Origin of the sequence: Klebsiella sp. S69 (assembly GCF_016516145.1) — a bacterium.
GTDB classification, from domain to species: Bacteria; Pseudomonadota; Gammaproteobacteria; order Enterobacterales; family Enterobacteriaceae; genus Klebsiella; species Klebsiella oxytoca.
In genome coordinates this window covers 1-217,902 of record NZ_JACVUU010000006.1, presented here as the reverse complement: position 1 = coordinate 217,902, position 217,902 = coordinate 1, and the positions used below count along the sequence as shown (strand labels likewise).

Below are 217,902 nucleotides of genomic sequence, written 5' to 3'. Positions count from 1 at the left end.
GCAAGTGAGTGAGTCCCGATGAGCTTACTCCAGTAAGTGATTCGGGCGAACAAACGTAGCCAACGCGGCTGCGGCTCGAAGTATGACGGGCATAAGCTTTTCATATGACCGGGATGGTTGGCCCCCGATCAATACTCTTCGCTGCTGTTTTATCTTGATTTTGCAGGGGCGCGACATTGCACGGCACGGTGTTACCACAGAATAAAAAAGGCTGGCAGGCCACGCTGGACCTCCGCTTTCAGCTTCTCGGCGGGAAAACAACGCTCGCCTCCCGTCGTCATGTCGGTCCACTCACCGTTCAGCGTCCGTTTTATCCCGAAGAAGAGACCTGCCACCTCTATCTGCTTCATCCGCCCGGCGGTATCGTCGGCGGCGATGAACTCACCATCAGCGCCACGATTGAGTCCGATTGCCATACGCTGATCACCATGCCCGGCGCCAGCAAGTTTTATCGCAGCAGCGGCGCGCAGGCGCGGCTTCTGCAAACCCTGACGCTGGGCGATAACGCAACGCTCGAGTGGTTGCCGCAGGATGCCATTTTCTTTCCCGGCGCTCACGCCGCTTTGCATACTGCGTTTCACCTCTCCTCCTCCAGCACGCTGCTGGCCTGGGACCTGCTATGTCTTGGCCGTCCGGTCATCGGCGAAACCTTTAGCCACGGCGCGCTCGCCAACCGACTGGAGGTGTGGGTCGACGGCTCTCCGCTGCTGATTGAGCGCCTGAACCTGGCCGATGGAGAGCTGGCCTGCATCGCGCAGCAGCCATGGGTGGGAACAATGCTGTTCTACCCGGCGAACGAGACGCTGCTGGAAGGCGTACGCGAAAAACTTACGCCGCTGGCAAACTATGCCGGCGCCACGCTCACCGACGGCCTGCTGACGGTACGCTTTTTAAGTGACGATAATCTGCGTTGCCAGCGGGCGATGCGCGATATCTGGCAGTTTATGCGCCCGCACCTGACCGGCAAATCTCCGGTACTCCCCCGAATCTGGCTGACTTAAGAGAACGCTATGGAACTGACACCCAGAGAAAAAGACAAACTGTTGCTGTTTACCGCTGCGCTGGTGGCGGAGCGTCGCCTGGCCCGCGGCCTGAAGCTCAACTATCCCGAATCCGTGGCCCTGATTAGCGCTTTTATTATGGAGGGCGCGCGCGACGGCAGAAGCGTCGCAGAGCTAATGGAAGAAGGGCGCCACGTCCTGAGCCGCGAGCAGGTCATGGAAGGCGTACCGGAAATGATCCCCGATATCCAGGTCGAAGCCACCTTTCCGGACGGCTCGAAGCTGGTTACCGTCCATAACCCGATAATCTGAGGTAGCGCGATGATCCCAGGAGAATATCAGGTTAAACCGGGCCAGATAGCGCTTAACGTCGGCCGGGCTACCTGCTGCATTATCGTTGAAAATCACGGCGACCGGCCGATTCAGGTCGGCTCCCATTATCACTTCGCCGAGGTCAACCCGGCGCTGAAGTTCGATCGCCAGCAGGCAACGGGCTACCGTCTCAATATCGCGGCCGGAACCGCAGTGCGCTTCGAGCCGGGCCAAAAGCGCGAGGTGGAGCTGATAGCGCTGGCCGGAGCCCGCGTCGTGCACGGTTTTCGCGGCGAAATAATGGGTGAGCTGGAGGCAAATGATGAGTGAGATTTCACGTCAGGCCTATGCCGACATGTTCGGCCCCACCACCGGCGATAAAGTTCGCCTGGCGGACACCGAGCTGTGGATCGAGGTTGAAGATGATTTGACCACCTACGGCGAAGAGGTCAAATTCGGCGGCGGTAAAGTGATCCGCGACGGTATGGGACAGGGGCAGATGCTTTCCGCCGGGTGCGCGGATCTGGTGCTGACCAATGCCCTGATCGTCGATTACTGGGGGATCGTTAAAGCCGATATCGGCGTCAAAGATGGAAGGATCTTCGCCATCGGCAAAGCCGGCAACCCGGATATTCAACCCAACGTCACGATCCCGATCGGCGCGGCCACGGAAATTATTGCCGCAGAAGGCAAGATCGTCACCGCCGGCGGCGTCGATACGCATATTCACTGGATCTGCCCGCAGCAGGCGGAAGAAGCGCTGGTCTCCGGCGTCACCACCATGATCGGCGGCGGGACCGGCCCGGCGGCGGGTACCCACGCCACGACCTGCACCCCGGGTCCGTGGTACATCTCGCGGATGCTGCAGGCTGCGGACAGCCTGCCGGTCAATGTCGGCCTGCTGGGTAAAGGTAATGGCTCGAATCCGGATGCGCTGCGTGAGCAGGTCGCGGCCGGGGTTATCGGCCTGAAAATTCACGAAGACTGGGGCGCGACGCCAGCGGCAATCAACTGCGCGCTGACCGTAGCCGACGAAATGGACGTTCAGGTTGCGCTGCACAGCGATACCCTTAACGAGTCGGGATTCGTTGAGGATACCCTGGCGGCCATCGGCGGGCGCACTATCCATACTTTCCATACCGAAGGCGCGGGCGGCGGCCATGCGCCAGATATTATTACCGCCTGCGCACACCCCAATATTCTGCCCTCGTCGACTAATCCGACGCTGCCCTACACCGTCAACACCATTGACGAGCATCTGGACATGCTGATGGTTTGCCATCATCTCGACCCGGATATCGCCGAGGACGTGGCGTTTGCCGAATCGCGCATTCGGCGGGAAACCATCGCCGCGGAAGACGTCCTGCACGACCTGGGCGCCTTCTCCCTTACCTCGTCCGATTCGCAGGCCATGGGTCGCGTCGGCGAAGTGGTGTTACGTACCTGGCAGGTGGCGCACCGGATGAAAGTTCAGCGCGGCCCGCTGGCGGAAGAGAGCGGCGATAACGATAACTTCCGCGTGAAGCGCTATATCGCCAAATACACCATTAATCCGGCGTTAACCCACGGTATCGCCCATGAAGTCGGTTCGATTGAAGTGGGGAAACTCGCGGATCTGGTGCTGTGGTCCCCGGCATTCTTCGGCGTAAAACCGGCGACGATCGTCAAAGGCGGCATGATCGCCATGGCGCCGATGGGCGACATCAACGCATCTATCCCGACGCCGCAGCCGGTGCACTATCGCCCGATGTTCGGCGCGCTGGGCAGCGCTCGTCACCGCTGCCGTTTGACCTTCCTGTCGCAGGCGGCGGCGGAAAACGGCGTCGCTGAACGGCTGAACCTGGAGAGCGCGACGGCGGTGGTTAAAGGCTGCCGCACGGTACAAAAAGCCGATATGCACCACAACGGCCTGTTGCCCAATATTACCGTGGATTCACAAACCTACGAGGTGCGCATCGACGGCGAACTGATAACCAGCGAACCGGCGGACGTGTTACCCATGGCGCAACGTTATTTCCTGTTTTAAGGAGCGCAAATGCTTTATTTGACCCAGCGGGTAGAGACCCCGACGCAGGCCACGGCCAGCGTTACCCTGCCGATTGACGTGCGGGTAAAAAGCCGTATTAAAGTCACCCTCAACGATGGCCGTCAGGCGGGCCTGCTGCTGCCGCGCGGTCTGCTGCTGCGCGGCGGCGATATTCTCAGTAACGAAAACGGCAGCGAATTCATTGAAGTGATTGCCGCCGATGAAGCCGTTTCGGTCGTGCGCTGCGAGGATCCTTTTATGCTGGCGAAAGCCTGCTATCACCTCGGCAATCGCCATGTCCCGCTGCAGATTATGCCCGGCGAGCTGCGCTACCATCACGACCACGTCCTGGACGATATGCTGCGCCAGTTTGGCCTGGCCGTGGATTTCGCGCATCTGCCGTTTGAACCGGAAGCCGGCGCCTACGCCAGCGAGTCGCACGGCCATCATCATCATCACAATCACGAGCACAGCCACTAAATGCCGACGCCGGAAAAACGTCTGCGGCTGATGCAGCTTGCCAGCAGCAGCCTCCCGGTTGGCGGCTACAGCTGGTCCCAGGGGCTGGAGTGGGCGGTGGAAGCGGGCTGGGTAGCGGATACCGCCGCCTTTGAGCGCTGGCAGCTGCGGCAGATGGAGCAGAGCTTTTTTACCGTCGACCTGCCGCTGTTTGCCCGGCTCTACCGGGCCTGCGAAGCGGGCGATCTGGACTGTGCCCGGCGCTGGACCGCTTATCTGCTCGCCTGCCGGGAAACCCGCGAGCTGCGCGATGAAGAGCGCAACCGCGGCGCAGCCTTCACCCGGCTGCTGGCCGACTGGCAGCCGGACTGCCCGCCCGAGTGGCGCAAGCTGTGTCAGCAAAGCCAGTTAACCGGTATGGCGTGGCTTGGCGTACGCTGGCAAATAGCCATTCCTGATCTGGCCCTGAGCCTTGGCTATAGCTGGATTGAAAGCGCGGTGATGGCGGGCGTCAAGCTGGTGCCCTTCGGCCAGCAGGCGGCCCAGCAGTTGATTCTGCGCCTGTGCGACCGCTATGCGGCGGACATGGACAGCGCCCTTGCGGCCCCGGATTGCGCAATCGGTTCGGCGACGCCGCTTGCGGCTATCGCTTCCGCGCGACACGAAACCCAGTATTCCCGACTATTCCGTTCTTAGGAGAAGATATGAACATGATTAAGCAACCGCTGCGCGTCGGCGTCGGCGGCCCGGTCGGCTCCGGAAAAACCGCGCTGCTGGAAGCCCTCTGCAAAGCCATGCGCGACACCTGGCAGCTGGCGGTGGTGACCAACGATATCTACACCAAAGAAGATCAGCGCATTCTCACCGAAGCCGGCGCCCTGGAGCCAGAGCGAATTGTCGGCGTCGAAACCGGCGGCTGCCCGCATACCGCCATTCGCGAAGACGCATCGATGAACCTGGCCGCAGTGGAAGCGCTAAGCGAGAAATTCGGCAATCTCGATCTGATCTTTGTAGAAAGCGGCGGCGATAACCTGAGCGCGACCTTCAGCCCGGAGCTGGCGGATCTCACCATCTACGTCATCGACGTGGCGGAAGGGGAAAAGATCCCGCGCAAAGGCGGGCCGGGGATCACCAAATCCGACTTCCTGGTGATCAACAAAACCGATCTTGCACCGTACGTGGGCGCGTCTCTGGAAGTGATGGAGCGCGATACCCTGCGCATGCGCGGCGAACGTCCGTGGAGCTTCACCAACCTGAAAAGCGGCGACGGCCTGCAAAATATCATCGCCTTTATCGAAGACAAAGGCATGCTTGGCAAATAACCTCTGCACCATCCCGACGCAAAGATGTCGGGATGGTGCATACCCTGCCCTCTCTTTAGCCATCCCCTTCATGAAGCCCTGACAGCGCCTGCCCTGCGATGTGGCATAAGGTTTGCTAATTCCAGTCATGCCCAACCATTAAGGAATGACTATGTCATCACTGGATATAAAAACTGATTTACCTGCGCAAACCAGTGCCTCCGGCTCCAAAGAAACGCTGGAAGACTATACGCTTCGCTATGCCCCGCTGAGCTTTCGCCGCTGGGGACCAGGGGTTGTCGCGGTGACGGCATTAGGCGGTATCGCCTACCTGGCCGACTTTTCTATCGGCGCCAGCATCGGCATGGCCTGGGGCACCACCAATGCGATTTACGCGATCCTGCTGGCGGCACTGGTTATTTTTCTTACCGGTATTCCGCTGGCGATTACCGCCGCGCGCTATAACATCGACCTCGACTTAATCACCCGCAGCGCCGGTTTCGGCTACTTTGGCTCGGTGATCACCAGCATTATCTTTGCCGGATTTACCTTTATCTTTTTCGCCCTCGAAGGCTCGATTATGGCGCAGGGGCTGCTGGTGGGCTTAGGGATCCCGCTGTGGATGGGCTACCTCATCGCCACCCTGATGGTATTGCCGCTGGTGGTCTACGGCATGAAGGCGCTGACTCGCCTTCAGGTCTGGACGACGCCGCTGTGGCTGGTCCTGATGGTGGTTCCGGTGGCCTGGCTTATCGCCAAAGACCCGGATCTGGTGGATGGGTTTATGAACTTCGCCGGTAAAAACCACGCAACAACGGTAGATTTAACCGCCATTATGCTCGGCGCGGGGGTATGCCTGTCGCTGATCATGCAGATTGGCGAGCAGATCGACTACCTGCGCTTTATGCCGCCGAAGACCGCAGAAAACAGCAAAAGCTGGTGGCTGGCGGTGTTCTCCGCCGGTCCGGGCTGGGTCGTGTTAGGTGCGATTAAACAGATTATCGGCGCTTTTCTCGGATTCTATCTGCTGACCCGCTTCCCGGCGGTGCACAACACCGAACCGGTACAGCAGTTCGTCAGCGTCTTCGATAACCTGGTCCCCGGCTGGCTGGCGCTCACCCTCGCGGTGGTGCTGGTGGTTATCTCGCAGATAAAAATAAACGTCACTAACGCCTATTCCGGCTCGCTGGCGTGGACCAGCGCCTGGACGCGCACCACCAAACGTTATCCGGGGAGAATTATTTTCGTCATCGTCAACCTGACGATTGCTCTCGCCCTGATGGAGGGCGACATGTTTAGCGCTCTGGCATGGATCCTCGGCTTCTACTCTAACTTTGCCATCGCCTGGGTGGTGGTGGTCGCCACCGATATCACCGTCAATAAAGGGGTGCTGAAGCTGGCGCCGGCGCAGCCGGAGTACCGCCGCGGGATGATCTACAACGTCAACCCGGTAGGCGTAGTCTCTTTTGCCCTCGCGGCAGGCCTTTCGATTAGCGCCTTCTTCGGCCTGTTAGGCGACACCCTGGCGCCGTTCTCGCCGCTGATCGCGCTGGCGGTAGCGTTCGTGATGACGCCGGTCATGGGAATCGCCACCCGCGGGCGCTATTACATTAAACAGCACGATGACGGTATCGCCGAGCCGCGCTACGATGCGCAGGGTAATGCGTCGATCACCGTTTACCGCTGCCTGAGCTGCCGGGAAGAGTACGAACGTCCTGACGTGATGCATTCGCATAAACATCAGGGGGCGATTTGCTCGCTGTGTAAGAGTATGGAATAAGTCGCGAAGGCAGGCCGACAGGACGTCGGCCTGTGAAATATCAGACGTTATGCCGCCGGAAGCTCAGCCAGCGGCCAGCGTGGACGAACGGTGACGCCGAGCTCCGCTTTAGCGCCGGAGCGCAGACGGACCATCCCCGCATAGGCAATCATCGCGCCGTTATCGGTACAGAATTCAGGACGAGCGTAGAAGACTTCCCCGCTGCGCTTTTTCATCATTTCCGCCAGCTTCGCGCGCAGCGTACGGTTAGCGCTGACGCCCCCCGCCATCACCAGCCGTTTAAAGCCGGTTTGATCCAGCGCGCGGCGGCACTTAATCATCAGCGTATCCACGACCGCATCTTCGAAAGCGCGGGCGATATCGGCGCGGGTTTGATCGTCATCGCCGTTGCTACGGATGGTGTTGGCAGCAAAGGTTTTCAGGCCTGAGAAGCTAAAATCCAGCCCGGGACGGTCGGTCATCGGGCGCGGAAAGACAAAACGCCCTTCGGTGCCCTGGGAGGCCATCTTCGACAGCATCGGGCCGCCAGGGTAATCCAGGCCGAGCAGTTTAGCCGTCTTATCGAAGGCTTCCCCTGCCGCGTCGTCAATCGACTCGCCTAACAGCTCATACTGGCCAATACCGGTGACGCTAATCAGTTGGGTATGGCCGCCGGAAACCAGTAGCGCGACAAACGGATACTTCGGCGGATTATCTTCCAGCATCGGCGCCAGCAGATGCCCTTCCATATGGTGTACCGGGATCGCCGGCACGTTCCAGGCGAAGGCCAGCGAGCGGCCTACCGTCGCGCCGACCAGCAGCGCGCCAACCAGGCCTGGGCCCGCCGTATACGCAACGGCATCAATATCTTTTGCCGTCATCCCGGCCTCTTTGAGCGCCGCCTGAATCAGAGGGACGGTTTTACGCACGTGGTCGCGCGAGGCGAGTTCAGGCACCACGCCGCCGTAGTCAGCATGCAATTTCACCTGACTATACAGCTGGTTGGCTAACAGACCTTTTTCGTCGTCATAAATGGCGATGCCGGTTTCATCGCAGGATGTTTCAATTCCCAGTACACGCATGGCTAGTTTTACCTCGTTTCAATACCGCGCAGTGTAGGACCAATGCGGGTTGATGTAAAACTTTCCTCACCCCTGGCGCTCACTTCGTGTATACTCCCTGTCCTTATAAAAGTCCCTTTCAAAAATCGCGTCGGTGCTTTACAAAGCAGCAGCAATTGCAGTAAAATTCCGCACCATTTTGAAATAAGCTGGCGTTGATGCCAGCGGCAAACCGAATTTATCAAAGGTGAGAGTTACATGCCGGTAATTAAAGTACGTGAAAACGAGCCGTTCGACGTAGCGCTGCGTCGCTTCAAACGTTCATGCGAAAAAGCAGGTGTTCTGGCGGAAGTTCGTCGTCGTGAGTTCTATGAAAAACCGACTACCGAACGTAAACGCGCTAAAGCTTCCGCAGTGAAACGTCACGCGAAGAAACTGGCTCGCGAAAACGCACGCCGCACTCGTCTGTACTAATCTGTTGGGAGCCAGGCTCTCAATTCAGACCGAGTTGTAGTTGTAAGGCCGTGCTTCCGAAAGGAATGCGCGGCTTATTTTCGTTTATGCATTAGCATATACACCCAATCATTCAAGATGCATCAAGGCGGCAAGGGAGTAAGTCCCCGGAGCTTACTGAAGTAAGCGACAGGGGTGAACGAGCGAAGCCAACGCAGAGGCAGTTTGAAGGGGAAGTGTATAAAACGGGGCATATGGCTGGACGAATTCCACGAGTATTTATCAATGACCTGCTGGCGCGCACCGATATCGTCGATCTGATCGACGCGCGGGTGAAGCTGAAAAAGCAGGGCAAGAATTATCACGCGTGCTGTCCGTTCCATAACGAAAAAACCCCCTCTTTCACCGTCAACGGTGAAAAACAGTTTTACCACTGCTTTGGCTGCGGTGCGCACGGCAACGCTATCGACTTCCTGATGAACTACGACAAGCTCGAGTTCGTGGAAACCGTCGAAGAGCTGGCTGCTATGCATAATCTTGAAGTGCCGTATGAAGCCGGAACGGGCCTGAGTCAGATAGAGCGCCATCAGCGGCAAAATCTCTATCAGCTAATGGAAGGGTTAAATGACTTTTATCAGCAATCCTTCAACCAACCTAATGCCGAACCTGCGCGCCAGTACCTGGAGCAACGCGGCCTGAGTGCCGAAGTTGTCCAGCAGTTTGCTATTGGTTTTGCGCCGCCAGGCTGGGATAACGCATTAAAACGTTTCGGCGGTAATGTCGACAACAGGAAACTGCTGCTCGATGCCGGAATGCTGGTCAACAATGACCAGGGAAGAACTTACGACCGTTTCCGCAATCGCGTGATGTTTCCGATTCGCGACAAACGAGGCCGGGTGATTGGATTTGGTGGTCGCGTACTGGGTAACGATACGCCGAAATACCTCAACTCCCCGGAGACCGATATTTTCCATAAGGGCCGCCAGCTTTACGGCCTTTATGAAGCGCAGCAGCACCAGGCAGAACCACCGCGGCTGCTGGTTGTCGAAGGGTATATGGATGTCGTCGCTCTGGCGCAGTACGGTATTAACTATGCCGTTGCATCGCTGGGTACATCGACCACGGCCGACCACATGCATATATTATTCCGTGCGACGAACAACGTAATTTGCTGTTACGACGGCGACCGCGCCGGTCGAGATGCCGCATGGCGTGCGCTGGAAACGGCAATGCCGTACATGACCGATGGTCGTCAGCTACGCTTTATGTTCCTGCCCGATGGTGAAGATCCGGATACGCTGGTACGTAAAGAGGGTAAAGAGGCTTTTGAAGCACGGATGGAGCAGGCTCAGCCGCTCTCCATGTTTTTATTTAACAGTCTCTTACCGCAGGTCGATCTGAGTTCGCCGGATGGCAGTACGCAGCTGGCCGCACTAGCGCTGCCGCTCATTAGCCAGGTGCCTGGCGATGCGCATCGTATTCAGCTGCGCCAGATGCTGGGCCTGAAGCTGGGCATTTTTGATGATACCCAGCTTGATCGTTTAATGCCGAAACAGGCAGAAAGTGGCGTCGTACGCCCGGCTCAGCAGATAAAACAGACGCCTATGCGTATACTTATAGGACTGCTGGTGCAGAATCCCAATCTGGCGCCGCTGGTGCCGCCTTTGCAGGGGCTGGCGCAGAGCAAATTACCGGGACTCAGCCTCTTCTCCGAGCTGGTGAACCTCTGTGTTGCGCAGCCGGGCCTGACCACGGGGCAGCTATTAGAGAACTATCGCGGGACTAGTGAATACTCAACACTTGAAAAACTCTCAGCCTGGAACGATATAAGGGATGAGAATGTTGAAAAAATGTTCACCGACACGCTAAACCGAATTTTTGATGCAATGCTTGAACAGCGGCAAGAAGAGTTGATAGCTCGCGACCGCACTCACGGTTTAAGCAGTGAAGAACGCCGGGAGTTCTGGGAAATCAGACAAGCCCTGGAAAAAAAATGAATTTAACGGCTTAAGTGCCGAATATCGTTCGGGAAGACCCCGACAGCCGCGCGAGGCGCAGCGGCAAAAATATAAGTACGCCCTCGCTTTAAATGTTGGCAGTTCATCTGCTTACACCAATCAAACGAATTAAGTGTGGATACCGTCTTATGGAGCAAAACCCGCAGTCACAGCTGAAGCTTCTTGTCCAACGTGGTAAGGAGCAAGGCTATCTGACCTATGCCGAGGTCAATGACCATCTGCCGGAAGATATCGTCGACTCCGATCAGATCGAAGACATCATCCAAATGATCAACGACATGGGCATTCAGGTGATGGAAGAAGCACCGGATGCCGATGATCTTTTGCTTGCTGAAACTAACAACAATACTGACGAAGATGCGGAAGAAGCTGCGGCGCAGGTTCTCTCCAGCGTTGAGTCTGAAATCGGACGCACTACCGACCCGGTGCGCATGTACATGCGTGAAATGGGTACCGTCGAACTGCTGACGCGCGAAGGCGAAATCGACATCGCTAAACGTATCGAAGACGGTATTAACCAGGTGCAGTGCTCGGTTGCTGAATACCCGGAAGCCATCACCTATCTGCTGGAGCAGTACGATCGCGTTGAGGCGGAAGAGGCGCGTCTGTCCGATCTGATCACCGGTTTTGTTGACCCGAACGCCGAAGAAGACATGGCGCCAACGGCGACGCACGTCGGTTCTGAACTCTCTCAGGAAGAGATGGATGACGACGAAGACGAAGATGAAGAAGAAGACGACGACAGCAGCGATGATGACAACAGCATCGATCCTGAGCTGGCGCGCGAGAAATTCGCCGAGCTGCGCACGCAGTACGAACTGACCCGCGATACCATCAAAGCGAAAGGTCGTAGCCACGCCGCAGCGCAGGAAGAGATTCTCAAGCTGTCTGAAGTGTTCAAACAGTTCCGCCTGGTGCCGAAGCAGTTCGATTACCTGGTTAACAGCATGCGCATCATGATGGATCGCGTTCGTACTCAAGAACGTATCATCATGAAGCTGTGCGTTGAGCAGTGCAAAATGCCGAAGAAAAACTTCATCACTCTGTTTACCGGCAACGAAACCAGCGAAACCTGGTTCAATGCGGCCATCGCGATGAATAAGCCGTGGTCAGAAAAGCTGCTTGACGTGAAAGAAGACGTTCAGCGCGGCCTGATGAAACTGCAGCAGATTGAACAAGAGACCGGCCTGACCATTGAGCAGGTAAAAGATATCAACCGTCGCATGTCCATAGGTGAAGCGAAAGCGCGCCGCGCGAAGAAAGAGATGGTTGAAGCGAACCTGCGTCTGGTTATCTCGATCGCCAAGAAATACACCAACCGCGGTCTGCAGTTCCTCGATCTGATCCAGGAAGGTAACATCGGTCTGATGAAAGCGGTAGATAAGTTTGAATACCGTCGCGGCTACAAGTTCTCCACCTACGCAACCTGGTGGATCCGTCAGGCGATCACCCGCTCTATCGCAGACCAGGCGCGCACCATCCGTATTCCGGTGCATATGATTGAGACTATCAACAAGCTCAACCGTATTTCCCGCCAGATGCTGCAGGAGATGGGCCGCGAACCGACGCCGGAAGAGCTGGCCGAGCGTATGCTGATGCCGGAAGATAAAATCCGTAAGGTGCTGAAAATCGCCAAAGAGCCGATCTCCATGGAAACGCCGATTGGCGACGATGAAGATTCGCATCTGGGAGATTTCATCGAGGATAACACCCTCGAGCTGCCGCTGGACTCTGCCACCACTGAGAGCCTGCGCGCCGCCACCCATGACGTTCTGGCTGGCCTGACCGCCCGTGAAGCAAAAGTCCTGCGTATGCGCTTTGGTATTGACATGAATACCGATCACACGCTGGAAGAAGTGGGTAAACAGTTCGACGTAACCCGCGAACGTATCCGTCAGATCGAAGCGAAGGCGCTGCGTAAACTGCGCCATCCGAGCCGTTCTGAAGTGCTGCGTAGCTTCCTCGACGATTAATCATCGCCGCTTAGCGCAAAAAAGCCAGTCAACTGACTGGCTTTTTTTATGGCTAATCGTAAATCATTCCTTTAATAAATATTAATACCTGCATCCAGAAATTATCAATATATATCCGGGTCATATTCTTATTATTTAATACCATAAAGCCAAACAACTGGACTCATAGTTTTATATTTGTACTATTAGTTCATAAATCGCACTTAATGGACAACGCGAATCTAAATAATAGGGATATTCAATGAATAGCAAACGAAAGATTCAGCTGGCTGATTTTAATAGAATGGTTATTCTGGCCACCGCTAATACGTTATTTCTTAACCATGGTATAGAAGGAACGACCATGGATGAGATTGCGCACGAAGCCGGATTCAGTAAAACCACGCTTTATACCTACTTTGACAGTAAACAGGATATTGTCGATCACCTTATTCTCGATGGAATGGAGCGCTTTCACCAGGAGGTGGTTAAAATAGTCAGCCGGCAGGCCCCCTTCCGCGAGTTTTATCATGAGCTTTGCCAGTCGTTGGTTGCTATCCACGACTCCGGCATCGTCTATTTCCCCGGCATTACCGGGAAAATAGGTTGCTCAGAAAAAGAGATGAAAAATAATAAAGTACTGACTAATATCTATATGCTCGGCGAGGAGATTAATCATATTATCGCCGGAGAAATTTCCCGCGCGGCAGCAAACAAAGAGCTTCAGTTAAATGTTCCAATGGCAGACGTCATGATGCTGTTCTGGCTCTGCCTGACCGGGCTGATAGAGAAATCAGCAAGTAAAGAAGCCTATATTTTGCGGCATCTTGAGAAGGACCGAAAATCCTTTCTTAACTTCGCTTTTGACGCTTTATTATTAATGATAGAAAAAGGCGAGAGTCGATGATAAAGAAAATATTTCTGTCCTTACTAATAGGTATGATAGTGGTTTGCGCCTGTGCCTATCATAAAGCGAAGCCCCTGCGCCTGACCAAAGATCTTTCACTACCATTTGCGCTGCCAACCGAACAGCGCCATATAGTGTATTACGCCTCGCTGGCGCCAAATGCGCATAATGTCCAGCCCTGGCATATTCGCTATAACCCGGACGCACGGCGATTCACCCTGGCGTTCGACCGCAGTAAAGCCCTCCCGCATATCGACCCGACGGGGCGAGAAGCCTGTATTTCTCTGGGCGCGTTCCTGGAGAACTTCCGCCAGGCAGCCGCCGCATTTGGCATGCTGGCGGAAATAGACATTTTACCGGCGATGGCCCGCAATGGTGATGTTGCCCGCATGGCGTTAAGCCCCCTCCACCGCGCCTCTTCTCTCAAACAGCCCGCCGTGCTGAAGTTAATTGAGCGCCGGCACACCGACAAACGTCCGTTTCAGGATATTGCCCTTGCGCCCCGCGATCTCGCTGCCCTGCTCAAACAGCACCAGCCGTATTTAAATTATTATCCACGCGGCAGCGCCGGGTTTAATAAGCTTGAGAGTTTTGCCATCCAGGCAGCAAAGGCTCAGGCGCTCGATGCGGCCAAAAGAGCGGAGTTCGCTCACTGGCTGCGCTTTTCCAACGAAGAGGCCCGCCGGTTGAAAGACGGCCTGCCCGCAGAACAGTTAGGCATCACCGGGATAAAAAAACTGCTCTATTACTCATTTTTCGATCGGCAAAAAGCCCAGGGAGAAGCCTTCGCCGCGGAAAGCATCAGTAAAACGGCCAGCAGCGTAGCGCAAAGCGCCGGATTTTTTATCATCGGCGGAGAAGAAACCTTTCCGCTGATGATGCGCAGCGGCATGAATCTGCAGGCCTTCTGGCTGGATGCCGTCCGCTACGGCATCTCTGTTCAGCCGGTGAGCCAGATGCTGGAGGATAAAGCGTTCCGTAAACAGCTGGCGGAAACCTTAGGCTTAAGCCAGCCGCCGCAAATGATCCTTCGCGCAGGCTACGTTGACGACTATGGCGAAAATAATAGAATTCGCCGTCCTATCGGCGAATTTACCCGCCTGGAACCGCCCGGGGCGAATTAAAGCCCTCGCGTTGCCAGCGCCTCGTCAAGCTCCCGGTAGGCCTCCACCAGCTTATCCAGCGTCGCCCGGTTGAGCCCGCTGGGATTTGGCAACACCCATACTTCCGTCGCGCCTATGGTCACCTGCTGTTTGCCCCATTTTACGCCGCGTACCTGAAACGCTTTCTCGAAAGCCTGTTTACCGAGAATCGCCAGCGCGCGCGGCTGATACTCTTCCATTTTCCTCACCAGCTCTCTTCCGCCATCGCGGAGCTCCAGCAGCGCGACCTCGCTGGCCTGTACCGTCGGGCGCTCGACTAGCATGGTAATCCCGCAGCGGGTATCCAGCAGCTGCAGTTCCTCTTCGGGTTTCAGAAGACGGTCGGTAAACCCGGCCTGATGAATCACCTTCCAGAAGCGATTTCCCGGATGGGCGAAATGAAAACCGGTATGGGCGGAAGACTTCCCCGGATTGATACCGCAAAAGACCACCCGCAGGTCCGGCGCCAGAATATCGTTGATCATGTTTTCCCCAGCTCAATACCTAAAAGGTAATTATAAAGGATTGAAAATGCGTTGTTTATAAAAACAGCAGGCGTGCGTTTTAGGCTGGATTGCGGGCAACAGTTACTTTATAATCCTTCGCCACGGCCCCTTAGCTCAGTGGTTAGAGCAGGCGACTCATAATCGCTTGGTCGTTGGTTCAAACCCAACAGGGGCCACCAAATTTTAGCTTTAAAATCATATAATTAAGCCACTCTTAAGAGTGGCTTTTTTGTTATCAGCAACCATTGTGTCGCAAAAGTGTCGCTCTAATTTTTTTAGGCTAACTTTTTTATGTGTTTGGAACATCTTGCTTCCCCATAAAAAAACCCGCACTAAGCGGGTTTATTCTACAGCCACAATGTTCTTTGCCCGCCAGTTGTTGGGTGCGGCGGGGCGGGGATAATCACCCCTGGTGTTACAATAAACCGCTCCACCGATTCCATTGTAACAAATGTGCAACTGCAATTTATGTTAGTGCATTGGTGGTAACGTTCTTTAGTATTTTCGCTTAGGTAACGACTGGTGCGCGCATGTGCGGCATGTTGACACTTTGGACAATGAAACATATCTCCCCCAAAACACAACCTAAAGTGAATAAATCATACACAAAGATTCACTAAAAGCGAAATTTATTCATAATTAATTGATAAGGATGCCCATGAAACTCTTCAAAATAGTTCTTTTATGCTCTGCTACAACCCTTTCATGCAGTGCCTTTTCTCAAAGCGTTGACCTTCAAGTACTAAAGAAGAGCCTTAACCCGTGGCAACCTATTGAAATTATGGATAACAAGAATATATCGAAGATCGTATTACCAACTACTACAGTGACCTCTGATGCATATGAAGCACTGATATCGTCCGGTATCTGCACTCCTGTTTGGGTTAAAAGTGCCCCTGAGGGATATCTCAAAAACACCAAAGAGATACATGTCGTTAATAAATTTTCAGCGCAGGGCTATACGTTTGAAAACCCTCTGATTACATGTAAAAAGATGGGTGCGCTGATGGACGATGAAGCAAAGACTTTGATGTATGAAAACACCCACGGCTACGTTTCAAAATGAAGATGACAACAACCCGTTTGGTTACGGGTTGTTTTTCTTTTTAAGCATCCACAGCATCATATTCCACATCAGACAACCTCACCTCAAGCTCTAGGCTCGTCGTAAAGCCGCTTTTACTCAGGTAGTGCATAACTTTAGTGATTGTCCACGATTGCTCGTCTATGACGCGCTTAAAGCCTTTAACCTGTACCGGCGTCTCCGGATAAAGATCAGCCCGCCCCGTCGCCAGCCTGATTGAAAACTCAGCGACTCCACGTTGCAGTTTGTCCCATTTTGCCTGGGCAGCTCGCATCGCCTGCGCTTTGGTTGAAAAAATTGTCGTCATGGCGAACACGTTGTCATCCTCGCCGACCATGTATTCACCTTCTCTGGCTTCCGGTGTCTTCACCGCTTTTTTCTTCGTTACCGGTTTGGCTTTTGGGTGCTGTAGCGCACGTAAATGTTGCTCTTTCGGTTTCCGCTTTAACGTCACCTTTTGCTTTTGTGGTTTCGGGTCTTTGGTGTGTAACCATTTTGCCGTGACACCGGTATATGCCCCACGGTCAGCAATCGAAAACTGATGCCTGTCGCCATCGCCGCGGGTGATAGTGACTTGTGGAATAGCCTTTCCACTGGCTGTTAACCCACGCCCGGCTTTCAGAAAAAGCAACTTTCCCGCTTTTACCGAAACCTCACCACCGTTTCGTTCGGCGAGACGAGTCAAAAATTTAGCATCCGATTCCTGTGACTGGTCGATATGCGGGATTTTAATTCCCGCCAGTTCAGGTATGACTCTCGATGTCAGTTTGTTACGCGTCGCTATCGCCGCCACAATTTCGCCTAACGTCTTGTCATGCCATGACTCTTCTCGCCTGGAATTTAACGTTCCCCGAAAATCGGCACTACGGGCACGGATTGTCACGCTATCTGGCGCGCCATGATGCTCAATCTCATCGACAGTGAAAGAGCCCTTGTTAATTAACGCAAACCCTTTCCATCCCAGATAAAGCGTCAGCACGGCACCACGTAACGGCAACTCGACAAGCCCGTCAGCGTCATCGAGCTCAATATCAAGCTGGTCTGCCTCAAATCCGCGGTTATCGGTCATCGTCAGACTCATTAAGCGGTTACTGATATTGCCGGTAATATCTTTGCTGTCGAGCATCAGCATAAAATCGGGTGTCAGGACGCCACCCGCATTCAAATTCAGCATATCCAGCATCAACTAATCCCCACCAAGCCAGACACTGACGAAGCCATATTTTCCGCCTTGCCAATAAGTGCATTGGCCTGTTCGCCAATATCGCCATACAGCGCCGCGAGTGATTCATCCACGCGGGTGAGCGTCAGCGTGAAATCAATTTTTCTCGCCGTGCCGTCAGCAAAAAACAGGCTCCCTGTCTCGCTGATATTATTGATGACGTACATACCGTAAATAGTGCCGGTGCCATCCAGCAACGGCCAGGCGCGCCCTTCGTCAGCCATTAAACGAATAGCTGTCATCGTCAACTTTCCGCCGGTGAGCTCCGGGTATAACACACCGGCCAGGGTAATTCTTTCTTCCCCCGGCCCCAGATACTGGAAAGAATCCCGTTTACCTACGCGTGAGTTTGATGGCCACAGATATTCGGCATCACGTTGCATCGTCTGGTGTGGCAACGTCTGGCGCATAAAAACAAACATACCGAGTGCAAGCATCATTTCTCGTTACCTCCTGTCAGTCGTGGTTCATGCTGGCCCGCTGACGAGCACGCTTATCACGCTCAAACTTTTCTAGCGCATCCTGTAGTTGACGATCGAGCTGCGTGCCGTTCCCGCTACCATCAACGGAAATGTGATACTCGCTTTTGCTCTGGTCGATGTAAGAACGCCCGGCGGGTGCGGTGACTGGTTGGTATGCCTGATAGCCGCTATAAGTACTGGTAGCCGGGATATAAGAGTTACCCTGCGTGGCTGCGTTTGCTTTTGCTGCAGTCTGGTCAAGCGTACTGGACTCTTTGTTGATTATGCCGAGCTTCTCAAGTACCCAATCAATACCGCTGCGCAGCTTATTGAATGCTGTAAGCGGTAAAGTAAGAGCGTCAGCCAGGCGCTGACCAAACAACACACCGGCATCTCGGAAACTGTTTAACGTTTCCTGTGATGATTTAACCGGCGCAATCAGATTGTTAAACCAGTCCCATGCGGCTTTAAGTTTTCCGCCTAGCCAGTCAAACATCGGTTTAAGCGGTGCAAATAGTTCTGCTATTGGCGCGAAGGCCGTGCGCAATCCTTCCATCACACCGCCAAAAAACGCGCTGATGGGTTCCCAATATTTACGGATGAGCAATGCCCCGGCCACTATTGCGGCCACGACAGCAACAACCGGCCAGGAGATCGCGCCAATTGCAGTAACGACGCCACCGGCCACCGTAGTAAATACGGTACCGAGTGCCGTCGCAGCGGCAATGATGGCATTTACACCGGTTATCACCGGCCAGGCAATCAGTCCAATAGCCCCAATCATCCCCACGACCCCGATCGCCACAGCGGTAATCACCCCCAGCGTCTGCGCGAGCTCTTTATTTCGCTGGATCCACTTATCAAGTTTGAGCACGTAGCCGGTAGCGGTTTGCACCAGTTTACGTAAAGAGGACTCCTGCTGGTCAAAAAGGTCAGTACCTACAGCCTCATATGCCGACTGAAACTCTTTAAAGTCGCCGCCGAGGTTTTCCTGCATAACCTTAACTAGTTCCTCCGTCTTACCGTCAGAGGCTTTAAATGCAGCCGTGAGCTTGTCCAGCTTTCCTGATTGAGCCGCGTTCATCAAAACAGCGGCGGCAGAGCTGGCCTCTTCACCAAATATCGTTTTCATGTATTCAGCGCGCTGACCGGTACCCAGTTTATTTTTATCAAAACTGGCCTGCATTTCCTTCAGGATGGTAAAGATCGGGCGGGTATTCCCTTTACTGTCTGCCGTTTTAATTCCAAGCTCTTTAATCGCCGCGTAGGCTTGCCCGGTCGGTGCCTGGAGTCGACTTAAAATAGCGCGACTACCCGTACCAGCCATTGATCCCGTAATTTTCGCATCATGTAGGGCGCCAACCATTGCAGCGGCTTCCTCAATGCTGACACCGGCATTTTTCGCCACCGGCGCAGCATATGTCAGCGCATCACTAAGCCCGTCAAAATCTGCGGCGGTTTTATTCATTGTCATCGACAGGACATCACCAATGTGAGAGACCTGATCGTTAGTAAGCTGGAAAGCTGATTTCATCCCCATCAGCAAACCGGCGTTCTCTTCCATTGTTCGACGGTTAGCGAGCGCCATATTAAGTGTGACGGGCGTCGCCGCCTGAATCGCCGCCGCGTCTCCGCCTGCTTTTGCAATGATAATCTGAGCACCGGCAGCATCATCGGCAGAGGCGGCTGTATTGTCACCCAGCAGCCGGGCCTGCTTTCGCAAAGCCGTCATTTCTGCGGAGTCTTTCGCCACGCCGAGTACAGCCTGTAACTCGGAATTTTTCTGCGCAAAATCATAACCCGGTTTCATTAGTGCAACACCGGCCAGCGTGCCGGTCGTCGCCATACCGACACCGGCGGCACCCATTGCGGCCGCATTTCCGGCCAGCTCTTTACCGGCCTGATATCGCAGCTTAACCGCGTTGAGCTTTGCCTGTTGCGCGCTGACGCGCGCCAGTGCTTCACGCTGGCGATTGAGCTGCGCCGTCGTTTCGCTGATGCTGGTTTTTAACCGGCGCTCGTCTGCCGCCAGGGTGCGGGTATTGATTCCCGCCTGGCTGAGCTCCTGCCTCTGGCGTTGTACAGCCTGCCGCAAGCTGTTGTGTTTGAGCTGGAGCGCTGCGGCGCTTTTACGTGCGGCATCCATTGCCTGCGCCTGCGCGCGCGTCGGCTGTTCCGTATTTTTAAACTGGATCGCCAGCGCGGCGGCTTCCTGCTTCGCTTTCTTCAGCTCCTGACCGGTAACGGCGAGTTGCGCGCTTGCCTTGCGAAACCCGTCAATACGGGATGCCTGGCCATTCAGTTCACGCAGTGATTTTTGAGTGTCCCGGATATCACCAGACAGCGTTTTGCTCGCTGTCTGGATGGTTTTAAACGGGCGGGTCGCCTGGTCAACAGCCTTGAGTAATACCTGCAATTTAACGTCGTTACTCATTCGTGTTTCCGCTTCGCTGTAGCGCCTTTTCGCGCCAGGTGGTGAGCTCGGTCAGGCTCATGTGATATAACTCTGATGGCGGCCAGTGAAAAATCACCGCGATATCCGCCATCAGGTCATCGACCGACATGTCTTTCGGGAAATTTAATCCGCCAAATTCGGCGACAAAAAACCGATCACCTTTGTTGCCAGCGCCATCAAATCGGGTAAATCCATCATGACGACATCCGACTCGGTAAGAGACGGGCTGGTCATACGCGGCAGCACTTTAATCAGGGCATCCACTTCAGAGCGCGCAACGTCGGCCAGGCTAACACCGCGCAGGGTTCCGGCGTTAGGCTTCATCAGGGTGATTTTTTCGATGACCTGCTCGCCGCGTTTGATGGGGTTTTCCAGGGTGACGATGTTTTCTTTGCTCATGAGTTTCTCACTATTTACGGATTCGGGGTTAACCGGCCAGACATGCTGGCCGGGGAAAAATTACAGGCCGATATTGCGGCGGTGCTGGTCGAGTCGGTCGACGCCGTTCACCTTCTCAATCATGTTGAGGACGTCGATTTCTACCAGCTCTTTACCATTCATGGTCAGCTTGTAGTACGTGCAGACCAGCGATAATTTGCTGCTGGTATCCTCGCCCTGTTTGCTCTCGCCGTTATCGACTTCCTTCACCTTGAAGCGGGTCTCAACTTCCACAGCCACGGTTTCGCCGGTATCGTCCCGCTGGTAAGAACCTGCATAGCGCAGAAGCGTCCCGGTACCGACGGCACCATAAAGCGACCAGATCGCATCATCAGGGAAGCCGCCGAGGGAAATCTCCATCGCCAGCGCGTCATCGTCGAGGCCGAAATCGACAGGGGCCGAGCCTGACATCCCGCCGCCCCGGTAATTTTCCAGCTTACGGGTCAGCTTTGGCAGGGTGACGGACTCGATAACGCCGAGATAGCTGACGCCATCCAGAAACGTGTTCAAGTATTTGAGCTTGCGCGGCATTGCCATTGGTCAGGGCTCCTTAATTGCTGTTAACCGATGACACCAGATTCGCCAGGTATTTATCGGTAATGCGCTGGCGTAGCGTCAGGTTTTCGAGAGGGGGAACCGGCGTATAGTCGTAATCGATATACAGTTTCCCGGCTTTGAGGGTCGCCGCGTCGTTGGCCGATTCATCAAACCAGCAGGTCGCATCGACGATATAGCCCGCCGTTTTCATCTCGCGGAATTTCGCATTGATACCCGCAACGATGTCTTTAATCAGCGTGGCAGTGATCGGCTTGTCGACCGCCCACATGTGACCAGCGGCCATTGTGTCGGCGATAACCTGCGCGGTGCGGGTGTAGTTCTCAAACAGGAACAGCGGGTCATCGGAGCAGCAGCGGTTACCCCAGAATCGAAAACCGTCTTTGCGAATGAGCGTGGTGACGCCAGCCTCGTTAAGCAGGTCGGCATCGGTGCCGGATTCCTGCAAATCCCAGAAGACCGACGCGCTGATGCCGGTGACGCCATTCACGCCAACGTTTGACAGAGTTTTATGCCAGCCGGTGTCCTGGTCGATTTTGGCACGCAGGCCCAGCGCGCGGGCGGTCGCCCAGGCGGTTTCGGTCGCGTTCGCCGTGGTATCCCATGCCAGAAAATCCGGCCAGATAACCATCAGCTCGCGCTGGCTGAAATTCTCGCGATAGAGCATCGCCTCGGAAATGTTCTGGCAATCCCAGGCGCTGATATAACCAAAGGCGCGCAGCTTCTGGCAAATCGGCGCGAGCGCTGTCGCAACCTCAAGGGAATCGAGGCCCGGCACGCCAAGGATGCGCGGTTTAACGCCGGTGACAGCCTCCGCTGTGAGCAGCGCTTTCAGCCCGGTGTAATTGCCGCTTTCGTCAGTGCCGCCGATGATATTAGAGATAGTCTGCGCCTCGGCATCGTCGCCGGTACCTTCGGCAACGCGCACAACGACAATGACCGGTTTCGACTGGTCGGCGATTGCCTGGAGGGATGCGGCCAGGGTGCCTTTTGTACCCGCTTTCGCAATGGCGCTTTGCACGCTGGTAATCAGTACGGGCTTATTGAGTGGGAAGGTGGCGGCATCGGCATCGCTGGCCGTGCAGACCATGCCGATAATCGCCGTTGATACGGTGGAAATGACGCGGGTGCCGTCGTTAATCTCGACAACCTGGACGCCGTGATGAAAATCGCTCATCCGTTTAACTCCGTGGTTAAGGGTGAGCATTATTTTCAATCGTGGGGGAAGGGGTGACGAGTCATCCCCGCTGTAACAGGGACAGTACAACAGGAATGACCGTCACAGGTCAGGCGACACGGCTCCAGCACATTAAAAGCGTGTGCGCTTCAACCACGCTTAAAGATTTACCCTCACCGAGGTTTTCCGTTTTGCCGGTTGTCGAGTGTTTATGCGGCGGAATAACAACGTCATGTGAGTGCGCAGGCGCATCACTGGTCAGGTTAAAATTAGCGTCCTTCTGGTTATCCGTGCCGTGTGTCCCTTCCCGCCACTGTTCGCCCGGGGCGCCGTCACCGCCCTGGTGGTTGTGCGCGCCGTTTTCCTTTGTCGTCAGCGTCTTTTCTTCCTGTTCGCTGGTTTCGCCAGTCACATCAATCTGCACGGCTGGCAGGTTGGCGCGTTCAATGGTCACGGTATCTTTACCGCCTGTAGCGCCCACATTAGAGCCATCGGCTCTGGCTACACGAATGGTTCTGTTCTCTCCCGTATAAAGCCATTGCGACCACGGATAGAGTTCATTAGGGTCAATGTTCTGCGCATAAAACTTTACGGTACCGACGGGATTATCCATCTCCCACGACGCACGAATAGCGGCTGCAATAGCGGCTTTTACTGCTTTAGGCGTGGCGGCTCTGTCATCATCATCGCTGTTTATAGCATTACTCAGCCGGGTAAACCCTTTCTCTTCTGTTGTTGCATCGGGATGGTTACGAGAGTAAGCATGCTCGCTTAACTGCGAATCCGCATAATCTTTTGCCCCATTACTGAGGTTTGTGACATCCTCAATGGTCGCCAGAATTACACCTGGATCAACAATCAGCTCAACAGCTTCGGTACTACTGACTGCCAGCCAGATTCGCAGCACAGTGAAGCGGCCAGACCCTTCCTCAAGTCGTGGCTTATAAGTTTCAGGTACACTGGCAACCGCCATGCAAATACCTTCATCATTGAATAATGCGGCTTCTCGTATTGTGAATCCGCCAATTTCGGGTGGCATAATCATTTCCGCAACAATGATGTTTTTACTTTCATCCTGAACTTTCAGGCTGTTCAGTTCAGACCGGTATAGCTCATTTGAAAGCGAAATCAGCGTATCTGTGGGTGGTATGGTATTTCCTCCTCCGTCTCCAACGGACATATGCGAAAAAACAACTTTTTCACCGGTAACTATCGCATCGGTTATACGCTCCCTTCCGGCTCTGGTTATAACAGATGTAAATTTCTTGCTCATGAGATATGGGCCCTTACCTGGCAGGGAATACTAAAGACTGCTACGATATATTCCCTTCAGAATGAAGACGGGAATTTTTCGCTTCGATAAATTCATTAACATCATCCTGAGATAACAGGATTTCGCCCCCGGTCATATCCGGGTTATTCGAACACTTAATCATCCATACTTCGTCCATATCAGGTAAGCTCAGATTTTCGACCGCAAACATCGCGACTTCCTGAGAGTCGTAACGCCCGCCGACAAATTCATGTTGATACTGAATAAACCACATCTGTCCTGATTGTATATATTCAACATTCACTTTATCTAACATAAATCCTCTTATGGTAAAGTTTTAGATGCCACAAACGATGCGCCGTTATCAGCAGTGTTTATATATTCAATGGTTGAACCACTGGTGATGGCTCCTATACGCTGGGTTGTCTCCCCCGATTTGTATTTACCAAAAACAGGTGGCCCCCATCCTGTGACTGTGCTGAATGCACATCCTTTTGTAATGTAAGCCCTGTCACCAGATTCTGCCGGATTGAAAATATTTCCTCTGACATTTCTCATTTCCGCATACGAACGACTCACCAAATCAACAGATTCAACATATCCGCCATTTAAAATAAATCTATGCTGAAAATATCCCCTCACGCTACCTTTAACATAACAGTTACGAAATTCTGTCGGCTCGCTGGCTTCGGTTGGGCCTGTTTCTTTAATGTCACCATTTAGCGTACAGGCATCCAGCAGAACACCTGATACATTTGTTATATTACTGGCATAGTCATTATTCAGGGTGCAGGCTGAAAGAAGTAATTTTGATGTACCATAGTCAGGCTGAAACGAATCCATGACACAGTTAATGGCTACAGCACCATTACCGCCCAGCTTCAACAAACCATCGCTGTTTGTTGAGGTAAAACGGCATGATGTTAACGTGACCGGATACGCATTATTGTAATATTTATAAAATGTCGAGTTATCAATAGTTGATGCCTGACCATAGGTTGAGGTCACGACGGCGGTTCTCATATCCAGCGTTGCAGCATGCGCTGCATACATGCTTAACCTTACCGAGGGTGTAACGCTGACTGTTCCAACATCATCGGAGCTCATGGCATCCAGTATCATGTGAGAAATTTCTGAATTACTTAATAGAAAATAGCTATTTTCATAGTTAAGCCCTGATGGTAATTGTGTCGACCCATCATCAGTTGTCAGTATATACAAGCGCTCTGCATGGATATTATGAATTTCTGAGCGAATAACATTAATTCGCAATTGCTTATGATACGCCCTCTCACACTGAATCCTTCCAATATTAAGACAGTTAGACGTATCATTAAACGGATCAATAGCCAGCGCGTACGCTGTCATATTCCCGCATAGCTCAGATGAAAGACTGTTTACTGTTGTATCCCATACAGCGCCTAACCGAATGCCGTAACCGTTAAAATTAGTTGTCCTGATAGCACCAATATTAAGCAATGAGCCTTTTATAAAAACACCATTTAGCAGAGCGTTTCTGTTATCGCTGACAACAAAAAGAGTTCCTGCAATACAAGTATGAGTACACCTGTCCTCCCTGAAAATGGTATCAGGGTTCCCAAAAGTGACCACGTAGTTATTATTGTGTGCCGAAACAAAATTTGTCGGGTCAACAAGGATGCGTCCTGAGTAATCAGTAATAATATGTTTGACGTACGTCATATCCAGCGTTTGAGTAACACGCCACGGCCCGCCTCTCAGATCCAATCCCAGCCCTCTACTCGCAGCCTCATTGATAGCGTTCATCACCGGCCCGGTATTATCTGTCGCCACATTGTTGCTGACGCCCCCATACATCTGTGGTGAGACATAACCCATGCCGCCAATCATCTTAAGGCCTGAGCCAGCACTTAGTTCCCCGCGAATAATAGCATCTGAGGTGTATGCCCATTTACCCGGCCCAATACCGCCGGTACCCTCCGGGGATGAGCCTGGCAGGACGACTTTCGGGTAATCTCCCGTCCATATAAGACGGTATTTACCGTTTACAATCTCATCTCTTACCGATTCAAGCGTGGCCCCATCGGCAAACGTTTTTACAGCTTCAACCTTCCCGGTCAGGTTAATCTCGGCACCGTCCATTTTTTCTTTCAGAAAGCGGGTACGGTTTGCGAGCTTTTTTAACGGGCGGTTAGCCACGCCATCCATTCCGCCTGAAACACGCTCACCTCTGGCGATAATTTCTATTTCATCTTCCCACGACGGAGATTCATTCATTCTAGTCATAGATGGTTACCCATAATTAAAATTATCATCGTGAAAAATCACGCCGTTATAGATAATATTTTCTTCCGGTTCATAATCTTCCGGGTAAATACTGATAATCTCGCCGCAACATAATGCGGTACCGGTATGAATATCGCCGTTTACCTTTGCCGCAATATTCATCTGTGCCAGATGTCTACTGACGGGCTTTGTCTCATCTATCAGGCGATTCAGGTCACTGAGCATGGATGGTGTCAGTCCGATATCATTTATATCCACCTCAAGCCTGAACGTTCCCGCCGGATCCGCCACCTGCCACCACTCATCGATTGATATGGAGTAACCCATTTTTTCAATCACAAACCGGATGGCGGATATTGTTCCCTTACGTTGATGTATCCAGAACGCATCACTGATTTCTTGTCGTTTCTCAACCTCTGACCAGGTTTCTTCCCAGCGGTCGACAGAGAAAGCCCAGGCCAGATAGGGCAGAAATTTGACCGGACATTTCCAGGGATTCCACAAATCACGCAGTGGGACAGATAAATCGCTGATGACGGCACACGCTGCGGCGGCTCGCTGTTCAAGCACCGACGACCCGGTCGCCATCAGCGAGTTACTCATCTGAGCCCCCGATCACGACACTGGTTTCGGTGCAGTACGCGGCCTGTGTTTTATCGAGCACGACGTCGGCCAGCGGCTCACGCAATTCGACGCGCTGGACCCCCTGCACATGTAGCGCGGCATAGATGGCCGACATACGAATATCCCGACCGAGACGGCGCTGCTCTGTGATATACGCGGTTAACTGCGCTTTGGCGGCGGCAAGAATGGGCTCGGTCGCCGGGCCGGGATAGACATACAGCACGGCATCAACCGCATAATTGACAATCTCGGCCGACACGACGGTCAGGCGGTCACCGACCGGGCGCACGCTCTCATCATTCAGCGCGGTACTGACAGCCAGTAATAAATCATCCGATGCTGTGCCGTCGCCTTCCCGCGACAGCACGGCGATGGTGACCTCTGCCGGTGCCGGGCTGTTCGCCGAAGCATCGGCGACACGACCATCGGCGCTAAGGGCATGAAATTCATAGGCACCGGTTGGCCCGGCGACACTCATCCCCTCAAAAGCGGCCGGTACGCGCTGGCGCAAATCGCTGTCGGATTCCATGACCGCCACCACAGGCGGGATTTGGGTATCGTCACCCGGGGTGATGACCAGGCGCTCAACGTTATTATTTGCCGCGAGCTGGTCAAGGTCGTTTTTGATGGCATAGGCCACCATTCCGGCTTTTGCCGCCTCGTTGATGCGCTGGCGTAAAATCACCTCCCGATAAGCATTCTCTTCCAGATATTTCACCAGTGGATCTGACTCCAGCGTCAGCGTCCTGGCGACCGCTTCCTGCTCGTCTTCCGGGTACAGTGAAATCAGCGTCGCTTTGCGCTCGGCGAGGATGGCTTCAAAATCCAGCGTTTCCACCACATCAGGCGCGGGGAGCTGGCTCAGGTCGATAACTGCCATAGGTTCAACTCACAGGGATGGTTAAGGAAAGGCTCTCGCCGGTATCGGTGATTTGGCCGGTCACATCGACGACCATCTGCCCGTTAAACTGCCGCTCGGTGGTGATGCTGGTCAGCCTGACGCGCGGTTCCCACTTCAGGATCGCCATGTAGCACGCGGCCATAATTTGCAGCTCAAGCGCCGGGGTCTGAGGCTGGTCAATCATCTGCGACAACAGCGAGCCGTATTCACGACGCATGACGCGGGAGCCGACAGGCGTGCGCAGAATATCCCCGATGCTCTGGCTGATATGGTCAACGTCTGAAATGCTTTCACCGGTCAAGCGGTTCATGCCGAGATAACGCGCCGTCATTTGGTGCCCTCCGTCCATTCATCGCCGCGCCTGATGCCACCGTGGCCGTGTTTATCCACCTGAACACCGTTGGAAGTGAAAGCGCCGCCGCTGTGCTCGATATCACCTGACATCTTGCCGCCTTGCTTCACCTCCAGCGTGCCGGTCGTCAGTTTGTTGGTGCAGACCACCTCCGGCGTATCGAGGGTGATGCGCGTCTCGGCTTTTACCAGCACCACCGGCACGCTGACGGCAACCGAGTCGGATGCGGTCACATCGGCGGTTTTAATGCCGGTGACGGTCAGCGCGCCGGCTTCCGGCTCATAACTCATAACGGCACCGTCGGGAAACTCAACGTGCCAGGCATCCGCCGAAGCCGACGGTGCGGAGTTGTCGTCGGAATAAATACCCGGCAACACAAAAGCGGTATCGAGCTCACCGCCCACGGCCAGAATCATCACCTGCTCACCAACAGAGGGAGCCCACCAGGTGCGCGAGCGTCCGGCCCGGTGCGTCAGCCACTGGAGCCAGTCGGTATAAATGCCGCCGGTCTGTACGCGACATCGCCCGGCGTCGAGGTCAGTTTCGACGACGATGCCGGTGCGTATCATGTTGCGTATCGCGCGGGCGAGTTCCTGGATAGATGCGAGAGTATTCATAGGGGAAAGGATGCCGCCGGGGTGTTCCGGCGGCAATCTGCGGGCGTTTTGCCCTGGCTGGCACAACGTTAACCGGCGAGGTAGTCGATAATGACGCTTTCCACAAGCTGCCGGTCATCTTCGGTAAAGCCCATGAGCTGGCGCTGTGGGTACTCGACGGTGGCGCTTTTGGGGGATGGTTTATCCTTGAGCCCGAGCTGATGCACGCGGGCGATGCGCTGCACTTTCCCGGTAAATTCCACTACCGCCGCGCTGTCGCCGCCGCTCGCTTTCATATAGCGGTTGGTTCGCAGCTTCGCGAACATCTCGCGTTTAATCCGGCCTTGCTTTGCCCTGACGGGCGGGCGCTTACGCGGGGCAAAGGGCGAACCGTCCGGCGCTTTCTGCGATTTAATGCGCTGTTGTTGCCGCTGGCGCAGTTTCTTCGCAATATCGGCGGTCATCCGGCGACGCCCGGCGGGGGAAAGGGCCGCTATCAACCCGGCGAGCTTGTCCTCAAAGGGTTTGAAGTCATTCATCCCATTTACTCACCCGTTCGCCATTACTCCACATCTCAACAGGGCGCGTCACCGGCTCCGGCGGTGGCGGCTCCGGGATGTTCTCAACGTACATTGTGCCGTCGGCCTCTTTGACCAGCGTGCGCTCGGTCAGCAACAGGCTGATGCTGACATCGAGGCTGCTGTCGTTATTGATGTCAGCGTACCAGGCGAAGCCTTTTTTTCTCCCCTCGTCGGTTGTCATGATGTCCGGCTGATTGACCCGTAACCAGGCCATAATCGGCACAAACAACAGGTCAATATCGTCGGTAAAATCGGTTACCACGATGTTAAGCGTGTACCGCTTTTCAAACGACAGGGAGCGCGCCAGCGTCGCTATATTGTTGCCATCGTCCAGGCGAAGGCAAAGCATATCGGGGTTGGTACGCAGTACCGGCACCGCATCAGTTAAGGCTTTTCGCAGACTGTTGGGCTTTTGCATCGATTTCATCCTGACATTGTTTCACCGTATCAACCTGAATTGCGCAACTCTGTAGAGCGCTTTCGAGCTGGCGTATATCCGCACTCAGGTCGCCATTAGTCAGCGGGTCGCTGCCCGGCATCGGGCAGGGGCTGACCTTCGGGCAGGCGTTGTAAACAATCACCGGCGGCGGCGTTGGTGCAGGCGGCGCGCTGGTGCAACCGGCGCACAGCATCAGGTAAATCAGCGCGATACCAGCGGCGAAACGCGTCATTTTCATTGAGTAATCTCGTGATGGTTTGTTCACGCCTGAAAGCCAGCAGGTTAGCCGCCGTGAGCTTGTCCCTCATAGCGACCTGCGCCAGCTCTTTACGCTGGGACTGCTCTGCGGCAACGTTGAGCTGATTTTTCAGCATGGTGATCGTGGTTTTCTGCGTACTGGCGACCCGGTTCGCACGTTCAAATGAGGCCCGCAAATTGCTGTTATCGTGTCGCATCCACAGCAGACCCGCGCAGGCCAGCGCCAGCAGGATAATGACTATTTTCATGCGGATACGCCTCCGGCCTTACGCCACACTGCGACCAGCTTGTCGAGGCTGTGCTCGCGCTGACCGTACCCGGCCCCCGGCAATGAGGCCCATATATTGCGACAGCGGGAGATCGCGCGTTCGATGCGCCCCTGCTGCAAATCTTCAAGCGCGCCGCGCTCGCGGATAAGCTGAATGGCGAGCCTGTCCTGCGATACCGGGCTGAAATCCGGCAAAGCGAGCTGCTTTTTGTAATGCGGCCAGAACAGGTAAAGCTGCTGGTAACGCCCGGATGCCGTGGATTTTTCCCCGCGACGATTAAAGACCTTCGCCGGGCGCCCACCGGCAAACGGATGATCGCGATAGTCGGTAAAAATCTCCGGTTTGCCATCGAAGCCGGTGACGATGACGTCGTACCCGTTGTTTTTCGTCAGTGGGTGCGTCGCCGTACCCTCTGAAAACGCCAGCGTGTCGAGGAATGCCGCGACGTTGGGGTGTGTCTTAATGACCGCCATCGCTTTCCCCTTTTTTAATCCTGCGCTGAATCGCAATTTCCACCGCCTGATAACCGGCGATGCCCAGCATGGAGCCAAATCCGCACACAGCAGCAGGATGCATGTTGGGAAACTGCACCAGTGCCACCCCGGCCACCATTGAGACAAAGCCACCCAGCAACATACGACCAATAAAAAGCCGGGCGGTGATGGGCTCACCACCGGCCAGCACTTTCCCGACGACAATCAGCACGCCGATCACAAAGAGTGACAGGACACTTTTTTCACCTTCCGTCATGTGTTTACTCCCACAGATTAATTGTTTCAGTTACGGGGGATGACTGGACGTCGGGCAGTTCGACCACCGTGCCATGTGGCAGCACTGCGCCGAGCTCGGCCAACCCCGGATTTGCGGCGAGCACCGACTCGAATACCCCCTCAGTGCGCCCGTAATACCGGGCGCAAATCATGTCGAGCGTGTCGCCCTGTTGCGCGATGGCCTGCATCAGATTTGGCTCACGATGCAGCGGGGTTTGTCCTGGACGCGTGATACGGCCCAGCGCATGTCCCGCCACAGCTCGTCGACAGTGGTATCGATGCTGTCGGCTTTCTTGTCACCTTTGGCGCTGGCATCCACACCGCGATAACGCTCATAGAGCGTGGCAGTCGCCATTGAGGTGACGGCGCGCAGGTAATAGAAAACGCGCACGCTCTCGCCGTCGAGATCGTCAGCCGGCACGTCGGCCAGCTTGCTAAAACCCCCGGCAATCTGCTGTTCCCGCCACAAAAAAAGCTCGGCATTGGTTTCGGCGATGCCGGTTTTGATGGCCTCACGCAGCCGGGCCGGGGCGACGGTTTGCTCAAGGCGCATCCCTTCACGCACGCGTTTCGGATCGATGTCAGGAAAGAAAAACGTATTTTTTATCACCGGCTCATCGCTGGCAGGCGGCGGGATGACCACCACGCCACCCGGCTCATCGTTCTTTTTAATAATCAGCGTCGTCATGACTACCTCTGAATAGGTGGGCGGTGGACGCCGGTCTCAGGTCGGGTAAATCACCCTCATCGACCGGCGTGCCGCCCTGGCGCGGGGCGCATTCTGTTAACCGGCGGTCTTTTTCGGTCGGCCACGTTTAGCCGGTGCCGTGGTTTTCACGGCGCGCGGCGCTCTTACCGGGGCTTTAACGACCGTTGCCGGTTTGGGCTTCAGCTCACGCTCAAGCCGTTCAATGTCTTTTTTAACGCCTGCCTGACAATCGAGCTGCATCGCACGTTTGAGGTGGGCCAGCGCGTCGGCGGGCTGTTTGTTGTCCCGTAACACCTGGCCGGTGATTTTGTGCAGCTTTGCGCGCACTTCATCAGGCATATCTGCGGCGGCGGTCAGTGCCAGCGTGTCGAGTAGCTGGCTGATGACGACCGGTTCACCGGCGGCATGGGCGCGCATGGCGGCGAGCGCCACCTCTTCGGTAAACATGTACTGCGGCGGGCGGCGGTGTTTGCCAGGCATGGTCAGACCGTACTTAAAGGCGTAGCGGGCAATATCCATCGCGCCGCCGATATCGCCGACATCAAGACGCCACAGCATGACGGTCATCACGATGTCATCCTGTGCGCCTTTGCCCTGTTCCAGCACGCCACTGACCCACGGCAGATAGAACGGCAGCAGCTCGCGCTTTTTCGTGGCTTTCAGCTCTTTACCAAAGATGGCTTTTAACGTGCGTTGGTCTGCGGCCAGCTTAACCAGCATCTGCTCGTAGGCAGTGGCATGCCGCAGCGGGTTGTTTTCCCGCTGCGCGGTTTCAATGGCCGAGACCCGCATCATGTGACGCCGTGCGGGGCTTGTCATCGGTTAGCCCTCCGGTTGCGCGGCAGAGAAATCGCCCAGCTTGATATTTTCAATGAAGCACCCGGCGGCGTAGGTTTCGACCACGTAATCGATGTTCATCGATTCATAGTTTTCCACCTGGTCGAGTTTCGGGTTTTCGATGATGGAGCGGCGGTGACTTTCATCCATGAAATAGATGGACAGGTTATCGAGGCGCGTCACCATAATCGCGTTCGCCGGGAAGTACGGCACACGCACAGCGGGCAGGTTGCCGATGCGTTTCTGGCTGATAATGATGTCAGCCGCGAGCGCTTCGCTGTTGGGCTGGTCTTTGTTGACGATCGGGAAATATTTGTCGGCCAGCAGCTTACGCCCCACAATTGCGACAAGCTCCGAATCTTCCTGATAAATCTCGTCAATCAGGTTGTCGGTGGCATCCATGACCAGCGCATCGAGGTTAACGTAATCGCCGTTTTTACCCACGCGGATAACAGCGGAAACGACGTTTCCTTCCTCGTCGACGATTTTGCTCATCACGCGGGTCGGCGCTTCATTGCGGTATTTCTGCGGCCAGCCTACGGCGACATCCTGCAACATCGGATGAGTGGCACGGTCAGAGGTTTCGGCGCGCTCAACGCCGTTGAACCCGGCCATGATGAAATCGAGCGCCTGCCGCTGGATGATGGCATCGCGAATACGGCGCTGGAAGTCCTGGAAGCGCGCCCACAAATCCAGCTTTTTATATTTGAAGTGGAAGTCAAAGTTGACCTGATCGCACTCGTATTTTTTAGACTCCAGCGCGGTAAAGTCGGCTGTTTTACGCTCCTGGCCGCTGTTGGTGTCCGTGGTGCTGGCGATGGTGCCATTGACGCCGACGCCAATTTTTTCACCCTTCAGCTCATCCACCGGCACGATATTAATTTTCTGCAAAAAGGCCGAGGACATCTGCACGGTGTTCATCATGGTTTGCGTGACGGACGGCTCGACGGAGAATTTTTTACTCACGTCGTCCGGGTCGATGCCGTTCAGCTCAGCAACGCGGGACATGTAGGCATTGAATTTAAAACGGGTTTCCTGACGCATAGTCTTTCCTGTTTGGTTAAATCGGGTTGTCTGACCGGGCAAGCCTGTCGCCCGGCGATAAATTCATGACCGTTTAGCAGTCGGTCAGCAGCTCATCGCCACCGCCACCGGTGGAGAGCTTGCGGCGTGGCTGCGCGGTGCTTTCGGTTTTATCCAGCGACGTTTTTAACTTGCTGAATGCCTGGCTGGTCTGGTCGGCCTTCGTGGTGACGTCCTGTTTCAGCGTCGCAAAGGCATTTTCCAGCGTGGCAAGACGCTGCTCAGTGGCGGTGAGGTTTTCCTGCACATGCTCACTGACGGTCGTCACGGCCTCATGCACATCCTGAAAACGAGCGTCATCGCTGGCCTGTTTGCGGCTGAAGATCGCTTTCACTTTGTCGCTCAGGGCGGTAAAGACATTTTCCGCCTGGTCTTCAAACTCCAGCTCGGCGAGGGTGGCGACGGAAATCAGGTTGCCCGGCTCGGCTTTGAAGCGGTTAAGGGGGTTAAATTTGGCCCCCCGGCAAAATTCGAGGTATTCGGTGCCGAGGCTGGCCGGGTCATCGGTCACCGCCAGGCCGACCAGGTAGCATTTACCGCTATTGGCGAAATTCGGCTGAATTTCCATTGAGGTGTAGACCTTCTGCAATTTTTTATTCATTGCGATCAGGTCATCGGTCGGGGTGATTTTGGCGAACAGCCCCAGCTTGCCTTTTAGTACCGAATCGTCATCAATCTTTTCAGACTTCAGCTCGACCACATCGCCGTAACGACTGAACGGGCCATCCGGCAGGATGCCTTTCATGTGTTCGAGGTTAATGCGGCAACCGTAGACGCGGGGGTCAAAGGTCTCGGCCATTTCCTGAATATCCGTCGCGCTGATAACGCGGCCGTCACAGGTATCGCCTTCGACGCCGATGCGAAACCATTTTGAAACTTTTTTTGCCATTGTCAGGAGTCCTGATATCGGGTTAACGGGTCGGGGTTAGTTTCCCGACGTCGCCGCCCACCCGCCATCTGTCCCGGATGGCTTATCCCTCACACAACAGCACCTTAGCGATTCGCATCACCCGTTTCTTTAGCCTTGCCCTGTATCAATCACGGCGAGGCATCCATGACCATCACCACCGACACCACACTCTTAAACGACCCGCGACGCCAGGCGGCTTTGCTGTACTGGCAGGGGTTTTCCGTGCCGCAGATTGCCGAAATGTTGCAGACCAAACGCCCGACGGTGCAGAGCTGGAAACAGCGCGACCAGTGGGACGAAACGGCACCGCTGAACCGGGTCGAAAGCACCTTAGAGGCCCGGCTGATTCAGCTCTACGCAAAGCCCAACCTCACACCCCACGATTTCAAGGTGGCGGATTTTCTGGCCCGGCAGATGGAGCGCTTTGCACGCATTAATCGCTATGGCCAGACCGGAAACGAGGTTGACCTGAATCCCAACGTGGCCAACCGCAACAAAGGCGACCGAAAAAAGCCGACAAAGAACTTTTTCAGCGACGAGGCTATCGAGAAACTGGAAGAGATTTTCTTTGCAGAGTCTTTCGAGTATCAGCTCCGCTGGCACCGCGCCGGGCTTGAGCACCGTATTCGCGACATTCTGAAATCGCGCCAGATTGGGGCGACGTTCTACTTTTCCCGGGAGGCGCTGCTGCATGCGCTGAAAACCGGCCACAACCAGATTTTTCTGTCAGCGAGTAAGACGCAGGCGTATGTATTCCGCGAGTACATCATCCAGTTTGCGCGCCGGGTCGATGTCGACCTGACCGGCGACCCGATTGTCATCGGCAACAACGGCGCAAAGCTGATATTTCTCGGCACCAACTCAAACACCGCGCAGAGCCATAACGGCGACCTGTATGTCGATGAGATATTCTGGATCCCCAACTTCCAGAAACTGCGCAAAGTGTCGTCGGGCATGGCCTCACAAAGCCACCTGCGCAGCACCTACTTTTCGACGCCTTCCACCCTGGCGCACGGCGCTTACCCGTTCTGGTCGGGGGAATTGTTCAACCATGGACGCGCCCGCGCCAGCGAGCGGGTCGACATCGATATCAGTCATGACGCGCTCGCCGCTGGCGTGGCGTGTCCTGACGGTCAGTGGCGGCAGATTGTCACCATTGAGGATGCGCTCGCCGGGGGCTGTACGCTGTTCAATCTGGAGCAACTCCAGCGCGAAAACAGCGTCGACGACTTCCGCAATCTGTTTATGTGCGAGTTCGTTGACGACAAGGCGTCGGTGTTCCCGTTCGAGGATTTGCAACGCTGCATGGTCGACAGTCTGGAAGAGTGGGAAGACTTTGCACCGTTCGCCGACAACCCGTTCGGCTCCCGCCCGGTCTGGGTGGGGTACGACCCGTCGCACAGCGGCGACAGCGCCGGGTGTGTGGTGCTCGCGCCGCCGGTTGTCGCCGGTGGCAAGTTCCGCATTCTGGAGCGTCACCAGTGGAAAGGCATGGACTTTGCGACGCAGGCCGAATCCATTCGCCAACTCACCGAAAAATACAACGTCGAGTACATCGGTATCGATGCGACCGGCCTCGGTATTGGCGTCTTCCAGCTGGTTCGCTCGTTTTATCCCGCCGCCCGCGATATCCGCTACACGCCGGAAATGAAAACCGCGATGGTGCTGAAGGCAAAAGACGTGATTCGCCGCGGCTGTCTCGAATACGACGTCAGCGCCACCGACATCACCACCTCGTTTATGGCTATCCGCAAGACCATGACCAGCAGCGGGCGCAGCGCGACCTATGAGGCCAGCCGCACCGAGGAGGCCAGTCACGCGGACGTCGCCTGGGCGACCATGCACGCGCTGTTAAACGAACCGCTGACCGCTGGCAGCGGCCAGGCCACATCGTCCATTCTGGAGTTCAACTGATGAGTAAATACAAAGGCCGCAAGCCACAGCCACAAAAGCGCCCGCGCAACATGAAAGACAGCGCGCCCCAAAAAATGGAGGCGTTTACTTTTGGTGAACCGAGCGCCGTGCTCGACCGCCGCGATATTCTGGATTACGTGGAATGCGTCAATAACGGCCGCTGGTTCGAGCCGCCGGTCAGCTTTAACGGACTGGCAAAAAGCCTGCGCGCCGCCGTTCATCACAGCTCGCCGATTTACGTTAAGCGCAACATTCTGGCCTCAACGTTTATTCCGCATCCGCTACTGTCACAACAGGACTTCAGCCGCTTCGCGCTTGATTTTCTGGTGTTTGGCAACGCGTTTTTAGAGCTCCGAAAGAGTGTCACCGGTCGCCCGCTGAAGCTGGAAGCGTCACCGGCTAAATATACGCGACGTGGTATTGATGATGATGTCTACTGGTGGGTGCCGTCATTCGACCAGCCGCACCCGTTCGCGCCGGGCTCCGTGTTCCACCTGCTGGAACCTGACATTAATCAGGAGCTGTACGGCATGCCGGAATATCTCAGCGCGCTAAACTCCGCCTGGCTGAATGAAGCGGCGACGCTGTTCCGTCGCAAGTATTACCAGAACGGGGCGCATGCGGGTTACATCATGTATGTGACGGACGCCGCGCAAAGCGGTACCGATGTTGAGGCGCTGCGCGATGCGATGCGCAGCTCGAAGGGGCTCGGCAACTTCAAAAATCTGTTTTTCTACGCACCGCATGGAAAACCGGACGGCATTAAAATTGTGCCGCTCAGCGAGGTGGCCACGAAAGACGACTTTTTCAACATAAAAAAAGTCAGCGCCGCCGACCTGCTCGACGCTCACCGCATCCCGTTCCAGCTGATGGGCGGCAAGCCGGAAAACGTCGGTTCGCTCGGTGACATCGAGAAGGTGGCAAAGGTGTTTGTCCGTAACGAGCTCATACCGCTACAAGACCGGATGCGCGAGGTCAACGCGTGGGCCGGTCAGGAGGTGATCCGTTTCAAAAGTTACACCCTCGATACCGAAAGTGACTGATTTCCGCCGCCTCCTGGCGGCTTTTTCTTACCCCCACGCCTGACCGCCTCAGAAGCCCGCCAAGCCCTCGGACGCCCCCGCATCACCCACCGACACCCTCGCGAACCCGCGCGGCACAGCGACGCGCTCAGGCTGCGAAAATAAATGCGCAAAAGTACGCTGGCGCGCAGTGCTTTCCCCGCCACGCCTGCCCGCTTCGTAGGTCGGTTTTAATGCAGTTGCATGACCACTCTGTATCCGCGCCAGCTCTGGCGGCGCACGGCCAGAGCTGGCAACTCCGGCACATGCAAAACCATGCACCTGTTGCATGCACAGCTAAAAAATAGAGGGATTTCGAAAAAATGGCATAAAAAAAACCGGCATTCAGGGTGCCTGTTTGGGCCGGGTTATTGCCGCGATTCCTGGCCGCGCAATGCGCCAATAATACTGTTGAGGCAGCAACTGGCAACAATCAGCAAAAAAATCGTCGTCCACGGATTTTCATAAATCAGAGATAACATATTGATATAGATCCTTTTATTTTTTCATTCTAATGTGATTTAGTAGACCTTTAATGACCGGACCGAGCTCTGCGCAGCTTGCCTGTTCGACCAGCTTATCGGTATCAGAGCAGTGAAAGAAGGAAGGCCGGGAGTTATTGCTGGCGCAGTGACAAATTTGCTGCGCTATCGGCATTAATCTAGCAACAACAGCATACATACAAGTAATTGTTTTTATTAAAAAACATAAAATGATGGAGGTATGAACCGCAAACTGATAGCTCATCGCATCAGTTTGATTATCAATAAAATTAGTCAGAATTCTCTTGATTAAAGCTACACACATCAGAACCTTGTATGGCAGTAAAAAAAGCATAAGGACACAAAATGGGATACGAAGTTGATTTTTTAGCCGTTGGAGAAAAAAAAAGTGGAGATGCGATATGCATTAGATGGGGCAATCTTCACGGAGCAAGGCACGAGCAAAAAGTTGTTGTGATTGACGCTGGGTATGCGAGTACAGGTGCTCAAATTATTGAACATCTAGAAAATTATTACCATACCAATATTATTGATCTGCTTATATCCACACATCCAGATGGTGATCATGTGGGCGGTTTATCACATGTCATTGAAAATGCAGAAGTAAAAGAGTTCTGGATTCACAAACCATGGGAGCACAATGAAAACCTCGCAGCTGAATTTTCTGACGGAAGGATAACAGATGCCAGTATCGCAAGACGCATGCAAGAAAACCTACAGAAAGCTTATGATGCTGTTAAATTAGCTGAAAAAAAAGAGATAGAAATTCATGAGCCTTTCCAAGGAAAGACTTGGGATAATGCCACACTTGTTGTTGTTGGACCTACACAAGCATATTATGAAACATTAATACCTGACTTCGCTCGAATGCCTAAAAAAGCAGAAGAAGTATCTGGAACTGAAGCTTTAAAAGCAACATTTGACTATCTTGCTGAGAAAGCTAAAAAATTAGTTGAATATGTTGCAGACTGGTTCTCCGATGAAGGCATTGACGATAAGGACACCACATCAGCACAAAACAACTCAAGTGTAATTTTGAAACTTGAAATTGATGGTAAAACCTTGGTATTTACTGGCGATGCAGGTGTCACTGCCTTAGAAATGGCGGCAGATCACATTGATAACACTTCATTATCATTCATTCAGATTCCTCATCATGGAAGCCGAAGAAATGTTAGTCCACAAGTACTAAACAAGCTGGTTGGTAATATTGTAAGCGAGGGTGAACAGAGAGGGATTAGCGCATTTATCTCATGTGCACCTGACTCTGACAAGCATCCCCATCAAGCAGTTATTAATGCTTTCACCAGACGTGGGGCTAAAGTAATTACTACTGAAGGCTCTGCGAAATTTCATTATAAAGACGCCCCAATTAGAGAGGGATGGTCCTCAGTCACACCTCGTGCATACGTAACTAATTATAAAACTGAGGAATAAACAACAAGCTGCCTTATGGCAGCTTGTTAGCTTTAATAATCCTTGCCACAATATAATTAATTTGTTTAATATATGATACAATAAAAACAACTGTAAAAAAAGATGACACCCACTTTGATAAATTATAGTTATTATTTGTTAGAGCCTCAATACACAACAAAGCGGCCAGTAGTAAAATGGACATAGTAAGCAATGTTCTATACATATTGGCTACTTCTTGCAACGTTTCTATTTTACTATCCTTTTTACATGCTGATATGTAATCAGAATAAGGAGTGAATCTTATGACCCGAACTGCCTTAAGTATGGGTTCAATAACAATCGATCCAACCCGACCAATAACTAACCCAACAAAATAGTAAAGGACAATATTCTTTACTATATCTTCCGTAGATAAAACCACACTCGTCGAACGCTCTAATAGATATATAAAAAGAGCACCTGGAAAAAGGTTATTAAATAAGTTATACGAAGATATTTTCTCCCACAAACCATCCATATTCCCTCCTAACCTATAGCATAAACATACATATATTTTTATTAAGAATACACTAAATAGCAAGATACATTAAAGAAAAAAGGCCAAGATGATCCCCGACAAGTGTAACAATCTGATTACTAAACTTCCAACCAAGACACTGTTTGTATCTTTAGCCATTTAGCCTAAACTGACTTCATCGCATAAAAGTCCATTATGTACCAATTGACTTATGATGTTTATCTCCAGCTTTCATCTTCCCAAACTTCCTGGAGAATACCATCCAATGCCTCTCGATCTGACTCTTTGTCAACCCCAACTAACTCAACACCAATCATTGATCCTATTTTAACTGTAATGCGTGCTGTTGGAAAAATCGATGCCACCCGTCGAGTCAACTCGCACTGAAAAGCATCGACAACTTGCTGCCCGATTTTTTGGTCTTTATCCAACGTGATGTTAACCCTCACTTCGCCCCCTTTTTTTAATCTTTGTTCAACAGGAGCGGGTGCGAAAACAACTGAAAAAGATTTGTTTTTCATCAAGTTCCCTCTCGCAATTTCCGCAATTAAATTCAAAGCAATTTCACGATCTCTTTCCTGACAAACACCCTCTGTCGTCAGACGCGCAATCATCTCGACCCTTTCAATCATGACTTGCTCGTTTAACTCTCTAACCACACAACCTCCAACACGAGATACTGTATAAATAAACAGTATCACATATCGATAAAAAGATGAAAGAAAAAGTTACACCACAAAATGACGTATGTGCATGATATGGATATGAATTAGTTACAGTCTCAACTTTGTAACTGACGCTAACCCCGCGACTCGATTTAGGATTTGTCTTGCCTGCGCCCGGTGTGACGGTGCTGCCGGGAAAATTTCACCGGTTGATGAACCACGGCACCATTTGCCGTTTATGCAACTTTTGCCACCGGCCATCAGGTGCAGGGCCTCACCCTGGCTGATGGTTTCGCCGGTCGTGAGCAGAATCTCGTCTATTGTTCTGTCAATGGCTGCGCTTTGTTTATCCGTTCCGTGGATAAAATCACTCCTAGTGACCCGTTTTTTGACACTGAGTCTGGCCGTTAGCTTCCGCCTTTCACTTCGACTCAACGGTTTGGATAAATCCAGCTCCGGTGGATCGCTTTCGCTTCCCGTACAGTTATTGACAGAACTCCGAGAGGGCGCAGGAGCGCCCTTAACGTCAACGGCCAAATCAACGGCACGCTTCGGCACAATTTTCCACTGCGTTAGCCTAGTTAAAATCGGGGTGTCAGCACCGACGGCGGAATCGTACACGCCACGAATGCAGATAGTTTCCTCACCATACTGGTTAAACTCGGCGCGAGGCTCATACAGCGTGCGCACCTGCAAATCGTCGCGACGGACAAACGGGCCACCCTGCGCATTAACGTAACCAGCCCAGTCACCGGCGTCAGCGGCATCATGGACGGCGGCAAATTCAACGCTCAGACCGTGCGCGGTCTCGGTATCAGCGAGACGACGCAATTCACGGTAGACCGTCACCGGCGCGCCGCCAATAAACTGGAATTGACGGATGTGCCAGCGCGCCGCCCATGCTGATACGGCGGGGGCAGTCTCTTTAAGCAGTTCACCGCTTTCGTCATCGGTTTCGCCATCGAGAGCATATCCGTCGATATTTTTCGAAATGTATTTAGCAACATAGCCGGTAGCGCTGCCCTTCTCCGGGTCAATAGCTTCGGCGTGGAAACGTGCTTTTTTGGCTTTATCGCTTCTCAGTTCGTGGCGGTCTTCCTCCCACGCATAATCACGGATGATAAGACGCACGCGCTCAACGTCTCCCGGCAACATAAACATAAGCATGTGCCAATGCGGCGTACCATCATGGTGAGGCTCGGCAACACGTATGCCGAAAATGCGGATTTCTTCCCGGTGCAGTTTGGCGCGTATGCGCGCCCAAAGGCCGGTTAGATAGCTCTGCGTGTCCGACGGACTGGCGCCGTTCCATTTACTGTTACGGTAGCCCGCTTTAGTCGTGGCGTGATATTTAGACGGTGCGGTCAGGGTGTAAAACTCCCCTACATAACCTAATTCATTGCAGATATTTTCAAACCCACGGATGCGGGTCATCAGCTCGCAGCGGCGTATCGCAGGGTTAGCGACAGAACCGTCATATTTTTCTATCAGGCTGATGCGGTTGCCGTCTTCGTCTTCGAGATCCAGTCCCTTGAGAAATTCGCGCGTGCGGCGTTTCTGCTCGCGCCAGTCGGTCACACAGTTTTTACTCGCGTAGGCGTGCTTTTTCTTGCTGACGTTGCCGACTGCAATTTGTAGATGTTCGCGCCATGCCGACGCGACACGACGCAGACGATTACGCCACCATGACTCAGTAAACATACGGATTACTGCGGGGGCGATATCATCTTTGTTGAAGTATTTATTTGCCACGCGCTCCCAATGGGGAGGGGTGACATTATATTGCAGAGAAATAAAACCAGCATGCATGTACCAGGTGTACAGCGTTTTGAGTTCACCAAAACCTGAGTCATCAATATTTGCCAGCTCAGAACGAATGAAATTAGCAATATCACCGGCCAACAGGTCAACATCGGCGCGCGACATATCAGGGAGGCGGTTATATCTGGCGACAAGATTAACCATACGTGACGCCAGATATTGCATGAGTCGGGTGTCAAAATGACCACCGAAAACGGCGGTTGATACATTGCTGTTGATACCCGCGCTCTCGTATTTTTTTGCGACCAGTTCAAGACGTGGCAATGCCTTTTTACAGAAGCTGATTAAAAAGGCATTGGCTCGTTGACTGTCCTGATTTTGCTCCAGTACCGCAGCGGTGCGATAAACGTCAAAGCGCACGCACTCGGGCTGGAGAGAAAGCCCTTTTCTCGCATGCAGCAAAGCCGCGAACATACGCTCGCGGCGATACTGTTGGTCATAAGTAAGATATGGGCTGGCTATTGCCGACCGTGGAGCGTTCCACGGGTAAGCATAGTTTACGCTTACCCGCATAGCTCCCCCATCTGCCTGCGCTGTATGCTGAGCATCACATAGCCAGGAGCCCACTCGTTAAGGTCAGTTACATGAGTCACCAGTACGTAGACAAAAGCGCCGGTAAAACCGACCCTTTGGTGGTCATATTCGCAGGGACCGTACTCGTTTAAGCAAAGTAAGTCCCCTACAGCAAACGCACGGTCAGCAAGACGAAACTCGGCTTTTTTCGTTCCATTAATGACAGCCTGAAAAAAATCAGGCCGGATTTTAAGTTGATGTGTTTTTCTCATGCCGCCGCCTTGATTGAGGAGGCGCACATTTCTCCGATGCGCTTAATCTCTGCGGCCATTTCCTCAATTGAGGTGATGGTCGACTGCTGGATGTGGTGATGAATCAGACCGGAAATAAGTTGTTCGATTTTTGGATAGTAGCCGATAGTATCGAGCCACTCCTCGCCAGCTTTACGGCCGCTTTTTACGACCTTTTTCTCGCTCAAAATGAATTGATACTGGTCGCTGTTTATAATCCATTTGTCGCCGATTTCGATGCGAAGGCTCATACAGCACCTCCGTTATAGTGTTTACCTTTAAGCTCTGCGATTTCCTTACAGGTGACGCATAGTGCAACGCCCTTGATGGCAATACGGCGTTCCTCCGGGATTGGTGCGTCACATTCCTCGCATGTAAAACGAGATGGCGTAGCGATACGGCTGCGCGCGTTGTTGATAAGGCGCTCGCGTTCTGCCTGCTCGCGCTGTTGTGCGATATCCATTGCATCGGCCATTAGTGCAGCTCCTGAGATTCGTTTTCGTAGCGGGTGGCTTCGCGGCGCAGCAGTTCAGCCGCTTCTATGGCGCTCATACCCTTGTTAGCAATATGGGTTGCCAGCGCCTCAAGGCGAATGGAAACAGCGAGCGCGCGACCTTTACGCTCTTCACGTTTTGCAATACCGATAACCTCAAGAAGCAGGTCGGTATTTTCTTTGGGTTCTGAAGCTTGTTTGTGCATCCTTAATCTCCTGATTTAGGGCAATAAGAAGCCCGGCGGGTTTACGCCATTAATTACGGATTTATTTAATTAGCTAAAAAGCATTCATGAATGGAAATATGCCGGGGCAAAATTCCACCCCAACGGGAAATTTTATTCATTGACGCAATAATCAGCTTGCGGCGATCCATATCAAAATACTCATATGGTTTACCTACTTCATCAGAGCGAAACGCGCCCGGATTATTTCGGTTAGCAAGCGTTAAAACCACAAACTTAAAATCTTCATCAAGCTTATTGAAATTACGCAGCGCCTTATTTTCTGTTGCCTTCAGTTTTTGATGAAACCGTGCGAAACACTCTTCGCCGGTCATGGTCTTCGGTTGCTCAGTAGAACAATCTGCATTGCTAAAAAGCTTGCTCGCATGGGTGTCATGAGCTGAAATTCTTTCGTTCATTTTACCCCCATTAATGCATTTAAAAGCCGCTTAACCGTAGAGACTTTTTTTGCGGTTAAGCCCTTCAACAATTCGGACTGAGAGCGGCAAGGGTGCCAGCGCTGGCCGTCGCTACCCATTATCCAGCCGTGCCCGTAATGCATGGATGGGCTACGTTTTTTGAGCAGAGAGGCGAATGACGGTTCGTGAGTCAACATAAGCACCTCAAATCAGCCCGAATGACGCGCCGATGCCGCTGACGGTATCAACAACACTCGTCATTGCCGGGTTAGCCTGGAGCCGGGCCTGCAATGCCATTGCCGACAGGGACAGCATTCGAATACCCGCGTTTACGCTCGCAATCATGTTTTGCTTACGGGCCGGGGTAAGACGGTCGCTTGAAACGGCACCGCTCGCTAGTTCGCCGAGTTCACTCATTGCGCGCATGACGTAGGATTGCAGCTTCTCTTTTGCCAGTTCGTTGACCGGCACGCATGGCAGACAATGGATCTGCGCCAGAAAACCATCGACAAGGGTCGAGTCTTCAGTCAGGTCTGTCAGCGTCCAGATTTCGCGCGGCGTTAACTGGTGCGGCTGTTCCGGGTTGAGTTTGTTGTAAAGCGTATGCGGCTTGATACCTGCTTTATCCGCCAGCTCTTTCACGTTATGCGTGGCCGCGAATTTTCTGCATGCATCATCAAAGTGTGCATGTGACGAAACGCGAAAATCTAACATGTTTAGGCTCCCTCTAATCACTATGATTATTTACACGTTAAGTGAAATGTCACATTCACTCAGAGCTTGAATAGTCAGAGCGGCCATGTTCACTTCAACCAGGCCCTTAGTCTGTTTACCCTTTGGCTTGATTGGTAACTTTCCATATTCAATCAAGTTCTTAGCTGTTTCTTTATTAGTACCAGTACGGCGGCAATACTCATCGAGTGGCAAGTAAGGCTCCGGGATGACGATTGTAATGTTTGGTCGCATGAGGCAAACTCCGCTGGTTAACCTGTACGGCAATACAGGGCAATAATGGGCAATGTTTCCTTAAACCTACAAAGCGGAGTTTAATATCACTCCACGAAAACTTGCAAGGATAAGTTTTCATGAAGCTACAAATAGATTTTTCTCAAGGCGGAAACGACACGTTAGATCGTGTCATTGAAGCGTATGGATTTAGAACAAAAGTCGCGCTAGCCGAGCATCTTGGGATCGCTAGTAGCAGCCTGGCTAATCGATATAAGAGGGACTTTTTCCCGGCCGATATCGTTGTACGCTGTATGGCTGAGACAGGTGCCACGCTTGAATGGCTGGTAACTGGCAACGGGCCAAAGTTTGATGGCGAAGAACTCGACATTTTAAGGGTTTCGAGACAAAAGATCGTCGACGGCCAGCTTTATGAGTCAGGGGTTTTAATGTTGGATAAAGCTACATTCCTGCCAGGGAAAGCCGTTCCTCTAAAACCGCTTTGCGTTATCGATAACTCAACGACTTATGTAATCGAAACGGAGTTTTCGGAGGTATTTGATGGTGAATGGCTTGTTGATATTGAAGGTAAGACAAGCGTAAGGACACTTACCCGAATACCTGTAAAAAAGGTTCGCGTCAGTGGTTCCGGAGCGGCTTTTGACTGTTCTATAGATGACATCAATGTCATAGGTCGTGTGGTACTAACAATTATCAGCAGCTGATTAATTATGACCGTTCGAAAATTAAGCGACGGGCAGTGGGTCGCTGACTTTTATACCGTCAACCGAAGTGATGGTAGACAAGGTAAAAGAGTCCGTAAAAAATTCTCGACCAAAGGTGAAGCGCTTGCCTTTGAAAACTACACCTTGCAAAAAATCGAAGATACGCCCTGGCTGGGAGACGGTAAAGACAAACGACGCCTCTCAGAATTAGTACATCTTTGGTTTGAACGTCATGGAATTACACTTCGCGATGGGGAGAAGAGAAAGAGCGCAATGTTATGGGCGGCTGAGTGCATGGGATCGCCACTGGCGATTGAATTCAGTGCTCAGCTTTTCACTGCATATAGGGCGAAAAGGCTAGATGGTCAGTTTGCAAGAACTAAGCGCGTCAGTCAGGTCTCACCTCGGACTATGAATCTTGAGCACGCTTATTTTTTGGCCGTATTCAACGAACTTAAAAGAATAGGAGAATGGACAGCCCCTAACCCTTTAGAAAATGTACGGCAATTTAGGGTTGATGAAAGTGAAATGGCATACCTCACTATTGAACAAATCGACCAACTGTTGCAGGAATGCCGGGACAGTTCTGCAAAAGACCTCGAAACGATAGTCAAGATATGCCTGGCAACGGGGGCAAGATGGAGTGAAGCCGAAACCCTGAGACGCTCCCAAATCTCAGCGGGAAAGGTAACGTTTATAAAAACCAAAGGTAAACGTAATCGAACAATCCCTCTAGATCTGGATTTGATAGGTGAGCTTCACAAAAAAAATGGCGCATTATTCACGCCATGCTATTACGCTTTCAGGAATGCACTTGAACGGGCTGGAATAGATCTGCCCGCTGGTCAGCTAACCCATGTTCTACGACATACGTTTGCGAGCCACTTCATGATGAACGGTGGCAATATACTTGTACTGCAAAAGATACTAGGACATACCGATATAAAAATGACAATGCGTTATGCGCACTTTGCACCTAATCACCTTGAAGAAGCGGCAAGACTCAACCCATTAAAATGTCGCAAAAGTGTCGCAGGAAGTTAGGAATATAGCCTCATATTGCCCTTTATTTTTTTATTAACCCTTTGTTTTTAGGCCAAGTTATTGTTTTTCGGTTATCTATCACGGTTCTCATAATCGCTTGGTCGCTGGTTCAAGTCCAGCAGGGGCCACCAGATACAGCAAGGGCTGGCGAGAAATCGTCAGCCCTTTTTCTTTGGCTGTCATTTCGGTAAGGCAAGGAATTGCTCCCTGTTTTCTGCATCTTGCTGCCAGCATTCTCGGATAGTGGTATAAATCAGGAATGCTGCCCGCAATATTCACAATACAGCCATAGGCAGAGAGTAAAAATTTAGCTGCATTAATATCATTCCATTGGTCGTCCGGTATGATGCTTCGCCACTTGCGCTATACGTACGTTATGCATTGATTTATATAACCTAAAATGGAAATCGGGCTATACCTTGCAAGCAATCTCGTTACACTCTAAAATTTCCACAACAACTCCAGTAGACGCGACATTATGAAAAAAACGCCTGTCACTAAAGCCCAGATCTACCGTTCCGTAGCCAGTTCAACCGCAATCGAAACCGGTGCATCTGTACAAAAAATTGAGCAGCAGCTCAAAAAAAATCAGGCGCAGGCGAAAGCCGTTGGTCTTGCCCGTTAATCTGGTAAGATATCGCTCATCAGTTGCATCATAGGGCTATAGTTTCCTGATATGCCTGCCTGTATTGCTCTGAAATAAAAGGCCTTGTGCTCATCCCATAGACTGTAATCCAGTAAGCCCTTACCCGCCACAACCGACAGTACATCACAAAGCAGTCGTGAAAGACGCCCGTTACCTTCTCTGAATGGATGGATCAAAATAAACTCCACGTGGCATTCAGCCAGATAACGAACCAGTTCCGGACGAACCAGGAATTTCAACTCAGCAGACCGGGAAAGAAATTGCTTATCAAAACTATCGAGAAGCAGTGGAATTCTGTCGGCAGCAGCAAACTGAAAACCATCTTTAGCCAGGTTAGCATGACGTAATTTCCCGGCCCAGTCATACACATTCCCCAGCCACTGGCGATGCCATCCACTGACGTGCTCAAATGCCAGCACAGAAGGAGGCTGACCTTCGATAAACAACCGTTCATAAAGCATCAATAACAGGCCAGATTCCAGCGTCTCCATTTCTTCGTCATCAGTAATACCCAGCTTATTAGCCAGTACTAAATCTCCAGACCCAGGCTGATAACGCTCTTCTGCTGAATTTAGCTCATATTTTGACAAGCCCTTATCTCCTTCCGAACGAGTTCACAACGTTGTTTTCCTGCTGCCGCTGAAAGTTATTGCACCACTCCTCCCGGGACTCAACTACCCTGCGCTTTTCAGTCAGTGGGATCAGATACTCACGCTTGTCTTTCAATACATCAACTGTGACCAGTAACGTCTTATATGCCTGGCGGCCATGAGGTTACCTTTCAGAGGATAAACGTCCCCTGAGGCAATGCCCATTTTTGCTTCAGGTAAGGAAAGACAGTAGAGAAATGAGACAAGCAGACAGAAACAAAAAATCAAATTAACCATTTGATTATAAATAAAAAAAATAAAAAATAGCGTACAATGAGAACTATGTCAGGTTATGGTCCTTAATCACCTGGTCGCTGATTCAAGTCCAGCAGGGGCCACCAGATACAGCAAGGGCTGGCGAGAAAGCGTCAGCCCTTTTTGCGTTTTGCGGCTCCTGTATAGCGCCACGTCTTATGGTGAATATGGCGACAGGCGGCTTACGCCAGCGCCTGCAGCTGTTCGCGCATATAAGCAGTAAAGTATTCTGGGTTTTTGATAATAATGCGGTTGCCAGAGGCAATTTTGTCCGCCCATCCGGCTACTTTTTGCGTGAACCCGGCACTCCACCCCTCCTTCTCACCACGGGCCGTGACCTGCGCAGCGCTGGCCGGTACGCCTAGTTCATGCAAATACTTCAGGATCCCCTTAGCGGTACTTTCATCCATAGTATTCGGCACCGGTAACGATGTGTTCATACCACCAATAAAATCCAGGGCTTTATCGATTGCTGTTGGCATGCTCTTATCCTTAAAATTAACCACGTAATGAACATGCTTATAATATGGACCCAACTCCGTCGGGATATCAAAGAGATCGTTGCCTTTCTTTGATTCAGGCCCCAGCTAAACGCTTGCGTGGCGCTTTTCTGCTCGACTAATGCGACGTTTTGCTCCCCTCCACGCCGCGCGCTCGCATAACGGTGCGATGCCCGATGAGTAAAAAGGCAGAAAAACTTCACCCAACGCGACGGCTTACCGATAAACTCACCTTCTTCTCGCCGTTAATCAGCAAAAAGAGATGTAAAGCCGTAAGTTAAGCAAATTAATTTCGTTCCAGTCTGGCACAGAATAAAAAAAAGAAGTTCCATGATGAAACATGCAAAAGAAGATTAATAACAAACTGTGATACAGCTAAACGATCGTTATCAAAAAACAGCCTGCGGTAATAAAAAACTCAATTAGATAGTATTTTTCTCGCTATTGACTTAATAACCTGCGGCGAGAGAATAAGCCCGCAAACAGCAGTTGAAATATGTGCCTGCGATAATTATCGCGTTCCAGCCCTGGATATTAACAGGAGAGATTATGGATAAGATCAAACACATCGCCACTATTACGCTGGCGGCTGCGAAAGAAATGGCTACTGCCGTTGAGGCGAAAGCCCTTGAAATGAACGTGCCGGTGGTCTTTGCCGTTGTTGACCGCGGCGGAAATATGCTCCTGATGCAGCGTATGGATGAGGCATTTATAACCAGCTGCGATATTGCGCTCAATAAAGCCTATACGGCATGCGGCCTGCAAAAAGGCACTCATCAAATTACAGCGTTAGTCCAACCGGGCGCACCGCTATATGGATTACAACTCACCAACCAGCAGCGAATCATTCCTTTTGGCGGCGGCCTGCCAGTTATTTTTAACGAGGAAGTCATCGGCGCCGTTGGCGTGAGCGGCGGTACCGTCGAACAGGACATGTTATTAGCCGAAACGGCTCTGAAGGGTTTCTCTAAATAATAAATCCAACCAGGAAGATATATTATGAGCTATCGTATGTTTGATTATCTGGTGCCAAACGTGAACTTTTTTGGTCCCAATGCTGTTTCTGTCGTCGGCGAACGCTGTAAGCTGCTGGGCGGTAAAAAAGCGCTGCTGGTCACCGATAAAGGTCTGCGGGCCATCAAAGACGGCGCGGTGGATAAAACTCTCGGCTATCTGCAGGAAGCCGGTATTGAGGTGGTGGTTTTTGATGGCGTCGAGCCAAATCCAAAAGACACCAACGTGCGCGATGGCCTGGCGGTCTTTCGTCAAGAACAGTGCGATATTATCGTCACCGTCGGCGGCGGTAGCCCTCATGACTGCGGTAAAGGGATTGGTATCGCGGCTACCCACGAAGGGGAGCTTTACCGCTATGCCGGCATAGACACCCTGACTAACCCACTGCCGCCGATCGTCGCGGTGAATACCACCGCCGGTACCGCCAGCGAAGTGACCCGCCACTGCGTACTGACCAACACCCAAACAAAAGTGAAGTTCGTTATCGTCAGCTGGCGTAACCTGCCCTCGGTCTCCATCAATGACCCGCTGCTCATGCTTGGCAAACCGGCCCCGCTGACCGCCGCAACCGGCATGGATGCGTTAACCCACGCCGTGGAGGCCTATATTTCCAAAGATGCCAACCCGGTCACCGATGCCGCCGCGATCCAGGCCATCCGCCTGATCGCCCGGAACTTGCGCCAGGCCGTCGCGCTGGGCAGCAACCTGCAAGCCCGCGAAAACATGGCCTACGCTTCCCTGCTGGCGGGGATGGCTTTCAATAACGCCAACCTCGGTTACGTTCACGCCATGGCCCATCAGCTTGGTGGCCTGTACGATATGCCGCACGGCGTGGCGAACGCGGTGCTGTTGCCGCACGTTGCGCGCTATAACCTGATCGCCAATCCGGAAAAGTTTGCCAACATCGCCGAATTTATGGGAGAAAACATCCACGGACTTTCAACCATGGACGCCGCCGAGTCGGCCATTTGCGCCATCGCCCGCCTCTCTTCCGATATCGGCATTCCGCAGCATCTGAGCGAGCTGGGAGTTAAAGAGGCTGACTTCCCCTATATGGCGGAGATGGCCTTGAAAGACGGCAACGCCTTCTCAAATCCGCGCAAGGGTAACGAGAAAGAGATTGTCGCTATCTTCCGCCAGGCTTTCTGATAGAGCGATCGCTAACGCCGCGAACAAGTACCATCGCGGCGTCAGGCTGGGTGCCCGGTTACTCCTGATTTTTATGCTTAAACTGGCCGGCATCGATATCGTACTGTTTCATTTTTCGCCACAGCGTGGTGCGGCCAATATTCAGCAGCTGCGCCATCTCTTGTACCCGTCCGCTGGTCACGCGGGCGGCATGGATGATGGCCTCTTTTTCAATGGCGCTGAAGGTCAGGCTGGCGGGCAGCAGCGAGGAACCCGCGTCGGCGCCGGGCCGCTCGGCAAAGAGATATTCCGGCAGATTACTCAAACGGATATGGCCGTTCTCGCTGCTAATGGCGATATTTTCAATCACGCTGTTCAGCTCAAAATCATTACCCGGCCAGGAGTAGGCCACCAGCTGCGCCAGCGCATCGTCATCCATCTTCAACCGCGAGGAAAAACGCTTCTCCAGACTCTTAAGACGATTGTGGACCAGCGAAGGAATACTGTTACGCCGCGCCCGCAGCGGCGGAATAACGATTTCAAAAGAGTGCAGCGCGTAGTAAAGCTGGCGGCTAAAGCGGTTTTGTTCCACCAGGTTGGCAAGATCGACGGTAGTGGTGGCGATGACTTTAACGTCCACCGGAATCAAACGCCGGGCATCCAGACGGGTTAATACCCCTTGCTTGATCACCTGCAACAGCGCGGACTGCAGCTCCGGCGCCAGATATTCGATTTTTTCCAGAAACAGCGTCCCGCCGTTGGCCAGCTCGAGACGGCTAAGACGCCCGTTTTCCTCGTCCGTCGGCGCGCTGCCCATAAAATCCTGCCCAAGGACGCTGTCGGCATACAGCTGGCAGTTAACCGCGATATACGGTCCGCCACCCCGCTCGCTCTCATTGTGAATCGCCTGGCTGAGCAGCTCTTTACCCACCCCTTCCTCACCGCACAGCAGCACTGGAAAAGCGCCGCGCGCCGCCTGACGGCCAAAGTGAATTAACCGCCGGGTTTCAGGATCGTCAGCCGACATCTGCTCAAAGGTATGGCTCACTTTGCCAAGCTGGCTAGTCATCAGCTGACGCATCTGCTCGACCGGATGCAGCAGCAAGATGAAACTGTTGCCCTGCTCTTCGACGATCGGCTTGAGCGTGATGACGGCATCAACGAACTGATGCTGGCTCTCGAAGGTGACTTCCACATGGTTCAGCCCGCGCGCGTGCTTGATCGCCCGGCGCAACAGAGCCGGCAGCGTCACCAGTTCATTGATGTTTTTCCCCTGGCTGGCCTGGGCATCAAGGTGTAGCAGCGTCGCGGCCTGCACGTTCAGAAACTGCAAAATACCCTGCTCATTCCACGCCATCACCCCGTCATCCATGCTCTCCAGCAGACCGTACATCTGGTTAAGATGACGATTCGACTCGGCCAGCAAGCTATCGGTGAGCAGCGAGTTGCCCACTTCCCGGGCGATAGCCAGGGTCAGGGAGAGGTCCGGCGAAGCCTGTTCTTCCGTCAGGCAGCACAAAGAAATGGAACCGAACAGGCGCCCATGGTTATCAAACACCGGCGTAGAGCTAAACGACCATCCGTGCAGCGCATGTTTAAAATGCTGCTCGCCCGTCGTTTTGACCGGCTGCCCGAGCATGGAGGCCAGCGAGAGCGCGCAGCTGCCGATGATGCTTTCCGCGCAGTAGCTACCGTCACGAAACCCCAGCGCCGCCAGCTGGTCAAGGGTCTGCGGATCGCCGCAGCGGCTGAGAATACAGGCGGACTCATCAAGGATAAACAATGCGCAGGGGCGGTTATCCATATACTCCCAGGCATCTTCCAGCGCCGCCTGGCCAATCGTCAGCAGCGCGGTCTTACGCCGACAAATCGATTCGAAGGTCAGCCCCTGCGCCTGATGCGGCGTCTGCCAGGTTTCCCGCTGCATAAACTTACTGCAACGATGCCACGACTGGGTTATCACCAGGGGAAAGCTCTGAGTCTGCGCAGTCATATCCATTTCCGCTGTTACTTAAACGACAACCCCTCCGGCGGTAACCGCCAGAGGGGGATAAAACGCCCCTTCTCATTAACGAGGCGGGACAGGACGACGCTAAATTAACGCGCCAGCCACTGCTGTCCAAGCAGGTCGGCGGTCAGAATTGCCGCATGCACGCTCTGCGCGCTGACCGGGAACGGCATGTTATGGATGGTTTCGCCTTCCGCACAGGTCGCTTTTGCTACCGCCTGAATTTTCTCGTCGATGCCCTCTTTAACGCCCATTTGCGCCAGCGTGACCGGCAGGCCGACGGTATGGCAGAAGTTCAGCACCGTTTCGATCTCTTCCATCGGGCTATTTTGCAGCACCAGCTGCGCCAGGGTACCAAACGCGACTTTCTCGCCATGGTACAGGTGGTGGCACTCTTCGAGGATGGTGAAACCATTGTGAATGGCGTGCGCGGCGGCCAGGCCGCTGCTTTCAAAGCCAATTCCGCTAAGGTAGGTATTCGCTTCAACGATGCGTTCGAGCGCATCGGTCACCACTCCGGCCTGAGCGGCAAGGCGGGCCTTTTCGCCTTCCGCCAGCAGCGTATCATAGCACAGGCGCGCCAGGCTCAGCGCCGCCGCCGTCGACTGGCCGCCGGCCATGCTGGTGGCTCTGGCGTCATAGCAGGCCCTGGCTTCAAACCAGGTTGAAAGCGCATCGCCCATCCCGGCCACCAGCAGGCGTACCGGGGCTTTAGCGATAATCGCCGTATCCATCACCACCATGTCCGGATTTTTCGGGTAAATAAGATACTCTTCAAATTCACCGGCTTCGGTATAAATAACCGACAACGCGCTGGTTGGCGCATCGGTGGAGGCAATCGTCGGGATCACCACCACCGGCAGCTTCTGGTAATAGCCTATCGCTTTCGCCGTATCGAGCGTCTTGCCGCCGCCGATGCCCACCACGCCGCGGCAGCCGTGCTGCTTCAGAATGGCGATCAGGCGATTGATCTCAACGTGGCTGCACTCGCCGTTGAAGCGCTCCGCATGGCAGCTGATATTGTGGCTATGCAAACCGTTCAACACTTTCTCACCCGCCAGCTTCATCACGAAGTCATCGGCAATCACGAAAAAGCTGTCCGCCAGGTTTTTAGCGTATTCGCCAAACAACGTGGATGCATCCGGTCCCTGGAGATATTTGGCTGGAGATTGAATAACTTTTAGCATTCCGTTCACCCTCAAATAAGTGCATGTTTTGACACGATGTGCCCCGGTATTTCCTCGTCCGGCCTGGTATTAAAAGCGGGAACAAAAGCGCTACCTGAGCGATGTCATCACTGTAGGGCGAGCCGCAGGCAAAAAAATGTTTCCCCTTTTTGTCCCGATATGAAACAGGGTGCACATTTTATCGTTTCATATTGAAACATGAATTCATATGAAACGACGGGATTGCGATCTCGATCCGCTCGTTCAGCGCAAAACAAGCGGAAAAAGTGGATGAAGTACGGCGTTTTTCGCCGCTACTGGCGCCTGGAGAGGTAAAATTTTTTCCCCCCCGCGTCTGGCAAGTATGTGAAGTGAGATGAAATAGTCGCCCTGGCTCGCATTTTTCGATTTCTCCCGGCAAAAGCGTTTCATAACGGAACAAAATTTACCGTGCGCGTTTCGTAATGAAACTCATTTTATGGCGATTTTTTTTCCCGTTAACTCAGCCAGAATCAATACATCGCCCGATATCGCATATCGACAGGCGATACCCCTACACGATGACCGCTTCCGTCAGCAGAGAGGCCGCATCGAAACTCCGATGGAGAATAAACAATGAAAAAACTGATTAACCGTGTCGAAGATGTCCTGAGTGAACAACTGGCGGGCCTGGCAAAAGCGCACCCTGAACTAACGCTGCATCATGATCCGGTCTACGTCACCCGCGCCGATGCACCGGTGGCCGGGAAAGTAGCGCTGCTTTCCGGCGGCGGCAGCGGTCATGAGCCGATGCACTGCGGATATATTGGCCAGGGCATGCTTTCCGGGGCCTGTCCGGGGGAAATTTTCACCTCCCCGACGCCGGATAAAATGTTTGAGTGCGCCATGAACATCGACGGCGGCGAAGGCGTGCTGCTGATTATTAAAAACTACACTGGCGATATTCTTAACTTTGAAACCGCCACCGAGCTGCTACACGAAAGCGGCATCAAGGTTACCACCGTGGTAGTCGATGACGATGTGGCGGTAAAAGACAGCCTCTATACCGCCGGACGGCGCGGCGTGGCCAATACCGTGCTGATTGAAAAACTGGTGGGCGCGGCCGCCGAGCGCGGCGACTCGCTGGCAGCATGCGCTGAACTGGGGCGCAAGCTTAACAACCTCGGCCACTCTATCGGCATCGCGCTGGGCGCCTGCACCGTTCCGGCCGCCGGCCAGCCCTCATTCGAACTGCAGGACGATGAGATGGAGTTCGGCGTCGGCATTCACGGCGAACCGGGCATCGACCGCCGCCGCTTCACCTCCCTCGATCGCACCGTTGACGAAATGTTCGATACTCTGCTGGAAAACGGCGCCTATAGCCGCATGCTGCGCCACTGGGACAACGTGAAAGGCGCGTGGCAGGAGGTAACGCAGACCAAGCAGGCGCTGCAAAAAGGCGATCGGGTTATCGCGCTGGTCAACAACCTCGGCGCCACGCCGCTGTCCGAGCTCTACGGCGTCTATAACCGTCTGACGCAGCGCTGCGAGGAAACCGGCATCGCGATCGAGCGCAATCTTATCGGCAGCTACTGTACCTCTCTGGATATGGTCGGTTTTTCCATCACCCTGTTAAAAGCCGATGACGAGACGCTGGCATTATGGGACGCCCCGGTTCACACCCCGGCGCTGAACTGGGGAAAATAAGGAGCACGACATGTCATTAAGCAGAACGCAAATCGTAGACTGGCTCTATCGCTGCGGCGATATCTTCACCAAAGAGAGCGATTTTTTGACCGGTCTGGACCGGGAGATCGGCGATGCCGACCACGGCCTGAATATGCATCGTGGGTTTAGCAAGGTGGTGGAAAAGCTGCCTTCGATTGCCGATAAAGACATTGGTTTCATTCTTAAAAATACCGGCATGACGCTGCTGTCCAACGTCGGTGGGGCCAGCGGCCCGCTGTTCGGCACCTTCTTTATCCGCGCCGCTCAGGTGACCCAGGCCCATCAGAGTCTGACCCTGGACGAGCTTTATCAAGCCATCCGCGAAGGCGCGGAAGGCGTGGTGAATCGCGGCAAAGCCGAGCCGGGCGATAAAACCATGTGCGACGTCTGGCTGCCGGTAGTGGAATCGCTGCGCCAGTCCAGCGAACAGCACCTGTCAATCCAAAGCGCTCTTGATGCTGCCAGCGAACAGGCGCAAGCCGCCGTCCAGGCCACCATCGCCATGCAGGCACGCAAAGGACGGGCCAGCTACCTGGGCGAACGCAGCATCGGGCATCAGGATCCGGGCGCGACCTCGGTAATGTTGATGGTTCAGATGCTGGCCGCAGCGGCCAAAGAGTAAGGAAAACGCGATGGTAAACCTGGTGATTGTTTCGCATAGCGCTCGTCTGGGCGAAGGTGTCGGAGAACTGGCCCGGCAGATGTTAATGAACGATGGCTGTAAGCTGGCGATCGCCGCCGGAATTGACGATCCCACCAGCCCGATCGGCACCGATCCCATTAAGGTTATGGAAGCCATCGAGTCCGTAGCCGACGCCGATCATATCCTGGTGATGATGGATATTGGCAGCGCCCTGCTGAGCGCCGAAACCGCGCTGGATCTCCTCGATCCGGCCATTGCGGCGAAGGTTCGCCTGTGCGCGGCGCCGCTGGTGGAAGGAACGCTGGCGGCGACGGTGAGCGCCGCCGCCGGGGCCGGCATCGACAAGGTCATCGAAGATGCCATGAACGCGCTGGAGGCAAAACGCGTACAGCTGGGATTGCCATCGCAACCGCAACACGCGGCGTTGACCGCCGCGCCGATCGACGACCGCGATGCGCGCTCGGTTTCCGTGGTGATTCAAAACCACAACGGCCTGCATGTTCGCCCGGCGTCAAAGCTGGTCGCCGCGCTGGCGGGATTCAACGCCGACCTGGTGCTGGAGAAAGGAGGTAAGTGCGTCACGCCCGACAGCCTCAACCAAATCGCCCTGCTTCAGGTGCGCCGTAACGATACCTTAAGGCTGCTTGCTCGCGGGCCGGATGCCGATGCCGCGCTGGCAGCGTTCCAGGCGCTGGCGGCGGAGAATTTCGGCGAGCAAACCGAGGCGGCGTCTGCGACTCAGCCCGCCTGCGCCAATCGCGTACAGGGTAAGGTCGTACTCTATTCCCAGCCGCAGGAGAAGGTCTCACGGGAAAAAGGCGTCGCCATCGGTCAGCAGCAGCTGCGGCTAAAACGGGCCATCGATCGGACGCTGGAAGAGCTTAGCGCGCTGACGACCCTGGCGGAGGCGAAGTTTTCCGCCGACATCGCGGCCATCTTCTCCGGGCATCATACCCTGCTCGATGACCCTGATTTATACGCCACCGCCTGCGATAGGGTGCGCGACGAGCAATGCAGCGCGGAGTGGGCGTGGCATCAGGTGCTGAACGATTTAAGCCAACAATATCGTCATCTCGACGATCCTTACCTACAGGCGCGCTATATTGATATTGAAGATATTTTGCACCGCACGCTGCGTCACCTTAACGGGAGCAACGAAGTACTACCGCAGTTTGACGGCCCCTCGATCCTCGTGGCCGACGATATTTTTCCTTCTACCGTCCTGCAGCTCGATGTGGATCGGGTGAAGGGGATCTGTCTGCAGGCCGGCAGTGAACTCTCTCACGGCGCCATTATCGCCCGTCAGGCGGGTATCGCGATGCTTTGCCAGCAGAGCGATGTCCTGACCACGCTACAAAAGGGGGAGACCGTCATCCTTGATATTCCCGGCAAGCGCGTGATTCGCGCCTAGCCTGCTCTAACCTTCTCGCCCCGGAGGCTGTCCCCTCCGGGAACTCGCTTAACTTTCAGGATCCGTTATGTCTCAATTCTTTTTTAATCAGCGCGCCAACCTCGTCAATGAAGTGATTGAAGGAACCATTATCGCCAGCCCGTGGAATAACCTGGCGCGGCTGGAAAGCGATCCCGCCATTCGCGTGGTGGTGCGTCGCGATCTCGACAAAAACAACGTGGCGGTGATCTCCGGCGGCGGTTCCGGTCACGAACCGGCCCACGCGGGCTTTGTCGGTAAAGGCATGCTGACCGCCGCCGTCTGCGGCGATCTGTTTGCCTCGCCGAGCGTCGATGCGGTGCTGACCGCCATCCAGGCCGTGACCGGCGATGCCGGCTGCCTGCTGATCGTCAAGAACTACACTGGCGATCGTCTGAACTTCGGCCTCGCCGCGGAGAAAGCGCGCCGCATGGGCTATAACGTCGAAATGCTGATCGTTGGCGATGATATTTCGCTGCCGGATAACAAACACCCGCGCGGTATTGCCGGGACGATTCTGGTGCATAAAGTGGCCGGCTACTTCGCCGAACGCGGCCACAATCTGGCGACCGTGCTGCGTGAAGCGCAGTATGCCGCCAGACACACCTTCAGCCTCGGTCTGGCCCTTTCCAGCTGTCACCTGCCGCAGGATGCGGAAACGACTCCGCGCCATCATCCGGATCAGGCCGAACTGGGGATGGGGATCCACGGCGAACCGGGCGCTTCGGTTATCGCCACGCAGAACAGTGCGGAAATCGTTACGCTGATGGTAGAAAAGCTCAGCGCCGCCCTGCCGGAAACCGGCCGCCTGGCGGTGATGATCAATAATCTCGGCGGCGTATCGATTGCCGAAATGGCAATTTTGACCCGCGAGCTGGCCAATACCCCGCTGCATCAGCGAATCGACTGGCTGATAGGCCCGGCGTCGCTGGTCACCGCGCTGGATATGAAAGGCTTTTCCCTCACCGCCATCGTGCTGGAAGAGAGCATTGAGAAAGCGCTGCTCTCCGCGGTCGAAACCGCCGGCTGGCAGACGCCAGTGCAGCCGCGCGCAATCAGCGTGATGCCCTCGTCGCTGCGCAGTACGCGGGTGGAGTTTACGCCCTCGGAGAATAGCGAGGTTGCAGGCTACGTAGAGCGGGTGACCGGTACGCTATCCAATCTGGAAGCGGACCTCAATGCGCTGGATGCGAAGGTTGGCGACGGCGATACTGGCTCCACCTTTGCCGCCGGCGCACGCGATATCGCCGACTTACTTCAGCGCCGTCAGCTGCCGCTGGCTAACCTCGCCACGCTGTTCGCCCTGATTGGCGAGCGTCTGACGGTTGTGATGGGCGGTTCCAGCGGCGTGCTGATGTCGATTTTCTTTACCGCCGCCGGGCAGAAGCTGGAACAGGGGGCAAGCGTCGCCGAAGCGCTAAACGCCGGTCTGGCGCAGATGAAGTTTTACGGCGGTGCCGACGAAGGCGACCGAACCATGATTGACGCCCTGCAACCGGCGCTGGCGGCGCTGCTGGCCGAACCGGAAAATCTGCAGGCCGCTTTCGCGGCGGCGCAGGCGGGCGCGGATCGTACGCTTCACGCCAGCAAAGCAGGTGCAGGACGCGCATCGTACCTGAACAGCGATAGTCTGCGCGGCAATATGGACCCCGGAGCCCACGCGGTGGCCATGGTGTTTAAAGCGCTGGCGCAGAAATAGTCTCTCTGGCACCGCCCCTGCTCCCGGGGGCGGCGCTTAACGCGCCTTGCCCGGGCTACAGGTTCACCGCCGTCTGCGGGCCGGCCGCCCCATGGTTTACCGCCGTCTGCGGATCGGTAGACCGGACAGATTGCAGCATCGCCTCCGGGAATTGTGACACCCTGCGCGCTGCTCCCGGGGGCGGCGCTTGACGCGCCTTGCCCGGGCTACAGGTTCACCGCCGTCTGCGGGCCGGTCGCCCCATGGTTCACCGCTTTCTGCGGATCGGTAGCCCGGACAGATGCGCAGCATCGCCTCCGGGAATTGTGCCACCCTGCGCGCTGCTCCCGGGCGGCGCTTAACGCGCCTTGCCCGGGCTACAGGTTCACCGCCGTCTGCGGGCCGGCCGCCCCCATGGTTCACCGCCGTCTGCGCCCGGGTCAGGCGCCAGCCGCAACCCGGGTTTTCTCCCGCGCTTACTTGCTGTGCCAGTAGGCCTGCGAACGCACCAGCTGCGGGTCAATCTCCGGACCTTCAAAACGCGCCAGCAGTGATTTCACCACCGCGCCTTCCCCGGTCACCCAGATAAAATAATCTTCGGTTGGAACCACAACCTGCGCCAGACGCTCGGCCACGGCAGAGGAGTGATGTCCCACCACCCACTCGATATGAAAACCATCGAGATCGGCCAGGTAATCTTGATAAGACTCATCGCCAATGGTGACGATCGCCGTGACCTGCGGGCGCGTCGGAAGCTGCCGCAATCCCAGCAGACGGCGGCGCAGCGCGGGCATACCTGACTCATCAGTCACATACAGCTGCCAGGCGTAATCTTCCGGCACCACCAGCGAACCGCGCGGGCCGCCGATGACCAGCTTATCGCCCGGTTTCGCCGCCAGCGCCCAGCTGCTGGCTATACCGCCATCGTGAATAAAAAAGTCGTACGCCAGCTCATGACGGTCGGCGTCGTAAAGCGGCGTATAATCGCGGGTCGCCGGACGTACGCCTTCGCCCCAGTTAATGCCTTCATCCGTCACCTCCGGCGGCGTAAACGCAGCACCCGCAGTGGGGAAAAAAAGCTTGGTATGGTCGTCGAAACCCTGGGAGACAAAGCCTTCCAGCGCCTCTCCGCCCAGCACGATACGCTGGAATGCGCTGCCGATACGCTCGACGCGCAATACGGTTAACTCACGGAAACGCAGCTCATTACGCACGCGCTGCGGGTATTTAAGATTCCTGCTCGTTGTCATCTTTCATCGCCTTGGTGAACGGAATAGATATATCTAAAAATATTGCAAATGATAATGATTGCCATTAAAAAAGAATGCAAGCACTTTTTGATATAGCCATAGTAAAACGCCACAAAAGTCAAAAAATAGAATTAAATCTCTAATTATCAACTATATAAAAAATAAATCTGCCACAAGGTTGCGACTTGAGTGTTTTTAGATATAAATTAGATATATCAAAAAAAACTCAAAGGAAAAAATCATGAGAGATCATCACGAAGAAGGCCGTGGGCCACGCGGACGCCACGGCGAACATGGCGAACACGGTCGCAGAGGCGGCGGACGCCGGCAGCGCTTCTTTGGCCATGGCGAGCTGCGCCTGGTCATTCTGGACATCCTCACCCGTAATGCCAGCCACGGTTACGAACTGATTAAAGAGATCGAAACCATGACCCAGGGCAACTACAGTCCCAGCCCCGGCGTCATCTACCCGACGCTCGATTTACTCCAGGATCAGGGATTAATCAGCGTGGCTGACGAAAACGGTCGCAAAAAAATCGCCATCACCGCCGAAGGCAGCCAGCTGCACGCGGAAAACCAGCAGCCGCTGGAGCAGATTCAGGCCAGACTGCAGGCGCGAATGGTGGGTTGTGAGCTACGTAAAAACCCGCAGATGAAGCGCGCGCTGGAGAATTTTAAGGCGGTACTGGATTTAAAAGTTAACCAGCAGGAAATAACCGAAGCGCAGCTAAAGCAGATTGTCGGCGTGATTGACCGCGCGGCGATGGAGATCTCCCAGCTCGACTAATCCTTTGCCTCATTATCGGGCAGCCTGCACCGCCGCGAAGCACGCGGCGGTAACCCTTCAGCGCATCGTTTTACGCCTTCAGGAGTAAAACATGCCAATAATTTCACGATAAGATTAAATTTTGCTCAATTGCGATTTCACGTTGCGTTTATCCCGATTTTCCGGGCCCGCGCCGAAGTGGCGTAATCCCTGCAATACTTAATTCAGTATCATGTGATACGCCCCGCCCAGGAGCATATTTTGAACAGGTTACCTTCAAGCGCATCGGCTCTGGCCTGCAGCGCACACGCACTGAATCTTATTGAGAAGCGAACGCTCGATCATGAAGAGATGAAATCACTTAACCAGGAGGTCAGGGAATACTTTAAAGAGCATGTGAATCCGGGGTTTTTAGCGTATCGAAAATCGGTCACTGCTGGCGGGGATTACGGAGCCGTAGAGTGGCAAGCGGGAGGATTAAATACGCTTGTCGACACTCAGGGACAGGAGTTTATTGACTGCCTGGGTGGGTTTGGGATTTTTAATGTAGGGCACCGTAATCCAGTTGTCGTTTCCGCCGTCGAAAATCAGCTCGCTAAACAACCCCTTCATAGTCAGGAACTGCTGGACCCGCTGCGGGCCATGCTGGCTAAAACCCTGGCGGCCTTAACGCCGGGCAAACTGAAATACAGCTTCTTTAGCAACAGCGGTACCGAGTCGGTCGAAGCGGCGTTAAAGCTGGCGAAGGCCTACCAGTCTCCGCGCGGCAAGTTTACCTTCGTCGCCACCAGCGGCGCGTTTCACGGTAAGTCGCTGGGCGCGCTTTCAGCCACTGCGAAATCCACTTTCCGTAAGCCTTTTATGCCCCTGCTGCCGGGATTCCGTCATGTACCTTTTGGCGATATCAATGCGATGCGCACGCTGCTGAGCGAGTGCCAAAAGACCGGCGATGACGTCGCGGCGGTGATCCTTGAGCCTATTCAGGGCGAAGGCGGGGTGATTCTGCCGCCGCCGGGCTATCTGCCCGCGGTACGCAAGCTGTGCGACGAGTTTGGCGCGCTGCTGATCCTCGATGAAGTCCAAACCGGCATGGGGCGCACCGGCAAGATGTTCGCCTGCGAGCACGAAAACGTTCAGCCGGATATTCTGTGCCTTGCCAAAGCGCTGGGTGGCGGCGTCATGCCCATTGGCGCCACGGTCGCCACCGAAGAGGTGTTCTCGGTACTGTTCGATAACCCGTTCCTGCATACCACCACGTTTGGCGGCAACCCGCTGGCCTGCGCGGCGGCGCTGGCGACCATTAACGTACTGCTGACGCAAAACCTGCCCGCGCAGGCGGAGCAGAAAGGCGATATGCTGCTGGACGGCTTCCGTCAGCTGGCCCGCGAATATCCGGATCTGGTGAATGACGTGCGCGGCAAAGGTATGCTGATGGCGATTGAGTTTATTGATAACGAAATCGGCTATGACTTTGCCAGCGAAATGTTTCGCCAGCGCGTGCTGGTGGCCGGAACGCTCAACAACGCAAGAACGATTCGCGTTGAGCCGCCGCTGACGCTGACCCCTGAGCAGTGTGAACAGGTGCTAAAAGCGGCCCGCCTGGCGCTGGCGGCGCTGCGGGTTTCGGTGGAAGAGGCGTAATGGCTTGCCCTCTCCCGCTCCGGGAGAGGGCGTTTGCTATACGACGCGCACGCCCGCAGGCATCGCTCTTTCCGGCGTAAGCAGTACGCTTTCGCCGCCATCGTCGGTTTCGGCGCATAACAGCATGCACTCCGACGTTTCACCGCGCATTTTGGCTTTCGCCAGATTGCACAGGACCACGACCGTTTTTCCCAGCAACTCTTCTTCTCGGTAATAGGGCACCAGGCTGGTCACCGTCTGCAAGGTGCGCTCGCCAACGTCAATCCGCGCGATATAGAGCTTATCGGCATTCTCATGTCGTTTTACAGCTACAATTTTTCCCGTACGCATTTCCAGTCTGGCAAAATCATCATAAAGCACCGTTTCCATCTTGCACCCCTCAGGTAAAAATTTAGTAAAAGATAACAAAAGTCGGCGAGGTTTCCGCATAATAGTGTAAGGAATGTTAGATCCATCACTTTTTAGTTCGCTATAAACTTCCCGATGCGGATGAATAATACGGGGGAAATTTACTGAAAAGAGATGCAGCGGCCCGCGCTTGCTTTACAATGGTTTGCGTCGATGGGGCAACGTCAGATAAGGAAAACAATGGCCACACTAAAAGATATCGCGACCGAAGCAGGCGTTTCACTGGCGACGGTTTCCCGGGTATTAAACGACGACCCCACTCTGAACGTGAAAGAAGAGACAAAGCACCGCATTCTTGAGGTGGCGGAAAAGCTGGAATATAAAAGCACCAGCTCGCGTAAGACTCAGGTTCATACCGTCGGCCACCATCATATTCTGGCTATCTACAGCTACCAGCAGGATCTGGAAATCAACGATCCTTACTATCTGGCGATCCGCCACGGTATCGAAACGCAGTGCGAAAAGCTCGGTATCGAGCTGACCAACTGCTACTTTAACAACGCGCTACCCGAGCTGAAAAAAGTGACCGGCGTTCTGATTGTCGGCCAGCCTTCACGGGCGATTCGCGATGCAGCCACGGCGTTAACCGACAACGTCTGCTTTATTGATTTCCATGAGCCAGGCAGCAGCTACGACGCCGTCGATATCGATCTGGTGCGTATCGCCAAAGAAGTTATCGACTTTTTTATCGCCCAGGGCGCGCGGCGCATCGGCTTTATTGGTGGCCAGGATGAGCCGGGTAAAGCCGACATTCGCGAAGTGGCCTTCGTCGAATATGGCCGCCTGAAGGGGGTGGTTTCGGAAGAAGATATCTGGCGCGGCGGGTTTTCCAGCTCCTCCGGCTATGAGCTGGCAAAAACGATGCTGGCCAGGGCGGATTTCCCCACCGCGCTGTTCGTCGCGTCAGACTCTATCGCCATCGGCGTGCTGCGGGCTATTCATGAACGCGGCCTCGCGATCCCGGAAGATATCTCGCTCATTAGCGTTAACGATATCCCCACCGCGCGTTTTACTTTTCCGCCGCTCTCCACGGTGCGCATTCATTCAGAAATGATGGGCAGCCAGGGCGTTAATCTGCTGGTTGAAAAAGCCCGCGATGGCCGTGCGCTGCCGCTAAACGTCTTTGTCCCCAGCGTGCTGAAGCTGCGCGGCACCACCCGCTAATCCCCCGTTCTGACGCTAAATCCTCTGCGCCTGGCTCCCGGGGGCGGCGCTTGACGCGCCTTGCCCGGGCTACGGGTTCACCGCCGTCTGCCAAACGGTAGCCCGGACAGGCGCAGCGCGCCGCCTCCGGGATTTTCCTCCATCCCCCATCCTCTGCACCTTTTCCCCATCCTGACCCCTGGCGGCCAACCCGCTCATTTTGTGATCGAGTTAAAGTAAATCACTCCTGGTAGTTTAATTTAGTAAAAGTTTTACTAAAATACCTTCTATCCGTTTAGTCCGTTCAGGGAGGCGATATGAATCGCTGGGAAAATCTTCAACTCACTCATGAAAACCGGCTGCCTCCGCGCGCCTATTTCTTCTCTTACGATTCGCAGGCCCAGGCGCGAACCTTCGCTCGTGAAACCAGCAGCCGCTTTTTGTCCCTTAGCGGACAGTGGAAATTCTGCTTCTTTAACAACCCGCTGCGGGTGCCGGAAGCGTTCACCTCGCAATACATGAGCGACTGGGGGCCGATTACCGTACCGGGAATGTGGCAGATGGAAGGACACGGCCAGCTACAGTACACCGACGAAGGCTTTCCCTTCCCGATTGACGTTCCCTACGTGCCGACCGACAACCCTACCGGCGCCTATCAGCGCATCTTTACCCTCAGCGAGGGCTGGCAGGACCAGCAGACCCTGATTAAATTTGATGGCGTCGAGACCTATTTTGAAATTTACGTTAACGGTCAGTACATCGGTTTCAGCAAAGGCAGCCGCCTGACGGCGGAGTTTGATATTAGTCACGCGGTAAAAAACGGCGACAACCTGCTTTGCGTGCGCGTCATGCAGTGGGCGGACTCCACCTATATAGAAGATCAGGATATGTGGTGGTCGGCGGGTATCTTCCGTGACGTGTATCTGGTGGGCAAAAACCCGCTTCACGTCCAGGACTTCACTCTGCGCACCGATTTTAACGATGACTACGTCGACGCCACCCTCTCCTGCCAGCTGGTGCTGGAAAATCTCGCCGCCCAGCCGGGCGCAGCCACACTGGAATACGCGCTGTTCGACGGCGAAAAGGCGCTGTATGAAGGCGTAACGCCGCGCCTGAGCATCAGCCAGCAGCTGAACGTCAACTTTGCGATCGACGTGAAGGCGCCGCAGCAGTGGTCGGCGGAAAATCCTTATCTCTATCACCTGGTGATGACGCTGAAAAACGCCGCCGGAGAGATTATCGAAGTTATCCCGCAGCGCGTCGGTTTTCGCGATATCAAAGTGCGCAACGGCCTGTTCTACATCAATAACCGCTACGTGATGCTGCACGGCGTTAACCGCCACGACAACGACCATCTGAAGGGGCGTGCCGTAGGGATGGACCGCGTTGAGAAAGATCTGCTGCTGATGAAGCAGCACAATATCAACTCGGTACGCACCGCCCACTACCCCAATGACCCGCGTTTCTATGAGATGTGCGACATTTACGGTCTGTTCGTGATGGCGGAAACCGATGTGGAATCCCACGGCTTCGCCAACGTCGGCAATCTGAGCGCCATCACCGATGATCCGGCATGGGAGCATATATACGTCGAACGAATCGTGCGCCACATTCACGCGCAGAAAAACCATCCGTCGATCATTATCTGGTCGCTGGGTAACGAGTCCGGCTACGGCTGCAACATTCGGGCGATGTATCACGCCGCTAAAGCGATCGACAATACCCGTCTGGTGCATTACGAAGAGGATCGCGACGCGGAGGTGGTGGATATCATCTCCACCATGTATACCCGCGTGCCGCTGATGAATGAATTCGGGGAATATCCGCATGCCAAGCCGCGGATTATCTGCGAATACGCCCATGCGATGGGCAACGGTCCCGGCGGGCTGAGCGAATACCAGAACGTGTTCTATCAACACGACAGTATTCAGGGCCACTACGTCTGGGAGTGGTGCGATCACGGGATTCAGGCCACCGATGACAGCGGCGCGGTTTGGTACAAATTCGGCGGCGACTACGGGGACTATCCTAATAACTACAACTTCTGTCTTGACGGTCTGATTTTCTCCGACCAGACGCCTGGGCCCGGCCTCAGAGAGTACAAACAGGTTATCGCCCCGGTAAAAGTTCAGGCGACCGACATCGCCCGCGGCGAACTGCGCATCGATAATAAGCTCTGGTTCTCGACGCTGGATGACTACACCCTGCGCGTGGAAGTTCGCGCCGAAGGGGCTACGCTTGCCAGCCAGCAGCTTAAGGTGCGCGATCTTGCGCCAAACAGCGGCCGCGATATCACCATTGACCTGCCGGAGCTGGACGATCGCGAAACCTTCCTCAACATCCTGGTGACCAAAGACTCGCGCACGCCGTATAGCGAGGCCAACCATCCGATCGCCGTTTACCAGTTCCAGCTAAAAGAACAGACGGCAACGAAATCGCCGCTGATGAATGCCAGCACAACCCCGCTACAGATAGTTGATGAACGACTGAGCTACAGCATCACCGGGCATAACTTCCGCGTAGTCTTCTCTAAAGTCAGCGGCAAACTGAGCGAATGGCAGGTGAACGGCGTAGACCAGGTGACCCGTGAGCCGAAGATTAACTTCTTCAAACCGATGATTGATAACCACAAGCAGGAATATGAGGGGCTGTGGCAGCCCAGTCACCTGCAAATTATGCAGGAGCATCTGCGTGAATTCAGCGCCGAACAGCGCGGAGACACGGTGATTATCACCACCCGCAGCATTATCGCTCCGCCGGTTTTCGATTTTGGCATGCGTTGTACCTATCGCTGGCAGATTACCCCGCAGGGCCATATTAACGTTGAGCTTGCGGGGGAACGTTATGGGGACTATCCGCATATCGTGCCGTGCATCGGTTTTATGCTGGGCATTAACGGTCAGTTTGAACAGGTGAATTACTACGGTCGCGGTCCCGGTGAAAACTACGCCGACAGCCAGCAGAGCAACATCATTGATGTCTGGCGCACCACCGTGGACGACATGTTCGTGAACTACCCGTTCCCGCAGAACAACGGCAACCGCCAGCACGTCCGCTGGGCCGCGTTTACCGACCGTCACGGCAGCGGCCTGATGGTGGCCCCGCGCGATCCGCTCAACATCAGCGCCTGGCACTATACGGCGGAGAATCTGCACGCCGCGCAGCACTGTAACGAACTGCGTCGCAGCGATGACATCACCCTGAATATCGACGCCCAACTGCTCGGCCTGGGCTCTAACTCCTGGGGGAGCGAGGTGCTGGATAGCTGGCGGGTGTGGCTCAAACCGTTCAACTATGGCTTTACGCTGCTGCCGCTGGAAGGCGGGAGCGCTTCCTCGCAGACGCTGGCGAATCATAGCTTTGGCGCCGGTTTCTTTTCCTCCGATTCACACAGCGAGGCTGAAAAATGAGAATTCTCGATAATTTAGAACAATTTAAGCAAATTTATCACAGTGGACGTAAATGGCAGCGCTGCGTAGAAGCTATCAATAATGTCGATAATATCCGGCCTGGAGTTGCCCATTCGATAGGCGATTCGCTCTCCTATCGCGTGGCAAGCGACAGCACCACGGATGCGCTGTTCGTTGGCAACCGCCGCTATTTCGAGGTGCATTACTACCTCCAGGGTCAGCAAAAAATTGAGTTTGCCGCTAAAGAGCAGCTGCAGACCGTCGCCTGCTATCGCGATGAAACTGACCGTGAATATTTGAAAGGCATTGGTGAAACCGTGCAGGTCCATGAAGGACAAATGGTGATTTGCGATACCCACGAAGCTTATCGCTTTATCTGCGACTCGCCGGTCAAAAAGGTGGTGCTCAGAGTGACTATCGAAGACGGCTACTTCCTGAATAAGTAAGCCCGCGTTACGCAAGATGAGGCCAGCGGATCGACTCGTTGGCCTTCCCGGTCCCAGCCCTCAATGCGGGCCAGATCATTTTCCGGAGGACTTATGTCCGAATCAGTTCGTGCCAAAATAGGGAAGTTCGCCCTACTGTCGATGGCGTTTGCCGCCGTATTTAACGTACGAAATATCGTTAATAATAACATCGAGTTAGGGCTCAGTTCCGCCCCTATCTTTCTGTTTGCCACGGTGGTCTATTTTATTCCGTTTGTCTTTATCATCGCCGAATTCGTGTCAGCGAATAAAAATTCCGAATCAGGTATGTACGCCTGGCTGAAGCAGCCTTTAGGTACCCGCGCGGCCTATCTCGGCTCGTTCCTGTACTGGTTTGTGAACCTGTTCTTTTTCCTGTCGCTGCTGCCGAACGTGGTGGCCTACGCCTCGTACGCCATTATGGGTTACGCCATTCCCTTCTCGCCGATGGTCACTTCGCTGATCTCTATCGTTCTGTTCGCCATGGCCACCCACATTTCCACCAAAGGCGCGACCTGGCTGGGGAAAATCTCCGAATGCGTGGCTTATGGCGTCTTCGCGCTCTTTGCGATTTACGTGGTCGGTGCTATTACCGCGCTGGGCGCGGGCCATGTCCCTGCGCAGCCGATTACGCTGCACGCCATGGCGCCTACCATCAACTGGGCGACGCTGGGGATTATGTGCTGGATCTTCCAGGCGGCTGGCGGGGCTGAAACCGTTGCCGCATATCTGAACGATACTAAAGGCGGGCAGAAATCGTTTATTAAAGTCATCATCACCGCCGGGATCCTGATTGGCGGCATGTATGCGCTGGGTTCTCTGCTGGTCAACGTCTTTGTGGCACGGGAAGATCTGACCTATGCAGCCGGTATGGTGGAAATTTTCACCGGTCTCGGCGCTTATTTCCATATTTCCGAAGCGCTGATGGGCCGCTTCGTCGGCATCATTCTGTTTATCGCCATTTTCGGCAGCATGATGATGTGGACCGCCGCACCGGTAAAAATTCACTTCTCGGAAATTCCTGCCGGCATCTATGGCAAAAAAACCACCGAGCTGAACGTCCACGGCGTGCCGGTGCGCGCCGCCTGGTGGCAATTTGTCTTCGTCTTTCTGATGCTCATCGTGAATGGTTTCGGCTCCGCCAGCGTTCAGCAAATGATGAACACCGCCATCAACCTGACCGCCGGGACCGCAATGCTACCGCCGCTGTTTATCATGGCCGCCTACTTTGTTTTCCGCTGGAAACATGACGACACGCCGCGCGACTTCCGCATGGGTTCAAGAAAAGTTGGGATGGCCGTGGTGTCGATGCTTATCGTTATTTTCCTGGTCAGCATGACCGCCTCCGCTTTCCCGCCAGGAGTCGACCTGGTGAACGCCTTCTTCATTAACGTCTTTATGACCGCAGTCTTCTCCGGACTCGCATGGTGGTGGATAACCCGCTTTGAGAAAAAACAGCGCAAGAACCAACAACCAGGCCTGAAATCAGCGGCAAATACGGTGAAATAAGCCACCGTTGCTCCCGCCAGCGGTATATCCCCTGGCGGGATTTTTTTACCCGCAAGCCATGATCTGTCGCCCAACCATTTTCGTGATCGAGTTAAAGCAATTCATTTTTACCGCTTTTATTTACTAAATATTTTACTAAAATTAACCACAATACTTAACTACCTCTACCCTACAAACAACACAATCCCCTTCGGCCATTCTCTGAAGGACAATGTGTGGAGATGTGTTATGTCTGATATCAAACGTAATACCATCGGCAAGTTTGGCCTGCTGTCGCTAACCTTCGCCGCCGTCTTCAGTTTTAATAACGTGATCAATAACAATATTGAGCTGGGACTGGCGTCGGCGCCGATGTTCTTCCTTGCAACCCTGCTCTACTTTGTTCCTTTCTGTCTGATCATCGCGGAATTCGTTTCGCTGAATAAAAACTCCGAAGCGGGCGTTTATGCCTGGGTGAAAAGCTCGCTAGGGGGGCGCTGGGCCTTTATTACCGCCTATACCTACTGGTTCGTGAATCTGTTCTTTTTTACCTCGCTGCTGCCGAGGGTAATCGCTTATGCCTCCTACGCTTTCCTCGGCTACGAGTACATTCTGACTCCGGTCGCCACCACGATGTTGAGCATGGCGCTGTTCGCCCTGTCGACCTGGGTTTCCACCAACGGCGCAAAAATGCTGGGTCCAATCACCTCGGTCACTTCATCGTTAATGCTGCTGCTGACGCTCTCCTACATTCTGCTTTCCGGCGGCGCGCTGGTGGGCGGTATTCAACCAGCGGATCCGATTACCGTGGATGCAATGATCCCGAACTTTAACTGGGCGTTCCTCGGCATCACCACCTGGATCTTTATGGCGGCCGGCGGGGCCGAGTCCGTCGCGGTGTACGTCAATGACGTGAAAGGCGGATCGAAATCATTTGTTAAGGTCATTATCCTCGCCGGGATCGTGATTGGCGTGCTGTACTCCATTTCCTCGGTACTGATAAACGTGTTTATCAGCAGTAAAGAGCTGAAATTTACCGGCGGATCGGTACAGGTCTTCCACGGCATGGCGGTATGGTTTGGCCTGCCCGAAATCGTGGTCAACCGTTTTGTCGGCCTGGTCTCCTTTACCGCCATGTTTGGTTCGTTATTAATGTGGACCGCGACGCCGGTCAAAATCTTTTTCTCCGAAATCCCGCCCGGAATATTTGGTAAAAAAACCGTTGAGCTCAATCAAAACGGCGTACCGGCGCGCGCGGCGTGGATCCAGTTCCTGATTGTGATTCCGCTAATGATAATTCCGATGATGGGCTCCAGTACCGTGCAGGATTTAATGAATACCATCATCAATATGACCGCCGCCGCCTCGATGCTGCCGCCGCTGTTTATCATGCTGGCGTACCTTAATCTGCGCCGCAAGCTCGATCATCTGCCGCGCGATTTTAAAATGGGTTCCCGCACCACCGGTATTACGGTGGTCTCCATGCTGATTGTTATTTTCGCTATCGGCTTCGTCGCCTCAACCTTTCCCACCGGCGGCAATATTCTGACGATTATTTTCTATAACGTCGGCGGAATCGTTATTTTCCTCGGATTTGCATGGTGGAAATACAGCAAATACGTGAAAGGTTTAACTCGGGAAGAAAAAAGAATTGAAGCAGCGCCAGCCTCTGACGCGTCTTAATCTATTTTTCTTAAATAAAAAACCACAGTACCTCTAAATAAAATGATGAAAAAGAACAGGCCTATTTACTGGGCGCTTGCCGCCCTGGCTTTTTGCACACCGGCTATTGCCGTCGATGTGGCGCATCCGGCGGAACATGATGACATGAAAACGCCAGAACTTAATGCCACCTCATACCGTTTTTACGGTGAATTGGGGGTTGGCGGATATATGGATCTAGAAGGTGAGGACAAGCATAAATATAGTGATGGCACCTATATTGAAGGCGGACTGGAAATAAAGCACGGCAGCTGGTTTGGTTTAATTTATGGCGAAGGCTGGACGGTTCAGGCCGATCGTCAGGGAAATGCCTGGGTAGCGGACCATGGCTGGGGCGGATTTGAAGGTGGAATAAACCGCTTCTACGGCGGATATAAAACCGAGAGCAGCACCGAGATTATGCTCAGCCTGCGCCAGGATTCATCGCTCGACGATCTGCAGTGGTGGGGCGATTTCACGCCCGACCTCGGCTACGTGATCCCCAATACGCGCGATATCATGTACGCGCTCAAGGTGCAGAACCTGGCGGGAGATTTTCGCTACAGCGTGACCGCGACCCCCTCCGGGCACCACGATGAAGGCAAAGCATGGCTCCATTTCGGCAAATACGACCGCTACGACGATAAATATACCTACCCGGCGATGGTCAACGGCTACATCCAGTACGATCTCGCGAACGAGGTGACCTGGATGAACGGGCTTGAGGTGACGGATGGGACCGGCCAGCTATTTTTGACCGGTATTCTCACCCCCAACCTCGCCGCCCGCGCCTGGCATCATACCGGGCGCGCCAGGGGAAAAGACGTGCCGGGAACGGAGACCGGCTTTATGGCCAGCGCTATGTATGAAGCGCTCAAGGGCGTGTATCTCTCTACCGCCTATAGCTACGCCAAACACCGCCCGGATCGCGCCGCCGAGGAAACCACCTCGTTTATGCAGTTCGGCATCTGGTACGAATACGGCGGCGGACGTTTTGCCACCGCTGCGGACAGCCGCTTCTACATGAAAAATGCCTCCGGCGACCCGAGCGATCAGGTTTTCCTGATGCAATATTTCTATTGGTAAAAAGGGATATCAATACCGTGAAGATTACCACTACTCTTACGCCGCTGGCCTGCGCCCTACTGCTAAGCTTTTCCGCCCACGCGCTGACCGCGGATGACTTTAAAAATGTTATCAACCGCAGCGGCGCGCCGCAGGCGATGCAGGATTTTGATAACGATGACCACCAGCGCTTCAACCCGTTTTTCGATTTGGGCGCATGGCATGGGCATCTGCTGCCTGATGGTCCGGCCACCATGGGCGGATTTCCCGGACCCGCGCTGCTCACCGAGGAGTACATCAACTTTATGGCGACCAATTTCGATCGCCTGACGGTATACCAGAACGGCAAAAAAGTCGCCTTCACCCTGCAGGCCTGGAGCCTGCCCGGCGCGCTGGTGCAAAAGCTCTCCGCGGCCGGCGTACAGATCGAGATGACCCTGCGCTTTGCCAGCGCGCACACCTCTTTACTGGAGACTAAAATCACCAGTAGCAGCCCGCTTAAGCTGGTCTGGGACGGCGAGTTGCTGGAGAAACTCTCCGCCAAAGAGGGGAAACCGCAGTCAACGCAAACCATCGACCTGGCTTTCCCGGACTATCAGCGCCGCCTGAGCGCGACCCACGACGGCCTGACCGTCAGCTTCGGCAAAGTCCGCTCCGCATCGGATTTAATGACCTCCGGCGAATCGCAGTATCAGATCCATCGCTCCCTGCCGACGGTCACCCAAATCGACGGCCATCGGTTCACCAGCAGCGCGCAAATCAACGGCTCGACCACGCTCTATACCACCTACTCGCACCTGCTGAACGCCGAGCAGGTTCGGCTCGAGAAAGCGCAAATCCGCGATATTCTGGCGCGACCGGCACACTATCTGCGCGCTTCCGAGGCGCGCTGGAACGGCTATCTGCAAAAGGGGCTGACCAATCCTGATGCTACGGCGCAGCAAACCCGGGTGGCGGTAAAAGCGATCGAAACCCTTAACGGTAACTGGCGCGCGCCGGGCGGCGCCGTTAAGCACAACACCGTCACGCCGTCGGTAACCGGGCGCTGGTTCTCAGGCAACCAGACCTGGCCGTGGGATACCTGGAAGCAGGCCTACGCCATGGCACACTTCAACCCGGAGATCGCGAAAGAGAACATCCGTGCCGTCTTCTCCTGGCAGATTGCCGCCGACGATAAAGTGCGGCCGCAGGATGCCGGGTTCATTCCGGATCTGATCGCCTGGAACCTGAGCCCGGAACGCGGCGGCGACGGCAGCAACTGGAACGAGCGAAATACCAAACCGAGCCTGGCGGCCTGGTCGGTGATGGAAGTCTATAACGTTACGAAAGATAAAGCCTGGCTGGCGGAGATGTATCCGAAGCTGGTGGCCTACCATGACTGGTGGCTGCGCAACCGCGACCACAACGGCAACGGCGTGCCGGAGTACGGCGCGACCCGCGATAAAGCGCACAACACCGCCGATGGCGCGATGCTGTTTACCGTGAAAAAGGGCGATAAAGAACGGACGCTTTCCGGCCTGAAAACCTACGAGCAGGTGACGGCGAAAGGCGATTACGACAGCCTGGAGATCCCGGCGCAGGTGGCCGCCTCCTGGGAGTCGGGGCGCGACGACGCGGCGGTTTTCGGCTTTATCGATAAAGATCAGTTGGATAAGTACATCGCTGGCGGCGGCAAGCGTAGCGACTGGACGGTGAAATTTGCTGAAAACCGGGATAAAAGCGGCAATCTGCTCGGCTATTCGCTACTGCAGGAGTCGGTCGATCAGGCCAGCTACATGTACAGCGACAACCACTATCTGGCGGAGATAGCGGCCCTTCTCGGCAAGCCGGAGGAGGCAAAACGCTACCGGGCGCTGGCGAAAAAGCTCGCCGACTATATCAACACCTGCATGTTCGACCCGCAGAGCAAATTCTATTACGACATTCGCATTGAAGCGCAGCCGCTGGCAAACGGCTGCGCCGGTAGGCCGATCGTCGAGCGCGGCAAAGGCCCGGAGGGCTGGTCGCCGCTGTTCAACGGCGCAGCCACTCAGGCGCATGCCGATGACGTCATTTCGGTGATGCTGGACGCCAAAGAGTTCAACACGTTCGTACCGCTGGGTACCGCCGCATTAACGAATCCGGCGTTTGGCGCGGATATTTACTGGCGCGGCCGCGTGTGGGTGGACCAGTTCTGGTTCGGCCTGAAGGGGATGGAGCGCTACGGCCACCGCGAAGAGGCGCTGCAGCTGGCGGACGCCTTCTTCAGGCACGCCCGGGGGCTCACCTCCGATGGCCCGATTCAGGAGAACTACAATCCGCTCACCGGCGCTCAGCAAGGCGCGCCGAACTTCTCCTGGAGCGCGGCGCATCTGTACATGCTGTATAACGAGTTTTTCCGTAAACCATAGGCTACTAACCCTCTCCCACAGGGAGAGGGAACGGTCCGGCTCCCGATTTAACAGACGGCTCCTCTTTCCCCCTCTTCCCGTAGGAGAGGACTCGTCTTACACCTCCGGCAGCAGGCCGATAAAGCTGCGTTTCTGCCGCGGCTGCGACATCAGCGCCTCCAGCTTCTCTACGCAGGCCAGATAGTGCGGGGTTTTCTTGTGCGCCAACACCGCTTCATCATCTTTATAGGCTTCATAAATAAAAAAGCGCGTCTTCACCTCCGGGTCCTGCAGGACATCAAAGCGAAGATTGCCCGGCTCCTGCAGCGCCCCTTCGTGGTTGGCGCGGAATACCTCAAGAAACTCGTCGACCCGTTCCGGTTTGATATTGATTTCTACCAGCGTTACGTTCATTGCAGCTCTCCCTGTTTTTCCTCCTGCCAGAACTGATACGCCTCGCGGGCGCTCAGGTTCTCATGCACCACTTTTTTCACCGCCTTCAGCATCGCGCGCGGCGCGCTGGACTGGAAGATATTCCGCCCCATATCGACGCCGGATGCGCCCTGGTCAATCGCCCGCCAGCACATCTCGAGCGCCTCCTGCTCCGGCAGCTTTTTACCCCCGGCGATGACGATCGGCACCGGGCAGCTGGCAGTCACTTTCTCAAAGCCTTCCTCAACAAAGTAGGTTTTTACAAACTGCGCCCCCATTTCAGCGGCAATGCGGCTGGCCAGCGAGAAGTAGCGGGCGTCGCGGGCCATCTCTTTACCCACCCCGGTTACCGCCAGCACCGGCATACCGTAGCGGTTGCCGGCGTCCACCAGCTTGATGATGTTGTTGATGGACTGATGCTCATGTTCGCTGCCGATATAGACCTGCGCCGCCACCGCGCAGACGTTCAGGCGCAGCGCATCTTCCATCGCCACCGCCACGCACTCGTTGGAAAGTTCGCTGAGGATCGAGTTGCCGCCGGAAGCGCGCAGCACCACCGGTTTGTTGGTCGCGGCCGGCACCTGACTGCGCAGTACGCCGCGGGTGCACATCAGCACGTCGGTCTCCTCGAACAGCGGCGCGATAGAGAGATCGATACGCTCCAGCCCGGTAGTCGGCCCCTGAAAATAGCCGTGATCGAAAGCCAGCATCACCGTGCGATTGCTCTGCGGATTAAAGATACGTGCCAGCCGCGACTGCATCCCCCACTCCAGCGACCCACAGCCCTTCAGCGTATAGAGCGTGTTCTGCTGCGGACGGTCTAAGCCGAAGTTTTTTCCCTCTTTGATATCGTCTAAATCAGCCATCTCATCCTCCATCAGAAATCGTAGTTATTGATATTCTCTTTGGTGAACACCACCCGCTCCGGCAGCAGCACGATGCCGTTGCCTTTCGCTTCATACTGATAACCCTGCACGCTGTTGGGCTCGACTTTCAGGGTGCCGAGATCTTTCACATCAACGCTGTCGCCGACGTTAAGATCGCCCTTTTTCAGCAGACGATCGGCGACGTTAACCGCGATCTTGCCTTGCTGTACCACGTCCCACAGGCCGAAGGCTTTTACCGTGCCGCGCTCTACATAGGGGCGCATCACGTTCGGGGTACTGAAGCCGACAATCGCCACGCCCTGGCGCTTGAGATTCTCTGCCGCCTGGGCGGCGGCCGGAAGCGCGTTGGCGTCCGGGGCGATAATGGCGTCGAGATCCGGGTACGCTTTTAAGATCCCCTCGGCAGTTTGCAGCGATTTGGTGGCGTCGTTATAGCCAAACTGCGTGGTCACCACTTCCCACTGCGGATGCGCTTTTTCAATTTTGGCTTTCGCCTCTTTTACCCACTGGTTCTGATCGGTCACCGTTGGGCTGGAGTAGAAAAACGCCACCTTGGCGGTGGGTTTCGTCACCTGTTTTTCCGCCATCTCCACCAGCAGGCCGCCAAGCTGCTGCGGCGTCCCCTGGTTGATATAGATGCTGCGGCACTCTGGTTTGGTATCGGAGTCCCAGGTCAGAACCTTGACCCCGCGCTGCATCGCCCGCTTCAGCGCCGGGCACAGGCCGTCCGGCGATACGGCGGAGACGATAATCGCGTTGTAGCCCTGGTTGACGAAGTTGTTGATCAGCTGCACCTGGCCGGAGACGCTCGGTTCGGTCGGGCCGTCGTAGGTGACGTCCACGTCGAGCGCTTTGCCCGCCTCTTTCGCGCCGTTACCGCCGCTGGTAAAGAAGCCGACGCCGACCAGCTTAGGAATAAAGGCGATGCGGTCCGCCGCCTGAGCGGTTGCCACGCTTAACGCCAGCGCCAGGGCGCTCGTTTGCAGGATTCGTTTGGTTTTCATCGTATGTTTATGCTCCGATTGTCTTATACGCGAGAAAGACGCCGCCAGGTCATCCGCACCCACTCACGGTGCAGACTCAGCGAACGCCCCATCACCACCACAACCAACAGCGCCCCTGACAGCGCGCTCGACACCTGGTTGGGGATGCCGACCATTTGCAAACCTTGTTGTAAATAGCCCACCAGCAGCGCGGCAAGCGCCGTGCCGACGATCGAGCCGGAACCGCCGTAGATATTGGCCCCGCCGAGCACCGCGGCGGTCAGCGCCGGCATCAGCAGGTCGCGGCCTAAGTCCGAGCGCGCCGAGCCGAAATAGGAGACCATCACCAGCGCCGCCACCGCCGACGCCACGCCCACCAGGCCATACAGCGCGTAGGGCATCCCGTTAACGGAAAGCGCGGCGTAGCGCGCGGCGCGCGGGTTCTGCCCGAGCAGAAAAAGGTGCCGCCCAAAGCGCCCGCGGTGGGCCAGCAGCCAGAAAAAAAAGGTGATAACGGCGAACAGCACCAGCGGTATCGGCAGGCCGAACAGGGTCAGATTGGCGAAGGCGGTAAAGCTATCCGGGAATCCGCCGATGCCTTCGTAGCCGGTCGCCCCTGCCATGCCCGAAAGCAGCAGCGCGCCGCCGCCGTAGAGGTACAGGGTGCCAAGGGTAATCACCAGCGGGTTAATGCCGGTGTAGTGAATCAGCGCCGCGTTCAGCAGCCCGCACAGCAGGCCGAGCAGCAGCGTCAGGGGGATCGCGAGGCTCATCGGCCAGCCCGCCTGCATCATCACCCCCAGCGCGATGGCGCACAGGCCGATGGTGGAACCGAGCGAAATATCAATCCCGCCGCTGATGATCACCAGCGTCAGCGGCAGCGCCACGATGCCGATGCAGATAAAGTCGCTGGTGCTGAACAGCAGCATATTGAGATCCAGCATGCGCGGATTGAGGGCGCCAAACAGCAGGATCTCCACCACCAGTAATCCCAGCAGCGCGCTTTCCCAGTTGAGCTTCATTTACGCCACCTCTTTATTTTTGCGTTCAGGAAACGGGGCCACGCGCTTGCCCCCTTTATTGCCAGGCTGAAAGCGACTGTATTTCAGCGCCCGCTGATGGCGGGTCAGCGCCTGACGCAGCCGCCCGTCGAGCACCAGTACGCCGAGCAGCACCAGGCCGGCAATGAAGTCGTTCCACCACGCCGGGAGACGAAACAGCACCAGCACGGTATCGATTTGGGTGAGGAAGAAGGCGCCGAGAAAAGCGCCGAGCAGCGTGCCGGTACCGCCCAGCAGCGAGATCCCGCCGAGCACGCAGGCGGCGATGGCCTTCATCTCCAGGCCGCTGCCGGTCTGATTGGGCACAAAGCCAATCTGCGCGGCGAATACAATCCCGGCGCAGGCCGCCAGCATGCCGTTAAGGGTGAATGCCAGCATCCGCGTGCGGTTCACCGCCACCCCAAGCTGGCGGGCAGCGGCAAGGTTATCGCCGACGGCGTAAAAATCACGGCCAAAGGCAGTACGCGATAGTATCCAGCCGCCCGCCAGCAGTAGCGCCAGCACCAGCCAGCCCAGCGGAGAAATGCCGATGAATGCCGGTTCCGACAGCGCTTTCAGGCTGTTCGGCAAACCTTCAATCCACTTACCGCCGGTCCACAGCAGCATCACCCCGCGATAAAGGCCGAGGGTGCCGAGAGTGGCGACAATCGCCGGGATGCGCAGCCCCACCACCAGCAGGCCGTTAAAGGCGCCAGCCAGCGCGCCGATCGCCAGCGCAAAGGCGATGGCGGTCATCAGCCCATACCCGCTATTTAGCGCCACGCCTGTCGCGATAGCGCTCAGGCCAACGGTGGAGCCCACCGAAACGTCAATATTGCGGGTGAGCATCACCAGCGTCGCCCCCAGCGCCAGCAGGCAAAGGATTTGCGAGCTGGCGAAAATCATGCCCAGGGTTTGTAAGCTGAAATAAGCCGGGTTGAGCGCCACCAGCCCGGCAAACAGCACCACGATGGCGAGGAAGGCGCTCAGTTCGCGATTCTTTAATAACGTTTTCATGCCTGCCCTCCGAAGGCCAGGGTCATCATCCGGTCAACGCTGACCGCCTGCTGCGCCAGCTCGCCGCTCTGCCTGCCCTGATGCATTACAACCACCCGATCGGCCAGGCCAACGAACTCGTCGAGATCGCTGGAGATCATCAATACCGCCACGTTCTGCGCGGCGACGCTTTTCAGCAGCTGATAGATGTCGGCGCGGGCGGAGACGTCCACGCCGCGGGTCGGTTCATCGACGATCAGCAGCAGCGGGTTAGCCTCCAGGCAGCGCGCCAACAGTACCTTCTGCTGGTTACCGCCGGAGAGCGTGCGCACCGGGCGATCGCCATCGGCCATTTTGATCCCCAGCGCCCGGTGATAACGCTCCACCACCGCCGCTTCGCGCCGGTTCTGCTGCCACAGCGACGGCTGGTTAAACATCACCGTGTTCCAGCGCACCGGCGCATCGAGAAACAGACCGGAAACCTGTCTGTCCTCCGGCAGATAGACCAGCCCGCTGGCCAGCCTGGCGCGCGTGCTGTCGCGGCTGATATCGCGGTTTTCCAGCCACACCCGCCCTGCGCGAGCCGGTCGCAGACCATAGAGCGTTTCAGCAAATTCGGTACGCCCGGATCCGACCAGCCCGGCGAGGCCGACGATCTCCCCGGCGCGGATCTCCAGATTGAGATCGATAAAGCCCTCTCCGGTCAGATCTTCGACCCGCAGCACCGGAAAATCCTGCGCCTGAGTGCGACGATTGCCCGGCAGCGCCAGCCACAACTTTTGCGTGTCGCTCAGGGCTCGATCGCGACTGACCGGCGTCATTGCGCCAATCAGCTGGTTGTCGCCGTAGTGCGCGGTTTCCCCGCTCAGCACCACCGCGCCATCGCGCATCACCGAAACGTGGCTGGCGACCTGGCGGATCTCCGGCAGCTTGTGCGAGATAAACACGATCCCGACACCGAGCGCCTGCAAAGAGCGGATCTGGCGAAACAGGCTATCGGTTTCTCCCGGCGTCAATGAGGCGGTGGGCTCATCGAGGATCAGGATCTGCGCGTCGCGCATCAGCCCGCGCAGGATCTCCACCAATTGTTGATCGGCGACTTCCAGCGTGCTGGCCGCCGCCTCAATGTTAAGCTGGCAATTAAGCTGCTGAAGCTTTTCCTGCAGATGGTTCTCGCTATCCGCCCGCTTCGGCAGACGAAAAAGAATATTTTCCCGCACCGTCAGATTGGGGAATAACATCGGTTCCTGCGGCACCAGATACACGCCCTGCTGATGGGCCTGGGCGGGAGTAAGGCGCGCAAATGTACGTTCGCCGAGGATGAGCTCACCACTGTCGGGGGTCTCTACCCCGGCAATAATCTTCATCAGCGTCGATTTTCCGGCGCCGTTGCCGCCCATCAGCGCGTGCACCTGGCCGGAAAGCAGCGTGAAATCAATATGCTTCAGCACGGTCACGCCGGAGAACTGTTTGCAGATTTGGCGAGCTTCAAGCAGTGGCTTCATCATCGCGCCTCGTTTTGAACAAAAGATTTTTTGAATTAATAATGTTCAAAAGCGTAGACGGTGAACTATATTTACAACCGTGCAACGATCACAGTTTTATGCTTTCGATCGTTTGAATAAAACCAGCGAACAACGAAAGATCGGTTTTGCCAGTCGGCTCACATTTTCCGACCACGCAATAACGAACATATGATCTAAATTTTTATAAGAGTTCACTTTATGAGCGAAAAACGCATTACGGAAGAGAGCCGCTACGCCGGGCTGGCGTTAGCCGAGGAGGAGCTGGTGGCGCGGGTAGCGTGGTGTTACTACCACGATGGTCTGACGCAGAACGACATCGGCGAGCGTTTAGGGCTGCCGCGGTTAAAAATCTCCCGCCTGCTGGAAAAAGGCCGCCAGTCGGGAGTGATCCGCGTACAGATTAATTCGCGCTATGAGGGCTGTCTGGCGCTGGAAACCGAACTCCAGCAGCGCTTTGGCCTGAAAATCGCCCGCGTGCTGCCGGCGCTCAATACCCCGCCGATGAACACCCGCCTGGGGATTGGCGCGGCGCAATCGTTAATGGGCGTGCTGGAGCCAGGACAACTGCTGGCGGTGGGCTTTGGCGAAGCCACCATGAGCTGCCTGCAGCATCTGAGCGGGTTTATCGGTTCCCAACAGGTTCGGCTGGTGACGCTTTCCGGCGGCGTAGGTCCGTATATGACCGGCATTGGCCAGCTGGATGCCGCCTGTAGCGTCAGCATGATCCCCGCGCCGCTGAGGGTGTCATCGGCGGATGTAGCGGAGATCCTGCGCCGGGAATCGAGCGTACGCGATGTGATCCTGGCCGCCACGGCGGCGGATGCAGCAGTGGTAGGTATCGGGGCCATTGACCAGCGCCGGGACGCCACCATCCTGCGCTCCGGCTATATCAGCGAAGGCGAGCAGCTGATGTACGCCCGCAAAGGCGCGGTCGGCGACATTTTAGGTTATTTCCTGCAGGCCGACGGTAAACCGGTTGAAGGGCTGGAGATCCATCGGGAACTGCTCGGCGTCACCCTTGATGAACTGGCCCAGTTGCCGACCATCGTGGGCGTCGCCGGGGGCACAGAAAAAGCGCAGGCGATTTACGCGGCCCTTATCGGCAAGCGGATTAATGGCCTGGTAACGGAAGAGACAACAGCACGCGCGGTGCTGACGCTGGCCTCATAAATGGCCCTGCGCCGCGCAACACGAGCGAGGCGCATGTCATGAGTTACCTGTTAGCGTTAGATGCCGGGACCGGCAGCGTTCGGGCGGTCGTATTCGATCTCCAGGGCCGTCAGATTGCGGTCGGTCAGGCCGAATGGAAGCACCTGAGCGTTGAGAATGTCCCCGGCTCAATGGAGTTCGATCTCAGCGTCAACTGGCAGCTGGCCTGTCAGTGTATCCGCCAGGCGCTGGCCGCCGCCCATCTCTCTGCGGCGGATATTCAGTCCGTGGCCTGCTGCTCGATGCGTGAAGGCATCGTGCTTTACGACCGCAACGGCGAGGCCATCTGGGCCTGCGCCAACGTTGACGCTCGCGCCAGCCGCGAGGTGGCGGAGCTCAAAGAGATCCACGACGACCGTTTTGAATCCGAAGTGTACAGCGTGTCGGGGCAGACCCTGGCGCTGAGCGCCATGCCGCGCCTGCTTTGGCTGGCCCACCATCGCCCGGATATCTACCGCAAAGCGGCGACCATCACCATGATCAGCGACTGGCTGGCGGCGAAGCTCTCCGGCGAGCTGGCGGTCGACCCTTCTAACGCCGGAACCACCGGCATGATCGACCTGTTCAGCCGCGACTGGCGCCCGGCGCTGCTGGATATGGCCGGACTGCGGGCCGATATTCTCTCGCCGGTCAAGGAGACCGGCACCGTACTGGGGGCGGTGACCGACGCAGCGGCGGCGCAAAGCGGGCTGCGCGCAGGCACGCCGGTGGTGATGGGCGGCGGCGACGTCCAGCTCGGCTGCCTGGGTCTCGGCGTGGTGCGCGCCGGGCAGACGGCGGTGCTCGGCGGCACTTTCTGGCAGCAGGTGGTTAACCTGCCGGAAGTCCGTACTGACCCGGAGATGAATATTCGCGTTAACCCGCACGTCATACCCGGCATGGCGCAGGCGGAGTCCATCAGCTTTTTTACCGGCCTGACCATGCGCTGGTTCCGTGATGCTTTCTGCGCAGAAGAGAAGCTCATTGCCGAGCGGCTTGGCGTTGACGCCTACAGCCTGCTCGAAGAGATGGCCAGCCGCGTACCGGCGGGTTCCCACGGGGTGATGCCGATTTTCTCTGACGCCATGCACTTTAAGCAGTGGTACCACGCTGCGCCATCGTTTATTAACCTCTCCATCGACCCGGAAAAATGCAATAAGGCCACGCTTTTCCGTGCGCTGGAAGAGAACGCGGCGATTGTCTCCGCCTGCAACCTGGCGCAGATTTCGCAGTTTTCCGGCGTGCAGTTTGATAGCCTGGTCTTTGCCGGCGGCGGTGCAAAAGGGGCGCTGTGGAGCCAGATCCTCAGCGATGTCACCGGTCTGCCGGTGCGGGTGCCGGAAGTCCGCGAAGCGACGGCGCTGGGCTGCGCGATCGCCGCCGGCACCGGCGCCGGGCTATACGCCGATATGGCGACAACGGGTGAGAGACTGGTGAGCTGGTACCGGGAATTTACGCCTAATCCCGCGCATCGGGAGCTGTATCAGGAGATGATGACCAAATGGCAGTCGGTGTACGCCGAGCAGCTCGGTCTGGTGGACAGCGGATTGACGACCTCCATGTGGCAGGCGCCGGGTCTGGCGCGCCGCGAGCGCGTTGCCCCCTCACCCTAAGCCTCTCCCCGACAGGAGAGAGAACAGTCCGGGCTTCACTGGCCCCCTGCGCTATTCCGCCCTTCTCCCTTTCCCGGTGGGAGAAGGGAGAACCTTCCGCCGTTCTTTGAATCCCATCACAATCGCCGCACTCCCCTTTTCCCTTTTTGCCCGCGGCGGCTAAATTAGTAACTCATCCGACCACATAACAATAATTTTACACTGGAAGAGATTATGAGCCGCTACCCGTCGCTTTTCGCCCCGCTTGAGCTGGGGTTCACTACGCTCAAAAACCGCGTTTTGATGGGCTCAATGCATACTGGCCTGGAGGAGCTCCCGGATGGCGCGCAGCGGCTGGCGGCTTTTTACGCCGAGCGCGCCCGCCACGGGGTAGCGCTGATCGTCACCGGCGGAATTGCCCCCGCCCCTTCCGGCGTCACCATGGCGGGCGGGGCGGTGCTTAACGACGCCAGCCACCTCTCCCATCATCGCTATATTACCGACGCGGTACACGAGGAGGGCGGCAAAATCGCCCTGCAGATCCTGCATACCGGGCGCTACAGCTACCAACCGAAGCTGGTGGCCCCTTCCGCTCTGCAGGCGCCAATCAACCCCTTTACGCCTCACGAACTGAGCCACGAAGAGATCTTACAGCTGATCGATGATTTTGCCCGCTGCGCCCAGCTGGGGCGAGAAGCCGGGTACGACGGCGTCGAAGTGATGGGCTCGGAAGGCTATCTGATTAACGAATTTCTTGCCGCGCGCACCAACCTTCGCGACGACCAGTGGGGCGGCGACTACGCCCGACGCATGCGTTTTGCCATAGAGGTGGTCAGAGCCGTGCGGGAGCGCACAGGCAACGACTTTATTATTATCTATCGTCTGTCAATGCTTGACCTTGTCAGCGGCGGCAGCACCCTGGCGGAAGTCACCGAGCTGGCAAAAGCCATTGAGGCCGCAGGGGCAACGATTATCAATACCGGCATCGGCTGGCACGAGGCGCGTATTCCCACCATCGCCACACCGGTACCGCGCGGCGCCTTTAGCTGGGTCACCCGTAAGCTGAAAGGCGCGGTGTCAATCCCGCTGGTCACCACCAACCGGATTAACGATCCCGATGTGGCGGAAGCGATCCTGGCTCGCGGAGACGCCGATATGGTATCAATGGCCCGCCCTTTCCTCGCCGACAGCGAATTTCTCTCCAAAGCACAAAGCGGACGGGCGGAAGAGATCAATACCTGCATCGGCTGCAACCAGGCCTGCCTCGATCGGATCTTCGCCGGCAAGGTCACCTCGTGCCTGGTCAACCCGCGCGCCTGCCATGAAACCCTGATGCCGATAGCGCCCGCGACCACGCCGAAGCGGCTGGCGGTGGTCGGCGCTGGTCCTGCCGGGCTGGCCTTTGCGGTTAACGCCGCCTCGCGCGGACATCAGGTTACCCTTTTTGATGGTCATTGCGAGATTGGCGGCCAGTTTAATATCGCCAAACAGATCCCCGGCAAAGAGGAGTTCTACGAAACCCTGCGCTACTATCGCCAGATGCTCGATCTTCACGCTGTCGATCTGCGTTTGAATACCCACGTCACGGCCGGGGATCTGCGGGCATTTGATGAAATCGTCCTCGCCACCGGGATCGCCCCGCGGATGCCGGATATCGCCGGGATCGAGCATCCCAAAGTGCTGAGCTACCTCGATGTCCTGCGCGATAAAGCGCCGGTAGGCGAGAAGGTGGCGATTATCGGCTGCGGCGGGATCGGCTTTGATACCGCCATGTACCTCAGCCAGTCCGGCATCGCCACCAGCCAGAATATCGGCGAGTTCTGTGCAGAATGGGGGATCGATACCAGCCTGCAGAACGCCGGCGGACTGCGCCCGGAGGGGATGCAGCTGGCTAAAAGCCCGCGCCAGATCGTGATGCTGCAGCGCAAAACCAGCAAGCCCGGCGACGGGCTGGGGAAAACTACCGGCTGGATCCATCGCGCTACCCTGCTGGCCCGCGGCATCAAAATGATCCCCGGCGTCAGCTATCAACGGATCGATGATGCCGGCTTACATGTGACGATCGGCGGCGAATCTCAGGTGCTTAACGTTGATCATGTGATTATCTGCGCCGGTCAGGATCCCCGCCGCGAGCTGGCCGATCCGCTGCGGGCGGCGGGTAAAACGGTACATTTGATCGGCGGCTGCGACGTGGCGATGGAGCTGGACGCCCGGCGGGCTATCGCTCAGGGCACCCGGCTGGCGCTGTCGATTTAAAAGTTCATGCTCAGACAATCGCGAGCGCCATAGCTAAACTCGCGATTGTCATTTCCCTGCGTGAGGCGGTACATCACTATCGCCCCAGCCTGATACAAACGGCAATCTTGATATTGCTGGCTGCGATAGCTTCAATCAACAATTTTCCCCATCTTAAAATTGACAGTCTTTTGGCGTAAACGACAGGTCACGCGTCTCATACCCCTGCGCAAAGCGGACTATCATTTTTAAATCAAGCGAGCTCGCCACATCGTTGGCGCAATAACGCGAGTAAAGTTTTTTAGCGTGCGCGTAGTAGAGCGCCATCGGTAATTCGGCCAGCTTTGTCTGGCGAACATGGTGTTCAACAATCAAGGTGTGCTGATCAAAATAGATGTCGGTAAGGGAAGTATTATTATCGATTTTTATCGGCAGCGGGATCTTACTCTTATCTTCCATGACCGATTGATAAAACGCCTGCCAGAGGATATTGCGGGTGTGCTTCTGCGCCTGTTTCAGGCCCAGACAGGATGAATGGAAAAGCACGAGCACAATGAGATACAGCGTTCGCGTTCGCTTATTAATATATGTACTGTCATCAATCCCGATGACTTTATGTTTACGCCGCATCCAGCAGGCAATAATTCCGTGGCAAAAACAGAGTAACCAGATCGTGGTCCCTGCCAGCCAGGCCACATTAAAGCTGCGTCCGGGCGGAAATAACTCCACCGCCAGTTGATCGATAAAATAAAGAACCAGCGCCATGACAGCGCAGGCGCGGCTATATTTATAGATTCCGAAGGCCATTGCTGCCCACAGGACAGCGAATAGCAGATTATACCCTCCACCGGTATTATCACTAAACCCGAGCCAGCCAGAGCCAGTGATGTATATATAAACTATGCATTGTATAACGCAAACAAATACGGCAGGATGCCTGCCTAAGACAATTTTGCGCGGAGTGGCGGCTCCATTACTGTATTCATCTTCCTGATGATTCATATTAATAATCCCTGTCCGATTAATATAAATAAGCAGGCCATAGCGGCCTGCTTATCCAGGAACGAGATTATTATCTTTTAACGCGCCTTACGCAATTTCACCGCTTTTAAAACCACAAATTTATTATTGGTGGCGATCGTCGTGCAGTTACCGAACGCGCGCTTCAGCTTGCGGAAATAATCGAGGTGGCGGTTACCGACGACATACAGCTCGCCGCCGTACTTCAGGCTACGACGGGCATCGTTAAACATCTGCCAGGCAATATGATCGGTGATCGCATGCTGCTGATGGAACGGCGGATTACAGAGGATGGCGGCGAAGCGGTCCGGTTCAATATCGGACAGCGCGTTATTCACCATAAACTCGCAGCGCTCGAGGTCATCCGGCAGATTGGTTTCGACGTTCAGTCGGCTGGAAGCGACCGCCATATAGGACTCATCGGTAAACATCACCCGGGCGTCGGGGTTTAAAGCCAGCGCTTTCAGGCCAATCACGCCATTGCCGCAGCCGAGATCGGCGATCTCGCCTTCAATATTTACTGGCAAGTGTTCCAGGAAGAAGCGCGCGCCAATATCCAGGCCGCTGCGGGCAAACACGTTGGCGTGGTTGTGAATCGTCCACGGTGTACCGTCCAGCTGCCAGCTGTAAGTTTGCGGCGCATCGGCTACCTCAGGCGCGGTAGAGGTACAGAAAATCAGCCGCGCCTTTTTCCAGGCCAGCGATGTGGTGGTGGTGCCAAGGATTTTCTCAAACAGCGCCAGGGTGGAATTGTGGACGTCGCGAGCTTTCGCAGCGGCAATGATGCGGGTTTCTGGCGTGACAACCGCGCGCAGAGCGCGCAGCTGCTGCTCCAGCAGCGCCAGCTGTTTTGGTACTTTAATTAGCACCAGTGCCGGAGCTGCGGGCAGTTCGCTCAGGGGATCCTGAAAACGTACGCTCTCTTCATCAATGCCGTTCATCCGCAGGTTGTAGCGGGTCGCCAGCTCAGATACGTAGGAATCGTTGATGCTGACCGGATTGCGTTCCGCCAGCGCGCAGCCCAGCGCGCCGAAGCTGTCATTGAAAATGAGCGTCAGGCCGTCGACATCATTCACCTGTTGCAGCAGATATTCATCCGCCGCTTCCCACGCCTGAAGCGCTTCCTCTTCAGCATTCGGCGGGAACCGCTCTAATGTGAATAACTCACCGTTTAACTCTACCTGGCTCATCGCCTTTGTGCCTCCGGAACTCTAAAACCCGCGAGTTTATACGCAAACTCCGCCCAGTAGAATAGAGATGCGCCGATTATCTCCTTCTTCCGGGCGATAGCCCGTTACGCCGGGAGGTCGTCCTGCGCCATGCGCGACAGGCGCTTATCGTCCAGACTATATTTGCTCATGATAACAATCAGCAGCGCCACCAGCACGCCGGGGAAGACGGTAAACAACAGCTTAATCATCTGCAGCGCGGACTCGGTTTGCTGGGCTGCGCCGCCGACGTAGTCGCCCCAGGCCAGCATATAGCCCACCAGCGCGCCGCCGATGGCGATCCCCAGCTTGATGGCAAACAGGTTCGTTGAAAAAACGATCCCGCTGAGCTTTTTACCGCTGCGTTTTTCTTCCGCATCGATGATATCGGACAGCATGCTCCACTGCAGTGGCGTGGCGGCCAGCTGGATAATATTGATGATAATCACCAGCGCAAAGATAGCGGCTACGTTCCCCGCCGGGACGAAGTACATGCCCGTCAGCAGCGCCGCCTCGATGGCCATCGAGATTTTAAACCCTTTCACTTTATCAATATTTTTAAAGATAAATGGTGAGAGCATCGCCCCCAGCACGCCCGAGGCCAGGGTGGTGGTCAGCAGCAGGCTACCCAGATCCGCCCGCCCCATAATGTTGTTGACGTAATAGAGCGTGGTCCCGCCTTTAAACAGCACCGCAATCAGGTTAACGACGTTGAGCGCGAACAAAATGCGCCAGTCCTTGTTGGCGAGCAGAGTTTTTAGATCGTCAAGAATGCTGCTTTGGTTGTTGACCGCGATATCCGTGGTGTAACGCTCTTTCGTCAGGCCAAAACAGATAAAGAACAGGATGATGCTCAGGCCCCCCATTACGATCATGGTGTAAAAATAACCGTTTTGTACGTTCCCCTGGCCCAACCACGCCACCAGCGGTAGCGCGGTCAGCGAAACAATCAGGCCGCCAAGCGTACTGAGCGCAAAGCGCCAGGACTGGAGCGATACGCGCTCGCGAGAGTCGTTAGAAATATTATTGATCATCGCGCAATACGGAACGTTAATCGCCGTATAAACCAGCGATAATAAGGTATAAGAAACATAGGCATAAATGAGCTTGCCGGTATAGCCGAAATCCGGCGTATAAAAAGTTAAGCAGCAAAGAACGCCAAAAGGAATGGCGAACCATAAAATATAAGGTCGGAATTGCCCATATTTAGTTCGGGTACGATCCGCCACCGCCCCCATTAATACATCGGTCACCGCGTCTAATACCCTTACCGCGAGAAACATGGTTCCCATATGCGCCGGACTTAAACCAAATACATCGGTATAAAACCAGGCCATAAACAGCATCACTGTTTGCCAGACTAAATTACAGCCGGTATCCCCTAACCCATAGCTAAATTTTTCTTTAATACTGATACGGGCAGTGTTCATCGCGCCTCCGCCAGAAACATCGTTAATATTTGTCCTCTGTACGTTATTGCGAAGGGCCTACCGATTATGTATAAATCATCCTGTTAAATATAAGAAGAGTGTACCCGATGAGTGACGAATCTCCCGTTTTCGAAAAGATCCCCGTGGGCGCCGGCGAGCTATTTACCTTACGGGTAGATAACATAAATGATTTCAATGGCATAAACGTAGTCCCCCATTTTCATATGATGGACGAACTGATGTGGTTCAGAGAGTCGGCAGGCAGCTATTCGATTGGTGATGAAAAATTTACGATAAAAAACAATACCCTGGTTTTCGTCCCTGCCTTATTGATCCATGAAATGACGCTGCCGGCCGCTGCCAGCCACAAGCGTTATCTTATGCAATTCGAAAAAGAGTGGCTTGAGGGATATGACCTGTCGCTACCCGCCGCGCACTGCGGCGCAGTCGCTTACCTTTCCGGCGAGGAAGCCGAGCGTCTGGAGCTGCTCCTGAGCTGGTGCGGCGAGTTCAGCGACTTTGCCGATTCGCTGTTCCGTTCCCTGATGCAGAGCGTGCTGCTGCATGCCTTTAACAGCCTGAAAGATTCCGTCCCCATTACCGAACGGACCAACCACCGCTACCTCAGCGAGCTGATTGAACTTCTGCAATCCATTGATGAAAATGAAAATTTTGAGATGACGACCGAAGAAGCCGCCCGCCGCTGCCGGTGGTCGAAATCCTGGTTTTCCCGCACCTTTAAATCCGCCTTCGGTATCAGCTTCAAAAAATTTATGCTGCTGCGCAAACTCAATATCGCTATCAACCTGCTGACCAATACCGACCTGAAGATCAGCGATATCTCGCAAAGCGCCGGCTTCACCGACAGCGCCTACTTCTGCCTCAAGTTTAAGGAGATGATGAACGACACCCCGCTGGCCTTCCGTCATAAAGTCAGAAGCACCGATGCCGTAGGCAGCCGGGCGGAGAAATAACGCGGTTTTGTGAGCGCCGTCACCGGATAAGTAGACGTTTATTATATAAATAGCCAGAGTCTATATATCCCCTTTGCTATCGCCTGTTTACAATCATCGCTATATTTTGCGCATTAAGGGTAAATACGATGATTCAGAATCCTGTTTTTAAAGGTTTTAATCCGGACCCCAGTATCTGTCGGCGCGGCGATGATTATTATGTAGCTGTCTCTTCCTTTGAATGGTTTCCCGGCTTGCCGATTTACCATTCGAGAGATCTCAAACATTGGCAATTACTCACCCACGTTCTCACCGATGATACGAATCCGGATTTAAAAAAGCTGCCCTCCGCCAAAGGTATTTGGGCGCCAAGCCTGACCTGGTGTGAAGAGGAAAAGCTGTTCTACGTTATTTATGGCGTAATGAATTCTATGAATTCGCGTTATTTTGATGTAGATAACTATCTTATTACCGCCAGTGAAATCAGCGGCCCGTGGAGTGAGCCGGTTTATCTTCACTCGGCCGGCTTCGATGCTTCTATCCTGCACGACAGCGACGGTAAAAAATGGATCGTCTCACTGGAGTGGGAAACCCGCGAAGGTTACGAAAAACCGGGCGCCATTTGCCTGGTGGAGTATTCACCGCAAAGGCAAAGCGTTGTCGGCTATCCGCAGCGGATCTGGCGCGGCGGGACCGATCGCGGTTGTATAGAAGCACCGCATTTGACGCGCCGCGGCGACTATTACTATCTGATGGTCGCTGAAGGCGGCACCGGTTACGGCCATGCGGTCACTATGGCGCGCGCAACGCAGGTCGCTGGCCCCTATGAAGGCGATCCGCAAAATCCTATCGTCACCGCCTGGCCGGAGAATTTTAACGAGCGCCACGATGCAGGTCATCTCAAACCACACTACTTCAATCCGCAAACCTATCTGCAAAAGGCCGGGCACGGCAGCTACGTCGAGACCCCGACGGGGGAAGTCTGGTTAACCCACCTTTGCAGCAGACCCTTCCGCCAGGAGTTGCGCTGCCCGCTAGGCCGCGAGACGGCGATACAAAAGATGGTATGGAGCGACGATGGCTGGCTGCGCATGGCGGCCGGGGGGAACCTCGCTCAGCACCAGGTGGAAGAGTCTAATCTGCCTTCTCAGCCGTTTCCGGCTAAACCAGACAGGGATGATTTTGATGGGCAGACGCTGGATAACGCCTTCTATGCGCCGCGGATCCGCTTTCAGCGCTTTACCAGCCTTGAGCGTAAAGCGGGTTACCTTGCCTTACGCGGTCAGGAGTCGCTGAGCTCGCTGAATAAAGTCAGCCTGCTGGCGAAAAAGCTCACCTCGGTATACGCCACCATCACCACAAAAATGGATTTCAGCCCGGAGATTTATCAGCATAGCGCGGGCCTGGCGCTTTACTACGACAATATGAACTATCTGTTTTTGCATAAAACCTGGGATGAAGCCTCCGGCGCAGCGCAGCTGGCCATCATTTATATGGACAACGGTGAGCGTCACGACGACCCGCAGAAAATCTGCCTTACGGAGGGGGAAATCTATCTGGCGATGGCGATTAATGGCCGGGAGATACAGTGCTCGTGGTCCGTGGATGGCGAAAAATATCTCAACATCGGCGCGGTCTACGACACCTCGCGTTTTTCCGATGAATACAGCCGCTATGGCGAGTTTACCGGCGCGTTTGTCGGCATGGCCTGCGTGGATAGCATGCTGCATCGTAAAGAGGCGCTGTTTGACTTCTTTAGCTACCGGGCGGTCGAAGACGCGATAATCGAGTAACGCTGCCTTTCTGGCATCCTGCCCGCGCGGGGTGCTAGAATCCGCGGCTGTTGTCGCTGAATTACGCAAACAGGCCACATGAGCACTTTAACCTATCTCCAGGGCTACCCTGAATCCCTGCTGGCGCAGGTCACCGCGTTAATCGAACAGAACCGTCTCGGCGAGTTGCTGAAAAAGCGCTATCCGCAGGGCCACGATATCAACAACGATAAAGCGCTGTATCAGTACACCCAGGATCTGAAGTCCCGCTATCTGCGCGGCGCGGCGCCTATTAACAAAGTAATGTACGACAACAAGATCCACGTGCTTAACAACGCGCTCGGCCTGCATACCGCCATCTCCCGCGTTCAGGGCGGCAAGCTGAAGGCCAAAGCCGAAATTCGCGTCGCCACCGTCTTTCGCGATGCGCCGGAGGATTTTCTGCGGATGATCGTGGTGCACGAGCTGGCGCACCTGAAGGAAAAAGAGCACAACAAAGCGTTCTATCAGCTGTGCTGCCATATGGAGCCGCAGTACCATCAGCTGGAGTTTGATACCCGCCTGTGGCTGACCCAGCTTTCGTTAGAGCGCCAATTGCCGTAACGCATCAGCAAGAACTACTACCGTAGCTTCGCCTGTCGCAGCCAGCACAGTGAGTTCTTCCAACCGGGTATCTTCATCAGCGATAAGATACCCATTGCGGGCCAGGAACGTCATGGTGATAAAAAAAGCAGTCCTCTTATTACCATCATTAAAAATGTGCCCACGCGCGATAGCGACCCAATAGGTTGCAGCCAGTTCAAAAATGTCGTTCACCCCTTCATAGTGAAAGCGGTTCTGTACACGATAAATTATGGCTTCCGCCCGACCAGGATCGGACATACCTTTAACGCCGGGGAGATGTTGTAAAATGCGATCATGAAAGGCAATGACTTCGCTTGCGCTCACCCATTTCATCGATCGGTCAACGCCTTAACTGTACGGCCGTGTCGCTGCATAATAAAATCAAACTCCGCATCAAGTTTGGCATTCATAAACGTTTCATATTCAGCCTTACTGATCAAAACATTAGACGTTCCATCACGCCGCGTAATTTCAATCGGTTCTCCGCTGGCAGCGGCGTCCATGACGGCCGCAATATTCTGTCTGGCTTCAGATGTACTATAAGAGCGCATAAATTTCTCCCGGTTTGAATTGTACACATTAATTGTACGCTTTATGCGTACATCAGACAACACACCACTCTTCAAGCTTCTGCGCCATAGCGCACTGGTTTTGTCATGATGGCGTGTTACAGTGACGAAAGGTCCCTTTTACGGAGTTCGTCAACGTTTATGATACGTTTCGCAGTTGTTGGCACAAACTGGATAACCAAGCAGTTTGTCGATGCCGCCCATGAAACCGGCAAATATAAACTCACCGCCATCTACTCCCGCAGCCTTGAGCAAGCCCAGGCTTTCGCCAGCGATTATCCCGTCGAACATCTCTTCACTTCGCTGGAAGATTTAGCGCAAAGTCCTGACGTTGACGCGGTCTATATCGCCAGCCCAAACTCGCTGCACTTTCCGCAAACCCGCCTGTTTCTGCGCCATAAAAAGCACGTCATTTGCGAAAAACCGCTGGCCTCGAATCTGCAGGAAGTGGAAGCCGCCATTAAGACGGCGCGGGAAAATAACGTGGTGCTCTTCGAAGCGTTCAAAACCGCCAGCCTGCCAAACTTCCTGCTGCTTAAACAATCATTCGACAAGATCGGCAAGCTGCGCAAAGCCTTTATTAACTACTGCCAGTACTCTTCCCGCTATCAGCGCTATCTCGACGGTGAAAATCCCAACACCTTCAATCCGGCCTTCTCTAACGGCTCGATTATGGACATCGGCTTTTACTGCCTGGCCTCGGCGGTCGCGCTGTGGGGCGAGCCTCGCGCGGTGCACGCAACCGCCAGCCTGCTGGAGAGCGGCGTCGATGGCCAGGGCACGGTCGTTCTCAGCTACGGGGATTTTGATGTCACTTTGCACCACTCAAAGGTCAGCGACTCGGCGATCCCCAGCGAAATTCAGGGCGAAGCCGGCGCGTTAGTGATCGAAAAAATCTCCGAATGCCAGAAAGTGTGCTTCGTGCCGCGCGGCGGCAAATCTCAGGATCTCACCCAGCCGCAGCATATCAATACGATGCTATATGAAGCGGAGGAGTTCGCGCGTCTGGTTGAAACCAACGAGGTGGTTCATCCGGGTCTGGAAGTGAGCCGCATCACGGCGAAGCTGCTGAGCGAAATTCGTCGCCAGACCGGGGTCGTGTTCCCGGCGGATAGTCAACCGGTGGCGTAAAGCTGTGTAAATGGTCCGTCGGCCTCCATTGACGCCATTTATAACCTGTAATACTTTGTTACGCGCAAAGGGGAGTAACTTCCTTGCCGGCCGATCGTCATTACGATGCGTGAAAAACCGCATCCGGTCGCCGGGCAACAGATTCTTGTTGTAAGTGAGACCTTGCCGGAAGGCGAGGTCTATGCATAAAAGCGCAGCGGCTGCCGTCTTCCGACGTCAGCCGTTTTGTTTTTATGTAAGGAAAATAGTAATGAATACTGTCGGCACACCGTTGTTATGGGGCGGATTCGCAGTGGTCGTGGTCATTATGCTGGCTATCGATCTGCTGCTGCAGGGACGGCGTGGTGCACATAGCATGACCATGAAGCAGGCCGCTGGCTGGTCAATTCTCTGGGTTACCCTCTCGCTGCTGTTTAACGCCGCTTTCTGGTGGTATCTGGTGCAGACCGAAGGTCGCGCCGTGGCCGACCCGCAAGCGCTGGCGTTCCTCACCGGCTATCTGATTGAAAAAGCGCTGGCCGTGGATAACGTCTTCGTCTGGCTGATGCTGTTCAGCTACTTTGCCGTTCCGCCTGCGCTACAGCGCAGAGTGCTGGTTTACGGCGTACTGGGCGCGATCGTGCTGCGTACGATCATGATCTTCGCCGGTAGCTGGCTGATATCTCAGTTTGAGTGGCTGCTCTACGTCTTCGGCGCCTTCCTGCTGTTTACCGGCGTGAAGATGGCGCTGGCGAAAGAGGATGATTCCGGGATCGGCGATAAACCGCTGGTGCGCTGGATCCGCAATCATCTGCGCATGACGGATAAAATCGAGGGTGAGCGCTTCTTTACCCGCAAAAACGGCGTTATCTACGCCACGCCGCTGCTGCTGGTGCTGATCCTGGTCGAGCTGAGCGACGTTATCTTTGCCGTTGACAGTATTCCGGCCATCTTCGCCGTGACCACCGATCCGTTTATCGTGCTGACCTCCAACCTGTTCGCGATACTTGGCCTGCGCGCGATGTATTTCCTGCTGGCGGGCGTCGCGGAGCGCTTCTCAATGCTGAAATATGGCCTGTCGGTGATTCTGGTGTTTATCGGCATCAAGATGCTGATTGTCGATTTCTTCCATATTCCTATCGGCATTTCTCTGGGCGTGGTCGGCGGTATTCTGGTGCTGACCCTGCTTATCAACGCCTGGGTCAACAAGCAGAACGATAAGAAAAAACAGCTGCAATAAAAGGTAAACGACCGGGTGAAGACCCGTTTCACCCGGTCGGCAACGTTCGCCGCGCATTATTCTTACTCATGTCACAAAATAGTTAATGCATAGTTAAAAAATAAGATCTCAGCGCGATAAACAGCATTTTACCCTTCCCCAATAGCGTTCTTTCCGTATACTCAACCAGGCAAACATCTATTTACATCCGGACATAAACGTTACAAATAATACGTAGCCGGGACGGACAGCGACATCACTGGAAGGAATGAATTATGGCAACCCCATCACCCCGATCGACCCTGCTACGGCGGCTGGCTCAGGGCAGTCTGGTCAAACAAATTTTAATCGGTCTGGTACTCGGCGTACTGCTGGCGACGGTCTCAAAACCGGCCGCCGTAGCGGTTGGACTACTGGGTACGCTGTTCGTCGGCGCGCTGAAAGCGGTAGCGCCGGTGCTGGTATTGATGCTGGTTATGGCCTCCATCGCCAATCATCAGCAGGGGCAAAAAACCAGCATCCGCCCGATTCTGTTCCTCTATCTGCTGGGGACTTTTGCCGCCGCGTTAACCGCGGTGCTGTTTAGCTTCCTCTTTCCGTCAACGCTGCACCTGAACGCAGCGGCAGAGAGCATTACTCCGCCGTCGGGCATCGTTGAAGTCCTGCGCGGGCTGCTGATGAGCATGGTTTCTAACCCGATTGACGCCCTGTTGAACGCTAACTACATCGGGATTCTGGTCTGGGCCGTCGGTTTAGGGTTCGCGCTGCGCCACGGCAATGAAACCACCAAAAATCTGATCAACGATATGTCCCACGCGGTGACCTTTATCGTTAAGGTGGTGATTCGCTTTGCGCCGCTGGGTATCTTTGGGCTGGTCGCGTCAACGCTGGCGACGACAGGGTTTGAAACCCTGTGGGGCTACGCCCAGCTGCTGCTGGTGCTGGTTGGCTGTATGCTGCTGGTGGCGCTGGTGATTAACCCGCTGCTGGTGTTCTGGAAAATCCGCCGCAATCCCTATCCGCTGGTGATGACCTGCCTGCGCGAAAGCGGCGTATACGCCTTCTTTACCCGCAGCTCCGCCGCCAACATTCCGGTGAATATGGCGCTGTGCGAAAAGCTTAATCTGGATCGCGATACCTATTCGGTCTCTATTCCGCTGGGCGCGACCATCAACATGGCCGGCGCGGCGATTACCATTACGGTACTGACCCTGGCGGCAGTACACACGCTGAATGTTCCGGTCGATCTGCCGACCGCGCTGCTGCTCAGCGTCGTCGCTTCGCTGTGCGCCTGCGGCGCTTCCGGCGTGGCGGGCGGGTCGCTGCTGCTGATCCCGCTGGCCTGTAATATGTTTGGTATCCCGAACGATATCGCCATGCAGGTGGTCGCCGTCGGCTTTATTATCGGCGTCCTGCAGGACTCCTGCGAAACCGCACTGAACTCCTCAACCGATGCGCTGTTCACCGCTGCCGCCTGTATCGCTGAAGACGAACAGCTGGCGAAGAACGCCCTGCGCAGTTAATCTCCCCCCCCCTCCGCTAACGCGCGGAGGGGGTTTCCTTCTGTACCGCCTTTTCCACTTTAAACGGATCGATACCGCGCTTCTGCATCCGCCGGAAACGAATGATATTCAGGCCGTTCATCAGCAGGAAGCTGCCTTCAATCAGAGTGCCGCCGATCGAACCCAGCCAGAAGTTGTGGATCACCCAGCAGGCGGTTGCACACCACATCACGCAGCGGACGGTGAGCCCGGAGCAGCGAAAGAGCGCCCAGGTACTGGCCAGGGTGCCAATAATCGGCAGCAGCTCCATAGCGTGCTGCAGCTTCGCCAGCCCCAGTACCAGCGTGAGCACAATAAACAGGGTCATCACCCACAGCCTGCGGGTGCGCATGGAGACGAGGGTACGAACGGTATTCAGCTCGGCGCTCATACCCGCCGGCCAGGCGCCCATCAAAAAGAAATGCACGCCAATGGTGGCGCTATAAACGGCTAGCTGGAGCTTAAAGCGGCGCTCATCGCGATTGAAAAATGTCGTAATACCGATCAGAAAGGCGATAACGCCAACGCTCTGGGCAAGCCAGTATGCGGTCATGGGAAATCCTTATATACCCGTCATACTTCAAGTTGCATGTGCGTTAGCCGCGTTACTCGGTCTGCGGTCTCGCCCCTTCGGGGCCAGCGCTGTTCAAAGCACAAGTGCTTTGTCCTGCGACTCGAATTATTTAGGGTATAAGACAAAACGGCGCATCATACTCAGAAACGCCGCTTTTGAAACGCCTCCCTTTATTACTCAATAAGGTTTCACGCCGCAGCTGTGGCGTGAAAGATACGAGTACTTAAAGGGTGACGCCGCTTTTGAATATCGCCAGTTCGCGGAAATCATTACGCTCGTTGCAGGTTTGCTTACCGTTGGCAAAGGCCACAATGGTATCGACAAACTCTTCCAGCAGCTGCGGCATCGCTTTACCGTGAATCAGCTGACCGGCATCGAAGTCGATCCAGTGTTTTTTCTTCGCCGCCAGTTCGCTGTTGGTGGCAATTTTCACCGTCGGAACGAAACCGCCGTATGGCGTGCCGCGTCCGGTGCTGAAGAGCACCATATGGCAGCCCGCGCCGGCCAGGGCGCTGGTCGCTACCGCATCGTTGCCCGGCGCGCTCAGCAGGTTAAGGCCGTGCACTTTCAGCCGCTCGCCGTAGCGCAGGACGTCAACCACCTGGCTGGAGCCCGCTTTCTGCGTACAGCCCAGCGACTTATCCTCAAGCGTAGTGATGCCGCCCGCTTTGTTGCCCGGCGATGGGTTCTCATAAATCGGCTGGTCATGAGCGATAAAGTACTGTTTGAAATCATTAACCATCGTCACCAGCTTGCCAAACGTCTCTTCATCGCGACAGTGGCTCATCAGCAGCTGTTCGGCGCCGAACATTTCCGGTACTTCGGTCAGCACGGTAGTTCCGCCGTTAGCAATCAGGTAGTCCGAGAAACGGCCCAGCATCGGGTTAGCGGTGATGCCGGACAGACCGTCTGAACCGCCGCACTCGAGACCAAACTTCAGTTCACTCAGCTTACCCGGCTCGCGCTTATCGTGGCGCATCACGTCATATAGCTGACGCAGATGCTCCAGCCCGGCTTCCACTTCATCATCCTGATGCTGGCAGATCATAAAGTGGACGCGGTCAGGGTCGAACTCGCCCAGCGTTTCGCGAAATGCATCAACCTGATTGTTTTCGCAGCCCAGGCCGACCACCAGCACCGCCCCCGCGTTCGGATGGCGCACCATGTTTTGCAGCATGGTACGGGTGTTGATGTGATCGTCACCGAGCTGTGAGCAGCCGTAGGTGTGACTGAAGAGATGTACGCCGTCAATATCTTCCGCGTCATTCGTCTCTTTCAGGAATCGATTCTGCATTTGACGCGCCATGGCGTTGACGCAGCCGACGGTCGGCAGGATCCACAACTCGTTGCGCACGCCGACTTCGCCGTTGGCGCGACGATAAATCTGGATATCGCGATCCGCCGGCTGCGCGGCGGGTTCGATAAGATCCGGTTGATAGCTGTACGCGTCGAGATCGCTTAAGTTAGTACGCGTATTATGGGAGTGGATATGTTCCCCCGGCGCGATATCCGCCAGCGCATGCCCTATCGGCAGACCGTACTTAATGACGTTGTCTCCCTTCGCAATGCCGCGCAGCGTAAACTTATGCCCGCGCGCAATATCCTGAGCCAACGTGACCGTATCGCCGTCAATGGTGACTACCGTGCCTGCCGCCATATCCGCCAACGCTACCGCGACGTTATCTTGCGAATGGATTTTAATGTATTGCATATCAACCGACCTCTGGTCTTAGTTCAGTTCAATGGCGAAGTAGTCACGCGCATTGTTAAAGCAAATATTTTTCACCATCAAGCCCAGCAGCTGAATGTCCGCCGGGGCTTCTCCCGCTTCAACCCAGCGACCAATCATCTGGCACAGGATGCGACGGAAATATTCATGACGGGTGTAGGAGAGGAAGCTGCGGCTATCGGTCAGCATCCCGACAAAGCGGCTCAGCAGGCCAAGCTGTGCCAGCTGGGTCATCTGACGTTCCATACCGTCTTTCTGATCGTTAAACCACCAGCCGGAACCGAACTGCATTTTGCCCGGCATACCTTCCCCCTGGAAGTTGCCGATCATGGTGCCCAACACTTCGTTGTCGCGCGGGTTCAGGCAGTAGAGGATAGTTTTTGGCAGCAGATTTTCTTCGTTCTGTTTGCTGAGCAGTTTGGACAGCTCTTCCGCCATCGGACGGTCGTTGATGGAGTCAAAACCCACATCCGGCCCTAACAGTTTGAACTGGCGCAGGTTGTTGTTGCGCAGCGCACCGATGTGATACTGCTGTACCCAGCCGCGACGGGCGTATTCCGCGCCGAGGAAAACCAGAACCGCCGTCTTGAACTGCGCAACCTCATGCTCGCTAAGGGCCTCGCCAGCCAGACGACGCGCCAGGATGCTATCCAGTTCGCTTTCGTTGGCTTCGGCAAACAGCACCACGTCCAGCGCATGGTCAGAAACTTTACAACCGTGAGCGGCGAAGTGATCCAGACGTTTAGTCAGCGCGGACTGGAGATCGGCAAAGCGGCGGATATCGGTGTCAGACACTTCGCCCAGCTTCGCCATGTAGTCGTTGAAGGTCGCCTGTTCGATATTGAAGGCTTTGTCCGGACGCCAGCTTGGCAGCACTTTCACGGTGAAGGAGCTGTCTTTAGCGACGGAAGCGTGATGCTCGAGAGAATCGACCGGATCGTCGGTGGTGCCGACCATTTTCACATTCATCTGCTGCATGATGCCGCGAGCGGAGAAGCTCTCCTGCGCCAGCAGATCGTTGCACTGATTCCAGATTTCGTCCGCCGTAGCCGGAGAGAGGACTTTACCTGTAATACCAAAAGGACGACGCAGCTCAAGATGCGTCCAGTGGTATAACGGGTTACCGATGGTATGCGGTACGGTGGCCGCCCAGGCGTCAAATTTCTCGCGATCGGAAGCATCACCGGTGCACAGACGCTCGGCTACGCCGTTGGTACGCATCGCACGCCATTTATAGTGATCGCCTTTTAGCCAGATGTCATACAGATTTTTAAAGCGGTAATTTTCCGCAATCTGCTGCGGCGGCAGGTGGCAATGGTAGTCGAAAATCGGCTGGTCTTTCGCGTAATCGTGGTACAGACGGCGGGCAAACTCGGTATCAAGCAGGAAATCTTCGGTCATAAACGGTGTCATTTTCGTGTCCTCTTCGCCCCCGGGGGAGCCCATCAGATGATTGACTATAATGCTGACAAAGTTATCACACCAATTTCTACAGACCGAAGTATTTTTCGTGAGTTAGATCAATAAACGATGACAAAAAAAGTACCATGAAAGGAGTAAACGGCCCGCCAGAGCGCACCAGCTCTGGCCTTTCTCGCATGAACGAATGCCCACACAAACTTTCCCGCTTTTGTGACGTCACTCAACTTTTGAAGTTGTATGACAAGTTATCTTGCTGCCGTCGAAACATATAAACCGACGGAATGCATTACCGACGAAATATCACGTCGGATTTACCGGTATGGACACCGAATTAGACACAACAGTTAATGGCAAGGTTCGGGCCATACGAGGTTTCCTCTCCTGAACCCTCCGTTTCACCTTCTTCGCCGCCGTTACAGGCAAGAAGATAGCCGCACCCGCTGCGGATATATAACAAACGATGAGGTTTACATGCGTAAAATTAAAGGGTTACGTTGGTACATGATCGCACTGGTGACCTTAGGCACCGTGCTGGGGTACCTGACGCGTAACACTGTGGCGGCAGCTGCGCCGACTCTGATGGAAGAGTTACACATCTCCACCCAACAGTATTCCTATATCATCGCGGCCTATTCCGCTGCCTATACCGTCATGCAGCCTGTCGCCGGCTACGTGCTGGATATTTTAGGTACCAAAATCGGCTATGCCTTCTTTGCTATCGCCTGGGCCGTGTTCTGCGGCTCTACCGCGCTGGCGGGAAGCTGGGGCGGTCTGGCGCTGGCGCGCGGCGCGGTGGGTGCCGCCGAAGCGGCAATGATCCCGGCGGGTCTGAAAGCCAGTTCCGAATGGTTCCCGGCGAAAGAGCGTTCTATCGCCGTCGGCTACTTCAACGTCGGCTCCTCTATCGGCGCTATGATTGCTCCGCCGCTGGTGGTTTGGGCTATCGTTATGCACAGTTGGCAGATGGCCTTTATCATCTCCGGCGTACTGAGCTTTGCCTGGGCAATGGCGTGGCTGGTGTTCTATAAACACCCGCGCGATCAGAAAAAATTAACTGACGAAGAACGCGACTACATCATCGGTGGCCAGGAGTCTCATCACCAGACTAACAACGGCAAGAAAATGTCTCCGTGGCAGATTCTGCGTAACCGTCAGTTCTGGGGTATCGCCCTGCCGCGTTTCCTTGCCGAACCGGCATGGGGGACCTTTAACGCCTGGATCCCTCTGTTCATGTTTAAAGTCTACGGCTTTAACCTGAAAGAAATCGCCATGTTCGCCTGGATGCCGATGCTGTTTGCCGACCTCGGCTGTATTATCGGTGGATACCTGCCGCCGCTGTTCCAGCGCTGGTTTGGCGTGAACCTGATTGTTTCCCGTAAAATGGTCGTGACGATGGGCGCGCTGCTGATGATTGGCCCAGGGATGATCGGTCTGTTCACCAGCCCGTTCGTCGCTATCGCCCTGCTGTGCGTCGGCGGTTTTGCTCACCAGGCGCTGTCCGGTGCGCTGATCACGCTCTCTTCCGACGTATTTGGTCGTAACGAAGTGGCAACCGCGAACGGTATGACCGGCATGGCCGCATGGCTGGCCAGCACCATGTTTGCCCTGGTGGTTGGCGCGCTGGCGGATACTATCGGCTTTAGCCCGCTGTTCGCCGTACTGGCCATCTTCGATGTGCTGGGCGCGGTGGTCATCTGGACCGTACTAAAAAATAAATCTGCGGATGACGACAGCACTCCGCTGGAAACCAGTAAGCCTGCCACGCAAAGCTAGTTAAACGAGGGCTCCCCCCTCCCGAAGCCGCCTTGATGAAGGCGGCTTTTTCATTTCTTCTTGTGGTGAGAAGCGCGTAAAAGTGGTATAACAAATCCAATATTGTCGCCATCTCCCGGGAGCGAATATGGAAATCACTGAATCGCGTCGTTTGTATCAGCAGCTTGCCGCTGAGCTTAAGACGCGTATTGAACAAGGTGTCTACCTTGTAGGCGATAAGCTACCCGCAGAGCGGTTTATCGCTGACGAAAAAAGCGTAAGTCGTACCGTCGTTCGCGAAGCCATCATTATGCTGGAAGTTGAAGGCTACGTTGAAGTCCGCAAAGGTTCCGGTATCCACGTTATCTCCAATCATCCGAAACATCAGCAAATTGCCGATGAATCGCTGGAATTCGCCAATTATGGTCCTTTTGAGCTGTTGCAGGCCCGCCAGCTGATCGAAAGCAACATTGCCGAATTCGCCGCCACTCAGGTGACCAAGCAGGACATCATGAAGTTGATGGAAATCCAGGAAAAAGCGCGTAAAGAGAAGTGTTTTCGCGATTCCGAATGGGATCTTCAGTTTCATGTGCAGGTGGCGCTGGCAACGCAAAACACCGCCCTCGCCGCTATCGTGGAAAAGATGTGGACCCAGCGCGTACATAACCCGTACTGGAAAAAGCTGCATGACCATATCGACTCGCGTACCGTCGATAACTGGTGCGACGATCACGATCAAATTCTGAAAGCGCTGATTCGCAAAGATCCCCATGCGGCTAAGCTGGCCATGTGGCAGCATCTGGAAAATACCAAGCTGATGTTATTCAATGAAACCAGCGATGACTTTGAATTCAATGCCGATCGCTACCTGTTTGCCGATAATCCGGTAGTTCATCTCGATACGGCCGCCAACGGCGCAAAATAGCCCTTTATCTCCCTGCCGGGCAGCAACTCCTGCGCTGCCCGAAAAGCCCTCAGGGTAAGCAAAGCATATATAGTGTCAGCCTGTGTAAATACACTCGCCACCCTCCGCCGCAATCAGCAAAATCAGAATGCAACAAACTGCAATTTCTCTGACGTAAAGTCAGCGGGTTTGTTACAATTAGATGCATTTTGTCGTTCTGAGAGTAAGCTTTTGCTTACTTCACTTTTAAACAGGGAACCGTTCAGAGCGCAGTAGCGACCATAATCCAATAAGAAGCTATGTCGCCATGCATATGCCGCGTTCAGACGTGCCGTTAACCGATGTACCAGGAATCGTGAATGGAACTATTAACCCAATTATTGAATGCCTTGTGGGCTCAGGATTACGAAACTCTCGCTAATCCCTCCATGATTGGCATGCTGTACTTTGTCTTATTTATGATTTTATTCCTTGAGAACGGTCTGCTGCCCGCCGCCTTCTTACCAGGCGATAGCCTGCTTGTTCTGGTGGGCGTACTGATTGCCAAAGGCGCGATGGGTTTTCCACAAACGCTGCTGCTACTTACCGCGGCGGCAAGCCTGGGCTGCTGGCTAAGCTATATTCAGGGCCGCTGGCTGGGCAATACGCGTATCGTACAAAACTGGCTGTCGCATCTCCCTTCGCACTACCACCAGCGCGCGCATCATCTGTTCCATAAGCACGGGCTTTCCGCCCTGCTGATTGGCCGTTTTATCGCTTTCGTGCGCACGCTGCTGCCGACCATTGCCGGCCTGTCGGGCCTGAGCAGCGCGCGTTTCCAGTTTTTTAACTGGATGAGCGGGCTGCTGTGGGTGCTGATTCTGACTTCGCTGGGATATCTGTTGGGGAAAACGCCGGTATTCCTGAAATATGAAGATCAGCTGATGTCCTGCCTGATGCTGCTGCCCGTCGCGCTGCTGGTATTCGGCCTGATTGGCTCGCTGATCGTCCTGTGGAAGAAAAAATACAGGAGCCGGGGCTGACAATGGCGATAAAGCGCGCCTCTCTACGTCAGATAAGCTGGATGCTGGGCGGTTCGTTACTCCTGTGCGGCCTGTTCTGGCTCTGGCTCACCGTGCAGCAGCAGGAATCAACCCTGGCTATTCGCCCCGTTAGCCAGGGTATTAGCATGCCGGACGGTTTTTCCGTCTGGCACCATCTCGATGCCAACGGCATCCGTTTTAAGAGCATTACGCCACAGAATGACGGTCTGCTCATCAAGTTTGACTCCAGCGCTCAGGGAGCCGCCGCCAAAGAAGTTTTGGGTCGCGCTCTGCCGCATGGTTATATTATCGCTTTAGTGGAAGACGATGATTCGCCGACGGCCTGGATTTCCCGCCTGCGCGATACTCCACACAGATTCGGGTAATCAACGAAAATTCCGAATATTTTCACCCGGTTTGGTGATTTCCCGGTTTACTTACTATCATTAAGTTTGCGGAAGTCACCAGACTCACGTTTATCAACTGGATCGGGGTTATTCCCCCGCACAATGGAAGGTAGTATCCATGAAACACCGCATCGCTTTGCTCCTGGTTCTGTCATCACTTAGCGCCAGCGCCTTTGCCATCTCCCCTTGCCAGGAAAAAGAGCAGGATATCCAGCGGGAGATCAGCTATGCAGAAAAGCATAATAACCAGCATCGTATTGACGGTCTGAAAAAGGCGCTGAGCGAAGTGAAGGCTCACTGCAGCGACAGCCAGCTCAAAGCCGATCACCAGAAAAAAATCGCCAAACAGCAGGAAGAAATTGCCGAACGCCGCAAGGACCTGCGCGAAGCCGAACAGAAAGGCGATGCTGATAAAATCAGCAAGCGCCAGCGTAAACTTGAAGAAGCGCAGCAAGAACTGAAAGAGCTGCAATCTCGCGAGTACTAATCGCTTAAGCAAGACCAATATGGACCACTTTAACAGGAGATAAACATGGCTAAAGATAACGTTGCAGAAGACCTGCGTGCGGAACTGAAGACGCTGGCTGATACCCTGGAAGAAGTGCTGAACTCCTCCACGGATAAGTCGAAAGAAGAGATCGGTAAGCTACGTAGTAAAGCTGAAAGCGCGCTGAAGGAAAGCCGTGTACGCCTGGGTGAAACCAGCGACGCTCTCATGAAGCAAACGCGAGAAACCGCTGCGCGTGCAGATGAATACGTCCGTGAAAACCCGTGGACCGGCGTGGGGATTGGTGCTGCCGTCGGGCTGGTGCTGGGTGTCCTGCTGACGCGTCGTTAATTATGGCGAATTCTAAAAGCACGCAAGGCCCCGGACAAAGCGTTTTCGGCATCGGTCAGCGCATCGTCACTTTGCTGGTTGAGATGGTGGAAACGCGCCTGCGCCTGGTCGTCGTGGAGCTGGAAGAGGAGAAAGCCAACCTCATCCAGCTATTCCTGATGCTCGGATTGACGCTGCTGTTCGCCGCGTTTGGTTTGATGAGCATGCTGGTTCTGATCATCTGGGCGGTCGATGCGCAATATCGATTAAACGTGATGATCGGCACCACGGCGGTTCTGCTGCTGGCAGCGCTCATTGGCGGTATCTGGACCTTACGCAAAGCCCGACGTTCAACGTTCCTGCGCTTCACGCGTCAGGAGCTGGCAAACGACCGCGCATTGCTGGAGGACGATAAGCCATGAGCCGCGAACAGCAGGAACGCGAACGACAAAAAGCGCTTTTGCTGCGCCTGATCCAACAGCAGCGGCTGGACCTTAGCGCCAGCCACCGCCATTGGCTTGAGGCAACTGCGCCCATTGATCGGGGCTGGAATACCCTGCTGAATCTGCGTTCATGGGCAATGGTCGGCAGCGGCCTCGTGGCAATATGGTCAGTTCGTCATCCGCGCTTTTTGATGCGCTGGGCAAAACGCAGCCTCGGTATCTGGAGCACCTGGCGGATGGCCCGCAATCTGCTGCGCCAGTCGTCATCACGCTGAGGCTAATGTTCATAGCGGAATGATATAAGCCGGGTCAGGCGCCAGCCGCCTCCCGGCATCATGAGCAGATCTGCTTCCCCCTTGAATTTCATGACAGCCGCATCGCTTCTCATTTCTTCTTTTCTCATCTCCAGCGCCGCTATAGCGGTTCTTCTATTCATTTGGTTTATCAATAATCACTCAGAATCTTTGAAGAAGATCTACAGTTTTCCTTGCTAACAATTCCGTCACGGCCCCGCTAATATTCACTCCATCGACAGCAACCCCGCGTAACACGCTGGATTACTTTGAAAAACAAAATCGCCGCCCTTTGGGTTTTCTGGAGTAGGAAATGAAAAAATTAGAAGATGTTGGTGTACTGGTAGCGCGCATTCTGATGCCCATTCTGTTCATTACCGCAGGTTGGGGAAAAATTACCGGGTATGCGGGTACACAACAATATATGGAAGCCATGGGCGTCCCTGGGTTTATGCTGCCGCTGGTGATCCTGCTTGAATTCGGCGGCGGTCTGGCAATCCTGTTCGGTTTCCTGACCCGCACTACCGCGCTGTTCACCGCCGGCTTCACCGTGCTGACCGCGTTCCTGTTCCACAGCAACTTTGCTGAAGGCGTGAACTCGCTGATGTTCATGAAAAACCTGACCATCGCGGGCGGCTTCCTGCTGCTGGCTATCACCGGTCCAGGCGCCTTTAGTATCGACCGCGTACTGAATAAAAAGTGGTAAGCGCACTATACTGAATAAATATAAAGCGAGGAGACATCTCCTCGCTTTTATTATCTATACCCTAAATAATTCGAGTTGCAGGACAAAACGGTTAACCGTTTTGAACAGCGCTTGCGCTGGCCCTGAAAGGGTGAGTCCCGTAGGGGCGAATTACGCGGCGACGCAGTGAATCCCCAGGAGCTTACTCCAGTAAGTGACTGGGGTGAGCGAGGAAAGCCAACGCACAAGCAACTTGAAGTATGACGGGTATAAAGGAGGAAATAATGGGACAATTAGTTGACGGCGTCTGGCACGACACCTGGTATGACACCAAATCCACCGGAGGGCGATTTAAGCGTTCTGTTTCCGCCTTTCGCAACTGGTTAACCGCCGACGGCGCGCCGGGCCCAAGCGGCGAAGCCGGATTCGCTGCGGAGAAAGATCGCTATCATCTGTACGTTTCTCTTGCCTGCCCATGGGCGCATCGCACTTTAATTCTGCGTAGCCTGAAAGGGCTGGAGCCGTTTATCTCCGTCTCCGTGGTTAATCCCTTGATGTTCGAGAACGGCTGGACTTTCGACGATAGCTTCCCGGCAGCCACCGGCGATACGCTCTACCAGCACGAATATCTTTATCAGCTTTATCTGCATGCCGATCCCCACTACAGCGGGCGCGTTACGGTGCCGGTGCTGTGGGACAAAAAGCAGCACACCATCGTCAGCAATGAGTCGGCGGAAATCATCCGCATGTTTAATACCGCCTTCGACGGGCTGGGCGCCCGCGCAGGAGATTACTACCCGCCTGAGCTGCGCGATCAGATTGATGAGCTGAACGGCTGGATCTACGACAATGTGAATAACGGCGTCTATAAAGCCGGGTTCGCCACCAGCCAGCAGGCCTATGATGAAGCGGTTGATGCAGTGTTTACCGCTCTGGAGCGTCTGGAGCAAATCCTTGGCCAGCATCGTTTCCTGACGGGTAACCAACTGACGGAAGCTGATATTCGCCTGTGGACCACCCTGGTTCGTTTCGATCCGGTGTACGTGACCCACTTTAAATGCGACAAACGCCGCATCAGCGATTACCTCAACCTGTATAGCTTCCTGCGCGATATCTACCAGATGCCGGGCATTGCGGAAACGGTGGACTTCGCCCATATCCGCAACCATTACTACCGTAGCCATAAAACCATCAACCCGACCGGGATTATCTCCGTTGGTCCGCAGCAGGATCTTAACGAACCTCACGGCCGCGATCTTCGTTTCCGCTAGGCAATTGGGCGCGATTTGCTGCGCCCAATAATTCACAAAACAAATATTTACCATCATTTCATTCACGTCTATTCTTATTTCGATCGCTTTAAAAACAAGTGATTGACGGTTAACAGAGGCGTAGAAATGGACTGGTATCTTAAAGTATTAAAAAACTACATTGGATTTGGCGGCCGCGCCCGGCGCAAAGAGTACTGGATGTTTATTCTGGTCAACATCATCCTCACCGGCGTACTCAGCATCATTGATAAGATGCTGGGATGGCAGCGCGCCGGAGGAGAAGGGATTCTGACCACTATCTATGGCGTGCTGATATTCTTACCGTGGTGGGCCGTGCAGTTCCGTCGATTGCACGATACCGACCGCTCGGCATGGTGGCTGTTATTGCTGCTGATTCCCGTTATCGGCTGGCTGGTGATCCTGGTATTCAATTGCCAGAACGGCACCCCAGGAAATAATCGCTTCGGGCCGGATCCTAAACCGACTTCTTACTAACGATGCGCCCCTCGACAAAAAAGGGGCGCATTTTGTTTTATCTTCCCATAAACAGCTTCGGGATTTCCCGCAGACACCATGACTTCGCCTCACCCATGCTGTCGCGACGCCAGGCCATAATAATGTCGATCTCGTTGCTGTATTCCGGACTGACCACCCGCAGACGCCCTTCGGCAATATCCTGCTCTACGAGCGGATACGGCATCGTCGCAACGCCCAATCCTGCCAGCAGCGCCTGACGCTTATCTTCGATGGTGCTCACGGTTAAGCGCGGCTGTTTATCGAGCAGTTGCACGGTCAACACCGGGCGCTCGCGAGCGGTATCCGCGACCGCCACGCCGCGGTACTTAACGCGCGTAACTTCAGAAAGCGGCTCCGGCTCCTGGTGAATAGGGTGATCCGGCGCGGCAACATAGACGCTCATCACCGAATAGAGCTTGCGGGAGTTGATTTCCGAAGAGGAGCGAAAATGCATATCCGGCGCAACGACAATATCCGCCCGTCCCTGCTCAAGCCGTTCCCATGCCCCGGCCAGTACTTCGGTAATAATCGACAGTTGAGTATTCGATTTGGTCGCCAGCTTTTCAATTAAAGGAAAAAGGTCGGTGGTGGGCACCAGCGCCTCGGTGACGATAGTGAGGTGCGTTTCCCAACCGCGCGATAGCGCTTCGGCATCCGTCGTCAGCTTATCGGCCGCCTCCAGCAGTACGCGCCCGCGCTCCAGCAACATTCGGCCCACGTTAGTGAATTTTGTTCGATGACCTGAACGGTCAAACAGCACGACGTCCAGCTCCTCTTCCAGCTTTTGCATGGTATAGCTCAGCGCTGAAGGCACCCGACCCAGCTCATCGGCCGCCGCCGCAAAGCTTCCGCGTCGGTCAATTGCATCCATAACGCGCAATGCTTCCAGCGTTAATGCTCTCTCTTTAGCCATCGCAGTCTCATTCAGGAAATTTGAATATACCGGGCAGAATATCTGGCTAACAATACAGCGTCCATACCTTTACCATTGATTTAGTGTAAAGAGAGGTCAAGAAGATGATTACAACCCGAACAGCCAAACAGTGCGGTCAAGCAGACTTCGGCTGGCTGCAGGCCCGCTACACCTTTTCCTTTGGCCACTACTTCGACCCTAAATTGCTGGGCTACGCATCGTTGCGCGTGCTCAATCAGGAAATTCTGGCGCCCGGCGCGTCGTTTCAGCCGCGGACCTACCCGAAAGTCGACATTCTGAACCTGATTCTGGAAGGTGAAGCGGAATACCGCGACAGCGATGGCAACCATATTCAGGCAAAAGCCGGCGAAGCGCTGCTGATATCAACTCAGCCTGGCGTAAGCTACAGCGAGCATAACCTGAGTAAAGATCGCTCGCTGACGCGAATGCAGCTGTGGCTGGATGCCTGCCCACAGCACGAAAACCCGCTGGTGCAAAAAATCGCTATCGCCGCCGGATCGCAGCAGCTGCTGGCTTCGCCGGACGGCAGCCAGCATAGCCTCCAGCTCCGCCAGCAGGTATGGATCCACCATATCGACCTGGCGAAAGGCGAGCAGCTTAACGTGCAGCTTCACGGCCCCCGCGCCTACCTGCAGTCGATTCACGGTACGGTGCATGCGCGGGTGCAGGAAGAAGAGAAGCAGGCTCTGACCTGCGGCGATGGCGCTTTTATTCGTGACGAAGCTAACATTACCCTCGTTGCTGATACGCCGCTGCGCGCTTTGCTGATAGATTTACCAGTGTAACAACGGCAGTAAGGGAGTATGTCAGTGGGCAAGAAGAAAACAAAAAAAGTGGCGCTATCGGCGCAACAGCCGCAATCGGAAACCGTCACTACGATGAGTTTTGGCTATGAAGAGATGTTAAGCGAGCTGGAAGCGATCGTCGCGGAAGCGGAGATTCGGCTCCAGGAAGAAGAGAGCGTCGTCTGATGCAAATATCGGCCCCGGGCGCGGGGCCGATGGATTTACTCACTCAGCTCTTGAGCTAAGTCTTTTTGTACCTGCTTACGCTGTTCTGGCGTCAGCACCTGGTTCACATCAAAATAGTACTTCACGCGATAATAGCGAGCCTGCTGCTCTACCTGGCTAAATGCCGCCAGCTGATCTTTGACCGCCTTTTCGTTCCATTTTCCAGAATCAATAACCTCAAACAACACGCCGTCTTTAATATCTTTCTGGGAAATCTGCTGAACGTTTTTTTCCAGCTGCTGATGCAGGCTTTTAATTTTCGTTATCTGATCGTTAGTCAGTTTTAAGTGCTGGACAATCGGGTCCTGCGCCGGAGCGGGTGCAGCCTTAACATCCGCAGCCTGAGCCGCCATGGAGAACCCAGTGGCGAGAGCGGCTGTTAATGCAATGCGGGTCATTAATTTCATTGTTGTATCCTGATTAATTATCGTCGATGTGGCCGTCTATTATTTTTCAGAAGCTAATGACGAAATGTAAGAAATAGTACGTATAAATGTAGTTAAATCAGCAACATATAATAAATACGAATGCTATGATTCAATTCATTTATTTAAAATATATAAAACCAGGCGAGGAGAATGCCTGGCCGTATGAGTCATGATGCGGTTGATGGCAGCCCGGTTTCCCACATACTGCCCGCGTTCTTTGTTCAAACCCGAAGCCAGAAGCAAAAACCCCCGCCATTGCTGGCAGGGGTTTTGCTGAAAAGTTGAAGCTGACCGTTAAGCCGGGTTCTGTCGTGGACAGTCATTCATCTAGGCCAGCAATCGCTCACTGGCTCAAGCAGCCTACCCGGGTTCAGTACGGGCCGTACCTTGTGAACCCCTATTTGGCCTTGCTCCGGGTGGAGTTTACCGTGCCGCGAACTGTTACCAGACGCGCGGTGCGCTCTTACCGCACCCTTTCACCCTTACCTGATCCCACTTGCGTGGGCCATCGGCGGTTTGCTCTCTGTTGCACTGGTCGTGGGCTTGCGCCCCCCAGGCGTTACCTGGCACCCTGCCCTATGGAGCCCGGACTTTCCTCCCCTCCGCCCGTCTCCCCCGAAGAGGACGACGACGAAGCGGCGACTGTCTGGTCAGCTTCGGCGCGAAGTATAGAGGGTTTACCGACGGTTGTCATCCTTCCGTCGCCATCCCAACCTGCAATGTCGCCGCAATATTACGCGACGCATGATAAATATTGTCCGCCGCGCCGCGAAACGCCTCTTCGAGCGTCGTTACGCTGGTCAGCACGCTAAACACCGCATCAATCCCATACTGGTGAACCACACCGACGTCCCGGGTCAGACTGCCGGCGATGCCAATCACCGGCTTATGATACTTTTTCGCCACGCTTGCCACGCCAACCGGCACTTTACCGTTAATACTCTGGCTATCCAGCCGACCTTCGCCGGTCACCACCAGCGAACAATCAAGGATATGCTCTTCCAGGTTCAGCGCCTGGGTCACGATTTCAATCCCGCTGCGTAATTCAGCCTTCAGAAACGCCATCAGCGCGGCACCCATACCGCCCGCCGCGCCCGCACCGGCAACCTGCTTCACATCGACATGCAGATCGGCCTTAATAATATCGGCGTAGTGCGCCAGATTGCTGTCCAGCTCGCGGATCATCGCTTCGGTAGCCCCTTTCTGCGGGCCAAAAATTCTTGACGCGCCGCTATCGCCGATCAGCGGATTGGTGACATCGCAGGCGACCCGAATAGCGCAATCATGCAGTCGGGCATCAAGACCGGAGATATCTATCGAATTGAGGCTACACAGACTACCGCCGCCGTTGCCAATCTCCACGCCGTTGGCATCGCAAAGCCGCGCGCCCAGCGCCTGCACCATTCCTGCGCCGCCATCGTTGGTGGCGCTGCCGCCAATGCCAATGATGATATTTTTCGCCCCGTGATCCAGCGCCTGCAGAATCAGCTCGCCGGTACCGCGCGATGTCGTCAATAGCGGGTTACGCTGCGCGGGCGGCACGAGCCCCAGCCCGCTGGCCGCAGCCATTTCGATAAACGCGGTTTTGCCGTCACCGGAAAGCCCCCAGCAGGCATCAACCGGGAGACCCAGCGGCCCCGTCACGCAGGCGCTCATCTCGGTTCCCTGCGTCGCGGCAATCATCGCCTCAACGGTACCTTCTCCGCCATCGGCGAGAGGAACCTTCACGTAGAGCGCATCGGGGAAAATTTCCCGAAAACCTTTTTCTATAGCCTGAGCAACCTCGGTGGCCGAGAGGCTTTCTTTATAAGAGTCTGGGGCGATTACGATTTTCATAGTTATGTAGCCTGACAGTGCCGCGCAAGGCAAGAATTACAGGGCGCGCATCCGCGCCCTTCTTGTTAGCGAGTGACTTCCACTTTCGCCAGTTTTTCGTAGTAGCATGCAAGTGCGCTATGGTCGGCGGTACCCAGGCCATCCGCGCGCAGCGCCTGCATCATCTCCATTACCGCGGCGGTCAGCGGCAGCTGGGCGCCCACGCCGTGAGAAGTATCCAGCGCATTCGCCAGATCTTTAATATGCAGATCGATACGGAAGCCCGGCTTAAAGTTACGATCCATCACCATCGGCGCTTTGGCATCCAGCACGGTGCTCCCGGCCAGCCCGCCGCGGATGGCCTGATAAACCAGATCCGGGTTCACGCCCGCTTTAGTCGCCAGCGTCAGCGCTTCGGACATCGCCGCAATGTTCAGCGCCACAATCACCTGGTTGGCCAGCTTGGTGACGTTGCCCGCGCCGATCTCGCCGGTGTGTACCACGGATCCCGCCATCGCTTTCAGCAGATCGTAATATTTATCGAAAATCGCTTTATCACCGCCCACCATCACCGACAGCGTACCGTCGATAGCCTTCGGTTCGCCGCCGCTGACCGGGGCATCCAGCATATCGACGCCCTTCGCTTTCAGCGCTTCGCTGATTTCGCGGCTCGCCAGCGGCGCGATGGAGCTCATATCAATCAAAACGGTGCCCGGCTTCGCGCCTTCAATGATCCCGCCTTCGCCCAGCGCGACCTCTTTCACGTGCGGGGAGTTCGGCAGCATGGTGATGATCACATCGCACTGCTCGGCAATCGCTTTCGCTGACGCGGCGGTTTCTGCGCCTGCGGCAATCACTTCGGCAATCGCTTCCGGATTACGGTCAGCAACCACCAACGAGTAACCCGCCTTGAGGAGGTTTTTACTCATTGGTTTACCCATGATACCGAGGCCAATAAAACCAACTTTCATTGTCATGTCTTTATCTCTCTAGTTTCGGTGGTGGTTATTTCTTAAAGGAGTCAGCCAGCTTCTGCGTGGCAGAACGGAAAACGCCCAGGTCGCTGCCGACGGCGACAAAGGTCGCGCCCCATTCCAGATAGCGGCGCGCGTCGGCTTCAACCGGCGCCAGAATACCGCTCGGCTTACCGTGCTTCTTCGCGCTGGCAAAAATATGCTGGATTGCTTTTTGAACTTCCGGATGGGAAGCATTGCCCAGATGACCCAGCGCAGCGGCCAGATCGCTAGGGCCGACAAAAATACCGTCCACGCCAGGCGTGGCGGCTATCGCATCAACGTTATCCACGCCCTGCTGGCTCTCGATTTGCACGAGAATGGTGATATTTTTGTTCGACTGCGCGAAGTAATCCGGCACGGTGCCAAACATATTGGCGCGGTGCGAGACGGATACGCCGCGAATGCCTTCAGGCGGATAGCGGGTTGAGGCAACGGCGTTAATCGCCTGCTCTTCCGTTTCCACAAACGGGATCAGGAAGTTATAAAAACCGATATCCAGCAGGCGCTTAATGATCACCGGTTCGTTGGTCGGTACGCGAACGACCGGCGCGCTGGCGCTACCTTTCAGCGCCATCAGCTGGGGGATAAAGGTAGAGATATCGTTCGGCGCATGTTCGCCGTCCAGTACCAGCCAGTCGAAACCGGCCAGGCCTAAAACTTCGGTGCTAATTGGGCTCGCCAGCGCGGACCAGCAACCAATCTGAACCTGATGCGCCGCCAGGGCCGCCTTAAATTTATTCGGGAAGATATCGTTATTCATCACTTATACCTTGTCACTTAACCGTTAATTATTTCTGCAGTTCCATACGTTTGATGTCGCCGACCACAAACAGATAGCAAACCATCGCCATCAGGGCGGAACATCCAACAAAGACCAGCGCTGCGTTGAATGAGTGCAGTTCGCTCACCAGGTAACCGATAACCAGCGGGGTTACGATGGAAGCAACGTTACCAAATACGTTAAATACGCCGCCGCACAGGCCAACAATCTCTTTCGGCGCGGTATCGGAAATCACCGGCCAGCCCAGCGCGCCAAACCCTTTACCGAAGAATGCCAGCGCCATCAGGGTGACCACCAGCGCGGTATTATTGGTGTAGTTACACAGAATGATGGTGGAAGCGAGCAGCATTCCGAGGACAATCGGCAGCTTACGCGCCACGGTGATGGAAAAACCGCGTTTAATCAGATAGTCAGAGAACACGCCACCCAGCACGCCGCCGGCAAAACCGCACAGCGCCGGAATCGATGCGACCAGACCCACTTTCAGAATCGACATACCCTTTTCCTGCACCAGATAAATCGGAAACCAGGTGAGGAAGAACCAGGTAATGGTATTGATAAAATATTGACCGAAGAATACGCCCAGCATCATGCGGTTGGTCAACAGCTGCTTGATATAGTGAAGCTTAGGACCGCTGGCCGCCGCGCTGCCGGGCTTTTTATGGTCCATATCAACGACTGCGCCATTCTCGGAGATAAACTTCAGCTCCTCTTGCGTCATGCGCGGATGGTCAGTGGGATTATGGATCAGTTTTATCCACAGACCGGTCAGCACAAAGCCAATCACGCCCATGACGGTGAAGACATGCTCCCAACCCCAGGCAAAGGTCAGCCAGCCCAGCAGCGGCGAGAACAGCGCCAGGGAGAAATACTGCGCGGAGTTAAAGATCGCCGATGCGGTGCCGCGCTCTTTCGTCGGAAACCACGCCGCGACGATACGGGCGTTTGCCGGGAAAGATGGCGCTTCAGAGAAGCCCAGCATAAAGCGCATAAAAAACATTGAGATGCCCGCCCACGCCAGCGGAAACATATCCACAAAGCCTTGCAGGAAGGTGAACAGCGACCAGAAGAACAGGCTGTAAGAGTAGACCTTTTTCGATCCAAATTTATCGAGCAGCCAGCCGCCGGGGATTTGCATTAGCAGGTAGGCCCAGCCAAAAGCGGAGAAAATATAGCCCATTGAGACCGCACTCAGCTGCAGCTCTTTCGCCACCTCGGTACCGGCGATCGAAAGCGTCGCGCGGTCGGCATAGTTAACGGCAGTGACAATAAAAATAATTAACAGAATTAAATAGCGGGTTGGCACACTTTTTTTCTGTTCTATTGTTGCATCCAGACTCATCTCATATTCCTCAGGTACAACACACCTTCCATTATTTATTTTGGTGTGATTCTTAATTATTCAGAAATCAATATCAGGAGGTATCGATTTACTCATCCGGCGCATTGCAAGCATAACTCAGTATAATCAGCTTGCGACCGTTAAACACTGTGCATACAACCTGTAAATGGCGTTTAATTATCTCTAATGTTGTGCAAATGCAATAATCAATGGGCGCTGATCCACAGTTCCAGCGATTTCCCCCATGTGCGGGTTCTCTTGCGTAGCAATGGGTGATTTAGATCACATTTTCAAATTCAAACACCTGACATTCTTTATTTCACAAATCTGCGCATCAGAAATTGAATATACCCTAAATATTTCGAGTTGCATGAAGGCGGCAACGCAGGGAATCCCCTGGCGCTTACTAAAGTAAGTGACTGGGGTGAGCGAGGAAAGCCAACGCAAATGCAGCTTGAAATATGACGGGTATAAACGTTTTATTTTATTATTCGCACCTTGCTGGAGAATACTGGACAATGGCTGACATTGAAATTAGACAAGAATCGCCAACGGCGTTTTATATAAAAGTGCACGAAACGGATAACGTGGCGATTATTGTTAACGATCGAGGTTTAAAAGCCGGAACGCGTTTCCCTGACGGGCTCACGCTGGTTGAGCATATCCCGCAAGGCCACAAGGTCGCGCTGGTCGATATTCCTGTACACGGTGAAATCATCCGCTATGGCGAGGTGATTGGCTACGCGGTACGCGATATTCCGCAGGGCAGCTGGATTGACGAATCGCTGGTGGAACTGCCGAAGGCGCCGCCTCTGCACACCTTACCTCTGGCGACCAAAGTTCCGGCGCCGCTGCCGCCGCTGGAAGGCTATACCTTCGAAGGCTATCGCAACGCCGACGGCAGCGTTGGCACCAAAAATCTGCTCGGTATTAGCACCAGCGTGCACTGCGTGGCGGGAGTCGTCGATTACGTAGTGAAAATTATCGAACGCGATCTGCTGTCGAAGTATCCCAACGTCGATGGCGTCGTGGGTCTGAACCATCTTTATGGCTGCGGCGTGGCGATTAACGCTCCGGCAGCGGTCGTTCCGATCCGCACCATTCATAACCTGGCCCTCAATCCAAACTTCGGCGGCGAAGTGATGGTGATTGGCCTTGGCTGCGAGAAACTGCAGCCGGAGCGCCTGCTGGAAGGCACCGACGATGTAAAAAGCATTCCCGTAGATAGCGCCAGCATCGTCAGCCTGCAGGATGAGAAGCACGTCGGTTTTAAATCAATGGTGGATGACATTCTGCAGGTCGCCGAGCGCCATCTGGAGAAGCTGAACCAGCGCCAGCGCGAAACCTGCCCGGCCTCCGAACTGGTGGTCGGTATGCAGTGCGGCGGCAGCGATGCGTTTTCTGGCGTGACCGCCAACCCGGCGGTGGGCTATGCCTCCGATCTGCTGGTGCGCTGCGGGGCGACCGTCATGTTTTCCGAAGTCACCGAAGTACGCGATGCGATTCATCTGCTGACGCCGCGCGCCATCAACGAAGAAGTCGGCAGACGCCTGCTGGAGGAGATGGCCTGGTACGATAACTATCTTGATATGGGTAAAACCGACCGCAGCGCCAACCCATCCCCGGGCAATAAAAAAGGCGGTCTGGCCAACGTTGTAGAAAAGGCGCTGGGTTCTATCGCTAAATCCGGAAAGAGCGCGATTGCCGAAGTGCTCTCTCCGGGGCAGCGCCCGACCAAACGCGGTTTGATTTACGCCGCGACGCCGGCGAGCGACTTCGTCTGCGGTACTCAGCAAGTGGCCTCCGGGATCACGGTGCAGGTCTTTACTACCGGTCGCGGTACGCCGTATGGCCTGGTCGCCGTACCGGTGATTAAAATGGCGACGCGTACCGAGCTGGCAAACCGCTGGTATGACCTAATGGATATCAATGCGGGAACCATCGCCACCGGCGAAGAAACCATCGAAGAGGTAGGGCTGAAGCTGTTTGAATTTATTCTTGATGTCGCCAGCGGCCGCAAGAAGACTTTCTCAGATCAGTGGGGCCTGCACAATCAGCTGGCGGTGTTTAACCCGGCGCCGGTGACCTGATCGACTCAGCAACTTATCCCGCTCGTGATGCTTCGGGCGGGATACCTCTGCTATTGATGCGCGTTGAGAAACCCCTCTATCTGCGCTTTCGTGGAAGTCCCTTCCATCGGCCCACGCCGGGCAATCGCCAGAGAGCCGCTGGCGTTGGCCCATCTCAGCGCCTCCTGCGGCGATGCGCCGGACAGGAAAAGGCTGACAAAGGTGGCGCCAAAGCAGTCGCCGGCCCCCGTCGGATCGACAACCGGGACATGAAAACCGGCAGCATGATGCGTTTCTCTGGCGCTGTAATAGCTCGCTCCGCGCGGGCCGCGTTTAATTACCACGTGCTTAACGCCGCGCTTTAAAAGCTTATCCACCAGCACCTGCTCATTGCGCCCAGGGTTGAGGCCAAAGTAATCCAGTTCGCCATCGCTGGGCAAAAAGATATCTGTGTAATCAAGGATATATTCAAAAGCCTGCGACATTTCAGGGATATTGAGCATCTCTTTGCGGATATTCGGATCGAACGAAACCGTGCCGTTGCGCGCTTTAATATTTTCAATCGCTTTACGCATCGCGTCGATCATGCGAAACGAAAACAGCGAAGAGCCCATAATGTGAAAATGATTGCACTGGTTAAGCAGACGGTCGTCAATATGGTCAGCGGTTAGCAAACCACAGGCGCTGTTCGGCATATTAAAAATAAAATCGCGCTGCGCCTGGCTACGGTAGCTCACGAAAGCGCTACCGGTGGTCGCCTTTTGCAGTATGGCGATCCCATTAACGTTTACGCCGTCACTTTCCAGCCGCGCGATATTCATTTCACCAAACGCATCGTTGCCGACACAGCTGAAAAGCACCGAGCCCAGCCCCAGCTTTGCCACCTGATCGGCGAAAATTGCCGGGGCGCCGCTGGGATATGGCCCCCAAAATTCACCCGGGCGAGAAAAACCCTGGTTCTCTTCTTTTGCCAGAAACTCCACCAGTAGTTCGCCGATGGTGCAAATGGTCACATTCATCATCGCTCCTTTACTTTGCCTTCTGCAAAGCAGGGTTGAGCCATGTCAGGCACTCGTTGTTGGTATAGCTGTTAGTCATGCCAGCGGCGAGAAGGCGGGCGTGATACTCCGCGGCGACCACCTGCGGCGTCACGATGCCGCTAATTTGCTGCAAGTCGCCAATCGCGTAGCGCTTATCGCCGTACACCGGACGATGCGCAACGACCGCAATCACCCTCTCACTTTGCGCCACCGCTTCGCTCAGCAGGCGAGCGCTGGCTTCCTGTCTGACGCTCAAGGTGCCATCTTCAGCAATGTGGTCGACAGCGATCAGCGCTCGCGAGGGGCGATATTGACCCAGCGCGTTCAGCGCCAGATCGCCTTCGACTATTTTGCCGCTGCTCCCGAGTACGCCGCCGAGCAGCACGGTTTCCCCATTCAGAAACTCCTGCGCCAGCGGCACATGCGCCAGGTCGTTTAACAGCAGACAAAGCTCGTCATAGCCAGCAAGGAACGGGATCACTTTGCGTAAGATCGACCCCTGCCCCAGAAAGAGCGTTTCGCTATCTTCGATCTGCGCGGCGATCTGGCGAGCCATTTCGGTCTCCAGGGCTTTATCCGTTACTACCGGAGCCTCCTGAGCCAGGGCGATCGGGGTCCCGGCCTGGGAAGTGTAAATTGCGCCGCCAAACGAGCGCTTAAGGTAGCCCTGCTGTTCAAGGTAGTTCAGGTCATTACGGATCGTTACCCCAGATACAGCCAGCATTTCAGCCAGATCGTCGACTTTGATCTCTCCGTTTTTGCGCACGATCTCCGCGATGTCCAGGCGCCTTTTCAGCAGACTTGTAGACGGTTTTGCCACAGTGTTGTGCCTTCTTATTTTCTCCCAGAATAACTTTCATTTTTAAATTTCCCCGCTGCATTGTCAAACGCCAGGCCTTCTTTAAGCATTCAATAGCGAATTAAACTTATTTAATTCAGTAGGTTATGTTTAATCACGCTTTTTAAGATACTTTTAAAAAAGAAAACAAACAAGAGCATATAACTTTCATTTTTAAAATAACATCACAGTAGTGTGCGATTGATCACAACAACAAAACGTAGCGATCGCTACATTACTTTCAAAACGAAGGTGTAAGTAACAAATAAATTTACAAAATGAAAGTTAAGGAGCAAGAATGTACATTATCTCGAGTAAAAACATGCTGTTGAAAGCTCAGCGGCTTGGATACGCTGTTCCGGCCTTTAATATCCACAACCTGGAAACGATGCAGGTGGTGGTAGAGACGGCGGCCGAGCTGCGTTCTCCGCTGATCCTTGCCGGCACCCCGGGAACTTATAGCTATGCAGGAACCGGTAACGTGGTGGCGATCGCTCGCGATCTGGCCAAGATCTGGGATCTCCCTTTAGCGGTCCACCTCGATCACCATGAAGATCTGGCCGATATCACACGTAAAGTACAGGCCGGTATCCGCTCGGTCATGATCGACGGTTCACACGCACCTTTTGAAGAAAACGTCGCGTTAGTCAAGAGCGTGGTTGAACTGAGCCACCGTTATGATGCCAGCGTCGAAGCCGAGCTTGGTCGCCTGGGCGGTGTGGAAGATGATCTCGTGGTCGATGCAAAAGATGCGCTGTATACCAACCCGGAACAGGCGCGTGAATTTGTCGCCCGCACCGGTATCGACTCGCTGGCGGTCGCTATCGGTACTGCCCACGGCATGTACGCTGCAGAACCCAAGCTCGATTTTGACCGCCTCGCCGCCATTCGCGATCGCGTTGAGGTTCCTCTGGTTCTTCATGGCGCATCGGGTCTGGCCGATAGCGATATCCGCCGGGCAATCTCGTTGGGCGTGTGCAAGGTCAACGTCGCCACCGAGCTGAAAATCGCCTTCTCCGATGCCCTGAAGCACTATTTCGAGGAAAATCCAGACGCTAACGATCCGCGTCATTATATGAAACCGGCCAAAGCGGCGATGAAGGATATCGTACGCAAAGTCATTCACGTTTGCGGCTGTGAAGGACAACTGTAATTTTCGGATCGAAGGAGCAACGTCGTGATCCATACCCTGACACTCAATACTGCAATCGATATGAATATCTTTTGCGATCCGCTGAAGCCGTCGGCAGTGAACCGAACCCGGCACACGGAATATTGCCCGAATGGCAAAGGAGTGAACGTTTCGCTGATATTAAATCACTATCAGCAGCCCACTCACATTATGGGCATTTTCGGTGGTTTCACTGGCCGTTATATTGTGGAAGAGTTACGTCAGAAAAACATTAAAGTGACGCCGGCATGGGTCTCTGAGCCAACCCGAATTAATATTTTTATTAATGACGGAGCTGAGGAATATAAGCTCGTTAATCCCGGAGCAAAAATTGATGATGAGTGCAAACAACAGGTTATTCATCATCTGCAATGCGTCACTTCCGGGGATTATTTAGCGATCAGCGGCAGCCTGCCGCCGGGAATTGAAAGCCGATTTTATGCTGAAATCATTGAATTATGCCAGCAGAAAGGCTGTGAAGTTATTCTCGATATCAGCCATCCGGTACTGCGCCAGCTGCTGGAATTACGGCCATTGTTGATTAAACCCAACGATGACGAGCTGCGGGAAATCTTCGGTCTTGACGTCAGTAGCCGCCAGCAGGTGCGTGAGGCCATGCGCACGCTGCATCAACTGGGCGCTCGCAACGTGCTGCTGACGATGGGAGCCGAGGGTCTCTACTTTTCCAACGGCGAAGGCGTGTGGTTTTGCTCCGCACCGAAAATTGAACTGGTCAGCTCCGCCTGCGCTGGTGACGCCGCACTGGGTGCTTTTCTCAGTAAATGGCTTAACAAAGAAGATGTCAATCACGCTCTGGCATTAGCCAGCGCGACCGGTGCCGATGTCGCCGCTTCCGCCGGGTTAGGCAAATTACAACGCACAGAAGAATTATTACAACAAATTCAGGTCGTCCAATTATAAAGGTCCGATTATGAAAAAAATCATTGCAGTTACCGGCTGCCCTACGGGTATTGCACATACTTTTATGGCTGAAGAGGCCTTAAAAACCGCAGCAAAGAAATTAAATGTCGATATTAAAGTGGAAACCAACGGCGCTTCCGGCGTTGAAAACGCGATTACCCCCGCGGATTTAAAAGATATTTATGGCGTGATTATCGCCGCCGATAAAGACGTGAACGCCGAGCGGTTTAATGGCCTGCCGGTCATTGAGGTTCCGGTTAAAGAAGCCATTCACCATCCGGCCGATTTAATTAATAAAGTGATCGGCGGTCAGGCGGCGCGTCGCCAGGGAATTTCTGTTTCCGCCGAGTCAACGGAGAAATACGAGCAAGAGTCTTTCGGCCGTCAGGTTTATAAGCACCTGATGAGCGGCGTGTCCAACATGCTGCCGTTTGTCGTAGCGGGAGGGATTTTGATTGCCATCTCCTTCCTGTGGGGCATCTACTCCGCCGATCCAAACTCGCCGCAATATAACGCGATCGCCGCAACGCTAATGAAAGTGGGCCAACAAGCCTTCTCAATCATGGTACCGATTTTCACCGCCTATATCGCCTGGTCTATTTCCGGGCGTCCCGGTATGGTCGCGGGCTTCGTCGGTGGCTTACTGGCCAATGCGACCGGCGCAGGCTTTCTCGGCGGAATTATCGCCGGTTTTGCCGCCGGTTATTTTATGCTGCTGATCCGCAATATGCTCAACGGCCTGCCGCGACAGTATGAAGGGCTCAAATCGATATTCATTATGCCGCTCATCGGCGTGCTGGTGATTGGTGTAATGATGGTCCTCCTCGGTCAACCCGTCGCCGCCATCAATAACGCGATGATGAACTGGCTAAGTTCATTACAGGAAGCAAACCCGATTCTGTTAGGTATTGTGGTCGGCGCGATGTGCTCCTTCGACTTCGGCGGCCCGGTGAATAAAGCCGCCTACGTCACCGGTACGCTGCTGCTTGGCCAGGGCAACTACTTCTTTATGGCCGGGGTTTCCGCCGCCTGCATCACACCGCCGCTGGTTATCGCTCTGGCAACGACCTTCTTCCCGAAAGGGTTCAGCGAAGAAGAGCGCGCCGCCGGGATGGTCAACTATATTCTCGGCTGCACCCATATTACTGAAGGCGCTATTCCGTTCGCCGCGAAAGATCCTTTACGCGTTATCCCCATGATGATGATCGCCTCTTCCATCTCTGCGGTTCTTAGCTACAGCCTGCATATTCAGGTTCCCGCTCCGCACGGCGGCTTCCTGATCCTGCCGCTGGTGAGCAAACCACTGATGTGGGTGCTGTGCATTCTCGCCGGTTCCGCCTGCGGCGCGGTCATGCTGGGATGCTGGAGGCTGTGGCAAAAGCGGGCCCTGGAAGCAACATCGCTGGCCGGCGCTATTAAATAAGGAGCTATGTATGCAACTGACTTGCGCAGATATCCATTTCGATCGCGCGATCAAAACGAAAGATGAAGCGCTGCAACGCGTCGTTGGCAAATTAACCGAAGCCGGGCATACCACGCCCGCTTATCTGAGCGGCATGCGCGACCGTGAAGGACAAATCAGCACTTACCTCGGCAACGGTATCGCGATCCCTCACGGCACGCCGCAGAGCCGCGATGCGGTACTGAAAACCGGTGTCAAAGTACTGGCCTGCCCGCAGGGTGTGGATTGGGGAGAAGAACAAACGGCATATCTGATTGTGGGCATCGCCGCCCAGGATAACGAACACCTTGATATTCTCCGCCAGCTTACCCACGCCCTGAGCGATGAGCGCGTGCCGGCAGCGCTTTCGCGTGCTGAGAGCCCACAGGCGGTGCTGGAGATACTGGCCGGCAATATCTTCCCGGCCGGAGGAGAAGAGACGGAACCGCCCCCGATGTTCGACGAAGAGGCGACCTTTACCCTGCGCAATCCCCACGGACTGCACGCGAGACCAAGCGCGGTACTGGTGAAAGCGGTGAAGCAGTGGCAGTCGCAAATCCGGGTGGAAAATCTCGACACGCGTTCCGCCATTGTTGACGCCAAAAATCTGATGCGGGTTGTCTCTCTCGGTGCAAAACAGGGCCATCGGCTGCACTTTATGGCCAGCGGAGAGGATGCTCATCAGGCGCTGGAGGCTATTGGCGCGGCCTTTAATGCCGGATTAGGCGAAATCGCCGCTCAGCCGCAGCGTGCCGTTCCGCCCGTAGAAAAACCTAAACGGAGCTGGCTGTCTCGATTATTTAGTTAAATTTCAAACAATTAAAAACGCTCTGCCGTCATCGCCAGAGCGTTTTTTTATCTCTAACTTTCGCAACATTACGTTTTACCTTTCTTTTTTTCGAGATTGATCACAAATCAAAACAAAGGAGTTTGCGAGCAAAACAAAACATAACGAATATATTCGAAAGAAAACGGAGGTTTGAAATGAAAGATATTATTTCCCGCCACAAAGCTGGCGAACACATCGGCATCTGCTCAGTTTGTTCCGCACACCCGTTGGTCATCGAAGCCGCGCTACGTTTCGATCTGCATACCAACAATAAGGTCCTCATCGAGGCCACCTCTAACCAGGTTAACCAGTTTGGCGGCTACACCGGAATGCAGCCTGCGGACTTCCGTGATTTCGTAAATAAAATCGCCCGCGAAGTCGGTTTCCCGTCAGAACGCATCATCCTCGGCGGCGACCATCTCGGCCCCAACTGCTGGCAGGGCGAACCCGCCGCTGAAGCGATGGAAAAATCAGTCGATCTGATTAAAGCCTACGTCGCCGCAGGATTCAGCAAAATCCATCTCGATGCTTCAATGTCCTGTGCAGACGATCCGGTGCCGCTGAACCCGGCCGTCGTCGCCGAACGCGCCGCTCGCCTGTGCCAGGCTGCGGAAGAGACCGCAACCGACGAGCAGAAACGCCATCTGACCTACGTCATCGGCACCGAAGTTCCGGTTCCCGGCGGCGAAGCCAGCACCATCGGCAGCGTCCACGTGACCCGCGCCCAGGATGCGGCGGCAACGCTGGAAACCCATGAAGCCGCCTTTCGTAATCTGGGGCTGAACGCCGCGCTGGATCGCGTCATCGCTATCGTGGTGCAGCCCGGCGTTGAGTTCGACCATACGCAAATTATTCATTACCAACCGGAGGCAGCCAAAGCACTCTCCGCGTGGATCGAAAGCACGCCCATGGTCTACGAAGCGCACTCGACTGACTACCAGTCCCGTCAGGCCTACCGGGCGCTGGTACGCGACCATTACGCCATCCTGAAAGTGGGTCCGGCGCTAACCTTCGCGCTGCGTGAAGCCATCTTTGCTCTCGCGCAAATGGAGAATGAACTGGTCGCTCCGGAGTCTCGCAGCCGCGTAATGGAAGTGATTGATGAAGTGATGCTTAACGAACCGGGCTACTGGCAGAAGTACTATCGTCCGACCTGGAGCCAGGCAATGGTGGATATTCACTTCAGCCTGTCCGATCGCATTCGCTACTACTGGCCGCATCCGCGTATTCGCCAGAGCGTGGAAAAGTTAATGGCAAACCTGACCGAAACTAAGCTGCCTTTGGGCCTTATCAGCCAGTATATGCCCGTGCAGTTTGAACGACTGTCGTTAAACGAACTCGCCGCCGTACCGCACGACCTCATCCTCGACAAAATTCAGGATGTGCTGCGTGCCTACCGTTACGGCTGTTCATCTGAAATCGCCTGAAGTTAAAGAGGATTTATGAGTCAATTGTTTGTTCGTACCGGCATTCATTTTCGTTCCAGCCAGCAGGCGCTGGAACACATTGGCGAAGAGATGCTGGCGCGCGGCGTCGTGCACGATAGCTATCCGCTGGCGCTGCTCGAACGAGAAGCGACTTTCCCAACCGGTATTGCGCTGGAGCAGCATGCGGTCGCGATTCCCCACTGCGAGGCGGTACATGCGAAGTCTCCGGCTATCTACCTGATTCGCCCGGACAATCCGGTCCCTTTTCAGCGTGCTGACGACGACGGCGAAATCGACGTTTCGTTAATCATCGCGCTGATTGTAGAAAATCCGACTGCAAAGCTACAGCTGCTGCGCCGGTTATTTAGTGAGCTACAGAACCCGACCACGCTTGAAGCATTGCTCGCTGCCCCGCAGGAGCAGCTGCCCGAGCTGTTTCGGCGCTCTATCCTTGAGTCAGAGCCGAGCGCTCAGGCTTTATAAGACACTGATAATAAAAGGGGTACCCTATGAAACGCAAAGTAATCGTCGCCTGTGGCGGCGCTGTCGCCACCTCGACCATGGCCGCAGAAGAGATCAAAGATTTGTGCGCGGACCACAGCATCGAGCTGGACCTGGTGCAGTGCCGGGTGAATGAAATCGAAACCTATATGGACGGCGCACACCTCATTTGCACCACCGCCCGGGTTGACAGAACCTTTGGCGACATTCCGGTGGTTCACGGTATGCCTTTCATATCCGGCGTAGGCATTGAAGAGCTGCAGCAAAAAATCCTGAACATCCTGACGGAGTAACGCCCATGTTTAGCGAAATCATGCGTTATATCCTCGATCTTGGTCCGACGGTGATGCTGCCTATCGTGATCATTATCTTCTCCAAAATACTGGGGATGAAGCTCGGGGATTGTTTTAAATCTGGCCTGCATATCGGCATTGGCTTTGTCGGTATCGGCTTGGTTATCGGCCTGATGCTCGACTCTATCGGCCCGGCGGCAAAAGCGATGGCTGAGCATTTCCAGATTAACCTGCACGTGATTGATATTGGCTGGCCGGGGTCGTCACCGATGACCTGGGCGTCGCAAATCGCGCTGGTGGCGATTCCTATCGCCATCGCAGTCAACATTTTCATGCTGGTCACCCGGATGACTCGCGTCGTGAACGTCGATATCTGGAACATCTGGCATATGACCTTTACCGGCGCCATGCTGCATATCGCGACCGGTTCTTACTGGATTGGTATTCTTGGCGTAGTGGTGCATGCAGCTTTCGTTTACAAGCTCGGCGACTGGTTTGCGAAGGATACCCGCGACTTTTTCGGCCTTGATGGCATCGCCATACCGCACGGTAGCTCGGCTTATTTAGGGCCGATAGCGGTGCTGGTCGATACGATTATCGAAAAAATCCCCGGCCTGAACCGCATTCACTTCAGCGCTGACGACATTCAGAAACGCTTCGGTCCGTTTGGCGAACCGGTCACCGTCGGTTTTGTGATGGGTCTGGTCATCGGCGCGCTGGCGGGCTACGACCTGAAGGGAATTCTCCAGCTGGCGGTCAAAACCGCGGCCGTCATGCTGCTGATGCCGCGCGTTATCAAACCTATCATGGATGGCCTGAACCCGATTGCCAAACAGGCGCGTAAACGTCTGCAGGCGAAGTTTGGCGGCCAGGATTTCCTGATTGGTCTCGATCCGGCGCTACTGCTTGGGCATACCTCGGTCGTATCGGCCAGCCTGATCTTTATTCCGCTCACTATTCTGATCGCGGTTGTGGTGCCGGGCAACCAGGTCCTGCCGTTCGGCGATCTCGCGACCATTGGATTCTTCGTCGCCATGGCGGTGGCGGTACACCAGGGGAACCTGTTCCGCACGCTGATTTCCGGGATCATCCTGATGGGGATCACGCTATGGATTGCGACGCAGACCATCGGCCTGCATACCCAGCTGGCGGCTAACGCCGGGGCTCTGAAGACAGGCGGTCTTGTAGCCTCTATGGACCAGGGCGGTTCACCGGTTACCTGGCTGCTCATTCAGCTCTTCACCTGGCAAAACGTGGTGGGCTTTGTGGTTATCGGCGTCATCTATGTCGCCGGCGTGCTGTTGACGTGGCGTCGGGCGCGCAGCTTCGCCGCCGCAGAGAAAGCCACCGCCGCGCAGCAAAGCCCGAGCGTTTCTTAATCTCAAGGGGGAGCATTCGCTCCCCCGGACATTTCTGGAGAATATTATGCAATCAGTGGTTATCCATGCTGAGGGGACAGTGTGCGTTGAAGAACGCCCGATACCGGCCCTACAAACGGAAAACGATGTCCTGGTCAAAGTCGTCAGCTCTGGATTGTGCGGTTCTGATATTCCGCGCATCTTCGCCAAAGGCGCCCACTACTATCCCATCACCCTGGGTCACGAGTTCAGCGGTTATGTTGAATCTTACGGCTCAGCGGTGACCGACCTGCAACCGGGCGACGCGGTAGCCTGCGTGCCTCTGCTCCCCTGCTTTAGTTGTCCCCAATGTCAGCGCGAATATTTCTCTCTCTGCAAGCAGTATCAGTTTGTCGGTTCGCGCAGCGAAGGCGGAAATGCGCAGTACGTGGTAGTTAAACGCGCCAACCTGTTCCGTCTGCCGGAGCAGATGCCGATTGATGACGGCGCGTTTATTGAACCGATTACCGTCGGTCTGCACGCCTTTCATCTGGCGCAGGGCTGCGAAGGGAAAAACGTGATTATTATTGGCGCAGGCACGATTGGCCTGCTGGCGCTGCAGTGCGCCCGCGAACTGGGCGCCAAAAGTATTACGGCTATTGATATCAACCCGCAGAAGCTGGAGCTGGCAAAAACGCTCGGCGCAACGCACGTCTTTAACAGTAAGGAGATGAGCGGCAAACAGATTCAAACGGCGCTGGAAGAGATTCAGTTCGACCAACTGGTGCTGGAAACCGCCGGCACGCCGCAAACCGTGGCGCTGGGCATTGAGGTCGCCGGACCGCGTGCGCAGCTGGCGCTGGTGGGCACGTTGCACCATGATTTGACGCTGCCTTCCGCCACCTTTGGCCAGATTCTCCGTAAAGAGCTGACTATCGTTGGTAGCTGGATGAATTACTCCGGTCCGTGGCCGGGAGAAGAGTGGCAAACGGCGGCTCGGCTGCTGACGGAAAAACGCATTCAGCTTGCCCCGCTTATCGCCCACATCGGCGATGCCGAAAGCTTTGCCCGCGAAGTCCAGGCGCTCAACGGCGCGCCAATGCAGGGGAAAATCCTGCTTAAACTCTCCTGACCGCCTGAGCCAGCAATCTGCGCTGGCTCACATAACCTTTCGAAAATTATCGTTCAACTTTCATTACCCTTCGATTACACTAAGATCAGTTAATTATCAGGCAAATTAATATGAACTCATTCGAGCGAAGGAACAAAATTGTCGAAATGGTCAATACGCAGGGTAGCGTATTGGTGCTGGACCTTTCGAATCTCTTTGGCATCTCCGAAGTGACTATCCGGGCCGATCTCCGCCTGCTGGAGGAAAAGGGATTACTCACCCGCTTTCACGGCGGCGCCGCGAGGCCCGGCAGCAATTTAACCGAAGGAGATAGCCAGGAAGTGGTGCTGGAAGAGCGTTATCAACTGGCCAGCGACCCGAAAAAGCGAATAGCCCAGGCCGCGGCGGCAATGATTAGCGAAGGCATGACGGTGATCCTGGATAGCGGCAGCACCACCCTGCTGATTGCCGAGGCGCTGGTACGTATGACCAATATTACGGTGATTACCAATAGCTTACCCGCAGCGTTTACGCTTTCAGAAAATAAAGATATCACCCTGGTGGTGTGCGGTGGCACCGTGCGCCACAAAACGCACTCGATGCACGGCACCATCGCTGAACGCTCGCTTCAGGGCATCAGCGCCGATCTCATGTTCGTCGGCGCGGACGGTATCGACACCACCAACGGCATCACGACCTTCAACGAAGGCTACTCCATCAGCGGCGTCATGGCCGCCGCTGCGCATAAGGTCGTTGCCGTGCTGGATGCCAGCAAATTTAATCGTCGCGGCTTCAACCAGGTTCTGCCGATGGAGAAAATAAACTGCGTGATTACCGATGACGGGATTAGCGGGGAATATCTCGCTGAGTTAAAAAACATACCCATTGAGTTACAAATCGTCTAGACAACCCGGCAGATATTAAAAATCTGCCTTTTGTCACTTGATTAATATTATAAAAAACAAAACCTATAAAATAGCTTGCCAACCAGTATGTTCATGAATTCATTTTTAATAAAATCAGTTCATAAACCCATTCCTGAAAACTTTTATTTAAACGTAAATTAAGCACATTTAACTTTACAGCGAATTACCATAAATACAATCCTAAAACCCGCCTCAGCCAATATGAATTCATAAAAAGTTCAATATAATCTTCGTCGTGATGATTTATGAAAAAAGCTTAATCACCATAAAAGATGTTTTCCAAAAAAAATACATGGATGAGGTAAAAAATGAATGTAATTGCAAAGTCCGTTGCAGTTGGATTACTGGCAATGGCTGCAGGCAGCGCCTGGGCAAGCGATGGTACTATTGAATTCACGGGTGAAATCACCACCTCTACCTGTGAATTCGCTAATGGCGATACGGTAAATGTTGAACTGGGCCATTACTCTAATACCCAGTTTAAAACCGTAGGCGACAAATCACCGACTACCCCGTTCACCATTCCGCTGACCAATTGCCCAACTGAAGCCTGGAAACATGTTGATGGCAGCGAAAGCAAGTCGTTCCAGCTCTGGCTGGAAACGCGTAATGGCGGTACTACGGGCGCAAATAACGATCTGGTTGCAGTAACGGGTTCGGCCACGCCTGCGACCGGCGTCGGTATTCGCATCGACCGCGCTTCCGACGGAGCCCAGCTGGCGCTCAATAAACTGAACGACACCCCGGTCACTTTTGATATCACGGGTGAACAAACGGACGTCAATCTGCAGGCTTACTACGTCTCTACCGTTGAATCTTCGGCCATCACCGCCGGGGAAGCGAACGCTTCCGTCGACGTTACCATCGATTATCGTTAATTCTCACGTTGTGCTTTTACCCACCATATGGTGGGTAAAACTTTTTATTGGAGCCGCAGGATGAAAGGGAAAACCCTGGTAGCATTGGCCTTGTTGCTTGGAGGATGGGTCAGCCAAAGCCTGGCCGGCGGGATCGTTCTGCAAACCACGCGGGTGATTTACGACGCCAGTAAAAAAGAGGCCGCCCTGCCCGTTGCCAATCACAGCAGCAAAATGCCCTATTTATTGCAATCATGGATTGATAATCCGCAAGGAACAATCCGCGGGCCGTTTATTATGACCCCGCCGCTGTTTCGCCTGAATGCCGGCGACGACTCCTCATTGCGCATTATTAAAACCGAAGGCAATTTGCCGGAAGATAAAGAGTCGCTGTTTTACGTTAACGTGCGGGCTATTCCGGCCCAATCGAAAAGTGAAGCGGAAAAAACCAACGCGCTGACCCTGGTATTTAAAACCAGAATAAAGCTTTTCTATCGCCCGGCGCATCTTAAAGGCGCCCCGCAGGATGCGTGGAAATCTATACAATATAAGCGAACGAATAATACCTTAGATATCTATAACCCATCCGCCTATTACGTGGTATTTGCCGGCATCGCATTGGGTAAAACAGATTTAACCAATCAGGTTGACTATATCGCTCCCGGCGAGCACAAACAAATTCCGCTACCTGCCGCATCGGGTAATACCGTGCAGTGGGCCGCCATCAATGACTATGGCGGTACCACGGCAAAAGAAACTCGGGTACTGCAATAACGCTTACGCAGGCAAGACGTAAATAACAATAAATAACGGATACGGGCAATCAGGGAATGCAAAGCAACACCACAGGGAAAAAAAACGTGCTGGCGCTTAAAAGCCTTGCTTACAGGGTCAGGCACGCTTTGCCGATGATGCTGGCCGGCAGCGGCCTGATATGCCATGTCGCGCAGGCCGATGACTTTTATTTCGATCCTTCGCTGCTGGAAACCAACAAAAGCGGCCTGCAAACGGTAGATCTATCAGCCTTCTCTCAGGACAGCGCCCAGCTACCCGGCGAGTATATCGTTGATATTTATATTAATAATAAGAAGCTGACGCAGCGTAAAATCCCGTTTGCCGCCGGGGATAACCACCAGCTTATCCCCCAGTTTACCGTCGGCCAGCTGCGCGAGCTGGGCTTTAAAGTTGATGAGATCCCGGCGCTGGCGAAGCTGGACGATGCAGCAAAAGTCACCAATCTCGCGCAAACCGTGCCGAACAGCAGCAGCGAGCTGGATCTCAACCACGGTAAGCTGAACATGAGCGTACCGCAAATTATGCTCTACCGCGATGCCAGAGGCTATGTTGACCCCTCCCGCTGGGACAATGGCATCCCGGTGCTGTTCACCAACTATAACTTTACCGGTTCAGAGAGCCGCTACGACGGCGGCGAGCGCAGCAGGCGCCAGTATCTGAACATGCAGAACGGCGCCAACCTCGGCCCGTGGCGGCTGCGCAACTACTCGACCTGGACGCACAACAGCGACACTTCGCAGTGGGACAGCATTAATACCTGGCTGCAGCGGGATATCAAAAGCCTCAAATCGCAGCTGGTGATGGGCGAAAGCGCGACTGACGGTAGCGTGTTCTCCAGCTATCAGTTTACCGGCGCGCGGCTCTATTCCGATGACAGCATGCTGCCTAACAGCCAGCGCGGCTTTGCGCCGACGATCCGCGGGATCGCTAACTCCAGCGCTATCGTGACGGTTCGTCAGAACGGTTACACCATTTACCAGAGCACCGTGCCTGCCGGCGCTTTCGAGATCAACGATCTGTACCCCTCCTCATTCAGCGGCGATTTAGACGTGACGATTGAAGAGGCTGACGGCACCACGCGCCATTTTGTACAGCCGTTCTCCTCCCTGCCGATGATGCAGCGGCCGGGGCATCTCAAATATAGCGTCACCGCCGGGCGCTTTCGGGCGGCAGACTCGGAGGACAGTAAAGAACCGGAGTTCATTGAAACTACGGGGATTTACGGCCTGAGTAACACCTTTACGCTGTACGGCGGCCTGACGGGCTCCGAGGATTACCAGGCGTTAACTCTGGGTATCGGCGGTACGCTGGGAGAGTTTGGTGCCCTGTCGATGGATATTGGCCGGGCGGATACCCGCTTTGATAACGGCGACAGCGATTCCGGCTACAGCTGGCGCATCCAGTACATTAAAGATATTCCAGAGACCGGCACCAATCTATCGCTGGGCTATTACCGCTATACCAGCACTGGCTACTTCACGTTCTCAGATGCCAACCAGCGGGATATCGACGCTGACGATCGGCAGAGCAGCGAAATCCAGTTCAGCATTAATCAGAATCTGTTTACCGGCGTCAGTTTTTACGCTTCCGGTTCGCAGCAGGAGTACTGGGATAAAGGGCAGAAGGACAAAAACCTGTCGATTGGCCTCAGCGGCAACCTGTGGGGAGTCAGCTATAACGTCAGCGGGCAGTTTACCGACTATGCCGATCGCGACAGCGATCGTTCGCTGTCCATTAGCCTCAGCGTACCGCTGGACCGCTGGCTACCGCACGCTAACGCCAACTGGCGGATCACCAGCCAGAAGGAGCAAGCGACCCAGCATGAAGTCGGGATCAACGGCACTCTACTGGAAGATAGCCGTCTGAGCTACAGCCTGAAACAGCGGCAGAGCGAGAATAACGACAGCAACGGCAGCAACCTCTACGGCAGCTATCGTTCCGCCTACGGCACCGTCAACGCCGGTTACGATTACAGTTCCGATAACCGCCAGATGAGCTATGGCCTGGCCGGCGGCATCGTGGCGCACAGCCACGGCGTCACCTTGTCGCAGCCGCTGGGTAACGCCTTTGCGCTGATTGATGCCGATGGCGCCTCTGGTATACGCGTCAAAAACTATCCCGGAATCGCTACCGACTACTTCGGCTATGCCGTGATCCCCTACCTGACCTCTTATCAGGAGAACCGTATCTATCTGGATACCACCATGATGCCGGATGACGTCGACGTCACCCAGACCATGAAGCTGGTGGTTCCGAGTCAGGGAGCGGCTGTGACCGCGCAGTTTAGCGCCAAAATTGGCCAGCGCGTGCTGCTGACGCTGACCGACAGAAACGGTAAACCGCTGCCGTTTGGCGCGATGGCCAGCAGCGAAAGCCAGCAGCAGAGCATTGTTGATGAAGGCGGCGTGCTCTATCTCACCGGCGTCAACGAACGGCCGCAGGCCTGGAACGTGCGCTGGGGGAATGAAGAGCATCAGCAGTGCCGATTTACGTTTAGCCTGCCCGCTAACGGCCAGCGCACAGCCTCCGTTATTCGGGCCACGACAACATGCCGCTAAGGAACAAAACACCATGAAAAACGCGATTTATCTTTTAACCGGCGGCATTGCTCTCGCCCTGTTTGCCGCAGCACCGGCACGCGCGGCGATGGGCGGCTGCGAAGCCGTAGGCGGGCCTGTTAATTTTACCACCAGCTTTGCCAACGAGTGGACAAAAGAGCAAAACGTCGCCGGGACTTTAATAGACCTGACCTCCGGCACCACCTCTGGCGGTAGCTATAAAATGGTTTGCGACTGTCCTGCCAACACCGGGGTTAATCTCTACTATTCAACAACCACGCCGTTAGCTAACTCCGGCTATTCCGGATTTCAAAAATTAAATGACAGTCTGGATATTAAAACGGTGATTACCGATGTACCTGGCGTATCGGCGCTTACGGTTCCTACTAACATAAACTCACCGGCTAGAGGCGAAGGTTATTTTAAGGCTGCAAACGATAATGGCGTATGTAATGGGGATCCTGACGATCAGCGCGCCGGGGCATTTACCGTGGGCAGTAACATCAGCATTACCTTTCGCGTCTCCAGGCCTTTTTTAGGCCGGATGGAGATCCCCAGTACGCATATCGCCACCCTCCAGTCGGCATGGAGCAGCTCGACTGCTTATGCTAAAGGCGTATTTAAAGATCTTGCCGATATCTATCTCCAGGGCAGTATTACCGTACCGCAAAGCTGCAAGATAAACGAAGGCGATATTATTCAGGTCAATCTCGGTAATATTAACGCTTCACGATTTATCACCAAAGGTCAAAGGCCGGAAGGCTATACGCCAATACAATTTGATATAAATTACGATTGTGGTGATACATCCACCATTAAAAACACCTTATTCATGCAAATAGAAGGGGAGGATGTGGTCGATGATTACAGTCTGGTTGCCCGCCGTAGAGAATCCGATAACGTGCCAGACGTAGGTATTCAAATGGCTAACATAACTGTGAGTAATAATTTAATCCCTTTCCATAACGGGTTAATCACATTAGACTCATCAGGAATTGGTCATTCACGGATGCAAGCCTATCCTGTTAACCTGATCGGTGGACAGTTGCAACCCGGCCCATTTAAAGGTACGGCTACGATTACCGTTGTCGTAAGATGAGTTACATTTATATTTTTCTAAATTCTACATCCCCGATGGCCTGCCTGAACGAAATCAGGGATGTAGAAATACATATTAAGCCCTACGCTCCCTGCTGCTCCAGAGCATACTTATACAGCGCGTTTTTCTTCACGCCGTGAATTTCTGCGGCCAGGGCAGCGGCTTTTTTCAACGGTAGCTCGGCCTGCAGCAGGGCCAGCGTGCGCAGCGCCACCGCCGGCAGCGCCTCTTCCTGCGCTTTAAAACCCTCGACGATCAGCACCATCTCGCCTTTACGGCGGTTTTCATCTTCTTTCACCCATGCCAGCAGCTCGCCGATGGGCGCGCCGTGAATCGATTCCCAGGTTTTGGTTAGCTCTCGCGCCAGCACCACGTAGCGGGACTTGCCCAGTACCGTGCAGATATCTTCCAGGCTTTCCAGCAGGCGGTGGGTCGATTCATAGAAGATAATGGTGCGCGGCTCTTCTTCCAGCGCCTTCAGCGTATCGCGACGCCCTTTAGACTTCGCAGGCAGAAAACCTTCGTAGCAGAAACGATCCGACGGCAGCCCCGCCGCGCTCAGCGCCGCAATCGCCGCGCAGGGGCCGGGCAGCGGCACCACGCGAATATTGGCCTCGCGGCAGGTACGCACCAGATGATAGCCGGGATCGTTAATCAGCGGGGTTCCGGCATCGGAGACCAGGGCGATGTTTTGCCCCTCTTTTAGCTTCGCCACCAGCGTTTCCGCTTTTTGCTGCTCGTTATGGTCATGAAGCGCAAATAACCGGGCGTTAATCGCAAAATGCTGCAGCAACAAACCGGTATGGCGGGTATCCTCGGCCGCAACTAAATCAACGGCTTGCAACACTTCCAGCGCGCGTTGCGTGATATCAGACAGATTCCCTATCGGAGTGGGCACAATATAGAGCTGTCCCTGAGAATTATCTGCTGATTCGTGTTGTTTCATTGTCTCGTCCGTATTGCCGAATTAATATTGAGCATTGAGCCAAAAAAATATCACTGGACACATATGGTACCGTCAACATTTCTTCGTTCTAAACCCGTGCGTTGTCTGCCCGTACTGCTGGCCGCTCTGATCTTTGCCGGCTGCGGCACCCACACCCCGGACCAAAGCACGGCGTATTTGCAGGGTACGGCACAGGCAGACTCCAGTTACTATCTGCAACAGATGCAGCAAAGCTCGAATGATAGCAAGACCAACTGGCAATTACTCGCCATTCGTGCACTGCTGAAAGAAGGTAAGAAACCGCAGGCCGTTGAGCTGTTCAACCAGCTGCCGTCCGGTCTTAACGCTGCGCAAAGTCGCGAACGGTCGTTGCTGGCGGTAGAAGTGAAGCTGGCGCAGAACGACTTCCAGAGCGCGCAGGCGCTGCTGAGCAAACTCGATCCGGCAAGCTTTGAGCAGAACCAGCTGCCGCGCTACTGGCAGGCGCAAATTGACGCCAGCCAGGGGCAGCCTTCGCTGAACCTGCTGCGGGCCCTGGTCGCCCAGCAGCCGCTGCTGAGCCTGGCCGCGCAAAAGCAGAAGAACATCGACGCGACCTGGAAAGCGCTCACCGCGATGACCAAAGATCAGGCCTACGCGCTGGTGATTAACGCCGACGAGAACGTTCTGCAGGGCTGGCTGGACCTGCAGCGCATGTGGTTTGATAACCGCAGCGATCCGACGATGCTCAAAGCAGGCATCAAAGACTGGCAGACCCGCTATCCGCAAAACCCGGGCGCGAAAATGCTGCCGACGCAGCTCGTCAATATGCAAAACTACCAGGCCGCATCGACCAATAAAATCGCGCTGCTGCTGCCGCTTAACGGCCAGGCGGCCATTTTTGGCCGGACTATCCAGCAGGGCTTTGAAGCGGCGAAAAACGGCGCGCCTGCCGTTTCCGGAAGCGCGGTGCCCGCCCAGGTCGCCCAGGCGGCGAATGTTGCCGATAGCGCAGTGGTAAGCCCGTCGCAGGCGGAAGTAACCGATCTGACGGCGACGAACAGCGCTCAAGCGCCGGTACAAACGCCAGCTGCCGACCAGGCGCAAGCTCAGGCGCCGGTCACCGCACCGGAGGCGACATCCGCCCCGGCGCCGGAGACCACCAGCCAGCCGGTACAGGCACCGCAGACTCAGGCTGTGTCCGCCACCCCGGCTAACCCGGCCGCCGAGCTGAAAATTTATGACACCACCACGCAACCGATGAGCCAGCTACTGGCTCAGGTACAGCAGGACGGCGCGACCATCGTCGTCGGCCCGCTGCTGAAAGATAACGTCGAACAGGTCATCAAGAGCAATACCTCGCTGAACGTGCTGGCGCTCAACCAGCCGGAGAAAATCGAAAACCGGGTTAATATCTGCTATTTCGCCCTCTCTCCGGAAGACGAAGCTCGCGACGCGGCGCACCACATACACGATCAGGGTAAACAGACTCCGCTGCTGCTGGTGCCGCGCGGCGCGCTGGGCGATCGCGTGGTTAATGCCTTTGCCAATGAGTGGCTGAAGCTGGGGGGCGGCACGGTACTGCAACAGCGTTTAGGTTCCACGGCCGAGCTGCGCGGCAGCGTTAACAGCGGTATTTCATTAAGCGGTACGCCGGTTTCTACCCTGCCGTCAGCGCAGGACAGCGCTCTGGGAAGCCCGAGCGATGTGCCGGTCAGCAGCACCGGCGGCGTCGACGCCGCGTACATCCTGGCGACGCCGGAACAAATTGCTTACGTCAAGCCGATGATTGCCCTGCGTAACGGTAGCCAGAGCGGCGTGACGTTGTACGCCAGCTCCCGCAGCGCCCAGGGAACCTCCGGCCCGGACTTCCGTCTGGAGATGGAAGGCCTGCAATACAGCGAAATCCCGATGCTGGCGGGAAGCAACCCGGCGCTGCAGCAGCAGGCGCTGGCCGCCGTTCGTAACGACTACTCGCTGGCGCGCCTGTACGCCATGGGCGCCGACGCCTGGTCTCTGGCCAACCACTTCTCGCAGATGCGCCAGGTGCCAGGCTTTGAGCTGAACGGCAATACCGGCGATCTTACGGCCACGCAGGATTGCGTGATCAACAGGAAACTGTCATGGCTCAAATACCAGGGTGGGCAAATCGTCGCAGCCAACTAAGTAAACAGACCGGCGATGCCTGGGAAATGCAGGCGCGCCGCTGGCTGGAGCGCCAGGGTTTGCGCTTTATCGCCGCCAACGTCCGCGAGCGCGGCGGCGAGATTGACCTCATCATGCGCGACGGTAGCGTCACCGTATTTGTCGAAGTACGCTATCGTCGCAGCGCAAGCTACGGCGATGCCGCTTCCAGCGTCACGCCGCAAAAGCAACAAAGACTGCTCAAAGCCGCGCGTCTGTGGCTCTGCCGACAGAATGGGAGCTTTGAGACTGTGGATTGCCGTTTCGATGTGGTAGCCTTCACCGGAAACGACATCCAATGGCTAAAAAACGCCTTTGGCGAATAGCGTACACCCAAAATAATTGGAGTTGCAGGACAAAGCACTTGTGCTTTGAACAGCGCTGGCGCTGGCCCCGAAGGGGCGAGACCGCAGGCCGAGTAACGCGGCAAGCGAGAAAGTCCCGATGAGCTGACTCAAGTCAGTGATTCGGGCGAACGAGCGCAGCCAACGCACAAGCAACCTGAAGTATGATGGGTAAAATGAATTAAGGGATCCCGTGCTCGACAGAATCAAAGCCTGCTTCACCGAAAGCATTCAAACCCAAATTGCAGCAGCGGAAGCACTCCCGGACGCCATCTCCCGTGCGGCTATGACGCTCGTACAATCGCTGCTGAACGGCAACAAAATTCTCTGTTGTGGTAATGGCACTTCCGCCGCCAACGCGCAGCATTTTGCTGCCAGCATGATTAATCGTTTCGAAACTGAACGCCCTGGTTTACCCGCCATTGCACTAAATACCGATAATGTGGTCTTAACCGCAATTGCCAACGATCGCCTGCATGATGAAATCTATGCCAAGCAGGTGCGTGCGTTGGGACACGCCGGCGACGTACTGCTGGCGATTTCTACGCGCGGCAATAGCCGGGATATCGTGAAAGCCGTGGAAGCGGCGGTCACCCGCGATATGACTATCGTGGCGTTAACCGGTTATGACGGCGGTGAACTGGCTGGCCTCTTAGGGCAGCAGGACGTCGAAATCCGCATTCCCTCGCATCGCAGCGCGCGAATTCAGGAAATGCACATGCTCACCGTCAATTGTCTGTGCGATTTGATCGATAACACGCTTTTTCCACACCAGGACGATTAAGGAGAACACATGAAGGCTCTCTCGCCCCTCGCCATTCTGCTGTCTGCGCTACTGCTTCAGGGATGCGTTGCCGCAGCGGTAGTTGGCACGGCAGCGGTCGGCACCAAAGCCGCGACGGACCCGCGTACGGTAGGTACTCAGGTGGATGACAGCACGCTGGAGCTACGCGTCAACAGCGCGCTATCCAAAGATGAACAAATTAAGAAACAGGCCCGCATCAACGTGACCGCCTACCAGGGTAAAGTCCTGCTGACCGGTCAGTCTCCAACGCCAGACCTCTCCGCGCGCGCGAAGCAAATCGCAATGGGCGTAGAAGGGACAACGGAGGTGTTTAATGAAGTGCGTCAGGGCCAGCCGATCGGCTTAGGTACCGCCTCTTCGGATACCTGGATCACCACCAAAGTCCGCTCCCAGCTGTTGGGTACCGACCAGGTGAAATCCTCCAACGTGAAGGTAACAACCGAAAATGGCGAAGTGTTCCTGATGGGTCTGGTTACCGACCGTGAAGGACGCGCGGCGGCGGATATCGCCAGCCGGGTAAGCGGCGTGACTCGCGTCACCACCGCTTTTACCTATATCAAGTAAACGTTAACCCTCCCGGCTTGCGCTTTGCTGAGCCGGGCTACGGGTTCATCGCCTGCTGTAGACCCGTAGCCCGGACAGGCGCACAGCGCCGCCTCCGGGAAGGTCATCAGCAAGTAGCCCGGACAGGCGCGCAGCGCCGCCTCCGGGAAAGTCATCAGATTAAAGCCAGCCCGCCAACCACCGCGCCGCACAGCGCCACCATCACGCCGGTGAGCCACAGCGCCTTCGCCGGAAACGCTTTCCGCAGCATAATCAGTGACGGTACGCTGACAGCAGGCAGCGTAATCAGCAGCGCCAGCGCGGGCGCCACGCCCATACCTGCCAGCATCATCGTCTGCACTATCGGAATCTCCGCCGCCGTCGGAATAACAAACAGGCAGCCGGCAATCGCCATAGCAATCACCCAGAACAGCGTGTTATCCACCACCCCATCGGCATGAGGGAATAACCACACCCGCGCGGCTCCCAGCACCAGCACCGCCAGAATATAAACCGGGATAGTGTTCCAGAACAGCGTCCAGAGAGCGCGCAGCCAGCGGCTAAAGAAACCGTCCTGCACGGTTACAACCGGCTGTTCAGGCATCGAAACCGGCTGCGTCGCCGCCTCTTTTACCCATTTCTGCACCAGCGTTGCGACCACCAGCACCGTCGCCAGCCCAGCCAGCAGGCGCACCAGCGCAAACTGCCAGCCCAGCACAAAGCCCATAAACACCAGCGTCGCCGGATTGAGCAGCGGATTGCCCAGCCAGAACGCCAGCGCGCCGCCCATCGAGGCCTGCTGTTTACGCATTCCTGCCGCCACCGGTGCGGCGCAGCAGGTACACATCATGCCCGGCAGAGAGAATACGGTTCCCAGCAGCGTACCGCGAAAACGCGCCTGCCCCAGCGTGCGCAGCAGCCAGTCACGCGGGATCAGCACCTGAATCAGCGAACCCAGCAGTACGCCCAGGACCGCCGCTTTCCATACGGCCATGAAATAGACCAGGGCGTAATCCCAGGCCGCAGCGAAAGGGTTAGCGTTACTGTTAGCAAGGATGGATTTGCCGATACTGTGCGTCTCTGCGGCGGTGAAGGCTTTGCCATAGTAGGGTTGCCATTTAACGAACCACAGACCAACGATAACGACGAGAAAAAAGAGCGCGGGCTTCCACCATTGAAACGGTGATGCCGCCTGAGATGAAGACTGACCAGCCATAGCATTCCCCGGGGAGTGTCATGATAAATTGAGGACATGAATACTACGCCTCCGGGGAAATTTTGGAAATCAGTAATCCCCCGAGCGTGCCGCCCTTTCGCGCAGCTGCGACGAAGAGAGAATTTGTACGCCCTCCTGCGTGGGCGATAGCGCCTCCGCGAGTAGCGCGCTCGCCACGTCCCGCGCCTCTATTGACTTCAGATTTCCCGGCAGCAGATTGAAAAGCGGCGCAAAGAGCGTTTCGCCGGCGCGTTTTTTTTCGCGCTCGCCTATCAGCATTGACGGGCGGGCAATGGTCAGGCGCGGCCACTGCTGCGCAATCAGCGCCTCTTCCATCTCACCTTTTACGCGATTATAGAAAAAGGGCGAATGCGCATTGGCCCCCATCGCGCTGACGACCAGCATATGCTGCGCGCCCAGCTTTTTTCCCACCAGCGCGGTATCAATGACCAGCGTATAATCAGCATGCACAAACGCCTCTTTGCTACCCGCTTCCCGGCGGGTAGTCCCCAGACAGCAAAAAACGATATCTATCGGATCGACAACCTGCGCCAGAGCGTCCGTTAGCTGCGGATCGTGGGGGTTAAAGACGCCGGAGATATCGGCCAGCGGCCGACGCGTCGGGGCGGCAACGGACTTAACGCCCGGCGCGTTGAGTAGCATTCGAAGTAAGTGACCGCCAACTAACCCGGTTGCCCCCGTTATCAGTACCTGACTCATCGAAACTCCTTTGCAGATTTTTCTATGTTGCGATCCCAGCCTCATGTTCCAGACTTAATACTCTACGAGGTAATTATCCATCATCATCAGGGAAATGCCTCATTCCACACCAAAACACTGGAGGAAGAATGAGTAAGAAGATAGCCGTTTTAATTACCGACGACTTTGAAGACTCGGAGTTCACCTCACCCGCGGACGCCTATCGTCTGGCCGGTCATGAGGTCGTGACGATTGAAAAACAGGCGGGGAAGAAGGTAAAAGGGAAAAAAGGGGAAGCTGAAGTCGTTATCGATCAAGCCATTGATGACGTCACCCCTGCCGACTTCGACGCTCTGCTGCTACCGGGCGGTTATTCACCGGACGCGCTGCGCGGAGACGAACGCTTTGTCACCTTCACCCGCGATTTTGTGAACAGCGGCAAACCGGTATTCGCCATCTGTCACGGTCCGCAGCTGTTGATTAGCGCCGATGTGATTCGCGGGCGTAAGCTGACGGCCGTGAAGCCTATCATCGTCGACGTGAAAAACGCCGGTGGCGAATTCTACGATCAGGAAGTGGTTATCGACAACGAGCAGCTGGTGACCAGCAGAACCCCGGACGACCTGCCGGCGTTTAATCGAGAAGCTTTACGTCTGCTCGGTGCCTGATTCACGCAGCCAGTGCAGCTTTTTACCAAAGCCCAGCGTGTTATCGGTGAACTTAAGCTCATCGGGGAGAATCTCCCAGACGGGCGCCGATAGCATGCGGGCAACCGGAAAACGGCTGACGTAACGCTTACGCATCGCCGCCTCTTCCTCCCCGGACAGGCGGCGAATTTGGCCTTTAAACTGGACGCCGCGGATCAAGGCGACGGTCTTCGGCTGGCCGTTTACCGTTCCGGCCACCCTGGCGCCTTTCCCGGTCATCTGGCCGTGGCGCGTTTTTTCATCACTAAGCAAATAAAAGGCGACCTTTTCCGGGTCATAAACGTAAAAGGCATTGGCGCACCACAGCTCGTCATCGCGGGCGACGCACCAGGTCACGACATGCTGCTTTCCCAGCCAACGGCTGATAGCGGCGAGCGTATCCATCTTTACTCTCCAGTATGTTATGGTGCTCACACCTTAACATAGCGACCTCTGTACCGTGTGCTGGTTTCTCTATCTGATTCGTACCGCCGATAATCGCCTTTATACCGGGATTACTACCGATGTCTCACGCCGCTTTTGCCAGCACCAGGACGGCAAAGGCGCGAAAGCGCTGCGTGGTAAGGGAGAGCTTCAGCTGGCCTTCAGCCAGGAAGTTGGTGAACACTCACTAGCATTACGACTGGAGTATCGTATCAAGCAGCTAACGAAGCGCCAGAAAGAGCGCCTCATTGCCGGAGACGGTTCGTTTGAGGCGCTGCTGGAAAGCCTCAGAAGCGGTTAAAGTGGTCGCTGTATTCGACCAGCCCGCTGACGCCATCAAGGGCGTTATCGGCCAGGCGGTGAACCTGGAAAGCTTCCGCGCTATCCGGCCAACGGCAGTGCAGATTAAAACGCGCTGCGGGTTCAAAGCCCAGACGACCATAAAGCGCCGGATCGCCAAGGGTGACAACAGCGGCATAGCCAAACTCGTTCAGTGAATCGAGCCCTTCATAGACCAGCTGACGACCGATGCCCTGACCGCGGTAGCTTTCATCGACCGCCAGCGGAGCCAGTCCAACCCACTGCAGCTCTTCGCCTTCAACGGCAACCGGGCTAAAGGCCGCATAGCCCACGACCTGACCTTCGTCATCCGTCGCCACCACGCCCAGCGTGATCAGGCCATCTTCACGTAGGCTGTGCACCAGCTGCGCTTCCGCATCGCTGCCGAAGGTACGACGCAATAGCGCGTCGATTCCCGGTGCATCAATCCCAATTTCTACTCGAATCAGCATGCCTCACCTACCGATGTCTGTTCAGGTTTCTGCGGGCCTTTCAGGCCTGCTTCAACAAAGTCCGCCAGCTGCAGCAGCATAATACGCAGCGCCCTGGGCATCTGCTCCAGCTCAATAGCATCCATCAGGTTTTTTACATAAAGACCCAGCTCGGTATCGCCTTCGATAACCAGGCGACGCTGGAAGAACAACGTATCCGGATCCTGCTTGCGCGCCGCAATCATCAGCAGGTCGCTGGCGTCGGCGCTAAAGCTGACGTCCGCTTCTGCCGCCGGGCTGACCACCAGACGGCCGTTAATCACCGAGGTATACCACAGCAGGCCGATATCACGCACATGAATACTTAACCAGCGCCCCTCGAGAAAATCCAGTTCCCCATCCGCCAGCGCCTGGCGAAACTGCCAGCTTAATACCTGTTCCAGCACCTGGCGCTTGAGGGCAAAAGGCGCCAGCTTAACCGGCACGCTTATTAACGACGGGCCAAAGTGAACCAGTTGGGAACGCAGTTTATCCAACACAAGCTTTACTCCATGAATGCAATAGTTCCTCTATTGTGCCATATCAAATAAACGACATAGCGGCGTAAATCAACAAAATCACAATGTCGGGCCGCTGGTATTGATCCCGCCAATACGCTTTTAACTGCCTCAAATCAAAAATTGTCACCAGAAGGTTAACTAAAATCCCAGCTCATTAACCATCCAGCGTCCCTGACGGGCCGCGTTTTTCAGGAAAAATTATGGAGCTGCTCTGCCCAGCCGGTAATCTTCCGGCGCTTAAGGCGGCCATCGAAAACGGCGCCGATGCCGTCTATATCGGGCTGAAAGATGACACCAACGCCCGCCACTTTGCCGGCCTTAATTTCACCGAAAAGAAACTGCAGGAAGCCGTCAGCTTTGTGCACCAGCATCGTCGTAAACTGCATATTGCCATCAATACCTTCGCGCATCCTGATGGCTATGCCCGCTGGCAGCGCGCGGTAGATATGGCGGCCCAGCTGGGCGCCGACGCGCTGATCCTCGCCGATATCGCAATGCTGGAGTATGCCGCCGAGCGCTACCCGCACATCGAGCGTCACGTTTCCGTTCAGGCCTCGGCCACTAACGAAGAAGCGGTAAAATTTTATCATCGCAACTTTGACGTCGCCCGCGTGGTGCTGCCGCGCGTACTGTCGATTCACCAGGTCAAACAGCTGGCCCGCGCCACGCCGGTGCCGCTGGAGGTCTTCGCCTTCGGCAGCCTGTGCATTATGGCGGAAGGCCGCTGCTATCTTTCCTCTTATCTGACCGGCGAATCACCGAATACCGTCGGCGCCTGTTCGCCGGCACGCTTCGTGCGCTGGCAGCAAACGCCGCAGGGACTGGAATCACGCCTTAACGAAGTGCTGATTGACCGCTATCGAGATGGTGAAAATGCCGGCTATCCCACCCTCTGTAAAGGGCGGTATCTGGTCGACGGCGAGCGCTACCACGCACTGGAAGAGCCCACCAGCCTGAACACCCTGGAGCTGCTGCCGGAGCTGATGGCGGCAAATATTGCCTCGGTCAAAATCGAGGGCCGCCAGCGCAGTCCGGCGTACGTCACCCAAGTGGCGAAAGTCTGGCGTCAGGCGATCGATCGCTGCAAAGCCGATCCGCAAAACTTCGTGCCGCAGTCCGCGTGGATGGAGACCCTCGGTTCGATGTCCGAAGGGACGCAAACCACCCTTGGCGCCTATCACCGTAAATGGCAGTGAGAACAGCAATGAAATATTCATTAGGGCCGGTGCTTTATTACTGGCCAAAAGAGACGCTGGAAGATTTTTACCAGCAGGCAGCCAGCTGCAGCGCGGACACGATTTATCTCGGCGAAGCGGTATGCAGCAAACGCCGCGCCACCAAAGTCGGCGACTGGATCGAGATGGCGAAAGCGCTGGCGGGAAGCGGCAAACAGGTAGTGCTTTCCACCCTCGCGCTGGTGCAGGCGTCCTCGGAACTGGGCGAACTGAAGCGCTATGTCGATAACGGCGAATTTCTGATTGAAGCCAGCGATCTCGGCGTCGTTAACCTGTGCGCGGAACGTAAGCTGCCGTTCGTCGCTGGCCATGCGCTCAACTGCTACAACGCCGTCACCCTGCGTCTGCTGCTTAAGCAAGGTATGGTGCGCTGGTGTATGCCGGTCGAGCTTTCCCGCGACTGGCTGGCGAACTTGCTGACCCAGTGCGACGAACTGGGCATTCGCAACCAGTTTGAGGTAGAGGTGCTGAGCTACGGCCATCTGCCGCTGGCCTACTCCGCCCGCTGCTTTACCGCCCGTTCGGAAGACCGACCCAAAGACGAGTGCGAAACCTGCTGCATTAAATATCCTAACGGGCGCGACGTGCTCTCACAGGAGAACCAGCAGGTATTCGTCCTCAACGGCATTCAGACCATGAGCGGCTACGTCTATAACCTCGGGAATGAGCTAAGCACCATGCACGGGCTGGTGGATATGGTCCGCCTGTCGCCGCTGGGCAGCGAAACCTTTGCGATGCTGGACGCCTTCCGGGCAAATGAGAACGGCGCTGCGCCGCTACCGCTGACGGCGAACAGCGACTGCAACGGCTACTGGCGGCGGCTGGCCGGACTGGAACTGCGGTGCTGATTAACCGCTCACTTTGTTAATGGCTATCGCTGCTTTTTAATGCACTATTAAAAATGCAGCTTTTCTGGCAGGCGTATCGCGGATGCGCCAGGCTGGAAGAAGACCTTCAATCTGATGACTATGCTGTAGCAAAGTGAGCCTTTATGACTGACAAATCTGTTTCATTCTCGGTGCTCGACCTGGCGCCGATCCCGCAAGGATCTTCCGCAAAGGAAGCTTTCTCACACTCTTTAGATCTGGCGCAGCTGGCGGAAAAACGCGGTTATCATCGCTACTGGCTGGCCGAGCACCATAATATGGTCGGTATTGCCAGCGCCGCGACCTCGGTGCTGATTGGCTATCTTGCCGCCCATACCACCACTCTGCATCTGGGATCCGGCGGCGTGATGCTGCCGAACCATTCGCCGCTGGTGATTGCCGAGCAGTTCGGCACGCTCAATACGCTCTACCCCGGTCGTATCGATCTCGGCCTTGGGCGCGCGCCAGGTAGCGATCAGCCGACCATGCGCGCGCTGCGTCGCCATATGAGCGGCGATGTTGATAACTTCCCGCGCGATGTCGCGGAGCTGGTGGACTGGTTCGATGCCCGCGATCCTAATCCGCACGTACGGCCGGTTCCCGGCTATGGCGAGAAGATACCTGTCTGGCTGCTCGGCTCAAGCCTTTACAGCGCTCAGCTGGCGGCGCAGCTGGGGCTGCCGTTCGCCTTTGCCTCGCACTTCGCGCCGGATATGCTCTTCCAGGCCCTGCACCTCTACCGCACCCACTTCCAGCCGTCAGAACGGTTAGAGAAGCCGTATGCGATGGTATGCATTAACATTATTGCCGCCGATAGCGACAGAGATGCGGAATTTCTGTTTACGTCCATGCAGCAGGCGTTCGTCAAACTGCGCCGGGGCGAGACCGGACAACTGCCGCCGCCGGTGCAAAATATGCATCAGCTGTGGTCCGCTTCAGAGCAGTACGGCGTTCAGCAGGCGCTGAGCATGTCGCTGGTCGGCGATAAAGCGAAAATCCGCCACGGGCTGGCATCGATCCTACGGGAGACCCAGGCTGATGAGATCATGGTTAACGGCCAAATCTTCGATCATCAGGCGCGCCTGCATTCATTTGATTTGGCGATGCAGGTGAAAGAAGAGCTGATCGGGTAGCGCTGTTCATCAGGCGGCGAATCGACTTTTGCCGCCTGAATATCAGGGTGTGACAAGGGTATAGCGCCGATTGACAACCCTAATTTCAGGAAGCCGGTGGTATTTCTCAAAATAGTCGTACGCCGGTTTTAACGAACGCCAGAACGTATATTCCGGCCACATCGCAGCTCGTTGCATATTCTGCTCCGTCATGGAAAACGGAAAGATATAAAGCGGAATGGTTTCCTGCCCGCTGTTCAGCGCCTGCGCCACCAGATTATAGATCTCATCAATGCCGGCATCAGTCATCGCGAAACACCCCGCCGAAACGCAGCTCCCATGAACCATAATAAAGCTGCCGGTATAGCCGTTAGCCCGATCATAATCGTTGGGATAACCAATGTTAAAAGCCCGATGATAGCGGCTATTGGGATTCAGTAGCGCTTTGGTGGTAGCGTAAAACCCCTCCGGGCTTTTACCATCCCCTTCAGCCTTTTTCGGCCCAAACCCGCCAGACCAGGCGCAGATGGTCCAGGTGTTATAGAGTTCATAGGGCTTCCCGCTCTTACTGAACCACAATTCCAGTTTATCTTCCGCCTTCAGAATGCGTATAAACAGGCGATCGCCGGGATAAATCATCTGTTTAACCGTTGAGGCTGAATTTGTCTTTTCCTGCGGCAGGAAGATTACCGAATCACTCCTCTCCGGCAACATGTTCCAGACAAAAAGCACCGCAAAAATTGCCACAGCAATAATAAAAACAATACTCTTCATTTACCGCACATCCCTGTATGACGTATTTAGCCCGTGTAATATATTACATTCAGATCTCTATACTTCAATCCGGCCTGAGAGCATTGAGACAAAATATTTATCACAGGAACCATTCCACCTAACCCATTGAAAATTAATATACCTTAACTTTACTTCGCCACCTCTGACGTTTTCTGATATATAAAATAGCCTGCACGGATTAAACAACAGGAATTGAATTATGAGTGAACCTTCATCATTTTTCTTCATGTACATATCACCGAAGAAAAGCTGGAGCAGTTTTTTGCCTCCCCGGTGAAAAATATTACCGACTATAGCGACTGGCTGGCCTGGTTTAATGAAGAAAAAAGAGTATGCGGCGATCCGAGCAAAATGCTCAATCAGCTGGCAGGCTGCAACTCAGGTAATAGTCGGGATAATATCTACGCAGAACATATCCATTACGATAAAGAAAAGCAGATCCTCACTATGGACTCTATCTTCTTATCCGAAAGTTTTAGCGTCTTCCTGCCGTTAATCGTCTGCCTGCGCGGCCTGGAGAGCTATATCACGCCAGCAACACCAAATAACTTCCTGATAATCTATCCGTACTGGTGGGGAGACACATCCCAGAGCCTGTCGCCAGAAACGGATATGTATCTTGAGTTCGCTGATGGCAGTAGCCAGCTGCGGTCAAAAACCTCTGCGGAAAATATCGCCATTGCCAACGCCTTCTTTGACGAACATGGTGAAGCGCTGGCAGAGGAGCTCTACGAAAAACAGGGATTTATTTGAATTTGAGCCGGATAGCCAAGCGGTTCTGGTGAATGTACTTAGGTGATGGCTAACGCCTTACCCGGCCAACGTAAGCGGAGCACCCTCGGGCAATTTATCCTAAGTAGCCTTCTCTGGTGTTTTATATTTCGTAAATGAACGATTAAAAACAGAAAGAGAACTAAAGAAAATATTTTTTGAGCCAGATCGTTAAATCTGGCTCAGCAAAAAATTCAATTATTGATAGGTGGGTAATACGTTAAAGCTTGAGAGGAAATGCACGATAACGTTACCCAGCCCAAACAGCAGCACCAAAGCGATCATCGGCTTTCCACCCCAAACGCGAAACAATGGGCTGCCAAAACGTTTACGCGATGCGCGAGCCAGCAGCGCCGGTACAATTGCCGCCCAGATCGTCGCGGCCAGACCTGCATAGCCGATCGCATAGAGGAATCCGTTCGGCCACAGCAAGCCTCCCGCCATCGGTGGAACGAAGGTCAGTACCGCTGTTTTAAAACGTCCCAGCGCGGAGTCATCGAAGCCGAACAGATCCGCCAGATAATCAAACAGGCCGAGCGTTACGCCAAGGAACGAACTGGCAACGGCAAAGTTCGAAAAGATGACTAACAGTAGATCCAGGCTCCGGCTGTTCAGCACTCCACTGAGCGCCTGGACCAGGACATCTATGTTACCCCCCTTCTGCGCGATACCGATAAATTCAGGGCGTGGGATATTGCCCATCGTCACCAGCAGCCACACCACGTACAGACCCAGCGCCAGCAGCGTACCGTAAACCAGGCATTTCACGATTGTGCGCGGATCTTTGCCGTAGTACTTCATCAGGCTCGGCACGTTGCCATGATAGCCGAAAGATGCGAGACAGAACGGCAGCGTCATCAGCAGATAGGGCATATACGAGGCATTTTGTTCAGCCACGTTAAACAGCGTGGTCGGCTGGACGTGTCCCAACAGGCTGCCAAAGGTAAGAAAGAAGGTAATGACCTTAGCTCCCAGCACAATGGCCGTCATGCGGCTCACCGCTTTGGTGCTCAACCAGACGATAAACGCCACCAGTAGCGCAAAACCAAAACCAGCCGCCCTTGCCGGTACGTTCAGCGACATTTCGCTAAACGTATGGTGCAGGATCGAGCCGCTGGCGGAGATATAGGCGTAAGTCAGAATATAAAGTACAAAGGCGATCGACACGCCGTTAACCAGATTCCAGCCTTTACCGAGCAGATCTTTAGTAATGGTATCGAAGCTCGAACCAATCCGATAATTCAGGTTCGCTTCAAGGATCATCAACCCGGAATGCAGCATACAAAACCAGGTAAAAACCAGCGCCGCCAGAGACCAGAAGAACCATGCGCCTGACATTACAACCGGCAGCGAAAACATGCCCGCACCAATAATTGTCCCGCCGATAATCACTACGCCGCCAAATAAGGACGGTCGGGTTGCCGTAGTGGTAAGTGTCGCCATTTGCCGAAATCTCCAGTCGAAAATACTTTTTTTGTTATCAACGTGAAGCACTGTACCAGTACACGAGTACAAAGGAAATAAAAAAAGCCCCAATCGTTAAGATCGGGGCTGTATCGTTTACTTTACGTTAGCGGAAAGCGCTAATTATGCATCGCCACCGAAACGACGACGACCTGCGGAGTCGTCACGACGCGGCGCTGAAGCATCATCGCGGCGCGGCGCGCGGCCACCCTCGCGACGTTCACCGCTGAAACGGCGACCTTCACCACGGCCGCCTTCGCGACGCTCACCGCCGAAACCACGACCTTCACGACGTTCACCGCCGCCGAAGCTACGGCCGCCTTCACGACGCTCACCGCCGCCACGACGTTCGCCGCTGCGCTCAGGGCGCGGCTGAGCATCGCCCAGCAACTGCATGTTCATCGGCTTGTTCAGGATGCGGGTACGCGTAAAGTGCTGCAGCACTTCGCCCGGCATGCCTTTCGGCAGTTCGATGGTGGAGTGAGAACCAAACAGCTTGATGTTACCAATGTAACGGCTGCTAATATCGCCTTCGTTCGCGATGGCGCCAACGATATGACGAACTTCAACGCCGTCATCACGGCCCACTTCAATGCGGTACAGTTCCATATCGCCAACGTCACGACGCTCACGCTTCGGACGATCTTCGCCACCGCGATCGCCGCGCGGGCCACGATCGTTACGGTCGCCACGACGTTCGAAACGATCGTCACGGTCGCGGAACTCGCGCTTAGGACGCATAGGCGCATCCGGCGGGAGGATCAGCGGACGTTCGCCCTGCGCCATTTTCAGCAGCGCTGCGGCCAGCGTTTCCACGTCCAGCTCTTCGCCTTCGGCAGACGGCTGGATTTTCGCCAGCAGCGCGCGGTACTGATCCAGATCGCTGCTTTCCAGCTGCTGCTGAACTTTCGCGGCAAATTTTTCCAGGCGACGTTTGCCCAGCAGCTCTGCGTTCGGCAGTTCAACTTCCGGAATGGTCAGCTTCATCGTACGTTCGATATTGCGCAGCAGACGACGCTCGCGGTTCTCAACGAACAGCAGCGCGCGGCCAGCGCGACCCGCACGACCGGTACGGCCGATACGGTGAACGTAAGATTCGGAATCCATCGGGATATCGTAGTTAACCACCAGGCTAATACGCTCAACGTCCAGGCCACGAGCCGCAACGTCGGTTGCAATCAGGATATCCAGACGACCGTCTTTCAGACGCTCCAGAGTCTGCTCACGCAGGGACTGGTTCATGTCGCCGTTCAGCGCAGCGCTGCTATAGCCGCTACGCTCCAGCGCTTCGGCCACTTCCAGGGTCGCATTTTTGGTACGAACGAAGATAATCGCCGCATCAAAATCTTCCGCTTCCAGGAAACGCACCAGCGCTTCGTTTTTACGCATACCGTAAGCAGTCCAGTAGCTCTGGCTGATGTCCGGGCGAGTCGTGACGCTGGACTGGATGCGCACTTCCTGCGGCTCTTTCATAAAGCGGCGGGTAATACGACGAATCGCTTCCGGCATGGTGGCAGAGAACAGAGCGGTCTGATGACCCTCCGGGATCTGCGCCATAATGGTTTCTACGTCTTCGATGAAGCCCATGCGCAGCATTTCGTCAGCTTCATCCAGTACCAGACCGCTCAGTTTAGAGAGATCCAGCGTACCGCGTTTCAGGTGGTCCAGCAGACGACCCGGGGTACCGACAACGATTTGCGGCCCCTGACGCAGTGCGCGCAGCTGCACGTCATAACGCTGGCCGCCGTACAGGGCAACCACGTTTACGCCGCGCATATGTTTAGAGAACTCCGTCATTGCTTCAGCAACCTGTACCGCCAGTTCGCGGGTCGGCGCCAGCACCAGAATCTGCGGTGCTCTCAGCTCAGGATCAATGTTGTTCAGCAGCGGTAAAGAGAACGCTGCGGTTTTACCGCTACCCGTCTGGGCCATACCCAGAACGTCGCGGCCGCCCAGCAGATGCGGAATGCACTCAGCCTGGATCGGAGATGGTTTTTCGTAACCCAGATCGTTAAGCGCTTCAAGGATGGGAGCCTTCAGGCCCAGATCTGCAAATGTGGTTTCGAATTCAGCCATGTAGTACGTGTGCCTCAAAATTAATGGCGGCCAGTCTACATAACTCATCGTGAAAATTTACGGTAATTTTCATTGAAAAGTGTGAACCGGCTCAAAGTAGGTGTATTAACGAACAACAACGCCCTCACCCGCTAAGGTGATGGCAATCAAAAAAGGGCTGATGTGTTCGTCAGCTATTGCTGGTCCGATTCTGCCAGGTCATCTTGCTCCTGGCCCAAGAGCGATAATTCCAACAATGCGTATCGGTGCTCAACGTAGTTATGAACGTTGTTTGCGACCGCCAGTTTGAACAGTGCCGTAGCGCTGTCCTTGTCCCCCAGACTTAGGTAGTACTTACCTAAATAGAAGTTGGTTTCACTGAGATGCTCAGCGAGCGAGGTGTTATCCGTTGCGTCTGCCTTCAGACGGTCCATTAGCTCTTTTTCGCTAATGTCGCCAAGGTAGAACCCGACAATGTTCCATCCCCATTGTTCTTTGTCCGACTTGTTTAAGCGCTGTCTCAGTGCTTCAAGCGCCCGCTTCTCATCGAGCTGACGCTCGGCGAGATAAAGCCACAGGCTTCGGAAAGGATCATTGGGATCGTCTTGATAAAACGCCAGCAGATCATCTTGCGCTAACTTAGCACGACCGCCGTAATAAAGAGCGATGCCGCGATTTAAGTGCGCGTAGTTGTAAGTTGGATCAAGCTCAAGTACAGAATCAAACGCTTCATAGGCAGCATCAAAATTGCCTGCCTGCGTTAAATAAATGCCTAAGTAATTGAATACTTCAGGCATATCCGGTCGGATTGCCAGCGCTTGTGAAAAATCATTTCGCGCTAATGCCCTCAGACCGAGACTATCATACAACACTCCGCGCTCATATAAAAGCTGTGCGCGTTCGTCATCGGTTAAAGCCCGACTGGCAAGAATTTGTTCCATGCGCGCCAGAATCACTTCCTGCTGCAAAGTCGGTTGCAATGGCACCGCGAGGACTGCGTCCTTACGCCAGGCAGAGTTGCTGCATCCTGCCAGCGTGAGAGCTGTCGCCACGAAACACCAGCGCAAAAAAGGCTTCATTTCCCACTCCCGAAGACAACGATTGGATGAACGTCCAGTTCCCCGGCTGCAAACAGGGCTTCCTGCCCGCAATGCGCCCTCCGCAATGCGGAGGGCAAACGGCAACCTTACTCGCCCTGCTGTTCGGCAGCCGGAGCTTCCGGCGCAGCCGCAGGCTGAGTTTGTTCAGTTGCTTCTTTGATGCTCAGACGGACACGGCCCTGACGGTCAACTTCCAGAACCTTAACCGGCACTTCCTGACCCATCTGCAGATAGTCGGTCACTTTCTCAACGCGCTTGTCGGCGATCTGAGAGATGTGAACCAGACCCTCTTTACCGCCGCCAATGGCAACGAATGCGCCAAAGTCAACGATGCGGGTCACTTTACCGTTATAGATACGGCCAACTTCGATCTCAGCGGTGATCTCTTCGATACGACGAATCGCGTGCTGCGCTTTGTCGCCATCGGTTGCTGCGATTTTGACGGTACCGTCATCTTCGATTTCGATAGTGGTGCCGGTTTCTTCGGTAAGCGCGCGAATAACGGAGCCGCCTTTACCGATAACGTCTTTAATTTTGTCCGGGCTGATCTTGATCGTGTGAATACGCGGTGCGAACTCAGAGATATCGCCGCGCGGCGCGTTAATCGCCTGTTCCATCACGCCCAGGATGTGCAGACGCGCACCTTTAGCCTGGTTCAGAGCAACCTGCATGATCTCTTTGGTGATACCTTCAATTTTGATATCCATCTGCAGAGCAGAGATACCTTCACGGGAACCCGCAACTTTGAAGTCCATATCGCCCAGGTGATCTTCATCGCCCAGAATGTCAGACAGTACGACGAAGTTGTCGCCTTCTTTCACCAGACCCATTGCGATACCCGCAACGGCGGCTTTCACCGGCACACCTGCGTCCATCAGCGCCAGAGAAGCGCCACAGACGGAAGCCATGGAGGAGGAACCGTTCGATTCGGTGATTTCAGAAACCACGCGTACGGTGTACGGGAACTCTTCGATAGTCGGCATCACGGCCAGTACGCCGCGCTTAGCCAGACGACCGTGACCGATTTCACGACGCTTCGGAGAGCCGACCATTCCCGTTTCGCCTACGGAGTACGGAGGGAAGTTATAGTGGAACAGGAAGGAGTCAGTACGCTCGCCCATCAGCTCATCGATGTTCTGCGCGTCACGTGCGGTGCCCAGGGTCGCGGTAACCAGCGCCTGAGTTTCACCACGGGTAAACAGTGCTGAACCGTGGGTACGCGGCAGAACGCCGGTACGAACGTCCAGACCACGAATCATATCTTTTTCACGACCATCGATACGCGGCTCACCGGCCAGTACGCGGCTACGCACCACGTTTTTCTCGATTGCGTGCAGGATTTCGCCCAGTTCGTTAGCGTCCAGGGTTTCATCTTCCGCAACCAGGGTCGCGATAGTTTCGGATTTGATCACGTCAACCTGAGCATAACGCTCCTGTTTGTCGGTGATACGGTACGCATCGCTCAGGCGAGATTCAGCCAGCGCAGCGACACGCGCGTTCAGCGCGGCATCAACCACTTCCGGCTGCCAGTCCCAACGCGGTTTACCGGCTTCTTTCACCAGGTCGTTGATGTTCTGAATAACAACCTGCTGCTGGTCGTGACCAAACACGACCGCGCCCAGCATCTGGTCTTCGCTCAGCAGTTCAGCTTCGGATTCAACCATCAGTACTGCGGCTTCGGTACCCGCAACAACCAGATCCAGTTTGCTGGACTTCAGCTCTTCCTGGGTCGGGTTCAGCACGTACTGGTCATTAATATAACCCACGCGCGCGGCGCCAATTGGGCCGTTAAACGGAATACCGGACAGAGACAGCGCAGCGGAAGCGCCGATCATCGCGACGATATCCGGGTTAACCTGTGGGTTAACGGAAACGACGGTCGCAATAACCTGAACTTCGTTAACGAAGCCTTCCGGGAACAGCGGGCGAACCGGGCGGTCAATCAGACGCGCAATCAGGGTTTCGCCTTCGCTCGGACGGCCTTCACGACGGAAGAAACCACCCGGGATTTTACCAGCAGCGTAAGTACGCTCCTGATAGTTAACGGTCAGCGGGAAGAAATCCTGGCCTGGCTTCGCTTTTTTCTGGCCGACTACGGTAACGAATACCGCGGTGTCATCCATGCTAACCATAACGGCGGCAGTTGCCTGGCGCGCCATCATGCCGGTCTCCAGCGTTACGGTATGTTGGCCGTACTGGAATTTACGAACGATCGGATTAAGCAAAATTCTATCCTTTTATCTATAGATGATGTCAAATCCACGATAAGACATCGTATGACCCGATCTTCTGCATCCTCGCGACTAATGACAACCTTTACCCGCCCCTGCGAGTCAAGCCTCTCATTAGCCGCGCGAACCTCTGCATGAAGATCATTAATAGCAACAATACATGAGTTTTTAATGAATTGCTGCCGCCCGGTCGAAAAAAGGGGCCGTGAGGCCCCTTCTTCTGAAACTCGCAGAATTAGCGACGCAGACCCAGACGCTCGATCAGCGAAGAGTAACGTGCAACATCTTTACGTTTCAGGTAGTCGAGCAGTTTACGACGCTGAGAAACCATGCGCAGCAGACCACGACGGCTGTGGTGATCTTTTTTGTGCTCTGCAAAGTGACCCTGCAGGTGGTTGATCTGTGCAGTCAGCAGTGCAACCTGAACTTCAGTAGAACCGCTGTCGTTTTCGCCACGACCGAACTCAGAAACGATTTTTGCTTTAGCTTCAACGCTTAGAGACATTTTCGAACTCCAAAATTAAAAGAAAGAAAGGGTGCCGATCTCTAATTCAGCAACCCCTGATATAACGCTCGCAAATGTTAAAACACTTTGGCGGACGTTAAGCGGCGATATTCTACTCGCAGCAGCCTTTTATCGCAAGGAAAGCGCTCAGGCAGGGTATTCAACCACCAGACGACGAGGCGCCACGCGGCCTTCATCATCGATTTCCCCCATGCCAAGAAACTTCTCGTCATCACCTTCGGTGACGCGAACCAGTCCCTGCAGCGGCGCACCCGATGTCCGCACCGGATTGCCGTTTTTAAAGTAGACGGCGGAGGTTTCCGGAATATTCACCAGCGGGTAATCCGAAGCCGGGCTGTCCATCGGCATCAATAGCGGGTCCAGCAGCTGGGCTGCCGGAATATCCTGCGCATTGGCTTGTTCAACCAGCGCCTGCAGCTGTTCCAGTGTCACCATCCGTTCGACGGGATATTTACTGACCGCCAGGCGACGCAGGAAAGTGACGTGCGCGCCGCATCCAAGTTTCTCGCCTAAATCATCAATAATCGTGCGAATGTAGGTGCCTTTGGAGCAGTGAATTTCCAGCTCAAGCTCCGTCCCCTCATGGCGGATAAACAGCAGCTCGTAAACCGTAATCGGCCGGGATTCACGCGGTACTTCAATCCCCTGACGGGCATATTCGTACAGTTTTTTCCCCTGGTATTTCAGCGCCGAATACATCGACGGCACCTGCTGGGTTTCACCACGAAAGCCATCGAGCGCGGCTGCCAGCTGCTCAGGACTAAAAGTCAGCGGACGTTCTTCCACCACCTGGCCGTCGGCATCAGAGGTATCGGTGCGCTGGCCAAGTTTAGCAATCACGCGGTAGCGCTTGTCAGAATCGAGCAGATACTGGGAAAACTTTGTCGCTTCCCCGAGGCAAATCGGCAGCATGCCGGTCGCCAGCGGATCCAGCGCTCCCGTATGCCCTGCCCGGTTAGCATTATAAAGTCGTTTAACTTTCTGCAGCACGTCGTTGCTGGATGCGCCTTGCGGTTTATCCAGCAACAGTACGCCGTGCACGTCGCGACCGCGACGACGAGGACGACTCATTAGTCCTCCTTACTGTCGTCCGGGTTCACACGACGCTCATCGTCATGTTTCACCACGCTGGTCACCAGGTTCGACATGCGCATTCCTTCGACTAATGAATTGTCGTAGAAGAAGGTCAGTTCCGGCACGATACGCAGGCGCATTGCTTTGCCCAGCAGCGAGCGAATAAAACCAGACGCTTCCTGCAAAGCCTTGATGCCCGCTTTCACGGCGGCTTCGTCTTTGTCGTTCAGGAAGGTCACAAACACTTTGGCATAGGCCAGGTCGCGGGACATCTCGACGCCTGAAACCGTGGTCATCATGCCCAGACGCGGGTCTTTAATTTCGCGCTGCAGGATGATTGCGATCTCTTTTTGCATCTCCTGAGCCACGCGCTGCGGGCGACCAAATTCTTTCGCCATAATAAATTCTCCAGACAAATAAGGGGGCCACGCGGCCCCCTTTAATTTTGTATAACCGGGAGGCGCTGCGCTTCCCCGGCCTACTAAACGATTAATCGATGGTACGTTGAATCTCGATGATTTCGAACACTTCGATCATATCGCCAACGCGAACGTCGTTGTAGTTCTTAACGCCGATACCACACTCCATGCCGTTACGAACTTCGTTAACGTCATCTTTGAAGCGGCGCAGGGATTCCAGCTCGCCTTCATAGATAACCACGTTGTCGCGCAGTACGCGGATTGGGTTATGACGCTTAATCGTACCTTCAGTAACCATACAGCCTGCGATGGCGCCGAATTTCGGCGATTTGAACACATCACGGACTTCGGCCAGACCAATGATCTGCTGTTTCAGTTCCGGAGACAGCATGCCGCTCATCGCTGCTTTCACTTCGTCGATCAGATGATAGATGACGGAGTAGTAGCGCAGATCCAGGCTTTCCGCGTCGATAACTTTACGTGCAGATGCATCAGCACGAACGTTAAAGCCAACCAGAATCGCGTTGGAGGCAGCGGCCAGGGTTGCGTCGGTTTCGGTGATACCACCTACGCCGGAACCGATAATCTTCACTTTCACTTCGTCAGTAGACAGTTTCAGCAAGGAGTCGGAGATCGCTTCCACAGAACCCTGCACGTCCGCTTTGAGGACGATGTTCACTTCGTGAACTTCGCCTTCGGTCATGTTGGCGAACATGTTCTCAAGTTTAGATTTCTGCTGACGAGCCAGCTTAACTTCACGGAATTTACCCTGACGATACAGCGCAACTTCACGTGCTTTCTTCTCGTCACGAACGACGGTCACTTCGTCACCGGCAGCCGGTACGCCTGACAGGCCGAGGATTTCCACCGGAATAGATGGACCCGCTTCCAGCACTTCCTGACCCAGTTCGTTACGCATCGCACGAACGCGACCATATTCGAAACCGCACAGGACGATGTCACCCTTGTGCAGCGTACCTTCGCGTACCAGAACGGTAGCAACCGGACCACGACCTTTATCCAGGAAGGATTCGATAACCGCGCCGCTCGCCATACCTTTACGAACCGCTTTCAGCTCCAGAACTTCAGCCTGCAGCAGGATTGCGTCCAGCAGTTCGTCGATGCCGGTACCCGCTTTAGCAGACACGTGGACGAACTGGCTTTCACCGCCCCACTCTTCCGGCAGAATGCCGTACTGGGACAGTTCGTTTTTAACGCGATCCGGATCCGCTTCCGGCTTATCGATTTTGTTCACCGCAACCACGACCGGCACACCCGCCGCTTTCGCGTGCTGGATTGCTTCGATGGTCTGCGGCATCACGCCGTCGTCTGCGGCCACAACCAGAACCACGATATCCGTCGCCTGAGCACCACGAGCACGCATAGAGGTGAACGCGGCGTGGCCCGGGGTATCCAGGAAGGTGATCATACCGTTGTCGGTTTCGACGTGGTACGCACCGATATGCTGAGTAATGCCGCCCGCTTCGCCAGAGGCCACTTTCGTTGAACGAATGTAGTCCAGCAGAGAGGTTTTACCGTGGTCAACGTGACCCATGATAGTCACAACCGGTGCGCGCGGTTCCGCCGCAGCGCCGGTGTCACGGTCGCTCATTACCGCTTCTTCCAGCTCGTTTTCACGACGCAGGATAACTTTGTGGCCCATCTCTTCGGCAACCAGCTGTGCGGTTTCCTGGTCGATGACCTGGTTAATCGTCGCCATAGCGCCCAGCTTCATCATCGCTTTGATGACCTGAGAACCTTTAACGGCCATCTTGTTGGCCAGATCGCCAACGGTGATGGTTTCACCGATGATAACATCACGGTTAACCGCCTGAGCCGGCTTCTGGAAGCCTTGCTGCAGAGCCGAACCCTTACGATGTTTACCACCTTTACCGCCGCGAACGGCCGCACGGGCTTCTTCACGATCGGCTTTCGATTCAGCGTGTTTGTTGCCTTTCTTAGCCGGACGCGCTGCTTTCGCATTACGTCCACGGCCGCGACCGCCTTCAACTTCACGATCGTTATCGTCTTCAGCCTGACGCGCATGCTGAGAAGTTGTTACGTGATAGTCAGTGGTCTCTTCAGGCGTTTCTGGCGCTTCAGTCCAGTTCTTTTCGTTTTCTTGAGCCATACGGCGTGCTTCTTCCGCTACACGGCGCGCTTCTTCTTCAAGTTTGCGGCGTGCTTCTTCTTCCGATTTGCGCTTCAGCTCCGCAGCTTCGTTTTCGCGGCGTTGCTTTTCAGCCTGGGCGGTTTTGGTCATATCGTCGGTTTGTTGATTGCTCACTTTGTCTTTTTCCGCGGCTTCACGTTTCGCTTTATCGGCGAGTTCACGTTTCGCTTGTTCTGCGGCCTCACGTTCAGCTTTTAATTGCGCCTCGCGTTTGGCAGCTTCTTCTGCCTCACGACGGGCTTGCTCTTCCGCTTCACGCTGCGCCTGCTCTTCCGCGGCAAGGCGTTCGGCCTCTTGCGGATCGCGTTTCACAAAGGTGCGTTTCTTGCGGACTTCGATTTGTACCGACTTACTCTTTCCACCGGTACCCGGAATATTTAACGTGCTGCGCGTTTTGCGCTGCAGCGTCAGCTTGTCGGGCGCTGAGCCGTGTTCACGGTTCAGGTGCGTCAACAAGGTTTGCTTCTCTTGCGCGGTCACAGAATCATCAGCCGATTTGCGGATCCCTGCATCAGCAAATTGCTGTATCAGGCGATCCACAGAGGTCTGAATCTCTGAGGCCAGCGCTTTAATGGTCACATCTGTCATGCTGTTCCTTCCTGCTACAGTTTATTACGCTTCGTCGCCGAACCAACAAATATTACGAGCGGCCATGATAAGTTCTCCGGCTTTCTCGTCGGTCAAGCCTTCGATATCAGCCAGATCATCAATGCCCTGCTCGGCGAGATCTTCCAGCGTACAAACACCACGGGCGGCCAGGGTGAATGCCAGGGCGCGATCCATACCTTCCAGATTCAACAGATCGTCGGCAGGTTTGCTGTCTCCCAGGCTCTCTTCTTTGGCCAGCGCCAGCGTGGTCAGCGCGTTTTTCGCCCGCTCACGAAGTGCTTCAACGGTCGGTTCATCCAGACCGTCAATTTCCAGCAGTTCTTTCATTGGCACATAGGCCAGTTCTTCCAGAGTGGCGAAACCTTCTTCAACCAGCAGCGTGGCGAAATCTTCATCAATATCAAGATATTTAGTGAAGGTATCAATCGCTGCATGGGCTTCAGCCTGATGCTTAGCCTGGAGGTCATCAACGGTCATGACGTTCAGTTCCCAGCCGCTCAGCTGAGACGCCAGACGGACGTTCTGACCGTTACGGCCAATGGCCTGCGCCAGGTTGCCCGCTTCGACTGCGATATCCATGGTGTGCTTGTCTTCATCTACCACGATAGAGGCGACGTCAGCCGGAGCCATGGCGTTAATGACAAATTGCGCCGGGTTATCGTCCCACAGCACGATATCAATACGCTCGCCGCCCAGTTCAGTCGAGACTGCCTGAACGCGCGCGCCGCGCATACCGACGCAGGCACCCACCGGATCGATGCGCTTATCGTTGGTTTTAACCGCGATTTTAGCACGAGAGCCAGGATCGCGAGCCGCCGCTTTAATTTCGAGAACTTCTTCACCAATTTCCGGAACTTCAATGCGGAACAGTTCAATCAGCATTTCCGGCTTGGAACGCGTCACGAACAGCTGCGCGCCACGCGCTTCCGGGCGGACTGCGTACAGTACGCCGCGGATACGGTCACCCGGACGGAAGTTTTCACGCGGCAGCATGTCTTCACGCAGGATCACGGCTTCAGCGTTGTTGCCCAGATCCAGCGTAATGTTGTCGCGATTCACTTTCTTCACTACGCCCGTGATAATTTCACCTTCGTGCTCACGGAACTGATCAACGACCATTGCGCGTTCGGCTTCACGTACTTTTTGTACGATAACCTGCTTCGCAGTCTGCGTAGTGATACGGTCAAAGGTGACAGATTCAATCTGGTCTTCGACGTAATCGCCAGGATTCATGCTTTCATCTTCGAAACGCGCAGCTTCCAGCGTGATTTCGCGCGTCGGCTGGGTGACTTCTTCCACAACCAGCCAGCGACGGAATGTGTCGAAATCACCGCTTTTACGATCGATTTCTACGCGAACGTCGATCTCTTGTTCATATTTTTTCTTAGTAGCCGTTGCTAACGCACTTTCCAACGCTTCGAAAATTTTCTCACGCGGCAGCGCCTTTTCGTTGGAAACGGCTTCAACAACAGCCAAAATTTCTTTGTTCATCGGGGCCTTTCACCTCAATCCAGACTGTTAAAAGTGGGGAACCAGGTTCGCCTTCTGGATGTTACTCAGCGCGAACACTTCATCTTTGCCTTCGACGGTTACCGTGATCATCTCACCGTCTACCGCTTTGATAAGGCCCTGCCATTTGCGTCGGTTCTGTACCGCCATGCGCAAAACCAGCGAAACTTCTTCGCCGATGAAACGCTCATAGTGTTCGGCGGTAAACATAGGACGATCGAGACCAGGGGAAGAAACTTCCAGGTTATAAGCGACTGTAATCGGGTCTTCTACGTCCATAACAGCACTGACCTGGTGACTCACATCAGCACAATCATCAACATTGATGCCATCTTCACTATCAATATAGATGCGCAGTGTGGATGTGCGACCGCGAATAAATTCGATGCCGACCAGCTCAAAGCCAAGCGCTTCAACTGGCGCTGTGAGCATCTCTGTTAATTTTTGCTCTAATGTGGACAAACCCACCCCCAAGACATAAAAAAAGGGCGTATAGCCCAGTTATTCTGAAGTCAGATAACAAAAAACCCCGATAAATCGGGGCTTTAGATAACTGAACCCTGAGATCGCAACTGCGATCTGGAACACTTTCCAGAAGAATTCTTTCAAATTCGTCTACGAAGGACCCGGTCCTCACAGTATATTTGAAAAAGTACTTAATGGGAAAGTGGTTGCGGGGGCCGGATTTGAACCGACGACCTTCGGGTTATGAGCCCGACGAGCTACCAGGCTGCTCCACCCCGCGCCTGAAACGTGGCATATTTTACTCGTTTTGAGCAAAAGACGCAAATACTGCTGGGATTTGGTACCGAGAGACGGGACATAAAATCGTAGTGAATTGTATTGATACTTCATATATTTTGTCAACATGAATTTCACATAGCGGGTTTCGGTTCGTGCTGGTATTTCAGGGTTTTTTGGTAAAAAACGGCTCAGCCTCTTCCTGTCACCAGCAAAAGATGATTAAATGAAAACTCACAATTAATGCATAAACATGCAATAAAGATTGTTGAGTCAAACTCACCACAGTCTCTCTAGCAGGGTTTTATTTTATGACGACGATTCTCAAGCATCTCCCGGTAGGACAACGTATTGGTATTGCTTTTTCTGGTGGGCTGGATACCAGCGCCGCGCTGCTGTGGATGCGTAAAAAGGGAGCAGTCCCTTATGCATATACCGCTAACCTGGGACAGCCAGACGAAGACGATTACGAAGCCATTCCTCGTCGTGCCAAAGAGTATGGTGCTGAAGGAGCTCGTCTGATCGACTGCCGTAAGCAGCTGGTTGCGGAAGGTATTGCTGCAATCCAGTGCGGCGCGTTTCATAACACCACCGGCGGGTTGACCTACTTTAATACCACTCCGCTGGGCCGCGCAGTGACCGGTACTATGCTGGTTGCCGCGATGAAAGAAGACGGCGTTAACATCTGGGGCGACGGCAGTACCTATAAAGGCAACGATATCGAACGTTTCTATCGTTACGGCCTGCTGACCAACGCAGAGCTGAAAATTTACAAACCGTGGCTGGATAGCGACTTTATCGACGAGTTAGGCGGCCGCCAGGAAATGTCAGAATTTATGATTTCCTGCGGGTTTGACTATAAAATGTCCGTTGAAAAAGCCTACTCAACCGACTCCAATATGCTGGGAGCTACGCACGAGGCTAAAGATCTTGAGTTCCTGAACTCCAGCGTCAAGATTGTGAACCCAATTATGGGCGTGAAGTTCTGGGATGAAAGCGTCAAAATTCCTGCGGAAGAAGTCACCGTCCGCTTTGAACAAGGCCACCCGGTTGCGCTGAATGGACAGACCTTTAGCGATGACGTTGAGCTGATGCTGGAAGCTAATCGGATCGGCGGCCGCCATGGACTCGGCATGAGCGATCAGATCGAAAACCGTATCATCGAAGCGAAGAGCCGCGGCATTTATGAAGCCCCCGGGATGGCGCTGCTGCATATTGCCTATGAGCGTCTGCTGACCGGTATTCATAATGAAGATACCATCGAACAATATCACGCACACGGTCGTCAGCTGGGTCGCCTGCTGTATCAGGGGCGCTGGTTCGACTCACAGGCTCTGATGCTACGCGACGGCCTGCAGCGCTGGGTGGCCAGCCAAATCACCGGCGAAGTGACCCTTGAACTGCGTCGCGGCAACGACTATTCCATCCTGAATACCGTGTCAGATAATCTGACCTATAAAGCAGAACGCCTGACCATGGAAAAAGGCGACTCAATGTTCTCCGCTGAGGACCGTATCGGCCAGCTGACAATGCGCAATCTGGATATCACCGATACCCGCGATAAGCTGTTTGGCTACGCTCAGTCCGGACTGCTGACCGCCTCTTCCGCCACCGGCTTGCCGCAGGTGGAAAACCTGGAAAATAAAGCTAAGTAACATCCCTGTGAAAAGAGTAAAGGCCGCGCAAGCGGCCTTTTTTATGCTGTGAAATCCCGCCCCCAACCGAAGAGGAATATCAGCCGCTTATGCGACTGCGCACTTTTCTCTGGACGAAAAAAAAGACGCTTTTCAGCGTCTTTTTTCAGGAAATTGGTACCGAGGATGGGACTCGAACCCACAAGCCCGTTAGGGCACTACCACCTCAAGGTAGCGTGTCTACCAATTCCACCACCTCGGTACGGATACTACTTATCAGTGCGGGATGTCGCTGCTCGGCTGTGCCGGAGCTGTCGGCTGAGTTTGCTCGGTTTTCGGAGCGCTCAGGTTATCCCACTCACTTCCTTTGTTGGTCTTGTTGCTGTTGATATTACCCAGCGCCAGACTGATGATGAAGAACAGCGCAGCCAGGATACCAGTCATGCGGGTCATGAAGTTACCAGAACCGCTGGATCCAAACAGAGTGCCGGAAGCGCCTGCTCCGAAGGAGGCTCCCATATCAGCGCCTTTACCTTGCTGCAGCATAATCAGACCAACAAGGCCAATTGCTACAATAAGGAAAACAACTAAAAGAGCTTCGTACATAATCAACCTGTTCCTTGCGGATTCGCCGCATACCAAGTGCTTCGACCAATAAAGCGGGACGTTTTAACGTTTCCCACTGAAGCGGGTGTGAATACTAACCAAAGCGAATGACCTTCGCAAGGGCAATTTCAACGCATTGTATCAAGTGCGGAAAAAAACAGCAAAAAGCGATTTTTTGTCGATTAAAAAGGCGGCAAGCGTCGCCTTTTTAATTACTTAGCCAGACAAATTACACGCTTTTTACGGCATCAGCGATACGATGGGCGAACTCGTGCACCTTTTCTTCATGCTCGCCTTCCACCATAACGCGAATCAGCGGCTCGGTGCCTGATTTACGCAGCAGTACGCGGCCACGATTGCCCAGCTCGGCCTCCACTTCTGCCGTGACCGCTTTTACATGTTCATGTTCCAGCGGGTTACCGCTACCTTCGGTAAAGCGGACATTAACCAGCAGCTGCGGGAACATTTTCATTCCGCTACACAGATCGTGCAGGCTCATATGGTTACGCACCATCGCCGCCACCACCTGCAGGCTGGCGACAATCCCATCCCCCGTGGTGGTTTTGTCCAGCAGGATCACATGGCCGGAGTTTTCGGCACCGATGCGCCAGCCTTTCTCCTGCAGTTTTTCAAGCACATAACGGTCACCTACCTTCGCGCGAACGAAAGGAATACCCAGCTGTTTGAGCGCCAGTTCAAGCCCCATGTTGCTCATGAGCGTCCCGACGGCGCCGCCACGCAGTTGCCCCTGGCGCAGACCCTCGCGAGCTATGATGTAGAGGATCTGATCACCGTCGACTTTATTGCCTTCATGGTCCACCATTATGACCCGATCGCCATCGCCATCGTAGGCAATACCCAGGTCGGCTTTTTCCTCCAGCACGCGCGCCTGCAGAGCACGAACATCCGTCGCTCCGACTTCTTCATTGATGTTGAGTCCATCAGGCTCACAGCCCATGGCGATCACCTGAGCGCCCAGCTCGCGGAAAACACTCGGGGCGATATGGTAAGTCGCGCCGTGAGCGCAATCGACCACCACTTTCAAGGAGTTGAGGCTCAGCTCGTTCGGAAAGGTGCCTTTGCAAAACTCGATATAGCGACCAGCCGCGTCGACGATACGGCTGGCTTTGCCCAGCTCGGCGGAATCAACGCAGGTCAGCTCTTTTTCCATTTCGGCTTCAATGGCTTCTTCAACTTCATCCGGGAGCTTAGTCCCTTCGATAGAGAAGAATTTAATGCCGTTATCATAGAACGGATTATGCGAAGCGGAGATCACAATTCCGGCCTCCGCGCGGAAGGTTCGCGTCAGATAGGCAATTGCCGGCGTTGGCATTGGGCCGGTAAAAGAAGCCGATAACCCTGCGGCAGCCAGGCCAGCCTCCAGCGCGGACTCCAGCATATAGCCTGAAATACGGGTATCTTTACCGATAATAATCTTGCGCGAACCGTGGCGCGCCAGCACCTTTCCAGCCGCCCAGCCCAGCTTTAAGACAAATTCTGGCGTTATTGGCGCATCGCCTACGCGGCCACGGATACCATCAGTACCAAAATATTTGCGGTTACTCATAACGTTTATTTTCCTTAGCGGCCAGGGTAGCTTCCACCACACGCAGCGCTTCTACCGTTTCTTTGACATCATGGACGCGAATAATCTGCGCGCCCTGCATTGCAGCAATGACTGCGCAAGCCAGGCTGCCATTCAGGCGTTCTTTCGGCCCGACATTAAGCAACTGGCCTACCATCGACTTACGCGACATACCGACCAGTAGCGGAAGACCGAAATGATGGAACTCGCTGAGTCGGGCAAGCAGTTCATAATTATGGGAAAGATTTTTACCGAAACCGAATCCCGGGTCGAGCAGCAATTTATCTTTTGCGATACCGGCCCGCTCGCAGCGCACAATATGTTCGACAAAAAAGCGTTCAACGTCAGCAAAGACATCCGCGTATTTAGGGGCATCCTGCATGGTCTTGGGCTGGCCCTGCATATGCATCAGGCACACCGGCAAGCCGGTTTCCGCCGCAGCCTCCAGCGCTCCCGGCTCGGTTAACGAACGGATATCATTGATGATATGCGCCCCCACGCGCGCTGATTCACGAATCACCTCCGGTTTAGAGGTATCAACGGAGATCCACACTTCGAAGCGCTGGGCAATGGCTTCTACCGTCGGAATGACTCGAGCGAGCTCTTCCTCAACGCTGACATCTGCGGCCCCCGGGCGCGTCGATTCCCCACCGATATCAATAATAGTCGCTCCGGCATTAATCATCAGATTGGCATGTTTAACGGCTTCTACCAGCGTATTGTGAGTCCCGCCGTCAGAGAACGAATCCGGGGTGACGTTAAGAATTCCCATTACATGGGGGTGGGAGAGATCGAGGGTTGAACCCTGGGCTTCAAGTTTCATCGCTATGTCCCTGAGTCAGAGAAAGATTGAAAAAGAAAAACCCCGGAGCAAACGCCCTGGGGTTTTAAAAGTACAACAGCATCAATGACGGCTAACTTATTTGTCGCCCAGCTGTTCTGACATGGTATTACCCGGGTTTGGCGTACGCGGTTCATCAACCGGACGCGGCGCACGAGGCGTGCCGTTATTGTCAGAATTGTTGGACGAACCCGGTTCTTCCCAGCCAGCTGGCGGGCGAACATCGCGGCGAGCCATCAGGTCATCAATCTGCGGAGCATCGATGGTCTCATATTTCATGAGCGCATCTTTCATCGCGTGCAGGATGTCCATGTTATCGTTCAGAAGCTGGCGTGCACGATTGTAGTTACGCTCAATCAGTGACTTCACTTCCTGGTCGATGATACGAGCCGTTTCATCGGACATATGTTTCGCTTTCGCGACGCTGCGGCCAAGGAAAACTTCGCCTTCTTCTTCGGCATACAGCAGCGGGCCGAGTTTGTCAGAGAAGCCCCACTGGGTCACCATGTTACGCGCCAGGTTAGTCGCGACTTTAATGTCGTTAGACGCACCGGTAGAAACATGCTCTACGCCGTAGATAATTTCTTCAGCCAGACGACCGCCGTACAGGGTCGAAATCTGACTTTCCAGCTTCTGACGGCTGGCGCTGATAGCGTCGCCTTCAGGCAGGAAGAAGGTAACACCGAGCGCACGACCGCGCGGAATAATCGTCACTTTGTGCACCGGATCGTGTTCCGGCACAAGGCGACCGATAATCGCATGACCCGCTTCGTGGTACGCGGTGGACTCTTTCTGTGCTTCCGTCATCACCATGGAGCGACGTTCCGCACCCATCATGATTTTGTCTTTCGCTTTCTCGAACTCAACCATCGAGACCACGCGCTTGTTGCCACGAGCGGCAAACAGCGCAGCTTCGTTTACCAGGTTCGCGAGGTCAGCACCGGAGAAGCCTGGCGTACCGCGGGCAATAATTGCCGCATCGATATCCGGCGCCAGCGGTACGCGACGCATATGCACTTTCAGGATCTGTTCACGACCGCGAACATCCGGCAGACCAACAACAACCTGACGGTCGAAGCGGCCCGGACGCAGCAGCGCAGGGTCAAGAACGTCCGGACGGTTGGTTGCCGCGATAACGATGATACCTTCGTTACCCTCAAAACCATCCATCTCAACCAGCATCTGGTTCAACGTCTGCTCACGTTCATCGTGACCGCCGCCTAATCCCGCGCCACGCTGGCGGCCTACGGCGTCGATTTCATCGATAAAGATGATGCACGGTGCCGCTTTCTTGGCCTGTTCGAACATGTCGCGCACGCGAGATGCGCCAACGCCCACGAACATTTCAACGAAGTCAGAACCTGAAATTGTAAAGAATGGAACCTTCGCTTCGCCTGCAATGGCCTTGGCCAGCAGGGTTTTACCGGTACCCGGAGGGCCGACCATCAGGACGCCTTTCGGGATCTTGCCGCCCAGCTTCTGGAAACGGCTCGGTTCACGCAGGTATTCAACCAGTTCACCGACTTCTTCTTTCGCTTCGTCACAACCGGCGACGTCGGCAAAAGTGGTTTTGATCTGGTCTTCCGTCAGCATGCGCGCCTTGCTCTTACCGAACGACATGGCGCCTTTGCCACCGCCGCCCTGCATCTGACGCATGAAGAAGATCCAAACGCCGATAAGAAGCAGCATCGGGAACCAGGAAATGAAGATAGAAGCCAGCAGGCTTGGCTCTTCCGGCGGTTCGCCAACCACTTTGACGTTTTTCGTCAACAGGTTATCAAGCAGCTTCGGATCGTTAACCGGAATGTAAGTCGTGTAACGGTTACTATCTTTCTTGGTAACGTTGATCTCACGTCCGTTGATACGCGCTTCGCGAACCTGGTCCTGATTGACCTCTTGCAGGAAGGTTGAATAATCTACCTTTCGGCCATTCGACTCGCTGGGCCCAAAGCTCTGGAAAACTGACATCAGCACAACGGCAATGACCAGCCAGAGTATTAGGTTTTTCGCCATGTCACTCAAGGGATTAACCTCTTATTACAACTGTGTTAAAAACAGCGTCAGGATACTCTATATCCCGCGTCTTTCAAACTTTCGTTTGAAATCTGCCGGTTATGGTTTACGCCCGGTCGCTACAATATACACTTCACGCGAACGGGCGCGAGAAGAGTCCGGCTTACGAACTTTGACCTTCGTAAACAGGGAGCGAATCTCTCTTAGATACTCATCGAAGCCTTCGCCCTGGAACACCTTCACTACAAAACTACCACCTGGCGCTAATACATCTCGAGCCATTCCAAGCGCCAGCTCCACCAGATACATGGCCCGGGGAATATCCACCGCCGGTGTTCCACACATATTTGGCGCCATATCGGACATGACAACTTGTACTTTACTGTCACCTACACGCTCAAGTAACGCTTTCAGGACTAATTCATCACGAAAGTCACCCTGAAGGAAGTCCACACCAACGATTGGATCCATAGGTAAAAGATCGCAAGCAATGATGCGGCCGCTGTTACCGATCTGCGTAACCGCGTATTGCGACCAGCCACCGGGTGCAGCGCCGAGGTCAACTATCGTCATCCCCGGTTTAAAAATCTTGTCACTTTGCTGTATTTCATCAAGTTTAAACCAGGCTCGGGAACGTAACCCCTTTTTCTGTGCCTGCTGAACATATTTATCGCTAAAGTGTTCCTGAAGCCAACGACTTGAGCTGGCAGAACGCTTTTTACCTGTCATTTAACATTCCCATTTCGGGTTCATCGTACTTCGCGACGTAAAAATCGACGCGGTAGTTTGGCGATATATGGGAGATGGCGGTAGAATGAACCGTTTTCAATCCCAACGTAAGCAAAAAAATACGATGAATCTGAGTACTAAACAAAAACAGCACCTGAAAGGTCTGGCACATCCGCTCAAGCCGGTAGTTATGCTTGGCAACAATGGTTTGACCGAAGGGGTACTGGCCGAGATTGAACAAGCGTTAGAGCACCATGAACTTATCAAGGTGAAGATCGCCTCGGAAGATCGCGAAACTAAAACCTTGATCGTGGAAGCTATCGTGCGCGAAACCGGCGCCTGTAATGTACAGGTCATCGGTAAAACGCTGGTTCTGTACCGCCCGACTAAAGAGCGTAAAATCTCGCTGCCACTCTAAGAATATCCTGGTTATCGACACAACTTTGTGTAAATCGAGGGTTTTCTGCGGGTAGACGAGCAAAATGCCATGCTCCGGACGTTGATAAAAGGCCGCTACGCGGCCTTTTTCCTTTCTTTACAATCCATCAACATCGTAGCGTTAAATTCGGATTAAAGGTACTCAACCTTGATAATTTCGAATTCAACTTCGCCGCCCGGTGTACGGATGACGACAACATCATCCTGTTCTTTACCGATTAAACCACGCGCAATCGGTGAGTTTACAGAGATCAGATTTTGCTTAAAATCGGCCTCGTCATCGCCGACGATACGATAAGTTTGCTCTTCATCGGTATCAAGATTCAGAACGCTGACTGTGGAACCAAAAATCACTCGGCCATTGTTAGGCATTTTGGTGATATCGATGACCTGCGCGTTAGACAGCTTCGCCTCGATATCCTTGATGCGTCCTTCACAGAAACCCTGCTGTTCGCGGGCAGCGTGATACTCAGCATTTTCTTTCAGATCGCCGTGCTCGCGCGCCTCAGCGATAGCCGCGATGATTTCAGGACGACGTACGGACTTCAGGAAATCCAGTTCTTCGCGCAGTTTTTCAGCGCCACGTAAGGTCATCGGAATAGCTTGCATTTGTTATACCTCTTTATCGATCCTTCATGGAGCAGACGCCGCTGCTCCGCAGCCGGTCAAGTCTTGAGCATGGCCGGAGCAAAAGAAAACCGACCCGGAAAGCGATCCCCAGGCCAGCAGCAATTTTCAATTTGATACGTATTTTAACCCGAAGTTCATTATGGGTCATCGTTTACTTTACAGGGCGTTGCACCGTAGTATGACGGACTGGTTTCAGGTTGTTAGCGCGAGATTATGCGATTTCCCAGATTTATCATCGGATTGACTGCCGGTATAGCGATTAGCGCTCATGCGGCGAATATTGACGAGTACATCAATCAGCTTCCTGCGGGCGCAAACCTTGCCTTTATGGCGCAGAAGGTAGGCTCCCCGACGCCGGAGATAGACTACCATAGCCAGCAGATGGCGCTACCCGCCAGCACCCAAAAAGTGATCACCGCGCTGGCCGCGCTGCTGCAGCTGGGTCCGGATTTCCGCTTCACCACGACGCTGGAAACGAAAGGCAGCCTCAGCGGTGGCATCCTGAAAGGAGACCTGATTGCGCGCTTTGGCGGCGACCCTACCCTCAAGCGCCAGGATATTCGTAATATGGTTGCCACGCTGAAGAAAGCAGGCGTCCAGCGAATTGAAGGCAATGTTCTGATCGATACCTCCATTTTCGCCAGTCATGATAAAGCGCCAGGCTGGCCATGGAACGATATGACGCAGTGCTTTAGCGCACCTCCGGCGGCGGCGATTGTCGATCGAAACTGTTTCTCCATCTCGCTTTATAGCGCGCAAAAGCCGGGCGATTTGGCGTTTATCCGCGTGGCGTCTTACTACCCGGTGACCATGTTCAGCCAGGTGCGCACCCTCGCTCGCGGCTCTTCTGAAGCACAGTACTGTGAGCTGGACGTGGTTCCCGGCGATCTCAACCGTTACACCCTGACCGGCTGTCTACCGCAGCGCAGCGAGCCGCTGCCGCTGGCTTTTGCCATTCAGGATGGCGCCAGCTATGCCGGCGCGATTCTGAAAGCGGAGCTGACCGACGCCGATATCACCTGGAGCGGTACGCTGCTGCGTCAGACCCTGGCAAACGAGCCGGGTACCGTACTGGCGAGTACGCAATCTGCGCCGCTGCACGATTTGCTGCGTATAATGCTGAAAAAATCGGACAACATGATCGCCGATACGGTGTTTCGCACCATTGGCCATGCTCGCTTCGGCGTGCCGGGAACCTGGCGAGCCGGATCCGATGCCGTACGGCAGATCCTGCGTCAGCAGGCCGGTGTCGATCTCGGGAATACAATCATTGCCGATGGCTCAGGCCTGTCGCGCCATAACCTGATCGCGCCAGCGACGATGATGCAGGTGCTACAGTACATCGCCCAGCATGATAACGCGCTCAACTTTATCTCGATGCTGCCCCTGGCTGGCCACGATGGCTCTCTGCAATACCGCGCGGGTCTGCATCAGGCAGGCGTTGACGGCAAAGTTTCGGCGAAAACGGGCTCACTGCAGGGGGTGTATAACCTGGCTGGATTCATTACCACGGCCAGCGGGCAGAAGATGGCGTTCGTGCAGTATTTATCAGGCTACGCCGTGCCTCCGGCCGACCAGCGTAACCGACGTATTCCGCTGGTGCGCTTCGAAAGCCGCTTGTATAAAGACCTGTATCAGAATAATTAAGCAAAAGGGCCGCATCTTCTGCGGCCCTTTTAGTTTACCCGGAATTAACGTTTATAGATGAATTCGACACCTTCTTCGTCGTCTTCGTCCCAATCGTCATCCCAGTCTTCATCATCTTCCACTTCAGCTTCTTCAAGCTGCTGACGGTGGTAGTCATCCCACATAAACTCGACTTTTTCTGCGGGCTTCGCTTCTTCCGCATGCACTATCGGGTTTTCGATGATAAAGGTCATGACATCCCAGCACAGGTCTTTTACGCCCTGCTGGCTGGCGGCGGAAATCAGATAGAACTTATCTTCCCAGCCCAGCGCTTGCGCGATGGCTTTCGCTTTCTCTTCCGCCTCAGCTTTATCCATCAGGTCAATCTTGTTAAAGACCAGCCAGCGCGGCTTAGAAGCCAGTTTCTCACTGTATTTTTCCAGCTCGCCGATGATGATCCGCGCGTTCTCAACCGGATCGGAACCGTCAATCGGCTCGATATCGATGAGATGCAGCAGTACGCGGCAGCGCTCCAGGTGCTTCAGGAAGCGAATGCCGAGGCCTGCGCCTTCAGCTGCGCCTTCAATCAGCCCTGGGATGTCGGCCACCACGAAGCTCTTCTCGTTGTCCATACGCACCACGCCGAGGCTCGGTACCAGCGTAGTGAACGGGTAGTCAGCAACTTTAGGCTTCGCCGCGGAAACGGCGCGAATGAAGGTCGATTTACCCGCATTAGGCATCCCCAGCATTCCGACATCCGCCAGCAGCATCAGCTCCAGCTGCAGATCGCGCTTATCGCCCGGCGTCCCCATCGTCTTTTGACGCGGAGTACGGTTAACGGACGATTTGAAACGGGTGTTGCCGAGACCGTGCCAGCCGCCTTTGGCGACCATCAGGCGCTGACCATGTTTGGTCATATCACCCATCGTCTCGCCGGTGCCCTGGTCAATCACGCGGGTCCCTACCGGCACTTTCACCGTCACGTCTTTACCGCGTTTGCCGGTACAATCGCGGCTCTGGCCGTTCTGCCCGCGTTCGGCGCGGAAAGACTTCTCAAAACGGTAGTCGATCAGGGTATTCAGGTTTTCGTCCGCCTCGAGCCAGACATCACCACCGTCGCCGCCGTCGCCGCCGTCGGGGCCGCCTTTCGGGATATATTTTTCGCGGCGGAAGCTAACGCAACCATTGCCGCCATCACCTGCTACGACCAGGATCGTTGCTTCATCAACAAACTTCATTTTACTCTCCGTAAATCATTCGCCTGAGCGGGGGAGCGGCACAACCGCTTCTCGCTTACGCCACCGTCCCCAAAGACGGTGGCCGACGGCGGAATACATCGCGCCCGCAACCACGACAAACGCACCGAGATAACCCATCAGGTTCAACAGCGGTCTGGCGAAAACGTCGGGCCAGGCCAGTGATAATAAATCTGAAAATAGCAGCGTAAATAACGGCGTTAAGGTAATCAACGCGCTCACCTGCGCCGCCTGCCAGCGCGCCATGGCTTCCGCCAGCGCACCGTAGCCCACCAGGGTATTGAGCCCGCAAAAAACCAGACAGGCCAGCTGCCAGTCGCTTAATGCCAGCACCTGTGAAGGCGTTGCTAATGGCAATAGCGATATCGTACATAAAGTGTACAGAAAAAAAAGGATTTGCTGCGATGCCAGACGGCGCAATAACACCTTTTGCGCGACGCCGTAGCTCACCCACACCGTCGCGGCGCCTACGCCGAAAATTACCCCCCATGTGTAGTCCGTCAGGCGGGTAAAAATCTCAATCAGGCTGGTGTTAAAAAACATCACCAGACCGCTCACCAGCATTAGCGCTCCCGCAACCTGGGTGCCGCGCATTTTCTCTTTAAGGATAAAAACGCTGGCCACCATCATGCCGACCGGGGACAGCTGGCCAATCACCTGAGAAGCGGTGGGGCTGAGATATTGCAAGGAAGAACTAAACAGAATGAAGTTACCGAACAAACCACCCGTCGCAATGACCAGCAGTATCAACCAGCGCGGCTTGCGAAAAATACGCAGCGGAGGCAGTTTTCTTTTCATGGCCAGAATGGCGCCGAGACCAATACTTGCCATTAAAAAGCGGTAAAACACCACCGTCGGCGGTTCCATCACTTCAAGAACCTGCTTCATTGCGATCGGCAAAGCGCCCCAACACATCGCCGTGGTGAGCGCTAAAATAATGCCGATGCCGGCCTGCTGCTTCATGCCCGTTTTCCCTGCAGAAAATTTTCCGGGTTTTCAATGTAAAAAGCCCCGCAACACGTTGCGGGGCTTTAATCCGTTACCGGACCACGAAAAACTTACTCAGCAACGATGCTGATGTATTTACGGTTGTTCGGGCCTTTAACTTCGAATTTCACTTTACCGTCTGCTTTAGCAAACAGAGTGTGGTCACGACCGCAACCTACGTTAGTGCCAGCGTGGAATTTGGTACCACGTTGACGAACGATGATGCTACCCGCCAGAACGGATTCGCCACCGAAACGCTTAACGCCCAGGCGTTTAGCTTCTGAATCGCGACCGTTACGAGTTGAGCCGCCAGCCTTTTTATGTGCCATTTAAATCTCTCCTCAGGTCTTAGGCGCTGATGCCAGTAATTTTCACATCAGTGAACCACTGACGATGGCCCTGCTGCTTACGGTAGTGTTTACGACGACGAAACTTAACGATTTTAACTTTCTCGCCACGACCGTGTGCAACAACTTCAGCTTTAATTACGCCGCCCTCAACGAAAGGAACGCCGATTTTAATTTCTTCACCGTTTGCGATCATCAGCACTTCAGCGAACTCAACAGCTTCGCCAGTTGCGATGTCCAGCTTTTCCAGGCGAATGGTTTGACCTTCGCTTACTCGGTGTTGTTTACCACCACTTTGGAAAACCGCGTACATATAGAACTCCGCTTCCGCGCACCTCTTCGTATGATTCAGAGTGCGCTATAAATATTCACAATAGGGCGCGAATATTACGCAAAACGCGAGCCTTTGACAAGAGCGATCAGCGATCAACGCAGAAAAAAAACACAACTTTCACTCCAGCGTTTATCTGCGGCAATTTTTCAGTACAATCACATCTTCTTTTAATTCTGTCTTAATCCTTCTGTGATCCTATTCGGATACGCGATAACAGGACATTTGGCCCGGCTTTTGCGATGAATTTAGAAAAAATCAATGAGTTAACCGCGCAGGATATGGCGGGCGTCAATGCGACAATTCTTGAGCAACTCGACTCTGATGTTCAGCTTATCAATCAGTTAGGCTATTACATTGTTAGCGGAGGCGGTAAACGCATTCGTCCGATGATCGCCGTACTGGCCGCGCGTGCCGTTGGATATCAGGGCAACGCTCATGTCGCCATTGCCGCGCTGATCGAATTTATCCACACCGCCACCCTGCTGCATGATGATGTCGTCGATGAGTCTGATATGCGCCGCGGAAAAGCCACAGCAAACGCCGCTTTTGGTAATGCCGCTAGCGTGCTGGTTGGTGATTTCATCTACACCCGCGCTTTTCAGATGATGACCAGCCTTGGCTCGCTGAGAGTTCTGGAAGTGATGTCGGAAGCCGTTAACGTTATCGCTGAAGGCGAAGTGCTGCAGTTGATGAACGTCAACGATCCGGACATTACCGAAGAAAACTACATGCGGGTTATTTACAGCAAGACTGCCCGTCTGTTTGAAGCCGCAGCCCAGTGCTCCGGTATTCTGGCCGACTGTACCGCGGAACAAGAAAAAGCGTTACAGGATTACGGACGCTATCTGGGGACCGCTTTCCAGCTGATCGATGATTTGCTGGACTACAGTTCAGACGGCGAGCGACTCGGTAAAAACGTCGGTGACGATCTGAATGAAGGCAAACCTACCCTTCCGCTGCTGCACGCGATGCGGCACGGCAACGCCGAACAATCCGCCATGATCCGCGGAGCGATTGAACAGGGTAACGGTCGTCATCTTCTTGAAGCCGTGCTGGAAACCATGGCCACCTGTGGTTCGCTTGAATGGACCCAAAAACGCGCGGAGGAAGAAGCTGATAAAGCTATTGCCGCGCTTCAGGTCCTTCCCGATTCTCCATGGCGGGAAGCGCTAATTGGCCTCGCCCACATCGCTGTACAGCGCGATCATTAATTCCCGTCTTCCTTTCCCGCGTCAATCGCGGGAAAGTTCCAATAAAATCCTGTAAACTCAAAAGCTGCTTTATTTCTTGATATATTCCTAATATCCCATCCATTAAAAGAACTTGTTAGAACATTACTGGAACTCAAGGTATAGTCATTTTGTCGCCCATTAAGGACGAACGGAATGTTTAATACCAGGAGAATTTATGGATAAGTTCATCGACTGGCATCCGGCGGATATTATTGCCGGATTACGCAAAAAAGGGACGTCGCTGGCAGCTGAATCGCGGCGTAATGGTTTAAGTTCTTCAACGCTTGCCAACGCGTTGACTCGTCCCTGGCCCAAAGGCGAGCTGATTATTGCGAATGCGCTGGAAACCGATCCGTGGGTGATATGGCCATCGCGCTATCACGATCCCCATACCCATCAGTTTATCGACAGAACGCAGATGATGCGTCAGAGGAAGAATAACAAGTAAAGCGAGGTTGCAGAAAACAGCCCCCGGACCAACGTCAGAGGGCTGCTGCTACAGGCTTATTCGCCTTTGACGCGTTCGATATTCGCGCCCAGCGCCTGCAGTTTGTCTTCGATACGCTCGTAGCCGCGGTCAATGTGGTAAATACGATCGACAATCGTCGTACCTTCCGCGATACAGCCCGCCAGTACCAGGCTGGCTGACGCGCGCAGATCCGTCGCCATTACCTGAGCGCCAGAAAGCTGCTGCACGCCGTGGCAAATCGCCGTGTTGCTTTCGATTTCCGCATGCGCACCCATACGGATCAGTTCCGGAATATGCATAAAACGGTTTTCGAAGATCGTCTCGGTGATCACCCCTGTTCCCTCAGCAACCAGATTCAGTAATGTGAACTGGGCCTGCATGTCGGTCGGGAAGCCCGGGTGCGGGGCAGTACGCACGTTGACAGCCTTCGGCCGGTTGCCATGCATGTCGAGGCTAATCCAGTCCTCACCCGTTTCGATATCCGCGCCGGCATCACGTAGCTTCGCCAGAACCGCATCCAGGGTATCGGGCTGAGCATTGCGGCACAGAATCTTACCGCCAGAAATCGCCGCTGCCACCAGGAACGTCCCGGTTTCAATACGATCCGGCAGAACGCGGTACACGCCGCCACCGAGGCGCGCTACGCCTTCGATGGTGATACGATCGGTACCCTGACCTTTGATTTTCGCGCCCAGCGTATTAAGGAAGTTTGCGGTATCAACGATTTCCGGCTCACGCGCGGCGTTTTCGATAACGGTCGTGCCTTCCGCCAGCGTCGCTGCGCTCATGATGGTCACGGTTGCGCCAACGCTGACCTTGTCCATCACGATATGCGCGCCTTTCAGACGGCCGTTGACCGACGCCTTAACATACCCTTCTTCCAGTTTGATTTCCGCGCCCAGCTGCTCAAGGCCGGTAATGTGTAAATCAACGGGGCGCGCGCCGATAGCGCAGCCGCCAGGCAGTGAAACCTGACCCTGACCAAAGCGGGCCACCAGCGGCCCCAGCGCCCAAATAGACGCGCGCATAGTTTTAACGAGATCATACGGAGCACAGAAAACGTCGACCGGGCCGGCATCAATCCAGACGGAGCCGTTGCGCTTAACGTTCGCGCCCAGCTGGCTCAGCAGTTTCATGGTGGTATCGATGTCTTTCAGCTTCGGTACGTTTTGGATCTCAATCGGCTCTTCGGCTAATAGCGCGGAAAAGAGGATTGGCAGGGCGGCGTTTTTCGCGCCGGAAATGGTGACCTCGCCCTGAAGGCGAGTTGGCCCCTGAACACGGAATTTATCCATTGATTCTGTTCTCTGTTAAGAATTCACATACGCTGCGGGGAACATCCCCACAGCTTATAAGCCATTAAGTTTGCGGTCTCGCGCCCACTCCTGCGGAGTAAACGCTTTAATCGACAGAGCATGGATGCGGTTATCGGCAATATATTCCATCAGCGGGGCGTAGATAGCCTGTTGCTTCTTAACCCGGCTCATGCCGTCGAACATCTCACCCACAGCAATAACCTGAAAGTGGCTGCCATCGCCAGAGACGTGGACTTCCTGAAGGGAGAGTGCGTTCATCAGCACGGTCTGAATTTCATGATTTTCCATGGGCTACATTTATCTGATAGTGAAAACAGCCCAACATCTTAGAGGAAAGTGGCGCTGTCTTAAACAAGCAAAAAGCCCCATCGAAAAGTTTGATGGGGCTTTCAGAATAGCTTCAGCAGTAAGGCACTGAAAAATTTATGGGATCATATCAGCAGGAAGGTTATATAACCTGACCAGGGTTTGCAGATTTTCACTCTTACCGATCAATTTCGCTTCCCGACCCTGCCGACGAATCAGCGCGATAAAATGCACCAATAGCGCCAGTCCGGCGGTGTCCACGCGGGATACTGCGCTCAGGTCAATTGCCGACACGCCATCCGTCGCCTGAGCGCGTGCATCCCACAGCGGGACCAGGAGATCCTGATCCAGCTCTCCGCGCAGCGCCAGCGTCTCACCATCGCGAGCCCAGCTCAGCTGCCCGGTCATTATTTTTTCTGTTCCAGGGTAATCGGCTGCGCGGAGCTTGCCTTCAGCTGCGCCGTCAGACCATCAACGCCTTTGGTGCGCAGCAGGTCGCTCCACTCATTTTGTTTAGTGGTGATCATGCTCACCCCTTCCGCAATCATGTCGTACGCCTGCCAGTTGCCGGTCTGGGTATTTTTACGCCACTGGAAATCCAGGCGCACCGGCGGACGACCATTCGGGTCAAGGATCGTGACGCGGATAGGGATAATAGTCGCATCGCCCAGAGGCTGCTCCGGCGCTATCTGGTAGGTCTGACCGTGGTACATCGCCAGCGCCTGGCCGTAGGCCTGCTTCAGATATTCACGGAAGGCGGCAAAATAGGCTTCACGCTGCGCCGGGGTCGCTTCTTTGTAATAACGCCCCAGCACCAGCGCACCGGCGTATTTTACCTGAACGTACGGCAGCAATTCCTGATCGACGATTTCGCGCAGGTAGTTCGGGTTAGCCTGAATCTTCGGCTGCTCGTTTTTCAGGCGGTCGAAGGTTTTCTGCGCCGCTTCGTTCATCAGCTTATACGGATTGGACTGGTCCGCGGCGGTAGCCGCAGTCAATGGGGCAATCACCAGCATGGCGACCATTAGTAAGCGTTTAAACATGTCTTCTCTCTCCTGAAATTAATGCGTCGTGCCGGCAGGCGGCGTAGCGTCAGTATGACTCTCTCCAGCAGCCTGTTCATCGCCAGAATTCTTATTGTCACTACCTTTACTGTTGTAGAGGAACTGGCCTATCAAATCTTCCAGCACCATGGCGGATTTGGTGTCCTGAATGGTGCCGCCATCTTTAAGGATAGCCGTTCCCAGCTCAGGGTCTTCAAACCCGATGTTCATCGCCAGGTACTGTTCGCCCAGCAGACCGGAAGTTCTGATCGCCAGCGAGCTGGTATCGGGGATATGGTTATAGCGCTCATCAATATCGAGAGCCACGCGAGGCAGGTAGGTTTTAGGATCGAGGGTGATATCCGCCACGCGTCCTACGACCACGCCGCCAATTCGCACCGGTGAGCGCGCTTTCAGACCGCCGATATTGTCAAAAGTGGCATAGAGCCGGTAGGTCGGTTCAGTACGTATAGAGGTCACGTTTGCCGCCTTCAGGCAGACAAACAGCGCCGCCAGCAGCGCAACCAGTAAGAATACCCCAACCCAGATTTCATTTTTTCTCGTTTGCATGAACTCAATTCCCAAACATCAGCGCAGTCAGCACAAAATCCAGCCCCAGAACCGCCAGCGACGCATGTACTACCGTACGCGTCGTCGCCCGGCTAATCCCGGCGGAAGTGGGGATAGCGTCATAACCGTTAAATAACGCGATCCATGTTACCGTAATGGCGAAAACCAGACTCTTAATCAGGCAGTTGACCAGATCCATCCGCCAGTCGACGGCATTTTGCATCGCTGTCCAGAAGAAGCCGGCATCAATGCCCTTCCAGTTAACCCCAACCAGCGAACCGCCCCATACACCGACCGCCACAAAAATAATGGTTAGCAACGGCAGTGAAATCACCCCAGCCCAGAAACGCGGTGAAATCACGCGGCGAAGCGGGTCGACCGCCATCATCTCCATACTGGAGAGCTGTTCAGTGGCGCGCATCAGACCAATTTCGGCCGTCAATGCCGAACCGGCACGTCCGGCAAACAGCAGCGCGGCAACAACCGGCCCCAGTTCACGCAGCAGCGACAGCGCCACCAGCATGCCGAGGCTGGTTTCAGCGCTATAGGTGGTTAACACCAGATAGCCCTGCAGACCCAGCACCATACCGATGAACAACCCCGATACAATAATGATCAGCATCGACAGCACGCCAACGTTATACAGCTGGCGTACCAGCAGCGGCGCATGCTTGCGAAACTCAGGCTTGCCCACAACTGCGTTGAAGAGCATCAATCCAGCACGCCCGAACGTCGCGATAGTTTTAATACCGCGATGTCCGAGCGCGGCTAGCGCATTTAACAACATGAGTCGCTTAACTCCCTTTGCCCAATAAATCATGATGATAATCACCCGCCGGATAGCGGAACGGCACCGGGCCGTCAGCGATACCATCAATGAACTGACGAACGCGAGGATCGGCATTTTCACGCAGCGACTGCGCGCTCCCATGCGCCACGACTTTTTTGTCCGCCACAATATACGCAAAGTCCGCAATGCTGAGCACTTCCGGCACATCATGCGAAACTACGATACAGGTGACACCCAGGGTGCTGTTGAGTTCAGAAATCAATTTCACCAGTACCCCCATCGTAATGGGGTCCTGTCCGACAAAGGGCTCATCGAACATGATGAGATCAGGTTCCAGCGCAATCGCCCTCGCCAGCGCAGCACGGCGCGCCATCCCCCCCGAAAGTTCGGAAGGCATCAGCTTAGCGGCTCCGCGAAGGCCGACGGCTTCCAGCTTCATCATTACCGTGCTGTGCAGCAGCGCTTCCGGCAGACGAGTATGCTCGCGCAGCGGATAGGCGACGTTATCAAACACGTTCATGTCGGTGAACAGCGCGCCGGATTGAAACAGCATGCTCATACGCTTGCGCACGGTGTACAGGCGCGAGCGCGACATCTGCGGTACGTTTTCACCATCAAACAGGATCTCGCCCTTGTCCGGCGGGATCTGGCCGCCGATCAGGCGTAACAGGGTGGTTTTGCCGATCCCTGATGGCCCCATAATCGCGGTGATCTTTCCGCGGGGTACCGATAGCGAGATATCATCGAAGATCACGCGATCGCCCCGCGAGAAGCGAATACCGCGCACTTCGACTAGATTCGCCAAACTCTGGCTCATAAAATCATCCTTACTAGACACCCTTCGGGCTAAGCATGGCGCTTTCTTTCACCACAAACCCAACATTTTTACAGAATCTTACCTGCCCAGGTTAGCGAAAGCTGGCATTTGTTTTACTTTTGGCACACATAAAGTCAAAATTAAGAATTCGTTACGCTGCCTACGGACGGCCAGCGAGGCGACGATTATACCTGAATAAAGGACTTTAGATGCTCTTAGCGACGGCTCTGTTAATTATTGGTTTATTGCTGGTTGTCTACAGCGCCGATCGTCTGGTCTACGCCGCTTCAATACTCTGCCGTATGCTGGGGATCCCTCCCCTGATTATTGGCATGACGGTGGTAAGCATCGGAACCAGCTTACCGGAAACGATCGTTTCCGCCGCCGCTTCTCTGCATGGGCAAACCGATTTGGCGATCGGAACGGCTCTCGGATCGAATATCACCAACATCCTGCTGATCCTCGGCCTCACGGCTCTGTTTCAACCTTTTACCGTGCATTCTGATATCCTGCGCCGCGAATTGCCGTTAATGTTGCTGGTCAGTTTACTGGCGGGATTCGTACTGTACGACGGGCAGCTCACGCGGATAGACGGCCTTTTTTTGCTGGCGCTGGCCATATTATGGCTGCTGTTTACCATTAAAATCGCCCGCCTGGCAGAGCGTCAGGGGAACGACAGCCTGACCCGCGAACAGCTGGCGGAGCTGCCGCGGGAGGGTTCGCTTCCCGTCGCGCTGCTCTGGTTGGGCGTTGCGATGATAGTGATGCCGATGGCCACGCGAATGGTCGTTGATAACGCCACGGTTCTGGCGAACTTTTTTGCCATCAGCGAACTGACCGTCGGCTTAACGGTCGTCGCGATAGGCACCAGCCTGCCCGAGCTGGCTACCGCCATTGCCGGAGCGCGCAAAGGCGAGAACGATATCGCCATCGGCAATATCATTGGCGCTAATATTCTGAATATTGTACTGGTCCTCGGGCTCCCCGCGCTGATTGCGCCGGGTACCTTTGCCGCCGAGGCCTTTACCCGCGACTATGGCGTTATGCTGCTGGTCAGCCTGATCTTCGCTGCGCTGTGCTGGCGCCGTAAGCAGCAGCCAGGTCGCCTTGCCGGCGCCCTGCTGGTTGGCGGTTTTATGCTTTGGTTAGCGATGCTGTACTGGACAGCGCCGCTCTTCGTTGAATGATTCGGGATAACATTATGTCGCAAACAGATTTGCCAGCGGATTTTGACTTTCAACGGGCAGGCCGTGAGGTTCTGGAAATTGAACGTGAAGGTCTGGCCCAGCTCGATCAATATATTAATGAAGATTTTACCCGTGCCTGTGAGACCATCTTCCGCTGTAACGGTAAAGTTGTGGTGATGGGGATGGGCAAATCCGGCCATATCGGGCGAAAAATGGCGGCGACGTTTGCCAGCACTGGTACTTCATCTTTCTTCGTTCACCCCGGAGAGGCCGCGCACGGCGATTTGGGTATGGTCACCCCCTGCGATGTGGTGATTGCGCTGTCCAACTCCGGAGAATCAAACGAAATCCTCGCCCTGATCCCGGTGCTTAAGCGCCAGCAGGTGTCGCTGATTTGTATCACCAGCCGACCGGACAGCAGCATGGCGCGCGCGGCGGATATTCATCTGTGCGTAAAGGTGCCCAAAGAGGCTTGCCCGTTAGGGCTGGCTCCGACATCCAGCACCACCGCCGCGCTGGTCATGGGCGATGCGCTTGCCGTAGCGCTGCTGGAAGCCCGCGGTTTTACCGCAGAGGATTTTGCGCTATCGCATCCCGGCGGCGCGCTGGGCCGTAAGCTACTGCTGCGGGTCAATGATATCATGCACACCGGTGATGAAATTCCGCACGTGAGCCTGGAGGCTACGCTGCGCGATGCGCTGCTGGAAATCACGCGCAAAAATTTAGGCATGACTGCCATTTGCGATGATGAGATGAATATCATCGGCATCTTCACCGATGGCGATCTGCGCCGCGTATTTGATACCGGTATTGATATGCGTAACGCCAGCATTGCCGAGGTGATGACGCGAGGCGGTATCCGTATCCGTCCCGGCACTCTGGCCGTCGATGCGCTCAACCTGATGCAGTCCCGTCATATCACCTGCGTGCTGGTTGCCGATGGCGACCGCCTGGTAGGTGTGATACATATGCACGATCTCCTGCGCGCGGGCGTAGTGTAAGTAAGGAAAAAATAATGAATAATGCTGATGCCCTGATCGCGACCTGCTATGGGCCAGTGAGCCAGGACTTTATTGACCGGGCGGCAAAAATCCGTTTACTCATACTTGATGTGGACGGCGTTCTGTCCGACGGCCTTATCTACATGGGCAATAACGGTGAAGAGCTGAAAGCGTTTAACGTGCGCGATGGCTACGGCATCCGCTGCGCCCTGACTTCAGATATTGAAGTGGCGATAATTACCGGGCGAAAAGCTAAACTGGTGGAAGATCGCTGCCAAACGCTGGGCATCAGGCATCTGTACCAGGGACAGTCCGATAAGCTGCTGGCGTTCCATGAACTATTGAATAAGCTGGCCGTTGATGCTGATGAAGTCGCCTACATTGGCGACGATCTGATTGACTGGCCGGTGATGGCTAAAGTGGGTTTAAGTGTAGCGGTAGCCGATGCGCATCCGTTGCTGCTCCCGCGCGCGGATTACGTCACGCGTATTAACGGCGGTCGCGGAGCGGTACGGGAAGTATGCGATTTGCTACTATTGGCGCAGGGCAAGCTGGATGAGGCCAAAGGGCAATCTATATGAGTAAAACCAGACGTTGGGTTATCATTTTACTGTCGCTGGTCGCGCTGATTCTGATCGGCCTGAACCTGGCGAGTACGGACGATACGACCCAGCAAGCGATCAATCCTGATGACCCAACGTATACCAGCGAACATACCGATACCGTCGTGTATAGTCCCGAGGGGGCGCTTAACTACCGGCTCATCGCTGAACACGTGGAGTACTTCTCCGCGCAGCAGCTGTCGTGGTTTGCCAAACCGGTGATGACCACCTTTGATACGAATAAAGCACCAACCTGGTCTATCAAAGCGGATAAAGCTAAGTTGACCAATGATCGCATGCTGTATCTTTACGGGCACGTTGAAGTCGATGCGCTGTCGGCTGACTCTCAACTGCGCAAAATTACGACGGATAACGCCCAGATAAACCTGGTGACGCAGGATGTTACCTCCGATGACATGGTGACGTTGTACGGAACAACATTTAATTCCAGCGGCCTGAAAATGCGCGGGAACCTGCGCAGCAAAAATGCCGAGCTGATTGAAAAGGTTAGAACCTCATATGAAATTCAGAACAAACAAACTCAGCCTTAAGATTGCGCTCGCCAGCGCCTTACTGGCGGCCAGCCTGTCGGCTCAGGCAAAGACGGGTGATACCGATCAGCCGATTCACATTGAATCCGATCAGCAGTCGCTGGATATGCAGGGCAACGTCGTGACCTTTACGGGGAATGTTGTCGTCACTCAGGGAACCATCAAAATCAATGCCGACAAAGTCGTTGTGACCCGTCCTGGCGGCGAAAAAGGTAAAGAGGTTATCGATGGCTACGGTAACCCTGCCACCTTCTACCAGATGCAGGACAACGGCAAGCCGGTGAAAGGCCGCGCGTCGAAAATGCATTATGAACTGCAAAATGACTTTGTCGTCCTGACCGGCAATGCGCATCTGGAGCAGGTCGATAGCAATATCCAGGGTGACAAAATCACTTACCTGGTGAAAGAACAAAAAATGCAGGCTTTCAGCAATAAAGGCGGGCGCGTGACCACGGTTCTGGTTCCTTCGCAGCTGCAGGACAAAAGTGGCGATCAGTCAAAGAAAGGTAAGTAATTCGTTATGGCAACATTAACTGCAAAGAACCTTGCTAAAGCCTATAAAGGCCGCCGCGTCGTGGAAGATGTCAGTCTGACCGTGAACTCGGGCGAAATTGTAGGCCTGCTCGGCCCAAACGGCGCCGGTAAAACGACCACCTTCTATATGGTCGTTGGCATCGTACCGCGCGACGCAGGGAATATTATCATCGATGACGAAGATATTAGCCTGCTGCCGCTGCACGCGCGCGCGCGTCGCGGAATCGGCTATCTCCCTCAGGAAGCCTCTATTTTTCGCCGCCTGAGCGTATACGATAACCTGATGGCGGTATTGCAGATTCGCGACGACCTGAGCACCGAACAGCGTGAAGATCGCGCGAAAGAGCTCATGGAAGAGTTTCACATTGAGCACCTGCGCGACAGTCTCGGTCAGGCGCTCTCCGGTGGTGAACGCCGCCGCGTTGAAATCGCCCGCGCGCTGGCCGCTAATCCGAAATTCATCCTGCTTGATGAACCCTTCGCCGGCGTTGACCCCATTTCCGTTATCGACATCAAACGTATTATTGAACACCTGCGCGACAGCGGCCTCGGCGTGTTGATTACCGACCATAACGTCAGGGAAACGCTGGCCGTTTGCGAACGCGCTTATATCGTCAGCCAGGGCCACCTGATTGCTCACGGTACGCCACAGCAAATCCTTGAAGACGAGCAGGTTAAGCGCGTGTATCTTGGGGAAGACTTCAGACTCTGATAGGGTAGAGGTTCCAGACGTTTTAGCCGGAGATATTGGCCCTGAATATGAAGCAAGGTTTGCAATTAAGGCTAAGCCAACAGCTTGCCATGACGCCACAGCTGCAGCAGGCGATTCGTTTACTGCAGTTGTCTACGTTAGAACTCCAGCAAGAACTCCAGCAGGCGCTGGACAGCAACCCGTTGCTGGAGCAAACCGATCTTCACGATGAGGTAGAAACCAAAGAGGCCGAGGATCGCGAATCTCTGGATACCGTCGATGCCCTTGAGCAGAAAGAGATGCCCGACGAGCTGCCGCTTGATGCCAGCTGGGATGAGATCTATACCGCGGGAACGCCCTCAGGCAACGGCGTCGATTATCAGGATGATGAACTGCCCGTCTATCAGGGCGAGACCACGCAAAGCCTGCAGGATTACCTGATGTGGCAGGTTGAACTCACGCCATTTACCGATACCGATCGCGCCATTGCGACCTCAATCGTCGATGCCGTTGATGACACGGGGTACCTGACTATTCCTGTCGAAGAGATCGTTGAAAGTATTGGCGATGATGAAATCGGACTTGAAGAAGTTGAAGCGGTGCTCAAGCGCATCCAGCGTTTCGACCCCGTCGGCGTGGCGGCGAAAGACTTGCGCGATTGCCTGCTGGTTCAGCTTTCACAGTTTGCCAAAGAGACGCCGTGGATTGATGAAGCTCGCCTGATCATCAGCGATCATCTCGATCTGCTGGCCAACCATGACTTCCGTACTCTGATGCGCGTTACCCGCCTGAAAGAAGAGGTGTTAAAGGAAGCGGTGAATCTGATCCAATCGCTGGATCCGCGCCCGGGCCAGTCGATTCAAACTGGCGAGCCGGAATATGTCATCCCTGACGTGCTGGTGCGTAAGGTTCACGATCGTTGGGTTGTCGAACTCAATTCAGATAGCCTTCCCCGCCTGAAGATCAATCAGCACTATGCGGCAATGGGCAACAGCGCGCGGAATGATGCTGACGGCCAGTTTATCCGCAGCAATCTCCAGGAAGCCCGCTGGCTTATCAAGAGCCTGGAGAGCCGCAACGACACCCTGCTGCGCGTCAGCCGCTGCATCGTCGAACAGCAGCAGGCCTTTTTTGAACAAGGTGAAGAGTTTATGAAGCCGATGGTGCTGGCGGATATCGCTCAGGCCGTCGAAATGCATGAATCCACTATTTCACGCGTTACCACGCAAAAATACCTGCACAGTCCACGCGGTATTTTTGAGCTGAAGTATTTCTTCTCCAGCCATGTGAACACCGAAGGCGGCGGCGAAGCATCGTCGACGGCCATTCGCGCGCTGGTGAAGAAATTAATCGCCGCGGAAAACCCCGCGAAACCATTGAGTGACAGTAAGCTCACCACCATGCTGTCCGATCAAGGTATTATGGTGGCGCGGCGAACCGTTGCTAAGTACCGAGAGTCTTTATCCATCCCGCCGTCGAATCAGCGCAAGCAGCTGGTTTGACCCAACCGATAAGGAAGACACTATGCAGCTCAACATTACAGGACACAACGTCGAAATAACTCCCGCCATGCGCGATTTCGTGACGGCGAAGTTCAGCAAACTGGAGCAGTTTTTCGACAGGATCAATCAGGTCTATATTGTGTTAAAAGTGGAGAAGGTGACGCAAATTGCGGACGCCAATCTGCATGTCAACGGTGGCGAAATCCATGCCAGTGCGGAAGGGCAGGATATGTATGCTGCTATCGATGGCCTTATCGATAAGCTGGCAAGACAGTTAACAAAACATAAAGATAAACTGAAACAACACTAATTGTCCGGGCAATAGCCTACGCCAACCGCCTGCAGGCGGTTGGCCAGGGTGAGCTCAGGTGAAATTATGATAAATAACGATTCGGCTCTACAACTGAGCAATGTCCTTAACCAGGAATGTACCCGTAGCCAGGTTCACTGCCAGAGCAAAAAGCGCGCGCTGGAAATCATCAGCGAGCTGGCGGCAAAGCAGTTAGGCTTAGCGCCCCAGGTGGTGTTCGAGGCGATTCTCACCCGTGAGAAAATGGGCAGTACCGGGATTGGTAACGGCATTGCGATCCCCCACGGTAAACTCGAAGAGGATACGCTGCGGGCCGTGGGCGTTTTTGTTCAACTGGAAACCCCAATTGCCTTTGATGCTATCGACAATCAACCTGTCGATCTGCTGTTTGCCCTTCTCGTCCCGGCCGATCAAACTAAAACGCATCTGCATACGCTCTCGCTGGTGGCGAAGCGCCTGGCAGATAAAACTATTTGCCGCCGTCTGCGCGCTGCACAAAGTGATGAAGAGCTCTATGAAATCATCACTGAAGCGGGAAGCAACAATGAGGCATAACGGAAGTCGCACCTTACTCTTTTTCGTACTGAGGAGAAACGGTACATGGTACTGATGATCGTCAGCGGCCGTTCAGGGTCGGGGAAATCCGTCGCCCTGCGAGCGCTGGAAGATATGGGTTTTTACTGCGTCGATAACCTGCCGGTTGTGCTGTTGCCAGAGCTGGCGCGTTCGCTCGCCGACAGAAACATCTCGGCGGCCGTCAGTATTGACGTGCGAAACATGCCCGAATCGCCGGAAATCTTCGAGCAGGCGATGAAAAATCTGCCCGCAGAGTTTTCACCTCAGCTGCTGTTCCTTGATGCCGATCGTAACACCCTGATTCGCCGCTATAGCGACACCCGTCGTTTACATCCTCTATCGAGCAAAAACCTGTCGCTGGAAAGCGCCATTGATGAAGAGAGCGATCTGCTGGAACCTCTGCGCTCCCGCGCCGACCTGATCGTCGATACTTCTGAAATGTCGGTGCATGAGCTGGCAGAAATGTTGCGCACGCGTTTGCTGGGCAAACGCGAACGCGAACTGACGATGGTATTTGAATCCTTTGGCTTTAAGCACGGCATCCCTATCGATGCCGACTACGTTTTTGACGTGCGCTTTCTGCCGAACCCGCACTGGGATCCGAAGCTGCGCCCGATGACCGGCCTTGATAAACCCGTGGCCGCTTTCCTCGACCGGCACACGGAAGTTCATAATTTCATTTACCAGACCCGCAGCTATCTTGAGCTATGGTTACCTATGCTGGAGACCAATAACCGCAGCTATCTGACGGTAGCTATTGGTTGTACCGGTGGTAAACACCGTTCGGTTTATATCGCCGAACAGCTGGCTGACTACTTCCGCTCACGCGGTAAGAACGTGCAGTCCCGTCATCGGACGCTGGAAAAACGCAAATCATGACCGTTAAGCAAACCGTTGAAATCACCAATAAGCTGGGCATGCACGCTCGCCCGGCGATGAAGCTGTTTGAATTAATGCAGAACTATGATGCTGAAGTCCTGCTGCGCAATGATGAAGGTACTGAAGCTGAAGCGAATAGCGTGATTGCCTTGCTGATGCTCGACTCGGCTAAAGGCCGTCAGATTGAGATTGAAGCTAACGGCCCGCAGGAGGTTGAAGCGCTGGCCGCCGTTATCGCGCTATTCAACGCCGGGTTTGATGAAGACTAGAGGTATTCCCCGGCTGCAGCGGTGCTGACCGGGGAGATCTGATAGCAAGTTTATTGATGTAGCTTATTCGCCCGCATAAAACCTTCCCCACCCAACTGCCTCATCTGGCGCAGGATCCACGCCTGACGGCTGTGAACATAACCCGACGGCGCATCGGCGCGAAAGCGAATGGGATTGGGCAAAACCGCAGCTAAAAGCGCGGCTTCTGCAGCCGTCAGTCTACTGGCAGGTTTGTGAAAATAGCGCTGCGATGCGGCTTCTACGCCAAACGTTCCGTCGCCAAACTCAGCAATATTGAGGTAAACGGTGAGGATCCGTTTTTTGCTCCAGACCGTCTCGATGCCGACGGTCAGCCCCGCCTCCAGCCCTTTTCTCAGCCAGCTGCGGCCATCCCACAGGAACAGGTTTTTTGCCGTTTGCTGCGACAGCGTTGACGCTCCGCGGATCCGGCTGTCATTGCGCTCGTTATGCGCCAGCGCCTTCTCAATGGCCGAAACATCAAACCCCCAGTGCTCCGGGAATTTCTGATCTTCTGCAGCAATAACGGCAAGCCCCATCCACGGCGAGACTTCATCCATCCCCACCCAAACGGAATGGGCGACATAATGAAAATTCCCGGAAAGCCAGGCGCTGACCTGCCGCTCCAGCATCACTGCCGAAAAAGGGACGGGCACGATACTAAACAGCGCAATTCCGCCGCCCCAAAGCACCACGCAAGCCAACAGCAGCCTCAGAACAAAACGCTTCATCATCCGCAGCGGCGAAAAGCGGAGGGTCATGCGGCCAGCACCAGGACGCGAGCGACCAGTTTTTCAATTCCGTTCGCCGCCTCCGCGATGTTCTGCGCCAGCATGTACGCCGGAGTCGTCACCACTTTGTTATCTTCATCAACCACAATATCATCCACCGGGCAAGGCACGTGCTCAGCGCCCATTTCCTCTACCGCATCGGCGGTATCGAGATCGGTTCCGATGGTCACGCGTAGCGGAATAGCGAAAATTTTCGGCAACAGCGCCGGAGCGATGCAGATAAAGCCCAGCGGCTTACCGGCTTGATGCATCGCCAGAGCCAACGTTTTAAGATCGCTATCCACTTCACATTCGCTCCCCCGCGAGGCAAAGCTACTGAGATTCTTTGCCGCGCCAAAACCGCCGGGCACAATCAGCGCGTCCAGCTCATCCGCTCGGGCATTGGCCAAAGGCTGAATCTCTCCGCGCGCGATACGCGCCGCTTCCACCAGCACATTACGGCTTTCCGCCTGCGCTTCGCCGGTCAGATGATTGATAACATCGGTTTGTACTTTATCCGGCGCATAGCAAACGGCCTGAGCCCCGCTGCGGGCAATTGCCAGCAGGGTAATGACAGCTTCATGGATTTCACTTCCGTCATAAACGCCGCATCCGCTCAGCACGACACCAATTTTCTTCATCACATCAGCCCCTTAGTACAAGTTTATGAAAGCAGTCAAAAATTTTGATTTACTCGCTATGCTTCACATATTTTACTGTTTCACGTAACAAAATATTTAAGGTTTGCTATCTTAATGAGCGAGTAAGCCAAATCCTCAGGTTGCGCCGTGTAAAAAAATCACTTAAATGATTCTGGCGCAACGTCCAGTTCCCTGGTGTTGGCGCAGTATTCGCGCACCCCGGTTTATCCGGGGTCATTTTTTATCTGCCGCCGCGACCCACGCTTTCAGTACCGCGACATCGCTTTGCCATTCGGATTTCATCTCTTCAACCCATTCGCCAACGTTATCCGCCCATGCGGGTAAATCCGGCGTCTGGATCTGCTGACCTAACTGTTGAATATGGCGCAAACCGATCGAGCCCGCAGCCCCTTTAATCTTGTGCCCCTCTTCAACAATTCCTTTCTGGTCGCGAGCGGTTAAATTAGACTCCAGAACCGCCATATAGCCCGGCATCATTCTTTCAAAGACGGCCAGACCGTCATAAATAAGCTTCGGCCCTACCAGTTCGATGTACTGCTCAAGCATCGGAATATCCAGTACTGAAGCCGATTTACTGCTATCTACAGATGGCATCTCATTCTCCTCTTCTTCCGGCGCATCCCAGAATTTTTTGATAATCGCGGTTAATGCCGGAACCGATAACGGCTTACTCAGGACATCATCCATTCCCGCTTCCAGATACTCATTCTTGTTCTTCAGTACGTTAGCGGTAAGCGCAACCAACGGCGGAAGCTCGTCGGCGGCAAAGCGCTGTTTAAGCTGACGAGAGATATCAAGGCCGGTCATATCCGGCAGTTGGATATCAAGCAGCACCAGGTCGTATTCGCCGGGGACGAACATCTCCAGCGCAGCCTTACCGGTCATCGCCACATCGACGCTATTGCCAAGCTTCTCAAGTACCGATCGCGCAACGATCACGTTTAGCTCAATATCTTCCACCAGCAGCACGTTCAGCGCAGGTAATGGCATTTCATCTTCCGCCAGCGTATCTTCAACCTCTTCCGCAACGGCCGGAGCGTGTACGGTGAGGGTAAATGTCGCGCCTTTACCCGGCAGGCTGGAAACGCAGATATCCCCCCCCATATTTCGCGCCAGGCGACGTGATACGGCAAGGCCGATACCGGTGCCCGTCGCTGGCTTGCCGCCCTGGCTATCTTTAACCTGGTAATACATGGCGAAAATCTTATCCTGCTCCGCTTCAGGGATGCCGATACCAGAATCTTCCACTTCGAAGTGCAGTATATTCCCCTCGTCATAGCGCACGCGGACGTTCACATTCCCGCCTTGCGGAGTAAATTTCACGGCATTACTAATAAGATTCCACAAGATTTGGCGTAAACGCGTTCCGTCGGTGATCACTTTATGCGGCAGCGGAAGCGTGGGTTCCAGCACAAAATGCAGACCTTTCTGCTGCGCCTGCAGGCCGGAGAGGTTTTCCAGGTCCGCAAGGAAACCGGTAAAATCAACCGGCTGGTTGTCCAGCTGAATTTTACGCCGCTCCATCTTATCCATCTCAATAATATCATTGAAGATATTACCAAGGGTTACCGCTGAGACATGGATGGTTTTCAGGTATCTTTCCTGTTCGCCGGTCAAATCGGTATCCAGCAGAATTCGGCTAAGCCCTACAATGCCGTTAAGCGGCGTACGCAGCTCGTGGCTGATCGTTGAGATAAAGGTGGTCTTATCTCGGCTGGCTCGCTCCAGAGCGTCCTGATAGCGCTTACGCTCCGTGATATCGCGGCCAAAACCCATCAGGCCGCGCCGCTTACCTACGCGGTCGTAATAAGGAACCTTACGGATTTCAAAGCAGGCCTTACGCCCGTCCGGATAATCCAGCCACTGTTCGTAGGTTAGTGAGACGTTATGGCGGAAGACTTTCTCATCCGTTTCCAGCACCTTTTCCGCCACTTCTTCGGTATAAACATCCTGCGGCTTCAGATGGATAAGCTGCTTTTCACTTTTGCCTGTCAAAAGCTCCATCGCACGGTTACAACCGGAAAACTCTTTATCTTCATTACGATAGAAAACCAGATCCGGAGAAGCATCAAGGAAGGAGCGCAGAAAAGAGGATTGTTGCTCAAGCTGAATTTGCGCCTCTTCACGCTCTTTCATCTCAATTTTGAGCTGCTCAAGCGTCGTTTCACGTTCCGCTTCCGCCTTTTCACGTTCGCCGATTTCCTGATTAAGCTGGGCGATATTGTCCTTGAGCTGCACATTCAGCTTGAGATCGCGCTCGCGCATCTCCTCCAGTTTCTCTACCAGTCGCGAGAGGCGCTGCCGGGACTCTTCCAACTGCTCAACCACCACCGAAAGGAAATAGACCGCCCACGGGGTAATCAGCAGGCCAAAGAAGATGGAGCGGATCACATCAATACTTTCCACCTGGCCATGCAGCACCATCGTAACGGCCATCTGCACAACTATCGCCAGCACCACCAGCGCAAAGGCCAGCAGCATTGAAAAGCGCACCAGACCCAGCTTCATCATCAGGTCAACATAATACTGCGCCAGCATACGGATTTGCTTCATAAGGGATTCCTTCGCGACAACTTCGCACAATAATACTCAATTCTGAGCAAGACGCTGTAAGTTGTGCAAAAAATGCGGGAAGGATTGCAGTTACGCGGCTGACGCTGAACGGGCGTCAGCCGGAAATAGAGAAGAGAACAAAACGAGCGTTAGCGTTTACTGAGCGCTTCCCACAGCCCCTTCAGGTAGGTCACGCCCAGCGCACGGTCGTACAATCCATAACCTGGCCGCCCTGTTTCACCCCAGATAAAACGTCCATGATCCGGGCGTATATAGCCACTAAAACCATTGTCATAAAGCGCCTGCATCACTTTATACATGTCCAAAGAGCCGAATTCTGACGGATGAGCGCATTCATAAAAGTCTTTATCTTTAATAAGATTAATATTACGCACATGGGCAAAATGGATACGCTTGCGCCGTGTAAACTCGGCCAGAATCGAGTAGACGTCATTGGCAGGATCTTCCGCGATTGAACCGGTGCAGAGCGTGATGCCATTGGCCTCAGAATCTACCGCCCGGCAGATCCAATCCAGATCGTCGCGATTTTTCACGATACGCGGCAAGCCAAAAATAGAGTACGGCGGATCGTCCGGATGAATAGCCATTTTCACGCCGACCTCTTCGCAGACGGGGATAACCGCCTTCAGAAAATAGACCAGATTCTCCCGCAGCGTCTTGTCATCAACATCTTTGTACTGCGCAAACAGCTCCTGAACTTTGGCCAGACGCTCAGGTTCCCAGCCCGGCAGCGCAAATCCATTTGAGTTATCCAGAACCTCTTTCACCACCTCTTCCAGGCTCTTATCAATGTCCTTTTTTTCAAAAGCCATCGTCCGGGAGCCATCCGGCAGAACATAGTTCATATCGGTCTTCATCCAGTCAAAAACCGGCATGAAGTTATAGCAAATCACTTTTACGCCAAACCGGGCAAGATTACGGATAGTCTGTTGATAGTTGGCAATATAGCGATCGCGGGAAGGCAGCCCTATTTTAATATCGTCATGAATATTGACGCTTTCGATAACTTCCATTTTTAGCCCGGCATCATGAACCTGATTTACCAGGCGCTGGATTTTTTCCAGCGGCCATACCTCACCAACCGCGACATCATAGAGCGCCCCCACCACGCCTTCAACACCGGGAACCTGGCGGATATATTCCAGAGAGACCTTGTCTTCCTCCGGCCCAAACCAACGCATTGTCATTTGCATACGAAATCACCTGATTCAATATTATTAACGGTCATAGCCTACTACCATACAAGATAAAATAACCAGATTTATATCAACGACAGTGACGTTGGTCACACCACTTTTTTTCACAGGATAAAGCAAAATAAATCCGCCGTAGCGATGACGTTATCCGCCTGCTATGGAGAGATCCAGCGACGACCGAGAGCAGACCCCTGAACGCCGTGTTCATTGAGGTATTTATCCAGTTCAACCATCCCGGTCCAGCGGTTCTCACACCACAGCGGCGCCAGCAGCGTTGGGCGGCGCGCGCTGGCGGAGATACGGTGAAAAATCACTTCCGGAGGGGTGTGACGGATCATCTCTCCTGCGGTAACCGTATAGTCGTCCAGCGCAATACCGTTTAACCTTCCTGCCTGCCAGGCCCTGGCCATAATGCTCCCCTTCACAATATGAAGTGGATGCAGCTTAATGCCGTCTACGCCGGTCTCCACTACCTGCTCTAAGGTCTCCAGGCATTCACCCAGTCCCTCGCCCGGCAGGCCGACAATAAGATGGCTGCACACCTTCAGACCGCGCTCGCGAGCCAGCCGGGTGGTTCGCTGATAGCAGGCAAAATCGTGGCCGCGATTAATTCGGTGCAGCGTTTTATCATGCGCGGTTTGTAAACCCAGCTCGAGCCATACTTCGTAGCCCTGCTCCCGATACTCACTCAGCAGGTCCAATACGGCTCCGGGGACGCAGTCCGGACGGGTGCCCACGCACAGCCCGACGATGCTGGCCTGGCTGATTGCCTGCTGATACATGGAGCGCAGTACCTGAACTTCGGCAAACGTACTGGTATAGGCCTGGAAATAGGCCAAATAGCGCTTAGCCCGGTTTACCCGCTGCGCCTGATGGGCTAGCTGCTCAGCAATCGAACGGTGCTGCTGCTCTTCATCGGCAAAAGAAGCGACATTACAAAAGGTACAGCCGCCACGACCAATGGTGCCATCGCGATTTGGACAGCTAAACCCACCGTGCAGCGTCAGTTTGTGAACCTTTTCTCCATATCGGCGCGCAAGATCCCCACCAAACATGTTGACTAATTTTTGTAACTGCATAATCTGATAGACCGGCCTTAAGAAAGGGGCCAAGCCTGCCATTTTTAGCTACCGACGGCGATGACCTGGATCAATCGTCAACGCGGCCGCTCACCTCATTGCATAAACAATCAAGATAACTGCAATTTAATTCATGTTCAGGGTAATGAGTTTTCCTTATACATAGCCGCTGATTGGCAATTATCTTTACCCTGGCACAAAACAGTATTAGCCACCAAAAAATAAATAAAAAGCAGTTTAAAAAACTGTGATAAAAAAACAATTCAGCACAGACAGATAATGTCGTGCCGTCGATACAGTGAGACAGATCACACTCGATTCTGTCTCCTGGCGCGTTTCAGTAGTATTTAAAACGCATTTATTCTCTTAAAAATCATTTAATTAGCTGTTGCATAGCACATTTTTGTATAAATAAGATTGCCATTTGACGTATGTGTGGATTCCCGATAAGTTGGGAATCCGCTGGAAGCTTTCTGGATGAGCGCTCTGCTCATCATATTTATGCAGTAATTGAGATTCCCTCTTAACAGCAAGTCCTCAAACTTGTGTACCGATGCGAAAAGGATTTAAAGAGGGCGAATGCGAGGTGTAAACCCCGTCGCCATGCTCTTTCTGTGCCCGTGCGCAATCGGTATCGGAGGGTGTCCCGTAGAGCCTGGGGAGGTTCACTGATATGTTGTACGATAAATCCCTTGAGAGGGATAACTGTGGTTTCGGCCTGATCGCCCACATAGAAGGCGAACCTAGCCACAAGGTAGTGCGAACCGCTATACACGCACTGGCCCGAATGCAGCACCGCGGCGCGATTCTTGCCGATGGAAAAACCGGCGACGGTTGTGGCTTGCTGCTACAAAAACCCGATCGTTTCTTCCGAATTGTTGCGGAAGAGCGCGGCTGGCGTTTAGCCAAAAATTACGCCGTTGGGATGCTGTTCCTTAATAAGGATCCTGAACTGGCAAACGCGGCGCGCCGCATCGTCGAAGAAGAACTTCAGCGCGAAACGCTGTCTATCGTCGGCTGGCGCGATGTGCCAACCAATGAAGGCGTACTAGGTGAAATCGCCCTCTCCTCGCTGCCCCGTATAGAACAAATCTTTGTTAACGCCCCGGCTGGCTGGCGCCCGCGCGACATGGAGCGCCGCTTATTCATCGCGCGCCGTCGTATCGAAAAGCGTCTGCAGGAAGATAAAGATTTTTACGTTTGCAGCCTGTCGAACCTGGTCAACATTTATAAAGGTCTGTGTATGCCGGCGGATTTGCCGCGCTTCTACCTGGACCTCGCGGATCTGCGCCTGGAGTCAGCCATCTGTCTGTTCCACCAGCGCTTTTCCACCAATACCGTGCCGCGCTGGCCGCTGGCTCAGCCGTTCCGTTACCTGGCACACAACGGTGAAATCAACACCATTACCGGTAACCGCCAGTGGGCCCGCGCCCGTACCTATAAGTTCCAGACGCCGCTAATCCCTGACCTCCACGACGCCGCGCCGTTCGTTAACGAAACCGGCTCTGACTCCAGCTCTATGGATAACATGCTGGAGCTGCTGCTGGCGGGCGGGATGGACATCATTCGCGCAATGCGCCTGCTGGTTCCGCCAGCCTGGCAAAATAACCCGGATATGGATCCCGAGCTGCGCTCGTTCTTTGACTTTAACTCCATGCACATGGAACCGTGGGACGGCCCGGCGGGCATCGTGATGTCCGATGGTCGCTTCGCCGCCTGTAACCTCGACCGTAATGGCCTGCGTCCGGCACGCTATGTGATCACCAAAGATAAGCTCATCACCTGCGCATCCGAGGTGGGTATCTGGGATTATCAGCCGGATGAAGTCGTTGAAAAAGGCCGCGTCGGTCCAGGCGAACTGATGGTTATCGATACCCGCGAGGGGCGTATTCTGCACTCCGCGGAAACCGACAACGATCTGAAAAGCCGTCACCCGTATAAAGAGTGGATGGCGAAAAACGTCCGTCGTCTGGTGCCGTTCGAAGAACTGCCGGACGAAGAGGTCGGTAGCCGCCAACTGGACGATGATACCCTCGCCAGCTATCAGAAACAGTTCAACTACAGTGCCGAAGAGCTGGATTCCGTCCTGCGCGTACTGGGTGAAAATGGCCAGGAAGCGGTCGGCTCGATGGGCGATGATACCCCATTTGCCGTGCTCTCCAGCCAGCCGCGTATCATTTACGATTACTTCCGCCAGCAGTTCGCGCAGGTCACTAACCCGCCGATCGATCCGCTGCGCGAAGCGCACGTTATGTCGCTGGCCACCAGCATTGGCCGTGAAATGAACGTCTTCTGTGAAGCGGAAGGCCAGGCGCATCGCCTGAGCTTCAAATCGCCGATTCTGCTGTACTCGGATTTTAAACAGTTGACCACCATGGAAGAGGAGCACTATCGCGCCGACGTCCTGGATATCACTTTTGATGCCGCCGAAACCACGCTGGCTGAAACCGTGAAGGCGCTGTGCGATAAAGCCGAGCAGATGGTGCGTAACGGTACCGTTCTGCTGGTGCTCTCAGACCGTAACATCGCTAAAAATCGTCTGCCGGTACCGGCACCGATGGCGGTAGGCGCGATCCAGACCCGCCTGGTCGATAAGAGCCTGCGCTGCGATGCCAACATTATTGTCGAAACCGCCAGCGCCCGCGATCCACACCACTTTGCCGTGCTGCTCGGCTTCGGCGCGACGGCTATCTATCCGTACCTCGCCTATGAAACCCTGGCGAAGCTGGTCGATAACAAAGCCATCGACAAAGAGTACCGCGCAGTGATGCTGAACTATCGTAACGGCATCAACAAAGGTCTGTATAAGATCATGTCGAAGATGGGGATTTCGACCATTGCATCCTATCGCTGCTCGAAGCTGTTTGAAGCGGTCGGCCTGCATCGCGAAGTCTCCGATCTGTGCTTCCAGGGCGTTGTCAGCCGTATCGGCGGCGCGAGCTTCGATGATTTCCAGCAGGATCTGCTGAATCTGTCGAAACGTGCCTGGCTGGCGCGTAAACCGCTGGATCAGGGCGGTCTGCTGAAATACGTTCACGGTGGCGAATATCACGCCTACAACCCGGACGTGGTGCGCACCCTGCAGCAAGCGGTACAAAGCGGTGAGTACAGCGATTATCAGCAGTACGCGAAGCTGGTTAACGAGCGCCCGGCGGCAACGCTGCGCGACCTGCTTTCCGTCACCCCGGACGGAACCACGGTGAACCTGGACGACGTTGAACCGGCGAGCGAACTGTTCAAACGCTTCGATACCGCGGCGATGTCTATCGGCGCGCTGAGCCCGGAAGCGCACGAAGCGCTGGCGGAAGCCATGAACAGCCTCGGCGGCAACTCCAACTCCGGCGAAGGCGGCGAAGACCCGGCGCGCTACGGCACCAATAAAGTGTCGCGCATTAAGCAGGTCGCCTCCGGCCGCTTCGGCGTGACTCCGGCTTATCTGGTCAACGCCGACGTTATCCAGATTAAAGTCGCCCAGGGCGCTAAGCCTGGCGAAGGCGGCCAGTTACCCGGCGATAAAGTGACTCCGTATATCGCCAAACTGCGCTATTCAGTACCTGGCGTAACGTTAATTTCTCCACCGCCGCACCACGATATCTACTCGATCGAGGATCTGGCACAGCTGATTTTCGACCTGAAACAGGTCAACCCGAAAGCGATGATCTCCGTGAAGCTGGTCTCTGAACCGGGCGTCGGGACTATTGCCACCGGCGTAGCAAAAGCTTACGCGGATTTAATCACCATTGCCGGCTACGACGGCGGCACCGGCGCCAGCCCGCTATCGTCAGTGAAGTACGCGGGATGTCCATGGGAGCTTGGACTGGTAGAAACCCAGCAGGCGCTGGTTGCCAACGGGTTGCGCCATAAAATTCGTCTACAGGTCGACGGCGGGCTGAAAACCGGCCTCGATATCATCAAAGCGGCTATCCTCGGCGCTGAGAGCTTCGGCTTCGGGACCGGACCAATGGTGGCGCTGGGCTGTAAATATCTGCGTATTTGTCACCTGAACAACTGCGCAACCGGCGTAGCAACCCAGGATGACAAACTGCGTAAGAATCACTACCACGGTCTGCCGTTTAAAGTGACCAATTACTTTGAATTCATCGCCCGCGAAACGCGCGAGCTGATGGCACAGCTGGGCGTGAAGCGTCTGGTGGATCTGATTGGCCGTACCGATCTGCTGAAAGAGCTGGACGGTTTTACCGCCAAGCAGCAGAAGCTGGATCTGAGCAAGCTGCTGGAAACCGCGGAGCCGCATCCGGGCAAAGCGCTGTACTGCACGGAGAACAACCCGCCGTTCGATAATGGCGTCCTGAATGCGCAGCTGCTGCAGCAGGCAAAACCATTTGTTGACGGCAAGCAGAGCAAAACGTTCTGGTTCGATATCCGTAATACCGACCGTTCCGTAGGAGCCTCGCTGTCCGGCTATATAGCCCAGACTCACGGTGACCAGGGCCTGGCAGCGGATCCTATTACCGCCCACTTCAGCGGTACCGCAGGTCAGAGCTTCGGCGTGTGGAATGCCGGCGGCGTTGAGCTGCATCTGACCGGCGACGCGAACGACTACGTGGGTAAAGGGATGGCCGGCGGCCTGATCGCCATTCGTCCTCCGGTAGGCTCGGCCTTCCGTAGCCATGAAGCCAGCATTATCGGCAACACCTGTCTGTACGGCGCGACCGGCGGTCGTCTGTATGCTGCGGGTCGTGCGGGCGAGCGTTTCGCAGTGCGTAACTCCGGGGCTATCACTGTCGTCGAAGGTATCGGCGACAACGGCTGTGAATATATGACCGGCGGCATCGTCTGCGTGCTGGGCAAAACCGGCGTCAACTTCGGCGCAGGCATGACCGGCGGCTTTGGTTACGTACTGGATGAAGACGGCGACTTCCGTAAACGCGTGAACTCTGAACTGGTAGAAGTGCTGGACGTTGACTCTCTGGCCATCCATGAAGAGCACCTGCGCGGTTTAATTACCGAGCATGTGCAGCTTACCGGTTCACAGCGCGGTGAAGAGATTCTGGCCAACTGGCCGGCCTTCTCGGCGAAGTTTGCGCTGGTCAAACCGAAGTCCAGCGATGTTAAAGCACTGTTGGGTCACCGTAGTCGTTCCGCAGCTGAGCTGCGGGTGCAGGCGCAGTAAGGGGTTAAGATGAGTCAGAATGTCTATCAATTTATCGACTTACAGCGAGTTGATCCGCCTAAGAAAGCGCTGAAGATCCGTAAAATTGAATTTGTGGAAATTTACGAGCCGTTTTCAGAAGGCCAGGCTAAAGCACAGGCAGATCGCTGCCTGTCCTGCGGCAACCCGTACTGCGAATGGAAATGCCCGGTGCATAACTACATCCCGAACTGGCTGAAGCTGGCTAATGAAGGACGTATTTTCGAAGCGGCTGAGCTGTCGCATCAGACCAATACCCTACCGGAAGTCTGCGGACGGGTTTGCCCGCAGGACCGCCTGTGCGAAGGTTCCTGCACCCTGAACGATGAGTTCGGCGCGGTAACCATCGGTAACATTGAGCGTTATATCAACGATAAAGCGTTCGAAATGGGCTGGCGTCCTGACCTTAGCGGCGTGAAACAAACCGGCAAAACCGTCGCCATTATCGGCGCGGGTCCGGCAGGTCTGGCGTGCGCCGACGTATTGACCCGTAACGGCGTGAAGGCGGTAGTCTTCGATCGCCATCCGGAGATCGGCGGCCTCCTGACCTTTGGTATTCCAGCCTTTAAGCTGGAAAAAGAGGTGATGACCCGTCGTCGCGAGATCTTTACCGGTATGGGCATTGAGTTCAAACTCAATACCGAGGTGGGTCGCGATGTACAGCTCGACGATCTGCTGAAAGAGTACGATGCGGTATTCCTCGGCGTTGGTACCTATAAGTCAATGCGCGGCGGTCTGGAAAACGAAGACGCCAGCGGCGTCTTTGATGCGCTGCCCTTCCTGATCGCCAATACCAAGCAGATCATGGGCTTTGGTGAAACGGCGGACGAGCCGTACGTCAGCATGGAAGGCAAACGCGTCGTGGTTCTTGGCGGTGGCGACACCGCAATGGACTGCGTGCGTACCTCGATTCGCCAGAACGCGACTCACGTCATCTGCGCCTATCGCCGTGATGAAGAGAACATGCCGGGCTCAAAGCGCGAAGTGAAAAACGCGCGGGAAGAAGGCGTGGAATTCCAGTTCAACGTTCAGCCGCTGGGCATTGAAGTGAATGCCAACGGTAAAGTCTGCGGCGTGAAGATGGCGCGTACGGAGATGGGCCAGCCGGATGCGAAAGGCCGCCGCCGCGCGGAAATCGTTGCCGGCTCAGAACATGTGGTGCCAGCAGATGCCGTAGTCATGGCGTTTGGTTTCCGTCCGCACAGCATGGAATGGCTGGCGAAGCACAGCGTTGAGCTCGATTCTCAGGGCCGCGTGATTGCACCGGAAGGCAGCGACAATGCTTTCCAGACCAGCAACCCGAAAATCTTCGCCGGCGGCGATATCGTTCGCGGCTCTGACCTGGTGGTCACCGCGATTGCCGAAGGCCGTAAGGCGGCTGACGGCATCCTGAACTACCTGGAAGTGTAACAAAAAAAGCTTGCGGGCCCGGAGCCCGCAAGCTTATTCATTCAGAGATAGACAATACTAATTACCGCCTCGCCGTCCAGCGTCACCTTTTGCCCGCTCCTGAGATTACTTCCCACCGATGCGCTTATCTGCAGAGGCACCGTTGCCGCCGTGATTGGCTGCGGCACCGAAGAGCCTTTTTTCACAAAGGTATAGAAATAGTCCTGTCCCGTTGGGAGCGGTAAAAGCGAGGAAACTTCCCACGGTCCCTCTTTGCTGGCCGATCCAGCGATATCAACGGCAACGTTTTTATCATCAACCGCGATGGTATTGGCGGAATCGATTTGCATCGCATAGCTGCCAATAGGTTTATTTTCCATCGTCATACCCAGACCAAAAAGCCGTGATTTGTCGCTTATGTATCCGCCGCCATTGACCTGAAAAAGCACTCCCTCATGACCGTGTCTATCTTTTCCCGTAATAGCGGAACTGGATCGCGCATCTCTCGCCGTAATAGCGATTCCGGTGGAGGATTCGCAGGTAATCGTTAAGGTAATATCCCGCACGCCTAGCTGGGTAAACGCGGACGTTGATAGCGACCCGACATACCGCTCACCGAAATCTACGATGCCGTTATGGCTCAGCGTTGGCGTGCACGCCGCCGCTTCTGCGGTCACGGTAAAATCAATACTAAGGTTATCGCCGGCGTGAAGGATCGGACTGAGTAAAAGCGCGAATAAAACAAAAGCGTACCTCATGGAGTTACCACCCTGACCTGCAGATTTCCACGATACGTTACGCGATCCGTAATCGCCTGGTTCTCCATCATTGAAGCCACGTTCAGAACCACAGAGAGCTGACTGGCTTCAATCTCTTCTCCCTGTACAAAGGCGATCCCTTGATTGAGCACAATGCGGGATCGCTTTGCTGCTTCCGCCGTAATCGGCGCCCCGGCGCTCCGTACAGGGACCAGCATCACGTCGCGATCGTCAGCCACTGCTTGCCCGGCGGTAATATTCATTTCCCCACGATTGCCAAGTGCGAACCTGCCGTTTTGCGCATAGGCGCTACCGAAAAAAAGCCGAATACGTTGTGGCTTATCACAATGTACATACAGGACGAACTGCTTTTCCGGCAGTGCCACAGGCTTATCTCCAGCCTGCTGGCGCTCTGCCGGGCGAACGGGCAGATAGTCAACCGAACGCTGCGTGCTATTTAATTCGCATTCGGCCAGAAGGGCGCCGGAAAACGCCAGCAGGCTAAGGCCCAGCCATAGACGAATCATTGACATACCCCGCTGGCATTTTCATAGAACGCATCTGCGTCTGGCGCTTCAGGCAGCGTTAGCGAGATGCGGCAACTTCCCTTTTCCAGTTTCGCCACCAATGTTTGTCTCCCTGAGAGGTTGTTCAAAAAAAGCACGCCGTCATCGACGGAAGTCGTTAAGTAATTGCCCGCTGAATCCGTTACGGCGACCCCCTTCGGCAGCGGATCACCGTTCCCCATCGTGACATCCAGCAATACCCGGCGTTCCGTGATGGTAGAAAAGCGGATTTTGCCCACGGCCCCTCTGCCTTGCTTGAGCATTCTGAGCCCATTGCCAATATCCATATTCTTTGGCAAAGTCGCGGTGTTGATTTCAACGGCTGCATCTCGCCAGGCTGAAACGGAAGGGATGACTGCCTGACCGCTGAAGTCAGTCCACACCGGCCCCTGCGATGTCTCGATGCGCACTCCGGAAACCGGCTTATCCAGGCTGGCAATGGCAAAGGTGTCGCGAATCGCCCACGGTGTAAAAGTCACACCATGGCGGTGGGCGGCCATTCCCCCGCGCAGCGTTCCGGAATAGCTATGGCTCTGCGAACCGTTGGTACTCGCATTCATACTTAGCTGCGTGTAATGCAGATTCTGATTTATCCCGCCGCTGAAGCTATTCCGACTCTCGGTCTGGTCACGTTCGGCGCCGAGGGTATAAGTAGTATCATCGCTGATAGTGCCCGTTACCGAGGAACCAAATCTCTCCCGCCCTTTATCACTGCGCGCGTAAGCGTTGACCGAATGCCGCTGGAAGGGAATATTCAGGTTCAGATAAAAAAGATTATCATTGCTTTGCTCGATACTCCCGCCGCTGAGCTGGCGCTGCCAGCTTGCCGATACGGAAAATGCGCTAAAACTCTTGCCCCAGTTAAGCGTCGCGTAGCGAGAATTATTTTGGCTATCGAATCCCGTTGCATCATAGAAGCTGGCACTCATCGTTCCGATAACGGGGAGGCCCCAGCTCGCGCCCAATGAGTACTCCATTTTATTAAAGGCGCTAAAACTCTTATCAATAGCCTGCGAAAACTCACGATACTTTTCAGAGTATTTGCTCAACGAAGCATTCAGCCCAAAACCTGACTGTGTTGCACAGGAGGCCGATAGATTGTACTTCTGGCCCTGCTGCGCATTATCGCGATCGAACGCCTGGTTAATCTGAAGAGAAAGCGAAATTTCCTGCGGCAATACGGAATCAACGCGTATTCCTAAGGCCTGGTAGCTCTGGGCAACGATCGCGCCACTAGTTAAATTATGCCTGGCATTCAGCTTCCAGCCGCCAGCCAGGCTGGCTACCCAGGGCTGCTGGCTATATGCATCGCTCACCCGGCCTAATGAAAATTGATATCCGCCCGCAGGCCCCAGCCCGGAGCGATACAATGAGGCGGGAACCACCTGGCTATGCTGGCTGCCATCGGTCTCAATAACGGTGATCGTCAGATCGCTGGTGACGTTGCGCAGAGGAATATCCGTTAAGGTAAAGGGGCCGGCAGGCACTAAAGTGGAATACACCATGATCCCTTGCTGGCGAATCTCAACCCGCGCCTGCGGGGTACTGGCGATCCCGGTTACCAGCACGCCGCTCCCGGCATCGTTAAGGGCGCTCTCCGGCATCAAGGAGATACCGTATAGCTCGGCGCCGTCGAGCAAAGGATTATTCATGCCTACCTCTCCGGCCTTAACGGTGCTTTTTATCTGCGTAAAGGTGCGCTGCAGGTAGGTCTGCGAATTTTCGCTGGTAAACTGATTATTCGCACGGCTTAATAGCTGATGGCTACGCAGCAGCCAGGTATTCACGTTTAGACCACCGTCCAGCATCAGCTGCGAATACTCGGAATGACCGCCGCTATAATCGTTGCGCGAAGCGAAAAAGGTGTAATTCAGCACCCCAGCCGTACCGCTCGTATCGTATCCGCTCAGGTCGGTACTTTGGCTAACTAACTGCTCCTGCGGTAATATCAGATCGAGCCGTCCTTTTCCTGGCGACGCTTTCAGGATCGTTTCAGGATGGGCCTGTAAATAGTCGTAGCAGTCCTCGCTATCGTTCCTGGGCTGGCGAATACCGGCTTGTTCCATAAACGCTTTATCGAAACACAGCTGGCCGTCATCATCAAAGTGGGCGACGATATTTCCCTTATCCTTACCGTTAACGCCCAGCATAACCGAGGTCGCTCCCGGCAGGAATTTGGCTTCTGAAGAGAAATAATGCGCAATTTGTGGATCGATACCTAAAGACGTTAAGGTTTCACTATCAAATTCTATCGTGCTCTTTTTGGCCTCTTCAGCTATCGCCAGTTGAGCGCTTCCCAACCCGATAAGACAGGCCAACAGCTTTTTCCTGAGCATTCCGTTCATCCTTGAACATCGTCACTGCAACGAGGTGATGTAGCGATCTCCTTTATATCCATAGCGGCTTGCCGGGAAAAACTCGACTTTCGTATCCGCTCCCGCTTTAGCAGGTAATTTTACGCTGACGCTGGTGTGCGGCAGGAGATACGTTTTCGCTAACTCGCCGGGAGAACCTGAAGGCAAAGTATTAAACATGGCCGTCATCCTGACGACATAGTCGCTCGGATTACTGATTTCCAGCTGGCCACCCTTTTTGCGCCAGACCAGATGTTTCCACGGCGCGGGCTCCTCCGCCAGGCTGGCTGGATGGATAATGACCGGTAAATCCTGACGAATAGTGACCGTTGTTTTCAGTTTTCCCTTTTCCTTCGGCGGTATTCCTTCAAAGGTGACCCGTTTAAACTCTTCCTGTTGTAAAGGTTTAGACGTTTGCAATATAAAGCGGATCTTTTGCGTGTCCCCTTGCTCTACGCGTACTACCGGCTGCGTGACAATTAAGCGGATAGATTTATCGCTATCGGCTAAATCCACCACTTTGGTATAAAGCAGGGACGGATGCGAATCGGAATTGGTGAGGTTCATCGACACCTCACCTTTTTGCTCATCAACGAATAAAACAGACGTCTCAGGCACCATGCCGCTGGCATTGGCCCGAGTCGTCAATATCAATAACGACAACAGCAGCGTTTTTTTCATATTAGTGGTAATGATTAATTGAGATGGAGCTTATTAACAGGCCCAATAAATCCACAAAGAACATTTATTGGGCCGAATTCAGACTGACAACTTATGAAAAATTAGAGATAAACAAGGCTCAGCGTGGCATTACCATCCAGCTCAATTTGCGTTCCGGCACCGAGTACGCTATTGTCCTGAACGGCGGAAACGATATCCAGCGGCATCACTAAATCTTTAAACAGCATTGGGGTGGTTTTGCCGGCTTCAGCAACGGTAACGATACGGGTAGCATCGGAATAATATGAAGCGCCGCTATTTGCATTCTCCCACGAGCTATTTTCTCCCCCCATATTTTTCACGATCATATCCACTGCTGCGCCATCAGCAGTTAATCCATCCTTCATTGCCGTAACGGAATAAGCACCGATCTTCATGTCATTAACGGTACCAAGGCCAAACGCTGCAGACTCCGTTGACATATTTTGCCCCGGAATATAATCAGCAATATACGCCGAGCTTGAAATCTCAACTTTAGAGCTGGCACGGTTATCCTTCGCCACGATGCCCACGCTGGTCGCCGCATCGCAGCTAACCGTTAACGTAATGGATTTTTTGCCCAACTGAACCAGGGTGCTACCGCTGATCGGCTTTTCGAGAACCGAGTTGTTCATAGAGCCGTAATCAACAACACCACTGTTGCTCAGCTCCGGGGTGCACGCAGCCGGAACAAAGGTTCCTTTAACGGTGAGAGTAGTATCCGTAGCAGCATTAACGCCCGCAGCAGAAACAATAGCAGCGCAAACGCATAGCGCAGAAAGCGACTTTTTAGAGAACATATCAATTTTCCTTAATGTATAGTACGACCGATATCAATAAAAATATCGGCACATCCTTTATCCAATTAAATCATTGCCACTAATCACCCCTCAATAATTATTGAGAAAAGAATTAGTCACTGGAAGTAATGATGAAAGAGACTCCTCTCACCGCCGGCTAATCTACTTAATTGAACGACTAATCTCAAGAAAAATAATCGCAAATTTTAAAAAGTAAAAACATTCAATAATTACAAGAAGATAGTAAATGAACTGCAGGTAAGTTAAATAAAACACAGGTCAGTTAATTAATCTGCACTTTATAAATAAACGGCATCAATAGCAAAATAAAAACACATATTCATCATAGAAACACCTTAATTAAATTTACAACAAATAAACCCAGAAAAATATGAATTCACACTCCCATTTCATCTAATATACCCTATCTCCTGTGCTGGATGACCATAGGGCACAACAAAATAATCTGTGCAGACCCAGCCCACCGCAGAAACACACTTTGCCCTGACGGAGAAGAGACTCGACGCCAGCAGTAAAGTTATAAAATGAAAAAAGCGAAGCATGTTTATGGCATGCTTCGCTCGGGATAAGGAATGTTGTCTGAAGCACATATGAATTAATATATGAATCAGGCCCCGCAGGGCCTGTGTTAATATCACTTCACAACGCGTAGCGCTGGACGTCCGCCACGCGGCGGCGGCGTATCATCCGGATCGTCATCGTGATTGTCAGGCTTATCGCCATCAATCACCGACATGACCGTTTCGCTGTCGTTACCTGGCAATTCTTCGTCATCATTCAGGCTGGTGACATCTTCATCGTAGGCGGCTTCAGGCTCAAACATTGTACCTGCGCCGTTCTCTCGAGCGTAAACCGCCAGTACGGCAGCCATCGGCACGGAAACATTTCGCGGCACACCACCGAAGCGCGCGTTAAAACGCACTTCGTCGTTCGCCAGCTCCAGGTTACCGACAGCACGCGGAGCAATATTGAGAACAATTTGCCCATCACGCGCATACTCCATCGGCACAAGTACGCCCGGCAGAGTAACATCAACGACCAGATGCGGAGTCAGCTGGTTATCCAGCAGCCACTCATAGAACGCCCGCAGCAGGTACGGGCGACGAGGCGTCAGCTGTGATACATCCATCATTTAGCCCCGACCGAGGCGCATTTCACGCTCGGCTTCAGTTAAAGAAGCGAGGAAAGAGTCGCGCTCAAATACGCGAGTCATATAGCCTTTAAGCTCTTTCGCGCCAGCACCAACCAGCTCGACGCCAAGAACCGGCAGGCGCCACAGCAGCGGAGCCAGGTAGCAGTCCACCAGGCTAAACTCATCGCTCAGGAAGTAGGGCTTCTGGGTGAAGACCGGCGCAATGGCCTGCAGCTCTTCACGCAGCTGCTTACGTGCAGTATCGGCCTGCGAAGCGGTACCGGTCTGAATAGTATTCATCAGAGAATACCAGTCTTTTTCGATACGCTGCATGTAAAGACGGCTTTCCCCACGGGCCACCGGATAAACCGGCATCAGCGGCGGATGCGGGAAACGCTCATCCAGGTATTCCATAATGATGCGAGATTCCCACAGAGTGAGCTCACGATCCACAAGCGTCGGCACGCTTTGATTCGGGTTGAGGTCAATCAGATCCTGAGGCGGGTTATCCTTCTCCACGTGCTCTATCTCAAAACTAACACCTTTTTCGGCCAGCACGATGCGGACCTGATGGCTATAGATGTCAGTAGGACCAGAAAACAGCGTCATTACCGAACGTTTGTTGGCAGCGACAGCCATGAAAACCTCCAGGTATATTCAGAATTTTGTACTGCTGCCGACCACGGATGGCCAGCCAGATGTAAAAACCCCATTTGCGTGATATCACTTTTGCTTATCATCCAAACAAAAAATGAACAATCACCTGCATTTGGGCAGAAAATTGGATGATAGTTTACCAGATTTTGGAGACGTTGTGGTGAGGGTATTCTGGAAATGCTGAAAAAGTGGTAATAATGGGGCGTTTGTAGAGTGAAAATGGCAAATTTATCCATAAAAAAACCCGCCGAAGCGGGTTTTTTCGCAAATTGTTCTGCATAAGCAGAGGACAATTAACGTTTGGAGAACTGCGGACGACGACGTGCTTTACGCAGGCCGACTTTCTTACGTTCAACCTGACGAGCATCACGAGTAACGAAACCAGCTTTACGCAGTTCGCCACGCAGGGACTCATCGTACTCCATCAGAGCGCGGGTGATACCGTGACGGATCGCACCAGCCTGACCAGAGATACCACCACCTTTAACGGTGATGTACAGATCTAATTTCTCAACCATGTCGACCAGTTCCAGCGGCTGACGAACTACCATGCGGGCAGTTTCACGACCGAAGTACTGTTCCAGAGAACGCTGGTTGATAACGATTTTACCGTTGCCCGGTTTGATGAAAACGCGAGCTGCGGAACTTTTGCGGCGACCGGTGCCGTAGTATTGATTTTCAGCCATTGCCTATAATCCCGATTAGATGTCAAGAACTTGCGGTTGCTGTGCCGCGTGGTTGTGCTCGTTACCCGCGTAAACTTTCAGCTTACGGTACATAGCACGACCCAGCGGGCCTTTTGGCAGCATGCCTTTAACCGCGATTTCAATCACACGCTCAGGACGGCGGGCAATCATCTCTTCAAAGGTCGCTTCTTTGATACCACCGATGTGGCCGGTGTGGTGATAGTACATTTTGTCTTCGCGCTTGTTGCCGGTTACAGCAACTTTTTCTGCGTTCAGAACGATGATGTAGTCACCGGTATCAACGTGCGGAGTGTATTCCGCTTTGTGCTTACCGCGCAGGCGCAGAGCCAGTTCGGAAGCCAGACGGCCCAGAGTTTTACCGGTCGCGTCAACAACATACCAGTCGCGTTTTACGGTTTCTGGTTTAGCTGTAAAAGTTTTCATTAAAAGCTTACCCAAATAAATAAGTTACACGTTGGTGAACACCCAAACGTTTAGTCAGTTGAGGTTCACACGACATTGTCCAGCAAACCTACCCCTTCGAATAGCCTATGCCGGCACATAGAAAGTTTTGGGAAAAAAACCTTCTCGTAACGTGGGGTCGCAAGATTATAGAGAAGTCGGGGTCAAAGATCGACCCCTTTATGTGATTTGTACCCGGTTTTACCCCGCCAGGTGTTCTCGCTTCAGATACTCCTCGCTCTGCATCTCCTGCAGGCGCGATAAACAGCGCTGGAACTCGAATTTTAATCTCTCGCCCTGATAGATCTCATACAGCGGAACCGCCGCACTGACCACCAGTTTGACGTGGCGTTCGTAGAATTCATCGACGAGGGCGATAAAGCGCCGCGCCTCGCTCTCCATCAGCCCGGTCATCACCGGCACATCAAAGAGCATGACGGTATGAAACAGGCGCGAAAGCGCAATATAGTCGTGCTGGCTACGCGCATCCACGCACAGCGTCGCAAAAGAAGCCGCCAGCGTCTGGTTCTCAACGCCTAACGTCGGCAGCGGACGGTGGTTTATCTCCAGCGTTGGCATCTGCTCGCGCTTTGCGCCCGCCAGCGCCAGCCACAGTTTGTCCATCTGCTGGCGGGTCTCAGCGTTCAGCGGCGACAGCCACAGGTGCGCCTGGGTCAGCGTGCGCAGACGATAATCGATGCCGGCGTCGACATTCATCACATCGCAGTGCTGCTTAATCGCGTCGATCGCTGGCAGGAAGCGGGCGCGCTGCAGACCGTTACGGTACAGTTCGTCAGGAGGAATATTCGACGTCGCCACCAGGGTTATCCCGCGGGCAAACAGCGCTTTCATCAGACCGCCCAGCAGCATCGCATCGGTAATGTCAGAGACAAAAAACTCATCAAAGCAGAGCACATCGGTTTCAGCTTTAAAACGGTCCGCAACGATTTCCAGCGGATCGCTGTGCCCCTGCAGCGTGGTTAACTCTTCATGTACCCGCAGCATAAAGCGATGAAAATGCAGACGTTGTTTACGTTCTCCCGGCAGACTTTGAAAGAACAGATCCATCAGCCAGGTTTTCCCTCTGCCGACGCCACCCCACATATAGAGACCGCGAACTGCGGCCGTTTCGACAGCGGGTTCACGCTTGCCCAGCAGCTTGCCGAATTTCGCCCGCAGACCGCCGCCGGTTTGCGGCGCTACCGAAGGTTTATTCTGCAATTCTTGATAAATCGTATCGAGGCGGCTGACCGCTTCTCGCTGAACGTCGTCAGGTTGATGGCTTCCCTCTTTGAGAGCGGAAAGGTAACGCGATGTTGGGGACAGGCTTTGCATGATCTAATTGTTATTCCTTGAAAACCGTAATGCCGTAGCTCACGATTGACGAAAAAAAGGCTACTCTACACTACGTGATGATACGCCAGGATTCCACTTCTGTGGAATTAGCGGTTATAGTGGCACTATCGGGCGCAGGCGGAGAGCCTCATAGCCACCCTACGGAACCACAAAACAACGGGAGATGTTCATGACCTGGGAATACGCGCTAATTGGGCTAGTTGTCGGCATCATTATCGGTGCCGTCGCGATGCGTTTTGGCAATCGTAAATTACGCCAACAGCAGGCGCTGCAGTTTGAACTGGAAAAGAATAAAGCAGAGCTGGAGGAGTACCGCGAAGAGCTGGTGAGCCATTTCGCCCAGAGCGCCGAGCTTCTGGATAACATGGCGCATGATTACCGCCAGCTGTATCAGCATATGGCGAAAAGCTCCAGCAACCTCCTGCCGGACACCATGGCGGACGCTAATCCGTTCCGCAATCGTCTGGAAGAGTCCGAAGCGGGCAACGATCAGGCTCCGGTCCAGATGCCGCGCGACTATTCTGAAGGCGCATCCGGTCTGCTGCGCGGCGGTGTAAAGCGCGATTGATTCGGCAACGCCAGTAAAAATATTTCCCGGGCGCACCCTCTGCGCCCGTTTCAACCTCTCATCCCAGCTACAATTTAACTATTGCCCACGTTGTTACCGGGTCGAAAATTCAATAACATCGGGCCATTCGGGACGTTTCCCATACACCTCAGGTTACGAGAGCCAGCAACTAATGAATAAACCAACTTTGCTGTTGAGTGCGTTAGCGTTAAGCATTGGGTTGTCGTTGTCAGCCTTACCTCCGGCAGCAGCGTCTTTACCGACACAAGTTCCGGGCCAGGGCGCGCTGCCAAGCCTCGCGCCAATGCTGGAAAAAGTGTTGCCGGCGGTGGTGAGCGTACAGGTTGAGGGTACCGCGTCACCCGCGCAGGATATGCCGGAAGAGTTGAAGAAATATTTTGGCGACAACGCGCCGCAAGAGCAGGCGCAGCCTTTTGAAGGACTGGGTTCCGGGGTCATCATTGATGCAGCAAAAGGCTACGTGCTGACCAATAATCACGTCATTAATCAGGCCCAGAAGATCAGCGTCCAGCTCAATGACGGGCGTGAGTTCGATGCCAAACTGGTCGGCAGCGACGAGCAGAGCGATATTGCACTGCTGCAGATCCTCAAGCCCAGTAATTTGACGCAAATCGCTATCGCCGATTCGGACAAGCTGCGGGTTGGCGACTTCGCCGTCGCCGTCGGTAACCCGTTTGGCCTGGGTCAGACCGCCACATCCGGGATTGTTTCCGCCCTTGGCCGCAGCGGCCTGAACCTTGAGGGGCTGGAAAACTTTATCCAGACCGATGCTTCGATTAACCGCGGCAACTCCGGCGGCGCGCTGCTGAACCTCAACGGCGAGCTGATTGGCATCAACACCGCCATTCTGGCCCCGGGCGGCGGCAGCGTCGGCAGCGTCGGCATTGGTTTCGCCATTCCCAGCAATATGGCAAAAATCCTCTCTCAGCAGCTTATCCAGTTTGGCGAAATCAAACGCGGCCTGTTGGGTATTAAAGGAATGGAAATGAGCGCGGATATCGCCAAAGCGATGAATCTTGACGTCCAGCGCGGCGCATTCGTTAGCGAAGTCCTGCCAAACTCGGGGTCGGCTAAAGCGGGCGTTAAATCTGGCGACGTTATCGTCAGCCTGAACGGCAAACCGCTCAACAGCTTCGCCGAACTGCGTTCACGCATCGCCACGACCGAGCCGGGAACCAAGGTGAAACTAGGACTATTGCGCGAAGGGAAACCCGTTGAAGTGGAGGTCACGCTGGACAAGAGCACCTCGTCTTCCGCCAGCGCAGAGCTTATCGCTCCTGCGCTACAGGGCGCATCGTTAAGCGACGGTCAGATGAAGGATGGGACCAAAGGCGTCATCATTGATAACGTCGATAAAGGCAGCCCTGCCGCGCAGGCCGGCCTGCATAAGGACGATATCATTATTGGCCTCAATCGCGAACGCGTGCGCTCGATTGCCGAACTGCGAAAAGTACTCGAAAGCAAACCGACGGTCATTGCACTGAACGTCGTTCGCGGCAGCGAAAGCATCTATCTACTGCTGCGCTAACTCGCCTTCCGGACATCGCGTGCAGTGCGATGTCCGGACAAGTCGTGTTATGCTTCGCCTGTCTATCCATCAACGATATCTGCATCATGCCTGGAAAGCTTTTACGTTCGATACTTATCGGTTTGATCGTCGGCGGTTTGCTGCTGGCCGTCATGCCTTCCCTGCGCCAGTGGCAGCTTTCGCCGACCACGCAATACGATAGCGCGGATGAATCCCCCGCCAGCTATAATTCCGCCGTCCGTCGCGCGGCCCCTGCGGTCGTCAATGTCTATAACCGCGCCCTTAACAGCACCAGTCATAATCAGTTAACGCTCGGCTCCGGCGTGATCATGGACCAGCGCGGCTATATTCTGACCAACAAGCACGTCATCAACGATGCCGATCAGATTATTGTTGCCCTGCAGGATGGCCGGGTCTTTGAAGCGCTGCTGGTCGGCTCAGATACCCTCACCGATCTGGCGGTATTAAAAATCAACGCCAGCGGCGGTCTGCCGGTTATTCCGATTAACCCGAAACGCGTGCCGCATATCGGTGACGTCGTGCTGGCGATTGGCAACCCGTACAACCTCGGGCAAACCATTACCCAGGGCATTATCAGCGCCACCGGGCGTATCGGTCTGAACCCCACTGGGCGCCAGAACTTCCTGCAGACCGATGCGTCAATCAACCACGGTAACTCCGGCGGCGCGCTGGTGAACTCGCTGGGCGAGCTTATGGGTATCAATACCCTGTCATTTGATAAAAGCAACGATGGCGAAACGCCGGAGGGCATCGGCTTTGCGATTCCTTTCCAGCTGGCGACCAAGATTATGGATAAGCTGATCCGCGATGGCCGCGTGATTCGTGGCTACATTGGGATTAGCGGCCGCGAAATTGCGCCGCTGCACGCGCAGAGCGGCGGCGGTATCGATCAATTGCAGGGGATTGTAGTCAATGATGTGGCGCCGGAAGGCCCGGCAGCCCAGGCAGGGATCCGCGCCAACGACGTGATTATTTCGGTTAACGATAAACCCGCCGTTTCCGCCCTGGAAACCATGGATCAGGTCGCAGAGATCCGTCCGGGCTCGGAAATTCCGGTGGTGATTATGCGTGACGATAAAAAAATTACGCTGCATATCGCCGTACAGGAATATCCTGCGACCAACTAACAGGCTCCCCGAACGGGGAGCGCAATTTAATCAGCAAAAATCGGCCCGGCCGGGAATTTCGCCAGAAACCCGGTGACGGCCAGCAGCGACCACAGCCCCGGCCAGGCAAACTGCCGCTCCCGCAGCTCGTCATCGAGCGTCATCAGCGCAAATTCGCCGTTATCACCCAGTACGCCGCCCTGCCAGAGCAACCGTTGAGCCTGCTGCCGCGCCCAGGGTGATTCGCTCTTCCAGGCCAGCAGATGCAGCAGTGACTGCTGCAGGCAGACGCCATGAGGATGCTTGTCCCGCAGCAGTCGCCGGTAAACCGGCAGCGATATGCTGCGCACGGTATAAAATCCGCTGCGGGTTTCAGCATCCGCATCCGCCGCGCCGGCACAATACTGGCCGGCCAGGTCGCACAGACGATTGTGCGTCAGCGTCTTTCCCAGTGCATCCAGATGACCCGCTGCGGCACACAGCAGCCCACTTCTTTGCATCCACGGCGTGGAGTCCCGAAATACCGTATCAGGTAGCGCCGGTTCTGTTTCAGCTGCTTTATTTTGCGTACCCGCCTCATAGCAATGGACAAAAAAATCATGGTCTCTGCGGGCAACTGATGGGTGCGCTAACAGGTTAAGCGCGGGCTGCAGTTGTTCAACTTCATCTACTGATGCCAGCATGTAATCGATAATGACATCTTTTGTCGATGCCCTGCTTTCGGGGCGTAATGTTATGGTTTCATTCATCGAAGCCTCCTTATAGGAAATCTCCCGGTGGCGCTGCGCTGACCGGGCTACGGGTCCGTGCAGTCCGGTAGCCCGGACAAGGCGCGTTAAGCGCCGCCTCCGGGAGGATCCCCG

Annotated in this window: 222 protein-coding genes, 3 tRNA genes, 1 other RNA gene and 2 pseudogenes; 104 read left to right on the top strand and 124 right to left on the bottom strand. The window is 54.5% G+C overall.

Annotated elements, in window-relative coordinates; genetic code table 11:
- Positions 1 to 103: 103 nt before the first annotated feature.
- Positions 104 to 187: pseudogene (locus IAE27_RS29580) on the bottom strand (short-chain dehydrogenase); the annotation flags it as partial.
- Here IAE27_RS29580 and IAE27_RS08510 point away from each other — a divergent pair.
- The 8 genes from IAE27_RS08510 (at position 177) to IAE27_RS08475 (ending at position 6,879) form a co-directional block, all read left to right on the top strand.
- Positions 177 to 1,001, top strand: coding sequence for an urease accessory protein UreD (locus IAE27_RS08510; protein ID WP_004115638.1), 825 nt, complete (start codon positions 177 to 179; stop codon positions 999 to 1,001). The pseudogene IAE27_RS29580 and the gene IAE27_RS08510 overlap by 11 nt on opposite strands.
- A gap of 9 nt (positions 1,002 to 1,010) precedes the next feature.
- Positions 1,011 to 1,313, top strand: a complete 303-nt coding sequence (locus IAE27_RS08505; RefSeq protein WP_004105887.1) for an urease subunit gamma — start codon at positions 1,011 to 1,013, stop codon at positions 1,311 to 1,313.
- Positions 1,314 to 1,322: 9 nt separating this feature from the next.
- The gene (locus IAE27_RS08500) at positions 1,323 to 1,643 is read left to right on the top strand and encodes an urease subunit beta (RefSeq protein ID WP_070556238.1); all 321 of its coding nucleotides are present in this window, start codon (positions 1,323 to 1,325) and stop codon (positions 1,641 to 1,643) included.
- Entirely contained in the window at positions 1,636 to 3,339 is a 1,704-nt protein-coding gene (gene ureC, locus IAE27_RS08495; RefSeq protein WP_070556236.1) for an urease subunit alpha, read from the top strand. The genes IAE27_RS08500 and ureC overlap by 8 nt, the downstream gene beginning before the upstream one ends.
- Positions 3,340 to 3,348: 9 nt before the next feature.
- Positions 3,349 to 3,819, top strand: coding sequence for an urease accessory protein UreE (gene ureE / locus IAE27_RS08490; protein WP_154022527.1), 471 nt, complete (start codon positions 3,349 to 3,351; stop codon positions 3,817 to 3,819).
- Positions 3,820 to 4,494, top strand: coding sequence for an urease accessory protein UreF (locus IAE27_RS08485; protein WP_064356506.1), 675 nt, complete (start codon positions 3,820 to 3,822; stop codon positions 4,492 to 4,494).
- Between the two features lie 8 nt (positions 4,495 to 4,502).
- Complete coding sequence (gene ureG / locus IAE27_RS08480; RefSeq protein ID WP_004105899.1) at positions 4,503 to 5,120, top strand: urease accessory protein UreG; 618 nt, start codon at positions 4,503 to 4,505, stop codon at positions 5,118 to 5,120.
- A gap of 151 nt (positions 5,121 to 5,271) precedes the next feature.
- Positions 5,272 to 6,879 (top strand): purine-cytosine permease family protein, encoded by a 1,608-nt coding sequence (locus IAE27_RS08475; protein WP_017145404.1) that lies wholly within the window; start codon positions 5,272 to 5,274, stop codon positions 6,877 to 6,879.
- Between the two features lie 47 nt (positions 6,880 to 6,926).
- On the opposite strand, the gene tsaD is transcribed toward IAE27_RS08475, so the two are convergent.
- Entirely contained in the window at positions 6,927 to 7,940 is a 1,014-nt protein-coding gene (gene tsaD, locus IAE27_RS08470; protein WP_070556229.1) for a tRNA (adenosine(37)-N6)-threonylcarbamoyltransferase complex transferase subunit TsaD, read from the bottom strand.
- A gap of 237 nt (positions 7,941 to 8,177) precedes the next feature.
- Between tsaD and rpsU the strand changes: the two genes are divergently transcribed.
- The 5 genes from rpsU (at position 8,178) to IAE27_RS08445 (ending at position 14,373) form a co-directional block, all read left to right on the top strand.
- Positions 8,178 to 8,393, top strand: coding sequence for a 30S ribosomal protein S21 (gene rpsU / locus IAE27_RS08465; RefSeq protein WP_001144069.1), 216 nt, complete (start codon positions 8,178 to 8,180; stop codon positions 8,391 to 8,393).
- A 233-nt stretch (positions 8,394 to 8,626) separates the two neighbouring features.
- Positions 8,627 to 10,369, top strand: a complete 1,743-nt coding sequence (dnaG, locus tag IAE27_RS08460; RefSeq protein WP_016808010.1) for a DNA primase — start codon at positions 8,627 to 8,629, stop codon at positions 10,367 to 10,369.
- A gap of 149 nt (positions 10,370 to 10,518) precedes the next feature.
- Positions 10,519 to 12,363 (top strand): RNA polymerase sigma factor RpoD, encoded by a 1,845-nt coding sequence (gene rpoD, locus IAE27_RS08455; protein ID WP_004105908.1) that lies wholly within the window; start codon positions 10,519 to 10,521, stop codon positions 12,361 to 12,363.
- 241 nt (positions 12,364 to 12,604) lie between these two features.
- The gene (locus tag IAE27_RS08450; protein WP_200092302.1) at positions 12,605 to 13,249 is read left to right on the top strand and encodes a TetR/AcrR family transcriptional regulator; all 645 of its coding nucleotides are present in this window, start codon (positions 12,605 to 12,607) and stop codon (positions 13,247 to 13,249) included.
- A complete protein-coding gene (locus tag IAE27_RS08445; RefSeq protein ID WP_070556226.1) occupies positions 13,246 to 14,373 on the top strand; it encodes an Acg family FMN-binding oxidoreductase in 1,128 nt (375 codons plus the stop codon). Before IAE27_RS08450 ends, IAE27_RS08445 begins: the two co-directional genes overlap by 4 nt.
- On the opposite strand, the gene mug is transcribed toward IAE27_RS08445, so the two are convergent.
- Positions 14,370 to 14,876 (bottom strand): G/U mismatch-specific DNA glycosylase, encoded by a 507-nt coding sequence (gene mug / locus IAE27_RS08440; RefSeq protein ID WP_004105914.1) that lies wholly within the window; start codon positions 14,874 to 14,876, stop codon positions 14,370 to 14,372. The genes IAE27_RS08445 and mug overlap by 4 nt on opposite strands.
- A 124-nt stretch (positions 14,877 to 15,000) precedes the next feature.
- Between mug and IAE27_RS08435 the strand changes: the two genes are divergently transcribed.
- A tRNA-Ile gene (locus IAE27_RS08435) sits at positions 15,001 to 15,076 on the top strand.
- A gap of 168 nt (positions 15,077 to 15,244) precedes the next feature.
- On the opposite strand, the gene IAE27_RS08430 is transcribed toward IAE27_RS08435, so the two are convergent.
- Positions 15,245 to 15,463 (bottom strand): DNA-binding transcriptional regulator, encoded by a 219-nt coding sequence (locus tag IAE27_RS08430; protein ID WP_032440364.1) that lies wholly within the window; start codon positions 15,461 to 15,463, stop codon positions 15,245 to 15,247.
- Between the two features lie 92 nt (positions 15,464 to 15,555).
- Between IAE27_RS08430 and IAE27_RS08425 the strand changes: the two genes are divergently transcribed.
- Positions 15,556 to 15,963, top strand: a complete 408-nt coding sequence (locus tag IAE27_RS08425) for a hypothetical protein (RefSeq protein ID WP_004195706.1) — start codon at positions 15,556 to 15,558, stop codon at positions 15,961 to 15,963.
- A 40-nt stretch (positions 15,964 to 16,003) separates the two neighbouring features.
- Here the strand turns inward: IAE27_RS08425 and IAE27_RS08420 are convergent, their stop codons facing one another.
- The 25 genes from IAE27_RS08420 to IAE27_RS08300 all read right to left on the bottom strand — a co-directional run bounded on the left by IAE27_RS08420 (position 16,004) and on the right by IAE27_RS08300 (position 34,135).
- On the bottom strand, positions 16,004 to 17,164 hold the full coding sequence (locus IAE27_RS08420) for a phage late control D family protein (RefSeq protein ID WP_200092300.1): 1,161 nt from the start codon (positions 17,162 to 17,164) through the stop codon (positions 16,004 to 16,006).
- Positions 17,164 to 17,643: a phage tail protein gene (locus tag IAE27_RS08415; protein WP_023343304.1), complete on the bottom strand. Its 480-nt coding sequence runs from the start codon at positions 17,641 to 17,643 to the stop codon at positions 17,164 to 17,166. Before IAE27_RS08415 ends, IAE27_RS08420 begins: the two co-directional genes overlap by 1 nt.
- Positions 17,644 to 17,659: 16 nt before the next feature.
- A complete protein-coding gene (locus IAE27_RS08410) occupies positions 17,660 to 20,098 on the bottom strand; it encodes a phage tail tape measure protein (RefSeq protein ID WP_200092298.1) in 2,439 nt (812 codons plus the stop codon).
- On the bottom strand, positions 20,091 to 20,210 hold the full coding sequence (locus tag IAE27_RS08405) for a GpE family phage tail protein (RefSeq protein ID WP_200092309.1): 120 nt from the start codon (positions 20,208 to 20,210) through the stop codon (positions 20,091 to 20,093). The genes IAE27_RS08410 and IAE27_RS08405 overlap by 8 nt, the downstream gene beginning before the upstream one ends.
- 32 nt (positions 20,211 to 20,242) lie before the next feature.
- Positions 20,243 to 20,518 carry a phage tail assembly protein gene (locus IAE27_RS08400; RefSeq protein ID WP_004195711.1) on the bottom strand — a complete coding sequence of 92 codons (276 nt, stop codon included), beginning with the start codon at positions 20,516 to 20,518 and terminating at the stop codon, positions 20,243 to 20,245.
- 60 nt (positions 20,519 to 20,578) lie between these two features.
- Positions 20,579 to 21,094 (bottom strand): phage major tail tube protein, encoded by a 516-nt coding sequence (locus IAE27_RS08395; RefSeq protein WP_014343412.1) that lies wholly within the window; start codon positions 21,092 to 21,094, stop codon positions 20,579 to 20,581.
- 13 nt (positions 21,095 to 21,107) lie between these two features.
- Positions 21,108 to 22,289 (bottom strand): phage tail sheath protein, encoded by a 1,182-nt coding sequence (locus tag IAE27_RS08390; RefSeq protein WP_004195732.1) that lies wholly within the window; start codon positions 22,287 to 22,289, stop codon positions 21,108 to 21,110.
- Positions 22,290 to 22,398: 109 nt separating this feature from the next.
- Positions 22,399 to 23,562: a phage tail protein gene (locus IAE27_RS08385; protein WP_200092296.1), complete on the bottom strand. Its 1,164-nt coding sequence runs from the start codon at positions 23,560 to 23,562 to the stop codon at positions 22,399 to 22,401.
- Positions 23,563 to 23,602: 40 nt separating this feature from the next.
- Entirely contained in the window at positions 23,603 to 23,878 is a 276-nt protein-coding gene (locus IAE27_RS08380) for a hypothetical protein (protein WP_200092294.1), read from the bottom strand.
- Positions 23,879 to 23,886: 8 nt separating this feature from the next.
- Complete coding sequence (locus tag IAE27_RS08375) at positions 23,887 to 25,827, bottom strand: hypothetical protein (RefSeq protein ID WP_200092292.1); 1,941 nt, start codon at positions 25,825 to 25,827, stop codon at positions 23,887 to 23,889.
- A gap of 6 nt (positions 25,828 to 25,833) precedes the next feature.
- Entirely contained in the window at positions 25,834 to 26,430 is a 597-nt protein-coding gene (locus IAE27_RS08370) for a phage tail protein I (protein WP_200092290.1), read from the bottom strand.
- Positions 26,423 to 27,331, bottom strand: coding sequence for a baseplate assembly protein (locus IAE27_RS08365; RefSeq protein ID WP_200092288.1), 909 nt, complete (start codon positions 27,329 to 27,331; stop codon positions 26,423 to 26,425). The genes IAE27_RS08370 and IAE27_RS08365 overlap by 8 nt, the downstream gene beginning before the upstream one ends.
- Before the next feature lie 4 nt (positions 27,332 to 27,335).
- A complete protein-coding gene (locus tag IAE27_RS08360) occupies positions 27,336 to 27,683 on the bottom strand; it encodes a GPW/gp25 family protein (protein ID WP_200092286.1) in 348 nt (115 codons plus the stop codon).
- Positions 27,680 to 28,273 carry a phage baseplate assembly protein V gene (locus IAE27_RS08355; RefSeq protein ID WP_265092164.1) on the bottom strand — a complete coding sequence of 198 codons (594 nt, stop codon included), beginning with the start codon at positions 28,271 to 28,273 and terminating at the stop codon, positions 27,680 to 27,682. The genes IAE27_RS08360 and IAE27_RS08355 overlap by 4 nt, the downstream gene beginning before the upstream one ends.
- Positions 28,274 to 28,389: 116 nt before the next feature.
- Entirely contained in the window at positions 28,390 to 28,839 is a 450-nt protein-coding gene (locus IAE27_RS08350; protein WP_200092281.1) for a phage virion morphogenesis protein, read from the bottom strand.
- Positions 28,832 to 29,299, bottom strand: coding sequence for a phage tail protein (locus IAE27_RS08345; RefSeq protein ID WP_200092279.1), 468 nt, complete (start codon positions 29,297 to 29,299; stop codon positions 28,832 to 28,834). The genes IAE27_RS08350 and IAE27_RS08345 overlap by 8 nt, the downstream gene beginning before the upstream one ends.
- Positions 29,262 to 29,513 carry an Rz1-like lysis system protein LysC gene (gene lysC / locus IAE27_RS29575; RefSeq protein WP_117029584.1) on the bottom strand — a complete coding sequence of 84 codons (252 nt, stop codon included), beginning with the start codon at positions 29,511 to 29,513 and terminating at the stop codon, positions 29,262 to 29,264. The genes IAE27_RS08345 and lysC overlap by 38 nt, the downstream gene beginning before the upstream one ends.
- Positions 29,395 to 29,826 carry an Rz-like lysis system protein LysB gene (lysB, locus tag IAE27_RS08335; protein ID WP_200092277.1) on the bottom strand — a complete coding sequence of 144 codons (432 nt, stop codon included), beginning with the start codon at positions 29,824 to 29,826 and terminating at the stop codon, positions 29,395 to 29,397. The genes lysC and lysB overlap by 119 nt, the downstream gene beginning before the upstream one ends.
- Positions 29,823 to 30,320 carry a glycoside hydrolase family protein gene (locus IAE27_RS08330; RefSeq protein ID WP_181345456.1) on the bottom strand — a complete coding sequence of 166 codons (498 nt, stop codon included), beginning with the start codon at positions 30,318 to 30,320 and terminating at the stop codon, positions 29,823 to 29,825. The genes lysB and IAE27_RS08330 overlap by 4 nt, the downstream gene beginning before the upstream one ends.
- Entirely contained in the window at positions 30,307 to 30,597 is a 291-nt protein-coding gene (locus tag IAE27_RS08325; RefSeq protein WP_128316040.1) for a phage holin family protein, read from the bottom strand. Before IAE27_RS08325 ends, IAE27_RS08330 begins: the two co-directional genes overlap by 14 nt.
- A gap of 4 nt (positions 30,598 to 30,601) precedes the next feature.
- Positions 30,602 to 30,805 (bottom strand): tail protein X, encoded by a 204-nt coding sequence (locus IAE27_RS08320; RefSeq protein ID WP_004175163.1) that lies wholly within the window; start codon positions 30,803 to 30,805, stop codon positions 30,602 to 30,604.
- Positions 30,805 to 31,305, bottom strand: a complete 501-nt coding sequence (locus IAE27_RS08315) for a head completion/stabilization protein (protein WP_004195865.1) — start codon at positions 31,303 to 31,305, stop codon at positions 30,805 to 30,807. Before IAE27_RS08315 ends, IAE27_RS08320 begins: the two co-directional genes overlap by 1 nt.
- A 96-nt stretch (positions 31,306 to 31,401) precedes the next feature.
- A complete protein-coding gene (locus IAE27_RS08310) occupies positions 31,402 to 32,145 on the bottom strand; it encodes a terminase endonuclease subunit (RefSeq protein WP_265092163.1) in 744 nt (247 codons plus the stop codon).
- 3 nt (positions 32,146 to 32,148) lie between these two features.
- The gene (locus IAE27_RS08305; protein WP_200092275.1) at positions 32,149 to 33,207 is read right to left on the bottom strand and encodes a phage major capsid protein, P2 family; all 1,059 of its coding nucleotides are present in this window, start codon (positions 33,205 to 33,207) and stop codon (positions 32,149 to 32,151) included.
- Positions 33,208 to 33,280: 73 nt separating this feature from the next.
- Complete coding sequence (locus IAE27_RS08300) at positions 33,281 to 34,135, bottom strand: GPO family capsid scaffolding protein (protein ID WP_200092273.1); 855 nt, start codon at positions 34,133 to 34,135, stop codon at positions 33,281 to 33,283.
- Positions 34,136 to 34,300: 165 nt separating this feature from the next.
- Here IAE27_RS08300 and IAE27_RS08295 point away from each other — a divergent pair, with 165 nt between their 5' ends.
- The 3 genes from IAE27_RS08295 to IAE27_RS08285 all read left to right on the top strand — a co-directional run bounded on the left by IAE27_RS08295 (position 34,301) and on the right by IAE27_RS08285 (position 39,071).
- On the top strand, positions 34,301 to 36,070 hold the full coding sequence (locus tag IAE27_RS08295) for a terminase ATPase subunit family protein (RefSeq protein ID WP_200092307.1): 1,770 nt from the start codon (positions 34,301 to 34,303) through the stop codon (positions 36,068 to 36,070).
- Entirely contained in the window at positions 36,070 to 37,113 is a 1,044-nt protein-coding gene (locus tag IAE27_RS08290) for a phage portal protein (RefSeq protein ID WP_200092271.1), read from the top strand. Before IAE27_RS08295 ends, IAE27_RS08290 begins: the two co-directional genes overlap by 1 nt.
- 866 nt (positions 37,114 to 37,979) lie before the next feature.
- A complete protein-coding gene (locus tag IAE27_RS08285; protein ID WP_200092269.1) occupies positions 37,980 to 39,071 on the top strand; it encodes a ComEC/Rec2 family competence protein in 1,092 nt (363 codons plus the stop codon).
- A 13-nt stretch (positions 39,072 to 39,084) separates the two neighbouring features.
- Here the strand turns inward: IAE27_RS08285 and IAE27_RS08280 are convergent, their stop codons facing one another.
- From IAE27_RS08280 to IAE27_RS08230, 11 genes are all read right to left on the bottom strand, one after another.
- The gene (locus tag IAE27_RS08280; protein ID WP_200092254.1) at positions 39,085 to 39,570 is read right to left on the bottom strand and encodes a phosphohistidine phosphatase; all 486 of its coding nucleotides are present in this window, start codon (positions 39,568 to 39,570) and stop codon (positions 39,085 to 39,087) included.
- A gap of 218 nt (positions 39,571 to 39,788) precedes the next feature.
- Entirely contained in the window at positions 39,789 to 40,229 is a 441-nt protein-coding gene (locus IAE27_RS08275; protein ID WP_200092250.1) for a DinI-like family protein, read from the bottom strand.
- Between the two features lie 114 nt (positions 40,230 to 40,343).
- Positions 40,344 to 42,416, bottom strand: coding sequence for a replication endonuclease (locus tag IAE27_RS08270; RefSeq protein WP_200092305.1), 2,073 nt, complete (start codon positions 42,414 to 42,416; stop codon positions 40,344 to 40,346).
- A gap of 143 nt (positions 42,417 to 42,559) precedes the next feature.
- A complete protein-coding gene (locus IAE27_RS08265; RefSeq protein WP_200092238.1) occupies positions 42,560 to 42,841 on the bottom strand; it encodes a DUF3850 domain-containing protein in 282 nt (93 codons plus the stop codon).
- Positions 42,838 to 43,110: a DUF5405 family protein gene (locus IAE27_RS08260; RefSeq protein ID WP_004195903.1), complete on the bottom strand. Its 273-nt coding sequence runs from the start codon at positions 43,108 to 43,110 to the stop codon at positions 42,838 to 42,840. Before IAE27_RS08260 ends, IAE27_RS08265 begins: the two co-directional genes overlap by 4 nt.
- Entirely contained in the window at positions 43,107 to 43,334 is a 228-nt protein-coding gene (locus tag IAE27_RS08255; protein WP_004195898.1) for a TraR/DksA family transcriptional regulator, read from the bottom strand. The genes IAE27_RS08260 and IAE27_RS08255 overlap by 4 nt, the downstream gene beginning before the upstream one ends.
- On the bottom strand, positions 43,334 to 43,558 hold the full coding sequence (locus IAE27_RS08250; protein ID WP_019725386.1) for a DUF2732 family protein: 225 nt from the start codon (positions 43,556 to 43,558) through the stop codon (positions 43,334 to 43,336). The genes IAE27_RS08255 and IAE27_RS08250 overlap by 1 nt, the downstream gene beginning before the upstream one ends.
- 65 nt (positions 43,559 to 43,623) lie before the next feature.
- Complete coding sequence (locus IAE27_RS08245) at positions 43,624 to 43,911, bottom strand: hypothetical protein (RefSeq protein ID WP_004195894.1); 288 nt, start codon at positions 43,909 to 43,911, stop codon at positions 43,624 to 43,626.
- 80 nt (positions 43,912 to 43,991) lie between these two features.
- Entirely contained in the window at positions 43,992 to 44,192 is a 201-nt protein-coding gene (locus IAE27_RS08240; RefSeq protein ID WP_004195904.1) for a phage filamentation protein Fil family protein, read from the bottom strand.
- Between the two features lie 7 nt (positions 44,193 to 44,199).
- Positions 44,200 to 44,709 carry a phage regulatory CII family protein gene (locus IAE27_RS08235; protein ID WP_004195869.1) on the bottom strand — a complete coding sequence of 170 codons (510 nt, stop codon included), beginning with the start codon at positions 44,707 to 44,709 and terminating at the stop codon, positions 44,200 to 44,202.
- Positions 44,710 to 44,739: 30 nt separating this feature from the next.
- A complete protein-coding gene (locus IAE27_RS08230; protein ID WP_004195891.1) occupies positions 44,740 to 44,961 on the bottom strand; it encodes a hypothetical protein in 222 nt (73 codons plus the stop codon).
- A 119-nt stretch (positions 44,962 to 45,080) separates the two neighbouring features.
- On the opposite strand from IAE27_RS08230, the gene IAE27_RS08225 reads away from it, so the two are divergent.
- From IAE27_RS08225 to IAE27_RS08215, 3 genes are all read left to right on the top strand, one after another.
- Entirely contained in the window at positions 45,081 to 45,665 is a 585-nt protein-coding gene (locus IAE27_RS08225; protein ID WP_004195900.1) for a phage repressor protein CI, read from the top strand.
- Between the two features lie 6 nt (positions 45,666 to 45,671).
- Positions 45,672 to 46,709 (top strand): tyrosine-type recombinase/integrase, encoded by a 1,038-nt coding sequence (locus tag IAE27_RS08220; protein WP_200092235.1) that lies wholly within the window; start codon positions 45,672 to 45,674, stop codon positions 46,707 to 46,709.
- Between the two features lie 478 nt (positions 46,710 to 47,187).
- Positions 47,188 to 47,334, top strand: coding sequence for a hypothetical protein (locus IAE27_RS08215; RefSeq protein ID WP_016808013.1), 147 nt, complete (start codon positions 47,188 to 47,190; stop codon positions 47,332 to 47,334).
- On the opposite strand, the gene IAE27_RS08210 is transcribed toward IAE27_RS08215, so the two are convergent.
- Positions 47,331 to 47,945 (bottom strand): Fic/DOC family protein, encoded by a 615-nt coding sequence (locus tag IAE27_RS08210; RefSeq protein WP_004105916.1) that lies wholly within the window; start codon positions 47,943 to 47,945, stop codon positions 47,331 to 47,333. The genes IAE27_RS08215 and IAE27_RS08210 overlap by 4 nt on opposite strands.
- A 497-nt stretch (positions 47,946 to 48,442) precedes the next feature.
- Positions 48,443 to 48,766, bottom strand: coding sequence for a DUF1889 family protein (locus IAE27_RS08205; RefSeq protein ID WP_071530277.1), 324 nt, complete (start codon positions 48,764 to 48,766; stop codon positions 48,443 to 48,445).
- Positions 48,767 to 49,309: 543 nt separating this feature from the next.
- On the opposite strand from IAE27_RS08205, the gene IAE27_RS08200 reads away from it, so the two are divergent.
- Both IAE27_RS08200 and dhaT read left to right on the top strand, forming a co-directional pair.
- On the top strand, positions 49,310 to 49,735 hold the full coding sequence (locus IAE27_RS08200; RefSeq protein ID WP_004105919.1) for a GlcG/HbpS family heme-binding protein: 426 nt from the start codon (positions 49,310 to 49,312) through the stop codon (positions 49,733 to 49,735).
- A gap of 24 nt (positions 49,736 to 49,759) precedes the next feature.
- The gene (gene dhaT, locus IAE27_RS08195; RefSeq protein ID WP_135800445.1) at positions 49,760 to 50,923 is read left to right on the top strand and encodes a 1,3-propanediol dehydrogenase; all 1,164 of its coding nucleotides are present in this window, start codon (positions 49,760 to 49,762) and stop codon (positions 50,921 to 50,923) included.
- 58 nt (positions 50,924 to 50,981) lie between these two features.
- Here dhaT and dhaR read toward each other — a convergent pair whose 3' ends face one another.
- Together dhaR and IAE27_RS08185 are read right to left on the bottom strand one after the other, a co-directional pair.
- Entirely contained in the window at positions 50,982 to 52,895 is a 1,914-nt protein-coding gene (gene dhaR / locus IAE27_RS08190; protein ID WP_026055885.1) for a dihydroxyacetone kinase operon transcriptional regulator DhaR, read from the bottom strand.
- 104 nt (positions 52,896 to 52,999) lie between these two features.
- Positions 53,000 to 54,097 (bottom strand): glycerol dehydrogenase, encoded by a 1,098-nt coding sequence (locus IAE27_RS08185; RefSeq protein ID WP_024274738.1) that lies wholly within the window; start codon positions 54,095 to 54,097, stop codon positions 53,000 to 53,002.
- Positions 54,098 to 54,691: 594 nt separating this feature from the next.
- Between IAE27_RS08185 and dhaK the strand changes: the two genes are divergently transcribed.
- From dhaK to IAE27_RS08165, 4 genes are all read left to right on the top strand, one after another.
- On the top strand, positions 54,692 to 55,762 hold the full coding sequence (gene dhaK, locus IAE27_RS08180) for a dihydroxyacetone kinase subunit DhaK (protein WP_064373412.1): 1,071 nt from the start codon (positions 54,692 to 54,694) through the stop codon (positions 55,760 to 55,762).
- Positions 55,763 to 55,772: 10 nt separating this feature from the next.
- Positions 55,773 to 56,405, top strand: coding sequence for a dihydroxyacetone kinase subunit DhaL (gene dhaL / locus IAE27_RS08175; protein ID WP_016808018.1), 633 nt, complete (start codon positions 55,773 to 55,775; stop codon positions 56,403 to 56,405).
- Between the two features lie 10 nt (positions 56,406 to 56,415).
- Positions 56,416 to 57,837, top strand: a complete 1,422-nt coding sequence (gene dhaM, locus IAE27_RS08170; RefSeq protein ID WP_108704520.1) for a dihydroxyacetone kinase phosphoryl donor subunit DhaM — start codon at positions 56,416 to 56,418, stop codon at positions 57,835 to 57,837.
- Between the two features lie 67 nt (positions 57,838 to 57,904).
- Positions 57,905 to 59,554: a glycerone kinase gene (locus IAE27_RS08165; protein ID WP_004105926.1), complete on the top strand. Its 1,650-nt coding sequence runs from the start codon at positions 57,905 to 57,907 to the stop codon at positions 59,552 to 59,554.
- A gap of 455 nt (positions 59,555 to 60,009) precedes the next feature.
- On the opposite strand, the gene IAE27_RS08160 is transcribed toward IAE27_RS08165, so the two are convergent.
- Positions 60,010 to 60,783: a siderophore-interacting protein gene (locus IAE27_RS08160; RefSeq protein WP_024274741.1), complete on the bottom strand. Its 774-nt coding sequence runs from the start codon at positions 60,781 to 60,783 to the stop codon at positions 60,010 to 60,012.
- 241 nt (positions 60,784 to 61,024) lie between these two features.
- Here IAE27_RS08160 and IAE27_RS08155 point away from each other — a divergent pair, with 241 nt between their 5' ends.
- The gene (locus IAE27_RS08155) at positions 61,025 to 61,570 is read left to right on the top strand and encodes a PadR family transcriptional regulator (RefSeq protein ID WP_004105928.1); all 546 of its coding nucleotides are present in this window, start codon (positions 61,025 to 61,027) and stop codon (positions 61,568 to 61,570) included.
- 240 nt (positions 61,571 to 61,810) lie between these two features.
- Positions 61,811 to 63,190, top strand: coding sequence for a putrescine aminotransferase (ygjG, locus tag IAE27_RS08150; RefSeq protein ID WP_004105929.1), 1,380 nt, complete (start codon positions 61,811 to 61,813; stop codon positions 63,188 to 63,190).
- A 36-nt stretch (positions 63,191 to 63,226) separates the two neighbouring features.
- Here ygjG and IAE27_RS08145 read toward each other — a convergent pair whose 3' ends face one another.
- Positions 63,227 to 63,559 carry a tRNA-binding protein gene (locus IAE27_RS08145; protein ID WP_004105930.1) on the bottom strand — a complete coding sequence of 111 codons (333 nt, stop codon included), beginning with the start codon at positions 63,557 to 63,559 and terminating at the stop codon, positions 63,227 to 63,229.
- Positions 63,560 to 63,778: 219 nt separating this feature from the next.
- Between IAE27_RS08145 and ebgR the strand changes: the two genes are divergently transcribed.
- The 7 genes from ebgR (at position 63,779) to ygjK (ending at position 75,259) form a co-directional block, all read left to right on the top strand.
- Positions 63,779 to 64,762, top strand: coding sequence for a transcriptional regulator EbgR (gene ebgR / locus IAE27_RS08140; RefSeq protein WP_004105931.1), 984 nt, complete (start codon positions 63,779 to 63,781; stop codon positions 64,760 to 64,762).
- A gap of 296 nt (positions 64,763 to 65,058) precedes the next feature.
- Positions 65,059 to 68,151: a beta-galactosidase subunit alpha gene (ebgA, locus tag IAE27_RS08135; protein ID WP_154022524.1), complete on the top strand. Its 3,093-nt coding sequence runs from the start codon at positions 65,059 to 65,061 to the stop codon at positions 68,149 to 68,151.
- Positions 68,148 to 68,597: a beta-galactosidase subunit beta gene (locus IAE27_RS08130; protein WP_004105933.1), complete on the top strand. Its 450-nt coding sequence runs from the start codon at positions 68,148 to 68,150 to the stop codon at positions 68,595 to 68,597. Before ebgA ends, IAE27_RS08130 begins: the two co-directional genes overlap by 4 nt.
- Before the next feature lie 93 nt (positions 68,598 to 68,690).
- Entirely contained in the window at positions 68,691 to 70,124 is a 1,434-nt protein-coding gene (locus IAE27_RS08125; protein WP_004105934.1) for an amino acid permease, read from the top strand.
- Between the two features lie 228 nt (positions 70,125 to 70,352).
- Positions 70,353 to 71,786 (top strand): amino acid permease, encoded by a 1,434-nt coding sequence (locus IAE27_RS08120; protein ID WP_049593642.1) that lies wholly within the window; start codon positions 70,353 to 70,355, stop codon positions 71,784 to 71,786.
- A 45-nt stretch (positions 71,787 to 71,831) separates the two neighbouring features.
- Entirely contained in the window at positions 71,832 to 72,890 is a 1,059-nt protein-coding gene (gene ygjJ, locus IAE27_RS08115; protein ID WP_064373421.1) for a protein YgjJ, read from the top strand.
- A 17-nt stretch (positions 72,891 to 72,907) separates the two neighbouring features.
- Positions 72,908 to 75,259, top strand: a complete 2,352-nt coding sequence (ygjK, locus tag IAE27_RS08110) for an alpha-glucosidase (protein WP_070556335.1) — start codon at positions 72,908 to 72,910, stop codon at positions 75,257 to 75,259.
- 96 nt (positions 75,260 to 75,355) lie between these two features.
- On the opposite strand, the gene lsrG is transcribed toward ygjK, so the two are convergent.
- The 6 genes and pseudogenes from lsrG to lsrA form a co-directional block, all read right to left on the bottom strand.
- A complete protein-coding gene (gene lsrG / locus IAE27_RS08105) occupies positions 75,356 to 75,652 on the bottom strand; it encodes a (4S)-4-hydroxy-5-phosphonooxypentane-2,3-dione isomerase (protein WP_004105938.1) in 297 nt (98 codons plus the stop codon).
- Entirely contained in the window at positions 75,649 to 76,536 is an 888-nt protein-coding gene (gene lsrF, locus IAE27_RS08100) for a 3-hydroxy-5-phosphonooxypentane-2,4-dione thiolase (protein ID WP_004105939.1), read from the bottom strand. Before lsrF ends, lsrG begins: the two co-directional genes overlap by 4 nt.
- Positions 76,537 to 76,547: 11 nt before the next feature.
- Entirely contained in the window at positions 76,548 to 77,561 is a 1,014-nt protein-coding gene (gene lsrB, locus IAE27_RS08095) for an autoinducer 2 ABC transporter substrate-binding protein LsrB (RefSeq protein WP_016808027.1), read from the bottom strand.
- Between the two features lie 7 nt (positions 77,562 to 77,568).
- Positions 77,569 to 78,562 (bottom strand): annotated as a pseudogene (gene lsrD, locus IAE27_RS08090) (autoinducer 2 ABC transporter permease LsrD).
- Positions 78,563 to 79,597, bottom strand: a complete 1,035-nt coding sequence (lsrC, locus tag IAE27_RS08085) for an autoinducer 2 ABC transporter permease LsrC (protein ID WP_016808028.1) — start codon at positions 79,595 to 79,597, stop codon at positions 78,563 to 78,565. It abuts the pseudogene before it with no gap.
- Entirely contained in the window at positions 79,594 to 81,081 is a 1,488-nt protein-coding gene (gene lsrA, locus IAE27_RS08080) for an autoinducer 2 ABC transporter ATP-binding protein LsrA (protein WP_154022537.1), read from the bottom strand. The genes lsrC and lsrA overlap by 4 nt, the downstream gene beginning before the upstream one ends.
- A 219-nt stretch (positions 81,082 to 81,300) precedes the next feature.
- Here lsrA and lsrR point away from each other — a divergent pair, with 219 nt between their 5' ends.
- From lsrR to IAE27_RS08065, 3 genes are all read left to right on the top strand, one after another.
- Entirely contained in the window at positions 81,301 to 82,272 is a 972-nt protein-coding gene (gene lsrR, locus IAE27_RS08075; RefSeq protein ID WP_004105944.1) for a transcriptional regulator LsrR, read from the top strand.
- Positions 82,273 to 82,310: 38 nt separating this feature from the next.
- Positions 82,311 to 83,903: an autoinducer-2 kinase gene (lsrK, locus tag IAE27_RS08070; protein WP_154022522.1), complete on the top strand. Its 1,593-nt coding sequence runs from the start codon at positions 82,311 to 82,313 to the stop codon at positions 83,901 to 83,903.
- A 213-nt stretch (positions 83,904 to 84,116) separates the two neighbouring features.
- Positions 84,117 to 86,138, top strand: coding sequence for an NADPH-dependent 2,4-dienoyl-CoA reductase (locus IAE27_RS08065; protein WP_142475496.1), 2,022 nt, complete (start codon positions 84,117 to 84,119; stop codon positions 86,136 to 86,138).
- A gap of 153 nt (positions 86,139 to 86,291) precedes the next feature.
- Here IAE27_RS08065 and IAE27_RS08060 read toward each other — a convergent pair whose 3' ends face one another.
- From IAE27_RS08060 to IAE27_RS08050, 3 genes are all read right to left on the bottom strand, one after another.
- The gene (locus tag IAE27_RS08060) at positions 86,292 to 87,119 is read right to left on the bottom strand and encodes a hypothetical protein (RefSeq protein WP_004115705.1); all 828 of its coding nucleotides are present in this window, start codon (positions 87,117 to 87,119) and stop codon (positions 86,292 to 86,294) included.
- 77 nt (positions 87,120 to 87,196) lie between these two features.
- Positions 87,197 to 88,327: a 23S rRNA (guanine(1835)-N(2))-methyltransferase RlmG gene (gene rlmG, locus IAE27_RS08055; RefSeq protein WP_064397178.1), complete on the bottom strand. Its 1,131-nt coding sequence runs from the start codon at positions 88,325 to 88,327 to the stop codon at positions 87,197 to 87,199.
- Positions 88,328 to 88,431: 104 nt separating this feature from the next.
- Entirely contained in the window at positions 88,432 to 89,775 is a 1,344-nt protein-coding gene (locus IAE27_RS08050; protein WP_004105949.1) for a glycoside-pentoside-hexuronide (GPH):cation symporter, read from the bottom strand.
- Positions 89,776 to 89,882: 107 nt separating this feature from the next.
- On the opposite strand from IAE27_RS08050, the gene IAE27_RS08045 reads away from it, so the two are divergent.
- From IAE27_RS08045 to IAE27_RS08035, 3 genes are all read left to right on the top strand, one after another.
- Positions 89,883 to 90,749 (top strand): helix-turn-helix domain-containing protein, encoded by an 867-nt coding sequence (locus IAE27_RS08045; RefSeq protein ID WP_004105950.1) that lies wholly within the window; start codon positions 89,883 to 89,885, stop codon positions 90,747 to 90,749.
- 128 nt (positions 90,750 to 90,877) lie between these two features.
- Positions 90,878 to 92,521 carry a glycoside hydrolase family 43 protein gene (locus IAE27_RS08040; RefSeq protein ID WP_004115710.1) on the top strand — a complete coding sequence of 548 codons (1,644 nt, stop codon included), beginning with the start codon at positions 90,878 to 90,880 and terminating at the stop codon, positions 92,519 to 92,521.
- A 78-nt stretch (positions 92,522 to 92,599) separates the two neighbouring features.
- Positions 92,600 to 93,103, top strand: coding sequence for a M48 family metallopeptidase (locus IAE27_RS08035; protein ID WP_070556312.1), 504 nt, complete (start codon positions 92,600 to 92,602; stop codon positions 93,101 to 93,103).
- On the opposite strand, the gene IAE27_RS08030 is transcribed toward IAE27_RS08035, so the two are convergent.
- Both IAE27_RS08030 and IAE27_RS08025 read right to left on the bottom strand, forming a co-directional pair.
- Positions 93,083 to 93,457 carry a type II toxin-antitoxin system death-on-curing family toxin gene (locus IAE27_RS08030; RefSeq protein WP_004105955.1) on the bottom strand — a complete coding sequence of 125 codons (375 nt, stop codon included), beginning with the start codon at positions 93,455 to 93,457 and terminating at the stop codon, positions 93,083 to 93,085. The genes IAE27_RS08035 and IAE27_RS08030 overlap by 21 nt on opposite strands.
- Positions 93,454 to 93,675, bottom strand: a complete 222-nt coding sequence (locus tag IAE27_RS08025; RefSeq protein ID WP_004105957.1) for a type II toxin-antitoxin system Phd/YefM family antitoxin — start codon at positions 93,673 to 93,675, stop codon at positions 93,454 to 93,456. Before IAE27_RS08025 ends, IAE27_RS08030 begins: the two co-directional genes overlap by 4 nt.
- 159 nt (positions 93,676 to 93,834) lie before the next feature.
- Between IAE27_RS08025 and IAE27_RS08020 the strand changes: the two genes are divergently transcribed.
- The 3 genes from IAE27_RS08020 (at position 93,835) to sstT (ending at position 97,545) form a co-directional block, all read left to right on the top strand.
- Entirely contained in the window at positions 93,835 to 94,824 is a 990-nt protein-coding gene (locus IAE27_RS08020) for a Gfo/Idh/MocA family protein (RefSeq protein ID WP_070556310.1), read from the top strand.
- Positions 94,825 to 95,074: 250 nt separating this feature from the next.
- Positions 95,075 to 96,043 carry a TerC family protein gene (locus tag IAE27_RS08015; RefSeq protein WP_004115718.1) on the top strand — a complete coding sequence of 323 codons (969 nt, stop codon included), beginning with the start codon at positions 95,075 to 95,077 and terminating at the stop codon, positions 96,041 to 96,043.
- A 254-nt stretch (positions 96,044 to 96,297) separates the two neighbouring features.
- Complete coding sequence (gene sstT / locus IAE27_RS08010; RefSeq protein WP_004105963.1) at positions 96,298 to 97,545, top strand: serine/threonine transporter SstT; 1,248 nt, start codon at positions 96,298 to 96,300, stop codon at positions 97,543 to 97,545.
- Between the two features lie 16 nt (positions 97,546 to 97,561).
- Here sstT and IAE27_RS08005 read toward each other — a convergent pair whose 3' ends face one another.
- The 3 genes from IAE27_RS08005 to uxaC form a co-directional block, all read right to left on the bottom strand.
- On the bottom strand, positions 97,562 to 98,116 hold the full coding sequence (locus IAE27_RS08005) for a YgjV family protein (protein ID WP_004105965.1): 555 nt from the start codon (positions 98,114 to 98,116) through the stop codon (positions 97,562 to 97,564).
- Positions 98,117 to 98,360: 244 nt separating this feature from the next.
- Positions 98,361 to 99,848, bottom strand: a complete 1,488-nt coding sequence (locus IAE27_RS08000) for a UxaA family hydrolase (protein WP_004105968.1) — start codon at positions 99,846 to 99,848, stop codon at positions 98,361 to 98,363.
- Between the two features lie 18 nt (positions 99,849 to 99,866).
- The gene (gene uxaC / locus IAE27_RS07995) at positions 99,867 to 101,279 is read right to left on the bottom strand and encodes a glucuronate isomerase (RefSeq protein WP_154022939.1); all 1,413 of its coding nucleotides are present in this window, start codon (positions 101,277 to 101,279) and stop codon (positions 99,867 to 99,869) included.
- 480 nt (positions 101,280 to 101,759) lie between these two features.
- On the opposite strand from uxaC, the gene IAE27_RS07990 reads away from it, so the two are divergent.
- The 8 genes from IAE27_RS07990 (at position 101,760) to IAE27_RS07955 (ending at position 106,908) form a co-directional block, all read left to right on the top strand.
- On the top strand, positions 101,760 to 103,061 hold the full coding sequence (locus IAE27_RS07990) for an MFS transporter (RefSeq protein WP_004115725.1): 1,302 nt from the start codon (positions 101,760 to 101,762) through the stop codon (positions 103,059 to 103,061).
- 127 nt (positions 103,062 to 103,188) lie between these two features.
- Positions 103,189 to 103,965, top strand: a complete 777-nt coding sequence (gene exuR / locus IAE27_RS07985; RefSeq protein ID WP_004105974.1) for a transcriptional regulator ExuR — start codon at positions 103,189 to 103,191, stop codon at positions 103,963 to 103,965.
- Between the two features lie 338 nt (positions 103,966 to 104,303).
- Positions 104,304 to 104,966: a DedA family general envelope maintenance protein YqjA gene (yqjA, locus tag IAE27_RS07980; RefSeq protein WP_004105976.1), complete on the top strand. Its 663-nt coding sequence runs from the start codon at positions 104,304 to 104,306 to the stop codon at positions 104,964 to 104,966.
- An 8-nt stretch (positions 104,967 to 104,974) separates the two neighbouring features.
- Positions 104,975 to 105,352, top strand: a complete 378-nt coding sequence (gene mzrA, locus IAE27_RS07975) for an EnvZ/OmpR regulon moderator MzrA (protein WP_160886235.1) — start codon at positions 104,975 to 104,977, stop codon at positions 105,350 to 105,352.
- 139 nt (positions 105,353 to 105,491) lie between these two features.
- Positions 105,492 to 105,860 (top strand): DUF1090 domain-containing protein, encoded by a 369-nt coding sequence (locus tag IAE27_RS07970; RefSeq protein WP_070556306.1) that lies wholly within the window; start codon positions 105,492 to 105,494, stop codon positions 105,858 to 105,860.
- A 45-nt stretch (positions 105,861 to 105,905) separates the two neighbouring features.
- Entirely contained in the window at positions 105,906 to 106,211 is a 306-nt protein-coding gene (locus IAE27_RS07965) for a DUF883 family protein (RefSeq protein WP_004105979.1), read from the top strand.
- A 2-nt stretch (positions 106,212 to 106,213) separates the two neighbouring features.
- Complete coding sequence (locus IAE27_RS07960) at positions 106,214 to 106,612, top strand: phage holin family protein (RefSeq protein WP_004105980.1); 399 nt, start codon at positions 106,214 to 106,216, stop codon at positions 106,610 to 106,612.
- Positions 106,609 to 106,908: a YqjK-like family protein gene (locus IAE27_RS07955; RefSeq protein ID WP_004105981.1), complete on the top strand. Its 300-nt coding sequence runs from the start codon at positions 106,609 to 106,611 to the stop codon at positions 106,906 to 106,908. The genes IAE27_RS07960 and IAE27_RS07955 overlap by 4 nt, the downstream gene beginning before the upstream one ends.
- 2 nt (positions 106,909 to 106,910) lie before the next feature.
- Here the strand turns inward: IAE27_RS07955 and IAE27_RS07950 are convergent, their stop codons facing one another.
- On the bottom strand, positions 106,911 to 107,069 hold the full coding sequence (locus IAE27_RS07950; RefSeq protein ID WP_187417753.1) for a hypothetical protein: 159 nt from the start codon (positions 107,067 to 107,069) through the stop codon (positions 106,911 to 106,913).
- Positions 107,070 to 107,239: 170 nt separating this feature from the next.
- On the opposite strand from IAE27_RS07950, the gene IAE27_RS07945 reads away from it, so the two are divergent.
- The 3 genes from IAE27_RS07945 to IAE27_RS07935 all read left to right on the top strand — a co-directional run bounded on the left by IAE27_RS07945 (position 107,240) and on the right by IAE27_RS07935 (position 109,377).
- Positions 107,240 to 107,632, top strand: a complete 393-nt coding sequence (locus tag IAE27_RS07945; protein WP_004105982.1) for a DoxX family protein — start codon at positions 107,240 to 107,242, stop codon at positions 107,630 to 107,632.
- Positions 107,633 to 107,895: 263 nt separating this feature from the next.
- Positions 107,896 to 108,882 carry a glutathione S-transferase family protein gene (locus IAE27_RS07940; RefSeq protein WP_070556304.1) on the top strand — a complete coding sequence of 329 codons (987 nt, stop codon included), beginning with the start codon at positions 107,896 to 107,898 and terminating at the stop codon, positions 108,880 to 108,882.
- A 126-nt stretch (positions 108,883 to 109,008) separates the two neighbouring features.
- The gene (locus IAE27_RS07935; RefSeq protein WP_004105984.1) at positions 109,009 to 109,377 is read left to right on the top strand and encodes a DUF805 domain-containing protein; all 369 of its coding nucleotides are present in this window, start codon (positions 109,009 to 109,011) and stop codon (positions 109,375 to 109,377) included.
- 37 nt (positions 109,378 to 109,414) lie between these two features.
- On the opposite strand, the gene IAE27_RS07930 is transcribed toward IAE27_RS07935, so the two are convergent.
- A complete protein-coding gene (locus IAE27_RS07930) occupies positions 109,415 to 110,311 on the bottom strand; it encodes a LysR family transcriptional regulator (protein WP_004105985.1) in 897 nt (298 codons plus the stop codon).
- Positions 110,312 to 110,415: 104 nt separating this feature from the next.
- Here IAE27_RS07930 and IAE27_RS07925 point away from each other — a divergent pair, with 104 nt between their 5' ends.
- Both IAE27_RS07925 and IAE27_RS07920 read left to right on the top strand, forming a co-directional pair.
- Complete coding sequence (locus tag IAE27_RS07925; protein ID WP_004105987.1) at positions 110,416 to 111,117, top strand: pirin family protein; 702 nt, start codon at positions 110,416 to 110,418, stop codon at positions 111,115 to 111,117.
- Between the two features lie 18 nt (positions 111,118 to 111,135).
- Positions 111,136 to 111,303, top strand: coding sequence for a hypothetical protein (locus IAE27_RS07920; protein ID WP_227685252.1), 168 nt, complete (start codon positions 111,136 to 111,138; stop codon positions 111,301 to 111,303).
- A gap of 35 nt (positions 111,304 to 111,338) precedes the next feature.
- On the opposite strand, the gene IAE27_RS07915 is transcribed toward IAE27_RS07920, so the two are convergent.
- From IAE27_RS07915 to garP, 6 genes are all read right to left on the bottom strand, one after another.
- Entirely contained in the window at positions 111,339 to 111,749 is a 411-nt protein-coding gene (locus tag IAE27_RS07915) for a Spy/CpxP family protein refolding chaperone (protein ID WP_004115743.1), read from the bottom strand.
- Positions 111,750 to 112,049: 300 nt separating this feature from the next.
- An RNA gene (gene rnpB / locus IAE27_RS07910) (RNase P RNA component class A) lies at positions 112,050 to 112,428 on the bottom strand.
- Between the two features lie 32 nt (positions 112,429 to 112,460).
- Positions 112,461 to 113,606, bottom strand: coding sequence for a glycerate 2-kinase (garK, locus tag IAE27_RS07905; RefSeq protein ID WP_154022879.1), 1,146 nt, complete (start codon positions 113,604 to 113,606; stop codon positions 112,461 to 112,463).
- 65 nt (positions 113,607 to 113,671) lie between these two features.
- Positions 113,672 to 114,562: a 2-hydroxy-3-oxopropionate reductase gene (gene garR / locus IAE27_RS07900; protein WP_004105999.1), complete on the bottom strand. Its 891-nt coding sequence runs from the start codon at positions 114,560 to 114,562 to the stop codon at positions 113,672 to 113,674.
- A gap of 28 nt (positions 114,563 to 114,590) precedes the next feature.
- Positions 114,591 to 115,361, bottom strand: a complete 771-nt coding sequence (garL, locus tag IAE27_RS07895) for a 2-dehydro-3-deoxyglucarate aldolase (protein ID WP_004106001.1) — start codon at positions 115,359 to 115,361, stop codon at positions 114,591 to 114,593.
- A gap of 28 nt (positions 115,362 to 115,389) precedes the next feature.
- Positions 115,390 to 116,724: a galactarate/glucarate/glycerate transporter GarP gene (gene garP / locus IAE27_RS07890; RefSeq protein WP_004106004.1), complete on the bottom strand. Its 1,335-nt coding sequence runs from the start codon at positions 116,722 to 116,724 to the stop codon at positions 115,390 to 115,392.
- Positions 116,725 to 117,242: 518 nt separating this feature from the next.
- Here garP and garD point away from each other — a divergent pair.
- Positions 117,243 to 118,814, top strand: a complete 1,572-nt coding sequence (gene garD, locus IAE27_RS07885) for a galactarate dehydratase (protein WP_154022540.1) — start codon at positions 117,243 to 117,245, stop codon at positions 118,812 to 118,814.
- 50 nt (positions 118,815 to 118,864) lie between these two features.
- On the opposite strand, the gene IAE27_RS07880 is transcribed toward garD, so the two are convergent.
- Together IAE27_RS07880 and IAE27_RS07875 are read right to left on the bottom strand one after the other, a co-directional pair.
- Positions 118,865 to 119,812, bottom strand: coding sequence for a sugar kinase (locus tag IAE27_RS07880; protein WP_016809844.1), 948 nt, complete (start codon positions 119,810 to 119,812; stop codon positions 118,865 to 118,867).
- Between the two features lie 10 nt (positions 119,813 to 119,822).
- Complete coding sequence (locus tag IAE27_RS07875; RefSeq protein WP_153675448.1) at positions 119,823 to 120,617, bottom strand: DeoR/GlpR family DNA-binding transcription regulator; 795 nt, start codon at positions 120,615 to 120,617, stop codon at positions 119,823 to 119,825.
- A gap of 352 nt (positions 120,618 to 120,969) precedes the next feature.
- Between IAE27_RS07875 and IAE27_RS07870 the strand changes: the two genes are divergently transcribed.
- From IAE27_RS07870 to IAE27_RS07805, 14 genes are all read left to right on the top strand, one after another.
- Positions 120,970 to 121,824: a tagatose bisphosphate family class II aldolase gene (locus IAE27_RS07870; protein WP_004106011.1), complete on the top strand. Its 855-nt coding sequence runs from the start codon at positions 120,970 to 120,972 to the stop codon at positions 121,822 to 121,824.
- A 24-nt stretch (positions 121,825 to 121,848) separates the two neighbouring features.
- The gene (pfkB, locus tag IAE27_RS07865) at positions 121,849 to 122,763 is read left to right on the top strand and encodes a 1-phosphofructokinase (protein WP_004106013.1); all 915 of its coding nucleotides are present in this window, start codon (positions 121,849 to 121,851) and stop codon (positions 122,761 to 122,763) included.
- A gap of 10 nt (positions 122,764 to 122,773) precedes the next feature.
- Positions 122,774 to 124,186: a PTS fructose transporter subunit IIC gene (locus IAE27_RS07860; RefSeq protein WP_004106015.1), complete on the top strand. Its 1,413-nt coding sequence runs from the start codon at positions 122,774 to 122,776 to the stop codon at positions 124,184 to 124,186.
- A 10-nt stretch (positions 124,187 to 124,196) separates the two neighbouring features.
- A complete protein-coding gene (locus IAE27_RS07855; protein WP_004115756.1) occupies positions 124,197 to 125,012 on the top strand; it encodes an HPr family phosphocarrier protein in 816 nt (271 codons plus the stop codon).
- A gap of 176 nt (positions 125,013 to 125,188) precedes the next feature.
- The gene (gatZ, locus tag IAE27_RS07850) at positions 125,189 to 126,460 is read left to right on the top strand and encodes a tagatose-bisphosphate aldolase subunit GatZ (protein WP_004106019.1); all 1,272 of its coding nucleotides are present in this window, start codon (positions 125,189 to 125,191) and stop codon (positions 126,458 to 126,460) included.
- A gap of 15 nt (positions 126,461 to 126,475) precedes the next feature.
- A complete protein-coding gene (gene gatA / locus IAE27_RS07845; protein ID WP_200092220.1) occupies positions 126,476 to 126,943 on the top strand; it encodes a PTS galactitol transporter subunit IIA in 468 nt (155 codons plus the stop codon).
- Positions 126,944 to 126,969: 26 nt separating this feature from the next.
- On the top strand, positions 126,970 to 127,254 hold the full coding sequence (gatB, locus tag IAE27_RS07840) for a PTS galactitol transporter subunit IIB (RefSeq protein ID WP_004106023.1): 285 nt from the start codon (positions 126,970 to 126,972) through the stop codon (positions 127,252 to 127,254).
- 5 nt (positions 127,255 to 127,259) lie between these two features.
- Positions 127,260 to 128,633 carry a galactitol-specific PTS transporter subunit IIC gene (locus tag IAE27_RS07835; protein ID WP_017145366.1) on the top strand — a complete coding sequence of 458 codons (1,374 nt, stop codon included), beginning with the start codon at positions 127,260 to 127,262 and terminating at the stop codon, positions 128,631 to 128,633.
- Positions 128,634 to 128,679: 46 nt separating this feature from the next.
- Positions 128,680 to 129,723 carry a galactitol-1-phosphate 5-dehydrogenase gene (gatD, locus tag IAE27_RS07830; RefSeq protein ID WP_135800670.1) on the top strand — a complete coding sequence of 348 codons (1,044 nt, stop codon included), beginning with the start codon at positions 128,680 to 128,682 and terminating at the stop codon, positions 129,721 to 129,723.
- 110 nt (positions 129,724 to 129,833) lie between these two features.
- Positions 129,834 to 130,607, top strand: a complete 774-nt coding sequence (locus IAE27_RS07825) for a DeoR/GlpR family DNA-binding transcription regulator (RefSeq protein WP_135800669.1) — start codon at positions 129,834 to 129,836, stop codon at positions 130,605 to 130,607.
- Between the two features lie 329 nt (positions 130,608 to 130,936).
- Positions 130,937 to 131,506, top strand: a complete 570-nt coding sequence (locus tag IAE27_RS07820) for a fimbrial protein (RefSeq protein WP_004106030.1) — start codon at positions 130,937 to 130,939, stop codon at positions 131,504 to 131,506.
- A gap of 60 nt (positions 131,507 to 131,566) precedes the next feature.
- Positions 131,567 to 132,259, top strand: a complete 693-nt coding sequence (locus tag IAE27_RS07815; protein WP_004106031.1) for a molecular chaperone — start codon at positions 131,567 to 131,569, stop codon at positions 132,257 to 132,259.
- Between the two features lie 56 nt (positions 132,260 to 132,315).
- Positions 132,316 to 134,838: a fimbria/pilus outer membrane usher protein gene (locus IAE27_RS07810; protein ID WP_200092217.1), complete on the top strand. Its 2,523-nt coding sequence runs from the start codon at positions 132,316 to 132,318 to the stop codon at positions 134,836 to 134,838.
- Between the two features lie 13 nt (positions 134,839 to 134,851).
- Complete coding sequence (locus IAE27_RS07805) at positions 134,852 to 135,937, top strand: fimbrial protein (RefSeq protein ID WP_064343878.1); 1,086 nt, start codon at positions 134,852 to 134,854, stop codon at positions 135,935 to 135,937.
- A gap of 82 nt (positions 135,938 to 136,019) precedes the next feature.
- Here the strand turns inward: IAE27_RS07805 and rsmI are convergent, their stop codons facing one another.
- The gene (gene rsmI, locus IAE27_RS07800; RefSeq protein WP_017145361.1) at positions 136,020 to 136,883 is read right to left on the bottom strand and encodes a 16S rRNA (cytidine(1402)-2'-O)-methyltransferase; all 864 of its coding nucleotides are present in this window, start codon (positions 136,881 to 136,883) and stop codon (positions 136,020 to 136,022) included.
- Positions 136,884 to 136,946: 63 nt separating this feature from the next.
- Here rsmI and IAE27_RS07795 point away from each other — a divergent pair, with 63 nt between their 5' ends.
- The 4 genes from IAE27_RS07795 to dolP all read left to right on the top strand — a co-directional run bounded on the left by IAE27_RS07795 (position 136,947) and on the right by dolP (position 140,759).
- Positions 136,947 to 139,028, top strand: coding sequence for a penicillin-binding protein activator (locus IAE27_RS07795; RefSeq protein ID WP_154022542.1), 2,082 nt, complete (start codon positions 136,947 to 136,949; stop codon positions 139,026 to 139,028).
- Positions 138,986 to 139,372 (top strand): YraN family protein, encoded by a 387-nt coding sequence (locus IAE27_RS07790; RefSeq protein ID WP_004106044.1) that lies wholly within the window; start codon positions 138,986 to 138,988, stop codon positions 139,370 to 139,372. The genes IAE27_RS07795 and IAE27_RS07790 overlap by 43 nt, the downstream gene beginning before the upstream one ends.
- Before the next feature lie 211 nt (positions 139,373 to 139,583).
- Entirely contained in the window at positions 139,584 to 140,174 is a 591-nt protein-coding gene (gene diaA / locus IAE27_RS07785) for a DnaA initiator-associating protein DiaA (RefSeq protein WP_002918211.1), read from the top strand.
- Between the two features lie 9 nt (positions 140,175 to 140,183).
- Positions 140,184 to 140,759: a division/outer membrane stress-associated lipid-binding lipoprotein gene (gene dolP, locus IAE27_RS07780; RefSeq protein WP_004106049.1), complete on the top strand. Its 576-nt coding sequence runs from the start codon at positions 140,184 to 140,186 to the stop codon at positions 140,757 to 140,759.
- Here dolP and IAE27_RS07775 read toward each other — a convergent pair.
- The 3 genes from IAE27_RS07775 to IAE27_RS07765 form a co-directional block, all read right to left on the bottom strand.
- Entirely contained in the window at positions 140,747 to 140,914 is a 168-nt protein-coding gene (locus tag IAE27_RS07775) for a hypothetical protein (RefSeq protein ID WP_156529666.1), read from the bottom strand. The two genes, dolP and IAE27_RS07775, sit on opposite strands and share 13 nt — an antisense overlap.
- Complete coding sequence (locus IAE27_RS07770; RefSeq protein WP_064373674.1) at positions 140,914 to 141,954, bottom strand: permease; 1,041 nt, start codon at positions 141,952 to 141,954, stop codon at positions 140,914 to 140,916. The genes IAE27_RS07775 and IAE27_RS07770 overlap by 1 nt, the downstream gene beginning before the upstream one ends.
- Before the next feature lie 69 nt (positions 141,955 to 142,023).
- Entirely contained in the window at positions 142,024 to 142,674 is a 651-nt protein-coding gene (locus IAE27_RS07765; RefSeq protein ID WP_017145358.1) for an NAD(P)H-binding protein, read from the bottom strand.
- 128 nt (positions 142,675 to 142,802) lie between these two features.
- On the opposite strand from IAE27_RS07765, the gene IAE27_RS07760 reads away from it, so the two are divergent.
- Positions 142,803 to 143,321: a type 1 glutamine amidotransferase domain-containing protein gene (locus IAE27_RS07760; RefSeq protein WP_070557501.1), complete on the top strand. Its 519-nt coding sequence runs from the start codon at positions 142,803 to 142,805 to the stop codon at positions 143,319 to 143,321.
- Here IAE27_RS07760 and IAE27_RS07755 read toward each other — a convergent pair.
- Positions 143,301 to 143,744, bottom strand: coding sequence for a YhbP family protein (locus IAE27_RS07755; RefSeq protein ID WP_004106054.1), 444 nt, complete (start codon positions 143,742 to 143,744; stop codon positions 143,301 to 143,303). The genes IAE27_RS07760 and IAE27_RS07755 overlap by 21 nt on opposite strands.
- A gap of 55 nt (positions 143,745 to 143,799) precedes the next feature.
- On the opposite strand from IAE27_RS07755, the gene IAE27_RS07750 reads away from it, so the two are divergent.
- Positions 143,800 to 144,084: a GIY-YIG nuclease family protein gene (locus tag IAE27_RS07750; protein WP_154022780.1), complete on the top strand. Its 285-nt coding sequence runs from the start codon at positions 143,800 to 143,802 to the stop codon at positions 144,082 to 144,084.
- Here the strand turns inward: IAE27_RS07750 and IAE27_RS07745 are convergent.
- Both IAE27_RS07745 and ubiT read right to left on the bottom strand, forming a co-directional pair.
- Positions 144,071 to 144,574, bottom strand: coding sequence for a GNAT family N-acetyltransferase (locus IAE27_RS07745; RefSeq protein WP_023321679.1), 504 nt, complete (start codon positions 144,572 to 144,574; stop codon positions 144,071 to 144,073). The two genes, IAE27_RS07750 and IAE27_RS07745, sit on opposite strands and share 14 nt — an antisense overlap.
- A complete protein-coding gene (ubiT, locus tag IAE27_RS07740) occupies positions 144,568 to 145,092 on the bottom strand; it encodes a ubiquinone anaerobic biosynthesis accessory factor UbiT (protein ID WP_004106057.1) in 525 nt (174 codons plus the stop codon). The genes IAE27_RS07745 and ubiT overlap by 7 nt, the downstream gene beginning before the upstream one ends.
- 221 nt (positions 145,093 to 145,313) lie before the next feature.
- On the opposite strand from ubiT, the gene ubiU reads away from it, so the two are divergent.
- The 3 genes from ubiU (at position 145,314) to IAE27_RS07725 (ending at position 148,347) form a co-directional block, all read left to right on the top strand.
- On the top strand, positions 145,314 to 146,309 hold the full coding sequence (gene ubiU, locus IAE27_RS07735; RefSeq protein ID WP_004106058.1) for a ubiquinone anaerobic biosynthesis protein UbiU: 996 nt from the start codon (positions 145,314 to 145,316) through the stop codon (positions 146,307 to 146,309).
- An 8-nt stretch (positions 146,310 to 146,317) separates the two neighbouring features.
- Positions 146,318 to 147,196: a U32 family peptidase gene (locus IAE27_RS07730; protein ID WP_070557499.1), complete on the top strand. Its 879-nt coding sequence runs from the start codon at positions 146,318 to 146,320 to the stop codon at positions 147,194 to 147,196.
- A 143-nt stretch (positions 147,197 to 147,339) separates the two neighbouring features.
- Complete coding sequence (locus tag IAE27_RS07725) at positions 147,340 to 148,347, top strand: luciferase-like monooxygenase (protein ID WP_004106061.1); 1,008 nt, start codon at positions 147,340 to 147,342, stop codon at positions 148,345 to 148,347.
- Positions 148,348 to 148,389: 42 nt separating this feature from the next.
- On the opposite strand, the gene IAE27_RS07720 is transcribed toward IAE27_RS07725, so the two are convergent.
- A complete protein-coding gene (locus tag IAE27_RS07720) occupies positions 148,390 to 149,040 on the bottom strand; it encodes a L,D-transpeptidase family protein (protein ID WP_224226779.1) in 651 nt (216 codons plus the stop codon).
- A gap of 354 nt (positions 149,041 to 149,394) precedes the next feature.
- Here IAE27_RS07720 and IAE27_RS07715 point away from each other — a divergent pair, with 354 nt between their 5' ends.
- Positions 149,395 to 149,874 carry a hypothetical protein gene (locus IAE27_RS07715; RefSeq protein WP_227685251.1) on the top strand — a complete coding sequence of 160 codons (480 nt, stop codon included), beginning with the start codon at positions 149,395 to 149,397 and terminating at the stop codon, positions 149,872 to 149,874.
- A gap of 216 nt (positions 149,875 to 150,090) precedes the next feature.
- Here the strand turns inward: IAE27_RS07715 and mtr are convergent, their stop codons facing one another.
- The 12 genes from mtr to IAE27_RS07655 form a co-directional block, all read right to left on the bottom strand.
- On the bottom strand, positions 150,091 to 151,335 hold the full coding sequence (mtr, locus tag IAE27_RS07710) for a tryptophan permease (protein ID WP_017145353.1): 1,245 nt from the start codon (positions 151,333 to 151,335) through the stop codon (positions 150,091 to 150,093).
- Between the two features lie 144 nt (positions 151,336 to 151,479).
- Positions 151,480 to 153,432 (bottom strand): DEAD/DEAH family ATP-dependent RNA helicase, encoded by a 1,953-nt coding sequence (locus IAE27_RS07705; protein ID WP_016809829.1) that lies wholly within the window; start codon positions 153,430 to 153,432, stop codon positions 151,480 to 151,482.
- A complete protein-coding gene (gene yrbN / locus IAE27_RS07700; protein WP_085903200.1) occupies positions 153,425 to 153,505 on the bottom strand; it encodes a protein YrbN in 81 nt (26 codons plus the stop codon). The genes IAE27_RS07705 and yrbN overlap by 8 nt, the downstream gene beginning before the upstream one ends.
- Positions 153,506 to 153,605: 100 nt before the next feature.
- The gene (nlpI, locus tag IAE27_RS07695) at positions 153,606 to 154,490 is read right to left on the bottom strand and encodes a lipoprotein NlpI (protein WP_004106088.1); all 885 of its coding nucleotides are present in this window, start codon (positions 154,488 to 154,490) and stop codon (positions 153,606 to 153,608) included.
- Between the two features lie 107 nt (positions 154,491 to 154,597).
- Positions 154,598 to 156,736: a polyribonucleotide nucleotidyltransferase gene (gene pnp, locus IAE27_RS07690; RefSeq protein ID WP_004106089.1), complete on the bottom strand. Its 2,139-nt coding sequence runs from the start codon at positions 156,734 to 156,736 to the stop codon at positions 154,598 to 154,600.
- A gap of 241 nt (positions 156,737 to 156,977) precedes the next feature.
- Positions 156,978 to 157,247, bottom strand: coding sequence for a 30S ribosomal protein S15 (gene rpsO, locus IAE27_RS07685; RefSeq protein WP_004106090.1), 270 nt, complete (start codon positions 157,245 to 157,247; stop codon positions 156,978 to 156,980).
- A 147-nt stretch (positions 157,248 to 157,394) separates the two neighbouring features.
- Positions 157,395 to 158,339 carry a tRNA pseudouridine(55) synthase TruB gene (gene truB / locus IAE27_RS07680; protein ID WP_004115829.1) on the bottom strand — a complete coding sequence of 315 codons (945 nt, stop codon included), beginning with the start codon at positions 158,337 to 158,339 and terminating at the stop codon, positions 157,395 to 157,397.
- The gene (gene rbfA, locus IAE27_RS07675; protein WP_004106092.1) at positions 158,339 to 158,740 is read right to left on the bottom strand and encodes a 30S ribosome-binding factor RbfA; all 402 of its coding nucleotides are present in this window, start codon (positions 158,738 to 158,740) and stop codon (positions 158,339 to 158,341) included. The genes truB and rbfA overlap by 1 nt, the downstream gene beginning before the upstream one ends.
- Before the next feature lie 91 nt (positions 158,741 to 158,831).
- A complete protein-coding gene (gene infB, locus IAE27_RS07670; protein WP_004106093.1) occupies positions 158,832 to 161,522 on the bottom strand; it encodes a translation initiation factor IF-2 in 2,691 nt (896 codons plus the stop codon).
- 24 nt (positions 161,523 to 161,546) lie between these two features.
- On the bottom strand, positions 161,547 to 163,034 hold the full coding sequence (gene nusA, locus IAE27_RS07665; RefSeq protein ID WP_123830017.1) for a transcription termination factor NusA: 1,488 nt from the start codon (positions 163,032 to 163,034) through the stop codon (positions 161,547 to 161,549).
- A gap of 27 nt (positions 163,035 to 163,061) precedes the next feature.
- The gene (rimP, locus tag IAE27_RS07660) at positions 163,062 to 163,514 is read right to left on the bottom strand and encodes a ribosome maturation factor RimP (RefSeq protein WP_004125659.1); all 453 of its coding nucleotides are present in this window, start codon (positions 163,512 to 163,514) and stop codon (positions 163,062 to 163,064) included.
- Between the two features lie 206 nt (positions 163,515 to 163,720).
- Positions 163,721 to 163,797 (bottom strand) — tRNA-Met (locus IAE27_RS07655).
- Between the two features lie 307 nt (positions 163,798 to 164,104).
- Here IAE27_RS07655 and argG point away from each other — a divergent pair.
- Positions 164,105 to 165,448, top strand: coding sequence for an argininosuccinate synthase (gene argG / locus IAE27_RS07650; RefSeq protein WP_004106101.1), 1,344 nt, complete (start codon positions 164,105 to 164,107; stop codon positions 165,446 to 165,448).
- Between the two features lie 154 nt (positions 165,449 to 165,602).
- Here the strand turns inward: argG and IAE27_RS07645 are convergent.
- From IAE27_RS07645 to rlmE, 6 genes are all read right to left on the bottom strand, one after another.
- Positions 165,603 to 165,689, bottom strand: a tRNA-Leu gene (locus IAE27_RS07645).
- Between the two features lie 14 nt (positions 165,690 to 165,703).
- Positions 165,704 to 166,033 carry a preprotein translocase subunit SecG gene (gene secG, locus IAE27_RS07640; RefSeq protein ID WP_004106103.1) on the bottom strand — a complete coding sequence of 110 codons (330 nt, stop codon included), beginning with the start codon at positions 166,031 to 166,033 and terminating at the stop codon, positions 165,704 to 165,706.
- A gap of 229 nt (positions 166,034 to 166,262) precedes the next feature.
- Positions 166,263 to 167,600, bottom strand: a complete 1,338-nt coding sequence (glmM, locus tag IAE27_RS07635) for a phosphoglucosamine mutase (RefSeq protein ID WP_004106105.1) — start codon at positions 167,598 to 167,600, stop codon at positions 166,263 to 166,265.
- Positions 167,593 to 168,441, bottom strand: coding sequence for a dihydropteroate synthase (gene folP, locus IAE27_RS07630; RefSeq protein WP_004106106.1), 849 nt, complete (start codon positions 168,439 to 168,441; stop codon positions 167,593 to 167,595). Before folP ends, glmM begins: the two co-directional genes overlap by 8 nt.
- Positions 168,442 to 168,537: 96 nt before the next feature.
- Positions 168,538 to 170,472 (bottom strand): ATP-dependent zinc metalloprotease FtsH, encoded by a 1,935-nt coding sequence (gene ftsH, locus IAE27_RS07625; RefSeq protein ID WP_004854549.1) that lies wholly within the window; start codon positions 170,470 to 170,472, stop codon positions 168,538 to 168,540.
- A 99-nt stretch (positions 170,473 to 170,571) separates the two neighbouring features.
- Complete coding sequence (rlmE, locus tag IAE27_RS07620) at positions 170,572 to 171,201, bottom strand: 23S rRNA (uridine(2552)-2'-O)-methyltransferase RlmE (RefSeq protein ID WP_004106110.1); 630 nt, start codon at positions 171,199 to 171,201, stop codon at positions 170,572 to 170,574.
- A 124-nt stretch (positions 171,202 to 171,325) separates the two neighbouring features.
- Between rlmE and yhbY the strand changes: the two genes are divergently transcribed.
- A complete protein-coding gene (gene yhbY, locus IAE27_RS07615; protein WP_200092210.1) occupies positions 171,326 to 171,619 on the top strand; it encodes a ribosome assembly RNA-binding protein YhbY in 294 nt (97 codons plus the stop codon).
- 152 nt (positions 171,620 to 171,771) lie between these two features.
- Here the strand turns inward: yhbY and greA are convergent, their stop codons facing one another.
- Positions 171,772 to 172,248 carry a transcription elongation factor GreA gene (gene greA / locus IAE27_RS07610; RefSeq protein WP_004106115.1) on the bottom strand — a complete coding sequence of 159 codons (477 nt, stop codon included), beginning with the start codon at positions 172,246 to 172,248 and terminating at the stop codon, positions 171,772 to 171,774.
- 234 nt (positions 172,249 to 172,482) lie between these two features.
- Between greA and dacB the strand changes: the two genes are divergently transcribed.
- Positions 172,483 to 173,916: a serine-type D-Ala-D-Ala carboxypeptidase gene (dacB, locus tag IAE27_RS07605; RefSeq protein WP_004106117.1), complete on the top strand. Its 1,434-nt coding sequence runs from the start codon at positions 172,483 to 172,485 to the stop codon at positions 173,914 to 173,916.
- A 44-nt stretch (positions 173,917 to 173,960) separates the two neighbouring features.
- Here the strand turns inward: dacB and cgtA are convergent, their stop codons facing one another.
- The 4 genes from cgtA to rplU form a co-directional block, all read right to left on the bottom strand.
- Complete coding sequence (cgtA, locus tag IAE27_RS07600; RefSeq protein ID WP_004106119.1) at positions 173,961 to 175,133, bottom strand: Obg family GTPase CgtA; 1,173 nt, start codon at positions 175,131 to 175,133, stop codon at positions 173,961 to 173,963.
- A 15-nt stretch (positions 175,134 to 175,148) separates the two neighbouring features.
- Entirely contained in the window at positions 175,149 to 176,114 is a 966-nt protein-coding gene (locus IAE27_RS07595) for a DMT family transporter (RefSeq protein ID WP_200092191.1), read from the bottom strand.
- Positions 176,115 to 176,209: 95 nt separating this feature from the next.
- Complete coding sequence (gene rpmA, locus IAE27_RS07590) at positions 176,210 to 176,467, bottom strand: 50S ribosomal protein L27 (protein WP_003861831.1); 258 nt, start codon at positions 176,465 to 176,467, stop codon at positions 176,210 to 176,212.
- Positions 176,468 to 176,486: 19 nt separating this feature from the next.
- Positions 176,487 to 176,798 carry a 50S ribosomal protein L21 gene (rplU, locus tag IAE27_RS07585; RefSeq protein ID WP_004106123.1) on the bottom strand — a complete coding sequence of 104 codons (312 nt, stop codon included), beginning with the start codon at positions 176,796 to 176,798 and terminating at the stop codon, positions 176,487 to 176,489.
- 260 nt (positions 176,799 to 177,058) lie between these two features.
- Here rplU and ispB point away from each other — a divergent pair, with 260 nt between their 5' ends.
- A complete protein-coding gene (ispB, locus tag IAE27_RS07580) occupies positions 177,059 to 178,030 on the top strand; it encodes an octaprenyl diphosphate synthase (RefSeq protein ID WP_004106125.1) in 972 nt (323 codons plus the stop codon).
- A 196-nt stretch (positions 178,031 to 178,226) separates the two neighbouring features.
- The gene (gene sfsB, locus IAE27_RS07575; protein WP_004106127.1) at positions 178,227 to 178,499 is read left to right on the top strand and encodes a DNA-binding transcriptional regulator SfsB; all 273 of its coding nucleotides are present in this window, start codon (positions 178,227 to 178,229) and stop codon (positions 178,497 to 178,499) included.
- Positions 178,500 to 178,555: 56 nt separating this feature from the next.
- On the opposite strand, the gene murA is transcribed toward sfsB, so the two are convergent.
- The 7 genes from murA to mlaF all read right to left on the bottom strand — a co-directional run bounded on the left by murA (position 178,556) and on the right by mlaF (position 183,362).
- The gene (gene murA, locus IAE27_RS07570) at positions 178,556 to 179,815 is read right to left on the bottom strand and encodes a UDP-N-acetylglucosamine 1-carboxyvinyltransferase (RefSeq protein ID WP_004106129.1); all 1,260 of its coding nucleotides are present in this window, start codon (positions 179,813 to 179,815) and stop codon (positions 178,556 to 178,558) included.
- 54 nt (positions 179,816 to 179,869) lie between these two features.
- Positions 179,870 to 180,124, bottom strand: a complete 255-nt coding sequence (gene ibaG / locus IAE27_RS07565; protein WP_004106141.1) for a BolA family iron metabolism protein IbaG — start codon at positions 180,122 to 180,124, stop codon at positions 179,870 to 179,872.
- A 135-nt stretch (positions 180,125 to 180,259) separates the two neighbouring features.
- Positions 180,260 to 180,550: a lipid asymmetry maintenance protein MlaB gene (gene mlaB / locus IAE27_RS07560; RefSeq protein WP_064397213.1), complete on the bottom strand. Its 291-nt coding sequence runs from the start codon at positions 180,548 to 180,550 to the stop codon at positions 180,260 to 180,262.
- A complete protein-coding gene (gene mlaC / locus IAE27_RS07555; protein WP_004106146.1) occupies positions 180,550 to 181,185 on the bottom strand; it encodes a phospholipid-binding protein MlaC in 636 nt (211 codons plus the stop codon). Before mlaC ends, mlaB begins: the two co-directional genes overlap by 1 nt.
- Before the next feature lie 18 nt (positions 181,186 to 181,203).
- Entirely contained in the window at positions 181,204 to 181,755 is a 552-nt protein-coding gene (gene mlaD, locus IAE27_RS07550) for an outer membrane lipid asymmetry maintenance protein MlaD (RefSeq protein ID WP_004106149.1), read from the bottom strand.
- 4 nt (positions 181,756 to 181,759) lie between these two features.
- Entirely contained in the window at positions 181,760 to 182,542 is a 783-nt protein-coding gene (gene mlaE / locus IAE27_RS07545) for a lipid asymmetry maintenance ABC transporter permease subunit MlaE (protein WP_004106151.1), read from the bottom strand.
- Positions 182,543 to 182,549: 7 nt separating this feature from the next.
- Complete coding sequence (mlaF, locus tag IAE27_RS07540) at positions 182,550 to 183,362, bottom strand: phospholipid ABC transporter ATP-binding protein MlaF (RefSeq protein WP_004106152.1); 813 nt, start codon at positions 183,360 to 183,362, stop codon at positions 182,550 to 182,552.
- 209 nt (positions 183,363 to 183,571) lie between these two features.
- On the opposite strand from mlaF, the gene IAE27_RS07535 reads away from it, so the two are divergent.
- The 11 genes from IAE27_RS07535 (at position 183,572) to npr (ending at position 191,464) form a co-directional block, all read left to right on the top strand.
- The gene (locus tag IAE27_RS07535) at positions 183,572 to 184,549 is read left to right on the top strand and encodes a calcium/sodium antiporter (protein WP_004106154.1); all 978 of its coding nucleotides are present in this window, start codon (positions 183,572 to 183,574) and stop codon (positions 184,547 to 184,549) included.
- On the top strand, positions 184,546 to 185,550 hold the full coding sequence (gene kdsD / locus IAE27_RS07530; protein WP_004115845.1) for an arabinose-5-phosphate isomerase KdsD: 1,005 nt from the start codon (positions 184,546 to 184,548) through the stop codon (positions 185,548 to 185,550). The genes IAE27_RS07535 and kdsD overlap by 4 nt, the downstream gene beginning before the upstream one ends.
- Positions 185,551 to 185,564: 14 nt before the next feature.
- The gene (kdsC, locus tag IAE27_RS07525; protein WP_064343893.1) at positions 185,565 to 186,131 is read left to right on the top strand and encodes a 3-deoxy-manno-octulosonate-8-phosphatase KdsC; all 567 of its coding nucleotides are present in this window, start codon (positions 185,565 to 185,567) and stop codon (positions 186,129 to 186,131) included.
- Positions 186,128 to 186,703: an LPS export ABC transporter periplasmic protein LptC gene (gene lptC / locus IAE27_RS07520; protein ID WP_004106160.1), complete on the top strand. Its 576-nt coding sequence runs from the start codon at positions 186,128 to 186,130 to the stop codon at positions 186,701 to 186,703. Before kdsC ends, lptC begins: the two co-directional genes overlap by 4 nt.
- Positions 186,672 to 187,217, top strand: coding sequence for a lipopolysaccharide ABC transporter substrate-binding protein LptA (lptA, locus tag IAE27_RS07515; protein ID WP_004106163.1), 546 nt, complete (start codon positions 186,672 to 186,674; stop codon positions 187,215 to 187,217). The genes lptC and lptA overlap by 32 nt, the downstream gene beginning before the upstream one ends.
- A gap of 6 nt (positions 187,218 to 187,223) precedes the next feature.
- Positions 187,224 to 187,949: an LPS export ABC transporter ATP-binding protein gene (gene lptB / locus IAE27_RS07510; RefSeq protein WP_004106165.1), complete on the top strand. Its 726-nt coding sequence runs from the start codon at positions 187,224 to 187,226 to the stop codon at positions 187,947 to 187,949.
- A 47-nt stretch (positions 187,950 to 187,996) separates the two neighbouring features.
- Complete coding sequence (gene rpoN / locus IAE27_RS07505) at positions 187,997 to 189,430, top strand: RNA polymerase factor sigma-54 (RefSeq protein ID WP_004106166.1); 1,434 nt, start codon at positions 187,997 to 187,999, stop codon at positions 189,428 to 189,430.
- Between the two features lie 22 nt (positions 189,431 to 189,452).
- The gene (hpf, locus tag IAE27_RS07500) at positions 189,453 to 189,740 is read left to right on the top strand and encodes a ribosome hibernation promoting factor (RefSeq protein WP_004106167.1); all 288 of its coding nucleotides are present in this window, start codon (positions 189,453 to 189,455) and stop codon (positions 189,738 to 189,740) included.
- Between the two features lie 66 nt (positions 189,741 to 189,806).
- The gene (gene ptsN / locus IAE27_RS07495; RefSeq protein ID WP_004106168.1) at positions 189,807 to 190,295 is read left to right on the top strand and encodes a PTS IIA-like nitrogen regulatory protein PtsN; all 489 of its coding nucleotides are present in this window, start codon (positions 189,807 to 189,809) and stop codon (positions 190,293 to 190,295) included.
- A gap of 45 nt (positions 190,296 to 190,340) precedes the next feature.
- Entirely contained in the window at positions 190,341 to 191,195 is an 855-nt protein-coding gene (gene rapZ, locus IAE27_RS07490; RefSeq protein WP_004106169.1) for an RNase adapter RapZ, read from the top strand.
- Complete coding sequence (gene npr / locus IAE27_RS07485; RefSeq protein ID WP_004106170.1) at positions 191,192 to 191,464, top strand: PTS phosphocarrier protein NPr; 273 nt, start codon at positions 191,192 to 191,194, stop codon at positions 191,462 to 191,464. The genes rapZ and npr overlap by 4 nt, the downstream gene beginning before the upstream one ends.
- A 50-nt stretch (positions 191,465 to 191,514) precedes the next feature.
- Here the strand turns inward: npr and mtgA are convergent, their stop codons facing one another.
- The 5 genes from mtgA to IAE27_RS07460 all read right to left on the bottom strand — a co-directional run bounded on the left by mtgA (position 191,515) and on the right by IAE27_RS07460 (position 197,763).
- Positions 191,515 to 192,243: a monofunctional biosynthetic peptidoglycan transglycosylase gene (gene mtgA / locus IAE27_RS07480; protein WP_154022675.1), complete on the bottom strand. Its 729-nt coding sequence runs from the start codon at positions 192,241 to 192,243 to the stop codon at positions 191,515 to 191,517.
- Positions 192,240 to 192,893, bottom strand: coding sequence for an isoprenoid biosynthesis glyoxalase ElbB (elbB, locus tag IAE27_RS07475; protein ID WP_070557495.1), 654 nt, complete (start codon positions 192,891 to 192,893; stop codon positions 192,240 to 192,242). Before elbB ends, mtgA begins: the two co-directional genes overlap by 4 nt.
- Before the next feature lie 234 nt (positions 192,894 to 193,127).
- On the bottom strand, positions 193,128 to 195,467 hold the full coding sequence (arcB, locus tag IAE27_RS07470) for an aerobic respiration two-component sensor histidine kinase ArcB (RefSeq protein ID WP_004106175.1): 2,340 nt from the start codon (positions 195,465 to 195,467) through the stop codon (positions 193,128 to 193,130).
- Positions 195,468 to 195,616: 149 nt separating this feature from the next.
- Positions 195,617 to 196,681, bottom strand: coding sequence for a mannonate dehydratase (uxuA, locus tag IAE27_RS07465; protein ID WP_004106177.1), 1,065 nt, complete (start codon positions 196,679 to 196,681; stop codon positions 195,617 to 195,619).
- A 158-nt stretch (positions 196,682 to 196,839) separates the two neighbouring features.
- Complete coding sequence (locus IAE27_RS07460; RefSeq protein ID WP_070557494.1) at positions 196,840 to 197,763, bottom strand: TIGR01212 family radical SAM protein; 924 nt, start codon at positions 197,761 to 197,763, stop codon at positions 196,840 to 196,842.
- Between the two features lie 673 nt (positions 197,764 to 198,436).
- Between IAE27_RS07460 and gltB the strand changes: the two genes are divergently transcribed.
- Complete coding sequence (gene gltB, locus IAE27_RS07455; RefSeq protein WP_083307766.1) at positions 198,437 to 202,897, top strand: glutamate synthase large subunit; 4,461 nt, start codon at positions 198,437 to 198,439, stop codon at positions 202,895 to 202,897.
- 9 nt (positions 202,898 to 202,906) lie between these two features.
- Positions 202,907 to 204,325: a glutamate synthase subunit GltD gene (gene gltD / locus IAE27_RS07450; protein WP_070557492.1), complete on the top strand. Its 1,419-nt coding sequence runs from the start codon at positions 202,907 to 202,909 to the stop codon at positions 204,323 to 204,325.
- A 41-nt stretch (positions 204,326 to 204,366) separates the two neighbouring features.
- Here the strand turns inward: gltD and IAE27_RS07445 are convergent, their stop codons facing one another.
- From IAE27_RS07445 to zapE, 10 genes are all read right to left on the bottom strand, one after another.
- Positions 204,367 to 205,062 (bottom strand): DUF1120 domain-containing protein, encoded by a 696-nt coding sequence (locus IAE27_RS07445; protein ID WP_070557491.1) that lies wholly within the window; start codon positions 205,060 to 205,062, stop codon positions 204,367 to 204,369.
- Positions 205,059 to 205,589, bottom strand: coding sequence for a hypothetical protein (locus IAE27_RS07440; RefSeq protein ID WP_070557490.1), 531 nt, complete (start codon positions 205,587 to 205,589; stop codon positions 205,059 to 205,061). Before IAE27_RS07440 ends, IAE27_RS07445 begins: the two co-directional genes overlap by 4 nt.
- Positions 205,586 to 207,964: a fimbrial biogenesis usher protein gene (locus IAE27_RS07435; RefSeq protein WP_154022677.1), complete on the bottom strand. Its 2,379-nt coding sequence runs from the start codon at positions 207,962 to 207,964 to the stop codon at positions 205,586 to 205,588. The genes IAE27_RS07440 and IAE27_RS07435 overlap by 4 nt, the downstream gene beginning before the upstream one ends.
- 21 nt (positions 207,965 to 207,985) lie before the next feature.
- Positions 207,986 to 208,663 carry a fimbria/pilus chaperone family protein gene (locus IAE27_RS07430; RefSeq protein WP_070557488.1) on the bottom strand — a complete coding sequence of 226 codons (678 nt, stop codon included), beginning with the start codon at positions 208,661 to 208,663 and terminating at the stop codon, positions 207,986 to 207,988.
- A 101-nt stretch (positions 208,664 to 208,764) separates the two neighbouring features.
- Positions 208,765 to 209,481, bottom strand: a complete 717-nt coding sequence (locus IAE27_RS07425) for a DUF1120 domain-containing protein (protein ID WP_070557487.1) — start codon at positions 209,479 to 209,481, stop codon at positions 208,765 to 208,767.
- Positions 209,482 to 210,136: 655 nt separating this feature from the next.
- Positions 210,137 to 210,631 carry a ClpXP protease specificity-enhancing factor gene (gene sspB / locus IAE27_RS07420; RefSeq protein WP_064343903.1) on the bottom strand — a complete coding sequence of 165 codons (495 nt, stop codon included), beginning with the start codon at positions 210,629 to 210,631 and terminating at the stop codon, positions 210,137 to 210,139.
- 3 nt (positions 210,632 to 210,634) lie between these two features.
- The gene (gene sspA / locus IAE27_RS07415) at positions 210,635 to 211,273 is read right to left on the bottom strand and encodes a stringent starvation protein SspA (RefSeq protein WP_004106197.1); all 639 of its coding nucleotides are present in this window, start codon (positions 211,271 to 211,273) and stop codon (positions 210,635 to 210,637) included.
- A gap of 311 nt (positions 211,274 to 211,584) precedes the next feature.
- On the bottom strand, positions 211,585 to 211,977 hold the full coding sequence (rpsI, locus tag IAE27_RS07410) for a 30S ribosomal protein S9 (RefSeq protein WP_000829815.1): 393 nt from the start codon (positions 211,975 to 211,977) through the stop codon (positions 211,585 to 211,587).
- A 15-nt stretch (positions 211,978 to 211,992) separates the two neighbouring features.
- Positions 211,993 to 212,421, bottom strand: coding sequence for a 50S ribosomal protein L13 (gene rplM, locus IAE27_RS07405; protein WP_004106200.1), 429 nt, complete (start codon positions 212,419 to 212,421; stop codon positions 211,993 to 211,995).
- A gap of 219 nt (positions 212,422 to 212,640) precedes the next feature.
- On the bottom strand, positions 212,641 to 213,774 hold the full coding sequence (zapE, locus tag IAE27_RS07400; protein WP_004106202.1) for a cell division protein ZapE: 1,134 nt from the start codon (positions 213,772 to 213,774) through the stop codon (positions 212,641 to 212,643).
- Between the two features lie 190 nt (positions 213,775 to 213,964).
- Here zapE and zapG point away from each other — a divergent pair, with 190 nt between their 5' ends.
- The 3 genes from zapG to degS all read left to right on the top strand — a co-directional run bounded on the left by zapG (position 213,965) and on the right by degS (position 217,060).
- On the top strand, positions 213,965 to 214,363 hold the full coding sequence (zapG, locus tag IAE27_RS07395; RefSeq protein WP_004106204.1) for a Z-ring associated protein ZapG: 399 nt from the start codon (positions 213,965 to 213,967) through the stop codon (positions 214,361 to 214,363).
- A gap of 172 nt (positions 214,364 to 214,535) precedes the next feature.
- On the top strand, positions 214,536 to 215,912 hold the full coding sequence (degQ, locus tag IAE27_RS07390) for a serine endoprotease DegQ (protein ID WP_200092188.1): 1,377 nt from the start codon (positions 214,536 to 214,538) through the stop codon (positions 215,910 to 215,912).
- Between the two features lie 86 nt (positions 215,913 to 215,998).
- The gene (degS, locus tag IAE27_RS07385) at positions 215,999 to 217,060 is read left to right on the top strand and encodes an outer membrane-stress sensor serine endopeptidase DegS (protein WP_026056039.1); all 1,062 of its coding nucleotides are present in this window, start codon (positions 215,999 to 216,001) and stop codon (positions 217,058 to 217,060) included.
- Between the two features lie 26 nt (positions 217,061 to 217,086).
- Here the strand turns inward: degS and IAE27_RS07380 are convergent, their stop codons facing one another.
- Positions 217,087 to 217,788, bottom strand: coding sequence for a hypothetical protein (locus IAE27_RS07380; protein ID WP_070557485.1), 702 nt, complete (start codon positions 217,786 to 217,788; stop codon positions 217,087 to 217,089).
- Between the last annotated feature and the right edge of the window lie 114 nt (positions 217,789 to 217,902).

Bases quoted from the DNA above. Each gene is read 5' to 3' on its own strand.
- IAE27_RS08505 (WP_004105887.1), top strand. From the start codon at position 1,011: ATGGAACTGACACCCAGAGAAAAAGACAAACTGTTGCTGTTTACCGCT.
- IAE27_RS08500 (WP_070556238.1), top strand. From the start codon at position 1,323: ATGATCCCAGGAGAATATCAGGTTAAACCGGGCCAGATAGCGCTTAAC.
- ureC (WP_070556236.1), top strand. From the start codon at position 1,636: ATGAGTGAGATTTCACGTCAGGCCTATGCCGACATGTTCGGCCCCACC.
- ureE (WP_154022527.1), top strand. From the start codon at position 3,349: ATGCTTTATTTGACCCAGCGGGTAGAGACCCCGACGCAGGCCACGGCC.
- IAE27_RS08485 (WP_064356506.1), top strand. From the start codon at position 3,820: ATGCCGACGCCGGAAAAACGTCTGCGGCTGATGCAGCTTGCCAGCAGC.
- ureG (WP_004105899.1), top strand. From the start codon at position 4,503: ATGAACATGATTAAGCAACCGCTGCGCGTCGGCGTCGGCGGCCCGGTC.
- IAE27_RS08475 (WP_017145404.1), top strand. From the start codon at position 5,272: ATGTCATCACTGGATATAAAAACTGATTTACCTGCGCAAACCAGTGCC.
- tsaD (WP_070556229.1), bottom strand. From the start codon at position 7,940: ATGCGTGTACTGGGAATTGAAACATCCTGCGATGAAACCGGCATCGCC.
- rpsU (WP_001144069.1), top strand. From the start codon at position 8,178: ATGCCGGTAATTAAAGTACGTGAAAACGAGCCGTTCGACGTAGCGCTG.
- dnaG (WP_016808010.1), top strand. From the start codon at position 8,627: ATGGCTGGACGAATTCCACGAGTATTTATCAATGACCTGCTGGCGCGC.
- rpoD (WP_004105908.1), top strand. From the start codon at position 10,519: ATGGAGCAAAACCCGCAGTCACAGCTGAAGCTTCTTGTCCAACGTGGT.
- IAE27_RS08450 (WP_200092302.1), top strand. From the start codon at position 12,605: ATGAATAGCAAACGAAAGATTCAGCTGGCTGATTTTAATAGAATGGTT.
- IAE27_RS08445 (WP_070556226.1), top strand. From the start codon at position 13,246: ATGATAAAGAAAATATTTCTGTCCTTACTAATAGGTATGATAGTGGTT.
- mug (WP_004105914.1), bottom strand. From the start codon at position 14,876: ATGATCAACGATATTCTGGCGCCGGACCTGCGGGTGGTCTTTTGCGGT.
- IAE27_RS08430 (WP_032440364.1), bottom strand. From the start codon at position 15,463: ATGTTTCATTGTCCAAAGTGTCAACATGCCGCACATGCGCGCACCAGT.
- IAE27_RS08425 (WP_004195706.1), top strand. From the start codon at position 15,556: ATGAAACTCTTCAAAATAGTTCTTTTATGCTCTGCTACAACCCTTTCA.
- IAE27_RS08420 (WP_200092300.1), bottom strand. From the start codon at position 17,164: ATGCTGGATATGCTGAATTTGAATGCGGGTGGCGTCCTGACACCCGAT.
- IAE27_RS08415 (WP_023343304.1), bottom strand. From the start codon at position 17,643: ATGATGCTTGCACTCGGTATGTTTGTTTTTATGCGCCAGACGTTGCCA.
- IAE27_RS08410 (WP_200092298.1), bottom strand. From the start codon at position 20,098: ATGAGTAACGACGTTAAATTGCAGGTATTACTCAAGGCTGTTGACCAG.
- IAE27_RS08405 (WP_200092309.1), bottom strand. From the start codon at position 20,210: ATGGCGGATATCGCGGTGATTTTTCACTGGCCGCCATCAGAGTTATAT.
- IAE27_RS08400 (WP_004195711.1), bottom strand. From the start codon at position 20,518: ATGAGCAAAGAAAACATCGTCACCCTGGAAAACCCCATCAAACGCGGC.
- IAE27_RS08395 (WP_014343412.1), bottom strand. From the start codon at position 21,094: ATGGCAATGCCGCGCAAGCTCAAATACTTGAACACGTTTCTGGATGGC.
- IAE27_RS08390 (WP_004195732.1), bottom strand. From the start codon at position 22,289: ATGAGCGATTTTCATCACGGCGTCCAGGTTGTCGAGATTAACGACGGC.
- IAE27_RS08385 (WP_200092296.1), bottom strand. From the start codon at position 23,562: ATGAGCAAGAAATTTACATCTGTTATAACCAGAGCCGGAAGGGAGCGT.
- IAE27_RS08380 (WP_200092294.1), bottom strand. From the start codon at position 23,878: ATGTTAGATAAAGTGAATGTTGAATATATACAATCAGGACAGATGTGG.
- IAE27_RS08375 (WP_200092292.1), bottom strand. From the start codon at position 25,827: ATGACTAGAATGAATGAATCTCCGTCGTGGGAAGATGAAATAGAAATT.
- IAE27_RS08370 (WP_200092290.1), bottom strand. From the start codon at position 26,430: ATGAGTAACTCGCTGATGGCGACCGGGTCGTCGGTGCTTGAACAGCGA.
- IAE27_RS08365 (WP_200092288.1), bottom strand. From the start codon at position 27,331: ATGGCAGTTATCGACCTGAGCCAGCTCCCCGCGCCTGATGTGGTGGAA.
- IAE27_RS08360 (WP_200092286.1), bottom strand. From the start codon at position 27,683: ATGACGGCGCGTTATCTCGGCATGAACCGCTTGACCGGTGAAAGCATT.
- IAE27_RS08355 (WP_265092164.1), bottom strand. From the start codon at position 28,273: ATGATACGCACCGGCATCGTCGTCGAAACTGACCTCGACGCCGGGCGA.
- IAE27_RS08350 (WP_200092281.1), bottom strand. From the start codon at position 28,839: ATGAATGACTTCAAACCCTTTGAGGACAAGCTCGCCGGGTTGATAGCG.
- IAE27_RS08345 (WP_200092279.1), bottom strand. From the start codon at position 29,299: ATGCAAAAGCCCAACAGTCTGCGAAAAGCCTTAACTGATGCGGTGCCG.
- lysC (WP_117029584.1), bottom strand. From the start codon at position 29,513: ATGCTGTGCGCCGGTTGCACCAGCGCGCCGCCTGCACCAACGCCGCCG.
- lysB (WP_200092277.1), bottom strand. From the start codon at position 29,826: ATGAAAATAGTCATTATCCTGCTGGCGCTGGCCTGCGCGGGTCTGCTG.
- IAE27_RS08330 (WP_181345456.1), bottom strand. From the start codon at position 30,320: ATGGCGGTCATTAAGACACACCCCAACGTCGCGGCATTCCTCGACACG.
- IAE27_RS08325 (WP_128316040.1), bottom strand. From the start codon at position 30,597: ATGACGGAAGGTGAAAAAAGTGTCCTGTCACTCTTTGTGATCGGCGTG.
- IAE27_RS08320 (WP_004175163.1), bottom strand. From the start codon at position 30,805: ATGCAGGCCATCGCGCAACAGGGCGACACGCTCGACATGATTTGCGCC.
- IAE27_RS08315 (WP_004195865.1), bottom strand. From the start codon at position 31,305: ATGACGACGCTGATTATTAAAAAGAACGATGAGCCGGGTGGCGTGGTG.
- IAE27_RS08310 (WP_265092163.1), bottom strand. From the start codon at position 32,145: ATGACAAGCCCCGCACGGCGTCACATGATGCGGGTCTCGGCCATTGAA.
- IAE27_RS08305 (WP_200092275.1), bottom strand. From the start codon at position 33,207: ATGCGTCAGGAAACCCGTTTTAAATTCAATGCCTACATGTCCCGCGTT.
- IAE27_RS08300 (WP_200092273.1), bottom strand. From the start codon at position 34,135: ATGGCAAAAAAAGTTTCAAAATGGTTTCGCATCGGCGTCGAAGGCGAT.
- IAE27_RS08295 (WP_200092307.1), top strand. From the start codon at position 34,301: ATGACCATCACCACCGACACCACACTCTTAAACGACCCGCGACGCCAG.
- IAE27_RS08290 (WP_200092271.1), top strand. From the start codon at position 36,070: ATGAGTAAATACAAAGGCCGCAAGCCACAGCCACAAAAGCGCCCGCGC.
- IAE27_RS08285 (WP_200092269.1), top strand. From the start codon at position 37,980: ATGGGATACGAAGTTGATTTTTTAGCCGTTGGAGAAAAAAAAAGTGGA.
- IAE27_RS08280 (WP_200092254.1), bottom strand. From the start codon at position 39,570: ATGGATGGTTTGTGGGAGAAAATATCTTCGTATAACTTATTTAATAAC.
- IAE27_RS08265 (WP_200092238.1), bottom strand. From the start codon at position 42,841: ATGAGAAAAACACATCAACTTAAAATCCGGCCTGATTTTTTTCAGGCT.
- IAE27_RS08260 (WP_004195903.1), bottom strand. From the start codon at position 43,110: ATGAGCCTTCGCATCGAAATCGGCGACAAATGGATTATAAACAGCGAC.
- IAE27_RS08255 (WP_004195898.1), bottom strand. From the start codon at position 43,334: ATGGCCGATGCAATGGATATCGCACAACAGCGCGAGCAGGCAGAACGC.
- IAE27_RS08250 (WP_019725386.1), bottom strand. From the start codon at position 43,558: ATGCACAAACAAGCTTCAGAACCCAAAGAAAATACCGACCTGCTTCTT.
- IAE27_RS08245 (WP_004195894.1), bottom strand. From the start codon at position 43,911: ATGACCGGCGAAGAGTGTTTCGCACGGTTTCATCAAAAACTGAAGGCA.
- IAE27_RS08240 (WP_004195904.1), bottom strand. From the start codon at position 44,192: ATGTTGACTCACGAACCGTCATTCGCCTCTCTGCTCAAAAAACGTAGC.
- IAE27_RS08235 (WP_004195869.1), bottom strand. From the start codon at position 44,709: ATGTTAGATTTTCGCGTTTCGTCACATGCACACTTTGATGATGCATGC.
- IAE27_RS08230 (WP_004195891.1), bottom strand. From the start codon at position 44,961: ATGCGACCAAACATTACAATCGTCATCCCGGAGCCTTACTTGCCACTC.
- IAE27_RS08225 (WP_004195900.1), top strand. From the start codon at position 45,081: ATGAAGCTACAAATAGATTTTTCTCAAGGCGGAAACGACACGTTAGAT.
- IAE27_RS08220 (WP_200092235.1), top strand. From the start codon at position 45,672: ATGACCGTTCGAAAATTAAGCGACGGGCAGTGGGTCGCTGACTTTTAT.
- IAE27_RS08215 (WP_016808013.1), top strand. From the start codon at position 47,188: ATGAAAAAAACGCCTGTCACTAAAGCCCAGATCTACCGTTCCGTAGCC.
- IAE27_RS08200 (WP_004105919.1), top strand. From the start codon at position 49,310: ATGGATAAGATCAAACACATCGCCACTATTACGCTGGCGGCTGCGAAA.
- dhaT (WP_135800445.1), top strand. From the start codon at position 49,760: ATGAGCTATCGTATGTTTGATTATCTGGTGCCAAACGTGAACTTTTTT.
- dhaR (WP_026055885.1), bottom strand. From the start codon at position 52,895: ATGACTGCGCAGACTCAGAGCTTTCCCCTGGTGATAACCCAGTCGTGG.
- IAE27_RS08185 (WP_024274738.1), bottom strand. From the start codon at position 54,097: ATGCTAAAAGTTATTCAATCTCCAGCCAAATATCTCCAGGGACCGGAT.
- dhaK (WP_064373412.1), top strand. From the start codon at position 54,692: ATGAAAAAACTGATTAACCGTGTCGAAGATGTCCTGAGTGAACAACTG.
- dhaL (WP_016808018.1), top strand. From the start codon at position 55,773: ATGTCATTAAGCAGAACGCAAATCGTAGACTGGCTCTATCGCTGCGGC.
- dhaM (WP_108704520.1), top strand. From the start codon at position 56,416: ATGGTAAACCTGGTGATTGTTTCGCATAGCGCTCGTCTGGGCGAAGGT.
- IAE27_RS08165 (WP_004105926.1), top strand. From the start codon at position 57,905: ATGTCTCAATTCTTTTTTAATCAGCGCGCCAACCTCGTCAATGAAGTG.
- IAE27_RS08160 (WP_024274741.1), bottom strand. From the start codon at position 60,783: ATGACAACGAGCAGGAATCTTAAATACCCGCAGCGCGTGCGTAATGAG.
- IAE27_RS08155 (WP_004105928.1), top strand. From the start codon at position 61,025: ATGAGAGATCATCACGAAGAAGGCCGTGGGCCACGCGGACGCCACGGC.
- IAE27_RS08145 (WP_004105930.1), bottom strand. From the start codon at position 63,559: ATGGAAACGGTGCTTTATGATGATTTTGCCAGACTGGAAATGCGTACG.
- ebgR (WP_004105931.1), top strand. From the start codon at position 63,779: ATGGCCACACTAAAAGATATCGCGACCGAAGCAGGCGTTTCACTGGCG.
- ebgA (WP_154022524.1), top strand. From the start codon at position 65,059: ATGAATCGCTGGGAAAATCTTCAACTCACTCATGAAAACCGGCTGCCT.
- IAE27_RS08130 (WP_004105933.1), top strand. From the start codon at position 68,148: ATGAGAATTCTCGATAATTTAGAACAATTTAAGCAAATTTATCACAGT.
- IAE27_RS08125 (WP_004105934.1), top strand. From the start codon at position 68,691: ATGTCCGAATCAGTTCGTGCCAAAATAGGGAAGTTCGCCCTACTGTCG.
- IAE27_RS08120 (WP_049593642.1), top strand. From the start codon at position 70,353: ATGTCTGATATCAAACGTAATACCATCGGCAAGTTTGGCCTGCTGTCG.
- ygjJ (WP_064373421.1), top strand. From the start codon at position 71,832: ATGAAAAAGAACAGGCCTATTTACTGGGCGCTTGCCGCCCTGGCTTTT.
- lsrG (WP_004105938.1), bottom strand. From the start codon at position 75,652: ATGAACGTAACGCTGGTAGAAATCAATATCAAACCGGAACGGGTCGAC.
- lsrF (WP_004105939.1), bottom strand. From the start codon at position 76,536: ATGGCTGATTTAGACGATATCAAAGAGGGAAAAAACTTCGGCTTAGAC.
- lsrB (WP_016808027.1), bottom strand. From the start codon at position 77,561: ATGAAAACCAAACGAATCCTGCAAACGAGCGCCCTGGCGCTGGCGTTA.
- lsrC (WP_016808028.1), bottom strand. From the start codon at position 79,597: ATGAAAACGTTATTAAAGAATCGCGAACTGAGCGCCTTCCTCGCCATC.
- lsrA (WP_154022537.1), bottom strand. From the start codon at position 81,081: ATGAAGCCACTGCTTGAAGCTCGCCAAATCTGCAAACAGTTCTCCGGC.
- lsrR (WP_004105944.1), top strand. From the start codon at position 81,301: ATGAGCGAAAAACGCATTACGGAAGAGAGCCGCTACGCCGGGCTGGCG.
- lsrK (WP_154022522.1), top strand. From the start codon at position 82,311: ATGAGTTACCTGTTAGCGTTAGATGCCGGGACCGGCAGCGTTCGGGCG.
- IAE27_RS08065 (WP_142475496.1), top strand. From the start codon at position 84,117: ATGAGCCGCTACCCGTCGCTTTTCGCCCCGCTTGAGCTGGGGTTCACT.
- IAE27_RS08060 (WP_004115705.1), bottom strand. From the start codon at position 87,119: ATGAATCATCAGGAAGATGAATACAGTAATGGAGCCGCCACTCCGCGC.
- rlmG (WP_064397178.1), bottom strand. From the start codon at position 88,327: ATGAGCCAGGTAGAGTTAAACGGTGAGTTATTCACATTAGAGCGGTTC.
- IAE27_RS08050 (WP_004105949.1), bottom strand. From the start codon at position 89,775: ATGAACACTGCCCGTATCAGTATTAAAGAAAAATTTAGCTATGGGTTA.
- IAE27_RS08045 (WP_004105950.1), top strand. From the start codon at position 89,883: ATGAGTGACGAATCTCCCGTTTTCGAAAAGATCCCCGTGGGCGCCGGC.
- IAE27_RS08040 (WP_004115710.1), top strand. From the start codon at position 90,878: ATGATTCAGAATCCTGTTTTTAAAGGTTTTAATCCGGACCCCAGTATC.
- IAE27_RS08035 (WP_070556312.1), top strand. From the start codon at position 92,600: ATGAGCACTTTAACCTATCTCCAGGGCTACCCTGAATCCCTGCTGGCG.
- IAE27_RS08030 (WP_004105955.1), bottom strand. From the start codon at position 93,457: ATGAAATGGGTGAGCGCAAGCGAAGTCATTGCCTTTCATGATCGCATT.
- IAE27_RS08025 (WP_004105957.1), bottom strand. From the start codon at position 93,675: ATGCGCTCTTATAGTACATCTGAAGCCAGACAGAATATTGCGGCCGTC.
- IAE27_RS08020 (WP_070556310.1), top strand. From the start codon at position 93,835: ATGATACGTTTCGCAGTTGTTGGCACAAACTGGATAACCAAGCAGTTT.
- IAE27_RS08015 (WP_004115718.1), top strand. From the start codon at position 95,075: ATGAATACTGTCGGCACACCGTTGTTATGGGGCGGATTCGCAGTGGTC.
- sstT (WP_004105963.1), top strand. From the start codon at position 96,298: ATGGCAACCCCATCACCCCGATCGACCCTGCTACGGCGGCTGGCTCAG.
- IAE27_RS08005 (WP_004105965.1), bottom strand. From the start codon at position 98,116: ATGACCGCATACTGGCTTGCCCAGAGCGTTGGCGTTATCGCCTTTCTG.
- IAE27_RS08000 (WP_004105968.1), bottom strand. From the start codon at position 99,848: ATGCAATACATTAAAATCCATTCGCAAGATAACGTCGCGGTAGCGTTG.
- uxaC (WP_154022939.1), bottom strand. From the start codon at position 101,279: ATGACACCGTTTATGACCGAAGATTTCCTGCTTGATACCGAGTTTGCC.
- IAE27_RS07990 (WP_004115725.1), top strand. From the start codon at position 101,760: ATGCGTAAAATTAAAGGGTTACGTTGGTACATGATCGCACTGGTGACC.
- exuR (WP_004105974.1), top strand. From the start codon at position 103,189: ATGGAAATCACTGAATCGCGTCGTTTGTATCAGCAGCTTGCCGCTGAG.
- yqjA (WP_004105976.1), top strand. From the start codon at position 104,304: ATGGAACTATTAACCCAATTATTGAATGCCTTGTGGGCTCAGGATTAC.
- IAE27_RS07970 (WP_070556306.1), top strand. From the start codon at position 105,492: ATGAAACACCGCATCGCTTTGCTCCTGGTTCTGTCATCACTTAGCGCC.
- IAE27_RS07965 (WP_004105979.1), top strand. From the start codon at position 105,906: ATGGCTAAAGATAACGTTGCAGAAGACCTGCGTGCGGAACTGAAGACG.
- IAE27_RS07960 (WP_004105980.1), top strand. From the start codon at position 106,214: ATGGCGAATTCTAAAAGCACGCAAGGCCCCGGACAAAGCGTTTTCGGC.
- IAE27_RS07955 (WP_004105981.1), top strand. From the start codon at position 106,609: ATGAGCCGCGAACAGCAGGAACGCGAACGACAAAAAGCGCTTTTGCTG.
- IAE27_RS07950 (WP_187417753.1), bottom strand. From the start codon at position 107,069: ATGAATAGAAGAACCGCTATAGCGGCGCTGGAGATGAGAAAAGAAGAA.
- IAE27_RS07945 (WP_004105982.1), top strand. From the start codon at position 107,240: ATGAAAAAATTAGAAGATGTTGGTGTACTGGTAGCGCGCATTCTGATG.
- IAE27_RS07940 (WP_070556304.1), top strand. From the start codon at position 107,896: ATGGGACAATTAGTTGACGGCGTCTGGCACGACACCTGGTATGACACC.
- IAE27_RS07935 (WP_004105984.1), top strand. From the start codon at position 109,009: ATGGACTGGTATCTTAAAGTATTAAAAAACTACATTGGATTTGGCGGC.
- IAE27_RS07930 (WP_004105985.1), bottom strand. From the start codon at position 110,311: ATGGCTAAAGAGAGAGCATTAACGCTGGAAGCATTGCGCGTTATGGAT.
- IAE27_RS07925 (WP_004105987.1), top strand. From the start codon at position 110,416: ATGATTACAACCCGAACAGCCAAACAGTGCGGTCAAGCAGACTTCGGC.
- IAE27_RS07920 (WP_227685252.1), top strand. From the start codon at position 111,136: ATGTCAGTGGGCAAGAAGAAAACAAAAAAAGTGGCGCTATCGGCGCAA.
- IAE27_RS07915 (WP_004115743.1), bottom strand. From the start codon at position 111,749: ATGAAATTAATGACCCGCATTGCATTAACAGCCGCTCTCGCCACTGGG.
- garK (WP_154022879.1), bottom strand. From the start codon at position 113,606: ATGAAAATCGTAATCGCCCCAGACTCTTATAAAGAAAGCCTCTCGGCC.
- garR (WP_004105999.1), bottom strand. From the start codon at position 114,562: ATGACAATGAAAGTTGGTTTTATTGGCCTCGGTATCATGGGTAAACCA.
- garL (WP_004106001.1), bottom strand. From the start codon at position 115,361: ATGAATAACGATATCTTCCCGAATAAATTTAAGGCGGCCCTGGCGGCG.
- garP (WP_004106004.1), bottom strand. From the start codon at position 116,724: ATGAGTCTGGATGCAACAATAGAACAGAAAAAAAGTGTGCCAACCCGC.
- garD (WP_154022540.1), top strand. From the start codon at position 117,243: ATGGCTGACATTGAAATTAGACAAGAATCGCCAACGGCGTTTTATATA.
- IAE27_RS07880 (WP_016809844.1), bottom strand. From the start codon at position 119,812: ATGAATGTGACCATTTGCACCATCGGCGAACTACTGGTGGAGTTTCTG.
- IAE27_RS07870 (WP_004106011.1), top strand. From the start codon at position 120,970: ATGTACATTATCTCGAGTAAAAACATGCTGTTGAAAGCTCAGCGGCTT.
- IAE27_RS07860 (WP_004106015.1), top strand. From the start codon at position 122,774: ATGAAAAAAATCATTGCAGTTACCGGCTGCCCTACGGGTATTGCACAT.
- IAE27_RS07855 (WP_004115756.1), top strand. From the start codon at position 124,197: ATGCAACTGACTTGCGCAGATATCCATTTCGATCGCGCGATCAAAACG.
- gatZ (WP_004106019.1), top strand. From the start codon at position 125,189: ATGAAAGATATTATTTCCCGCCACAAAGCTGGCGAACACATCGGCATC.
- gatA (WP_200092220.1), top strand. From the start codon at position 126,476: ATGAGTCAATTGTTTGTTCGTACCGGCATTCATTTTCGTTCCAGCCAG.
- gatB (WP_004106023.1), top strand. From the start codon at position 126,970: ATGAAACGCAAAGTAATCGTCGCCTGTGGCGGCGCTGTCGCCACCTCG.
- IAE27_RS07835 (WP_017145366.1), top strand. From the start codon at position 127,260: ATGTTTAGCGAAATCATGCGTTATATCCTCGATCTTGGTCCGACGGTG.
- gatD (WP_135800670.1), top strand. From the start codon at position 128,680: ATGCAATCAGTGGTTATCCATGCTGAGGGGACAGTGTGCGTTGAAGAA.
- IAE27_RS07825 (WP_135800669.1), top strand. From the start codon at position 129,834: ATGAACTCATTCGAGCGAAGGAACAAAATTGTCGAAATGGTCAATACG.
- IAE27_RS07820 (WP_004106030.1), top strand. From the start codon at position 130,937: ATGAATGTAATTGCAAAGTCCGTTGCAGTTGGATTACTGGCAATGGCT.
- IAE27_RS07815 (WP_004106031.1), top strand. From the start codon at position 131,567: ATGAAAGGGAAAACCCTGGTAGCATTGGCCTTGTTGCTTGGAGGATGG.
- IAE27_RS07810 (WP_200092217.1), top strand. From the start codon at position 132,316: ATGCAAAGCAACACCACAGGGAAAAAAAACGTGCTGGCGCTTAAAAGC.
- IAE27_RS07805 (WP_064343878.1), top strand. From the start codon at position 134,852: ATGAAAAACGCGATTTATCTTTTAACCGGCGGCATTGCTCTCGCCCTG.
- rsmI (WP_017145361.1), bottom strand. From the start codon at position 136,883: ATGAAACAACACGAATCAGCAGATAATTCTCAGGGACAGCTCTATATT.
- IAE27_RS07795 (WP_154022542.1), top strand. From the start codon at position 136,947: ATGGTACCGTCAACATTTCTTCGTTCTAAACCCGTGCGTTGTCTGCCC.
- IAE27_RS07790 (WP_004106044.1), top strand. From the start codon at position 138,986: ATGGCTCAAATACCAGGGTGGGCAAATCGTCGCAGCCAACTAAGTAAA.
- dolP (WP_004106049.1), top strand. From the start codon at position 140,184: ATGAAGGCTCTCTCGCCCCTCGCCATTCTGCTGTCTGCGCTACTGCTT.
- IAE27_RS07775 (WP_156529666.1), bottom strand. From the start codon at position 140,914: ATGACTTTCCCGGAGGCGGCGCTGCGCGCCTGTCCGGGCTACTTGCTG.
- IAE27_RS07770 (WP_064373674.1), bottom strand. From the start codon at position 141,954: ATGGCTGGTCAGTCTTCATCTCAGGCGGCATCACCGTTTCAATGGTGG.
- IAE27_RS07765 (WP_017145358.1), bottom strand. From the start codon at position 142,674: ATGAGTCAGGTACTGATAACGGGGGCAACCGGGTTAGTTGGCGGTCAC.
- IAE27_RS07760 (WP_070557501.1), top strand. From the start codon at position 142,803: ATGAGTAAGAAGATAGCCGTTTTAATTACCGACGACTTTGAAGACTCG.
- IAE27_RS07755 (WP_004106054.1), bottom strand. From the start codon at position 143,744: ATGGATACGCTCGCCGCTATCAGCCGTTGGCTGGGAAAGCAGCATGTC.
- IAE27_RS07745 (WP_023321679.1), bottom strand. From the start codon at position 144,574: ATGCTGATTCGAGTAGAAATTGGGATTGATGCACCGGGAATCGACGCG.
- ubiU (WP_004106058.1), top strand. From the start codon at position 145,314: ATGGAGCTGCTCTGCCCAGCCGGTAATCTTCCGGCGCTTAAGGCGGCC.
- IAE27_RS07730 (WP_070557499.1), top strand. From the start codon at position 146,318: ATGAAATATTCATTAGGGCCGGTGCTTTATTACTGGCCAAAAGAGACG.
- IAE27_RS07725 (WP_004106061.1), top strand. From the start codon at position 147,340: ATGACTGACAAATCTGTTTCATTCTCGGTGCTCGACCTGGCGCCGATC.
- IAE27_RS07720 (WP_224226779.1), bottom strand. From the start codon at position 149,040: ATGTTGCCGGAGAGGAGTGATTCGGTAATCTTCCTGCCGCAGGAAAAG.
- mtr (WP_017145353.1), bottom strand. From the start codon at position 151,335: ATGGCGACACTTACCACTACGGCAACCCGACCGTCCTTATTTGGCGGC.
- IAE27_RS07705 (WP_016809829.1), bottom strand. From the start codon at position 153,432: ATGGCTGAATTCGAAACCACATTTGCAGATCTGGGCCTGAAGGCTCCC.
- yrbN (WP_085903200.1), bottom strand. From the start codon at position 153,505: ATGAAAATTACCGTAAATTTTCACGATGAGTTATGTAGACTGGCCGCC.
- nlpI (WP_004106088.1), bottom strand. From the start codon at position 154,490: ATGAAGCCTTTTTTGCGCTGGTGTTTCGTGGCGACAGCTCTCACGCTG.
- rpsO (WP_004106090.1), bottom strand. From the start codon at position 157,247: ATGTCTCTAAGCGTTGAAGCTAAAGCAAAAATCGTTTCTGAGTTCGGT.
- truB (WP_004115829.1), bottom strand. From the start codon at position 158,339: ATGAGTCGTCCTCGTCGTCGCGGTCGCGACGTGCACGGCGTACTGTTG.
- rbfA (WP_004106092.1), bottom strand. From the start codon at position 158,740: ATGGCGAAAGAATTTGGTCGCCCGCAGCGCGTGGCTCAGGAGATGCAA.
- infB (WP_004106093.1), bottom strand. From the start codon at position 161,522: ATGACAGATGTGACCATTAAAGCGCTGGCCTCAGAGATTCAGACCTCT.
- nusA (WP_123830017.1), bottom strand. From the start codon at position 163,034: ATGAACAAAGAAATTTTGGCTGTTGTTGAAGCCGTTTCCAACGAAAAG.
- argG (WP_004106101.1), top strand. From the start codon at position 164,105: ATGACGACGATTCTCAAGCATCTCCCGGTAGGACAACGTATTGGTATT.
- secG (WP_004106103.1), bottom strand. From the start codon at position 166,033: ATGTACGAAGCTCTTTTAGTTGTTTTCCTTATTGTAGCAATTGGCCTT.
- glmM (WP_004106105.1), bottom strand. From the start codon at position 167,600: ATGAGTAACCGCAAATATTTTGGTACTGATGGTATCCGTGGCCGCGTA.
- folP (WP_004106106.1), bottom strand. From the start codon at position 168,441: ATGAAACTTGAAGCCCAGGGTTCAACCCTCGATCTCTCCCACCCCCAT.
- ftsH (WP_004854549.1), bottom strand. From the start codon at position 170,472: ATGGCGAAAAACCTAATACTCTGGCTGGTCATTGCCGTTGTGCTGATG.
- rlmE (WP_004106110.1), bottom strand. From the start codon at position 171,201: ATGACAGGTAAAAAGCGTTCTGCCAGCTCAAGTCGTTGGCTTCAGGAA.
- yhbY (WP_200092210.1), top strand. From the start codon at position 171,326: ATGAATCTGAGTACTAAACAAAAACAGCACCTGAAAGGTCTGGCACAT.
- greA (WP_004106115.1), bottom strand. From the start codon at position 172,248: ATGCAAGCTATTCCGATGACCTTACGTGGCGCTGAAAAACTGCGCGAA.
- dacB (WP_004106117.1), top strand. From the start codon at position 172,483: ATGCGATTTCCCAGATTTATCATCGGATTGACTGCCGGTATAGCGATT.
- cgtA (WP_004106119.1), bottom strand. From the start codon at position 175,133: ATGAAGTTTGTTGATGAAGCAACGATCCTGGTCGTAGCAGGTGATGGC.
- IAE27_RS07595 (WP_200092191.1), bottom strand. From the start codon at position 176,114: ATGAAGCAGCAGGCCGGCATCGGCATTATTTTAGCGCTCACCACGGCG.
- rpmA (WP_003861831.1), bottom strand. From the start codon at position 176,467: ATGGCACATAAAAAGGCTGGCGGCTCAACTCGTAACGGTCGCGATTCA.
- rplU (WP_004106123.1), bottom strand. From the start codon at position 176,798: ATGTACGCGGTTTTCCAAAGTGGTGGTAAACAACACCGAGTAAGCGAA.
- ispB (WP_004106125.1), top strand. From the start codon at position 177,059: ATGAATTTAGAAAAAATCAATGAGTTAACCGCGCAGGATATGGCGGGC.
- sfsB (WP_004106127.1), top strand. From the start codon at position 178,227: ATGGATAAGTTCATCGACTGGCATCCGGCGGATATTATTGCCGGATTA.
- murA (WP_004106129.1), bottom strand. From the start codon at position 179,815: ATGGATAAATTCCGTGTTCAGGGGCCAACTCGCCTTCAGGGCGAGGTC.
- ibaG (WP_004106141.1), bottom strand. From the start codon at position 180,124: ATGGAAAATCATGAAATTCAGACCGTGCTGATGAACGCACTCTCCCTT.
- mlaB (WP_064397213.1), bottom strand. From the start codon at position 180,550: ATGACCGGGCAGCTGAGCTGGGCTCGCGATGGTGAGACGCTGGCGCTG.
- mlaC (WP_004106146.1), bottom strand. From the start codon at position 181,185: ATGTTTAAACGCTTACTAATGGTCGCCATGCTGGTGATTGCCCCATTG.
- mlaD (WP_004106149.1), bottom strand. From the start codon at position 181,755: ATGCAAACGAGAAAAAATGAAATCTGGGTTGGGGTATTCTTACTGGTT.
- mlaE (WP_004106151.1), bottom strand. From the start codon at position 182,542: ATGTTGTTAAATGCGCTAGCCGCGCTCGGACATCGCGGTATTAAAACT.
- mlaF (WP_004106152.1), bottom strand. From the start codon at position 183,362: ATGAGCCAGAGTTTGGCGAATCTAGTCGAAGTGCGCGGTATTCGCTTC.
- IAE27_RS07535 (WP_004106154.1), top strand. From the start codon at position 183,572: ATGCTCTTAGCGACGGCTCTGTTAATTATTGGTTTATTGCTGGTTGTC.
- kdsD (WP_004115845.1), top strand. From the start codon at position 184,546: ATGATTCGGGATAACATTATGTCGCAAACAGATTTGCCAGCGGATTTT.
- kdsC (WP_064343893.1), top strand. From the start codon at position 185,565: ATGAATAATGCTGATGCCCTGATCGCGACCTGCTATGGGCCAGTGAGC.
- lptC (WP_004106160.1), top strand. From the start codon at position 186,128: ATGAGTAAAACCAGACGTTGGGTTATCATTTTACTGTCGCTGGTCGCG.
- lptA (WP_004106163.1), top strand. From the start codon at position 186,672: ATGAAATTCAGAACAAACAAACTCAGCCTTAAGATTGCGCTCGCCAGC.
- lptB (WP_004106165.1), top strand. From the start codon at position 187,224: ATGGCAACATTAACTGCAAAGAACCTTGCTAAAGCCTATAAAGGCCGC.
- rpoN (WP_004106166.1), top strand. From the start codon at position 187,997: ATGAAGCAAGGTTTGCAATTAAGGCTAAGCCAACAGCTTGCCATGACG.
- hpf (WP_004106167.1), top strand. From the start codon at position 189,453: ATGCAGCTCAACATTACAGGACACAACGTCGAAATAACTCCCGCCATG.
- ptsN (WP_004106168.1), top strand. From the start codon at position 189,807: ATGATAAATAACGATTCGGCTCTACAACTGAGCAATGTCCTTAACCAG.
- rapZ (WP_004106169.1), top strand. From the start codon at position 190,341: ATGGTACTGATGATCGTCAGCGGCCGTTCAGGGTCGGGGAAATCCGTC.
- npr (WP_004106170.1), top strand. From the start codon at position 191,192: ATGACCGTTAAGCAAACCGTTGAAATCACCAATAAGCTGGGCATGCAC.
- mtgA (WP_154022675.1), bottom strand. From the start codon at position 192,243: ATGACCCTCCGCTTTTCGCCGCTGCGGATGATGAAGCGTTTTGTTCTG.
- elbB (WP_070557495.1), bottom strand. From the start codon at position 192,893: ATGAAGAAAATTGGTGTCGTGCTGAGCGGATGCGGCGTTTATGACGGA.
- arcB (WP_004106175.1), bottom strand. From the start codon at position 195,467: ATGAAGCAAATCCGTATGCTGGCGCAGTATTATGTTGACCTGATGATG.
- uxuA (WP_004106177.1), bottom strand. From the start codon at position 196,681: ATGCAAATGACAATGCGTTGGTTTGGGCCGGAGGAAGACAAGGTCTCT.
- IAE27_RS07460 (WP_070557494.1), bottom strand. From the start codon at position 197,763: ATGCAGTTACAAAAATTAGTCAACATGTTTGGTGGGGATCTTGCGCGC.
- gltB (WP_083307766.1), top strand. From the start codon at position 198,437: ATGTTGTACGATAAATCCCTTGAGAGGGATAACTGTGGTTTCGGCCTG.
- gltD (WP_070557492.1), top strand. From the start codon at position 202,907: ATGAGTCAGAATGTCTATCAATTTATCGACTTACAGCGAGTTGATCCG.
- IAE27_RS07445 (WP_070557491.1), bottom strand. From the start codon at position 205,062: ATGAGGTACGCTTTTGTTTTATTCGCGCTTTTACTCAGTCCGATCCTT.
- IAE27_RS07440 (WP_070557490.1), bottom strand. From the start codon at position 205,589: ATGATTCGTCTATGGCTGGGCCTTAGCCTGCTGGCGTTTTCCGGCGCC.
- IAE27_RS07435 (WP_154022677.1), bottom strand. From the start codon at position 207,964: ATGCTCAGGAAAAAGCTGTTGGCCTGTCTTATCGGGTTGGGAAGCGCT.
- IAE27_RS07430 (WP_070557488.1), bottom strand. From the start codon at position 208,663: ATGAAAAAAACGCTGCTGTTGTCGTTATTGATATTGACGACTCGGGCC.
- IAE27_RS07425 (WP_070557487.1), bottom strand. From the start codon at position 209,481: ATGTTCTCTAAAAAGTCGCTTTCTGCGCTATGCGTTTGCGCTGCTATT.
- sspB (WP_064343903.1), bottom strand. From the start codon at position 210,631: ATGGATGTATCACAGCTGACGCCTCGTCGCCCGTACCTGCTGCGGGCG.
- sspA (WP_004106197.1), bottom strand. From the start codon at position 211,273: ATGGCTGTCGCTGCCAACAAACGTTCGGTAATGACGCTGTTTTCTGGT.
- rpsI (WP_000829815.1), bottom strand. From the start codon at position 211,977: ATGGCTGAAAATCAATACTACGGCACCGGTCGCCGCAAAAGTTCCGCA.
- rplM (WP_004106200.1), bottom strand. From the start codon at position 212,421: ATGAAAACTTTTACAGCTAAACCAGAAACCGTAAAACGCGACTGGTAT.
- zapE (WP_004106202.1), bottom strand. From the start codon at position 213,774: ATGCAAAGCCTGTCCCCAACATCGCGTTACCTTTCCGCTCTCAAAGAG.
- zapG (WP_004106204.1), top strand. From the start codon at position 213,965: ATGACCTGGGAATACGCGCTAATTGGGCTAGTTGTCGGCATCATTATC.
- degQ (WP_200092188.1), top strand. From the start codon at position 214,536: ATGAATAAACCAACTTTGCTGTTGAGTGCGTTAGCGTTAAGCATTGGG.
- degS (WP_026056039.1), top strand. From the start codon at position 215,999: ATGCCTGGAAAGCTTTTACGTTCGATACTTATCGGTTTGATCGTCGGC.
- IAE27_RS07380 (WP_070557485.1), bottom strand. From the start codon at position 217,788: ATGAATGAAACCATAACATTACGCCCCGAAAGCAGGGCATCGACAAAA.